The organism is Bacteroides sp. L008 (assembly GCF_040812255.1).
GTDB classification, from domain to species: domain Bacteria; phylum Bacteroidota; class Bacteroidia; order Bacteroidales; family Bacteroidaceae; genus Bacteroides; species Bacteroides vicugnae.
Genome location: NZ_JBFNXO010000001.1, coordinates 57672 through 288357, shown reverse-complemented (window position 1 = coordinate 288357; position 230686 = coordinate 57672). Strand labels below are relative to the sequence as shown.

At 41.2% G+C, this 230686-nt stretch carries 185 protein-coding genes, 1 tRNA gene, 2 pseudogenes and 1 riboswitch (1 of these 189 running past the window's edge); of the genes and pseudogenes, 95 read left to right on the top strand and 93 right to left on the bottom strand.

Annotated elements, in window-relative coordinates; all coding sequences use genetic code 11:
• The 5 genes from AB3G73_RS01165 to AB3G73_RS01145 form a co-directional block, all read right to left on the bottom strand.
• Positions 1-1940, bottom strand: partial view of a SusC/RagA family TonB-linked outer membrane protein gene (locus tag AB3G73_RS01165; RefSeq protein ID WP_367741905.1) — the 5' portion only. 1480 nt of this gene lie to the left of the window's left edge; 1940 of the gene's 3420 nt are visible here — the first part of the coding sequence; the start codon lies at positions 1938-1940; its stop codon lies beyond the left edge, outside the window.
• 176 nt (positions 1941-2116) lie between these two features.
• Positions 2117-3151, bottom strand: coding sequence for a FecR family protein (locus AB3G73_RS01160; RefSeq protein ID WP_367741903.1), 1035 nt, complete (start codon positions 3149-3151; stop codon positions 2117-2119).
• Positions 3152-3214: 63 nt separating this feature from the next.
• The gene (locus AB3G73_RS01155; protein ID WP_367741901.1) at positions 3215-3811 is read right to left on the bottom strand and encodes an RNA polymerase sigma-70 factor; all 597 of its coding nucleotides are present in this window, start codon (positions 3809-3811) and stop codon (positions 3215-3217) included.
• A gap of 212 nt (positions 3812-4023) precedes the next feature.
• Entirely contained in the window at positions 4024-5328 is a 1305-nt protein-coding gene (locus AB3G73_RS01150) for an outer membrane beta-barrel protein (protein WP_298044309.1), read from the bottom strand.
• A 6-nt stretch (positions 5329-5334) separates the two neighbouring features.
• Positions 5335-5883: an RNA polymerase sigma factor gene (locus tag AB3G73_RS01145; RefSeq protein WP_148365982.1), complete on the bottom strand. Its 549-nt coding sequence runs from the start codon at positions 5881-5883 to the stop codon at positions 5335-5337.
• A gap of 175 nt (positions 5884-6058) precedes the next feature.
• Between AB3G73_RS01145 and AB3G73_RS01140 the strand changes: the two genes are divergently transcribed.
• Positions 6059-6781, top strand: coding sequence for a NigD-like protein (locus AB3G73_RS01140; RefSeq protein ID WP_195649879.1), 723 nt, complete (start codon positions 6059-6061; stop codon positions 6779-6781).
• A gap of 223 nt (positions 6782-7004) precedes the next feature.
• Here AB3G73_RS01140 and AB3G73_RS01135 read toward each other — a convergent pair whose 3' ends face one another.
• Positions 7005-7931 (bottom strand): hydrogen peroxide-inducible genes activator, encoded by a 927-nt coding sequence (locus AB3G73_RS01135; protein WP_234132102.1) that lies wholly within the window; start codon positions 7929-7931, stop codon positions 7005-7007.
• Positions 7932-8068: 137 nt separating this feature from the next.
• Between AB3G73_RS01135 and AB3G73_RS01130 the strand changes: the two genes are divergently transcribed.
• On the top strand, positions 8069-8545 hold the full coding sequence (locus tag AB3G73_RS01130) for a Dps family protein (RefSeq protein WP_148365976.1): 477 nt from the start codon (positions 8069-8071) through the stop codon (positions 8543-8545).
• Between the two features lie 94 nt (positions 8546-8639).
• Here AB3G73_RS01130 and AB3G73_RS01125 read toward each other — a convergent pair whose 3' ends face one another.
• From AB3G73_RS01125 to AB3G73_RS01045, 17 genes are all read right to left on the bottom strand, one after another.
• Positions 8640-10214, bottom strand: coding sequence for a sulfatase (locus AB3G73_RS01125; protein ID WP_320979450.1), 1575 nt, complete (start codon positions 10212-10214; stop codon positions 8640-8642).
• Between the two features lie 155 nt (positions 10215-10369).
• Positions 10370-11386: an Ig-like domain-containing protein gene (locus tag AB3G73_RS01120; RefSeq protein WP_367741886.1), complete on the bottom strand. Its 1017-nt coding sequence runs from the start codon at positions 11384-11386 to the stop codon at positions 10370-10372.
• A gap of 33 nt (positions 11387-11419) precedes the next feature.
• A complete protein-coding gene (locus AB3G73_RS01115; protein WP_148365970.1) occupies positions 11420-12544 on the bottom strand; it encodes a DUF1735 and LamG domain-containing protein in 1125 nt (374 codons plus the stop codon).
• Positions 12545-12565: 21 nt separating this feature from the next.
• The gene (locus AB3G73_RS01110; protein WP_320995955.1) at positions 12566-13516 is read right to left on the bottom strand and encodes a glycoside hydrolase family 18; all 951 of its coding nucleotides are present in this window, start codon (positions 13514-13516) and stop codon (positions 12566-12568) included.
• A gap of 22 nt (positions 13517-13538) precedes the next feature.
• Positions 13539-15143: a RagB/SusD family nutrient uptake outer membrane protein gene (locus tag AB3G73_RS01105; RefSeq protein WP_148365966.1), complete on the bottom strand. Its 1605-nt coding sequence runs from the start codon at positions 15141-15143 to the stop codon at positions 13539-13541.
• A gap of 22 nt (positions 15144-15165) precedes the next feature.
• Positions 15166-18471 (bottom strand): TonB-dependent receptor, encoded by a 3306-nt coding sequence (locus tag AB3G73_RS01100; RefSeq protein ID WP_195649873.1) that lies wholly within the window; start codon positions 18469-18471, stop codon positions 15166-15168.
• Between the two features lie 174 nt (positions 18472-18645).
• Entirely contained in the window at positions 18646-19635 is a 990-nt protein-coding gene (locus AB3G73_RS01095) for a FecR family protein (RefSeq protein WP_367741875.1), read from the bottom strand.
• 47 nt (positions 19636-19682) lie between these two features.
• Positions 19683-20222 (bottom strand): RNA polymerase sigma-70 factor, encoded by a 540-nt coding sequence (locus tag AB3G73_RS01090; protein WP_148365960.1) that lies wholly within the window; start codon positions 20220-20222, stop codon positions 19683-19685.
• Between the two features lie 180 nt (positions 20223-20402).
• Complete coding sequence (locus tag AB3G73_RS01085) at positions 20403-22751, bottom strand: glycoside hydrolase family 3 N-terminal domain-containing protein (protein ID WP_367741873.1); 2349 nt, start codon at positions 22749-22751, stop codon at positions 20403-20405.
• Between the two features lie 73 nt (positions 22752-22824).
• The gene (locus AB3G73_RS01080) at positions 22825-23901 is read right to left on the bottom strand and encodes a DUF1573 domain-containing protein (RefSeq protein WP_234132106.1); all 1077 of its coding nucleotides are present in this window, start codon (positions 23899-23901) and stop codon (positions 22825-22827) included.
• Positions 23902-23966: 65 nt separating this feature from the next.
• Positions 23967-25241: a DUF1735 domain-containing protein gene (locus tag AB3G73_RS01075; protein ID WP_234132107.1), complete on the bottom strand. Its 1275-nt coding sequence runs from the start codon at positions 25239-25241 to the stop codon at positions 23967-23969.
• A gap of 30 nt (positions 25242-25271) precedes the next feature.
• Positions 25272-26486, bottom strand: coding sequence for a DUF1735 and LamG domain-containing protein (locus AB3G73_RS01070; protein WP_234132108.1), 1215 nt, complete (start codon positions 26484-26486; stop codon positions 25272-25274).
• A gap of 22 nt (positions 26487-26508) precedes the next feature.
• Positions 26509-27594, bottom strand: a complete 1086-nt coding sequence (locus tag AB3G73_RS01065; protein ID WP_258979984.1) for an endo-beta-N-acetylglucosaminidase family protein — start codon at positions 27592-27594, stop codon at positions 26509-26511.
• A 24-nt stretch (positions 27595-27618) separates the two neighbouring features.
• The gene (locus AB3G73_RS01060; protein ID WP_234132110.1) at positions 27619-29235 is read right to left on the bottom strand and encodes a SusD/RagB family nutrient-binding outer membrane lipoprotein; all 1617 of its coding nucleotides are present in this window, start codon (positions 29233-29235) and stop codon (positions 27619-27621) included.
• A 23-nt stretch (positions 29236-29258) separates the two neighbouring features.
• A complete protein-coding gene (locus tag AB3G73_RS01055; protein ID WP_234132111.1) occupies positions 29259-32552 on the bottom strand; it encodes a SusC/RagA family TonB-linked outer membrane protein in 3294 nt (1097 codons plus the stop codon).
• Positions 32553-32803: 251 nt separating this feature from the next.
• Entirely contained in the window at positions 32804-33724 is a 921-nt protein-coding gene (locus AB3G73_RS01050; protein ID WP_234132112.1) for a FecR family protein, read from the bottom strand.
• Between the two features lie 95 nt (positions 33725-33819).
• On the bottom strand, positions 33820-35811 hold the full coding sequence (locus AB3G73_RS01045) for an SUMF1/EgtB/PvdO family nonheme iron enzyme (protein ID WP_258979983.1): 1992 nt from the start codon (positions 35809-35811) through the stop codon (positions 33820-33822).
• 172 nt (positions 35812-35983) lie between these two features.
• Here AB3G73_RS01045 and AB3G73_RS01040 point away from each other — a divergent pair, with 172 nt between their 5' ends.
• Positions 35984-36547 carry an RNA polymerase sigma-70 factor gene (locus AB3G73_RS01040; protein WP_074557731.1) on the top strand — a complete coding sequence of 188 codons (564 nt, stop codon included), beginning with the start codon at positions 35984-35986 and terminating at the stop codon, positions 36545-36547.
• A gap of 585 nt (positions 36548-37132) precedes the next feature.
• Here AB3G73_RS01040 and AB3G73_RS01035 read toward each other — a convergent pair.
• The 15 genes from AB3G73_RS01035 to AB3G73_RS00965 all read right to left on the bottom strand — a co-directional run bounded on the left by AB3G73_RS01035 (position 37133) and on the right by AB3G73_RS00965 (position 55728).
• Positions 37133-38269 (bottom strand): AMP-binding protein, encoded by a 1137-nt coding sequence (locus tag AB3G73_RS01035; protein WP_367741868.1) that lies wholly within the window; start codon positions 38267-38269, stop codon positions 37133-37135.
• 32 nt (positions 38270-38301) lie between these two features.
• Positions 38302-39330 (bottom strand): o-succinylbenzoate synthase, encoded by a 1029-nt coding sequence (locus AB3G73_RS01030; RefSeq protein ID WP_074638797.1) that lies wholly within the window; start codon positions 39328-39330, stop codon positions 38302-38304.
• A 146-nt stretch (positions 39331-39476) separates the two neighbouring features.
• Positions 39477-40301 carry a 1,4-dihydroxy-2-naphthoyl-CoA synthase gene (gene menB / locus AB3G73_RS01025; protein WP_004310001.1) on the bottom strand — a complete coding sequence of 275 codons (825 nt, stop codon included), beginning with the start codon at positions 40299-40301 and terminating at the stop codon, positions 39477-39479.
• A 3-nt stretch (positions 40302-40304) separates the two neighbouring features.
• Positions 40305-41972 carry a 2-succinyl-5-enolpyruvyl-6-hydroxy-3-cyclohexene-1-carboxylic-acid synthase gene (gene menD, locus AB3G73_RS01020; RefSeq protein ID WP_195649863.1) on the bottom strand — a complete coding sequence of 556 codons (1668 nt, stop codon included), beginning with the start codon at positions 41970-41972 and terminating at the stop codon, positions 40305-40307.
• Positions 41973-42006: 34 nt separating this feature from the next.
• A complete protein-coding gene (locus AB3G73_RS01015; protein ID WP_074638800.1) occupies positions 42007-43107 on the bottom strand; it encodes an isochorismate synthase in 1101 nt (366 codons plus the stop codon).
• Positions 43104-44336, bottom strand: a complete 1233-nt coding sequence (locus AB3G73_RS01010) for a Cof-type HAD-IIB family hydrolase (protein WP_148365930.1) — start codon at positions 44334-44336, stop codon at positions 43104-43106. Before AB3G73_RS01010 ends, AB3G73_RS01015 begins: the two co-directional genes overlap by 4 nt.
• An 84-nt stretch (positions 44337-44420) precedes the next feature.
• Positions 44421-44783, bottom strand: a complete 363-nt coding sequence (locus tag AB3G73_RS01005; RefSeq protein ID WP_148366362.1) for a DUF488 domain-containing protein — start codon at positions 44781-44783, stop codon at positions 44421-44423.
• Between the two features lie 64 nt (positions 44784-44847).
• A complete protein-coding gene (locus AB3G73_RS01000; RefSeq protein WP_217721443.1) occupies positions 44848-46605 on the bottom strand; it encodes an AraC family transcriptional regulator in 1758 nt (585 codons plus the stop codon).
• 152 nt (positions 46606-46757) lie between these two features.
• A complete protein-coding gene (locus AB3G73_RS00995; RefSeq protein ID WP_148365926.1) occupies positions 46758-47525 on the bottom strand; it encodes an N-acetyltransferase in 768 nt (255 codons plus the stop codon).
• Between the two features lie 57 nt (positions 47526-47582).
• Positions 47583-48512, bottom strand: coding sequence for a 23S rRNA (adenine(1618)-N(6))-methyltransferase RlmF (gene rlmF, locus AB3G73_RS00990; protein ID WP_367741841.1), 930 nt, complete (start codon positions 48510-48512; stop codon positions 47583-47585).
• A gap of 70 nt (positions 48513-48582) precedes the next feature.
• A complete protein-coding gene (locus AB3G73_RS00985) occupies positions 48583-49233 on the bottom strand; it encodes a response regulator transcription factor (protein ID WP_148365922.1) in 651 nt (216 codons plus the stop codon).
• A 69-nt stretch (positions 49234-49302) separates the two neighbouring features.
• Entirely contained in the window at positions 49303-50751 is a 1449-nt protein-coding gene (locus AB3G73_RS00980) for a SusD/RagB family nutrient-binding outer membrane lipoprotein (RefSeq protein ID WP_217721442.1), read from the bottom strand.
• A 27-nt stretch (positions 50752-50778) separates the two neighbouring features.
• Positions 50779-54018, bottom strand: a complete 3240-nt coding sequence (locus AB3G73_RS00975; RefSeq protein ID WP_234132117.1) for a SusC/RagA family TonB-linked outer membrane protein — start codon at positions 54016-54018, stop codon at positions 50779-50781.
• A 134-nt stretch (positions 54019-54152) separates the two neighbouring features.
• Positions 54153-55337 carry a PLP-dependent transferase gene (locus tag AB3G73_RS00970; RefSeq protein ID WP_195649857.1) on the bottom strand — a complete coding sequence of 395 codons (1185 nt, stop codon included), beginning with the start codon at positions 55335-55337 and terminating at the stop codon, positions 54153-54155.
• Between the two features lie 306 nt (positions 55338-55643).
• Positions 55644-55728, bottom strand: a tRNA-Ser gene (locus AB3G73_RS00965).
• A 133-nt stretch (positions 55729-55861) separates the two neighbouring features.
• Between AB3G73_RS00965 and AB3G73_RS00960 the strand changes: the two genes are divergently transcribed.
• The 3 genes from AB3G73_RS00960 to AB3G73_RS00950 all read left to right on the top strand — a co-directional run bounded on the left by AB3G73_RS00960 (position 55862) and on the right by AB3G73_RS00950 (position 60730).
• The gene (locus AB3G73_RS00960; protein WP_259022592.1) at positions 55862-58363 is read left to right on the top strand and encodes an endonuclease MutS2; all 2502 of its coding nucleotides are present in this window, start codon (positions 55862-55864) and stop codon (positions 58361-58363) included.
• An 86-nt stretch (positions 58364-58449) separates the two neighbouring features.
• Positions 58450-59502 (top strand): magnesium/cobalt transporter CorA, encoded by a 1053-nt coding sequence (gene corA / locus AB3G73_RS00955; RefSeq protein ID WP_074638856.1) that lies wholly within the window; start codon positions 58450-58452, stop codon positions 59500-59502.
• A gap of 19 nt (positions 59503-59521) precedes the next feature.
• Positions 59522-60730, top strand: a complete 1209-nt coding sequence (locus AB3G73_RS00950) for an L-serine ammonia-lyase (protein WP_074557704.1) — start codon at positions 59522-59524, stop codon at positions 60728-60730.
• A 64-nt stretch (positions 60731-60794) separates the two neighbouring features.
• On the opposite strand, the gene AB3G73_RS00945 is transcribed toward AB3G73_RS00950, so the two are convergent.
• From AB3G73_RS00945 to AB3G73_RS00845, 21 genes are all read right to left on the bottom strand, one after another.
• Complete coding sequence (locus AB3G73_RS00945; RefSeq protein WP_148365908.1) at positions 60795-61295, bottom strand: PepSY-like domain-containing protein; 501 nt, start codon at positions 61293-61295, stop codon at positions 60795-60797.
• A 40-nt stretch (positions 61296-61335) separates the two neighbouring features.
• Positions 61336-61782: a PepSY-like domain-containing protein gene (locus AB3G73_RS00940; protein WP_148365906.1), complete on the bottom strand. Its 447-nt coding sequence runs from the start codon at positions 61780-61782 to the stop codon at positions 61336-61338.
• Positions 61783-61901: 119 nt separating this feature from the next.
• Positions 61902-63461, bottom strand: a complete 1560-nt coding sequence (locus AB3G73_RS00935) for an ATP-binding protein (protein ID WP_195649855.1) — start codon at positions 63459-63461, stop codon at positions 61902-61904.
• A gap of 481 nt (positions 63462-63942) precedes the next feature.
• Positions 63943-64995, bottom strand: coding sequence for a radical SAM protein (locus tag AB3G73_RS00930; protein WP_195649854.1), 1053 nt, complete (start codon positions 64993-64995; stop codon positions 63943-63945).
• Positions 64995-65774 carry a hypothetical protein gene (locus AB3G73_RS00925; protein ID WP_367741820.1) on the bottom strand — a complete coding sequence of 260 codons (780 nt, stop codon included), beginning with the start codon at positions 65772-65774 and terminating at the stop codon, positions 64995-64997. The genes AB3G73_RS00930 and AB3G73_RS00925 overlap by 1 nt, the downstream gene beginning before the upstream one ends.
• A 42-nt stretch (positions 65775-65816) precedes the next feature.
• Positions 65817-66854 (bottom strand): hypothetical protein, encoded by a 1038-nt coding sequence (locus AB3G73_RS00920; protein WP_195649852.1) that lies wholly within the window; start codon positions 66852-66854, stop codon positions 65817-65819.
• 50 nt (positions 66855-66904) lie between these two features.
• The gene (locus AB3G73_RS00915) at positions 66905-70279 is read right to left on the bottom strand and encodes a hypothetical protein (RefSeq protein ID WP_367741818.1); all 3375 of its coding nucleotides are present in this window, start codon (positions 70277-70279) and stop codon (positions 66905-66907) included.
• A gap of 446 nt (positions 70280-70725) precedes the next feature.
• Positions 70726-71430 carry a WecB/TagA/CpsF family glycosyltransferase gene (locus tag AB3G73_RS00910; protein WP_367741816.1) on the bottom strand — a complete coding sequence of 235 codons (705 nt, stop codon included), beginning with the start codon at positions 71428-71430 and terminating at the stop codon, positions 70726-70728.
• Positions 71427-72590 (bottom strand): non-hydrolyzing UDP-N-acetylglucosamine 2-epimerase, encoded by a 1164-nt coding sequence (gene wecB, locus AB3G73_RS00905; RefSeq protein WP_367741814.1) that lies wholly within the window; start codon positions 72588-72590, stop codon positions 71427-71429. The genes AB3G73_RS00910 and wecB overlap by 4 nt, the downstream gene beginning before the upstream one ends.
• A 204-nt stretch (positions 72591-72794) precedes the next feature.
• Complete coding sequence (locus AB3G73_RS00900) at positions 72795-73871, bottom strand: glycosyltransferase family 4 protein (protein WP_367741812.1); 1077 nt, start codon at positions 73869-73871, stop codon at positions 72795-72797.
• Complete coding sequence (locus tag AB3G73_RS00895) at positions 73868-75043, bottom strand: O-antigen ligase family protein (RefSeq protein WP_367741811.1); 1176 nt, start codon at positions 75041-75043, stop codon at positions 73868-73870. Before AB3G73_RS00895 ends, AB3G73_RS00900 begins: the two co-directional genes overlap by 4 nt.
• A gap of 7 nt (positions 75044-75050) precedes the next feature.
• The gene (locus AB3G73_RS00890; protein ID WP_367741809.1) at positions 75051-75812 is read right to left on the bottom strand and encodes a glycosyltransferase family 2 protein; all 762 of its coding nucleotides are present in this window, start codon (positions 75810-75812) and stop codon (positions 75051-75053) included.
• A gap of 34 nt (positions 75813-75846) precedes the next feature.
• The gene (locus AB3G73_RS00885) at positions 75847-76245 is read right to left on the bottom strand and encodes a hypothetical protein (RefSeq protein WP_367741806.1); all 399 of its coding nucleotides are present in this window, start codon (positions 76243-76245) and stop codon (positions 75847-75849) included.
• A gap of 8 nt (positions 76246-76253) precedes the next feature.
• Positions 76254-77129 carry a hypothetical protein gene (locus AB3G73_RS00880; RefSeq protein ID WP_367741804.1) on the bottom strand — a complete coding sequence of 292 codons (876 nt, stop codon included), beginning with the start codon at positions 77127-77129 and terminating at the stop codon, positions 76254-76256.
• Positions 77126-78538 carry a polysaccharide biosynthesis C-terminal domain-containing protein gene (locus AB3G73_RS00875; protein ID WP_320979958.1) on the bottom strand — a complete coding sequence of 471 codons (1413 nt, stop codon included), beginning with the start codon at positions 78536-78538 and terminating at the stop codon, positions 77126-77128. The genes AB3G73_RS00880 and AB3G73_RS00875 overlap by 4 nt, the downstream gene beginning before the upstream one ends.
• A gap of 125 nt (positions 78539-78663) precedes the next feature.
• On the bottom strand, positions 78664-79341 hold the full coding sequence (locus tag AB3G73_RS00870; RefSeq protein ID WP_320979959.1) for an NTP transferase domain-containing protein: 678 nt from the start codon (positions 79339-79341) through the stop codon (positions 78664-78666).
• Between the two features lie 180 nt (positions 79342-79521).
• On the bottom strand, positions 79522-80931 hold the full coding sequence (locus AB3G73_RS00865; RefSeq protein ID WP_367741801.1) for an undecaprenyl-phosphate glucose phosphotransferase: 1410 nt from the start codon (positions 80929-80931) through the stop codon (positions 79522-79524).
• A 22-nt stretch (positions 80932-80953) separates the two neighbouring features.
• Positions 80954-82081, bottom strand: coding sequence for a chain-length determining protein (locus AB3G73_RS00860; RefSeq protein WP_320979961.1), 1128 nt, complete (start codon positions 82079-82081; stop codon positions 80954-80956).
• A 12-nt stretch (positions 82082-82093) separates the two neighbouring features.
• Complete coding sequence (locus AB3G73_RS00855; protein WP_367741797.1) at positions 82094-84508, bottom strand: SLBB domain-containing protein; 2415 nt, start codon at positions 84506-84508, stop codon at positions 82094-82096.
• Positions 84509-84530: 22 nt separating this feature from the next.
• Positions 84531-85112, bottom strand: coding sequence for a UpxY family transcription antiterminator (locus AB3G73_RS00850; protein ID WP_032846245.1), 582 nt, complete (start codon positions 85110-85112; stop codon positions 84531-84533).
• Positions 85113-85465: 353 nt separating this feature from the next.
• Positions 85466-86413, bottom strand: coding sequence for a tyrosine-type DNA invertase cluster 3b (locus AB3G73_RS00845; protein WP_272224992.1), 948 nt, complete (start codon positions 86411-86413; stop codon positions 85466-85468).
• Between the two features lie 136 nt (positions 86414-86549).
• Between AB3G73_RS00845 and AB3G73_RS00840 the strand changes: the two genes are divergently transcribed.
• Positions 86550-86753 carry a hypothetical protein gene (locus AB3G73_RS00840; protein WP_217722934.1) on the top strand — a complete coding sequence of 68 codons (204 nt, stop codon included), beginning with the start codon at positions 86550-86552 and terminating at the stop codon, positions 86751-86753.
• 78 nt (positions 86754-86831) lie between these two features.
• Here the strand turns inward: AB3G73_RS00840 and AB3G73_RS00835 are convergent, their stop codons facing one another.
• Together AB3G73_RS00835 and AB3G73_RS00830 are read right to left on the bottom strand one after the other, a co-directional pair.
• On the bottom strand, positions 86832-88010 hold the full coding sequence (locus tag AB3G73_RS00835; RefSeq protein ID WP_195650179.1) for a heparin lyase I family protein: 1179 nt from the start codon (positions 88008-88010) through the stop codon (positions 86832-86834).
• Between the two features lie 123 nt (positions 88011-88133).
• Positions 88134-88685: a DUF4738 domain-containing protein gene (locus AB3G73_RS00830; protein WP_234133290.1), complete on the bottom strand. Its 552-nt coding sequence runs from the start codon at positions 88683-88685 to the stop codon at positions 88134-88136.
• A gap of 147 nt (positions 88686-88832) precedes the next feature.
• Here AB3G73_RS00830 and AB3G73_RS00825 point away from each other — a divergent pair, with 147 nt between their 5' ends.
• The 10 genes from AB3G73_RS00825 to AB3G73_RS00780 all read left to right on the top strand — a co-directional run bounded on the left by AB3G73_RS00825 (position 88833) and on the right by AB3G73_RS00780 (position 109387).
• On the top strand, positions 88833-92357 hold the full coding sequence (locus tag AB3G73_RS00825; RefSeq protein WP_367741790.1) for a two-component regulator propeller domain-containing protein: 3525 nt from the start codon (positions 88833-88835) through the stop codon (positions 92355-92357).
• Positions 92358-92472: 115 nt separating this feature from the next.
• Positions 92473-95082, top strand: coding sequence for a cellulase family glycosylhydrolase (locus AB3G73_RS00820; RefSeq protein ID WP_367741787.1), 2610 nt, complete (start codon positions 92473-92475; stop codon positions 95080-95082).
• A gap of 223 nt (positions 95083-95305) precedes the next feature.
• Complete coding sequence (locus AB3G73_RS00815; RefSeq protein ID WP_367741783.1) at positions 95306-98281, top strand: SusC/RagA family TonB-linked outer membrane protein; 2976 nt, start codon at positions 95306-95308, stop codon at positions 98279-98281.
• A 21-nt stretch (positions 98282-98302) separates the two neighbouring features.
• Positions 98303-99880, top strand: a complete 1578-nt coding sequence (locus AB3G73_RS00810) for a RagB/SusD family nutrient uptake outer membrane protein (RefSeq protein ID WP_367741781.1) — start codon at positions 98303-98305, stop codon at positions 99878-99880.
• Between the two features lie 23 nt (positions 99881-99903).
• Positions 99904-101646: a DUF5114 domain-containing protein gene (locus AB3G73_RS00805; RefSeq protein ID WP_367741778.1), complete on the top strand. Its 1743-nt coding sequence runs from the start codon at positions 99904-99906 to the stop codon at positions 101644-101646.
• Between the two features lie 23 nt (positions 101647-101669).
• Positions 101670-102758, top strand: a complete 1089-nt coding sequence (locus AB3G73_RS00800; protein ID WP_367741777.1) for an arabinogalactan endo-beta-1,4-galactanase — start codon at positions 101670-101672, stop codon at positions 102756-102758.
• A gap of 65 nt (positions 102759-102823) precedes the next feature.
• Entirely contained in the window at positions 102824-105271 is a 2448-nt protein-coding gene (gene galB, locus AB3G73_RS00795; RefSeq protein WP_367741775.1) for a beta-galactosidase GalB, read from the top strand.
• A gap of 261 nt (positions 105272-105532) precedes the next feature.
• Positions 105533-105982 (top strand): nuclear receptor-binding factor 2, encoded by a 450-nt coding sequence (locus tag AB3G73_RS00790; RefSeq protein ID WP_148367964.1) that lies wholly within the window; start codon positions 105533-105535, stop codon positions 105980-105982.
• 49 nt (positions 105983-106031) lie between these two features.
• Positions 106032-108467, top strand: a complete 2436-nt coding sequence (locus AB3G73_RS00785) for a DUF3160 domain-containing protein (RefSeq protein ID WP_367741773.1) — start codon at positions 106032-106034, stop codon at positions 108465-108467.
• Positions 108461-109387 carry a CapA family protein gene (locus tag AB3G73_RS00780; protein WP_367741771.1) on the top strand — a complete coding sequence of 309 codons (927 nt, stop codon included), beginning with the start codon at positions 108461-108463 and terminating at the stop codon, positions 109385-109387. The genes AB3G73_RS00785 and AB3G73_RS00780 overlap by 7 nt, the downstream gene beginning before the upstream one ends.
• Before the next feature lie 93 nt (positions 109388-109480).
• Here the strand turns inward: AB3G73_RS00780 and AB3G73_RS00775 are convergent, their stop codons facing one another.
• Both AB3G73_RS00775 and AB3G73_RS00770 read right to left on the bottom strand, forming a co-directional pair.
• Complete coding sequence (locus AB3G73_RS00775) at positions 109481-110167, bottom strand: TrkA family potassium uptake protein (protein WP_148367967.1); 687 nt, start codon at positions 110165-110167, stop codon at positions 109481-109483.
• 4 nt (positions 110168-110171) lie between these two features.
• Positions 110172-112001, bottom strand: coding sequence for a TrkH family potassium uptake protein (locus AB3G73_RS00770; RefSeq protein WP_148367968.1), 1830 nt, complete (start codon positions 111999-112001; stop codon positions 110172-110174).
• 132 nt (positions 112002-112133) lie between these two features.
• Between AB3G73_RS00770 and AB3G73_RS00765 the strand changes: the two genes are divergently transcribed.
• The gene (locus AB3G73_RS00765) at positions 112134-113504 is read left to right on the top strand and encodes a TrpB-like pyridoxal phosphate-dependent enzyme (RefSeq protein ID WP_195650169.1); all 1371 of its coding nucleotides are present in this window, start codon (positions 112134-112136) and stop codon (positions 113502-113504) included.
• Positions 113505-113636: 132 nt separating this feature from the next.
• Here AB3G73_RS00765 and AB3G73_RS00760 read toward each other — a convergent pair whose 3' ends face one another.
• On the bottom strand, positions 113637-114782 hold the full coding sequence (locus AB3G73_RS00760; RefSeq protein ID WP_148367970.1) for a helix-turn-helix domain-containing protein: 1146 nt from the start codon (positions 114780-114782) through the stop codon (positions 113637-113639).
• A gap of 210 nt (positions 114783-114992) precedes the next feature.
• Between AB3G73_RS00760 and AB3G73_RS00755 the strand changes: the two genes are divergently transcribed.
• The 18 genes from AB3G73_RS00755 (at position 114993) to AB3G73_RS00670 (ending at position 149666) form a co-directional block, all read left to right on the top strand.
• Positions 114993-115733: an anti-sigma factor antagonist gene (locus tag AB3G73_RS00755; protein ID WP_229128671.1), complete on the top strand. Its 741-nt coding sequence runs from the start codon at positions 114993-114995 to the stop codon at positions 115731-115733.
• 11 nt (positions 115734-115744) lie between these two features.
• Positions 115745-116695: an ABC transporter substrate-binding protein gene (locus AB3G73_RS00750; RefSeq protein WP_217722947.1), complete on the top strand. Its 951-nt coding sequence runs from the start codon at positions 115745-115747 to the stop codon at positions 116693-116695.
• 13 nt (positions 116696-116708) lie between these two features.
• Complete coding sequence (locus AB3G73_RS00745) at positions 116709-118646, top strand: SpoIIE family protein phosphatase (RefSeq protein WP_217722948.1); 1938 nt, start codon at positions 116709-116711, stop codon at positions 118644-118646.
• 12 nt (positions 118647-118658) lie between these two features.
• The gene (locus tag AB3G73_RS00740; RefSeq protein ID WP_004325354.1) at positions 118659-119066 is read left to right on the top strand and encodes an ATP-binding protein; all 408 of its coding nucleotides are present in this window, start codon (positions 118659-118661) and stop codon (positions 119064-119066) included.
• 97 nt (positions 119067-119163) lie between these two features.
• A complete protein-coding gene (locus tag AB3G73_RS00735) occupies positions 119164-123225 on the top strand; it encodes a two-component regulator propeller domain-containing protein (protein WP_322019478.1) in 4062 nt (1353 codons plus the stop codon).
• A 590-nt stretch (positions 123226-123815) separates the two neighbouring features.
• Positions 123816-125951: a heparin-sulfate lyase HepC gene (hepC, locus tag AB3G73_RS00730; RefSeq protein ID WP_367741745.1), complete on the top strand. Its 2136-nt coding sequence runs from the start codon at positions 123816-123818 to the stop codon at positions 125949-125951.
• A gap of 16 nt (positions 125952-125967) precedes the next feature.
• Positions 125968-128229: a glycoside hydrolase family 95-like protein gene (locus tag AB3G73_RS00725; protein WP_259011407.1), complete on the top strand. Its 2262-nt coding sequence runs from the start codon at positions 125968-125970 to the stop codon at positions 128227-128229.
• A gap of 250 nt (positions 128230-128479) precedes the next feature.
• Positions 128480-130588 carry a heparin-sulfate lyase HepC gene (gene hepC, locus AB3G73_RS00720; protein WP_367741738.1) on the top strand — a complete coding sequence of 703 codons (2109 nt, stop codon included), beginning with the start codon at positions 128480-128482 and terminating at the stop codon, positions 130586-130588.
• 18 nt (positions 130589-130606) lie between these two features.
• Positions 130607-132787: a surface glycan-binding family protein gene (locus AB3G73_RS00715; protein ID WP_217722952.1), complete on the top strand. Its 2181-nt coding sequence runs from the start codon at positions 130607-130609 to the stop codon at positions 132785-132787.
• 24 nt (positions 132788-132811) lie between these two features.
• Positions 132812-135955: a TonB-dependent receptor gene (locus AB3G73_RS00710; RefSeq protein WP_148364557.1), complete on the top strand. Its 3144-nt coding sequence runs from the start codon at positions 132812-132814 to the stop codon at positions 135953-135955.
• Between the two features lie 17 nt (positions 135956-135972).
• Positions 135973-137646: a RagB/SusD family nutrient uptake outer membrane protein gene (locus tag AB3G73_RS00705; protein ID WP_148364556.1), complete on the top strand. Its 1674-nt coding sequence runs from the start codon at positions 135973-135975 to the stop codon at positions 137644-137646.
• 184 nt (positions 137647-137830) lie between these two features.
• Entirely contained in the window at positions 137831-139117 is a 1287-nt protein-coding gene (locus AB3G73_RS00700; RefSeq protein WP_217722953.1) for a DUF4995 domain-containing protein, read from the top strand.
• Between the two features lie 28 nt (positions 139118-139145).
• Entirely contained in the window at positions 139146-141146 is a 2001-nt protein-coding gene (gene hepC / locus AB3G73_RS00695; protein WP_148364554.1) for a heparin-sulfate lyase HepC, read from the top strand.
• A 54-nt stretch (positions 141147-141200) separates the two neighbouring features.
• Complete coding sequence (locus AB3G73_RS00690) at positions 141201-142817, top strand: sulfatase (RefSeq protein WP_258979901.1); 1617 nt, start codon at positions 141201-141203, stop codon at positions 142815-142817.
• A gap of 165 nt (positions 142818-142982) precedes the next feature.
• Positions 142983-144611 carry a Tat pathway signal sequence gene (locus tag AB3G73_RS00685; protein ID WP_167511734.1) on the top strand — a complete coding sequence of 543 codons (1629 nt, stop codon included), beginning with the start codon at positions 142983-142985 and terminating at the stop codon, positions 144609-144611.
• A 46-nt stretch (positions 144612-144657) separates the two neighbouring features.
• A complete protein-coding gene (locus AB3G73_RS00680; RefSeq protein ID WP_258979898.1) occupies positions 144658-145599 on the top strand; it encodes an ROK family protein in 942 nt (313 codons plus the stop codon).
• 142 nt (positions 145600-145741) lie between these two features.
• Positions 145742-147010, top strand: a complete 1269-nt coding sequence (locus tag AB3G73_RS00675) for a sugar MFS transporter (RefSeq protein ID WP_167511733.1) — start codon at positions 145742-145744, stop codon at positions 147008-147010.
• 34 nt (positions 147011-147044) lie between these two features.
• A complete protein-coding gene (locus AB3G73_RS00670) occupies positions 147045-149666 on the top strand; it encodes a DUF4962 domain-containing protein (RefSeq protein WP_258979897.1) in 2622 nt (873 codons plus the stop codon).
• Positions 149667-149747: 81 nt separating this feature from the next.
• On the opposite strand, the gene AB3G73_RS00665 is transcribed toward AB3G73_RS00670, so the two are convergent.
• Together AB3G73_RS00665 and AB3G73_RS00660 are read right to left on the bottom strand one after the other, a co-directional pair.
• Positions 149748-151271, bottom strand: a complete 1524-nt coding sequence (locus AB3G73_RS00665; RefSeq protein WP_258979892.1) for a RagB/SusD family nutrient uptake outer membrane protein — start codon at positions 151269-151271, stop codon at positions 149748-149750.
• A gap of 13 nt (positions 151272-151284) precedes the next feature.
• A complete protein-coding gene (locus AB3G73_RS00660; RefSeq protein WP_229128670.1) occupies positions 151285-154431 on the bottom strand; it encodes a TonB-dependent receptor in 3147 nt (1048 codons plus the stop codon).
• 731 nt (positions 154432-155162) lie between these two features.
• Here AB3G73_RS00660 and nfo point away from each other — a divergent pair.
• On the top strand, positions 155163-155996 hold the full coding sequence (gene nfo / locus AB3G73_RS00655; protein ID WP_217722961.1) for a deoxyribonuclease IV: 834 nt from the start codon (positions 155163-155165) through the stop codon (positions 155994-155996).
• Positions 155997-156180: 184 nt separating this feature from the next.
• Positions 156181-158133 (top strand): LruC domain-containing protein, encoded by a 1953-nt coding sequence (locus AB3G73_RS00650; protein ID WP_258979889.1) that lies wholly within the window; start codon positions 156181-156183, stop codon positions 158131-158133.
• A gap of 87 nt (positions 158134-158220) precedes the next feature.
• Here AB3G73_RS00650 and AB3G73_RS00645 read toward each other — a convergent pair whose 3' ends face one another.
• The 8 genes and pseudogenes from AB3G73_RS00645 to AB3G73_RS00610 all read right to left on the bottom strand — a co-directional run.
• Positions 158221-159792, bottom strand: coding sequence for a ClC family H(+)/Cl(-) exchange transporter (locus tag AB3G73_RS00645; protein WP_258979888.1), 1572 nt, complete (start codon positions 159790-159792; stop codon positions 158221-158223).
• Between the two features lie 90 nt (positions 159793-159882).
• Positions 159883-162639, bottom strand: coding sequence for an outer membrane beta-barrel protein (locus AB3G73_RS00640; RefSeq protein ID WP_258979887.1), 2757 nt, complete (start codon positions 162637-162639; stop codon positions 159883-159885).
• A 47-nt stretch (positions 162640-162686) separates the two neighbouring features.
• Entirely contained in the window at positions 162687-163247 is a 561-nt protein-coding gene (locus AB3G73_RS00635) for a hypothetical protein (protein WP_234133325.1), read from the bottom strand.
• Positions 163248-163279: 32 nt separating this feature from the next.
• Positions 163280-163624: a hypothetical protein gene (locus tag AB3G73_RS00630; protein WP_148364586.1), complete on the bottom strand. Its 345-nt coding sequence runs from the start codon at positions 163622-163624 to the stop codon at positions 163280-163282.
• A gap of 4 nt (positions 163625-163628) precedes the next feature.
• A complete protein-coding gene (locus AB3G73_RS00625; RefSeq protein WP_004302175.1) occupies positions 163629-164168 on the bottom strand; it encodes an RNA polymerase sigma factor in 540 nt (179 codons plus the stop codon).
• Between the two features lie 199 nt (positions 164169-164367).
• Positions 164368-164544, bottom strand: coding sequence for a DUF4250 domain-containing protein (locus tag AB3G73_RS00620; RefSeq protein ID WP_004302174.1), 177 nt, complete (start codon positions 164542-164544; stop codon positions 164368-164370).
• Between the two features lie 61 nt (positions 164545-164605).
• Positions 164606-165094, bottom strand: a complete 489-nt coding sequence (locus AB3G73_RS00615) for a hypothetical protein (RefSeq protein WP_308167101.1) — start codon at positions 165092-165094, stop codon at positions 164606-164608.
• Positions 165095-165180: 86 nt separating this feature from the next.
• Positions 165181-165786 (bottom strand): annotated as a pseudogene (locus tag AB3G73_RS00610) (carboxypeptidase-like regulatory domain-containing protein); the annotation flags it as partial.
• A gap of 168 nt (positions 165787-165954) precedes the next feature.
• Here AB3G73_RS00610 and AB3G73_RS00605 point away from each other — a divergent pair.
• From AB3G73_RS00605 to AB3G73_RS00580, 6 genes are all read left to right on the top strand, one after another.
• Entirely contained in the window at positions 165955-166401 is a 447-nt protein-coding gene (locus AB3G73_RS00605) for a GNAT family N-acetyltransferase (protein ID WP_032843206.1), read from the top strand.
• 84 nt (positions 166402-166485) lie between these two features.
• Positions 166486-166917 (top strand): hypothetical protein, encoded by a 432-nt coding sequence (locus AB3G73_RS00600; RefSeq protein ID WP_195649240.1) that lies wholly within the window; start codon positions 166486-166488, stop codon positions 166915-166917.
• Positions 166918-167066: 149 nt separating this feature from the next.
• Positions 167067-167702: a DedA family protein gene (locus AB3G73_RS00595; protein ID WP_004305686.1), complete on the top strand. Its 636-nt coding sequence runs from the start codon at positions 167067-167069 to the stop codon at positions 167700-167702.
• Between the two features lie 78 nt (positions 167703-167780).
• Positions 167781-168428, top strand: a complete 648-nt coding sequence (locus AB3G73_RS00590) for a DUF47 domain-containing protein (RefSeq protein WP_004325331.1) — start codon at positions 167781-167783, stop codon at positions 168426-168428.
• Positions 168429-168443: 15 nt separating this feature from the next.
• A complete protein-coding gene (locus AB3G73_RS00585; protein WP_004305685.1) occupies positions 168444-169460 on the top strand; it encodes an inorganic phosphate transporter in 1017 nt (338 codons plus the stop codon).
• A 51-nt stretch (positions 169461-169511) separates the two neighbouring features.
• Positions 169512-171767, top strand: a complete 2256-nt coding sequence (locus AB3G73_RS00580) for a cation:proton antiporter (RefSeq protein WP_148364546.1) — start codon at positions 169512-169514, stop codon at positions 171765-171767.
• 33 nt (positions 171768-171800) lie between these two features.
• Here the strand turns inward: AB3G73_RS00580 and AB3G73_RS00575 are convergent, their stop codons facing one another.
• Entirely contained in the window at positions 171801-171953 is a 153-nt protein-coding gene (locus tag AB3G73_RS00575; protein WP_320983288.1) for a hypothetical protein, read from the bottom strand.
• 740 nt (positions 171954-172693) lie between these two features.
• The gene (locus AB3G73_RS00570; RefSeq protein ID WP_007837487.1) at positions 172694-172906 is read right to left on the bottom strand and encodes a hypothetical protein; all 213 of its coding nucleotides are present in this window, start codon (positions 172904-172906) and stop codon (positions 172694-172696) included.
• Positions 172907-172971: 65 nt separating this feature from the next.
• Here AB3G73_RS00570 and AB3G73_RS00565 point away from each other — a divergent pair, with 65 nt between their 5' ends.
• Complete coding sequence (locus tag AB3G73_RS00565; RefSeq protein WP_005816332.1) at positions 172972-173556, top strand: hypothetical protein; 585 nt, start codon at positions 172972-172974, stop codon at positions 173554-173556.
• A 15-nt stretch (positions 173557-173571) separates the two neighbouring features.
• A complete protein-coding gene (locus tag AB3G73_RS00560; protein WP_004319908.1) occupies positions 173572-173754 on the top strand; it encodes a hypothetical protein in 183 nt (60 codons plus the stop codon).
• Between the two features lie 607 nt (positions 173755-174361).
• On the opposite strand, the gene AB3G73_RS00555 is transcribed toward AB3G73_RS00560, so the two are convergent.
• Positions 174362-174547, bottom strand: a complete 186-nt coding sequence (locus tag AB3G73_RS00555; RefSeq protein ID WP_005816330.1) for a hypothetical protein — start codon at positions 174545-174547, stop codon at positions 174362-174364.
• Between the two features lie 36 nt (positions 174548-174583).
• Here AB3G73_RS00555 and AB3G73_RS00550 point away from each other — a divergent pair, with 36 nt between their 5' ends.
• Complete coding sequence (locus tag AB3G73_RS00550; protein ID WP_004319910.1) at positions 174584-174970, top strand: single-stranded DNA-binding protein; 387 nt, start codon at positions 174584-174586, stop codon at positions 174968-174970.
• Positions 174971-175325: 355 nt separating this feature from the next.
• Here AB3G73_RS00550 and AB3G73_RS00545 read toward each other — a convergent pair whose 3' ends face one another.
• Positions 175326-175640 (bottom strand): hypothetical protein, encoded by a 315-nt coding sequence (locus tag AB3G73_RS00545; RefSeq protein ID WP_224204806.1) that lies wholly within the window; start codon positions 175638-175640, stop codon positions 175326-175328.
• An 882-nt stretch (positions 175641-176522) separates the two neighbouring features.
• On the opposite strand from AB3G73_RS00545, the gene AB3G73_RS00540 reads away from it, so the two are divergent.
• The 6 genes from AB3G73_RS00540 to AB3G73_RS00515 all read left to right on the top strand — a co-directional run bounded on the left by AB3G73_RS00540 (position 176523) and on the right by AB3G73_RS00515 (position 179360).
• The gene (locus tag AB3G73_RS00540) at positions 176523-177077 is read left to right on the top strand and encodes a hypothetical protein (protein WP_005816324.1); all 555 of its coding nucleotides are present in this window, start codon (positions 176523-176525) and stop codon (positions 177075-177077) included.
• Positions 177065-177316, top strand: coding sequence for a hypothetical protein (locus tag AB3G73_RS00535; protein WP_007837480.1), 252 nt, complete (start codon positions 177065-177067; stop codon positions 177314-177316). The genes AB3G73_RS00540 and AB3G73_RS00535 overlap by 13 nt, the downstream gene beginning before the upstream one ends.
• Positions 177317-177363: 47 nt before the next feature.
• Positions 177364-177720, top strand: a complete 357-nt coding sequence (locus AB3G73_RS00530) for a helix-turn-helix domain-containing protein (protein WP_007837478.1) — start codon at positions 177364-177366, stop codon at positions 177718-177720.
• Between the two features lie 53 nt (positions 177721-177773).
• Positions 177774-178199: a single-stranded DNA-binding protein gene (locus tag AB3G73_RS00525; protein WP_005816321.1), complete on the top strand. Its 426-nt coding sequence runs from the start codon at positions 177774-177776 to the stop codon at positions 178197-178199.
• Positions 178200-178318: 119 nt separating this feature from the next.
• Positions 178319-179074 (top strand): AAA family ATPase, encoded by a 756-nt coding sequence (locus tag AB3G73_RS00520; RefSeq protein ID WP_234070389.1) that lies wholly within the window; start codon positions 178319-178321, stop codon positions 179072-179074.
• A gap of 7 nt (positions 179075-179081) precedes the next feature.
• Positions 179082-179360: a plasmid partition protein ParG gene (locus AB3G73_RS00515; RefSeq protein ID WP_005816317.1), complete on the top strand. Its 279-nt coding sequence runs from the start codon at positions 179082-179084 to the stop codon at positions 179358-179360.
• A 306-nt stretch (positions 179361-179666) separates the two neighbouring features.
• Here AB3G73_RS00515 and AB3G73_RS00510 read toward each other — a convergent pair whose 3' ends face one another.
• Complete coding sequence (locus AB3G73_RS00510) at positions 179667-179918, bottom strand: hypothetical protein (protein WP_225494525.1); 252 nt, start codon at positions 179916-179918, stop codon at positions 179667-179669.
• On the opposite strand from AB3G73_RS00510, the gene AB3G73_RS00505 reads away from it, so the two are divergent.
• Both AB3G73_RS00505 and AB3G73_RS00500 read left to right on the top strand, forming a co-directional pair.
• Positions 179912-180478 (top strand): hypothetical protein, encoded by a 567-nt coding sequence (locus tag AB3G73_RS00505; RefSeq protein WP_005816315.1) that lies wholly within the window; start codon positions 179912-179914, stop codon positions 180476-180478. The two genes, AB3G73_RS00510 and AB3G73_RS00505, sit on opposite strands and share 7 nt — an antisense overlap.
• A 3-nt stretch (positions 180479-180481) precedes the next feature.
• Positions 180482-180973: an SLOG family protein gene (locus tag AB3G73_RS00500; protein WP_005816313.1), complete on the top strand. Its 492-nt coding sequence runs from the start codon at positions 180482-180484 to the stop codon at positions 180971-180973.
• 300 nt (positions 180974-181273) lie between these two features.
• Here AB3G73_RS00500 and AB3G73_RS00495 read toward each other — a convergent pair whose 3' ends face one another.
• From AB3G73_RS00495 to AB3G73_RS00450, 10 genes are all read right to left on the bottom strand, one after another.
• On the bottom strand, positions 181274-181453 hold the full coding sequence (locus tag AB3G73_RS00495) for a transcriptional regulator (RefSeq protein WP_005816310.1): 180 nt from the start codon (positions 181451-181453) through the stop codon (positions 181274-181276).
• A 24-nt stretch (positions 181454-181477) separates the two neighbouring features.
• Positions 181478-181714, bottom strand: a complete 237-nt coding sequence (locus tag AB3G73_RS00490; RefSeq protein ID WP_005816304.1) for a hypothetical protein — start codon at positions 181712-181714, stop codon at positions 181478-181480.
• Positions 181715-181723: 9 nt separating this feature from the next.
• The gene (locus AB3G73_RS00485; RefSeq protein ID WP_005816302.1) at positions 181724-181930 is read right to left on the bottom strand and encodes a hypothetical protein; all 207 of its coding nucleotides are present in this window, start codon (positions 181928-181930) and stop codon (positions 181724-181726) included.
• Entirely contained in the window at positions 181927-182364 is a 438-nt protein-coding gene (locus AB3G73_RS00480) for a DUF4186 domain-containing protein (RefSeq protein WP_005816300.1), read from the bottom strand. Before AB3G73_RS00480 ends, AB3G73_RS00485 begins: the two co-directional genes overlap by 4 nt.
• Before the next feature lie 183 nt (positions 182365-182547).
• Positions 182548-182793, bottom strand: coding sequence for a hypothetical protein (locus AB3G73_RS00475; RefSeq protein ID WP_005816298.1), 246 nt, complete (start codon positions 182791-182793; stop codon positions 182548-182550).
• Positions 182794-182807: 14 nt separating this feature from the next.
• Positions 182808-183383: a DUF6155 family protein gene (locus AB3G73_RS00470; protein ID WP_007837469.1), complete on the bottom strand. Its 576-nt coding sequence runs from the start codon at positions 183381-183383 to the stop codon at positions 182808-182810.
• Between the two features lie 10 nt (positions 183384-183393).
• Positions 183394-183693 carry a thioredoxin gene (gene trxA, locus AB3G73_RS00465; protein ID WP_367741675.1) on the bottom strand — a complete coding sequence of 100 codons (300 nt, stop codon included), beginning with the start codon at positions 183691-183693 and terminating at the stop codon, positions 183394-183396.
• A 194-nt stretch (positions 183694-183887) separates the two neighbouring features.
• Positions 183888-184424 (bottom strand): hypothetical protein, encoded by a 537-nt coding sequence (locus AB3G73_RS00460; protein ID WP_005816292.1) that lies wholly within the window; start codon positions 184422-184424, stop codon positions 183888-183890.
• Between the two features lie 3 nt (positions 184425-184427).
• Positions 184428-185111, bottom strand: a complete 684-nt coding sequence (locus AB3G73_RS00455) for a DUF3800 domain-containing protein (RefSeq protein ID WP_005816290.1) — start codon at positions 185109-185111, stop codon at positions 184428-184430.
• Positions 185112-185127: 16 nt separating this feature from the next.
• Positions 185128-185751: a recombinase family protein gene (locus AB3G73_RS00450; RefSeq protein ID WP_005816288.1), complete on the bottom strand. Its 624-nt coding sequence runs from the start codon at positions 185749-185751 to the stop codon at positions 185128-185130.
• 254 nt (positions 185752-186005) lie between these two features.
• Here AB3G73_RS00450 and AB3G73_RS00445 point away from each other — a divergent pair, with 254 nt between their 5' ends.
• The 18 genes and pseudogenes from AB3G73_RS00445 (at position 186006) to AB3G73_RS00360 (ending at position 201330) form a co-directional block, all read left to right on the top strand.
• Positions 186006-187118, top strand: a complete 1113-nt coding sequence (locus tag AB3G73_RS00445) for a hypothetical protein (protein ID WP_367741663.1) — start codon at positions 186006-186008, stop codon at positions 187116-187118.
• Positions 187119-187142: 24 nt separating this feature from the next.
• Positions 187143-187589 (top strand): hypothetical protein, encoded by a 447-nt coding sequence (locus AB3G73_RS00440; RefSeq protein WP_004319947.1) that lies wholly within the window; start codon positions 187143-187145, stop codon positions 187587-187589.
• Positions 187590-187667: 78 nt separating this feature from the next.
• On the top strand, positions 187668-188081 hold the full coding sequence (locus AB3G73_RS00435; protein WP_005816283.1) for a hypothetical protein: 414 nt from the start codon (positions 187668-187670) through the stop codon (positions 188079-188081).
• Positions 188071-188565: a hypothetical protein gene (locus AB3G73_RS00430; protein ID WP_005816282.1), complete on the top strand. Its 495-nt coding sequence runs from the start codon at positions 188071-188073 to the stop codon at positions 188563-188565. The genes AB3G73_RS00435 and AB3G73_RS00430 overlap by 11 nt, the downstream gene beginning before the upstream one ends.
• Before the next feature lie 79 nt (positions 188566-188644).
• Entirely contained in the window at positions 188645-189529 is an 885-nt protein-coding gene (locus AB3G73_RS00425; RefSeq protein ID WP_005816280.1) for a hypothetical protein, read from the top strand.
• A 1141-nt stretch (positions 189530-190670) separates the two neighbouring features.
• Positions 190671-191396 (top strand): annotated as a pseudogene (locus tag AB3G73_RS00420) (helix-turn-helix domain-containing protein); the annotation flags it as partial.
• A gap of 87 nt (positions 191397-191483) precedes the next feature.
• Entirely contained in the window at positions 191484-192590 is a 1107-nt protein-coding gene (locus AB3G73_RS00415; RefSeq protein WP_234069099.1) for a site-specific integrase, read from the top strand.
• A gap of 67 nt (positions 192591-192657) precedes the next feature.
• On the top strand, positions 192658-192960 hold the full coding sequence (locus tag AB3G73_RS00410; protein WP_234069101.1) for a helix-turn-helix transcriptional regulator: 303 nt from the start codon (positions 192658-192660) through the stop codon (positions 192958-192960).
• Between the two features lie 2 nt (positions 192961-192962).
• Complete coding sequence (locus tag AB3G73_RS00405; protein WP_234231423.1) at positions 192963-194219, top strand: HipA domain-containing protein; 1257 nt, start codon at positions 192963-192965, stop codon at positions 194217-194219.
• Positions 194220-194383: 164 nt separating this feature from the next.
• Positions 194384-195091, top strand: coding sequence for a hypothetical protein (locus AB3G73_RS00400; protein WP_234069105.1), 708 nt, complete (start codon positions 194384-194386; stop codon positions 195089-195091).
• A 182-nt stretch (positions 195092-195273) separates the two neighbouring features.
• Positions 195274-195639 carry a helix-turn-helix domain-containing protein gene (locus tag AB3G73_RS00395; protein WP_234069106.1) on the top strand — a complete coding sequence of 122 codons (366 nt, stop codon included), beginning with the start codon at positions 195274-195276 and terminating at the stop codon, positions 195637-195639.
• Positions 195640-195651: 12 nt separating this feature from the next.
• Positions 195652-197022 carry a DUF3987 domain-containing protein gene (locus tag AB3G73_RS00390; RefSeq protein ID WP_234069108.1) on the top strand — a complete coding sequence of 457 codons (1371 nt, stop codon included), beginning with the start codon at positions 195652-195654 and terminating at the stop codon, positions 197020-197022.
• Positions 197023-197098: 76 nt separating this feature from the next.
• Entirely contained in the window at positions 197099-198142 is a 1044-nt protein-coding gene (locus tag AB3G73_RS00385; protein ID WP_234069109.1) for a DUF6371 domain-containing protein, read from the top strand.
• Positions 198143-198279: 137 nt separating this feature from the next.
• Positions 198280-198627, top strand: coding sequence for a MobC family plasmid mobilization relaxosome protein (locus AB3G73_RS00380; protein WP_234069112.1), 348 nt, complete (start codon positions 198280-198282; stop codon positions 198625-198627).
• Positions 198624-199547, top strand: a complete 924-nt coding sequence (locus AB3G73_RS00375) for a relaxase/mobilization nuclease domain-containing protein (protein WP_234069114.1) — start codon at positions 198624-198626, stop codon at positions 199545-199547. Before AB3G73_RS00380 ends, AB3G73_RS00375 begins: the two co-directional genes overlap by 4 nt.
• 342 nt (positions 199548-199889) lie before the next feature.
• On the top strand, positions 199890-200249 hold the full coding sequence (locus tag AB3G73_RS00370) for a hypothetical protein (protein WP_234069116.1): 360 nt from the start codon (positions 199890-199892) through the stop codon (positions 200247-200249).
• Positions 200250-200368: 119 nt separating this feature from the next.
• Positions 200369-200569, top strand: a complete 201-nt coding sequence (locus AB3G73_RS00365; protein WP_234069118.1) for a helix-turn-helix transcriptional regulator — start codon at positions 200369-200371, stop codon at positions 200567-200569.
• 5 nt (positions 200570-200574) lie between these two features.
• Positions 200575-201330 (top strand): type I restriction enzyme HsdR N-terminal domain-containing protein, encoded by a 756-nt coding sequence (locus AB3G73_RS00360; RefSeq protein ID WP_367037714.1) that lies wholly within the window; start codon positions 200575-200577, stop codon positions 201328-201330.
• Between the two features lie 99 nt (positions 201331-201429).
• Here AB3G73_RS00360 and AB3G73_RS00355 read toward each other — a convergent pair whose 3' ends face one another.
• Entirely contained in the window at positions 201430-202719 is a 1290-nt protein-coding gene (locus AB3G73_RS00355) for an IS1380-like element IS614 family transposase (protein ID WP_350011512.1), read from the bottom strand.
• A gap of 362 nt (positions 202720-203081) precedes the next feature.
• On the opposite strand from AB3G73_RS00355, the gene AB3G73_RS00350 reads away from it, so the two are divergent.
• From AB3G73_RS00350 to pncB, 17 genes are all read left to right on the top strand, one after another.
• The gene (locus AB3G73_RS00350; RefSeq protein ID WP_367037716.1) at positions 203082-204233 is read left to right on the top strand and encodes an N-6 DNA methylase; all 1152 of its coding nucleotides are present in this window, start codon (positions 203082-203084) and stop codon (positions 204231-204233) included.
• A gap of 11 nt (positions 204234-204244) precedes the next feature.
• Entirely contained in the window at positions 204245-205669 is a 1425-nt protein-coding gene (locus AB3G73_RS00345; RefSeq protein WP_234069122.1) for a restriction endonuclease subunit S, read from the top strand.
• A gap of 5 nt (positions 205670-205674) precedes the next feature.
• Positions 205675-206523: a hypothetical protein gene (locus AB3G73_RS00340; RefSeq protein ID WP_234069124.1), complete on the top strand. Its 849-nt coding sequence runs from the start codon at positions 205675-205677 to the stop codon at positions 206521-206523.
• Positions 206524-206525: 2 nt separating this feature from the next.
• Positions 206526-208304: a DUF262 domain-containing protein gene (locus AB3G73_RS00335; protein ID WP_234069126.1), complete on the top strand. Its 1779-nt coding sequence runs from the start codon at positions 206526-206528 to the stop codon at positions 208302-208304.
• 4 nt (positions 208305-208308) lie between these two features.
• Positions 208309-208950: a GIY-YIG nuclease family protein gene (locus AB3G73_RS00330; RefSeq protein ID WP_234069128.1), complete on the top strand. Its 642-nt coding sequence runs from the start codon at positions 208309-208311 to the stop codon at positions 208948-208950.
• Positions 208951-208953: 3 nt separating this feature from the next.
• Positions 208954-209682 (top strand): Fic family protein, encoded by a 729-nt coding sequence (locus tag AB3G73_RS00325; protein WP_234069130.1) that lies wholly within the window; start codon positions 208954-208956, stop codon positions 209680-209682.
• Between the two features lie 28 nt (positions 209683-209710).
• Positions 209711-210475: a metallophosphoesterase gene (locus tag AB3G73_RS00320; protein WP_234069132.1), complete on the top strand. Its 765-nt coding sequence runs from the start codon at positions 209711-209713 to the stop codon at positions 210473-210475.
• A 3-nt stretch (positions 210476-210478) separates the two neighbouring features.
• Positions 210479-211249 carry a GNAT family N-acetyltransferase gene (locus tag AB3G73_RS00315; RefSeq protein WP_234069134.1) on the top strand — a complete coding sequence of 257 codons (771 nt, stop codon included), beginning with the start codon at positions 210479-210481 and terminating at the stop codon, positions 211247-211249.
• A gap of 9 nt (positions 211250-211258) precedes the next feature.
• Complete coding sequence (locus AB3G73_RS00310; RefSeq protein ID WP_234069136.1) at positions 211259-211987, top strand: alpha/beta hydrolase; 729 nt, start codon at positions 211259-211261, stop codon at positions 211985-211987.
• On the top strand, positions 211984-212772 hold the full coding sequence (locus AB3G73_RS00305) for a class I SAM-dependent methyltransferase (protein WP_234069138.1): 789 nt from the start codon (positions 211984-211986) through the stop codon (positions 212770-212772). The genes AB3G73_RS00310 and AB3G73_RS00305 overlap by 4 nt, the downstream gene beginning before the upstream one ends.
• An 8-nt stretch (positions 212773-212780) precedes the next feature.
• Positions 212781-213551, top strand: a complete 771-nt coding sequence (locus AB3G73_RS00300) for an N-acetyltransferase (RefSeq protein WP_234069140.1) — start codon at positions 212781-212783, stop codon at positions 213549-213551.
• Positions 213552-213558: 7 nt separating this feature from the next.
• Entirely contained in the window at positions 213559-213996 is a 438-nt protein-coding gene (locus tag AB3G73_RS00295) for a GNAT family N-acetyltransferase (RefSeq protein ID WP_234069142.1), read from the top strand.
• A gap of 12 nt (positions 213997-214008) precedes the next feature.
• Positions 214009-214458 (top strand): GNAT family N-acetyltransferase, encoded by a 450-nt coding sequence (locus AB3G73_RS00290; RefSeq protein ID WP_234069143.1) that lies wholly within the window; start codon positions 214009-214011, stop codon positions 214456-214458.
• Positions 214459-215282: 824 nt separating this feature from the next.
• Entirely contained in the window at positions 215283-216062 is a 780-nt protein-coding gene (locus tag AB3G73_RS00285) for an SDR family NAD(P)-dependent oxidoreductase (protein ID WP_005807996.1), read from the top strand.
• 140 nt (positions 216063-216202) lie between these two features.
• Positions 216203-216805, top strand: coding sequence for a TetR/AcrR family transcriptional regulator (locus AB3G73_RS00280; RefSeq protein WP_005807998.1), 603 nt, complete (start codon positions 216203-216205; stop codon positions 216803-216805).
• A gap of 116 nt (positions 216806-216921) precedes the next feature.
• Entirely contained in the window at positions 216922-217899 is a 978-nt protein-coding gene (locus tag AB3G73_RS00275) for a nitroreductase (RefSeq protein ID WP_234069145.1), read from the top strand.
• Between the two features lie 98 nt (positions 217900-217997).
• The gene (gene pncB / locus AB3G73_RS00270) at positions 217998-219164 is read left to right on the top strand and encodes a nicotinate phosphoribosyltransferase (RefSeq protein ID WP_234069147.1); all 1167 of its coding nucleotides are present in this window, start codon (positions 217998-218000) and stop codon (positions 219162-219164) included.
• Positions 219165-219187: 23 nt separating this feature from the next.
• Here the strand turns inward: pncB and AB3G73_RS00265 are convergent, their stop codons facing one another.
• Both AB3G73_RS00265 and AB3G73_RS00260 read right to left on the bottom strand, forming a co-directional pair.
• Positions 219188-220399 (bottom strand): peroxiredoxin, encoded by a 1212-nt coding sequence (locus tag AB3G73_RS00265; RefSeq protein WP_005782739.1) that lies wholly within the window; start codon positions 220397-220399, stop codon positions 219188-219190.
• 752 nt (positions 220400-221151) lie between these two features.
• Positions 221152-223410, bottom strand: coding sequence for a cation:proton antiporter (locus tag AB3G73_RS00260; RefSeq protein ID WP_188520968.1), 2259 nt, complete (start codon positions 223408-223410; stop codon positions 221152-221154).
• A gap of 179 nt (positions 223411-223589) precedes the next feature.
• A riboswitch (cobalamin riboswitch) is annotated at positions 223590-223804 on the top strand.
• A gap of 138 nt (positions 223805-223942) precedes the next feature.
• On the opposite strand from AB3G73_RS00260, the gene accC reads away from it, so the two are divergent.
• The 5 genes from accC to AB3G73_RS00235 all read left to right on the top strand — a co-directional run bounded on the left by accC (position 223943) and on the right by AB3G73_RS00235 (position 229669).
• On the top strand, positions 223943-225457 hold the full coding sequence (gene accC / locus AB3G73_RS00255; RefSeq protein WP_005808006.1) for an acetyl-CoA carboxylase biotin carboxylase subunit: 1515 nt from the start codon (positions 223943-223945) through the stop codon (positions 225455-225457).
• 6 nt (positions 225458-225463) lie between these two features.
• Positions 225464-225964 (top strand): acetyl-CoA carboxylase biotin carboxyl carrier protein subunit, encoded by a 501-nt coding sequence (locus tag AB3G73_RS00250; protein ID WP_005782744.1) that lies wholly within the window; start codon positions 225464-225466, stop codon positions 225962-225964.
• 17 nt (positions 225965-225981) lie between these two features.
• Positions 225982-227517, top strand: coding sequence for an acyl-CoA carboxylase subunit beta (locus tag AB3G73_RS00245; protein ID WP_005782746.1), 1536 nt, complete (start codon positions 225982-225984; stop codon positions 227515-227517).
• 139 nt (positions 227518-227656) lie between these two features.
• A complete protein-coding gene (locus AB3G73_RS00240) occupies positions 227657-228541 on the top strand; it encodes an AraC family transcriptional regulator (RefSeq protein WP_005821482.1) in 885 nt (294 codons plus the stop codon).
• A 213-nt stretch (positions 228542-228754) separates the two neighbouring features.
• Entirely contained in the window at positions 228755-229669 is a 915-nt protein-coding gene (locus AB3G73_RS00235) for a hypothetical protein (RefSeq protein ID WP_234069149.1), read from the top strand.
• A gap of 184 nt (positions 229670-229853) precedes the next feature.
• On the opposite strand, the gene AB3G73_RS00230 is transcribed toward AB3G73_RS00235, so the two are convergent.
• Complete coding sequence (locus tag AB3G73_RS00230) at positions 229854-230525, bottom strand: isochorismatase family protein (protein ID WP_188520966.1); 672 nt, start codon at positions 230523-230525, stop codon at positions 229854-229856.
• Positions 230526-230686 lie beyond the last annotated feature (161 nt).

Sequence of the window (230686 nt, the reverse complement as noted above, 5' to 3'; positions counted from 1 at the left end):
TAAATATTGGGCCCTGCATTGATTAAATCAAAGTTTGAGGAAGGAAATGCACCGTTGGCGTAGTTGTCACTCTTTGCTCCGAATTGCTCATAAGTGTATTTCTCAAACGAGTGTCCCAGCATGATGGAATAGATCAGTTTGTTCCATTCATTGTTGTAAGAGAATATGTTGTCTATCACATAGCGGAAACTCTGGTCTTTTTGTTCGGCCAATGCTCCCCAACCGCTGCTGTTTTTGCGGGCGTCATGTTTGTCCGACAGTTTTTTAGAGGTGTTATCCAAAATGCCATATACGCTTACTGTCGGTGTGTATTTGAATCCTTTGAAGGGGGTAACGTCTATACTGAATACGCCGGATAGTTGGTATTTCTTTGCTACCCAGTCTTCTTCATTTATCAGCATTACGGGATTGTGACGCAGAATATCCGTTCCATTCACTTTGTAGGATGTTCCGTCTTCTTTGTAGGGTGAATACCAGGGTTGTTCTTCACGTGCTGTACGCAGCACTTTCAGACTGGTGCTCGTTTCTTCCAACAGGTCTGAACGGCTGACGGAACCAGCTAAGTTCATATTCAGTTTGAAGATGTTATTGATCTTATGAGTGAACTTTGCACGCATATTATATTGGTCATAACTACTTTTATTCAAATATCCTTCTTGAGTATTGGCTCCCAAAGAGGCGAAAAAAGTAGTCTTTTCGTTTCCACCGGAGATGCTGATGGAACCGGTACCTGTCTTTGAGTTTTTTCTTGATATTTCTTTCACCCAATTGGTTTCCTGAATTTGAGAAGGAGTATACAGTTGAAGGTTAGCTCCCATCTGTACATTGTAATTGTCGATAGCGGCTTGCATGGTGTTCATATATTCCGTCGAATTGGCCATTTCAATGTCACTGGCGAGATAGGCAAATCCGTAGCGACCGGACACTTCTATCTTTGTCTTGCCTTGCTGACCTGATTTGGTGGTTATCAATACGACTCCGGCATTGGCACGCGAGCCATAGATGGCAGCGGCGGAAGCGTCTTTCAAGACTTCCATGCTTTCAATGTCATTCGGATTCAGGTTGGGGTATTTTTCGCTCGGGATACCGTCAACAACATAAAGTGGCGAGCTTCCTCCACTGACGGAACCAATACCACGAACAGTCACATTGGGAGCTTCTCCCGGAGTGCCGGAAGCAGAGGATATATTCACACCTGCTACACGTCCTTGCAGCATTTTTATCGGGTTATAGTCATTACCCTGGTCTATATTTTCCATCTTTACTTTACTGATGGAAGTTGTCACCAGTTTTTGTGACTGAACTCCGTAGCCAACAACGACAACTTCATCAATCATTTTGCTGTCTTCCTGAAGTACGACTTTCACTAATGTCTGACCAGTGGTAGAAAGATCGACTGTCTTATACCCTATATAAGAGATTGTCAATATTCCTTTTTCCGGCACATCGGCCAATGTGAATTTTCCATCGAAATCTGTTATTGTCCCATGTGACTTGCCTTTGACCACAATGCTTGCACCGATAATAGGTTCCCCTTTTTCATCTACAACCGTACCTGTTATCTTTTTAGCAACTGACTTGTCCTCGGCTTTACGAATCAATACAATCACATTGTCTTGTTCTTTTTTGTATGTCAGATCCATTCTGCCTAAAAGTTGAGTCATTGTATGGTCAATCGTTGCGTTCTTCACATTCAGAGATACTTTCCGATCTAACTCGGGAAGACTTTCACTGTAGAAAAATTTGTAATTGCTTACTTGCTCAATCTTCTTTAAGGAGGCTCTTAAAGACAAATCTTTCAAATTAACCGTTATTTGAGAATAAGCGGCAAAAGAGATGCTTAGGAACAATAGCAGGCATACAGCCCGTAGCGTTCTCCAGTTCTTACTTCTCTCCCCATGGGTTTGAGGGAGATTTACAAGGTGTTTTCTGTTTTTCATATATCCAAACTTTTAAGTTGTTTGATAGGTATACAGACTGCTATATCCTCCCGTCCAAGCGCCTATCAAGCTTTAACTCTTATTAACCAAATCAATCCAGAGAATAAAAAAGCCATTCCTTAGAAGTGAAATTCCGAAATGGCTTTTATTATTATTTGAGATAATACTTATCTATGTTATTTCTCCTTTAAAACAATCACCGAACCATCCATCTCATAATAGAAAGGAGAAGTTAGCATCAGAATATTCAAAGCATTCTGTATACCGCCACCCGGAATAGTTCCCGTGAAATATTCTTTAGGTAATTTGCCGGAATCGAAACGAATCTCTACATCATAAATACGTGAAAGTGTCTTCATTATATTTTCCAAAGATTCTTTCTCGAAATAGATGTTTCCTTTCGTCCATTCGATGTAATCATCCGGGTGCACCCGGGCGGTCGTTATCCTATGGGTGGTCTTGTTATATTCTATTTTATCGCCAGGCTTCATGATGTGCGAGATTTCTTGTGCATAGATGCCGACTTTTCCTTCCAACAGAACGACTGTCACGTCTTTAGCGTCTTCATAGGCGGATACATTGAAGGAAGTACCAAGTACTTTCACTTCCAAATCGCCAATTTGTACGACAAAGGGATGTTTCTCATCATGGGCTACTTTAAAATAGGCTTCACCATTCAGTTGCACGCGGCGAACTTTTTCTCCGAAATTATTCAGATAACTTAATTGGGAAGCTGAATTGAGTACAACATTTGTTCCGTCCGGTAGCTCAATGGTTGCTTTATCTCCTTTGGCTGCTTTCACAATAAAGGGTGTTTCTGCCGTTGGAGAAGAATCTAAAAGATAATAGGTGAAAAAAGCGACACAGACAGGCAATAAAATGGCAGCAACCCATTTCCAAGGAATGATACGGAGGGTTCGCACTTTCTTGTTTTTCAGAGATTCATCTTTCTCTTGAATTTGTTCTAGTCTTTGAATTCCTTCTTTTTCCCCACCTTCTTCTTGACCTAAAGTCTCTTCTTTGATCCGGGCAAAAAGCTTATCACGCAACACGGGGTTCATGGAAGAATCCGATCTCTCAAACTCTTGTTCCCACCAGTCATGCAACTGACGGTCATTCTTTATCCAATCTGACAGTTCTTTTATCTCGACATCCGTGATCGTTTCTTCGAAATATTTTTCAATTAGCTCTTTATAATGTGTCTTATCCATCTTTCCACTTATTTACAAGTATACATTTTCATCCTACTTCCCATCCAAAAACAAGTATTACTATTACATTTCATTAACAAAAAAGGCCAACAAAAGGGTAATTACCTTATCATAATGCTTCATCAACTGTTCACGCATAAATTTCACAGCCAAAGATAATTGGGTAGCAACCGTACTTTCGGAAATTCCCATGATTTCGGCTATCTCTTTATTTGTGTAATTCTGTCTTTTACTCAAAATGAATATTTTCTTCCGTTGCGCAGGCAGTTCTTCGGCAAGAGAATCGATATACTCATTCAAAAAGCGCAGATCAATATTCTCTTCTGTCTGTGAATCACGGTCTACGCTACTTTTCATCAGATATTCATTGTAAACATACTCTATGGTCTGGCGCTGGTACATATTCATCAATAAGTTTTTGGCAATCGTGCAGAGAAAAGAGATAAACGAGGAAGCCGGATCTACTTTTTCACGCACTTCCCATATACGAATGAAAGTAGATTGCACCACTTCTTCGGCCATATATTGATTGCCGGAAGAGAGTCGCATAATGAAATTGTACAGTTTGCCACTATACATAGTATACAATCTTTCGAATGCTTGAAAGGAACCGCCTTTTAAGTCGATTAATAAATGTTTTTCATCTGTAGAATCTACCATATCTTAGAATTTTGCAACAAAGGTATGCAGCCATAGGTCATAAACAGGTGACAATATTATTAATATTTTCTCAATTATCCGACTTTTCTGAAGAAAAAGATAGTAAATAGCAAATAGTAACGCCATCCGGTCAGGATAATGACGCTATCCAATCGGGATAGTGACGGTATCCGAACCGGATGGCGTTACTATATTTAGTGAGGTAATTCGTACTAATAAGTCAGACGAACACCTGCTTGTATATTGAAGTTGAACGGATTCTCTTTACGTATAGTTTGTATGTCGGAGCCATCATTGAAATAATAAGCAACACCCGGTTCCACGTAGATACCCAAACGCTTCGTTGCATTGATCTGTGCACCTACACCACCGGATACCGAGAACTGCAAAGGCTTCACTGTTTCTTTTTCAGAGCCAAGCTTTCCATAAACGCATTTCTCAACCATACCTCCGCCGGAGACATAAAGAGTGACAAGTTTCTTATCCAGGAAGTTCCAGTTGGCACGCAACGGAATACCGATATAATGTAGTTTCTGCTCTATCTGTTGTTCTTCACCTGCCAGTTTTGCATCCGAAGAAAGCAGCGTATAAGTCAGTCCTGTCTCAAGAGAGAATCCCTTAGCTAAACCTTTACGAACGGACAATCCGAAAGAAATAGGTTGATGATGTTTAATATCAACCACCTGTTTTGCCTGACGCAGGTAAGGTACTCCATCTTCAAAAACCAACGTCTGGTCATTAGGAATTGTCTCCATCAAACCGTTGGAAACAGAAAACATACTCACACGGGACATATAGGCATGAGATCCGGCACCTACTTCTGTCGAAGCACCTCCTGAATTTCCTACCGAAAGTCCCATTGACCATGTTCCCTTTTGAGAAGATCTTTTTTCTGTCGGAATATGAAGTTTGTCTTTACCGGAGGGGCGGCGCGGTCTGTTATTCAATCGCTCTGCATCTTGTGACTGTCCCTGACTGACATTTGTATTTTCTACCTGCTTCGGTTCATCTTCTACATTTTCAGTCTCTCCTTTCCCTTTTACATTCTTATCCTCCTCACTCAAAGAGTCCTCTCCATTTCCTGTTGAAGGTTTATTTTCATTACCGATCCCTAATGGATCTACACCTGTTTTCTGCTCCGTATGATTCCTGTTGACTTTCGCCAAACGGTCTACGCGAGCTACCGGCCGTAAGACAGGTTCCACAGCAGTTCCCTGCATATCCGGTTGTTGCACACCCGGCAATACATCGGGCGTGGAAGCCAATGCAGGAGTTTGTATATGACGTATTTCATCCGCAGCAGGTGTCCCTAGAAAATACAGACTTACTGACGAAACGACAGCTAATATTATAACAGCTGCAGCAGCCATCATCCATTTTCGATAAGGATATATTTTCTTCTCCACAGGAGGCATAAGTTCTTTCTCCAGTTGTTCCCAACCGGAAGCAGGCGTCGGCTCGGAATAATCCGCGAGCTTCTCCTTCAACTTATTCATCCACAATTCTTTCTCTTCCATCTCTATCTATCCATTATGCGTTATCCATTCTTTTACTCTTTTTGCTAATACACTCTTCGCACGAAACAGTTGCGAAGCCGAAGATTTTTCATTGATACCTAATACTTGTGCGATTTCTTTATGCGATTTGTCTTCAAATGTATAAAGGTTGAACACGGTACGATACCCGGCGGGTAATTCTTCAATAAACTGCATCAGTACTTTTTGTGGAATCGCTTCCACATCGGAAGCATCCGGCTCTTCATACTCTTCGGGCAACTCTTCCAAAGGTGCCGACTGATTGATTACATCATTCTTCCGAAGATACTGCAAAGCAGTGTTGACCATCACCCGCTCCATCCAGGCCCGCAAGGAACCCTCACCCCTCCAGGTGAACTTATCGAACGAATCGAATATCTTTAAAAAACCGTCGTGAAGCAGATCCTGGGCTGTATCCCGGTCGCCGGTATAACGTAGACAGATGCCAAGCATACGCCCCGCATACTGTTCATACAGTTCCTTGCGGGCCCGGTTATTACCCAGCCTACATTGTTCCGACAACTCTATTTCTTCCATTCTCTTATACACGTGTTTACCTTATAAATGCAGCAAAGATAGAAATACTGCACAGAGAGAACAACTCTTTTATCACTTTTGTTTCTTTAACAGATCCGAATGCAATATTCTCTATCCCCTTGCATTTTTACTACAGAAAACATAAATATTATAAAATCTAAAACCTAGTAAGTATATGAAGAAATTTAAATTCATTGCCTTTATCTTTGCTATTATGACTACCATGCCGATTCTCCAGTCATGCTTGGACGACGATGACAGTTCGTCCGATCTTCTGGTTATCAGCACCATTAATATGATTAGCCAGGATAGCAAGGAATTTTATTTCACTTTGGATAATGGAAAAAAGATGTATCCCAGCAATTCACAAGGATGGAGCAATAAAGATTGGGTGGAGGGACAACGAGCTTTTGTGATATTCAATGAGCTGGAAGAGCCTGTAAATGGATACGACCTTAATATTCAGGTGAAAGGTATCAATCCAATCTTAACCAAAGACATCGTCACAATGGGTGAAGATGACAACGACGAAGAGAAAATCGGAGATGATAAGATCAACACGACTTATATGTGGATCAATAAGGATAATAAATATCTGACGATTGAATTCCAATATTACGGAACACATAGTGAAGATAAAAAACATTTCCTGAATCTGGTGATTAACGACAAAGAAGAGACAGTTCCCACTGCTGACGAAGACAATGCAGAGGACGAATATATTAATCTGGAATTCCGTCATAACAGTGAAGGAGATTATCCTCAACGTTTGGGTGAAGGATATGTGTCTTTCAAACTGGATAAAATAAAAGAGCGGATGGAAGGAAAAAAGGGATTGAGAATTCGTGTTAACACCTTATATAGTGGGGTGAAAACTTATGAAGTAAAATTTCCTTAGATTACTAATCTAATATGAACATGCGAAACACACTCTTTTTTAATATAATATATTAATTACGCAAGAGGGGGCGGTAGTTGTGAAACTGCCGCCCTTTACCTATAAAATCATATACACACCTGCATCTTTTCCATTCATACGCCCAGTCAAGAATGCTCCTGATTATATGGTTAGAAATCATTCCTGCCACATTAGAAAAGATAAGCAGGAATTCTCTAATTCACTATAACAAACATTGTATGGCCTGCAAAGTAAGCATTTCTTTAGGGACCGCTGCCTTTATTTCTTCTTTCAGGACGCACAGCAGGCTGTGACGGATAAAATCTCTATTTGTCACCAGCACCACTTGTCGCGTAGGCCGGGGGATGGCAAACGGACGCACTAACTGTCGCTGTTCTTCCGTCAATTGCGCCACTGCCAGTTCGGGAATAAAAGTGATGCCTTTTCCGCTTTCTACCATTCGCATAAAAGTTTCCATACTTCCCAGACGATAAGCTATCTGGCTGACCTTCACCGCCTCCATCTGACAAAAACGGACAAGTTGGTCACGGAAGCAATGTCCTTCGTCCAGGAGCCAAAGATGTTCACCTGTTATATCGGAAGTACGGATCACTTCATGCTTGAAAGAGGGCTCTTTCCTTGATACATATGCGTAGAATTGCTCATAGAAAAGAGTTTCTTCTGTCAGGAATGTGTCTTCTAATTTACTGGCAATAATCCCTGCGTCCAAATCTCCGGCGTGCAAAGCTTGCTGAATATCCTGTGTTTTCATTTCTGTGACACGAATATCCAGTTCCGGGTATTTTTCCATTAGTTGAGGGAAAAAGCGGGGAAGCAAATAAGGAGCAATAGTTGGCAATACTCCCAAGCGGAATACACCGGACAATGACTGTTTATCTTCACTGATTATTTCTTTTACTTGGGCTGCCTGTGACAGAATCACACGAGCCTGATCTATCACTTTCCGCCCGATGGCTGTCGGACAAACGGGCTGTACCGTTCTATCGAATAGTTTTACTCCCAGTTCATCTTCCAGTTTCTGAATCATGGCACTCAAAGTGGGTTGCGTCACACGGCAATATTCGGCTGCCCGTGCAAAATGCCTGAACTGGTCTACAGCCAGTATATATTCTAATTGTTGTATCGTCATCTATCAAATCATATTAAGTTATAGATTTCATCTATGCAAAGATAGAAATTTTCAGTTTGACAACAAGCATTTTCCGCCTTATCTTTGCAGTACAGAAAAAAAGAAAACGAGTATAAATCATTAAAAATAAAAAGAATATGAAAACTTTAGAATTTATCAAATTGAACGAATCGGGAGCAAACAACGTAGTAGCATCTTTGCAACAACTATTAGCAGACTTCCAAGTATATTACACCAATCTCCGCGGGTTCCACTGGAATATCAAGGGACATAATTTCTTTGTTCTCCACAGTCAATTCGAAAAGATGTATGATGACACAGCTGAAAAGGTGGATGAAATTGCAGAACGTATCTTAATGTTAGGTGGCACTCCGGCCAATAAGTTCAGTGATTATCTGAAAGTGGCAGGCATCAATGAAGTAGATAAAGTGAGTAACGGAGATGAAGCATTGAATAGTATCCTTCAGTCTATCAGCTATCTGATTGGTGAAGAACGTAAGATCTTGTCCATCGCTTCTCAAGCCGGAGATGAAGTTACCGTTTCGATGATGAGCGATTATCTGAAAGAACAGGAGAAGTTGGTTTGGATGTTGGTTGCCTATAATAACAAGTAAAATTTAAATAAAAGGTTTAGGTTTTAAGTCAAAAAGAGAGGATATTCCCATAAAAAGGTATATTCTCTCTTTTTTGCATTTCTTCTCTCCAGAATTAAAAACATTCGTCAAAGAGTTTCTGCATTTGTGGGTATTTGCCATCTGTATCTTCGACCTCCATACGTAGTTTTATCATTTCCTTTTTCATTTGTTTAATGATAGGGGCATATTCTTTCTCATTGTACACATTATGATCTTCTTTCGGATCTTTTTGTAAATCATAAAAGTCCCATACCGGTTTAGTCGCTCTCTCCTGCCCGTCCGTCATATCTAATGGATCACCATAATAGAAAACAAGCTTATAACGTTCGTTACGAATCCCCATATGAGCAGGACGAATAGTGTGGTGCGTCCAATAACGATAATAAAAACTCCTACGCCAATCATCCGGTGTCCGCCCGCAAAGATTATCCACGAAGCTGCGTCCCTGCATTCCTCCTGACGGGTTCACTCCGGCAAATTGTGCCAACGTCGGAGCAAAATCGATATTTAAAATCAAATCTTTCACTCGCTTTCCGGACGGGAGCCTCTTCGGATAACGAATCACAAACGGCATGCGGGCTGCTTCCTCATAAAACATACGTTTATCGAAAAATCCATGCTCTCCCAAAAAGTAACCTTGATCGGAAACATATACCACAATCGTATTATCCGCTATCCCCATATCATCCAAAGCCTGCAAAAGTTTACCTATATTATCATCCACCGTAGCTCCGCAACGCAGATAATCTCTGATATATTTCTGATAGATAGTTTTACGGGCTGCCGCACGTTGCATACCTTGAGTAGAAAAAGGCAATCCGGGATAACGGCACCACCATTTGTCAGGATCGGCAGAAGCCAGTTCCCATCTTCTTCCTATTTCTTCCAATTTTTGTCCGATGAATCCTCTTCCATTAGTTTCCGGTCCCCAATCCATCAGATTCTCGGGCTCGGGAAATACGATTCCGTCGTACAGATGCTCCATCCTAGTTGGATAATCATACGGTTCATGGGTAGCTTTAAAATGGCAACACATCAGAAACGGCTGCTTCTTCTCCCTGGCTTTCATCCATTCTATCGCTTTCTCCGTCACAATATCGGTAGAGAATCCCTGCACACACTCACCGAAATTACGATTGCCCGGCCACGGATCGGAACTATTGATAAACAACGGATCGCGATATACTCCTTGATCGTAAAAAATTGAATAATAATCAAATCCTTGCGGCTGGGATTTTAAATGCCATTTACCGACCAAGCCTGTTTGATAGCCTGCCTGCTTCAAGATAGTAGCAATGGTAGGCAACGAAGTGTCCAACGAATCGGCTAATGTATAGACACCGTTTTTATGGCTATAAGCTCCTGTCAGAATAGAAGCGCGGCTTGGCGATGAAATAGAATTTGTACAGAAACAATTATCCAGCACCACTCCCTCGGAAGCTAAACGACGAATATTGGGATTATGCGCATAATCAGCCAATATTCCTCCATAAATTCCCCATGCTTGCGCTGTATGGTCATCACTTAGGATGAAGAGAATATTCGGACGTTCGTCCCCTGCTATTTTTATATCTGTCTGAGCACATATTTTCCCGTTCATACAGGCAGCCAGCACGCCCAGCACAGACAATGAAATTTTTTTGTCCATAATGTATTTTAGTCCAATTTAAAAGTATATTTCGCAATCAGAAACGAAATCGAATAAATAAAAACTACTTTTTTATACTAAATTACCCCCTTGTTACAATATCCGTAACAAGGGGGAATCATATTTCAAATGTTTTAACTCATATTGTTTTTTTGTTACAATTTTATCATCTCCCCTACAAACTCAAAGCCCATAGTAAGTGCCGGAGATGAAGCACTCTCCGCTATATTAAGTACTCCCTTAATTGTATACTTTTGGGTCGCTTCATCGTATTGAATAGTAAATGATCCCGGATTCGAAAGATCTACTTGCTTGTCTTTATCAACCCCCGTAAATCCTACCGCTCGGATGTCTGCCTTGGAATACTCACCGGGAAGTAAAACCGTCGTATTTAGCGCTATTCTAAGAGTATTATTTGTAGTATTTCTATCAAATAAAATCAACAGTAAATAATCGGTTTGAATTTGATATCTTGCCATTATAGATTCGAAAAACAGATCTGTATCGGGCGTATCTTTTGCTTCTATTCTGAGTTCTGTTGAAACTCCACTGCCGTCATTCGCTATTATTTCAATAACAGCCGTACCGGAGGCCAAAACCTCAATGATACCATTCTCCAATGAAATGACCTCATCGCCTTCCTTCAAATTATAAGATACAGATTTATCCTCCGCATTATCCGGCAATACAACAAGGGTAGCATTCAAATCGTAAGTATCACCGACTACCAAGTCCAGAACTCCCATTCCATCCGCTACAATAATTTCTTCCACTCTTACCTGATAATCTACGGCTACTCTGTATTTGGATTGAAATCGTGCTATATTTGCATTATCTACCAGAGTGACCGTCAGTTCTGCTTCACCAGAGGCAATACCCATAATTACTCCTTCACGGTTTACTGTGAAAACGTCCTCGTTACTTGAGCCAAACCGAAATGAGTATTCCTCCAGATTACCAGCATTATCCGGAATAACGCTAACACGCAGAGCAGTGGTAATTCCTACTTCATCAAAAACAATATCCCCCTCTTCGGTTATATACTCATTTTCGACAGAAATCCCGGTAACAGGGTTTTCCACCACCTCTACCTGACTAATTTCATCGTCATCACCGCAAGCCGCACATATAACAGCCGCAGCAAACATTAAATATAATAATTTTTTCTTCATATTTACTTCATTATAAATCGATTGATCTGCCAATTATTCGGGACAGCGTACACCCTCCACCCAGTTAAGAGTCTTATTTATATCCCAGCCATTTCCGGTCCAGTCTCTGACAACATCGCCTTCACCTTCATTAAATCTCCAGTAAGCAATCATATCCTGATAATTGTCCGGAGATATATAGCACATATTATTCTGAATCTCGCTCTGTGTCAAAGCCTTTTTCCATACACGAACTTCACTTATGACTCCGTCAAAATAGCGGGAATCCAGCGAAGAGCCAATACAGAACCTGCGTTTATCTGTCTTTCCACACAAGGTAATAGGACCACGCGGAGCATCTACCTGTCCATCCAATTCACCATTCACATAAAGCTTAATGCTAGAACCGTCGAACACAACTGCAAGATGATACCATTTATTCACTTCGAACTCCGTCTTGCCCGTGACAGGATAGCCACCTCCGGCCAATTGAATCTGATTCGGCTTAATAGTAACATCACCAAAGCGCAATAGAAATTCTTCCTCCACTCCCATTACAGTACTAATATACGGATTTATGGCAGCGAAGTTGTTCACCTTAACTCTCGCCTCCATCGTGACTTGCGGCACACTCGCCAACGCAGGATCATCCTCAAAAGCAAGCTTCATGTTAGTCCGGTAAAGAGTGGCAGCCTTAACTACCATCACTTGATTCAATACAAGATAAATCGTTCGGGAAGATTCCATAACAGGCATATCACCAGTCACATTCGTAATAGTTATAGGCACACAATAGATAACCCCCTCTTCAAAATTAGTAGTTCTCAATAAAGAAAAGATCAATTGTTCTGAAATATTCTCACCTGCTTTCAGCACAATTTCGTCATTGGACAACATATAATCTTCAACAGGAACAATCTTATATTTCTTCCCATACTCCGCATTGTAACCTTCCAGCTTATCCGGATCCACTTTGACTTTAATCAGTTGATCCCCCATTGCCTGGCAAGAAGCCGAAACTGTCACACCAATGTCAGCCGGACCATCCACTGTATATTTAACAGTAGGAGAATTTTCAGTGCCGGTAAAGTATAAAGCATCTTTCAATGGTTCCGCATTTGTACAAGCAAACAAAACGGCCCCCCATAACATAATCAATAATAAATATTTTGTCTTCATATCTTTTCTGCTTTTTAGATATTATTTCTTCGCAGGATTCATTATCTGGATAGCCTCACGAAGATATTTATATTCAACATCCGTATGGTTATACTCATATTCCATATGGTAACTTCCAATCCCTCCCTTATGCTGTTTTTCCGTTATTTCTTCCGGTTGCCAGCGTGCCATTCCAAGCAAAGAGGGAATCGTGCCTAGTTCCGGATCTTTATATCCGGCTCCTCCCGTTGACCAGAGGCTCTCAAAATTTTCTGTAACTATAAAACGTTCTGGGCTAATATGTTTACTCACCGTATTAAATCGATATTGCAAAGAAGAAGGAGCAGTTGTACCATATGCCTGGGCAATTGCATAATTTGCATATTTCCATCCTTCTTCCGTGATTTTCTCTATATATCCGTCCACACAGATGAGCTTATCCTCTCCCAAATTAGCACGCATTTCTCTCAATAAAGTAGTCATATTCACCGACTTATTGAATAAGTCACCACTGCTACATTCATGGTCGAAATCGACTCCATCATACCCATATTTGAACACACTGTCGGCTACCGCCTTCGCCACAGCAGGAATATTCTCCGCCACATTCTCAAAATTACCGGGGAAGTTGGACATATTATGAGAAAATATAGTAAATGTCACCTTGGTTCCATATACCTCTTGCACATATTTCAAATCCTCCATCTGCGCTTGAGTCAAGCTATGCCATGTTCCCCAAATAGAAACCACGTCTACACTGTCAGGCAAGTTACGCAGATATTTTACAGGAGATGTTCCGGCTGCCTTCCAGCCGCCAAACCATCCAAAAGCCAACTGATGATCTGACTTTTTATAGGCTCGCAGATTCTCATAATATTGGGCATCTTTCACAACAGGCACTTGGAGCGATATATTTTCTATCTCCGTATCACATGCCACCATAACCATAGCCAATACGAAAAGTCCAAAGACTCTATTCATTATCTTATTCATAGTAATAAAATTAGATACATAATTATTTTTTATCCCACCACAACTTTACATTTCCATAGTCCTTGCCACCAAGAAAATCAGTTACGGCCTTATTTACCTCTGTTGTATTCGTATCATATTCCGTAGACGGAAGCGGAATACGACGAGGACCGGAAGCGTCCACTTGCCCTGAACTGGCATTTGTTCCATACAAGTTAAACAGTTTCGGATACCCGGTCCGACGATATTCGCTCCAAGCCTCCTGACCTTCCGGAAACATAGCGATCCATTTCTGCGTGATAATACGCTCGAGTTTCTTTTCATCACGATCAACAGCATTCCATGCAATAGTAATTGTTGAAGCTGCCACCGCACTACCTGTTGTTCCCGAGGGCGCAGTGAACGGCACAGGTTTATATTCATCACCTCTTGTCAGATAATCACCCAAGGACACTCCCCACTGCTCAAAAGACTTCGTAATACCTGTATTATATAGTCCTTCCATTTCACCGCCCATATTCCAACCATGAAGCCTTCCTTCCGCACGCAAGAAATAAACCTCCGCAGCACACATCCACTGAACGGGTGTCTCTGCAAATATATTCGGAGCCGACAACTTAACGTAATTCGTCTTATTAGTAATATTCACCCCTAATCGTGCCCCATGAAGCTTATCACCAACTTCACCATATTCCGATTCTTGGAAATATTTGGAAAGACGAGGATCATTGTAACCCTTCATTATAGACTCAATATCAGCTCCCATTCGTACATCCTCATAATTATCCCAGCAAATCTTCAAAGGATGAAATACAGAGATCCCGTTTCCCGACTGCAACAGGGCATTTTCCGCATTTTCCGTAATCACTCCATTCTTAACTGCTTCCTCAGCTAACTTTCGTGAAGTTTTTCCATTCACCTCAAATCCCTCCACATAACAGGTACGCATAGCCAAACGCAGTTTTAATGAATTCGCGAATTTCAACCACCTCGTGAAATCACCTCCATATACCAGATCATATTTACTCAAAGGCTTACTTCCCGGATGAACAGCGACATAATCCTGCAATTCCGCTATAGCCTCATCAAGATCTTCGAAAAAAGATTTATAGATATCTTCCTGTGAATCATAAGGAGTTTCCAAGCCCCCGTGTCCAAACTGCAGATAGGGCAAAGGACCATATATATCCGTTATCCGATGCATAGCAGCCACCTTTAATATTTGTGCCACCGCATAAGCTTCCGGAAACTCATCCTTGCCATTATCACGAATTTGTTTCCATGCCGACATCACATTAGTAAATGCGACCTCGAAAGCAACGTCATTCCATTTATCATACCGCAAGTTATAATGGCAAGCAGAATTCGATCCCCACGTACCGATGGGTGTCATGTATCCTGAATGCATATCGCCGCATAAGTTTTGAGCGCGTTGAAATTGATTAGCGTCCACATCACTGGTCGGTATAACATCCATCTGCATAGCCGGAAAGAAATTCCCTATTTTCATCAATCCGACCAGCATATATTCCGGGACCTCTGTAGGATCGGTATTCCACTCTTTATAATTATCCGTACACGATGAAGCAATCAACATAGCCGCTCCTAACGTGCATACCATATGTCTTATTTTTCCTAATCTTTTCATTGTATTATTCCTTTCTGGTTAGTTAATATTGGAATTTCACACTAAACCCGATGCTACGTACACTTGGTTGCATAAAATAGTCAAACCCTTGATAATATGTACCCGTAGAGGCCGATAATTCCGGATCAAAAGGTGCCTTATTATGAAACATGAACAGATTCTTACCAATAAGCGACACTGTTAGATTTTGTATCTGATTGCCAAACCATTTTGTTGGAAATGTATACCCTAAAGTTGCTTCTCTAAGCCGTACATTTGTCATACTATAGACATAATTCGCCAAGACTCCGGTCGCCCCATTACCAAGTACATTATAGTAATCTTTTGCTGTCACACGGCCACTATTAAGATTCACTCCACCATTATCCCGTACTATAGCCGATGTTTTAGAAGTTCCATAGTAATCCATTTTAGCTTGTGTAGCAGACACGCCTACTCCACCGATACGAGCATCAATCAGGAAACTAAGATTAATGCCTTTCCAGCTGAAACTGTTATTCCATCCCCAATTGAATCGTGGTGCCGCACTACCGGCTTTTATCCAGGTATTCGGGTCAGCCTCAATAGCACCCGTATTTGCGTCAACTTTAATGTTGCCTAAATAGTCAATCTTCAACCCAGTTACATAAATATCACTCAGAGTACCTCCCTCTTTCACTATCATTTTATAGCTTCCTTGCGGATTGAAAGGTTCTATCTCTGTAATGGAAATGGGTTCTCCTGTAATTGGATTGGTAGCACCACCGGGTAACAGATAAACAACCTTATTACGATTCATAGTAAAAGTCAGATTCGAGTTCCATTTTACAGGCCCAAGATTAGCGTCAATACCCAAACGCGCTTCAATACCCCAGTTATTTACCTTACCGCCATTCAACATATAATTGCTATAACCCGTACTCGGCGGCATTGTATAATTAATGAACTGATTGTAAGTATTACTATTATAATAGGTGAAATCAATATTCAACAAATTCTGAAACATTCTCAAGTTCATACCGATTTCAACAGATTTTGTGCGTTCAGGCTTCAGATCCGGATTCAATAATCTGGAGGAAGTGTTGACGATACCATCTTTCACGGTATAGGTGGGCATTGTAATCTGCCGCATCGGCGGATTACCCACTTCACTGTAAGAAGCTCTAAACTTTAAAAAGGAAATATATGCTTTTGACAAATCAAACATCTCACTGACAACTGCAGATACACCTACCGATGGATAAAAGAAACCACTTTTCTCATTATCCGTATTTGCTAAAGTAGAAAACCAGTCATTGCGGGCAGTTAAATCCAGATATGCCCAACTCTTATACCCCAACTGGAAAGTCGCAAAAACAGCTTGATTATTATCTATATATCCCGCTTGTTCAGCCTTGGTATTTGCACCATTTTTACTTATATTGTTAAAAGAGAAAAAGTTGGGAACAGTAGCCAGATGTCCCTCATAGTTCGTCATTTCATAGGTTTGATGATTAAAACTGGCTCCCAAGTTTGCTGTAATTCCCCAATTCTCCCAACGTTTATTAATCTGTGCCATGACATCTCCATAGGTATTCTTATATCCAGACTTCATGTTCATATAATTACCATATTCAGATGCAAACAATTGGTCGGAAGAGGCCGCAATTTTACGTTCATATATATCATTGCTATTGTCTACGCGCATACGGCCAACCACATTCATCCAATCAAAAACTTTATAATTCAAATTAGCCGAGAACATGTAGCGAGATTTATGATTACTCATATTCTCACGATTCACAATCCAATACGGATTTTCTATTGCAAATCCCTGATTACCATAAGGCCAGTATTGCACATCATAATATTTCTCACTATTATAACGTTCATATACCTTATATTTATTCAAATCATCTCCCCTGGGCATGAGGTATAATGCAACAAGTGGGTTATGATATTGCCCCTGCGACATCATATTATTATCATTGGTAATCACATAAGAGGCACTCATATCCAATGTCAACTTATCCTTAATTAATTCAGTCGTATTACGCAATGTAAAATTATACCGGTTATAAGTATTATTAGGTATAATACCACGCGCATTAGTCGATGCTACAGAGAAATAAGTCTGATTGCGGTCATTGCCTGCTGACAAACCTAACGAGTTAGTTTCTGTGAAACCTGTTTGAAAGAAATCTTTAGGTTCCCATGTCGCATCCTTTTTAGCTCCCCAGCTAGCAAACTCACCTTCTAGCGATCCATAAGTCGTCTGAAACTCCGGCATTACCAATGGACTCATGAACTGAGTATCGTTAGAATAATTAATTCTCAACTTCCCCTCTTCTCCTTTTTTTGTTGTAATCAACACAACACCATTGGCACCCTGCGAACCGTAAAGCGCAGCAGCCGCTGCACCTGTCAATACAGACATCGATTCAATATCATCCGGGTTTATACTGGAAATCCCATCACTATCTCCTCCATCTGCATTCTCATAAAAGCTTTTTTCCTGATTAGAACGCATAGAAGCCATAGGAATACCGTCAATTACATACAAGGCATTGTTATCATTTGTGATAGATTTCAAACCGCGCATCACAACACGGGTAGAACCACCAATACCAGACGCACTTTGGTTAATAGTCACCCCGGCAATCTTACCAGCCAGACTATTCATGAAACTAGCATCCTTTACAGTAGTAAGATCAGCTGCTTTCATTTCTTGCACATTATAGGTCAATGATTTCACTTCGCGTTTAATACCCAAAGCGGTAACAACCACCTCATCCAGCACTTCATTATCCGGACGCATGGTTATACTGTAAAAGTCCTTTCCGGAAACAGGTATCAATTGAGTGGCATATCCGATATAAGAGACTTTCAAAGTAGAATTACTCAAAGCAGACATTGAGAAATTTCCATCCAAATCGGTAATGGTACCAGTGTTAGTACCCTCTACTGCAACATTGACACCAATCAAAGGTTCTCCCTTCTCATCAACAATTTTTCCTTTCACCGTCTTTGTAGTCTGAGAATTTGTTACCTTTTTTTCAGGAACAATCATAATATACTTATCAGTCAATTTATAAGAAAACCCTGTTCCTTTCAAAATTGTTTTTAGCGCAGTCTCTAACGGTTGGTTTACTATATTCAAAGATAATTGTCGTTTATCTGAAAGTTGTGATTGATTGTAAGCAACGGATAATTTAGACTGTCTTTCGACTTCCGACAATGCCTTTTGTAAAGTGATTTCTGCATTTTTTATAGTAATACGAATATTACTTTGGGCAAATGCTGTTGTTTGTAATATAAACAAACAGCAAATAATTATTGTACTTTTAGCTGTTTTTAGATATAAATTCATATCTTCGTAGCGTTTTTAGTGTTAAACTCATAATATTAATTCCATCAAAAATCTAGTATTTTACATTTTAATACTAAAAAACTTATTTCATATCCGGAACCAGGCGGCATCCTCGTTCCGGATACTTTTTTACATAATGATATATTTTAAGGTTAAACAATCGAGCTTCTTATTCTATTTCACAGTTTTCATATAGCAAACATTTTTATCTATTTTGTAAGTAAACTTTCCAGTCACTTCTTTCATTACCTCCATTATTTCTCCAATATCCGTATTCTTGCTAAAACTAAAGTTATATTCATCTGTTGTAAATAACTTCGTATTATATTGGAAAGTTATGTCAAAACGCCTTTCCAAAGTCAGCAGAATCTCTTCCATTGTACTTCCACGAAATACAATCTGTCCTCTCTGCCAAGCTGTTACATCTTCCAGATCAGCTTCTTCAATTTTACTTTGAGCTGTCTTTCGATTATAAACTACCTGTTGCCCCGGTCTCAAAATATAAGAATGATCCGATTGTTCATAGTTCACTTTTATCTTGCCTTGAATCAAAGTTGCAACAATTTCCGAATCTTCAGGATAAGCAGCTACATTAAATTCTGTTCCCAAGGCAGTTACAGACATATTGGCAGATCGCACAATAAATGGTTTATCCGGATTCTTCTTAACTTTAAAATCGGCTTCTCCTATTAGATAAACAGTACGAGTATCTCCTTTAAATGCATCCGGATAGAGCAATAACGTTCCGGAATTCACATGAACCCGGCTACCATCCGGTAATTCAAACTCATATGTTTTTCCATCAGGAATATATTGCTCAATCATCGCAGCCGTTTCCTCTTTAAAAGTATTCTTTGTTAACCAAAATGTACCGGATACCGTTACAACAAACATTACGACTGCTGCCGCATATTTCCAGGGAAACAACCGATACCGCTTTTTAGTGCCGGCAGATACTCCGACTTTATCATATACATTCTCTAAAGAAGTCCATGTGCCTGCATCAACTTTGCCTTCTGTTTCTTTCCATAATGTACTCAACGCTATATCTTTCTCATCAGCATGCTCCTCGTCTAACAACCATTGATGTACTTCTTTGGTTACATTCTCGCTATGCTCAGAAGCGGTGAATACATTGATAATTTTTTGAATATAATTCTTCATTTTAGATTTGCCTTATATAATATAGACAACTAGCTAAAACGGACTACTCAACTGAAATAGAAAAAAAATGCGATTAAGATGACTTTTTTTAATTCTTGTAGTGCAAGATAGATGTGGCGTTCCACTGTACGGATAGAAAGTTGTAGTTTATCAGCAATCTCCTGATTACTCATACCGTTTTGCCGGCTCATAGAAAAAACTTTTCTGCGTTGTTCCGGCATATTATCTAAAGTAAGTTTTATCAGAAGTTGTAGTTCTTTTGCATAAAGTTTATCGTATATATCAAATTCAAAAGAAGGAGAATCTTCCTGGGACAATTTCTCCTGATAACTAAGTTCTACGGACTGATGCTTCAAAAAGTTATAAATCTGATTACGAGTCATCGTGTAAATATAACTATCCCATGTCTCTTTGTTTTCCCAGATTTCCGGATTATCCCACAGTTTGACAAATATATCCTGAGCAATATCTTCAGCATCTTCTTCCGAACGTAAAATCTTCCATGCAAAAGCCTTTACCTTCGGAAAAGTAAGAATGAAAAACTGCTCGAATTTTTTCTTCTTTTCTTGTTCACCAATATGTGTCATCAGAGATTTTCGGCTATTATCGTTTTTATGGAAGCCAAAAATAGAAGCTTTTATTAAAAAAAACAAGTAAAAGTTATATTAAAAACAAATTTATTATTTTCTCCCGAAATTCATTTTCCGGTATATCCTCTTATTTATCAGAGATTATAAAAGTGAACTACAGCTTTCATAAGATGAGACCTATTCAACTGAAAATAATCCATTTAATCTAATATCATCCGGAGAACTACCGATCATTATCTGAAAAACTCCTGCCTCAACAGTTCGTTCCACATCTTGGTTTATAATACATAAGTCTTCTTCTGCCAAAGTGAAGATAATAGACTTTTCCTCTCCCTTTCTTAAAGGAAAACGTTTAAAATGTTTCAACTGCCTCATTGGCTGGACAACTGACGCATATTTATGCCTTATATAAAGTTGTGCCACTTCCTCCCCGTCATACTTCCCTGTATTTTTCACATTAAATGAAACCTCAAAACAATAAGGGCCTTTCTGTACTATTTGTAAATCTGAATATTCAAAAGTGGTATAACTCATCCCGTAACCAAAAGTATAGATGGGCGATGCTGACATTTCTACATAATCATGGTTGCGGGGAGCTTTCTTATTATAATATACCGGAATCTGCCCTACTGACCGGGGAACAGATATTGGCAAACGTCCGGCAGGATTATAATCTCCAAATAAGACATCGGCTATCGCATTTCCACCTTCCTGTCCCGGATAATAGGCCGTTAATAATGCATCTGCATATTCCGAAGCCCAGTTTTTCTCTAACGGACGACCTTCGATATAAACTACAATCAATGGCTTTCCCGTTTGCTTCAAGGCTTCCAATAATTCTTGCTGTCTGCCAAGCAATGACAAAGTTGCACGATCGAATCCTTCACCACATTCCATATCACTAATGCTACCCTGTTCAGCTACTGCTGCACCTGTTTCTTTATAACTCGTTTTAAAGTCACGGGCACTGGAACCGCCCACCACTGCTATGACAACTTCAGCACAACGCGCAACGTCAACTGCCTGTTTTATTTCATTCACAGCAGTATCACGGATAGCGCAACCTTTCACATATTCCACACGCGAAGGAGATAGTTTAGCTATTATTCCATCAAGTACAGTTTTCACATTACTGTCTTCCTGAGGAGCGGTATAGTCTCCTAACATATTGTACCGATTGTCGGCATTAGGACCAATAACTGCCACTTTGTTTATTTTCTTGTTTAAAGGCAGAATTGAATTTTCATTTTTGAGCAATGTAATAGAGGCTTGTGCCATTTTACGTGCCAAACTGATATGTTCTTTACTGCGTACTATTTTTTCCGCAACCTTCGGTTCCACATAAGGATGCTCAAACAACCCCATCTCAAATTTCATCCGTAACACCCGGCAAACAGCAGTATCAATCACCGCTTTGTCCATTTGCCCGTTCTGAACTGCATGACAAAGATTAGTATAGGCATCTCCCCCTAGGTCAACGTCAACGCCCGCCATAACAGCGCTTATCGCAGCTTTTTCTTTTGTCGGAGCTACAAAGTGACTTTCATGAATGCCCTCAATACTATATAAATCGGACACAACAAAACCACGAAATTTCCACTCATTACGCAACAATTGAGTCAGCAAATAATGATTCGACGTACATGGAATGCCATCTATTGAGTTATATGAGGTCATGACTGATAATGCTCCTGCATCTATCGCCTTATGAAAAGGAGGAAGAAAGTTCTGATGCAAATCCCGAATACCTACTGATGCATAATTACCATTTTGTCCACCCTCCGGCACAGCATATGCCAGAAAATGTTTCAGCGTCGCTATGGTAGCGTACTTCTGCGATAAATCACCTCCTCCTAAACCTTCGACCATAGCTGCTCCTAAAACGCCACTCAACACCGGATCTTCTCCAAATGTTTCTTCCACACGAGACCAACGGGGATCACGAGTTAAATCAAGCACAGGCCCGTAACTTATATGCCCGCCTTGAGAACGAATCTCTTTAGCTATGACCTGCCCTACTTCTTTTATCAATTCCGGAGACCATGATGCCGCCATTCCTATACCCGTAGGAAAAACAGTAGTACCAATTGCCATATGCCCATGAGGGGCTTCTTCCGCTAGAAACATCGGGATTCCCAAACGGGTATTCTCCATCACATATTTTTGCAATGCATTTCCTGCTTTCGCTGCCAATTCAGGATTTAATCCACTCGATAATGTTTTCTTTGTCCATGGGTCTGCACGATAAGTCGCCCAAAGCATTCCTGCATTCCTTTCCTTGACAAGTTGCTTGAACTTCCCGGAAGGATAAACCTCATTTCCCTTTATTTCGTACATCTCCCACCCCAGAGGACAAAGTAATTGACCGACCTTCTCTTCTAAAGTCATACGGGAAAGCAAGTCTGAAAGTCTTATATCTATTGACAGACTGGAATCTTTGTAAGCAGGTAATGAGAGAGAGGATTGAGTAAATCCCAAAGTACATACCATCTGTACTATCACCAAGATATACAATCGTTTTATCATAATGTTATATGCAGTAAAATGACTCAATTAATTTATAGTGTATTTCTAATCTTTCAAATAGAGATATTCAATCCTACTTACCCATTTCTCCTTCAAATATAACTGTATGTACAGGCTGATGAACATCATTTGTTATCAACTTAACCTTTGCATCCAATGGCTGGTTTGAAGATGATACATTTAATTCAAACAAAACTTCCAGACATTCATTTTGCTTCAAAATCTTTTCACCCCGGAGATTAGTAGAAACAAATTCCGGACATTCTATTTTGCGGATAATAAGAGGATTCGCCCCTTCATTAGTAACTTTTACTTTTCTCTGAATATGCTTTTTTAATGAGATATTCCCCAAATTAAAATAAGATTGTGAGCACTTCATCCGGGGAGCAGTTGCTGTGCTTACTTTTCTCATATCATCAATCACTGTTCCAAAGATTTGTATAGGAGAACTGTGTACGGAATTGGCACTAATAATAATCTTATCTTTAAATGTACCGTAAAAGCCTTTTAAAGGAAAAGCTGTTATTTTTATAGTCGCATAAGATCGACCTTGAAGAGATGATGGCATAGATATCGACAAACATCCACTCTTATGTAACAGCGAGTATGACAACTTGACCATTTTATCCGATCGGTTATAGACTTTAATTTCCTGTTGTTTTGACCTCCTATTATGTTGCAGCTGACCATAAGATAGAGTCATTCGGTCGGCCAGAATATCTGATGATAAAGAATAAGGATATTCATCCTCTATACGATTAATTGTACTTATCGTACCTTTTACCCAAAGAGTATTGACACTTTGCCCTGAATTGGAAACAACCCTTATACTCTTAGAGAAAAAGTTTGTTCGCCCTTTAGGATCGAAAGTTACGGTAATAGTGCCTGTATGCCCAGGTTTTACAGGTTGTTTACTATAAACAGGAATGGCACACCCACAAGTTGAAATCACTTCTTCGATCACAACCGGAGAAGTATGCATATTAGTAAAATGAAAAGTATGACTCACTTTGCCTCCTGCTTCCTGAATATTACCAAAATTCCAAGTAGTAGTATCAAAACGCAATACAGCTTTTCCCTGTTGTTGAGCACATACGCCAACAGTAGAGCACAGTAAAACCATCAAAGCTGATATAAAACGTTTCATCATTATTTCTTTAAGTTAATATTGGGAGTTACGTAAAAACACAATAACTCCCAATATAAAATCACATTTTAATTATCTTGAGGCAAATCATTGAATTCTGCATCCCAAATGATATTTGCTGAAGCCGGGAAAGTTAAATCACGCCCATTGCCCGAACTGTCCTTCAATGTATTCCCTTCTCCTTCATCCAATTTCCAATAGCCATATAAGTCCGACGAAGATGGAGAAGCTATTGTACGCAAGTTAGCTTTTACCTCTTCCGCTGTCAGACATTTCTTCCACATACGAATATCAGAAATCAGACCATCAAAATACATACTTGAACTTGTATAACCAAACTGAATACCGGTCAACGTATATCCCACCTTGAATCTTTGAGAAGAAGATGGTCCCCAACGTTTAGTCGGTTTTGCAGAAGCAACTTCCTCACCGTTAATATATAAACGATAAGCAATCTCTGTATTCTGACCCGTTTTTGTTCCCTCACAAGTGATAGTCAACCTTACCCATTGATTAGCCGGCAACGTTATATTTTGATTAGCCAATGTCAAGTCACATTGACGATTACCAATATTAGACGCTCCCGTTACACCTGTTACACGTAGTTCACAACCACTAAAAACTTCATTATTATTGTTAGTATCTTTACCACGCCATGTACCTATATAATTAGTTCCACTGTGCCAACTATATGGATATACAAGCATTTCAAACGTATGTGTATTATCTTCAATCGTAACTACTTCATCATTTGCGAAACTTAACGTACGATACATATCCGTTGAATAAGAACTCATATTCAATCCCGGTATATAATCCAATTCTCCGTCAATGCTAATCGTAAAATAAGAAACAGAACGAGTGTCCGTTACAAATTGTCCTACACACGTTTCATCTATTGTTGCAACAATAGGAAGCAAATATTCTTCACCTTCCACCAAACCGAACAATGATGAAAACTTAACTGATAAGGAATTGGATTCTTGCTGTCCTGCCTTCACTATCGCATTTTTAGCTTGCAACTCATAGACAAAAGCGGGCATCATCTTATAAGACGTGTTATTTGCAGCATTATAAGCCTCTACCATACTTTCGTCCACGGCAATGTCACACAATAAAGTAGTAGCAGCAGGTTTATCCAGTTTGATAGTATAATCATAAACATAGCTTCCTGCATCCAGTATCTCCCTATAATCAATAGAAACAGGTCCTGCTTCCGACTGTGGCATCTCTATTGTTGGCAATTCAATAAAATCATTGTCATCATCCGAACAGGATGTGAATCCTACTCCTCCCAATAAAACAAGCAAAAGGAGAGTTAATCTATTTATATTGTTTTTCATTATCATACAGTCTATTCATTTATTATTACCTTATTCAAGACATTTATTCGTATCATCATAAGTCCAGTCAATCGTGATTCCATTCTTATAACTGATATCACGCTTTGACGGAGATAAATCATAGAAAGTAGTTCCTTCTCCTTCATTCATTCTCCAATAAGACACAAGTCCATTGGTAGAAGGGTCTACCCCACATACATTTGCTTTAATTTCACGAGCAGACAAAGGACGAGTCCAAAGGCGCATCTCACTCAAACGACCATAAAACAATTGTGAAGATTGATAACCTTTTGAAGGCATACCGATCTGTACTCCATAAAGCGCATATTCATACGGAGCAACTGTCATTGAGTTATCTTTCTCTCCATTAATATACAATGTCAACGTAGTGCCGTCATTTACCAAGGCAACAGCATACCAGGTATTTAAAGCAAAGCGAGTATTCGATGACATTTTCCCCTGTTTAGTTGTTACATGCAACTGGTTCGGCTCATCCGTTCCTTCACCAAAACGAAGCAGGTTCTGGTCACATTTAAAGCCTCCATCATCAATCGCTCCCCCTTCTACAGACGCTTCACTACCTCCAAATGAACAAACACGGGTAGTACCGGAAGCTCCGGAAGAACGGAATTGAGTGGCATATATCTTCACTTCCCATGTATAAGTAGGCAAGGAAGGAATAGGATCCGGAAGCAAAAATTGATAAGCCATAGAAGCCTGTCCTACATACGGAGCATGGAAACGCAATGTTCGAGATACTTTCAGGAAAATAGTACGTCCTGCTTCTATAATATCCAAATCTCCCGTCGCACTTTTTATGGTAACCGGTATCAAATAAACACGTCCCGGAACAAATTCCGAATCATCCGCAATTGAAAGAGAGGCAGCAGAAGAAATTGCCTGTCCTGCTGAAATCGTAACCTCCGGATTTTCAAATGTATATGATTTATCCGGAATGGGATAATAATTGGTTCCCATTTCCTCATTATAAGTATCAACCAGACTTGCATCAACAGCCAGGTTCACCTGAATATCCGATTCAACGCGAGAAGTTGAAGTCACAGAAACAGCATACGCAGATGGAAATCCATCAATGGCAAACTTTACCAATCTATCCGAAGATGTTCCGGTCATTAACAACCCGTCACCTTTTTGAGCGGCTTCCTGGCATCCCTGCAGCATAAAAGAAGCTATTCCTATCAAAGCTGCTCCCCATATCTTTTTTATATTATTCAATGTTTTCATACCTTGCATACAAATTTAAAATTCATCCATTTTCATCTTCCGTTTCTTGTTTAGTAGACTGTCGTACAGGCTTTCCGGCAGGATTTTGTTCCTGAATACCACGTCGAAGGCTATAATAAGGAATAGCGGTTTTCTCTTTATCACCTATAGCCTGATTAGCAGGACGAGTGGTATTGTATTCATATTCAAAATAATATCCGCCGAATCCGCCTTTTCGTCCTTGTGTAGGATTCCAGCGTGCCATACCTATTACAGAATAGATTGGATTGCCCCATGAATCTACTTTATTTCCATCAGCTTCCGTAAATTCGACTCCACCATTCTGCCAGTACCATCCCATTTGTTCCGTAGCAACGAATTTTTCAGGAGGACACCAGCTACTAAGCTGGTCAAATTTAGATTGCAAACTTTGAGCACTACCGGTGGTGTAACATTGTCGTACAAAATAATCGACATAAGGTTCTGTTTCCTTAGGAGGCAGCTGATTATAGAAGTCAACAATTAATAATTTGCCTGTATCCGATTGAGGACCGAAATAATTTCCTAATACCTTTATAAACTTTGTAAAGTTATCATTTTGCAACCAGTCGCCTTCCGGTTCGTAGTCCAAGTCCAAACCATCCAGATCATTACGCAACACACATCTCACAAGATGCATAGCATAAGCCTCGATACCTGCGTCGGTTTTAGGAAACTCCGTACTTCCAATACGGCAAATCGTACACATCACAACGCGAGTCCCCTTTACTGTACGGATATAATTCATTTCCTCATAAGCAGTCGGCAAATAACGCTCGTTATAATAACTAGTTTCTACATAAGCCGGATTGTTGGAAGGAATACCTGACCACAGACTGACGATGTCCAGACTATCCGGCAGACCAGTGAAATGAAGTCCCTGCGAAGGAGATGCTTCTGAAGTATAACCGGCATACCAGCCGAAACAAATAGCATGATCTGTTTTCTTATATTCACGCAGGTTCTGATAATATTCTTCATTATAAGTATTAGCTGCCTGTATAACTTCCGGTTCAATATCCGTATCACAACCACTCACAACAAATGTCAAGAGATAGGTGAACAAAAAATATACATAATTTCTTTTCATATTCTGCATTATTTAAGTAACCAATTATTTATTAGGCACATCCCACCACAATCTGACACCCGGGTTATCTACGCCACCTAAAAGTGTGATGCCTTTATCCAACTCTGTTCTATTCGTATTATATTCCGATTCCGGATAAGGTAATCTGCGGATTTGTATATTTGTGTCTACAGAACCTCCGGAACTTTCGTTCACAACAACCGGAAATACTTTCGGGTAACCGGTACGACGGAACTCTGTCCATGCCTCTTGTCCCACCGGATAAAGAGCAATGTACTTTTGAGTAATGATTTGTTCCAGATTTGTTTTAAAATCTCCCGATTCATCCCAAGCGATAGAAACAGTACCCAAAGCATCCATGGAATGAGATGATGTCACCGGATCCTCATAATTGGCAGGCACATATCCACCCGCTGCAGTTCTTGTCAGATACGCGTCAACTCCCGATGCACCATGTTCATCAAAAGACATTCTTATTCCATCTTCATAATACTTTTTAGCATCGGCATTCGTTCCCCAACGCAAAGCATATTCCGCCAACAAGAAATATGATTCGGATGAACGCATCCACACTACATTGGAAGTAGCAGTTGCCTGTGGTTCGGCAAAGATTCCTGTTATATATTTATCCTTACTTACGTCCTTTGACATTCCGGCTCTTATACCCCGATATTTTCCACCCGTACCTGCCTCGAAGTAAGCAGAAAGTCGTGGATCCTGATAACCATTCATGTATGAATCCAGCGTCGCTCCCATACAAATATCATCCCATCCTTTCAGAATATACAGAGGACTTTCATAAGTCGCAATCGGAGTAATATGCTGAAGTTCTGCTAAATCAGACTTCACATTCATCAAACCATAACTATTGCCAATAGCCAGTTGGGCTTCACTTTTTGCCTTTGTTTCATCCACATAGGCAAGATGCAATGCAAGACGCAAACGAAGTGAATTGGCAAACTTTATCCAAGATGTAACATCACCGTTGAACACACAATCCCATGATGACAAAACTTTACTTCCGGATGCAGCATAACTATCCAAGTTATTGATAGCTCCATCCAATTCTTCAAAGAATCTGTAATAAACATCCTTTTGCGAATCATAAGGCACTTCTTTTGAAACTCCAAAATTCAAATAAGGAATAGGCCCATAGGTATCTGTCACACGATGCATTGCCGCTACTTTCAGAATCTGCGCCATAGAAAACCGGGGATCTTCGTCATTGTTAATCGCTTTTCTTATTTCACGCCAGGCATTCATAGTCGTCAGGTAATTGGTAGTGAACATATCACCATACCAACTTCTTTTATCCCAATTGTAACGACCGGCAGAATTGATACTGGGAGCAGGAAAACCAAAATAGCCGATATACCCATCTCCACCCATCACTTCCACAGTCTGATATCTGTCCGAACCGATATTAAGTCCCGGTTGTGCTACCACCAGTACGTTCTGCTCCATCTGTAAAAGAAGAGAACCTGTTCTCACATTATCCCAATCCGTCATCTCATCGGTTGCTTCATTAGGATTGGTATTGTACTCCAGAAAATTCTTCGTACAACCTACATTTATCATGATTACTCCAAGGAGTAAGTAGTAGTAGTTCCTTACTTTAAAAAACTTACGTATGTTCATCATTATTTTTTTTAAAGGTTATCCAATTAGAAAGAAATCTTTGCAGAAAATCCCATCGATCTCAAACTCGGTTGCATGAAATAGTCCATACCCTGATTATAAGTACCGGTGCTTGCAGTAGATTCCGGATCAAATGGCGCCTTACAATACAGCATCCATAAATTCCGCCCTACAAAGGATACATTCAACCCTGAAATCCATTTACACCATTTATTGATCGGAACATCATAGCCCAAAGTCAATTCTCCCAAACGAACATTAGTCATACTATATACATACATAGAGCCTACATAACCTGTTCCATTAGCTCCGATAGTCTGATACCATGTCTGGGCATCAATCATCTGGCCGTTTATTTTCACTCCCCCATTATCCCGTGCCTCTGCCGATGTCTTAGACACTCCATAATAATCCATCACTGCTTGAGTGGCAGAAACTCCGATACCACCTACACGGGCATTCAACATAAATCCGAGGCTGATTCCTTTCCAGTTAAATTCATTTCTCCAACTAAGAGTATATTTCGGATTGGTATTACCGGCATAGACATAATTATTCTTATCAGTTTCCAAGACACCTGTCATTGAATTCATCCAGATATATCCATGCTCGTCAGTTCTCATTGTATTAACATACACATCTCCCATAGAGCCACCTACGGTTAGCCGTTGTTTGGCACCCCCTAATGAATAAACATCCATTTCATCCAAATGTACTGTCACTCCCAACTCTTCATTTGTATATTCAGGGAGCAATTGGTCTATGCGATTTCTGTTAAGCGACCATAGTAAAGTCGTTTTCCAATCTACAGGCCCTATATTCTGTTTAAATCCAAGAGCTAACTCAATTCCTTTATTTGTTACTTTACCTGCATTTACATATAATTTAGAATATCCGGTTGTTGTAGAAATTTCCGGGCTGAAAAGCTGATTCTCCGTATATGTCTTATAAGCTGTCACGTCCAGTGTCAGTTTATTATCAAACAGACCTAAATTAAATCCTCCTTCCCATGAATGAGTCCTCTCCGGTTTAAGGTCTTTTATCGGAAAATAAGAAGTGGTATTCAGCCCTCCCAACACCGCATAAGTAGTGATAGCCCTGAATCTTTCCGGTGCATTACCTACTTCGCTATACGAAAGGCGGACCTTTGCATAAGAAAGGATATTGGATTTCATTGTAAACATATTAGTCAGAATCGCTGAAGCACCGATAGAAGGATATAATATGGAAGAATGGTTTGTTCCTGCCAAAGCTGATATCCAGTCATTACGCAACGAGCCGTCTACATAAACCATGCCCCTATATCCTAATGAGAATGTTCCGAATAAAGAATTGGTACGATCGTGATAGTTCGTATTTTTATAGGTTAATTTACCGGAAACGTTCGCATTGTTAGAAGTAAACAGATTAGGAATGGTCAGCAATCCCCCTCCAAAATTCAGCTCCTTGTAATCCAGGTCCAATAAACTGGCACCTAAAGATGCTGTCAGATTCCATGTATCGTGATAGAAATATTTATTAATATTCAACATGGCATCGGCATATATCTGACTGGTATTTTTGTTCGATTGCACGTATGCTCCTTTATCCGAGTTTTCAGCAATCACATTCAAAGTAGAAGCATACATTTTCTTTTCCGAGTTGATTGTTTCCTTATCCAGCTTCACGCGTCCGGAAACATTCAACCAATCTGTTATCGTATATTTTAGTGAACCGCTTGCCAGAAAACGGTCTTTCTTGTTGGTATACATATTCCGGTTCGTAATCCAGTAAGGATTCTGCATGGATAATCCATTTTCTTTCAATGGCCAGAACTGTGTTTTTATGTTACGGTCTACATCATATCGTTCATAATACTGATATTTTGAGAAATCATCACCGCGCGGAAATAAATAAACGGGAACCAATGGATTTGCATACTCTCCCTGCGACAACATATTCTGTTCCTTTACATTAGAATACATAAAACTTAAATCCATCGTCAGTTTATCATTCAGCATAGAGGTAGTGTTACGAACAGAGAAATTATATCTGTCCAAGTCATTATTCTGAATGATACCCCGTGCATTTACGGCACCTACGGATACATAGGTTTGATTTTTTTGTGTCCCTGTAGTCAGACTTACAGTGTTCGCTACATTGTAACCTGTCTGGAAAAAATCTTTGACCTCATAATCGGTAGGAGATGACAATTTAGATGCCCAACTATACCACTCTCCTGTTTCCGAACCATACGTATTCTGGAATTCCGGCAATCGGAATGGTGAATAGAAGGTTGAATTATTACTGTATGTCAATCTGGTTTTATCTACAGCCCCTTTCTTCGTTGTGATAAGTACCACACCATTGGCAGCAGCCGAACCGTATAGTGCAGCGGCGGCCGATCCGCTAAGTACTGAAATTGATTCTATATCATCAGCGTTGAAGTTAGCCAATCCGTCACCGGATTGTCCGGCACCCGTATACTGATCGTCGGGTTGTTCACCAGATATATTAGCCAAAGGAACTCCATCTACTACATATAGAGCGTTGTTATTACCGGATATAGACTTCGTACCACGCATTACCACACGGGCACCACCTCCAATACCGGATGAACTTGCATTGATATTCACACCTGCCACTTTACCGGCAAGACTGCTCATCACATTCATATCTTTCGCCTTTGCCACTTCGTCACCGCTAATCTGCTGCACATTGTATGTCAAAGACTTGGTTTCGCGTTTAATACCCAAAGCCGTTACAACAACCTCATTCAAAACTTTTGTATCTTCCGTCATCACGATAGAAAGCGATTTATTATCTGTAACCTTCACCTCTTGAGAAGCATATCCAATATAAGAGATCTCCAATACCGCCCCCTTTTTAGCTTGAATCTGAAAGTTTCCGTCGAAATCTGTAATAGCACCGGTAGTTGTTCCTTTTACTTTCACATTCACTCCGATCAAAGGTTCTCCTTTTGTATCTTTCACTGTACCTTTTACTTGAATAATCGGATCTTGCTCTGTTACATTTAATTTAGTGGTAGACAAGATAATCTGCTTATCAACTACTGTATAAGTAACGTTGGTTCCTTTAAACACCTCATCAAGAATATCCAGGATCTTACCTGAATTGTTTCTCACAGAAACAATACGGTTCTTCTGAATTGTTTTATCATTATAAAGGAAAACATAGTCGGACGTCTCCTCTATTTTATTCAGTACCTGTTCTACAGATACATTGTTCATTGAAATGGCAACCCGCGTTCGCTGGGCATAGCCATCTTCGGCAGAAAGTTGTAATACTACTGCGAAAAGTAGTGCTAGACTAATCCTCATAACTAAAGGAAGTTTTAGATTTAAAGCATATTTAGGACATAATGCTGTAAATGAATGATTTTTTTTCATACATTTGTGGCTAACTAAAGTTTATTACTAAATGAACTATGGTTTGATTCCGGCTAGTGTTTACGAGACCTTGTGCCGTGAATCTGGAAAATTCGGAGGAAGACAGCTGTTGGTAGCAGCTTTCTTCCTTTCTTTTATTCTCTAGTGTTATTCCATGGGCTTTTATTTTAAGGGTTACTACTCTAATATAAATCTACTCTAATTTTAGTCTTTGATAATGTATCATCAGCCTGCTGTTGCGGTTCTTCAATTTTCCATTTTAAATCGGCGGACCTGGCCAGATAATCCAATATCTGCGACAGAGTTTCAGTCCGGAAAGTAGCCCGGTATTTATATTCTTTTCCAGACCTATTGTTAAACTGAATTTCTACATTGAAGTGTCGTTCCAAACGCTTCAGGATTTCTTCTAATGAAGCATTTCTGAAAATTAGTTTTCCATCTTTCCAAGCTATCTTTCCATAAACATCCACTTTATTTTTTTTCGACTTTTGACTCTGTTTATCGTAAAGCAACTGTTCTCCAGGAGCCAATACAATTGTTTCCTGATTAGGGGTTATCACATTTACTTTACCCTTTTCCAATACTGTTTCTATATAATTATCATCCTCATAAGCAGCTACATTAAATTGGGTACCATAAACATATACGCTCAAACCATTCGGAGTGTTTACATAAAAAGGACGCTCTTTATCTGCCTGCACTTCGAAATATGCTTCACCTTTCAACTCTACTAACCGGTTGTCTTTCTTGAAAGTGGTAGGATAACGCAATGTACTACCTGCATTCAACCATACTACAGAATGATCCGGAAGTTCATAACGTATGACAGAACCGGTAGCGGTTACCACCTCTGCATATTTCTCGTCAGTTTCTGTTCCACTAAAATATAAATATCCCAAAATCAGAGAAGAGAGAAATAAAGGTATAGTCAGAAATGCTGCATAACGCATCAATTGATTATACATGTTCTTTCTTCTATTAGTTTTTATTTTGGCTTGTGCTTGATAATAGGCACCCAATACATTAATGGATTCCATTTCTTTAATATCATCTCCCAATGCTTGTGCTTTACGGAGCAATGATTCCGGACTCATATTTTCCATATTTTCTTTCAAAATCTTATCTTTTAATTGTAATTACATTTATAATACAACTGAAGCAATTGGAAAAGGACAGCAAATACAAACTTTTTTTTATTTTATTTTTCGAGCCATGCCAAATTGAAGCGGTAATGCAATCGGCTACTAAGGATATGAACCACATTATCAGGAGTTTGTATTCCTGCAAGATAACCACGTGGTTCAGCATGATTTTCATCCATTTCGAAATATCCCGTCCATGCTCCACCGTTTAAAAAGCGATATTCACCGTCCGTCAGTAGTTTTCTTACTGGCCATGTTTTTCCCTCATCGTAGGAAAGAGCCGCGTACATGCCATATCCTTTCTTCACATTTCCATTTTTATCCTTAAATTCCAGACCACGTTCTTCCAAAGGCGTACGTTGCGGATGGTCTGTGAAAGAAACCAATAGCAAAGGGCCTTCATTCAGTCGCATTAAAACAAGACGCTGACCTCCGTCAATAGGAGGGAGTTCGCTTGCTCCATATTTCCAGTTCTTTCCCATATCATCTGATATGCTCATTGGCATTCGGAGCTTTCCTTCTTTATTCCGTATGCTATTACCACGCCCCATAGCCATCAAACTTCCGTTTCCTAATTGTACAATTCCCGCATGGATACCTGCGATTGTACTTCCCGTTCCTCCTTCTTTGAAATCCGGCAAAGGAGCGCCATCCCAAGGATCGCACCATGTTTTTCCTCCATCTTTACTGATTTGAACAGCTGCCCCATCATGACTGCCAGGACCCGCATCACAGGCTTGAACCAGCCATCCCTCACGTGTGCGAATCGTACCAGCTATAACCTGATGACGTTTGGTATGTTCGGGAGCTATCAGTTTAGGAGTGCTCCATGAAGCACCGTTATCTGTACTGGTACGTAGTACCATTGCGAGATTCTGCCAGTCTCCCGATGCTTCCACTCCATTGATATGATACAATTTTCCTTTCCCGTCATTGAGCAAAGCACTTCCTGTCATATTCCGATCCGGAACTTTAAAGAATAAAGAAGCCACATCCCAATCAGTATGCCCGGCACGCAAGCGGGAACCGAGTACTACCATCCCTCTCCCATTCTCTTCATTTGCAGAAAACCATATTGCCAGCAAATCTCCATTATCACACCACGTAACTGCAGGCTGATGATTATGCAGATAAAATGGGGTATTCGAATCACATGCCGGACGTACCACAAATGGTATCGGAGGCAAAAACATCGGTGTGATAGCAGATACTTTCTTCCATTTTATAGATGTATTTTCTACAGATTTCTGATTGAACGGGACAGGAACAAATGTCCCTGATACATTCAAACGAGTATCTGCTTCCACAATTCTAAATCCGGTTTGGGAATGTTTATCTTCCGGGAGCATAGCCAGCCGATTGGCACTTCGCAAGTATTTCTCCGGGGTGTGATGACTCCCTCCTCTAGTGACCCGAAACTCTCCTGCCAATGGTCCTGCCGGGTCTTTCTGCTTTTCTGCGGAATAAGGAGCATACCAATCCAAGCACCATTCTTCCACATTTCCATGCATATCATAAAGCCCGAATGTATTAGGAGGAGTCTGGGCAACTTTTAAAGATACCGGATCAAAATCACGAACCACTTTTTGATTCCGATGATAAACTGCAGGTAACCCGTCTCCTGTAGAAAATAGTGTGTATGTGCCTGCCCGGCAAGCATATTCCCATTCTGCTTCTGTTGGCAAACGATAGTTTTTGCCTTCTTTCCGGCTAAGCCATTCACAAAAGGCAACAGCATCGGAATAACTCACATTGACAACAGCTTCATCATCTCCCAGCGAAACACCGTTTTTTCCTCGTAATGCCCGATGTTCCGGACGGAATGATTCATATTGCGCATTCGTTATTTCAGTGATTCCCATACGAAACGGGCGAGAGATTACTACCTGATGGATAGGAGCCTCATCAAAATTTTCGCCTAATCCGTCACTTCCCATATAAAAACTTCCGGCAGGTATTTCAGTCATCGGAATAAAAGACTTGGAAACTTCTTGAGAATGTATTGGCAAACAAAAGGTTATAGCCAATAAAAAAAACTTGTTTTTCATATTTTAATCCTGTTTATATATAATACAATTATCCTATATACAAAAGGACAGTCTCATCCGATTATTTTTTATTCATTAGAGTTGAAAGCAAAAAAAGAATCGAAAATTAGGCTTTGATAATTATCTTATTATATATTTGCAGCAAAATGAAAAACTACAGAACCTCAAAATAATGAAAATATCTTTTTCCAAACAGACTAAAGAACGGGCTTTCAAACAACTTTATGAGGAGTATTACGCCCCATTTTGTTTGTATGCAAAAAGGTTTGTTGATGATAAAGAAACACGTGAAGACATCGTTTCGGATGTATTCACCTCATTATGGGATAAACTGGATACTGATTCTTTTGATCTTCAATCGGACACTGCATTAGCTTACATCAAAATGTGCGTAAAAAATAGCTGCCTGAATTTCCTGAAACATCAGGAATATGAATGGAGCTATGCGGAAAATATACAGAAAAAAGCTCCTGTCTATGAAACAGAACCGGATAGTGTATATACTCTTGACGAACTGTACAGAATGTTGTATGAAACATTGGACAAACTTCCGGAGAACTACCGTACAGTATTTATAAAAAGCTTCTTTGAAGGCAAAACGCATGTAGAAATTGCAGAAGAGATGAATCTCAGTGTGAAATCTATCAACCGTTACAAGCAAAAGACAATGGAACTTTTGCGCAATGAACTGAAAGACTATCTGCCATTGTTACTTTTGTTATTCCATCGCGCATAACAGCCACTTCTTATCAACACATACAAACTATTACTTGTCCATCCGGAAAGTATTAATAGTAAAGTTGTTATTGCCTAATAGCAAACTTCCAATCCTTTATATATAAAGCTGCTTTCGACTAATCATAAACTATAAATGCAAGCTTCGTTTTTATAATCAAAGGTTGCATTTATAAAAATGAAACTTGCAATTATATAATCAAAGCTTGCAATTATAGTTTATAATAGGTGAAAAACAAGTTTACTATTAACCCCAAACAAGTTTATCTATAATGAAGAATAACTTTGCTATTAATGATTTAGGCGTAAAATAGCAGTAGATTGTTATACAACTGCTATGAGAAATAACGAGAATGAGTATGAGAAATGCCTATTTTTAGGGATAAATCACAGGAAAAGTATGAGAAATGCCAACTTTTAAAAGTATTTCTCATATTCTATTACATTATGTTTCAACAGGTTGACTTATATTCATGAGAATATGAGAAATAGAATTGCCAAATCATTTATGGGAGGCGCTGAATTCAAGTTGTAAATGCGACACCTCCTTATTTTACAAGTTCACTAGTTTTACCGGAAACCTCAACTACATTATTGCATCATCATGTAGTTCTATGGATGGGAACTGATGCGAATGGGAAAGGTATGATGCTGCCAAAGCGCGACATCCGACACGATCTATTTTGCCGTTTTCCGTCTGTGGAATAGATTCTGTAATAAAAATATGTTTGGGACGATAATATGGTTCCAATGTTGTCTGCAACTTATTTTCTATCTCTCTTGTGTCCAATTGTCCTACTATCAACAAAGTCACAGCCTGCCCTAAACGCGGGTCGGGAACAGAAGTGATGACAAATGGCACAGGAATAAACGGTCGGAGCAACTTCTCCAGTTCTTCCGCCTGAATCTTAATCCCTCCGCTATTGATTACATTATCTTTTCGCCCCAGAATCATAAAACTTCTATCAGGATAGATACGTGCAATGTCATTGGTCTGCAATGTTTCGTCACATACCAAAGGAGCATCGATGACTAATGTATTCTCTGCGGATAAAGACAATTTTACTGAAGGAAATGGATAATAATGTTCTGAAGCCGATGCTCCATTCAAACGACGAAGGGCAATATGCGACAAGGTTTCGGTCATGCCATAAGTGGAGTAAACCGCCGTCGGAAGATGTTTGATCTCCGTTTCCAGAGCCTCATCGACGGCTCCGCCTCCTATAATCAGAATATCCGTTTGTTTTAATCGCTTTTTTTCTTCGGGAACCTGCAATGTGTTATAAACTTGCAATGGGACCATTGCAACAAATCTCAAAGGTTCTTTTATATCGGCCATTGGATGACCGGAAGCGGGACGAACAAGCAGATTCAAACCTGCGACCAAAGAACGTACCACTACCATCATGGCACCGATATAACGAAGGTTCATACATAATAATGCCGACTCACCTTTCTTCAAATTCAGAAACTCACAGGTCAGGCGCGCACTTTGCATCATCCGGTCCTTACGTACCATCAGTTCTTTAGGTGTACCCGTAGAGCCTGATGTATGAACCGTAATGACCGGAGAATCATTGAACCATTCGTTCAGGAAAAGATATAAATCCCAATAAGCAGGAGAATGAGCTTCCGCTCCTCCTGCTATCAATTGACGTATATCTTCAGAAGTGTATTCTTTTCCGTCCAGTAACAGACATTGTTGTTGTCGGTTGAATATCATCACAATATCCTTTAAATATCATCCTTTAAATATTATCCTTTGCAAAACCACAAGCAATCTTTTCTTATTTCAAGGGGCACTTCCACATTATCCGTAAAAAGCAATCCTGTCCCCAATCCCTGTGGCAACGGATTATTGAATGTTGCACACCACTGTGCAATAGCGTTCAAACCGATGTTTGATTCCAGAGCGGAAGTGACCCACCAGCCGATATGTCGCTTTTCAGCTTCGGTAATCCATTCGTCCCCTCCGCACATTCCTCCGTGAAGGGAAGGTTTAATAACAATATATTGCGGACGGATGGTTGAAAGCAGTTCTTGTTTTCTTTCCAACGTGTTGTACCCTATCAATTCTTCATCCAAAGCTATCGGTAATGGAGATGCGGAAGTAAGGCGTGCCATTTCCTCCCATTGTCCGGCACGGATCGGCTGTTCGATAGAGTGCAGATCAAGTTCGGACAGACGCTTCAGCTTTTCCATGGCATCAACCGGAGAAAAAGCACCATTCGCATCTACACGCAACTCTATTTCCTTAGAGGAGAAATGTGAACGGATATAACGTAGCAATGCCAACTCTTCTTCAAAGTTGATAGCACCAATCTTTAGTTTGATACAACGGAATCCGGCTTCCATCTTTTTCTCAATCTGGGATAACATACAATCATAATCTCCCATCCAGATAAGACCGTTGATGGGAATCCCCGTCTCTCCACGTGAGAAAGCCGTATCACATAAAGCCCAATTTCCTGCAAAGAAATGCCGGATGGCCGTTTCCAGACCAAATAAAATGGAAGGATAGTCGCACAAACCATCCATATCCAATATTCCTTGTTCTCTCTCCACTTGCCGGCAAACTTTCATTAATATATCTTCGTAATCAGGAAGATCATCGCAACTCAAAGCGGGCAAAGGTGCACACTCTCCTATTCCCACTCTGCCCGGAAAGTCTGGAGAGGTGAAATGAAGATACCAGACTTTACGCGTAGTATATGTTCCCCGGGAAGTCCCTGCCGGTTGCTTGAAATGAAGCAACCGGGGAATGATTTCTATTTTACAGTTCATTGTGAATAAATTCTCTATTCACCACAGAGTAACATAGAGCCCCACGAAGTTTTAGTAATCAGATCTCTTGCAGTTCTCCTGCAGCCCTCTTACAGTTCTGCTTTGCAGAAAAAATAAACTCTGTGTTACTCTGTAGTGAAATCGGTTTAAGGGAATTTCGGATATTGTTTGAAGTTCGGTTTACGTTTCTCCAGAAATGCATTCTTTCCTTCCTGTGCTTCATCCGTCAGGTAATAGAGCAACGTTGCATCGCCCGCGAGTTCCTGAATACCTGCCTGGCCATCCAGTTCGGCATTCAATCCCGCTTTAATCATGCGCAAAGCCAACGGACTAAGCAACATCATTTCTTCCGCCCACTGCACATATTCATCTTCCAACTGTTCCAAGGGGACCACCTTATTCACTAATCCCATGTCCAGTGCTTCCTGCGCATTGTATTTCCGGCAGAGGAACCAAATTTCACGTGCTTTCTTTTGGCCTACCACACGTGCCAGATAAGACGCACCGAATCCGGCATCAAAGCTGCCCACACGAGGACCAGTCTGACCGAAGATGGCATTTTCCGAAGCAATGGATAAATCACATACTACGTGAAGTACATGTCCGCCACCAATGGCAAAGCCGTTCACGGCGGCAATCACAGGTTTCGGGATGCTACGAATCTGCTTCTGTACATCCAGTACGCTCAAACGAGGCACACCGTCTTTCCCGATATATCCGCCACGTCCTTTCACATTTTGGTCGCCTCCCGAACAGAATGCCTTATCTCCGGCTCCGGTAATCACAATCACGTCAATATCCGCTTCTTCACGGCAAATACGCAATGCATCACTCATTTCGGCGGTAGTAGTCGGGGTAAATGCATTCCGATAACGTTCACGGTTGATTGTGATGCGGGCAATTCCATTATAATAATCAAAAAGAATATCGTCGTATTCTCTGATGGTTGTCCACTCTCTTTGTGTTGACATAATCTATTTTTGTTTTAATTGATGATAATAATTCTTCAACATACGCGCATCCTTGTTTTTGTTGGTAAACACTTCCAGCAGCACTGGCTGTTCCATAGCCTCCGGTTGGGTGAAAGTTTTCATCGCTTCAGCCAGTTCTTCATCATTTTGTGCTTGCAGATAGAGGAAGCCACGTTCCTCCGCCCAGCCTTTGGCCGACGTTTTATGGACTGCTGCAATAAATTTATGTGAGGTTCCCGACATATCCAATCCCGGTAAAGTATGGAAAATCTCTCCTCCTCCGTTATTTAATAAAAGGATACGCAAGTTAGAACGGACGTTGATATTCCACAACGCATTCATATCATAGAAGAAACTTAAATCTCCGATAGCTATAAAATTCAGTTTATCGGAAGCTGCCGCATAGCCGACTGCCGTAGACAGTGAACCTTCAATGCCACTTGTTCCCCGATTGCAACAGACCTCAATCGTGGAAGGGATCGAATACAACTGCGCATAGCGAACCACCGAACTGTTTGCCAGATGCAAGGCGCACGACTCCGGCAAGGCTTTCAGCAACGCACCGACAGCCGACATCTCCGAATAAGCAAAATCCGGTTCGGGGATAATCTTGCAATAATTCTCCCATACACGTGGATATTCAGGAGTCCGGTTATCCAGCAGACTGGCAATCTTCTCCAAAAACTCGAACGGATCCATCTCGATTACCGTAGTTAATGAGCCGTACAAATCGACCACCTCACCGTCCGGCGATACGTGCCAATGTTCTTTAGGCGGATGCTGGCGAAGGAACTTCTTCAACCGTTTGGAAACCACGTGTCCACCATAAGTAATCAGCAATTCGGGAACCATCTGACCTACCTTCTCTTCGGGCATGGCATAAAGCGCCGCATCAAAATTCTTCACCGGAATACCGGGAACTGTCTGGTTGCCGATATGTTCTGTCAACCAGGCAAAATGTTTATATAATAACTTGATATATCTTTTCTCAAACAGATAGATAAGATTCATCTGACCGATGATAATCATACGCTTCTGATATTTATTCATCCGGTCGATCAAATCGTTATAATCACGGTCGTAGACATTCAATCCCTGATAACGGGTAATGACACGCACTGCGGGTAGTGAATCGGCCGTAAACTGAAACAGCGGTTCGGAAACAGGTACATTGATATGTACCGGACCTTTCCCATGATGGGTCATCTCCAGCAAAGCCTCATTCACCAGACGATTGCAATACCACTCATCTTCTTCCGTGTGAATCTCCGGAAGGTTCACTGATTTCTTGACCAACGTCCGAAATACGTCTGGTTGCGGAACGGTCTGTCCATCCATCTGTCCGATCCAGGCAGCGGGACGGTCTGCAGAAATGACGACTAAAGGAACATTCTGGTAAAATGCTTCCGCCACAGCCGGATGAAGATTTAATAACGCTGTACCGGAAGTGCAACAGACAGCAGCAGGCTTACCACCATTCAACGCAAGACCAATGGCAAAATAACCGGCACTCCGTTCATCAGTCACCGGATAACAGGTAAAATTCGGGTGGTTAGACAAAGTATGCACGATGGGCGTGTTACGGCTACCCGGACACAACACAACTTTAGTAATCCCATGCGCCTCGAGCAACGCAACCAACTGGAGTATGTTCTTCTTGTCTGTATACATGACGGTTAATGATTAGTGAATTAGTGATTAATGATTAATGGGTTATAAGCCGTTTGATGGTTTGCAACTTCTTTTCCGTTTCCAGCCATTCATCATTCAATTCCGAAGAGGCCAATAATCCGCCGCCGGCATAAAGAGTGAGGTGTTTGTCCTCGATATGCATACAGCGCAGATTCACGTAGATGTCAGTTCTCCCTTCCGGATCCAGCCATCCGATAAAGCCGGAATAATAGCGCCGGTCGTAACCTTCGTTCTGCAATATAAACCGATAGGCTTCTTCCTTTGGCAGACCGCATACGGCAGGCGTCGGATGCAATACTTTCAGAAGATCGCCCAAACCTTTATTATCTTTCAATGAGAAGCGGAAATCTGTCTTTAAATGAGACAAGGCACCGGCATAAGCCGGATAAGGCCCGTTTTCCGTAGAATGGATGCCCAATGAAAGAAGCTGGCGGCGAATGTAAGAGGCTACATAATCCTGTTCTTTCCGGTTCTTTTCATCCCATACCTGCGGCAGCCTGCCATCTTGCAAAGGCTGCGTTCCGGCTAGCGCAACTGTATTCCATTCATCTTTCTCACCTGATAAAATGATTTCGGGAGTACTTCCCAGCCAAATACCCGTTTGGGGAGTGTAGCATAAATATATATAGGAATGAATATAACGCTTGCAAGCCGCACGAAAAATGGACGAAGGAGAAAAGTCTGCTACTTTATCAATAGTAAGATGACGGGAAAGCACTAATTTATCAAAAGTCTTATCGCGTAAAGCATTGATAAAGGTATGAAAGCACGCTGCATATTCCTCCGTGAAAGAAGTCAGGAATGATTCTTGTCCTTGCATCCGCAAAGCGACCTTGCGGTCTTCTTCCGTATCATCATCAACCAGTAAAGGCTGCCCCCACTGATCGGGTTGAATCAACACAACCGGACACCTCTCACTCACCTGAAACGGAGCGATGACAAATCCTCTCTGTCCATTCAGTTCTTTCAGATCGTATATCAGACGTACCTCTCCTTCCGCCTGTGTCAACAGACGGGGAACTTTCTCCCCGGGAATACGGTAAACAGCAAATGGCTGCTTCCGCTGAATAAATGCATCAATAGTTGTCAAGTTACTTATTTCTTCGTCGGTCATCTCTTTTTCATCACACTGTTGACTACCCGTATGGAAGACACCAGTTTATTGGTTGAAGTAAACACGTCTACATTCCACACATGGGATGAACGTCCTTTATGTACAACTGTCCCTACTGCACGTACCGTATCTCCTTCATGCGCAGAAGATATATGATTTCCGCTGACCTGCATTCCTACTACAATTTCGTCCGGCTGGCAAAGGATCATCGAACCGAGTCCGGCAACTGTTTCTGCCAACGCAAGAGTAGCTCCACCATGTAAAATACCAAAAGGCTGACGGGTACGATGATCTACCGGCATCGTCGCTTCCACACGGTCTTCATCGGCATATGTGTATTGAATTCCCAAGTTTCCCATTAACGCGTGGCGTGCCTGCGCATTCAGTTGGTCAAGGGGGATTTCGGCCGCACGCACTTCAGAAAGGATCGCTTTCTCCACTGCAACAGCCACCCCGTCTTCCTCATTCGAAGCTGTCACATAATCGGCACAGGCCTTCACCGAGTCCTGTGAATGTCCCATAGCTACACCCAATCCTGCCAATTGAATCATGGTCACATCACACACGCCGTCGCCAATAGCAATCACTTCCTCACGCTTCATATTTAAGACTTCCAGCAAAGCCCCCAAAGAATTGGCTTTATCAATGGAGCAGGGAACGACTTCCAGAAAATAAGGTTCCGAACGGAATACATCCAACGCTCCGTTCAGTCTTCTCTTCCAGTGATCTTCCAAACCGATCAATGCTTCTTCGTCGTCACTGACCAGCATACATTTGCAAGGAGCAAAGTCAACGGCTGCAGAAAATTCTTCTTCCTTGATTATTTGCAGGTTATTCAACCGGGCTTCATTTTGGATATGTACATTTTCAGGAGAATCCGTTATGATCGTATCATCATGATAAGTGAATATGGCAAAACCGTTTTTACGGGCTTTCTTTTCCAGATACGGCAACATTTCGGGATTAATCCGACGCTCGAACAATATTTCACCGTTTTGCGCACTGATAATCTGGCAACCATTATAGGAAAGGATAAAACCTCCATAGTTTCCAAGTTCGAGCATCTTGGCCAGTGGCATCAAGCCATAAGTCGGTCTGCCGGAAGCCAGCACGATACGTACTCCCATCTGCTGAACTTTCAACAAAGCGGCCAATGTACGTTTACTAATTTCTTTCGCATCATTAAGGAGCGTTCCGTCTACATCAAGAACCAATAATTTATACTTCATGATTACACGATTTTGATTTAGATGACAAAGGTAGGAAATTGAGTGAACGACAGAAAGCGTAAACAGATAAAAATTACTTTAATTTCACTCTTTCAGATGCATTTCCAAATAATCGCGAAGGATTCGGGCATGATTGTACACAGGTTCTTTAGAAGCATAAAGTAAAGTAACCACAGGATGAGGCTTGATAAGAGTTAGAAAATCAGCCACTGCCGGAGAAGCGTCCAGCTCTTTCTGATACTGCACCACAAAATCGTCCCAATGTCCGGGAATATCTTCGTGAAACCATTTACGTAATATAGGGGACGGTGTTATATCTTTTGCCCAATAATCGTATTTCAACCATTCTTTCTTTATTCCGCGTGGCCATAATTTATCTACCAGCACCCTGTATCCATCTGTTTCTGAAAAATCTTCGTAAACCCGTTTTATCCTTACCTGTATCATTTCCATTTATATTCAGTTACTGATAAATAAACCGGAAAAATCGAAAATTGTTTAACGGAACCGCTTAATTCCTCAATGTTTCCTGTGCTTTTTTAAATTCATAAGGAGTCATCCCCGTCTTCTTCTTAAAAAGATTATATAAGATCGGGGTGCTATTAAATCCGGACTCATCCGCTATGGCACGTATCGTATAGTTAGGATACTTCTTCATCAGCTTGATCGCATAATTAATACGCAGTTCATTGATATATCCATTGAAATTGGTTCCGGCACATTCCCTTATCATCCGGGCAAAGCGTGCGTTGTTCAGATGTACGATTTGAGCCAGATCTTCTCTCGACAATTCGGAAGAAAGATATAACTGCTTCTGAACAACAATATGATTCAGCTCCTGAAATATCTTCCGATTCTCTTCTTCTTCCCCACTTTCCTTGTCTGTCTCATCCGAAAGTTCTTCCTGTTCTTCAGGTGAAACCTGTTCCGGTTCCAGATCCGATGAAATAGTCAACTGCTCGTGCACTTCCGATAACTGATTACCATCTTTTCTATTAGCGAATTTTTCGTTTATGAGACTGGCAAGCATTCTGTTCTTATACTTGACTATATGGCTGAAACGCCACAAACGCCATAGTATAAATAAGGTAAGCAGCACAACACAAGCCAAAAAACAGAGCGAAATATTTCTTATTTTTAATTGAGAAGCCTGTTCGGCAATATATTCTTCCTTTTCAGAAGCACCGTATATGGCATTCAGTTCTAATGCCGCATTTCTCTTGTCGTTATTGTTAATGCTATCCGTTATAGCAAGAATAATCCCACGTATCGCTGCCGCTTCCTTATAATTGTGCATCCCCAGATAAGCTTGTACTTCTTTATTAAGCACAGTAATATATTGAGCATTCAAGGTATCTTGCTGCATCCTCAACAATTCTTTAAAGTCTTTACAGTTATCTATTACTTTCTCATACTGTTTGGAAAGAATCAAATAAGGAATCGAATACATCTTGCCGTCCGGAGTATGGGAATCCTTCATTGTCAGATATTGTTGATAATATCGTTCAGCCTGTGCATACTGTTTTTCTACATAGTAGATATAGGCCAATTTTGCATACAAATAACTATACTGACCATCCACATACCCTTCGGGGACTTGTGGTAATTTCTCCAATTTCTTAAGAAGCTTTTCGCGTTCATAGGCAAGATTCAAAGCTTCCTTGACACGTGAATCACTCATTAAGAATCCCATTTCCGCTCCATAATAATAAGAAAGCAACATCATCTCTCTCACCTCCTTTGATCCCCGCAGCAATTCAATAGCACGACCAAAATAATCGTACGCTTTATCTTTCAATGATAATCTCCAGTTATTCTCTCCTATGCAAAAAAGCAGTCTGGCTTCGGCCTCCCGATCCTTCAGTTCTTGCGCCTGTTTAATTCCATTGAGAGCATATCTCATGCTTTCATTATATTTACTCATTAAAGACGATAGTTCAGACAAAAAGACTGTCATTTTCAACATGTGTTGCGGTTCCCTTTGAGATATGGAATCAAGCAAGTATGATTTCCGCGCATACATAAAAGCTAGTTTATTCATATACATATTACGATATGACAAACTACGTAATTCATTAATCAAACGCATAGAGAAAGCTTTTCTGCTTTCTGCCTCGTCCAATAATTGTAAAGCACGCTTTGGATTGGAAATATAAATATCTCTGATATACTTTTCAGTATACAGAGAATCATTATTTATTATTTTATCAGCCCTCGAAAATTGATTGTGTACAAATAGAAGCACAAAAATACATACCAAAAAACGCATACAACTCTTAATCGTGTTTAATCATTAACATTCAAAGATATGCATTTTCTACATAAAGTACAGACAGAATTTAAATTTGCAAAATAAAAATAAGAAACATTAGCTAAAGATACCGAAGACACAACATTGTCCATGCTATCCATTTGCCGGAATCACAGTCCTAACGCTTTGCCCAACCGTCCTTCCATACACGCACTTAAGTCAGTCGTTACAAACTTCCCGTTATAAAAAAGAGTAAATATAGTAGCCGGAGTGGGTGCATTTTGCGCCTGCTCCATACTTTCCAACTCGATTATTCTCAATGGAATATCTTTGTTCCTGACAGCATTTACCAAAGAACCGCGAACGTGATACTCCGTAAATGGGCAGCGATGGGTATAATAAACCACTATTCCATCTTTATCCGGACACTCACCACTCAACACGCAATCATTAAAAGAAGGATCAGGAGCAACCGGATTTAGTTTCAAACCTAAAAGGCTGAATCCGTAAGGGAGCTTTTCTATTGTTTGGAAACCTTGTCGCAACAGCCATTTCGTATCACTCATAAAGTGAAATTTAGAAGTACCCACCACAGTGACCAAGCCATCTTTCCCCTGCGATTTTGCATCATCAATGGCAGACTGCAACAATGCCTTACCATGTCCGCAACCTTTATATTTACCTGACACCCAGAAACAGTTTATCATCAGATAATTGGGAGCGTTCACCGGAATCCATGCTTTTTCAGCAGGACCGTATTCGATAAACACTTTTGCCCGTTCATCAATACGTCTGAACACATAGCCGTTATCGAACTCTTTCTTCAGCCATTCTTTTTTCAGTTCATAACTATCCTTGCATTTCTTATCTGAAAAAGCACAGCATATATGTTCGTTCGCAATATTCTCCTTTGTCAAAGTGATGTAATTGGTTTCCATAATATATTCTATTCAATTAACTGGTTAAACAAATAACAATTCGATATCTCCCCGTTGTTATGAGTCGGCAGAAAACCGCCAGGCTAATATCCTGCTACTTTTAGTTCCCTGCTGCATTCGAATAATTTTATATTCGGACACATTCACCGATTTTAATTTGGCATATAACTTTCCCAGATTCTTTTCTTTAGAAACCAAACTCGTAAACCATCCGCAGTTCTTCTGAAATTTTTGACTCTCGGAAATCATATTCAATAAGAAACGTACTTCTCCGCCTTCGCACCAAAGTTCATTCGCACTCCCGCCGAAATTCAGCTGCACTTTATTCACCTTCGTACCTTTCAGACTGCTTAATTTGCGCAACGTTCCGTCTTCCGCCTCTTCACGCGAACTATGAAACGGAGGATTGCATATTGTCACATCAAAATACTCGTCAGGCATAATAATTCCATCGAAAATCTTCTTACTGTCTTTTTGAAGTCGCAAGTCAATCTTGTGCGCCAACACAGGGTTGCAAGTCACTATCTTTCGTGCATTTTCTATCGAAACCGGATCAATATCAGTTCCAACAAAGATCCACCCATATTCAGTATGTCCTATGATCGGATAAATGCAATTTGCACCTACCCCAATATCCAGACATCTACATTTCGGTTTCTGCCCATTAGCATCTCCTGCCGGTAAATCCGCAGTTGTCCCGTCCGGCTGGATAAGATCGGCAATATAATGAATATAATCCGCCCTTCCGGGAATAGGCGGGCACAAATATTGCTTCGGTATGTCCCAATACCGGATGCCGTAATAAGTGACCAATAATGCTTTGTTCAAGGCCTTCACCGCTTGCGGATTAAAAAAGTTTATAGTCTGTGTTCCGAGGGGATTGAGCGATACGAACCTCTTTAGTGGAAGATAATTTTCCATCAACAATGGAAAATCATACTGACCATTGTGCTTATTTCTTCTATGTAACTCGCCTTTTTTTGCCATGCCGGCAAAGATACAGAGAATTTCCCTGTCTGCAAATCTTTCCCTATTCTTATCTTATACTCTCCGGGGATCATATATAATATTCTACCATTTCAATCAGCCCGGCACGTAAGGCATACTTAGTCGCTTCATATACATTATTCACACCCAACTTCCGGAAAATATTCTTTTTGTGGGTGATAATGGTATGAATACTCGAGGTTCTTTCCAATGCTATTTCTTTCACGGATTTTCCACGTGCAATCAATTTGAGAATGTCAATCTCTGTAACGGTCAAAACAGAATGAATTTCCGGTTTGCCGGAACCGGTTATCAACAGATTGGTTATCTGGTGACCAAGAAACCGTTCCTTATGAGCTGCACACATCAATGCAGAATGGATCTCTTCACCGGAGTTCTCTTTCAATATCATACCGATATTCTTTTCTATACTCATCCTGCGAATAAAATCCTCACTCAATTCATTGGAAAATAATATCCAGTGAACTTCAGGAAAACGCTTTCCTATAATAAGAAACTCATCCACACCATTGAGATCAAACAGGGTATAATCAAGAATGACAACACTGTCACTACATTCTACCAATGCCTGTATCAGTTCCTTCTTGTCTGTCACATCTATCATGCGACATCTACTGAATATAGTGGAAATATATCCATGCATCCCCATTCTGGTTATATCCTGATTATCTGCTATGATAAATGTAATGTCAGTGTTCATTGCAATTCTGATTTTTAAATTCAACGGATTTTTTTCAAAAGCATACGGCAGCCCGGAGATACTGATGCATCATCGTTCCTTATCAGCCACATCAAACCACAAACGGGTAGTGATTTCATCTGCTCCCTGGCGGGATATGGCAATCTGATACTGTTTACCATTAAGTGATTGTTCCGTTACGGGATAAAAAAAGCGACGGGGTAATTCTCCGGAACCCAAAACTGAGTCGGGACCAGGGAGAAGCTGGGGATAACCCAGCCTGCGCCAATCAGTGAAGGCATCGGGGCCTTGTCCATAATAAGCTATCCACTTCTGCCAGCCAATAGATTCGTACCAATGTTCGGCGTCGAACCGGACGCCCTCCTGCTGCAAATAGGAATCGATGATATGAGTGTCTGTTATGCCAAACTGGTTCAATGAAGCAATAACAGCTTCTCGGTAGAGTGTTTCCGCATCAGCCGTTATCCAGCCGCGTACAGCGGATTCCGCAAAGATAAACAAGACCTCGGCATACGTATAAAATACAGCCGGAGAACTGTCTTTCAAAAAATAAGTGCCGGGTCGGGAGACTTTATAAAATCCCTGATTGTTTGCGGCATCAGCAGAGAGGGAATTGGCTGCTCCTACATAGTTTGTCACACTTTCGTCTTGAGGTAGCTGTGCTAAAACTCCGATTCTCGGATCATTCCATTCATTCAGTCTATCAATCAATGTTTTTGATACCCGCTGATCATCACGTGAATTGAAAGCAGACGCCCACGGATTCCATTGCGGTGAAGAAGTAAATACAAAACGGGCTATGGCATCATTGCTATCTATCACACTGTTACGACTATTCCAAAGGGAAGCAATAACCCGACGTGCCGTATCCTCATCCCGATCCGCCAACTCAAGAGCGATACGTAGCCGCAGGGATTGAGCCAACTGTTTCCAACGGGCAATATCGTTTCCGTAAATCAAATCCCCCTCCACTGCTTCTCCCGTGGTAGAAAGCAACTGGTCAGCAGTAACCAACTCCTCCAAAAGTCCGCGTAAAACAGTTTCTTGTGAATCGTAAGCCGGTGTTACACTTTGTGCATATTCAGTGTATGGTATATCTCCATACAGATTTGTAAGCAACAGATAAACCCATGAACGCCATACAGTAGCTATACCTCGGTAATTATCATTACCGAATTCCGAACTGATAATAGCATTCAAGTCAGTTATTAATGTTGCATATCCGGTGTCCCATGTAGTGGTAAAGCTCCCATTATCCACATTATAGCAGTCCGGCTCTGTATATTGTATTTTAGCCCAATGTTGCACCCACAACAGAGTAGAATTATAATTTGTACTACTTCCCCAATAAAGATTGGCGGCATGATACTGTGCAGCGGCAAGCAAATAAGCCGGCTGTGGATTTTCGGTGGCATTAGGGTTACGGTTGATATCGGCCAGTTCATCATCACACGACCACAGGGAAATGGTAACTACTTGTACCCATATTATATATAAAAAGTATATTCTTCTTTTCATTTTATCCTATTATTAAAAGGTTCGCATTTAGAATTTTACGGAAAGGTTCACACCAAAGGAACGTGTCGTAGGCAGTGAGTAGGCCTCTACCCCTTGTGCATTTCCGGTAGTCAAAGCCGATTCCGGATCTATATTGGGGACACTTTTATAGATAGTCCACAAGTTACGTCCCGTCAGCGTAACGGAAGCTTCTTGTAAATGCAGTTTCTGCGTCCACAGGCGAGGCAGACGATAACTCAAAGCCACTTCGCGCAGTTTCACGTAAGAGGCATCATACACATTAGATTCGGCAATACTGTAAATGCGATGATAGTATTTCTCGGCAGACACGACCTTTTCATTCTTAGAACCGCTTTCCGTCACTCCTTCTACAATAATACCATCCTGATATACACGAGTGGATTGACCATTGACGTGGGCATAGTAAAGCCCATCGGAGGATATGGAGTAAGAAGGAGGTTCCGATAATCGTACATTGTTACCCATAGCGTCAGTATAATACCACAAACCACCATGCTCGGCATCCCTGCCCGGTAATGTGTTAGCCAATACACCGGTATATTTTCCTGTTTTATTAGTGTTGGAAAATATAGAACCGCCCACACTGGCATCTATCAGAAAAGAAAGACTCAACGAACGATAGCTGAAAGTGTTGCTGACACCACCTGTCCAGTCGGGTGTAAACTTCCCCAATGTTTTATTAGTGGTTGAAATTTTAGGCAGACCGTTAGCATCCACCACAATGCTTCCATTAGCATCACGCACGTATGAAGTGCCATACAAAGTTCCATAAGCTTCTCCCACTGAAGCCAGTATCTGAATGCCCGACGAGTAGAGCTGGTAACTCGTAATTAAACCTTCATCATCCAGCTTGATAACCTTGCTGCGGTTGGCACCATAATTCAGGTCCAGATTCCAACGAAACCCTTTCGATGTTTGTATAGGAACAGCTCCCAATTGTATTTCATAGCCACGATTACGAATATGTCCGGCATTACGCACCTGCGACGTGTAGCCACTGGCCGCAGTAGTAGCCAGTTTTAATATTTGGTTGCGGCTATCGGTCTTATAGTAAGTGAAATCCAAATACAGGCGGTTGTCCAGAAAAGCTGCTTCGAAACCAGCTTCTATAGATGATGTCTTCTCCGGCTTTAGATTCGGATTCATACCGATGGTAGAAGAACTTTGAAGCGGATTTCCGTCGAAAGCTGTTTCTGAAGTAAAGACTGTTGCTAATTGATAAGGATCGGCATCTGCTCCCACTTGTGACCATCCTCCACGTAATTTCAGATAGTTGACGGCCTTACTCCTCCACCCCAAAGCCTCGGAAAGCAGCACACTAGCCGTCACCGAAGGATAGAAATAAGAATTGTTGTCCACAGGTAGCGTAGACGACCAATCATTCCGTCCCGTTATGTTCAAGAAAGCCCAACGACGGTAATCCAATTGTACGGAACCGTAGAGTCCATATTGCCGCAAGCGGTAAAAATCATTGGACGAAGTGAGCGGATCACGAGAATTGGTCAACGTATAAAGGTCGGCAACAGCCAAACGGGGAGCAGCCTGATAGTTGTTCTCGTACTGTTTGTTACGCACATTAAAACCCAGAAGAGCGTCAAATCCCCAGTTTTTATTCAACTGCTTGACATAAGTCGCCAATATTTCTGTGTTATTCTCTTTCACCGTATAAGCATCTTCAGCATAACTGCCGTAAGGTGAACCGGCACCTGTACTGCCCCATTTTACTTTAGATTTTCTCCGGTCATTATACCAGTCGGTACTGGTACGGAAACGCATATTCAGACCATCTGCCAGATGGAATTCGGCATGCAGGTCACCTATCAGACGATGCCGCTCCTGACTTTGCGTATTATAAGAAGCACTCCAAAAAGGATTATCATAATAGCTTGAATTCCAGTTGCGAGTATAGTCTGCTTTCAATGAGTTCGTATCCACTTGACGTCCGAACCACAAAAACTGAAGCATAGGACTGTTAGAACGTACGTTACTACCCGAAGGGGTAGCTGACCCCGGTAAACTGGGAGCTGTATAAATGATGTAATTGGCCGTAGCTCCCACCGAAATCCATTTTGCAAGATGGTAATCTGTATTTAGACTGATATTCGTTTTATTGGTTCCAGCGTCAGGAACAATACTGACTTGTTTCTCGTAGTTATACCCTACACGGAACTGATATTTGTCGTCCCCACGGGCAACTGAAATACCGTTATTGGTAGAAAAGCCCGTACGGAAATAATCGCGTACATTGTTGGGATGCGACACCCAGGGAGTAGCCATACGAGTACCGTCAGCATCCAGCGGACTGTCAAACTGGGGAATCAGCAATCCAATGTCAAGACGCGGTCCCCAGCTTTCGTCCACACCGTCATTCACACCTGCACCTTTGCCGTCCACATAACTGAATCGTCCGCCTGCCCCTTGCCCGAAAAGGTTCTGAAACTCCGGCAAGGTCGCTGCAAAAGAAATTTGTGTGGAAGAATGCAATGTAATGCCTATCCCTTGCTGCTTTTTGTCTCCTCCTTTGGTAGTGATAACAATAGCACCATGGGCAGCACGTGCACCATAAAGGGCAGCAGCATTCGGACCTTTTAATACAGTAAGCGTCTTTATGTCCTCCGGATTCAAGTCAGCTATCGCATTCTTAAAATCGCGTCCGCTGGAACGTGCATTAAGCTGCGAATTGTCCACCGGGATGCCATCCACAATAAAAAGCGGTTGATTCTCACCGGCAATAGAAGTTTCACCACGAATAACAATACGGCTGGAACCGACATCTCCCTGCGTGTTGGTAATACGCACACCTGCTATCTTACCACTCAATGAATTCAACAAGTTATTGTCTTTCCCCTGCACCAACGCATCCTGCTTTATCTCCTGTGCCGTGTAGCCCAGCGCCTTCTTCTCGCGTGAAATACCCAAAGCTGTTACCACCACCTCATCCAGCAGATGTGTGTCACTCTTCAATGCCACCGACAGCTGTGGTGCGATAGCCACCTCCTTTGCTATCAAACTGATGTAGGAGATTATCAGCCGGGTGGCCGATGGCGGAAGTCCGCTCAGTTCAAATCTCCCGTTAACATCAGTTACAGTACCCAATGCGGTTCCTTTCACTATGACCGAAGCACCGATAACCGGTTCTCCATCTTCTTCTGTGGTGACGATGCCCCGCACCGTTGTCACCTGTGCCGCCCCTTGTATCACTCCTATTGCAAGAGCAAGCAAAAATAAACGAATCCTTTTACCCATTATTATTTACTGTTAAAATGATGGGGCAAAGGTATTAGATATATACAAACTGGTAAATCCCGTATGAATGGCATTTTATATACCATATTTGCGGTATATTACAGCCACAGTGTATCACTTTTTGATTTTCTTTTCTATTCTTTTTTATTTTCCAAAGCCTGCCTGATATCCTCAAACAGATCATCCACATCCTCCAAACCAATGGAGAGACGGATAGTCGTATCCAGCACATCCATGGCCAGCCGTTGTTCGTCAGTAAACGGTCCGAAAATAGTACTCGCAGGATGGATGGCAAGTGTCTTATTGTCAAATAAGTTGGTAGCACGGCGTATCAACTTCAGGCGGTTGATGAAAAGAAAACACACCTCTTTACTTTCAAGGTCTATCGTAATCATAGCACCAGCGGTTGAACCAAACTGTCTTTGCGCCAAGGCATAGTACGGATTATCCTCCAATCCCACATAATTCACACGTCTAATAGCAGGCAACGTGCGGAGTTTGCTTGCCAGTGTAGCGGCATTGGCAGACTGTAACCGGTATCGTGCGTCCAACGTTTCCAGTCCGATGGTATGCATATAGGCCACATGAGGAGTCATGTAAGCTCCCAGATTGAGTAACATCTCTGTACGCATACGTTGACCGAATCCCAGACAAGTACCATAATCAATCACCAAGCCACCAATGGAAGTGGCTCCTCCTGACAAGTATTTGGTACTGGAAACCACTTCAATATCTACCCCTAATCTGTGTGAATCGAATTCCGTAAAAGGAATAAGTGTAGTATCGGCAATGAGAGGAATCCCCCTTTCATGAGCTATCCGTGAGAGCACCTGTAAGTCCGCCACTTCCATTTGAGGATTGGTGATAATTTCCATATAAATACAACAAGTATTACCGTCTACGACTTTTTCTACAGTTTCAACTTCAGTCAAATCACACAACCTGGGTTCCACCCCGAAGCGCGACAACGTACCAGTAATAAATGAATAGGTATTACCGAACAAATGACGCGATGTAACTATATTCTTTCCTGCAGCTGCAATTGAAAGCAATGTATTACTAATAGCCGCCATACCGGAATTGACAGCTATCACTTCCGTTGCCCCGGTAAGTTGCTTTACTTTATTCTCAAAAAAAGTCACTGTCGGATTCATTACTCTGGAATAATCCGGAGCATCTGTCCGCCCGCAGAAAGCATCAGCCATATCATCGGCATTGTCAAACTCATAAGCCGCTGTATGGTAAACCGGCATACTAAGAGAATTATAAGCATCTCTTCTTTGGAACTGGGTATGAATCGCTTGGGTCTGTTTTTTCATTATTCTATCCTTTTATATTATAGCTATCAAATCTTGTAAAATCAGAACAAAGGTAGATATAAAAACTGAAAGGTGATAGTAAATAAAAACAGATATTTAACTGATAATAAGCATTTTGGAATAATATTCTTTAAACTGATAATTTCCACCTTTTAAAAAGAGTGTTTATTCTAAAATATACTGTTCAAATAGTATTATTTTCTATTTCAATAAGAAACACACTTTTTCATGCCTATCATGCTATATATACAAAATAGAAAATCCCTGTAAAGTGCTACTTTACAGGGATTTATCTATTAATTGAAGCGGAGAGACAGGGATTCGAACCCCGGGTACCTCGCGGTACAACGGTTTTCAAGACCGCCGCAATCGACCACTCTGCCACCTCTCCAAAACTCCTTTATCAGAAGTGCTTTCCGTTGAAAGCGGTGCAAAGGTACGAATCATTTTTAAATCTGCAAACATTCTGATATTTTTTTCGCGAATAAATCGTATTTTTGCAGTTCATTAGTAAGAACAGAAATATGATATACCCTCAAAACTTTGAGCAAAAGATAGGATTCGACCAGATAAGACAGTTACTAAAAGATAAGTGCCTCAGCACTTTAGGCGAAGAAAGAGTTACAGACATGAACTTTTCCGAGCAACATGAAGAGGTTGAAGAGAAATTAAACCAAGTAACAGAGTTTGTCCGCATCATCCAGGAAGAGGACGGATTTCCCGATCAATTTTTCTTTGATGTCCGTCCTTCGTTAAAACGCGTGCGGATAGAAGGAATGTATTTGGACGAACAAGAACTATTTGACCTACGCCGTTCATTAGAAACCATCCGTGACATCGTACGCTTTCTGCATCGGAATGAAGATGAAGAAGAGAACAACACCCCCTACCCCAGCCTGAAACGACTGGCAGGAGATATTGCCGTGTTCCCGCAACTGATAGGAAAAATAGACGGCATCCTTAACAAATATGGGAAAATCAAGGACAATGCCTCTACCGAATTAGCCCGCATACGTCGCGAACTTGCCAGTACGATGGGAAATATTTCCCGCTCGTTAAACAGCATCCTGCGTAGCGCACAGTCCGAAGGTTACGTGGACAAAGATGTAGCTCCCACCATGCGTGACGGACGTCTGGTGATCCCGGTTGCCCCCGGACTCAAGCGAAAAATCAAAGGTATCGTACACGATGAATCCGCCAGCGGAAAAACAGTGTTTATAGAACCGGCGGAAGTGGTAGAAGCCAACAACCGCATCCGCGAACTCGAAGGCGATGAACGACGTGAGATCATTCGCATCCTTACCGAGTTCTCAAACATTCTCCGTCCATCTATCCCGGAAATTCTTCAATCATACGAATTTCTGGCAGAGATAGATTTTATTCGTGCGAAAAGTTACTTCGCCATACAGACCAATAGTCTGAAACCCGCCGTCGAGAATGAGCAACTACTGGATTGGACGATGGCCGTGCATCCTTTATTACAACTTTCACTAGCTAAACATGGAAAGAAAGTCGTACCACTGGATATAGAACTTAATCAGAAACAACGTATCCTTATCATATCCGGACCGAACGCCGGAGGTAAGTCCGTCTGTTTGAAAACAGTCGGTTTGCTGCAATATATGCTGCAATGCGGTATGCTGATTCCCTTGCACGAACGTAGTCATGCCGGTATATTCAGTAGCATCTTTATCGATATTGGTGACGAGCAATCTATTGAAGATGATTTGAGTACCTATTCTTCTCACTTGACCAATATGAAAATCATGATGAAGAGCTGTAACGAACGAAGCCTCATCCTGATTGACGAGTTCGGTGGAGGTACGGAGCCGCAAATCGGAGGTGCTATTGCCGAAGCTGTACTGAAACGTTTCAACCAGAAAGGAACATTCGGAGTCATCACTACCCACTACCAGAATCTGAAACATTTTGCCGAAGATCATGAAGGAGTAGTAAACGGAGCCATGCTTTACGACCGTCATCTCATGCAAGCACTTTTCCAATTACAAATCGGAAATCCGGGAAGTTCGTTTGCCGTAGAGATTGCACGAAAAATCGGACTACCGGAAGATGTCATCGCAGATGCTTCGGAAATCGTAGGAAGCGAATATATCAATGCAGACAAATACCTTCAAGACATTGTGCGCGACAAGCGTTACTGGGAAGGAAAACGTCAAACCATCCGTCAACGGGAAAAGCACATGGAAGAAACCATTGCCCGTTACCAGACAGAGATGGAAGAATTGCAAAAATCCCGGAAAGAGATTATCCGGCAAGCAAAAGAAGAAGCGGAACGCATGCTTCAGGAATCCAATGCCCGCATTGAAAATACGATTCGTACGATAAAGGAAGCACAAGCCGAAAAGGAAAAGACACGCCAGGCACGTCAGGAACTGACAGACTTCCGTACTTCTCTGGATGCACTGGCATCTAAAGAGCATGAAGAGAAGATTGCAAAAAAAATGGAGAAACTAAAGGAGAAGCAAGAGCGGAAGAAAAACAAGAAGAGCGAACCGAAAGCTGTAGTCTCTTCTCCATCAAGTGCCCCTAAAATAGTGCCGATTGCGGTAGGAGAGAATGTAAAAATCAAAGGACAGACAAGCGTCGGCCAAGTGATGGAAATCAGTGGTAAAAATGCGACTGTTGCCTTTGGAAGCATAAAAACGACCGTAAAAACAGACCGTTTGGAACGTGTCAATCATATGCCCAAGACGGAAGGGATTGCTAAAAGCACCTTTGTCAGCAGCCAGACACACGATCAGATGTATGAAAAAAAGCTTAGCTTCAAACAGGATATTGATGTACGCGGAATGCGTGGAGACGAAGCCTTACAGGCAGTCACCTATTTTATTGATGACGCCATATTAGTCGGCATGGATCGTGTACGTATCCTTCACGGCACAGGAACGGGAATACTTCGTACACTTATCCGCCAATATCTGGCCACCGTACCGGGAGTTAGCCACTATGCCGACGAACATGTGCAGTTTGGTGGTGCCGGAATCACAGTAGTCGATTTTGACTAACACGTAAACAAAACGTTCAAAGAACTTGTTCTCATTTAGAAAACCACTACCTTTGTTACAGTGGTTTTCTAAAACGAAAATAAAGCATGAAGAATAATCTGTTAAGCGAAAAGCTTATTTACACAGGAGAAAGTCTTACTCCTACCCATTTACATCTTTGTACTTACAATGCTACCGAGATACAGGAAAGCTCTAGTGATACTTTTCAGGCCATCAAAGGTACGCTAAACAATGATCAAATCAATTGGCTACAGATACACGGAATGAAAAATACAGAAACTATCCGGGAAATCTGCAGTCATTTCGAAATAGACTTCCTTGTCTTACAGGATATATTAAATGCGGATCATCCGACCAAGATAGAAGAGCATGATAAATACATTGTCCTGATCTTAAAAATATTCTATCCGAACGAACATAAAGAAGAAAATGAACTGGACGAACTGCTCCAACAGCAAGTCTGCCTTATCATAGGAAATAATTATGTACTGACTTTCCTCGAAAAAGAAACTGATTTCTTCGATGATATCAGTTCAGCCTTGCGTAATGATGTCCTGAAGATACGCAGTCGTCAAACAGATTATCTGCTTAGCGTACTGCTCAACAGCGTGATGGGAAACTATATTTCAACCATCTCTTCCATCGATGACGCACTCGAAGATTTGGAAGAGGAACTGCTTACTATCACCAACGGAGATGACATCGGTATCCAGATTCAGGCATTACGACGCCAATATATGCTAATGAAAAAAGCAATCCTCCCCTTGAAAGAACAATATATAAAGCTACTGAGGGCAGAAAACCTGCTCATCCATAAAGTGAACCGCGCCTTTTTCAATGATGTAAACGACCACCTACAATTTGTATTACAAACCATCGAAATCTGTCGGGAAACCCTTTCTTCATTAGTCGATCTTTATATCTCCAACAATGATTTGCGTATGAACGATATCATGAAGAGACTGACCATCGTATCCACAATTTTCATTCCTTTAACATTTCTGGTTGGAGTATGGGGAATGAATTACAAATGGATGCCGGAACTGGAATGGCAGTACGGGTATTTATTTGCCTGGATTGTAATGGCAATTATCGGTATTATTGTATATTTGTACTTCAGAAAAAAGAAATGGTATTAACAAAAACACATCATCAGTCATGAAATCGATTAAAGAGCTATACAGGATAGGCACAGGACCTTCCAGTAGCCACACTATGGGACCGCGCAAAGCTGCCGAAATGTTTTTGGAACGTCATCAGGATGCTGCATCTTTTAAAGTCACCCTTTACGGCAGTTTAGCCGCTACCGGTAAAGGACACATGACGGATGTAGCCATTATAGACACCTTACAGCCCACTGCACCAGTAGAAATTGTATGGCAACCCAAAGTCTTTCTACCGTTCCATCCGAACGGAATGACATTTGCGGCTTTGGATAACAATAATAAAGTGCTTGAGAACTGGACTGTTTACAGTATTGGTGGCGGTGCACTGGCAGAAAATAATGATAATCCAACTATCGAAAGCCCCGATGTATATGGCATGGAAAACATGACCGAAATACTCCAATGGTGTGAGGATACCGGAAAAAGTTATTGGGAATACGTGAAGGAATGTGAGGAAGAAGATATATGGGATTACCTGGCTGAAGTATGGGGCACCATGAAAGATGCCATTCACCGTGGACTGGAAGCGGAAGGAGTACTTCCCGGCCCACTAAATCTTAGACGAAAAGCCTCCACCTACTATATACGCGCTACCGGATACAAACAATCCCTGCAATCCAGAGGGCTTGTCTTTTCTTATGCTTTGGCAGTAAGTGAAGAAAATGCTTCCGGTGGAAAAATAGTGACCGCTCCTACCTGTGGTTCCTGCGGAGTGATGCCTGCCGTATTATATCATCTCCAGAAAAGCCGTGATTTCAGTGATATGCGCATCCTACGCGCATTAGCCACTGCCGGATTGTTTGGCAACATTGTCAAATTCAATGCATCTATTTCCGGAGCAGAAGTAGGTTGCCAGGGAGAAGTAGGCGTCGCCTGCGCAATGGCTTCGGCTGCCGCCAATCAATTATTTGGAGGTAGCCCGGCACAAATTGAGTATGCAGCAGAAATGGGATTGGAACACCATCTGGGAATGACTTGCGACCCGGTATGCGGATTGGTACAAATTCCCTGTATCGAACGAAATGCATACGCTGCCGCACGTGCACTGGATGCAAATCTTTATTCAGCTTTCACCGATGGTATGCACCGTGTCTCTTTCGATAAAGTAGTGCAAGTAATGAAACAGACCGGACACGACCTTCCATCACTTTACAAAGAAACAAGTGAAGGAGGATTAGCTAAGGATTATAAACAAATGTAATTATAAAAAACAACGGGCTATTTCTATGAAAGGAATAGCCCGTTTTGATTTTTATGATTAAAAACTATTCAGTCGGCGGCCAATTTGTATCATCTCCATTGCTAATATCTTTTTCATGTAGCAATCCGCCTTCCTGTGAGAAATAAAGCGCATAGCGTTGACTACCTTGCTTCACCTGAATCACAGATTCCATCGGATTTTGTGGAAAAGTCAACACATACACATCCGTCACTACCCATGCATTATATTTAGAATCCATGAAAGCGGTGTAAACAGCCGGTACGAGCTGATCTATGCTATTCAGTTCATTTTCCGTCATCACCCAATTGGCATTAGCATCAAACCAGACCTCCAGTTCGTCATTGCTTACCCAGCAGTCAGCTACATAATAGGCACCTTTCATCTCCCATTCTACATTCTGGGCAGCCGGATATACCTGTTTTAAGGCTTCTGTAATATTACTGGGCGGAACAAAAGTATCATCATCGTCATTATCACATGCGCCAAACAAAAGAGCAGTCATCATCAATACCACTGCCCAAGCGCCAAACTTAAATCTCCACATAGCTATCTTCTTGTTTAGGTCTATTATCACAAATCTTCAATTAATCATCAGCCTTGATAAACTTTCCCTTCTTATCAAATTTGAAAGAAAGTCCGGTAGACAATTCTATTTCATATCCTTTACGGTCACGTTCCACTTTGGTCACTCCCTCATTTACAAAATTATGAGACTTCAAATAATTGACAGCAAATCCCGGAATAATACTAACAGGAACAACCTGTCCTTTCTTTGCACTTACTTCTTCCCAGTTGCCTTTACTGTCAAAATCAATTTCCGTACCATCCATCAATACCACTTCATACTTGGTAGACTCCATCATATCCTTATCAATCTTGATATGAGCCACCTCTGGTTTCGTAAAATTGCTATTGATAAAATTACGTGCCGGAAGCGGTAACTGATTCATGTCTTTTGTAATCACATCTTTTGCGAATGAGAATTGTACGGCTACAATAGCCAACACAAGTAAAGATAGAATTTTCTTCATAATCGTTATTCTTTTAGCGTTAATACTATACTTTCGTTTCATACAGCAAATAACGATACAGATTCTGGAAAGATTTAGGAATCATGCAAGTTTGCTCTTTTTTTGTATTCTTTAACCATCTATTCTATCTTCCACTCTCCTATGGTGCAACGTTCTCTGTCAAAGCTAACAGCAACCTTCACTATTGGCAATCCACATAAAGCAAAGCGTTCAGGATAATTCTTCAAGTCAATTTGTCCCATCGCTTCATTCGCATTCTTATCCAGTTTCAATTCCATTACATATAAGGTAGTTTTGGTACGCAATACCATATCCACACGACCGCGGGGAGTACGCACTTCCACATCAACATAGTTACCCAACAAACTGAATATGATATAAAACATCTGTTGATAATGCCCCTCATATCGGGTGTTGTCGCAGTAAGGAATAGTAGACAAAAATGTTTGTAGACGACGCAACGCCGCATCCATATCACCATTCCGAATATCACGGGAGAGATAAGCCACCATCGTGGTAGTTTCCCGCGTTTTGCTGGCGACATAATTGGGCAAAAGACTCTTCATCAAACCCAACCGCACTTCCTTGTTGGGAATATCCAGTGTATACAAATCCAGAGTTTTATCATAATCCTTTATCGTGATATAACCACTCTGATATAATAACGGGATAATATCAGTCATTGTTTCAGTAGGAGCATCGAAGGCAGAAACCTCTGCATGATTATTCCCGATTTCAGAAGGTTCTACATTGAATTTTTTCAGCATTTGTATCAAATATGTAGGCGTACCGCTACCAAACCAATAAGAATTAAACTTTCCATCCGCAAAGGCATTAAGCAAACTGAATGGGTTATATATATCAGGAGATGGATAAGTGAAATGATAACCATCGTAGTTTTCTTTCAATTTCTGCACTACTTCTTCAGATGAAATCTCCATTTTTATAGCCAAGTTATCTATATCCTCTCTCATTTGGATAAGCATCTCATCTTCTGTAATGCCACAAATAGCAGCATAAGGCTCATCCATACTAATATTTTTAATATTATTCAGCTCACTAAAAATACTAAGTTGAGAAAACTTCGTTATACCAGTCAGGAATACATAACGCAGATAAGGGTCGCAAGCCTTTAACGGACTATAAAAATTACGCATGATATTGCGCAATATACCCAAATTTTCATGTTCATGCGCCACATCTAGCAAAGGAGCATCATATTCATCAATAAGCACGACTACTTTCCTACCAGTTTGTTCATAAGCACGTTTTATCAATCCCATCAAGCGTTGATTAGGATTGACCTCTTCCTCCATTTTTCCATAGATTTCTTCATAATTGAATAATTTCAAATTCAATTCCTGAAGCAATTGTTCCTTATCTACATGTTTGGCAGTACTCATATCAAAATGGAGCACCGGATACTCTATCCACTCTTTCTCCAGTTTCTCTATAGCTAACCCATGAAACAATTCCTTGCGCCCGGAAAAATAGCTATGTAGCGTGGAAGTCAGCAATGACTTCCCAAAACGTCGAGGACGGCTCAAAAACATATATTTAGAAGAGGAATGTGTCATCCGATAAACATATTCCGTTTTATCAATATAAAGATAATTCCCTTCTTGTATTTCAGAGAATGTTTGTATCCCAATTGGGTACAATTTTTGCAAATCTTCCATATCTGTTAGTTTTGTTACAAAGCTACAAAAAAATATCAGATTTGCATTGATAACGCTCACTTCTTCTGTACACCAACCCCTTAAAATACAATATACCAACGATCCTCACAGACAGTTGGTATATTTCACATATAGATACATATCAGCGTTTAAACCGATATGAGGGTCAAGTTAGAAATATACCGCTGTATTATTTCCAACCCGCATCATGTAGGGATTTCATGAGTTCATCATGAATCTAGGGACCTACATATTCTTTTATATTTATAGTTTGTGATTCATTTTTAAATATCAACGATCTTCACAGACAGTTGATATAGTGGGAAATTCACATCGGCTTTAACCTCCGATGTCAGGGCGTAGATTAGAAATGCACCGTCGTACTATTCCTAATCCACAATGTAGGAGAATCATGCCTTTACAGCATGAAGCTAGGGACCTACATTTCTTTCATCTCACATACAAACACTCTTCGTGTTAATTACATCTCAACATTTATTTTATACATACAATAATCATTCGACTGGTAAATACTACCTTTTGTACACAACCGCATATTAGCGCAACCTCCCAAACATTTCTCCGCATAAACGCATGTTATACAAAAGCCTGTCATTTTATCTAAAGAAAAATGCCTGCGCCATGTAAAAGAATTCGGGTCATTCCATATATCAACGACAGAATGAGTTCGGATATTCCCTTCAGTAAACTGCGGATCTCTAATAGAAAGACAACCTACAATATCTCCGTTGTGGCGAATACCCAAAGAATTTATACCAGCGTTACATCCATCCCAAACGGGAAATTCTTTACACTGATAAGCCATCTGTCGGGACAATATTTCTTTTTTAGAATAGTAACCAATTGTATCAGCTAAAAATACCTTCGGATAACCTTCCTCCAAATTTTTCTGATAACTGAAATCCACAATCTTTTCTATGTCATCAGCAGGAAGCATCCAGTCTTTATGTTTGGCCAGTCTTCCAGATGACACACCCAATTGCAATTGCCAGCTCATGACACCCACTTTTTGCAAATCCTCATAAAGTTGTGGCAGAGAAGACAAGTTCTGTTTCACGATAGTTGTATTAACAGCAGTACAAATTCCAGCTTCATTTAATATTTGGAGCACATCCATACACTGTTGATAACAATCACAGTTTCTCATTCGGTTATGAAGTTCGCAATTCCCGTCAATGCTAACACCTATGATGTTGATATTCGATTCAACCAGTTTTTCCACTACATAGGGCGTTATCAGTGTACCATTGGTTATAATCCTCAGTTTTACATCATAAGAAGAAATTCTTTTAACCAGAATTTCCCAATCCTTTCTCATAAAAGGTTCCCCACCCGTCAGAACAAAGACAGCAGGACGCAGTTTCATCACCTCATCTATTAATACAAGACTTTCCTCCGTAGTTAATTCGTCAGCAATGCTTGTTGTACAAGCCGAACCGCAATGTTCACACCTTAAGTTACAGCCCATCGTAACTTCCCAAGCCACTTCTTCTAAAACATACTTATCTTTCATTATATAACCACCTTTTTCTTTACGTAAAAGATCTTTCCTTCTGAATAAGCTGTCAATTCAATGCTGCTAAGACTTTTATTCACCTCTATATTTTTAGAACCCTCTTCAGTTTCCAATTCCCCTCCCTCAGAAAGCTCAAGATAGACGGCATTTTCAGTTTTCCACCTAACATTCACTATTTTCTTTTCCTCGGAAGGAGTAGGTTCCGGTCCCGGGCACATATAAGGTTTCGTAGTGACAGGTGTTAAAGGCATTTTTTTTATCGATTCTAAAGTAACGAACCCGTCACACCCAAGCTCTATATCACCGATTGTTCCTCTAACCACTGATGCGGAAAACTCCAATATTTCAGGTTGCTTTATCTCTTTTTTAGTCAAAGGAACTTTTACTTCTTCAACCACAGCTTGATACTTATTTTCTATGATGATATAAGCATGGAGGACCACAGAAATTTCAACTGTCCCTAGCTGGTCATTACAATGTATTTCCTCGAAAGAAAAAGTCATAGTACTCCCCTTTCGTAGAACCTTTTCAGAATAAAAGTTCCAAGAAAGAGTACCGTAAGGTCTAAATTCCCAGCCACTTGGTTGCACTACACGGACACTTTGATACTCTTCCGTCAATTCATCCTTTCCGCTTCCGTAAGGAATTGACACATCTATACCGGATGCCACACCTTGTAGCAGAGAAATGCCAAAGTCTATATCATAAGAAGCAGACTGCACAGATAATGAAAAAGACTGTCCTTCGGCAGAAACTGCCATTATATCCGGCTGCATATTGCATTGGACATATTTACCACAAATACCCATAACGTTAAATTAACGTATCACAATCACATATTCGCCAACTAATACCGGATTGAGCGGTATAGCTGTAAATTCATCTTTCCATAAACGGCATACCCTTTCCGTATGTTGTGAAGAAAATGCATTTAATCTCTTCGCCTCTTCCATTTCATTGAAAGGAACATCATAATATAAATGAATTACTACTTTAGATCCTTCTGTTGGCTGTATCTGACTTGTAGTAGGGTATAACATCACAGAGATTTCCGTAAAAAATCCCGGTTGAAAGTTAAAGTTACCAACGATAATATTATGCTGTTTAAGTGAATTCCTTGACAAAAATATTTCTTTCCCTTTACTATCCGTCCGACTAGATTGTATTTGAATATCCCAATCATCTAACTTTTCGCTTTCTACATCAAGCATCCAGTTGTCTCCAGTATAAAGAGTACCAACAGGTACATTCAGATTTATCTTGGCAGATACCATTGGAAAGTTCGGATTATAAGTGAGCTGCGCTATATTACGCTCTGCCCATAGGAGATTATTCTGTATAATGGAAGCCATATATATAGGACTTATACTTGATGGTATCGGATTGGGGTATTTATCCGAAAACATCCTGGCGATAAAGCAATACTCATCGCCAGCTATCGGGCTTTTAGGCAGTTCCCATACGAAAGGAGCCGCTGTCACACCGATCTCATCCGGTTTCATCGGTGGAATGTAATTGATTTTATCTTCACAGTTATCCACTTTTATAGCCTTCCAATTTGAAGGCCAGCATATAAGGCTTGCATTGGTGTAATATAGTTGCACCTGCATATCTGTTTTTTCTTCCGCCCTGTTTTTGCAACGTACATAAAAATAGTTATTCATATTTTCAACAGGAATTTCTTCAGACATTGTTGCATAGCTGTCCGGTTGTTTTAATATTTCCTGATAGTTGGCTACGGCATGTACTCCTGCACACCAAATATCTGGTGATAGTGCAATATTTCCCGTAGCGGGAATTTCTCCCTGATTTTCTAAATTAGGGCGCATAAATGGTGTTTTTACAAATTCATTCATAATCTTTATTTGTTAAGTTAATGTAATTTATATAAACTAGATATTAGAATTTAATCATAAGTAATATCAGAAGCAGTGCAAGCAGGCACAGCAATGCTAGAAATGACTTCCACCCCACCGATAATCTTATACATGACAGGCTTAGGAGCATCACCAATAGTTAGAAAATACGACATTTCCGTAATAGAACCAATACATTCTGCCGCAAATGCGCTAGCTGTCATTTCACTTTTTCTTTCTACATAACCCCATATTGAAATTGCAAGATGTCCCACACCATACGCTCCTGCCCAAAAGCTTCCCGAATGTGTTCCTTTTCCCAAAATGTCAGTTTTGCGTTGCTTATAAAAGGTAAAAAACATATCCATCGCTACCCCCACTCCGAAAAAAGCCCACGACGTCCAAGTAAATTCAACCGAATCTGTTGATAATAATGGCAAACACGATATGAACCAAATCAGTTCTGCACCAATCGTTACATAATCAAAAAGTGTAGGTCCTATAGAAGCGGATACTTTGACAAAATTATCCATACTGCATACGAGATAAAGAACGCCACTGGATACACAAGAAAGAACTTGCAAAAGAACACTACTTGTGCTATTCAAACCCATCACACTTTTCCGCATCAATATAGATTTGATATATTCTATGAAATTCTCCACATCTTTATCGCTATTAAATGGCAAACTCTTTCCTTTCGCTTTATATATCAATACTGTAGGTAAAGCAAGGAACGTACATAATAAATCCAGAAGAGTTAGTTTATCTCCACATATCCCCTTATAGAATGATGTAAAAAATGGAATTTTTATTTCACTTATAAAGATTTTGCTTGCGAGTTTCATTATGGTTTTCATCAAATCGAACACACCGGATATAATGGCAGACATCCCGGAAAAGATGAGCTGAATAATTCCACGTAGTGCGGATAGCAGTCCGCATAACAAAGAAGAAAGTAATGTGTCTATATCCGTAAAAGCTTTTTGGAAGTAATCCAGTGATTCCTTGAAATGAGGATTATCTGAAATGTCCGTACAAAACTTCTTCACCAGATTAAATAACTCATCAAACGGTCCGGCATTTTCCTCTAATATCTGACACAAAGAAATCGTAAGCTCTTGCATATTGTTATTTTCCAATCTCGATTGCAAGGGGTTATTACTCATCGCATAAGATATAGAAGAATCTTCCGCCGGAACTGTGTTCTGCATATATTTGTCGAAGGACAGATTAGCGTCCAATTGAGATATTAGCTCTTCCAATGCTTTGTCTATCTCTCCTTTACCTAGTTCCAACTGAGTAAGTAATGCCTGTTTGAGGCTTTCCGCCATTTCGGGTAGTTGAGCGAAAAACATAGTCATTAATCCATTAAACGCTCGTTTCGTTCTCATCACATCCTTCCAAATAAACAAAGAAGCCAACCATACGAATATGGTGAGAAAGAATATGGCAATAGCTGCAAATATAGTTTCTACAAAATGGAATACTTCCTGCACAACCTTTATCACAGCATCAAAAATCATTTTGACACCATTCAATACAAATTCCACAACCATTTTCACTCCGTCCACAATCCATTTTACGACAGTCACAATACCTTTTACCACTGAGCGGCAAAAGTCGCGTATCTTTTTCAACCACTTAGGAAGTTTCTTTCCTCCCGAACGTTGCATCATCCGATTCATTTCCAACTGTGCTTCCTCCTTTGTCAGACTCATATATACAGGATGTCCGCTTTCAAATGTCATACCCCATACCGGAAGATCGTCTGTCGGGACTACTCTAGAGACATCCAATAGTTGCGAACGTTTCATCAGCCTCACTTCCTCCATCTGGGGCTTTATTTTCATTACATCCAAGAGCCCCTTTGCCAAATTATCAGCATCCTGCTTGTTACGGAACTTATCGGGTAGAAACGGGGTAACCGTGCCTTTCATTGAATCCGTTTGTTTGGCATCCAGCAACTTCTGCGATGTAATGGCAGACAAGTCATCATGCACTCCGGCAAACTGGGAAAGGACGATAACCTCCTCGTCAGTATGGTATTCGTTGGATAAAGAGGCATACACCACCGGGACATCCAGTCCATTAGTATATTGCTTGAAAGAAATTTTACCTTGCGCGTCCGTCCTTATTTTAGCTTGTATGTCCGTATCCAGTTTCAGTATGCCTTGCGAAGTTTCAATGTAGGTACGTGCTTCTGCCCATAATGTGACCTCCATATCCGGCAGAGCAACGAGTCTATTGTCAGAATGAGTAAAAGTTAACTCTGTAGAGTAACACGGCATTCTTTTTACTTCTCCTTCTTCCGGAAGTTGTAATGTACTTTCCACCCACGTGACTCCACCCTGATTCTCCAGTGTATGAATCAAACCGTCCTCTTGTAGTACATAATAAAGACGTTGGCATTTAGGGTTATAGTTGAATGTCGAGAAAGAGCTTTCCTTGTCTAAGATTGCTACCTCGTCTGTCGTATTTTCTGTCTCGTCTTTCGTCAGTTCGATATAAGCTAAACTGCCTCCGCTTAATGCCATAGACACCTTCCCTGCCTCATTCTGATATACTGAGCAGAACGCATAATTGCCTCTTTCTGCCAAAGCGGATACACTTGCCACGCCTTGTTGTTGGTCGATACATATCTCTACAGGCAGGTTTCCGGCAGTTCCATGCAACAGAAGGAAAACAGTATCAGTAGAAGGTACAAATATCTGTTTTACAGAATCTCCTGCATCCGGCAGATCCAATCTGCATGAATACCTGATCCGATCTTCCGTAACGGAATAAGATGTATAGGTAGTAGACGCGCATTCCACATTTAACTCCTTCATCGTTTTTCCGGAGAATGTTAGTATGGGAGATGAGAACGATGAGGGTATCAAACGAGCAATGGCATTTGTATCCCATTCTTGATAACTTACCCAGAAACTTTTCATATCCGCAGTCTCAGTCACTACACCCAATACGAAATCTTTCTCTTTTTCAAATGGTAGAATGAGCAATTTCTCGACTCTAAGAAAGTTTAACGGATGGACGAATGGCACAGACTCGACTTCCGTAAAATTTCCGCTATGAGGCATTTGCTCTTTGACATGCCAAACTTTGTTTTCATGTATAGCAAACAAATGTAGTATTTCGTCTCTATCAAATGCGGCTACTAATGACTTACCATATAGCTCCACCAAACAGCTATTGAACATGCCGTGACCGCCATGTACAGTAGTCATTATTACCCCGCCTTTTTCAGTATTACATAAAAGCACATCGTATTCGTCTTCATTTGAAACGACTACCATCTCAGTGATTTTCATGTCTTTACTCCAAACGGACTTTATACCTTCGTCGCGTACATCAAGTGCTTCCATCAATTTGGTGGCACTTTTTAATTGGAATTTCTCTCCTTTTAATGTTTTTATAGTATCCATAATTAGTATGTTGGGTTTTTAATCGATAAATCCCATTGCTTTCTAGTCTAACTCCGACTCATAAACTCTGTCAACGATATAACTTATATAGCGACAATCTTCTGACATAGCTTCACTGCAATCAAAAGCCAGACGAAAAAGTCTCTCGCCTATCAACTCTCGTTTCTGTTTTATGATATGATGTATTTAAGTTCACAGTAAAAAAATATATTCTAAAACAGAACCTTAATTTGAGTACTTACACTTACTAAAAGACTTTTCGAATATTATATACAGATATGCAATAAGTATTAATCAAAATCTGCCGAGGAGGAGCATCTGTTTGATAATGGAATACAAAATCACTGTAAAATTCACTCATGTTCACTATTTGAAGCTTTTTAAATCATGAAGCAAAGATCAGAGTAAAACAAAATAGAAGCAAGAGCTATAAGTGAATACATGACTTACAATTCATTTCTATAATAAGAATAGAGGAATTTTAAATAAATAATTTGACGTTTATAGCGACTCGGATGAGTAATAAAACGATAGAACCATTCCATTCCTATATTTTGAATCCATCTTGGAGCACGACTTACTTTGCCGATAAAAACATCAAAACTACCTCCTAAATTCAAATAAGTAGCAGTATGAATTCTATATAATTCATCCATCAACAATTCTTGTACCGGAAATCCCATTGCCACGAAAACAAAATCCGGCTGCCTTTCCTTCACATCAACCAATAAAGCCTCTTTTTCTGAAATTTCCTTGATAAAGCCATTGCGATATCCTACAATATTAATATCCGGATAAAGCTCTTTCAATTTCTTTACTGTGACACAAATAGTATCCTCGGTACTTCCAATTAAATAAAATGTTTTCAAGGAATGATACCTTTTTATTAACTCCAGCCACAATTCACACCCCGGAATACGTTTTACCCCCTTCTCACCTTTACGATACATAACCTTTATAGCTCCATAACCATCTGCATACCCGATATTGGAATTGATTATATCTGCAATTTTTCCTTCTGCCCTCATTATAATTTCAGCATTCAATGACAATAACAGTTTCTTTTTATCGACCGTATAATCCATCAATTCCTCCATATCCTGAAACGGATACACGTTTACATTTTTAATTTTTACCGGAATAACCTTCATTTCATTTGTTTTCTAAGAAAATCCACAATACGTCCACAAGCCTTACCATCACCATAAGGGTTAACCGCCCTGCTCATCTGCTCATAATAAGTCTTATTATCAAGCAATTCAGAAACTGTTGCCACTATCTTATCATAATTAGTTCCTACTAATTTTACAGTTCCCGCCTCCAATGCTTCCGGACGTTCCGTTGTATCACGCATAACCAAAACGGGTTTTCCCAAACCAGGAGCTTCTTCTTGAATGCCACCACTATCGGTAAGGACAATAGTGGATTTCTCCATTAAATAGACAAATGATAAATACTCCAGTGGCTCAATAAAAAACATATTTCCTAAATTCTTCAGATCTTCACCGAAAACTTCATGAATAGGTTTGCGCACATTAGGATTTAAATGCATTGGATAAACAAAATCCACATTTGGATATTTAATAGTTAGACTTTTAATTGCCTGACATATTGAAACAAATCCATCACCAAAGTTCTCACGACGATGCCCTGTTATAAGAACCAATTTTCGTTCTTTGATTAAACGTTTGGCATCATAGCCACCTTTTCTTAAAACACCCTGTAATATGGTATCTAATTCTTTATCATTTTTAAACTTGCTTATTACTATATGAAGGGCATCAATTACAGTATTACCAGTAACTGTTATTCTGTCCTCCGAAATACCTTCATCCAATAGGTTCTGTTTGCTCAATGATGTCGGAGCAAAATGATAGCCAGCAATGCGTCCAGTAATCAACCGATTCATTTCTTCCGGCCATGGACTATAAATATTATGCGTACGAAGCCCTGCTTCCACATGTCCAACAGGTATCTGTTGATAAAAAGCTGCCAAAGCTGCAGCAGTCGAAGTTGTAGTATCACCATGCACCAATACGACATCCGGTTGAACTTCCTTGAGTACTGAACGCATACCAACTAAAACGCGAGCTGTCACATCATATAAATCTTGTCCCTGCTTCATTATATTCAAATCATAATCAGATTGAATATTAAAGATTTCCAGAACTTGGTCCAACATTTCACGATGCTGTCCCGTTACACATATTATAGTTTTAAAACTATCCGTGTTTTTTTGAAACTCCTTAACTAGGGGAGCCATTTTTATAGCTTCTGGACGTGTGCCAAAGACTAACATTACTTTTTTCATATATACAGTGAGTTGATTTTTACTAAAAGAATTAAACTATTTTACAATATTCATTGACAGAAGTGCCATTTTAACAAAACATATGCAATATATTTAACTGAACAAAACCTGATATCGCCTAAAATATGTACTAATCACTATATTTTCGCTTATTATACAATACTAAGACATATCACTAATTTTATTTTTATTCAACAAATACACCTACATTTCTTTCAATTTATTTATCAACGTCTGTGAAACCTCATCAGAATCATACTGATGAGCCGTCTTTATTGATTGCAAATTCATTGTATCTCGTTGTTTTTCTGTAAGTCTATAAAAATCAATAATTTTTTCCGCCAACTCATGGCTATTCCCTGATTCAAATAGAAAACCAGTTATCCCATCTTTAATATATTCAGGCAAACACCCTATATTAGAACCAATCACAGGACATCCGCAAGCCATAGCCTCTATTCCTACAAGACCCAAACTTTCATGGAGCATAGTTGGGAATATCATGACATCAGCCTGATTATATAATTCATTTAACTCCTGATGAGTTTTAGGACCGAGATAACTACAATATTCCAATAGATTAAGTTCCTCTATTTTTTTCTCTAGCAATTCAGTCTGCGTTCCATATCCAACAAACAAAACTCTTCTTCCTATTATTTTCCCCTTCGATTTCAATTCCGAAACGGCATCTATGAGGACATCCCACCCTTTTCCTGTATCTATTCTTGAAACATAAACAATTGTGCCTGTCAACCCTCTGTGACTATCCAAATGAGTGAATACATTTTTATCCACTCCTCCAGAAGCACTTACAAACAATTGTTTAGAAACTATTCCAGGAATCTTATCCAATACAATATTTTTAAAGTATTCTGACGGCACTACTATCAAGCTAGACTTAACAAGCAGCGGAATTGCAATACTTAATAGCTTCTCTGATGTTTTATCAATCGTGACGATATCCCCCCCATGGATATTCATAACCAGTTTAAATTTCCTAAAGCACCTACAGAATCGTAATGCTGGAGCGGAATGAGTTATTTGATGATTATAAATAAAATCATATTTCGTAAAAAGCGTCTTATAGATGATGGTAAAATAAAAAATAATATACTTATATACTTTAACTATAAAGCTATTAGAACGCCCTCGAATAAAACAGCAATCGAAAACGATATCATTCGTGTTATGTTCTATACTCTCCTTAAACATCTTTACAAATGTTCCATATGTTTTATCCTTTTCTGAAGGATACATATTTGAGATCAATAAAATTTTCATTGTTTCCTGAATATTAACGCATTCATCAACGCAAATGGAATTCCCATCAGACCGGAAAACAACAGATGTCCTGCAAAACAAGATGCCGCAAGTATAAAAACATCCATCCCGAAAACAAAATAGGCATATTGATTTATCTTCCTTTTTCTAAAAGCCTTCACGACGAGTGAAAGGTAAAATGAATAAACAATTATTACTCCCGCGATTCCATAATTGAGCAAGGTGTCCGCTTGATCCATCTCTACAGTTCTAGCTCCTCCCATCCCAAACAATTTCACTCCCAAATTCCCTTCTTCCCACTCCATTTTCTCTTCCTTCCAAAAAGTGTCACGTGAAGAATATATAGCATTTACACCATCTTTACCAAAGAAATACGTCCAACGGCTAATCGCTCCACTATAATCCAGCAATACATAGCCACAATAGAACACCACGCATACAATAGAAAGCAAAACGATCATTTTCTTTTTTGACATTTTGAGAAAAGAATAAAAAACTCCATGCTTCATGCGTACCAATGGAACAAGAATCAAACTAATCAAAACAAGAAGAATTCCCGCTTTCGTTGTTACCAGCAAAGCCGCTATTAAAAACAAACAATTAACAATAAAAAGAACCTTTTTCTTTGACGCATATCTATCATAAATAAAATAATAAGATACACCATACAAGACGGCCTGCATTCCAGACATTTCATTATGAGCGTATATAAAACCCTTACAACCCAAATTGTTTTCGTAGGCATAATATCCGATTCCAAACAATCCCACATAGATATTCAACAGAAGCACTATAGAATTAATATAAAATATCGCATGTATTTCTTTTTCAGATATACTTTCCGATTTGAATACCATAACCGCTGCATAATATATAAAAACAACATTTACAAATTTCAGCAAATGAGTGATGGTTGCACCTATTTGAGAATCAGTATTCAAAATGACAATCGTTAAAAAGGACGGAATATAAACACAAGTAAAAAACAACAGCCCTTTAAATTTTGGTAATGAACACAATATTTTGCAAGCGACCAACAAGATAAACGCCTTAAAAATAATACCAATAGGAGATCCAATACCTTTATTAAGAAAAAATCCATTTATAGTATCCACTATAGCCAAAAAGAATAAGGCCTTTATCAGTAGCTGGCTATCTTGTTTTACACTCATTATTCGTTCAATTCATTTTACATTTCACCCAATACCATAACCGTCGCTTCCAATACCCACCAACGCTCCTGACAAGATAGTAAAAATCTTTACTCCAAGGCGTCTGGTGATGATAGCGCTTTACACGAAACGTTTCCCAAGCACCTTTTACAGAATCACTCATTCCTCCTACCTGCATCACCAATATTTTCCGCTCAAGAAAAACTGCATTCATTTTTTTGCGAAGAAGAAATTCATAATCCGCACTGATCTTAAAATGAATATTAAATTCACCTATTTCCTGAAATAATTTATGGTTATGCAATGTGGATCCATGAGAAATTTCCATCCTGTCAACGAATCGTTCCCATTGATAAGGAAGTCCCCAAATCTTCAAAACCTTTCCTTTTTCATCTACAAATAAACATTGCGCACAGATAAGATCAATTGCATCCCTATTTTCCTTTGCTTGTAGAAAATTCAAATAAAAGCTCATCGCATCAGGAAGAAGATAATCATCCGCACCCAAAAACATAATCCATTCACCGGTAGCCAACCGCAAAGCTTTATTCCATGCATCATATAACCCTTTATCAGGTTCTGATTTAAAAATGTCGATTATATTGCCATAAGATTTTAAGATTTCCACCGTTTTATCCTTAGAATCACCGTCGATAACTAGCAATTCTATTTCATCTGACTTCTGGCATGCAATACTGTCAATACATCGCTTGAGTGTATTTTCAGCATTGTAAGTGGCTATAATAATAGATATTTTCTTCTTATTCATGATTTATAAATCGAATTACTTTAGGCGGAAAAAGTTATTTTGATGAAACATAATAGGCTTTCAACTTATCAATATCAGAAAGCAACTCCCAATGTTTCGAAAACCATTCTTTATCATTACCCCACCAGTGAATACTCAACAAGAAATTTATTGTTTCTTCATCATAACGATAGCGCAGAATTCTTGCAGGAATTCCACCAACGCATTTCACTTCTTGAGCGATAGAAGTAAAACGTCCTACTTTTCCTATAATATAAGAAGATGAAGCTACATACGAACCATATCCCATAGTACCGGAAAAGAAGCACTTCCCATAAATATAATTAGCCCCTTCAAAATGTGACTTCACACTAACTCTGGCAGAAATCGGGAATTTCAGTTTATTCCAATATTTGAGCTGTATGATAATATAACTAATCAGTCTTTTAATCATATTACACTCTACACATTTTTACGCTCATAGCTATCAATCATTGAGCATTTCGTATTATTTATAATATGACATCCTACACTTTTTGCATAACTTTCCAGCAAATCATGACTTAAAAACATTGTGCCACACGCTATGATATAGTCACCAACCTTCCAGACTTCATTATTATCCGTTCTCCTTACAACCTTATATTCCAAGGTTTCTTCTTCATAACTATGAGGGTATATCTGACAAAATTGATTTTTCTCATTAACTATCAAAGCAGAGAAGAATGTATGATCTACTCCATATAAGTCCATATGCTGATATCCCGCGTTAATTCCAATAAATACAGCCAAATTTGCAACTGTTTGAGGTATTGGAGAAGACAAACCCACACGATAAAAGAAATTCCTGAATCTTTCAAATCCTCTATATGTGACAGTGTTAACGCCTAAGATCTTTATATTAGAATTATCCAAACGGGAAAATTTCACAAACTGTTTCATATTTTGAGCTGGAACATATATTGTCATAGGCCACTCTACCTGATTATTCAATAGATTGAAAAGGCGAAGAACCTCTTCATCTCTCCATGAACTCTGAAAATACATCGGATCAGCAAGACAATAATATTGTGGTCGCAATTTAAAAAACAAAGAATCAAAAGCCGAAAAGTTCAGCATCAGAAAATCGGTTTGCTTTCTATAATCTTCATCCAAAAGAAAATGTACGTCTTCCTTCAAAGAGGGTCCATTAGCTATGATGGTTATTTTGTTCTTTTTCTGTCTAGACAACCGCAATACATGCTTATGCTTGGCTTTAACAACTAACACCATTAGAAAATAGACAAACTCCAACATTTTCATTATCCCATATACGATCTTTTTTATAACCGATTTCATATTCTTTTTTTTATTACATTACACACTTCTTTTAAGACATCTCTATTCACATACAATAAAAAAATAAAGGAGAGGCAATATCCTGCTATCTTCCACAACATACTTAAAGAAGATAGAATTAACATCACTATTATTATATTACCCGCCAGACTAAACACAATCTTTGATATATGACGAATCTTGACATACCTCCAGCAATAAAAACAACGACTTAATGACATAACCAAAAAAGAAAACACAACGGACAAGCAAGCTCCCATTATTCCTATATAGGGAATAAACAAAACATTAGCAATAACCGCTGCCAACGCCCCCCACACACTTGAGTAAAAGAAGTATTTACTTTCTTTAGTAGCGGAAAAATTACTCCCTGCCATACCTGATATGGCCATAAAAACAGAAGAGAGCGATAAAATCGGAACGTATTTCCAACTTTCATAATAGTTCTTATCGGCAAGGATACTAATAATCAATGGACTAAAAATGGAGATTAGACAACTGCTCAAAATCATTAATAGAATAACTGACCTAAATACTTTGTTAAAAAACTGACTATAATCCTCTTTACCGTATTCTTCCATCACCGATATTTGCCATGAAACTGCAAACACACTAAACACACTGGAAAATACTGAAGGAAACTTATTCGCCACAGCAAATAAACCGATAGCTTCCATTCCCAAATAAAATTCCATCACAGGGCGATTCAATGCACTCACCAACCACCACATGATTCCGTTTGGAATAAGCGGGACGGAATATCGTAGCATTTCTTTGCAACAATTCCATCTAATGGCAGCTAACGACAAATAACGATAAGCTCCGGAACCCAATAAAGAGTAGGCAGCAGCTCCAACATTCGCCAACACTAAAGAAAAAACAAAGCCTGCCACACCATAACGAGGAATCAAAAAGAAGGAAAAAAGTACCGTACATACGGTTAATACAATGCCTGCAACACTGAATATCACTATACGATCTATACTACGAGTAAATTGTTGAAACAGTTGCTGCCATAATTGGGCTATAAGCAGGACATATATCAACCAAAGATTCTGTATAAAACTATTTTCAATAGAATAGTAATCTGCAAGCATGCTCACGATCTTAAATATAATTCCGGCTAGCAGTAAGGCTATGACTGAAAATGCACATCCTGAAGACAAGTATTCACATTGCTTTTCTGATGATTGCCCTTTCGGAAAAACAAATATGGATTCTGCTATACAACAAGATACAATGCTCAATAAAAAGGTAACGTATATATTGATAATATCCGTCGTACCGTAATCGTCAACTGAAAGAAATCTTGTATAGAAAGGAAGCATCAACAAGCCTATCAGTTTAGAGCCTGCATTTCCTACAAAGACTAGGACAGTATTCTTACCTAATTGTGAGTATTTCCCCATCAAGTACCACTATTTATATATAGTTATACATTAGAAATCCTTTAAGTGCGATTCCATGTAAACTCGAAAATAATTTTGTAGTATTCATTTTTATTTAGTCAGAATATCCACTAATATTCCCCCCATCAACCTAACAAATTCTTTGCTTCAATAATTGTTTTAATATAAATTTGCTCTGCAACAAAAAAATCCAAAGGCGTATCTATATCAATAGCCTCTATATCAGTAGTTCTTATAAATTGGGGAGTTTTCCCTATTATATTCCGATATTTTATCAAATCACTCTTATTTATTAAGGTAAAGCCAAAATTCAAAGCTTCAATATCTGGCAAATTCTGGCTATTAGGAGCATTTAAAGGATTATAATTGATTGCTTTCCCATCTAGCCACATAAATTCTTTAATCACTGAAACTGTTGATAAACAATCAAACTCATTATCTTCTTTAAACATACTTATAGCAGCCTCCATTGTCTCTACCTTGATAAAAGGAGAAGTCACTGGACAATATGCAAATATATCGGTATCAGTAACTTGCCCTAAATGTTCAAAAAATTCACTTCCTGTACATTTTGAAGAAGCATAATAGTCCTCTCTACGATGAAATGAAACTCCCATTTCTTGTGCTATCTTAATTGCTTGTTCCGAATCAGTATTAACTATAATTTCATCAATTCCCTTAACCCTTTTAAGATTTTCTATTTTTATTGCCAAAAGATTAGATCCAGCAAAAGGACGCAAATTTTTGTCAACAACTCTCTGAGACCCCTTTCTAATAGGAACAACTGCTGTAATTTTTTCCATAATTTTAAGTTAACTTATTTATTATCGTCCAATTAGTACCTCTCTCAAAGCTTGTTTCTTTAAAGCAGATACCGAAACAGACTTATTTTATTATATTTTTACATTTCATTCAAAATTCAGAGTATGCAAACAATGAATATTAAAACTCATATCTTTAATGACATAAAGACAGTTTTCATCTCAATACGCCTTCTCCTCCCCCCTAAACACATTCGCTATTGTCTTATAAATAATATACAAATCAAGGAATATTGTCCAGTGCTCCATATACCAAATATCAGCTTTTACACGCCCTTCCATCTGTGACAAATCTTTAGTTTCACCACGAAAACCATGCGTTTGCGCCCAACCGGTTACTCCTGGTTTTATGAAATGTCTCACCATATATTTATCAATCAAACGGGCATAAGTCTCCGTATGAGCCAACATATGAGGGCGAGGACCTACTATCGACATTTCACCTTTAAAGACATTGATAAACTGTGGAAGTTCATCAATATTAGAACGTCGAAGAAAATCTCCAAAACGGGTTTTCCGAGGATCATCAACCGTTGCTTGTCTACTGTCAGCTTCATCATTGACTTTCATGGAACGGAATTTATAACACAAAAAATCTACGCCATTCAAACCAGTACGCATTTGTTTGAAGAATACAGGACCAGGAGAAGTCAACTTTATGATAATTCCCACAATGAGGTAAACAATAGGAAAAACTGTAACTAGAAAAATGCCGGATAAAACAATATCGAATATCCGTTTTAATATACGGTTTTCTACCATAGCAAGAGGCTCATAACGCAGATTCAAAATCGGCATATTACCAACCATACTGTGCCAGATACGACGGGGAAACCCCTTGCAAACATTAGGAACACCATGAAAATAAAGCAGATGGTTCTCACAATAATTCATTATAGAGAAATTATAGCGGCCCTCCTCCATAGACAAAGAACAAAAAATATGCTTAACTCCCGTTTGTCCGGACATAAAATCAGAGAAACCATCAGGACTACCCAAATAAGGACAGTGGGAGGAAAAAGCATCATTAGGTCTAATATCGAAATAACCGATTACCTCATAAATAGAAGATGCCAAAGAACTCTCCATCTCCTCATATAGCATCTGCATATTATTACCTCCCCCAATAAATACGGCATAACGTTTATGTTTACCCTTCGCACAATAGACTATCAGCAGATGACGAATAATAATGCGATAAATACTTAAAACAGCAAAGAGTATAAAAAAATAAGTGACAAAAAAAAGAGGAGAAAAAATAGAGATTCCACTAAAAGTCATGATACATGCCCAAAAGATGGAAAAGGCTATAATATTCTTTAAAACACACAATACAAGCTGATCTGCACGAATTTCCCTACTATTCCAAACTTTCCCACGAGATGCTGAACAAGCTAAATAACAGAGACTAAGAGAAGTCATCATAAAAGAGACAGTACAGGAAAAAGGCAAATACATAAAAGCCTTTTCCCAGAAGAAAAGGAGTTGGAACAAACACAGGTTCAGAATGATCAAGTCTCCCAAAACCGCAATAGACTCTACAACTTTATTTATCTGGTTAGTTGATGCCATTTCACTTAACTAATTAGATATATTAAGGCCAGAGTTCTTTAAACTTATTCAAGAAATCTTTTCCGAATAAATTCCAGGATATAACGATACAAACAGACATAAAAATAAATGCTAGAACATATATTTTCTTACTGGTTCCTGAAGGAGTCAACGGTACTACAGCAGGCTCTACAACAGCAAATACAGGTTTCTCCTCTTGAACTTTGGCTCTGGCAACCTGAAGCTGACTTGCCACTTGACTATACACTTGGTAAGCAAGACTCATATCATTCTGCAAACGCTCCTGTTCGGCACGAACACTTTGCAATATGATATTATCATGAGAATCCTGATAATCAGCATATTTCTGCTGGGCAGCATAATATTCATGCTGGCGCTCTTTGAATAACTTCTCCAGATAAAGACAATCCTCTTTTGCCTTGAAAGTACGATAGTCTATGATGTATTCCTGCAATTTCTTCACAACAGAATCAGCAACAACAGCAGCCACCTTAGGATTTTGAAAAGTTACAGCAACGGAAGTCATGGATGTCTTCTTATCCACAGAGGCAGTTATCATTTTCTTCAGAGTCCTAATCTTCTTCGACTCCTTCTTTGATAATTCGATTATCCCCTGACTTGCTTTATCAGAAGATATTAATTCATCCTCTTCAGTAAACAAGGACTTTATTCCATCAATTACCATACCAGGAAATCCTATAGCATAACTCCACCAGGGAGAAGACTCTTCATCCAAATAAGTGTTTAATGTCATCATTTCATCTTTCGTTACCGGTATGTTCATTGTGGAAAGTTCCAGTAAAAAAGGAGTAGAAGAAACAATGTCCGGAGATAAAGAAGCATTCAAAGCATCAGTACCATCACCCATAGTAACCCCACTTCCTAAAAAAGAAGCCGCCAAACTAGATAAACCACCTTCTTTATTGTTTCCCATCTCCGGAGAAAGAGTCACTTCAACCGTGTACTGTTTAGGAATACTTATTGCCACAACAATCCCAATCACCAAACCAATACCGGCTGCCTTATAGATTTTCTTACGAATGCTTATAACCTTACGAAAAAGATCTATCATCTCAATCTCCTCATCATTGTGAATATCCTGTTGTTGTCTTATTTCTTTTTCAGACGCATGTTCCATCAGAGTAGCCATAAAAGGGATTCGTTATTTCTTTATTAAGTTAGCAATAGAAGCAACCATCATTCCCAAAGTACTGAATGTAGTAGCATAACCCAAAATATTACCTATGTTAGTCTTCTTCTTAGCTTTACTAGGCACAATTATCTCACAACCCGGCTCAATCTGTTTCTTGCCACTACCTTTAACCTTAGTCACCTGACCATTCATGTATACGATAAATTTCTTACTCTTCTTCGCATTTTCAGAATAACCTCCCGCTTGATTCAGATAATAATCTATATTCTTTCCTTCCATATAAGAAACTGTATTCGGGACCATTACAGCGCCATTGATCGTAACCGTATTATTATTTTTCGGAATAGAAATCACATCACCCTCACGCAAGACAATATCTGCTGTACTTCCAGGATTCGCTAATGCTTTCTCCAAGTCAATACCAACACTAAAGGTATCTTCCACACGAACACCCAAAGAGTCCATCATAGCCTCACCCAACTGTCTGCTCATCAAGCGGATCACATCACCCATGCGTTTCTTTTCACTAGCATTGGCTACACGAGTCAATTTTGCACCACGTAAGTAGGCATAATTCGTTGTACCTCCCGCTTTATTGATTAAGTCCGAAAGACGTTCTTCACGACTGGTCATAGCATAAGAGCCTCCGAACAGAATTTCACCTTCAACAACCACATTCTGTTGAGCTTGATAACCCGGACTACGACGTACATAAACTTCATCGTAAGGTTGAAGCACAAAGCCAGGGGTTCCATCTACAATAAAGCCTTCTTTTAGGGAGAATGTATATATCTGGCCGATAGTATCGTTATCTACTGTACTACGAGGATTCTTAATTCTACGGGATACATCTACACGGACTACAGAAGCGGCTTCACGCAATCCACCTGCCTGAATAATCAAGTCTTCAAGGGTCATGTTATCAGCATAAGGATAAGAATCAGGTTTGGCTACTTCACCGTGGATTACGACGTTGCCTCTGTCTTCCAGGTCATGAATACTAGGAATATAAAGGATGTCGTTTTTCATCAGGATGATGTTTTGGGAAGCACCGTCCATGATAGCTTTAATGTCTACTGGAACAACTTCGGTAGTCAAGTCCTCACGCTGGCGGTAGAGAACGGCACGGTTCAAGAAGGCATCACCGGTCAGGCCTTGAGCTTCGTTTACCAGTTCACGGACTGTATTCAGTTTTCCATTCAACTGGTAGATGCCGGGACGATAAACGGCTCCACGGATTTCTAGTTTGTTGATGAAGCGGTTAAGGATGGCTTCGGCGGTCACAACATCACCGTTTCGCATTTTATAGACACTATAGTCAAGGTCTTTGACTGTGTTTACTTCATATTCCTGTCCGTTCTGACGTACGACACGTAAGGAACGGGTATAGGCGTCGGCTTCAAAGCCACCGGCATAGCTGATAAGAGTGGATAGACTCTCATCCTTTTTCATTTCGAAACGCATGGGACGTTTCACTTTTCCGTCGATCTTAACCAATACGTCATAGGCGGGGACTATTACTACATCCCCTTCCTGAAGACGAATGTCATCCTGAATGTTTCCTTTCATGATAAATTGGTAGACATCGATTGTGGCGATATTTTTACCATTACGTACCAGCTGCACATTACGAAGGCTTCCTATGTCACTGACTCCACCTGCACGGTAAAGTGCATGGAAGACTGTGGCAAAAGAAGAGAGGGAGTAAGTACCCGGTTGGACAACCTCACCCATTACATTGATCTGGATAGTACGTATGCTACCCAAAGTCAGACGGATGTCAGAGGTGGGATCATTCGTATTATTAAGACCATTATATATCTTGTTTAATGTCTTTTTGAGATAGTCGTTGGCTTCAGCAATGGTTAGTCCGTTCAGGTTGACAGGACCTATTTTCTGAATGTTGATCGTGCCGTCAGGAGAAATATGCTGACGGATAGTGTTCTGGCTGGCTCCCCAGATGTCGATAATCACTTCATCACCGGGACCCAGACGATAGCTTAAAGGAGTGGCGATGTTGACGCTGGGTTCAAAAGTAAGGTTACGAGTATTGAAGATGTTTCGTCCGAAAACCTGGTTGCCACGTGCGAGGTCTTGAGTGCTCGGGTGGTCTTCCAGCATATCGGAAGTATTTTCTTTCATTTCCTCACGCAGGCGTGATTCATTGACATCGGTACCTGTTGCATTGGAAGCATTGACATTGTTTTGCTGCTCATATAGTTGCTTCACACGTGTTGCCTGCTCTTTGGTCACGCCTTTGCGTGCCAGTTCGGAGGCTAGTTGCTTTTGTTCTTTACCCTGGCGGATGCCGTCCTTGACATATTCAAGAACTTGAGAGTCGCTCATGTTTTGAGCCAGCAAGGGAGAACAAACTCCCAGTATCAAAAATAGAAAAAAAGTACGAAAAAGCGTTTGTATTTTCATCGATCAATTCAAATTAGAAAAATTAGCCCACATGAATGTCTGCAGATTCAACATAACCAATAGGCATATCTACACAGGCACAGCCAAGCATATTCAACCGAACTGCAATTTTACTTTTACCATCAACACTGACCAATTCACCAACCAGTCCAGTCAAAGGTCCTTTCACAACACGAACTTTTTCGCCACGTGCCAAAGGAGAGCTATTCATACAAATAGCTTCTTCTGAATAATCAAGCATAAAACGGAAACGAGCCATCTGTTCATCAGGAATCACTGCCGGAGTACTTTCTCCACGCATCACCATATAACGGCTCACTGTAGAAAAGCTTAGAACTTCTTTACGTTCAGATGGATCAGCATGAACAAATACCATCATTGGAAGAAGAACAGATTCAACCATCTTACGACGGTCGCTCCATTGATGAATTTCCTGCTGAACAGGAACAAAAGAATCAATTCCCATCTTAGATAAACGCTCGGCAACTTTCTTCTCGTGATGCATTCGAACGAGTGCTACATACCAGCGTTTTGAGTGTGCTACGCCTTCCCCTGTCCCACTACTAGGCCCGGCATTTACTGATTTCGGTTTTGTTAAAATCATATTTTTTTACCCCATGTTCATCTGTTACTTCTTAGGTAACGGACAATACATACACAAAACATACACTACTGGAAAAATAGAAATCACACACATGACAAAGGCGTAAAATATGGAAAAGCCTAATACTCAACTAGAAATAGTTGGGATCAGGCAATAAAAAGCATAGAGCATGAAAATAAAATTATTTCATGTTCGGATAGTTTTTTGCCCTATGTTTCAGATAAAACGAAAAAAAGTGGAGGAATATTTGTTTTCTATTTGTGTTTTTGTCTATCTTTGCGTCAATTTTAAATCCGTTACCTAAGAAGTAACACACATATTTTACTTCTAATTATCAACACTTTAAATACAAATCACTTACTAATATTGCAGTTCCTAACGTAAGATAAATTCCCTTTATTTACCTCTGTACGTTCTTTAAGCCCGAAGCCTTTTAAATAGATTTGTGTGGTTTTTATAGATTTGTGTCCCAATGATTCACTAATCATTTCAATCGATACTCCCCGATACTTCGCGGTCGTTGCCCAAGAATGGCGAAGTGTGTAAGAAGTGACAGGAGACTTCAAACGTAAAGCTCTCGCTAAGTCCTTTAAACGGTTGTTGAATCGACGAAGGGCAGACTGGTATTCCCGATAAGCTCTTTCATCCGTCCTTTTTTTATCGCTACGAAGAATATCAAACAGATAATCCGGAGAATCAGGATGAGAATCCTGGTTACTACGAAGCCGGTTAATCATTTCCTTTGCAGTATCAAGTATTTCCACACTCATCGGAGTTTTAGTCTTGATACGGTTATACCGTAACACATTCTGATCTAAAGCTGATTTCTCCAGATGAGCTAAATCCGCGAATGACATTCCACAGAATTGAAACATCAGGGCAGCAATAGCCTGCGTTCGACGCAAACGCTCCGATTTGGGATCCTCATACAGAAGTCTACGTAATTCACCGATAGGCAAAGCTTTCTTTTGGCGAACATCTACTCCCGTATAAACATCATGAAACAACCGAGGCACATAAGGTGCACTACCCGCTTCTACTCCCCGGTTATAAATACTACGAAGCATACGCATATACGTAGAAATCGTATTAGGCTTCAAACCACACTCATAAAGATACTGCCCGTAACGTCGTAAACGTTCGCGGGTGACCTGTCTGAACGACACATTGGACGTGCCACAAAATTTGCTAAAAGAGAAAATAGCATTCTTATAGACATGCGCTGTAGAATGCCTCCCTTCCTTCCGCAAACGACCGATGTAGAACTCTGCACATCGGCTAAATCCATTTTTGTTCATCATTTGCATCACTAGTTATTTTATATATATACCATTTGGCAAGCGGCAAAAAAACAAATCTTTTTGCATACCTGGCACACGCTTACCAAATGTAGACTTATTTTTTCAGCATTATTAACTTTGTTAAAATTAGCAAATTATGGCTAGTAAAAAAACAACTCACAGAGAGTCTAAAACACAAGTAGAAAACGGTGCTCAAAACCTGAAAAAAGAGGGAAGAGCACATCAGAAAGGGGAAATTATCAGAAGAGTCAAACGGGAACAGTTGGAAGAGGAAGAAAGACAGGCGAAAGAGAAAGTATCAAGCACTAGGAAAGTATATCATTGCTGCGCTGACGAATAAACGGTAAGAGAATTAAAAAATATCCGGATGCCCACAAAAGGACACCCGGATATCACTCTCTTTTTACCTTCTGACTAATTACCTTTCTGAATAGTTTGCCAGATTGTAACATACCGGCTTAGTGCTATTACCTACACGGTAGATACCGAACTTGAAGTAATAACCATCATCGTCGTTACGTCCAATCATGATTTTTTCATTGTCTACAATGTGTTTACTAACCTTTTTCCCCTTTTCCTGATAGTCCATCTGCACATCGAGCATGCCCGGTTTTACAATCGTTTCCGCCTCTTTGCCATAAACTGTCCAGTCAATATGAATGCGGAATGTAATCCAGCAGTCTTTCGGAAAATCGGCATAAGGCATTTTGTAAGCAATGGTCGATGCTTTATAGTCTGATGTTACAGGTTTCATAATCGGTGTTTTTTCGGGATTTGCGTTGCAACGGTCGTCTTTATCCGTCAGCCACTTACGGTCGGAATTTGCTTTGATATAGAACCATCCGCCGGAGAACCCGAACGCCAATGGAGGATAGCCTCCTTGTTCCACGAGCCATCCGTTAGCCTTTCCGGCCTGATATACAGGATTTCCTTGCTTGTCTTTTAACGGGTTACCTTGTTTATCCAGCTTGGCAACTTTCTCGTGCCCTTCATTCTTTTTGAAAATCGTAGTCTTTTCCAGTTCAACGAACTCGTCAATCGTCAGTTTTTTCACTTCACCCTGTGGAGTCTGTACCAATGTACGATCCGGCATTCCATGCCATTGAGCAAAAATTGTCGAGACATCGCTACCCAATGAAGAAGGAATATATACGGAAAACTCATAGTCGCGGGAAGCTCCTTGCGGACAAATGCCTTTCCCATGATGATATACGGTTTTAGTGATCTGCGCTTTCTGATAAACATCGGCAGGCAGACCTTTGAAATCATCGGAAGTTGCATAACAATAAGAGAATTCCGCACGCCCTTTTGTTTCCCCTTTGGCATATCCTGACAGGGTGTTATCATCTTCCTTCAATTCAAAACGATAAGAAGGCTTACCATTGAACAGACGTGTAAAGTCGCGTTGAATTGCATGAGACTTTTTAGTCCCTACTGCTACCCAGCAATCGTCTATAATTTGATTGACGCGTGCCGAATCCGCCTGCACATTTACCCGTTCGGTAAGCGGAACCAATGTTTGTGTATCTTTGGTTTGAGCGGTCAGTGCCGTACATCCTACTGCTACCACACAGATAGCAAAAATGTTTTTCTTCATTCTATTCGGTATTAAGTTTGTTGACGGTGCAAAAATACGAAAGGCAACCCCATCGGCTGCCTTTCTTTTGTCTCAAATGTTTTCACATTTGTGCAATTTTACTGTCAACACCCGCCTACAAGCCTAATTGGGCGCTTCGTCGTTATAATCTTCTTCAAGCATATCCACTTTCTGTATACTCATTTTTCCATCAGCGGTGACCGTTATGGAAAGCGGCATATATAAATCTGTCTGCGGATAACAAACACTCGCAGCGTAGACAATTCCCTGCGGAGTAGTCTTGTCATATACAATGCCTTCCAATACGGACTTAGACAGGAAGTTCGCATCGACTACCGATGAAAAATCATTCTTGGTAAAGGTCTTGTTCAACACGGTTTCGTTACCACGCGTCAGGTGCAACACTATTTTATTGTCGACATAGGTATCTCCCATCTCGTTTGTCACATGGGGCAGATTTTCATCCGGAGTACGCGAAACGAGGGAATGATAATCTTTTCCCTTAAACTTAAAGTCGGTTTCGCTCTTAGACGTCTGCATACGCTGCAATCCGTGAGCATCCACACTATCCATCATTGCCAGTGTCGACTTATTATCTGAAGATCCTTTTTTACCGCCACATGCACTCACAGCCACTGCCAACGGCAATAAAAGCCAATAAATTAGTTTTCTCATATGTAAGTTTTCTGTTTATAAATAAATAGCAAAGGAACAAAAAGAGCGGGATATTTACAAGTGTAACCGACATTTTTCCTACATTTGCAAGAAAGAAGGAATACTTTTACAACAATTACAGATTTAAAAACCTGCAAACCTAACACCATGCGCGAACGAATTACAACAATTCTTTTTCTCATCCTTGTCTACTGTACCAGTGGCAATGTATATGGGCAAAAAGTAAATTATCAGCAATTCGACAACATCTATCTCGGGACTGAAGCTTCGGTGATCAGTTGCTTCCTGCAAGATAGCGAGGGACTGATATGGGTGGGTTCCAACAAGGGGTTATTCAGTTATGACGGTTATTCCACACAACAGCATTTCACGTATGGAGAACGCACTAACACACGTATCTACTGCGGTATTATAGCAGACAATACTTATTTATATCTGGGAACAGATAACGGGATTCTTATTTACAACTATCGAACAGACCAATATGAGCAACCGGATACTGATTTTCCAACGGATGTCCGTACCATGGTGCTTCAGGGAGATACGTTGTGGATAGGTTCGTTGAACGGATTATATACTTATCAGTTAAAAAGCCGTCAACTGAATCACTTCGATAGCAAACAGAGTGGGTTGTCTCATAACACCATCTATTCCATCATTCAGACAAAGGACAATCAAATTTATATAGGTACTTACAACGGATTATGCCGCTATGTACAGGCAAGTGGAAAATTTGAAAACATCCTTTTGCCTGTTAACCGGGGAGGCAGCAATTTGTTTGTCAATTCTCTGTTGGAAGACACCACCCGACAATGTATCTGGATCGGGATGGAAGGTTATCTCTTCCAATACAATCCCACTACAGGAGAGATGAAGGCGATAGAGGTATTTCATAACAACTCCATCAAATCACTGGCACTGGACGGAGATGAAAATTTGCTGGCAGGTACAGACAACGGGCTTTATGTATACCAGAATGACAAAGAGCCTTTGCAGCATATCATTCACGATTCACGCAATATCCAGTCACTAACCAACAATATTATCTGGAACATATTCTCGGATCAGGAACATAATATCTGGCTGGGAACAGATTACGGCATTTCCCTGTCACGCTATAACAGTGCGCTGCAATTTGTACCGATTTCTCAAATCACAGGCACAGGAGACGGAAATCAGTTCTATTCCCTGTTCCGGGATTCCAAAGGATTCTATTGGTTCGGAGGTACAAACGGAGTGATCCGGTTCACCCATCCTGCAGGCAATAAACACGATGCTATCTGGTATAGAATGGGAGATAAAAACCATCCGTTATCCCACAACCGGATACGGCACATCTACGAGGATAGAGAACAGCAGTTATGGATAGCCACAGACGGAAGTATCAACCGCTATGACTATAATACCCATCAATTTGTACACTACAACATCGTAGACAGTACAGGAACTTATAATACCAACTGGGCTTATTACCTGTTTGAAGATACTGACGGGAAGCTTTGGATCGCTACCTGTCTCGGAGGTATCTTTGTTGCGGACAAACATAAACTGATACAATCTGCCGGAAGATCGTATGTGGCCGATCAAAATTATTCCATTCATAATGGTCTGTCGGGGATGTTCATTAATCAGATTGTCCCTGATGCGGAAGGTAATGTATGGGTATTGTTATACAACAGCAAAGGGATAGACAAAATCAATGCCCGTACGCGACAAGTGACAAAGCTGTTTGCCGATGAATTAAGTGGCGAGAAGAGCCCGAACTACCTTTTACGGGATGAAGACGGCATGCTTTGGGTAGGATTTCACGGAGGAGTGATGCGTATCAATCCCAAAGACTCGAGTCAGCAAAGTATCTCTTTCGGCAATTTCAGCAATAACGAGATTCTGTCTATGACCTCTGTAAAAGAACATATCTGGGTTTCCACGACTAACGGACTTTGGATCATCGACCGGAAAACGATGGATACCCACCAGCAAAGCCTGACAAATAAACGCTTCACCAGTCTCCTGTTTGATCCGGAAGATGGAAATATCTATCTGGGAGGTGCAGATGGGTTCGGCATATCCCGTCCCGAAATACAAGCCATGAGTCAGCCGGAACACTCCATTTTACTGACCGCTTTATATATCAACAATCAACTGATGTCTCCGCATACCGGAAAGAATATTCCCAACATCCGCTATACAGATGCTATCGAACTAAAATACGACCAGAACAACCTGGCTTTCGAACTTTCAGACCTCCCCTACTCGCTGGAAGAAAAACATGAATTCGTCTACCGGCTGGAAGGTATGGACAAAGAATGGAATTTCCTGCAATCCAACACGAATCGCATTACGTACAGTAATCTGGGTTATGGGGATTATCAGCTGGTAATCAGCAAAGTAGAAAAGAGCGGTTCTCCTTCCGAGCATCCATATATCCTGAATATTAAAATTCTCCCTCCATGGTATTACACACTTTGGGCAAAGATAGTCTACATTCTTTTATTCTTGAGCCTCATTGCCTGGGTTATCAACTTTTTCCGTGTCAAGAACCGTCTGAAAATGGAACGGATGGAAAAAGAGAAGATTCTGGAGCAATCACGCCAGAAAATGGCTTTCTTTACCAATTTGTCTAATGAATTAAAGACACCGCTTAGCCGGATTATCGCTCCTGTCAGTCAATTGCTCCCCGTTGCAGAAGAAGTGCATGAGAAACAGACACTGGAGGAGGTGCTGCGTAATGCAATGAAAATAAACTCATTGATTCATCAGGTATTAAACTTCAACCGGATAGAGGATAATAAAGATTCGCTGCTGATTTTGTCGCGCATCGAACTTGTGTCATTCAGCCATAGCCTGTTTTCTGTCTATGAGGAAAACAAACGGATCACATTCCATTTCGAGACGAATAAAGCCAAGATTTATGCTGATATGGATGCCATCAAACTTGGAGTGATTTTAGATAATCTGCTTTCAAATGCCGTCAAATTCACCCCGGATGGTGGAAGCGTCCGTCTGTCTCTTTTCTATCGTGAAGAAACGGAATTGTTGGATATTTGTGTTTCAGATACAGGAACCGGAATCCCGCAACAAGATATTCCCTATATCTTCCAGCGTTTTTTCCAGTCTCCACATTCCGGCAATAAGGAAGGTACGGGTATCGGACTTTATCTGGTCAAGACTTACACGGAGCTTCATGGCGGTCACATCAGCGGAGTCACCTCGGACGAAGGAAAAGGAACTTCCATTGGCCTGAATATTCCAGTTATCGCTGTAGAGAAAGAAGAGATTCCGGCAACACTGGTGAAAAAGCAGTTGGAATCGTTGCCTGTGCTTAAACCAATCGAAGCTGAATCGCAAGATGAGAAATTTCTGTCGAACATTATCCGCCTGATTGAGGACCATCTTTCTGAATCAGAATTGAATGTGAACGCACTTTGTGAATTATCCGGTATCAGCAATAAGCAGATTTACCGGAAAATCAAACAACTGACCGGAATGTCTCCAGTAGAATACATCAAGTCGATCCGTATGAAAAAGGCGGCCATGTTATTGCAACAAAAGAAATTTACCATTGCCGAAGTGATGTATATGGTAGGCTTTTCCAATCATTCTTATTTCTCCAAATGTTTTCAGGCAGAATTCGGAAAAACGCCACGTCAGTACCTTAATGAAGACCTGTAGAGGCATTTTGGGACATTTCGTCCTATTTTTATCCTTATATGTCCAATCTGTGCTTTTATTGAAATGACCAATAAATTACTTTTGTTGCTGTCAATAAACCGATAAATTTGATAGCATGAAAAGACTGTTGATCCTTACCTTTATTTGTTTGATATCTGCCTTTGTCAAAGTGCAGGGCAAATCATCCTCTACACCTATTATATATATAGATGGAAATGGGGTGATGCGCTGGAGTGACACCCGCCGGGAGGCTTCCTTTTTCGGTGTTAATTATACGCTGCCTTTCGCCCATGCTTACCGTGCCATTGGATATTTGGGACTGGACCGCAAAGCTGCCATAGATAAAGATGTATATCATATTTCCCGTCTGGGGCTGAATGCTTACCGTATTCATTTATGGGATGTGGAACTGACAGACGGACAAGGAAATCTCCTCGAAAACGAGCATCTCGACCTGATGGACTATCTGATTGCCAAACTCAAAGAGCGCAATATTCATATTGTGATTACCACACAAACCAACTTCGGGAACGGATATCCCGAACGAAACATACAGACGGGCGGCTTCTCCTATCAATATGATAAATGCGATATGCACTCCCATCCGGAAGCTATCGTTGCACAAGAAACCTATCTTCATGGTTTGGTGAAGCACGTCAATCCATATACGGGGTTAGCTTATAAAGACGATCCCTCCATTGTTGGGTTCGAAATCAATAATGAACCTTGTCATTCCGGTACGAAGGAAGAGGTAAAAGCCTATATCAACCAGATGCTGAAAGCGATCAATAAAACAGGAAACCGCAAACCTGTATTCTATAATGTAAGCCACAACGAATATGTAGTAGAGGCTTATTATGAAACTGCCATTCAGGGAACTACTTATCAATGGTATCCCATCGGACTGGTATCCGGACAGACACAGCAGGGAAATTTCCTTCCATCTATAGACCGCTATGATATTCCCTTTTCCGATAAAGTGAAAGGATTCGATAAGAAAACACGGATGGTATATGAGTTCGATCCGGCAGATATCATGTATTCTTATATGTATCCGGCCATGGTACGTACTTTCCGTACAGCAGGCTTCCAATGGATTACCCAGTTTGCGTATGATCCGATGGATATCGCTTATGCCAATACGGAATATCAGACTCATTTCTTGAATCTTGCCTATACGCCTCATAAAGCTATCAGTATGAAGATAGCCGCCGAAGCTGCACGCAATCTGAAAAGAGGTGAATCATACGGCAGTTATCCACAGGACACTTTATTTGGTGACGGTTTTCGTGTCAGTTATACGGAGGACTTGAGTGAATTAAATAATGGAAAGAAATTCTATTATTCCAATCATACCAACACCCGGCCCAAAGATGCGTCACAACTTGTTTCCATTGCCGGTTGTGGCAGTTCTCCGATTATTCGTTATGAGGGAACAGGTGCTTATTTCATGGATTGCCTCGAACCGGGAGTCTGGAGACTGGAAGTGATGCCGGACGCGGTAGTAGTGAACGATCCGTTTGCTAAACCGTCACTTGATAAAGAAGTGGTTACCATCGCTTATGGTGCTTGGGACATGGCTCTGCAAATACCTGATTTAGGAATGGAATTTACCTTTACGGCCCTCAATCAAGGAAATCAGCAGAAAGGAGATGTGACAGACGGGATTATCCGCGGACTTTGTCCGGGTACCTATCTGCTGAAACGTAAAAACTGTACGCCCAAACAGAACTGGCAGGCAGACTCTCAATGGAATTCCATCCGCATCGGAGAATATGTGGCTCCTGCTCCACGTGTGACGGATTATAAAGTCGTTCATACTCCATCGGAAACCACTGAAGCAAATAAGGATTTGACGATTAGTGCACAGGTAGTAGGAACCGAATTCCCGGATTCTGTGATTATCTACACCGATAAGATATCTTTTTGGAATGAGCACAATCCATATATCAAGATGAAACGTACAGGCGGATATACCTATCAGGCAACGATACCCGCTACAGAAATAAAGGATGATTGTTTCAGGTATAACATCATCGTATGCCGGGGCAACAGCACTCGCACTTATCCCACAGGAAATTCCGGTTACAGGAATTCATCATCGGGAATAAAGGGAAATCCACTGGAGTGGAATTATACTTCCGGAGCCTATTGGACTACTCGTGTTGTTGCCCCAGATAGTGCGATACCACTATTGACTATTACGGACGCAGATAGCCGGATAGAAGCATACACGCTTCCCGAATGGAATGATCTCCAACGTACTTTGGTTGATTCTTCTCCGGTGGAAAAACCTTTGCTCCGGTTCCGGTTTACTCCTAAAGGAGAAAATCCGCACTATTTCCTCCGCACGTTCGTAAAGAACCTGATTGAAGAAAGAAAAGAAAGAGTAAAGGATTGTAGCGTTCTCTGTATCCGGGTAAATCGCACGAAAGCACTTCCGGAAGGATTCAGTGCCGGTTTCGTAACGTCAGACGGATATACTTATAAAAGCCCTTGTCCTGCTCCATCATCGGAGGGAATCATACGGATACCGTTGAAAGATTTACGCCAGACAGACACGGCATTGTTGCCGGTAGCTTATCCGACATTCTTGAAACAGTATTTCCATCCGGAAACGGAAATCGCATTTTTACCGGAAAGGATTGAAAAGCTGGAGTTATCAATGTCAGGAAACAAGAAAGAGTTAGTTGAGATTGAACTAGGAAATATCTGGTTGGAATAATCGTTCTTAAAGTTCCCCGGTGTCGAAGCCTTCGTTCCTCGGTGAGGAAAGGGTCGTTCATCGGTGAGGAACAAGGTCTTCCTCGGTGAGGAACGAATCTTCCGTCTGAACCACGTTTGAAGCCTTCTGAAAGGGGGGAGCAAACGGAAGAGACAGAAAGAGAAAAGCCGCTGATTTTTAAATAAAAAGTAAAAATAAATCTATTATCAATAACACAGTAATTATGAACAGGAATATCTTAAATCTACGCCATCTGACTGTACTACTTATGTTATGTACAGCCTTTTTAGGAGGCATCATTCCTGCCTTCGCCCAACAAGGAGGCAAGAAAATCACCGGACAAGTGATTGACGAGAACAAGGAACCGATGATCGGAGTAAGTATCCTCATTGTCGGTACTTCTACCGGAACAGTGACCGATTTCGACGGTAATTATACACTCAATGTGCCACAGGGCAGCAAAGAGTTGCAATTCTCTTATGTAGGATATGAAACAAAAGTAGTACCTGTTCCTGCCAACAGTACTACTTTGAATGTCCAGCTGAAAAGTGATTCACAGGTATTGAGCGACGTTGTAGTAATCGGCTATGGTACGCAGCGTAAAAGCGACCTGACAGGTTCGGTGACTAACGTCAGCAGCAAGGATTTCAACCTGGGATTGGTCAGCTCTCCCGAGCAACTGATTAATGGTAAGATTTCCGGTGTGCAAATCATGTCCAACAGTGGTTCTCCTACTGCAGGAAGTACGATCCGTGTGCGTGGTGGTGCTTCACTGAACGCTAGTAATGACCCCTTGATCGTACTGGACGGTGTTCCTTTGGAACAGGGAGGCATCAGCGGTAATGACGGAAACTTCCTTAGCCTCATCAACCCGAACGATATTGAAAGTATGACCATTCTGAAAGATGCTTCTTCGACTGCCATTTACGGTTCGCGTGCATCCAACGGAGTTATTCTGATTACTACCAAGAAAGGAAGTTCAGATAAACTGAAGATTACATTCAGTACGACAAATTCCATCCAGACACGTACTAAGCTGGCTGATATGCTAAGTTATAGCCAATTTGTCAACACCATCCGTACGCAAGGAACGACTGCCCAACAATCTCTACTCGGCACAGCCCATACGGACTGGAATGATGAAATCTATCAGAATGCTTTCGGTACGGATAATAATCTTAGTATTTCCGGAAAAATTGCTAAAAACTGGCCATTTCGTATATCAGTAGGTTATTACAATCAAAGTGGTTTGTTACGCACAGACAACGCAGAACGCTACACGGGAAGCATCATGGTAACCCCCTCTTTCTTCAAAGACCACTTGAAACTGAATATTAATGCGAAAGGGTCTATTAATAACAATACATTTGGTAACACGAATGCTATCTGGGCAGCTTCTACAATGAACCCAACCATCCCCGTTTATTCAGGACTGGATACTTTTGGAGGATACACGGAAGCAATAGACAATACAGGTGCACCAGTCAACGGTGCTGTAATGAACCCGGTAGGACTTATCAAAATGAATGATTCCCAAAGTAACGTAAGACGTTTCATCGGAAATATCGATGCGGACTATCGTGTTCATTTCTTCCCCGACTTAAAGCTGCACGCTACATTAGGTTACGACTATGCACAAGGTAAGGGAAGTGTATATGTTCCGGCAGAAGCTGCACAGAATTACACCACTTCCGGTCTGGATTACAGCTACGGTCCGCAGAAGAAAGAAAATCGCCTGCTGACTTTGTATGCCAACTACAACAAATTGGTAGAATCGATTAAAAGTAGTTTTGACGTAACAGCCGGTTACGATTATCAGTACTGGAAAGCTACGACTCCGCTTTACTACGAAATGAACACGCTGGGAGAAATACAAAAGACTTCAAAGGCTAAAGACGAACGCCATGTACTACTTTCATACTACGGTCGTCTGAATTATTCGTTCGATTCACGTTATATGTTAACCACCACCATCCGCCGGGACGCTACTTCACGCTTTGCCAAGAATGTACGTTGGGGTACTTTCCCCTCTGTAGCCTTGGGATGGAGAGTGACGGAAGAATCTTTCCTGAAAGATAATAAGGTATTGAGCAATCTGAAAATTCGTGCCAGTTACGGTGTGACCGGACAACAGGACGGTATTGGTAACTACAATTATCTACCTATCTATACTCAAAGCCAAAATGGTGCGGAAGGTATCATGGGAAATGAATATATTCATACGTACCGTCCCAGTTCTTACGTCCCTGACTTGAAATGGGAAACCACTACTTCATGGAATATAGGATTCGACTTCGGCTTTCTGGAAGACCGTATTACCGGTAGTTTTGACTACTACACTCGCCAGACTAAAGATCTGATTGCAACAGTTCCCGCCGCAGCAGGTACCACTTTCGACCGTAACATCACCACCAATGTGGGAAATGTGGACAGTCAGGGTATTGAATTCAGCGTAAATGCAACTCCTGTACAGACAGAAGACTGGAACTGGGATGTCAGTTTCAACATGACTTGGCAAAAAATGAAGGTAAAAAATCTGTCTTTATCTGCCGGAGCTGTCGCTACAAATACTTCAGTAGGTCCATATATCGACAGTTACCAAGTACAAACGTTAAGTGAGGGATACGCCCCTTATATGTTCTACGTTTATCATCAACTCTATGATGAAAAAACAGGAAAACCGGTAGAAGGTGCCTATCTTGATGTGAATGGAGACGGACAAATCAACTCTTCCGATTTATATCGTTACCACTCTCCCGCTCCGGATTACATTCTCGGTTTCAGTGCTTCACTGCGCTGGAAAAAATGGACTTTGAGTACAAGCTTGCGTGCAAACATCGGCAACTATGTCTATAATGCCATGGCTATGAATGCCGGAGCCTGGGAAACAGTAAGCTACAACTCCTATCAATTGAATAACCTGTCTACAAGTTATCTGAAAACTAGATTCCAGACCCGTCAGTACTTGTCCGACTATTATGTAGAAAATGCTTCTTTCCTGAAAATGGATAATCTATCGTTGAACTATAATTTCGGTCAAATCTGCAAAGGATGTAGCCTGAATGTGAGTGCTATGGTTCAGAATGTATTCTGTATCACCAAGTACAGCGGTGTCGACCCGGAGGTTCCTAATGGTGTGGATAATTCCTTCTATCCACGTCCGCGCACCTTCTCACTGAATGTAGGTTTCAACTTCTAACTATTTAAAAACAAGCGAATCATGAAAAAGATATTATATACAGCCTTCTATTTTTGCAGTGCATTATTGCTGAACTCCTGCATAGGCGACTTAGACCAATATCCGCATGAAGACGAAACATCTTCTACGATATATACCAATGCTGAAAACTATAAAGCCGTTTTAGGTAAGATATATGCTGCCATGGTGACCACCGGACAGGAAAAAGGGGGTGATCCGGACTTGAGCAGTAACAGTGGACAGGATTATATACGTTGCTTCTTCAACCTGCAGGAATGTGGAACAGACGAGGTGGCCTCTACCTGGTTGTCGGGTGATAATGTGAGTGGATTGACTTATTTAAGTTGGGATGCTAATGATCCTTGGGTATCGGACATGTACTATCGGATTTATTATAACATAGCATTATGCAATGAATTTCTCCGTAACGCAACCGATGAAAAGCTGGCAGAATTTAGCGAACAGGATCAAACTGAAATCCGCCATTACCGGGCTGAAGCTCGTTTCATGCGTGCTTTATTCTACTACCATGCAATGGACTTATTCCGTAATATCCCGTTCATAACAGAGAATGACCCGACTGTCGGTTATCTGCCTCCACGTTATACGTCTGCACAAATTTTCAGTTATATAGAATCTGAATTAAATGCCATTACAAATGATATGCTTAGCAAAGGGAATTGTCCTTATGGACGTGCTTCACAAGGAGCCGCCTACACATTGCTTGCCAAACTTTATCTGAACGCAGAGGTGTATATTGAAACGTCGAAGTATACAGAATGTATCGCTGCCTGTCAACAGGCTATCGCACAGGGATATTCATTGGAAGATGACTACAGCAAACTATTCAATGCGGATAATGATAAGCGTACTGCTAACGAAATTATATTCACCTTACCTGTGGACGCCACACATACCGTATCTTGGGGTTCTTCCACATATATTGTCTGTGGTGCCGTAAGTAATACTTCCGACAAACAGATTCCTGAAAATTATGGTGTGAAAAGCGGTTGGGGAATGTTCCGTGTACGCGGAGAAATTCCGGCCTTATTTAGTGGAACTGATGATAAGCGCTATATGTTCTTCACTGACGGACAAACACAATATCTGGATGTGATAGATAATCAGGCAAACGGATATTTTGTAGAAAAATGGACTAACCTGACAGATGCCGGAGCAACCGCTTCCAACACTGCAGATGGTGGTGTAAATACAGATTATCCTTTATTCCGTTTGGCAGACATATATCTGATGATAGCGGAAGCTGTGGTACGTGGCGGAACGGGTAGTGATAAAGGAACCGTATTGGGATATATCAATAAGCTGCAAGAACGTGCTTATGGCGACGACTCTCATAGTAAAGCGGAAGCCGACCTGACACTGGACTTTATCCTAAAAGAACGTGCCCGTGAACTTTATTGGGAAGGATACCGTCGTACCGACTTAATCCGTTTCGGAATGTTCACTACCGACAAATATCTGTGGCAATGGAAAGGTGGTGAAAAAGGTGGCGTAGCTGTAAATAGCAAGTATAATATCTATCCGATACCGGCTACCGAACTGACGGCTAATCCCAATTTATATAATGAAAATTATTAATCATCCTCTAATACAAACGATATATGAAAACAATAAATAGTCTGTTCCTTTCATTGGCGGCTCTCTTTATATTGAGTGCCTGTGAAGATGACGCAGATAAATATTATTTATCGAGCCTGACAGAAAATGAATTGATAGCTTCTACAAACAACATTGTATTGACGGAAGATATCGCACAAAAAAATGTTCTGTCACTGGCATGGACCGACCGGACATTGGCTATCAACAATCCGGATTTCAAACCAACCAACTTATTGAAAACAAGTATACAGGTTGCATTAAACGAAGATTTCTCCGGAACGATCGTTGAGTCTACCGAAACCTCTCTTTCCAAGACTTACAATGGAGCTGAATTAAATATTGTCACCAATAATCTGGGGGTTGAAGCCAATGTAGCCACTAAATTCTATTTCAGACTGAAAGGAACAACGGGAAACAACATCGAACCGGCATATAGCAATGTGGAAGTAATCACCATCACTCCTTATGAACTGGATATGCGTTTTGCCAGCATGCTGGATCAAAACGGCACAGACACCGGTATGAGTTTATTTTCAGTAAATACAGATGGTGTATACAAAGGATTTGTAGGAGTAAATGCCTGGTACAACTTCCTGATTAAAGAAGCCAACGGAACGATCTGGAGAAATGACAACGAAACCGGAATGCCGTTCCTACTAACTACAGCAGGGGATTGGAAATGTTGGTTCCCAGGAGTTGGAGGTTGCTATTATATCACAATTGACACGAATAATAAGCAATGGAACGGAATACAAATACCAACATTGAACGTCAGTGGAGATATCGATGCAACAATGGAATTTAACCAAACGAGCAGAAAATGGACAGCTACATTCAATGCTAATGCAGCCGGAAGTATGACTATCCAAATCAGTGGAACGGGGAAATTATACGATCATACATGCGCCAATCCGAATGATAACGGTGGATACGACATTGATGACACGAAGGCTAAAGATACTCCTATGGCATTCAGCGGCAGCAGCACAGCGTTAAATCTCGGAGAAACAGCCGGAGACATAACAGTTAATGTGCCACAGGCAGGAGAGTGTACGCTTTCTATCGATCTAAGTAACCCTCAACAATGGACTGTATCAGTAGAAGAAGGTTCTATAGAACCGGAGCCGGAACCGGAAGAGGGACAATATTTGTATTTGCCGGGAATCGGCCAAGGTAGCGACTGGACATACGATCATAAAATTGAAGTGTACTATAAGGAAGAACAAAAATATGCAGGTATAGTGGATGTCAACTCACAATACGGAAATTATGCGATGACCCTGTTCTCATCAGGAGATGCCTGGGATACCAGCAAAATGTACACCATTGCTAATGATGATTCGGAAAGTACAGCAGAAAGTGGAACTCTTGTTAATGGAAGTGCAAAGAATATTCCTGCACCCGCTGCCGGTCTCTATCTGTTTGACGTTTCATTAAAAGAGTTGACCTATAAAACTTATGCAGTTGGAAATAACATCTATTGTTATTATGGAATAGAGGGGGATAACAATTTATATCCTATCGCCACAACAGGAACTGCCGGAGAATATTCGGGAACGATTACGTTATCACAAGATTCTAACTGGGGAATCAAGTTTTATATAAAAGATGACTGGACCGGAGCGTATGGAGGAAGCAATGGAAAACTATATTATAACAGTAACGAGGGTATCCCATTGACTGCCGGAACTTATACTATCACAGTCAATCTGATAGACGGCACTTATTCCGCTTCTAATAAATAACCTTTAGATAACAGTATATAATTATGAAACGATTCAAAAATATATTGATGGCTTCCGCACTACTGTGCGGAGCCTTCTTCACAGCCTGTGACGACAATGATGATAAACCGGTATTTCCGGAAAATCAAGATCAAGCCTATGACATGTCCGGTTTTGCCAAAGGAGCCGATGTCAGTTGGTTGACAGAAATGGAAAAGGAAGGTTACAAATTCTATGATGCTGAAGGAAACGGACATGAATGTATGTCACTACTCCGGGATCTGGGCATGAATGCCATCCGTCTACGTGTATGGGTAAATCCCGATCAGGGATGGTCGGAAGAGGAAGGTTTCTTTAATCCGGGAGGATGGTGTGATAAAGACGATGTAGTGACTAAGGCATGGCGCGCCCACAACTTAGGCTACCGTATTATGATTGATTTCCATTATAGTGATATTTGGGCGGATCCGGGACGGCAAGAGAAACCGGCAGCTTGGGCCGACCTATCCTTTGATGAATTAAAACAAGCAGTAGCCGACCATACCACTGAAGTATTAAGTGCAATCAAAGCAAGAGGCATCGATGTGGAATGGGTGCAGGTGGGCAACGAGACACGTACAGGCATGTTAAAACCCGACGGAGCTGCTAGCAGCGGAAAAACTGCCAACTTCGCTCAACTGGTAACAGCAGGATACGATGCCGTTAAAACAATCTATCCGGAAGCTAAAGTTATCGTACATATTGATCAGGGCAATAATCCCAATCGATATATCTGGCTGTTTGACGGTCTGAAAGCTGATGGGGGAAAATGGGATGTAATCGGTATGTCTCTTTATCCGGAACCGGATACCGAAGACTGGCGACAATTAAACAATGATTGTATTGCTAATATGAAAAGCCTGATTGAACGGTATCATACATCTGTCATGGTGTGTGAGCTTGGTATTTACTGGAATTATGAAGAAGCTGAAGAGTTTTTTACCGATTTCATGACTAAAGCTAAAGAAATAGATCAATGCCTCGGTGTTTTCACTTGGGAACCTCAAAGTTACGGTGGTTGGAAAGGCTATCACAAAGGCTTGTTTGACGATACCGGTAAACCCACTAATGCATTTAATGCTTTCAAGAGATAAGATTATTGAATCATTTTTTATAACTTTACCCCGAATCCAAAATATTTTATACCTGAAAAGCAAAAATGAACATGAAACACCAAAAACAGTTATTAGCTGTACTTTTGATGGGCGCCGCTTGCACATTGCAAGCACAACGCAGTGAGACGCTGCTCGAAAAAAACTGGAAATTCAGTAAAGGAGATTTTAAAGAGGCTAGCCAGCCGGAGTTTAATGACACTAAATGGGAGTCGGTTGTTATTCCACATGACTGGGCGATTTTCGGTCCATTCGATATGAATAATGACCTGCAGAATGTAGCTGTGACACAGAACTTCGAGAAAAAGGCTTCCTTGAAAACAGGACGTACCGGTGGGCTCCCTTATGTAGGCACCGGATGGTATCGAACCAGTTTTGATGCTCCTGCCGATAAGGAGGTGACACTGCTCTTTGATGGCGCCATGAGCGAAGCACGTGTCTATGTAAATGGAAAAGAAGCTTGTTTCTGGCCTTTCGGCTACAACTCTTTCCACTGTAATGTGACGCCCCTATTGAATAAAGACGGAAAGAATAATACGCTGGCCGTACGTTTGGAAAATCGTCCGCAGTCCTCGCGCTGGTATCCGGGAGCAGGTTTGTATCGTAATGTGCATCTGATCGTGACAGACAAAGTGCATGTGCCTGTATGGGGAACACAAATCACAACTCCTCATGTTAGTAAGGACTTTGCAGCCATACGTCTTCAAACGAAGATTGACAATGCGGGTGAGAAAACACAAATCCGTGTAGAGACAGAGATTCTTTCTCCGAATGGAAAAGTGGTTACCAGCAAAGAGAATACGAGTCGCATTAATCACGGACAACCATTCGAACAAAACTTTATTGTAAATGCGCCCGAACTCTGGTCACCGGAAAGTCCGTCGCTCTACAAGGCTGTTTCCAAAATTTACGCAGATGATAAACTGGTGGATACTTACACGACCCGTTTCGGTATCCGCAGCATTGAATATATCGCTGATAAGGGTTTCTATCTGAACGGAAAACATCGCAAATTCCAAGGGGTATGTAATCATCATGATTTAGGTCCGCTGGGTGCCGCTATTAATGTGGCAGCGCTTCGCCATCAACTTATATTGCTGAAAGATATGGGATGTGATGCTATCCGTACTTCTCATAATATGCCGACTCCCGAACTCGTAGCGTTGTGTGACGAAATGGGATTTATGATGATGATTGAACCGTTCGATGAATGGGACATCGCCAAGTGTGAAAACGGGTATCACCGTTATTTCAATGAATGGGCGGAACGTGATATGGTAAATATGCTCCATAATTATCGGAATAATCCGTGTGTGATTATGTGGAGTATCGGTAATGAAGTACCGACCCAATGTAGTCCTGTCGGCTATAAAGTGGCTAAATTCCTGCAAGACATTTGCCACCGAGAAGATCCGACACGTCCTGTCACCTGCGGAATGGATCAGGTTACTTGTGTACTTGCGAACGGATTTGCAGCAATGATTGACATTCCGGGACTTAATTACCGTACCCAACGCTATAAGGAATCTTATGACCAACTCCCGCAGAATCTGATTCTGGGTAGTGAGACTGCTTCTACTGTCAGTTCACGTGGAGTATACAAATTCCCGGTAGAGGATAAGAAAAGTACTAAGTATGAAGACCATCAATGTTCCTCTTATGATGTGGAAGCCTGTTCATGGTCAAATATTCCGGATGAGGACTTTGCACTGGCCGATGATAACCATTGGACAATCGGACAATTTGTATGGACAGGATTTGACTATCTGGGTGAACCATCACCTTATGATACGGATGCATGGCCCAATCACAGTTCCATGTTTGGTATTATCGACCTTGCCAGTCTGCCAAAAGACCGCTATTACTTGTATCGCAGTGTATGGAACAAGGATGCGGAAACCTTGCATATTCTGCCTCACTGGACATGGCCGGGACGTGAAGGTGAAGTGACTCCTGTATTTGTATATACCAACTATCCTACAGCCGAATTGTTTATCAACGGTAAAAGTTATGGTAAACAAAGCAAGAACGATAGTTCGTTGAAGAACCGCTATCGTCTGATGTGGATGGATGCTGTATATGAACCGGGAGAAGTAAAAGTAATAGCCTATAACAAAGATGGAAAAGCAGTAGCGGAAAAAGTGGTTCGCACTGCCGGAAAGCCTCATCACATCGAACTGGTCAGCAACCGTAACGAATTGACTGCAGACGGAAAAGACTTAGCGTATGTGACTGTGAAAGTTGTAGACAAAGATGGTAACCTCTGCCCTACTGATAATCGTCAGATAAGCTTCTCTGCAAAGGGAACCGGTAAATATCGTGCTGCAGCCAATGGCGACCCGACAAATCTGGAACAATTCCATCTTCCGAAGATGCATACTTTCAACGGAATGTTGACAGCTATCATACAAGCTGGTGAAACTGCCGGAGAAATTGTATTTACAGCCAAAGCAAATGGAGTGAAAGCCGGAAATATTCGTATTCAAACGAAATAAGGCATACGCTTTATAATATCTGATAAGCCACCGGATTTCTTAACTAAAGAGAAGTCCGGTGGTTTTCATATATAATATACTGGACTTTTCACTTTTACGAGAAAAGAGGCAGGTAAATACAGGTTAATATCTATCTTTGCAAAAGAAAACGTTACAGATATGTCGCACAGGATTCACTTCCTTATTTTTACAGGTCTTTTACTGATGTTCTGTTCATGCCGGAAAGAAAACAGGTTTGAATGGCAAGTAAATCAAAGACACATGGAAGTATCTCTGAACAAAGAATCTGATTCGCTCTATGTCATTCATTTGAATACAGACCAACCCTCCCACTCTGTTTGGAAATTGCCTTACCCTGTCTATCAATTTGATTATGGAGATGTTACAGGAGACGGGATGCCGGAAATTATTGTGGGGGTTATCAAGCCTACCCGATTCGATCCCAAACCTGACAAGCGGTTATTCATTTACCGGATTGCAGATGAAGCGTATATCCGCCCACTTTGGTTAGGTTCGAGGGTAGCACAACCTTTGGAAGATTTTAGAGTGATTCGTGAACATACTCCTGTATTGATACGTACCATGGAACGGGAACGAAGTGGAAAATTTCTGATAGCGGAATATGCATGGAGAGGTTTTGGTCTGGATTTTAAGGGATATCTGAAACGCGAGACAGAAGAAAAGGAGGCCAAACGCATTCTTGAACGTTAACGTTAGATACTATCATTTATATATAGTAATTTATAGAATAATGAAAAACATGAGACGACTATTATTACTGTCCTGTACACTAATTCTTATTCTCTGCGGATGCAAGAACAAGAACAAAAACACCTCAACGGCATCGGCACAAGATACTGTTATGACTGCCACCTCATTATTGACCGATACTGTTCTACCTCAATCTATTGATTTGAAGCAGGATATCAGTCGTTACTCTTTTCAGGAGTTACGTTTATTACGTAGTTATCCATACGCTATACATGGTTATCATTTTATGGAAGCGGACATCAATGCTTTCTTCTCGGCCAATACGAAATGGTATAATGATCTTGTCTGGAAGTTATGGGATGAATCGGAGGCGGACGGAGAGAATAAATTTCCGGAAAACTATGATGAAGTCAAACTGACGGCTGAAGAGAAGGCTTTCGTAGAACGCATCGATGCTCGCATGGCAGAAATGCGTCAGCAACAGTTTACTCAACGAGACTCTTATTATTTAGGAAATGCAAATAATATAGTCAACCTGTTCCAATTCAAAGATATAGACGAGGCATTACTAGCCAAGTTGCAACAGAACAACTTTGCCATTACAGAAGGAAGTAACTTACAGTTGTTTCATGCTTACGAAGAAAATGATTATCGCCAAGTGCCCAATTTCATCACCACTGACTTATATTTACAGGCATTTCACATGTATTTCTCTTATGTACTGAAAAGTCTGGAGAAACAACACATCATTCCTACTTTGGAAAGACTATGTCTATCACTCAACGCAACTTGCATAAGCATCTCCCGCCAGACAGAAGACGAATCTCTGAAAGATATGGCAGAATATGCCGCTACTTTTTATGCTATCCCTTATTATTTGCTGACAAAGGAAACGCCCAACCTCCCTGCTAAGTATCAAAAAGCATATCAACAGGAAATAGAACATATTAATGCACAAGAAGATGATTTCTCGGAGTTTCTTTCATACAAAGATGCATACTTCCCATACAGTCTTTTCAAACCACGCGGACATTATACCCGTGAACCCCAATTACAGGCATACTTTCAGGCTATGATGTGGCTTCAAACTGCCTGCTTTTGCAGAGAACAACAAGAACAGCTCAAACAAGCAATCTTTCAGGCTACCGTACTATCTAGTTATAAGGATATGACCAGGACACCACTAATGGAACTATACCAACGCGTCTATACACCACTTACTTTCCTGATGGGTGAGACTGATAATCTTTCTCTTCTCGATATTGCACAGATTCTGAAGAAAAATAAAGCAGAATATACTGAAGATGCATTGACTCCGGTTCAAATAGAAAAGGTGAATCAAGCGCTCATTGAACTGGCAAAAAGCAAGAATAGGATCAAACCTAAAATAGAAATCTCCTGCCGGGACAAAATCAACTTTATGCCACAAAGATATCTGGCAGATAATGAAGTACTTCAGGAATTGGTAGATGTCACCCCAAACAGCAAACGTGCTTATCCGAAAGGATTGGATGTCTTTGCCGCTTTCGGAGTAAACTCCGCCGAGACTTTACTGACTGATTTTTACAAAGAACCGGGCAACTGGAACCAGTATACCGGAGAATTACAAAAACTGAAAGATAAATTCAAAGCTTCCCAGCCTGCACAAGTATCTGTCTACGAATTATGGATGAAAAGTCTGTTCACCATGCAGAAAACGGACAAGAGCCAGCCGGGATTTATGCAAACACCCGAATGGGGATACAAGAACCTGAATACAGCTCTGGCATCTTGGGCTGAATTGAAGCATGACGCGATCCTTTACGGAGAACAGCCCATGGCTGCAGAATGTGGAGGTGCCGGACCTCCTGATCCGATCGTAGTGGGGTATGTAGAACCGAATCTTCCTTTCTGGAAGAAAATGTCGGGAATTCTGCAAACCACCCAACAGGTTCTACAACAGAGTAACTGTCTGACGGATGACTTGAAAGGAAAAACAGAGCAGTTGCAAGACTATGTCAGCTTTCTGATTCAAGTAACAGAAAAGGAACTGCGGGGAAAAAAACTGACCGAACAAGAATATCGCACTCTTGAGTATATGGGAAGTAGTATAGAATATTTCACTTTGTCTGTGCTCGATCCTGATTTGCATCTGGATAACTGGTCATTAGTGCAAGGTCCGGACAAGTCGATAGCTGTAGTGGCTGATATTTATACCCGCAACGTGAGGGGATGTGATAAGAATGGAGTACTGCATGTAGCAACAGGAAATGCCAACAATATCTATGTGGTAGTAGAAATAGAGGGTAATCTCTATCTTACCCGTGGTGCCACATTTAGTTACTACGAGTTTGTCCAGCCACTGGATACCCGGCTCACGGACGAAGAGTGGCAGAAAATGCTGGAAGAAAAGAAAGCGCCTGCCGTCCCGGAATGGATGAAAAATATCCTGCTGGAGAAAGAACCTAAAGTAGATGACAGAGTTTTTTATAGTTCAGGATGCTAATATCCTTTTCCCGAATTAACCGGATTATAGGTAGTATAGGTCTGTTATTGCTTACTGCCTGCCAGCACCCGTCAGAAGAATGTCTCTCTATCGCTTTCACCGGAGATGTTCTTCTGGACAGAGGGGTACGCCAACAGATTCAACGGGGAGGTGTCGAAGATTTATTTGCGTCGGTAGCTCCTCTCTTTCATCAAATGGACGCTACGGTAATCAACCTGGAATGTCCCGTCACTTCGGTTCGTTCACCACTACACAAGAAATATATCTTTCGCGCGGAACCGAGATGGATGGAAGAATTGGTTAAAGCCGGCATCAGTCATGCGGCTTTAGCGAATAATCATACTATGGATCAGGGGCGAAACGGATTGACAGATACTTATCAGCATCTCTTATCGGCAGGAATCACTCCGATAGGATATGGTAATACTTCTTCCGAGAGTTGCCAACCTGTAGTGATAAAGAAAGGAAAAATGAAAGTAGCACTCTTCAATTCAGTTACACTTCCTTTGGAGAATTGGGTATATTTAGAAAATGATCCCGGTATTTGCCAGCAAACCACGGAAGAAATAGAAGAGGAAATCAAAAACTTCAAGCGAGAGAATCCCGAAAGTTATGTGGTCGTAATTCTCCATTGGGGAATCGAATATCAATCTTCCCCTACTCTGAGCCAAAGAAAGGGAGCACACCGACTCATTCGTGCAGGTGCGGATGCTATCATCGGACATCACCCGCACGTCATTCAGAAAGAGGAATATTTCAATGGTAAGCCTATTTTCTATAGTTTAGGCAACCTCGTGTTCGACCAACGAAAACCGGAAACATCACAAAGCCTGATTGTGCAGCTTAATTTCACCTCTATAGGATATAGTATACAACTTCATCCTGTAACAATTAATAATTGCAAACCGGAATTACAATAATCAGACGAAATCAAAGAGGATAACTGCCAACATTATACTTTACCAACAAATATCATCATCCCTCTATCTTGAAATCTGACTAGATTTTGCACATTAAATAGCTTTCCAGAAAGCTTGGAAATCGCGGTATCTACCGTAACAAACCAGTTCATCTCCTTCTTCTACTTTCTCATTTTCCGATAATTCATTCTTCACATGAAGTTCGGTCAGAGAAATACCCAGGCAATTGGTTATCTTATTTGCCCGTTTCAAGCCTATCATTTTCAGATGAAATTCTTCATCCAGATTTAACTCATTCACAAAATATCCTACAAATTTTTCTGGAACCGTGAACTTCACAACATAATAATCCTGATCAATGCGGAACCCTTCCATGTTTGTGCCGAAATCGAGCAGTTGCACCAGACTACGGGCAGCATCTTCTTCCGGAGTCAGGATTCTTTCAAGATCAAAGGCTTCAAGCACTGCTTTATGTACTGCATCAATAGCACGGGCAAAGATGCGGGGAACCTTTTTCTGCTTCAACAGAGCAACAACACGTATCGATGCACCAAAATTCTCACCAATCGCTACAATCACTATATCCACACTATTCAACGGTAACACTGACAATGATTGTTCGTCAGTGGCATCAATGACAAAAGCTGTAGCAACCTTATCTTTGATTGAATCTATACGACTTTCACTAATATCCGCACCAATAATCTCGTGTCCTAACGCAGACAATTCCTCGGCCAACACATGACCGTAATTTCCTAAACCGATAATAATATACTTCATATCTTTAGTTTATTATAATGTTATCACTCGGATAACGGTATTTTGTATTCTTTTTCTGTTTTACAATTCCCAACATCAATGTTATCAATCCCACACGTCCGATAAACATCAACAAGGATACCAACAACTTACTGGCATCACACAAATGAGGGGTCAGATTCAGACTGGATCCTACAGTACTAAGTGCAGAAACACATTCGAAAGTCAATGCCATGATGGAAACACCCGGTTCGAGTATGCTCAATGTGAAAATAAAGATGAATAACACTCCCAATGACATGACTACTGTTGCGTTGGAACGCCGGATTGAATCGTAAGACAATTCTCTGCCGAACACTTCTACCCGTTCAGTACCACGCAATACGGCTACAAGATTCAGAACCACGACCGCAAAAGCATTCACTTTCACACCACCTGCCGTAGATTGTGAACCACCGCCAACCCACATCAAGAATAGATAAACCAATAAAGTCTGCACGCTCAACGATGCCAGATCGACACTACTGAAACCGGCTGTTCGCGGACAAGTGGCATTAAAGAAGGCTTGAGTCCATTTGTCTGCCAAAGGCATACCGGCAAAGGAAGCATTCCACTCAAAAGCAGCAATAGCTAATGTACCGATTAATAAAAGCAGGAAAGTCATGATTAGCACAATTTTCGTATTCAGGTTATAGAGATGCTGCATTTTGTGACGATCCAGTTTACGTGTACAGACCAATTTCCAGAAACGACGCAGGTGATACAATACAATATCCTTGAAATTGACAAGAATGGGGAAGCCAATCCCCCCGAAGATTATCAGTAAAGAAACAGAAATAAACAGTCCATTATGATTGGTCATCACCATCGGATTCCCTAAATTACCGGAAAGTGTAGAAAAGCCTGCATTACAAAAAGCTGATATAGAATGGAAAGCAGCAAAACCTAACTCCCCTTCCAAAGTCATTCCCAACGTACCGTGAATACTAAACCAAATCGAGGCCATGCCAATCCCTTCAATCACTAAAGTAAAACCTAATATATATAGTAAGGTAGACAGTAATGAGCCTAACGAATTGGAACTAACCATATCACGCACAACGAGCTGATTGTAAATGGAAGTGTTCCCCATGAAGAACATGGCAAAGAAGCTGGTTAATGTCATCACTCCTAATCCGCCGATCTGAATCAATAGAATTATGACAACTAATCCGGAAGTGGTGAATGTTGTAGATACATCTACCGGAACCAACCCTGTAACACATACGGCACTGGTAGCCGTAAATAAAGAGTCCACCCAAGTAATGCCATTCACCGTGCAGCGCGGAAGCATCAACAAGCCTGCTCCAATCAGGATAATAGCCATAAAACTGACTGCCAATATCAAGGACGGATTGGTACGCCGTCCCAACAGGCGCACCAGCCCATTGGACAAGTTGAGGAAGGAAAGGACTAATAGCAACAGGAGATGATAAAACTTCCCATGCAAGAATTCCCAAATCTGCAAAATAGCTCCTTCTTCTTCCGGACGGTGAAAAATGACGGGTATTAGAGTGAGATATAACAATCCGCTTAATATCCAGGCCAATCGCCGGTATTGTTTTTTAGTATTCCGGTATTCCAGTGAGATATGTAAAGTTACATCAATCAGAAAGATGATCCAGACTGTTTTATACAATGTCTGCAAATTCGCCACTTCATCTATGGATAAGGGAAAGCCGTGTTCATATACTACTCCGACAATCAACAACAGAGATGCCAGATAGGTGAGTGCTTCTACCAGCCCCAACAAGATACGTACATAGGGTTTTAGCAGTTTATTCTGATACAATAAAAACTTATGATAAATCTTCATATCATCTTTTTTAACAGGGTCGTGCAAACTTAAGTAAAATAACAATTAGAACCGATTCTTTGTTGACAAAATTTTCTGAATATTAAAAATTTGAGTACTTTTGGCAACAAGAAACTAAAAAACTACAATATTATGAGTGAAAAAAGAAAACGGTATATTTTACCCGAAGAAGAAATTCCACACTACTGGTACAACATTCAGGCTGATATGGTAAACAAACCTATGCCTCCGTTACATCCGGGAACCAAACAACCACTGAAAGCGGAAGACTTGTATCCGATTTTCGCTAAGGAACTGTGTCATCAGGAACTGAATCAGACCGATGCATGGATCGAAATACCGGAAGAAGTGCGCGAAATGTATAAATACTATCGCAGTACTCCGCTAGTTCGTGCTTACGGATTGGAAAAAGCACTCGGTACTCCGGCTCATATCTATTTTAAGAATGAGAGTGTCAGCCCTATCGGTTCACATAAGTTGAACTCTGCATTGGCACAGGCTTATTATTGCAAAGAAGAAGGGGTGACCAACATCACCACTGAAACCGGTGCCGGACAATGGGGAGCCGCTCTTTCTTATGCAGCTAAGGTTTTCGGTTTGGAAGCTGCTGTTTATCAGGTAAAAATCAGTTATGAACAGAAACCATACCGCCGCAGCATTATGCAGACTTTCGGAGCACAGGTAACCCCTTCTCCATCCATGTCTACCCGTGCCGGTAAGGATATTCTAACTAAACATCCCACTTATCAGGGTTCGTTGGGAACAGCTATTTCGGAAGCTATCGAACTGGCACAAATGACTCCCAACTGTAAATATACGCTCGGTTCTGTACTTAGCCATGTTACTCTTCACCAGACTATTATCGGACTGGAAGCTGAAAAACAGATGGAAATGGCAGGTGAATATCCAGATATCGTAATCGGTTGTTTCGGAGGTGGTTCCAATTTCGGAGGTATCTCTTTCCCATTCATGCGTCACACGATACAGGCAGGAAAAAAGACTCGTTTTGTTGCTGCCGAACCTGCTTCTTGCCCGAAACTGACACGTGGTAAGTTCCAGTATGACTTCGGTGATGAAGCCGGATATACTCCGTTGCTACCGATGTTTACCCTGGGACACAATTTTGCTCCGGCCCATATTCATGCCGGTGGTCTTCGTTATCATGGTGCAGGTGTCATCGTTTCACAGTTGCTCAAGGACAATCTGATGGAGGCAGTAGATATACAGCAATTGGAATCTTTCGAAGCAGGTTGTCTGTTTGCACAGTCTGAAGGTATTATTCCGGCTCCAGAGTCCAGCCACGCTATTGCAGCGGCTATCCGCGAAGCTAACAAATGCAAGGAGACAGGAGAAGAAAAAGTAATCCTGTTTAATCTTTCCGGACATGGCCTGATTGATATGGCTTCTTATGATAAGTATTTGGCCGGTGACTTGGTAAACTATTCATTGACTGATGATGATATTCAGAAGAATTTAGACGAAATAGGAGATTTAGCTAAATAAATAACCTGTTAGTTTCAAGTTTCACCACAGATTACATAAAAGAAACATTGATTCTGCATTGATAATCTTTGAATTACAATCAAATCCGTGCTAATTCTATGATCTGTGGTGATTCTTTTCCCACACTCCTTATTAATTTTCTCTATTGAGCATCTCCATATATTCACTGGGAGACATTTTTTCCACACTCGCAAAATAACGGTAAAAACTGGAACGGGAGGTAAAGCCGCTCAAAAACATTAATTCCTTTACTGTAAGGTCTTTTTTCAGCTGTGCCTGTTCTTTAAAATACTGCAAACGGTAGAAATTAATATAATCTCTGAAACCGGAAAAGCCATCATAATGAAGAGCCTTATTGAGTCTGTTTTCATTCGTATTCAAATCATTCAAGAAATCCTGTAAGGAATATAGAGGATTAGTAAACGATTTACTATGTTTCATAAGACTTTGCATCTGATTGGATAGTTCAAGAACGACAGGTGAAACTGCAATTTCCCGAATGGCTTCTATTTCTTCCATCTCCAACTCTTCTACAGGCTGGGGAGGTAAAGAAAGCGGATTCTCATTACGCAAATATAGTATATTTAAAAAAAGGACGGGAAGGATTACAATATAACCGAACACGTTAAAGCATAATCCACTAGTACCCAGCATCAGCCAAATATAGCCGGACATGATGATAGCAAAACACATCATATAAATCGACATTGCCTTACTCTGTTTACGTCGGACTGGGATCCATCGTCTCATATATGGAAAGAGGAAATTTACGGAAGGAGTAATTACACTGATTATAAACAGCATCAGCCTTACCCGTACATCCTGTTCTCCAATATTCTCCCGAATGGAGGCAAAAGATTTTAGAGTAGTATAGTGACCGTTAAAAAACTCATAACAACAAGCTATACATGTGATCAGCAAAATAGGAATACATAAACTGACGACTCTTGAAAAAGTCATCCATCCCGGTTTCAATGAGGCTATAGGAAAAATAGAAAAGAATTGAAAAAAGACAATCACCCGGACAATATGCCATATCGAAAGATGATTCATCGGAACTTCAGTAAAACGCGGAATCGTCTCCTCACCTCCTCTACTGAAAATCCACATCCATTCCAGATTATCACACAAAAGAAGAAGGGACAGAGTGATAGCCAATACTCCCCATGCTTTTGTAAGTCCATTATTGTCTGAAGAACGTGAATAAACAAGTATTCCCAATACCAAGCCCACAATATCCAGCAACAATTCAATGCAGAGAACAATTACGTTTACCATGTTTTTTTGTTTTGAGCGACAAAAGTAGTCTTTTCGCGAAAAGAACGGGAGCATCCCACTTGCAAAAAGCGTCCCAATATAGGGAGATTAGCTAAAATGGGAACTATTTGGGGGTAATATATTTCAGACTTTTCACCTTTACTAATACTTTTGTGGCAGCATTCACCCCAAACAAGAATAAATTATAATATGACGCGCTACTTAAAGAATATGGAAAAGGAAATCACTATCGAAAATCAGGTAGAGGAAATTGCAATAATTGCCCAATTCATCGAAGAATTAGGCATATCATTACATTTACCTTCCGGCATTACAATGAGTCTCAATCTTGCTATTGAAGAAGCAATAAGCAATATTATCCATCACGGTTACCCTCAAAATCAAAAAGGTGAAATCATATTGAAAACTTCCGTGGCACCCGGACTACTGATTGCCCAAATTATTGACGATGGTATTTCATTCGATCCCACAAAATCTGAAAATGAAGCATCAGGAGATGCACTATCTCTGGAACAGCAACTGACACAAGGTTTGGGGCTCTTTCTGATTCGCCGCACCATGGATAAAGTAGAATATCATTCGACGGACAGTCAAAACGAACTAATCCTGACTAAAAAAATAGACATGGATTTCAAACCGGAAGCAACTCTTAAAACGAACTTATGTAAAATAGAGGAAGTTATCATACTCACTGTTGAAGGACGATTGGACACTGCCAATACGAACGAATTCAATGCTCTCATCCAACCTCTGCTAAGCATTCAGAATCCTAATATAATAATCAACTGCGAAGGATTACTATATATCAGCAGTTCCGGTTTAAGAAGTCTGATAACCCTCCAGAAAAGTGTAAAGCAACACAGCGGACAACTTGTATTGGAAGCTATGCGTCCGGAAATACGGAAAATATTCGATATGACAGGCTGTTCCGGCCTTTTTATCATTCGTTAATCCCACTTATAATGAGAAAAGCATCTATTATTTGCTGTATCTTGCTATCTCTGTTCTTTCTGACAGAACCGGTGAATGCGCAGTCGATTAACCTCACACCTAAATGGACGGCACAAGCACAATTTGCAGGCTATTACGTAGCTGACAAACTAGGATTCTACAAGGAAGAAGGACTTGACGTACACGTAGTACATCCTTCGCTTTCGGCAAGCTCTTTTTCTTTCCTGCAGAAAGGATATTCGCAAGCGGTAGTTATGAACCTATCGTATGCCCTGACTGAATATTTTGCAGGTGCACAGGTAGTCAATATCTTGCAAACCTCACAGGAAAACAGCCTGATGCTTGTCAGTCGTTCACCACTCAAGGGTATTTCATCTTTGCAACATAAGAAAATAGGGGTATGGAATCATCTTAGTCAAGAACTACTGGATCAAATAGCCAACAAATATCAACTCCAGGTGGAATGGATACGTTTCAATGGGGGAGTCAACATTTTCCTATCAAAAGCTGTGGATATTTGTCTCGTAGGAAGTTACAATGAGTTTCTACAACTAATTGAAGCCGGTGTAAAGACTGATTCAATTCATATCATGCATTTCTCGGATTATGGATATAACCTGCCGGAGGACGGACTTTATGTTAGCAGAGAATTCTATCAGAAATATCCTCAAGCAGTACAGAAATTAGCCCGTGCCAGCATGCGTGGCTGGGAATGGGCAAATGAACACCGCGAACAAACATTGGACATCGTAATGGAACAAGTGCATCAACACAACATAGGAACCAACCGGTATCACCAACGTAAAATGTTGGATGAGATACTAAGGTTACAAACAAACAAGAAGAGCGGGCAACGTCCCTATCGGCTAAGCCGGGAAGAGTTTAATCTGGCAACAAGTATTTTGTTGCCGGATCAAACTCAAAATTCCAATGATATCCGTTATGAAAATTTTGTAAAATAATAGACATTCATTCATGAAATACACATTCTCCCATTCTTTTGCAACCCGACTAAGTATCTACGTACTATCTTTTACGTTAATTATCTTTGCTACTATCATGGCGTTATTTTATTATTATAGCCAACAGAAAGTAACGGGCTTTGCAATCGAACGCACTCATGGACTATTAAGTAACATTGCTACAGAAATCAGCGGTCAGCTACTGTCTGTTGAGACGACTGTCAACCAATCTGTCTGGGTCTTGGAAAAGAATATTGATCACCCGGACTCTTTACACAATATTATAGAATCTGTTGTAAGAAACAATCAGTTCATCGTCGGAAGCGGCATAGCTTTCGTTCCCGACTATTACAAAGAAAAAGGGAAATATTTCATGCCTTATGCTTCTTTTAAGGATGAAATAAATGGAGAAATAACCTATCAGGTATTGGGTAGTCAGAATTATGACTATCCATGCATGGATTGGTATCTTATTCCCCAGTTACTTAAACAACCTTATTGGAGTGAGCCTTACTATGACGACGGAGGGGGAAACTTCATCATGAGTACTTATGCCAAACCTCTGTTTGACAGCAAAGGGGAACTATATGCAGTTTTCACTGCCAATATATCCCTGACACAATTCACTGATACAATCAGTCTACTGAAGCCTTATCCTTCCAGCTACACCTATTTAATTAGCCGCAACGGAAGCTTTCTGACTCACATGGACCGAAGCAAGATCATGAATGAAACGATATTCTCCGAAGCTTTCGCCAAAGAAAATCTAGCACAGGAACAGATCGGACACGAAATGCTAGCAGGACATACCGGAACTATGCGCTTCAATAATAAAGGAGTCGACTCGTATGCATTTTACACAACCATTCCTCAAATAGGATGGTCGGTATGTACTGTTTGTCCAAGCCAGATTATTCTTCAGGAATTGGATAACACCTCACGGAAAATCATCTATACCTTTATGGTTGGTATGATAGCTTTATTTCTAATCATATACAGCATTATCCGACGCCTTGTCAGTCCACTGGAGAAATTCTCCGAATCAGCCCGGGAAATTGCGACCGGACGGTTTGATGTTATCCTGCCGGAAGTACATTCCAAAGATGAAATAAAGGATTTACATGATTCACTTGTCTTCATGCAACACTCTTTATCTACCTACGTAGGTGAACTAAGAGATACCACTGCCAGCAAAGAACGGATTGAAAGCGAGCTTTCCATAGCACGGGAAATTCAAATGGGGATGCTTCCTAAAATATTCCCTCCTTATCCCGAACGCAATGATGTAGATTTACATGCTATACTCCATCCCGCCAAAGAAGTAGGTGGAGACCTTTATGATTTCTATATGGATGGCAATCACCTCTACTTTTTAATCGGAGATGTTTCGGGGAAAGGAGTGCCCGCCTCTCTATTTATGGCTATCACCCGTAGTTTATTTCGCACCTTGTCACAACAGGTACTTTCGCCGGCTAAGATTGTGACGGATATGAACAACTCGATTTCTGATAATAACGAATCCAACATGTTTGTTACGCTTATTGTCGGAATCCTTGATTTGGAAACAGGTAAACTGAAACTGTGTAATGCCGGACATAATCCTCCCATATTGATTCGTCCGGACGGACAGGTTTCTTTCCTTGAATTCAAAACACAGATATTTGTCGGTGTCATTGAAGAATTTGCCTATACCGAAGATGAAACAACATTGGAGAAAGGAAGTAAACTGTTCCTCTACACCGATGGAGTGACAGAAGCTGAAAATACAGACAAAGAACTATATGGAGACGAAAAGTTATTGAAAACATTGTCTGATAATAGCACGTCTGATGTACGCACCACTGTTAATGGTATAGTGGACTCTATAGCAGAGCATGTCAAAGAAGCAGAAGCCAGCGATGACTTGACTATTTTACTTATTCAATATGAACCCGGGACAACAAACAATTAAGCACATATCATTATGGAAAGAGAAATAAAGATCTCAAACGATTTAAATGAAATTTCAGTTTTAGCCAGTTTCATCGAAGAACTGGGAGAGGAACTTTCTTTGTCATTTGAAACGACAATGAATATTAATCTGGCATTGGAAGAGGCCGTAGCCAATATAATTATGTATGCCTATCCGACTCAAGAACAACACACCATCCTATTAAGAGTAACTTACAGCGAAAAACAACTCGTTTTCCTATTAACGGACAAAGGAGCCTCTTTTGATCCGACACAAGTAGACGAGGTAGATGTTACGCTTTCTTTGGAGGAACGTCCAATCGGGGGGCTGGGAATATTCCTTATACGAAGCATTATGAACGAAATATCATACCAACGTATCGACAATGAGAATCACCTCATTATGAAAAAAGACATTTAACGCGGGGCGGAAAGATTGTATAGTTTTCCGGTCAATTCATGGGGTATATCAAAGATTTCACTATCTTTGATGCCATTATTAATCTTATGAACTAATAATGAGCAGCCTTAACAAAATAACAATCTGTCTACTTTTTCTATGTGCAGGAGTTAATTATGCTTTTTCTGATATTCCGGAGCAAATCAACTTCTCCTATATCTCTATTAATGAAGGATTGTCACAAAGTACCGTATTCTCTATCGATCAGGACCAACGAGGCAATATGTGGTTCGCAACTTATGACGGAGTAAACAAGTACGATGGGTATTCATTTACAGTTTATCAGCATAATGAAGATGATCCGAACAGTATCGCTAATGATATTTCCCGAATCGTAAAGACCGACAGTCAGGGACGGGTTTGGATCGGTACACGGGATGGTTTGTCATATTATGACGAAGAGAAAGACAAGTTCAGGAATTTCTTCTATGAGAAAAAAGGCAAGAAACAGCAAATCAATGGTATTGCAGAAATCTCGCCTGAGCAGTTGCTTATAAGTACACAGGAAGGTCTGACTATGTTCGATATTAAAGAATCACGATTCGTTGATGATTCTTTTAGCACAGCCATGCATAAGATAGTGGCTTCTGCTCTTTACCGGAATGGTGATATTATCTATATCGGTACCCCTGTTGACGGGCTTTACAGCTATTCCATTCCCCAAAAGAAACTGGAGAAAATTAGTCCGATAACAGGAACTAAACAGATTCAGGCCATTTTACAGCAATCCCCTACCCGCATCTGGATAGCTACCGAAGGAGCCGGTCTACTTCTACTCAATCCGAAAACGCAAGAAGTAAAAGCTTATCATCATTCTTCTTCCAATCCTAAAAGTATCAGTTCCAATTATATCCGTTCCCTGGCACTGGATTCGCAAAATCGCCTATGGATAGGAACATTCAATGATTTAAACATTTATCATGAAGCAAACGATTCTTTCGTTTCTTATAGCAGCAGTCCGGTAGAAAGCGGGAGTCTGTCACAGCGTTCGGTCCGCAGTATCTTTATGGATTCGCAGGGCGGAATGTGGCTTGGAACATATTTCGGAGGACTAAATTATTATCATCCGATCCGCAACAGATTCAAGAATATTCAGCGTATTCCATATAAGAATTCTTTAAGTGACAATGTAGTCAGTTGCATTACCGAAGATAAGAATAAGAACTTATGGATAGGAACGAATGATGGTGGATTGAATCTATATAACCCAAAGACACAACAATTTACACACTATATTCTACAGGAAGACGAACGGGAAATCGGTATTGGTTCCAACAATATCAAAGCCGTATATGTAGATGAACAAAAATCACTTGTATATATAGGAACACATGCGGGTGGTCTGACTGTTCTCCACCGTAACAGTGGACAAATGGAAAGTTTTAATCAGCTGAATAGCCAGTTGGTCAATGAAAATGTATATGCCATTCTTCCTGACAAGGAGGGTAGTATTTTATTAGGAACTTTAAGTGCGCTGGTTAGTTTTAATCCGGAGAAACGGAGCTTTACCACCATAGATAAAGAAAAAGACGGTACGCCATTTACTTCACAACGAATCACAATCCTGTTCAGAGATTCCCGTAAACGTCTTTGGATCGGTGGCGAAGAAGGTATATCAGTCTTTCAGCAGGAAGGGATCGAAATAGAAAAAGCTCCTATTCTTCCGGAATCATCTGTAACAAAGATGTTTACCAATTGCATTTATGAAGCTGCCAATGGCATCATTTGGGTAGGTACGCGTGAAGGTTTCTACAGTTTTAATGAAAAAGAGAAGAAAATCAAACGATATACAACAGCTAACGGTTTACCCAATAATGTGGTCTACGGTATTCTGGAAGATACCTTCGGGCGTCTCTGGGTAAGCACCAACCGCGGTATCTCCTGTTTCAATCCGGAGACAGAGAAGTTCCGTAATTTTACGGAATCCGACGGGTTGCAGAGTAATCAGTTTAATACTTCTTCATTCTGCCGCACCTCTAATGGGCAAATGTACTTCGGGGGTATCAACGGTATCACAACTTTCCGCCCGGAACTCCTACTGGACAACCCTTACACTCCTCCGGTAGTTATCACTAAACTTCAACTGTTTAACAAGACAGTCCGTCCGGATGATGAAACCGGTATCCTGACTAAGAATATCAATGAAACAGAAAGTATCACGCTAAAATCATGGCAAACAGCTTTCACTATTGAATTTGTGGTATCCAACTATATTTCAGGTCAACACAATACTTTCGCTTATAAATTGGAAGGATATGATAAAGAGTGGTATTATCTGACAGACAAACGTACTGTCTCCTACTCCAACTTGCCGCAAGGTACTTATCATTTTCTGGTGAAAGCAGCTAATAGTGACGGAAAATGGAATACCGTACCTACAATGTTGGAAATCATAGTTCTCCCTATATGGTACAAGACTTGGTGGGCAATCATGCTTTTCCTTGCTGTTTTTATCGGCTTTATCACTTTCGTCTTCCGCTTCTTCTGGATGCGGAAGAGCATGGAGGCAAAACTGGAGCTCGAGCGCAAAGACAAGGAGCATCAAGAAGAAATCAACCAGATGAAGATGCGCTTCTTCATCAATATTTCCCATGAACTTCGTACGCCGTTGACTCTTATCTTGGCTCCTTTACAAGAAATAATCAATAAGATCAGTGACCGTTGGACTCGTAATCAACTGGAATATATCCAACGTAATGCTAATCGTCTGCTACATCTTGTGAACCAACTGATGGATTATCGCCGAGCCGAATTGGGAGTTTTCGAGTTGAAAGTTAAGAAAGAGAATGCGCATCAACTAATACAAGATAATTTCTTGTTCTATGATAAACTGGCACGCCACAAAAAGATTACTTATACTCTCCATTCTGAATTGGAAGATAAAGAGGAACTTTTTGATCCTAATTATCTGGAACTGATTGTTAATAACTTGCTTTCAAATGCTTTCAAATATACGGAAAGCGGTCAAAGCATCACTGTGACATTGAAAGAGGAGAATAATTGGCTGGTACTGCAGGTTAGTGACACCGGCATCGGCATTCCTATCAACAAACAGGGAAAAATATTCGAACGTTTTTATCAGATAGAGAGTGAGCACGTAGGAAGTGGTATCGGTCTTTCATTGGTACAACGTCTGGTAGAATTACACCATGGCCGTATCGAATTGGACAGTGAAGAGGGCAAAGGCAGCACTTTCTCTGTTTATCTGCCACAAGACATAAATACCTATAAGTCCTCCGAACTGGCTTCTAATGACAGTCTGAATGAGGAAGGTCAGGTATATTCCACCAATTCGAAAGAAATGTATTTCATTGATACGGAAAAGATCGAAAGCGAAACGATCGAAGCCGGTGACAAGAAGCGTGGCACTATTCTTATTGTAGAGGACAATAATGAAATCCGCCATTATCTTAGTAGCGGACTTGCCGAACTTTTCAATACGCTGGAAGCCGGGAATGGTGAAGAAGCTTTGGAAAAACTGAAAGACAATGAAGTTGACATCATTGTAACTGATGTCATGATGCCTGTGATGGATGGTATTAAATTATGTAAGAATGTGAAGCAAAATATCCGTACCTGTCATATTCCCGTGATTATCCTGTCTGCTAAAAGCGAAGTCAAAGACCAGATGGAAGGTCTGCAAATGGGTGCGGATGATTATATCCCGAAACCATTCTCGCTGGCTATCCTGACTACGAAGATACAGAATATGATGCGTACCCGCAGACGTATGCTTGAACGGTATTCTAAATCTCTGGAAGTGGAACCGGAAAAGATTACGTTTAACGCCATGGATGAAGCCTTACTGAAACGTGCCGTAGCCATTGTAGAAAAAAATATGGATAATATTGAATTCTCTACTGACGAGTTTGCCAGAGAAATGAACATGAGCCGTTCTAATCTACATCTCAAATTGAAAGCTATTACAGGCGAATCGACTATTGACTTTATACGAAAGATCCGTTTCAATGAAGCGGCCAAATTATTAAAAGATGGTCGCTACACGATAGCAGAAGTTAGCACAATGGTAGGTTTCAATACACCTTCTTACTTTGCTACGAGTTTCAAGAAGTATTTCGGATGTTTGCCTACGGAGTTTATCAAGAAAGCAAAAGGATAATTCCAGAGAAATCATAAATCCATAACCTGCCACATTATTGTATTTATTCTAAGTATTATAGGGGGAAATATAAAAATGTGGCAGAACTAAAAATCAGCTATTTAACCCTAAAAATAGAGTAAAATAAAGATTAGTTTACAAAAAAGAACAGGATGATTTTGCTTTTTTCCGAAAGAAAACTGCATTTTGCATATAATACTTTATTTATCAATCCATTATCCAAGAATTCCGTCTATTGCTTTCATTAGTGAACTGCAGTTGTGCAACCATCAAGTTACACTTGTCCATCTAAGTAGATACACAACTGCAACCAGCGAGTTGTCTAACTGTAACTGACTAAACTAATTAAAAGAAGTTACTAAAAAGATAGCATGATTTATAAAATTCAATTAGATGAAATCGTTAATACTTCTGCATCATTTAGAGAAAGAATACTGTCCTTTATATATATCAAGCAGAATCATTGCACAAATTTGATATACTATTCGATAAAACTATTAGCAACAAAGCTACTTTACCCCATATATTTGCATAGAGTTAATAACCAGCTCTCATATAAATTAAAATCTATCCAAACTAAAATTTATACTATGAATTTCAAAAACGGTTTCCGGATTAATATATTGCTAGTCTTTGTCTTTACAATCGTAGGATGTACTGATAATGATATCCCTCAAAAAGAGAACAATGACATTCCGTCAAAAGAGGAACCGACACCTCCGAAAGAGAATACTGAAGAATATTTATTTGAAATACTCAATCTTGATTATCCCGGATTGGAGGAGGTAAAATCTCTGTATGAAACCGGTGACAGTGATGCTGCCCTGAAAAAGCTGCTCACCTATTACAAAAATAGAACAGAGATAATAAATCCAAACCTATCTACTACCCTTAATGAAACGGAACAAGGATATGCCGACTATGCAATAAACGAATATCGCTTTTATGTCAATGACAATTATCTGGAAGACAAAACCAGAAAGATCCCTTATTCATTGCAAAACAACGATAAAACAATTAACTGGGAATTTGCTCCCAAAGGAGCCGACAATGAATATCAAAAACAAATACATCGTCATAACTGGATGCCCCTTCAAGGGAAAGCTTACCAAAACTCTCACGATGAAAAATACATATATTCATGGAAAGAAGTATATACCGACTGGATTGCCAAGAACCCCAAACCTGATGGAAAACCGGACAAGTTCAAATGGTATCAACTTCAGGTATCCACACGTATCATGGGACAAACAGAATCATTCGAGCATTTCAAGTCCTCTCCCAACTTCACAACCGAATGGCTTTCTTTTTTCCTCATACACTTTGCAGAACACGCCGACTATTTGTCCATGTACAAATACACCGGAGAAAACAATATTCTACTAAGCCAAGCAGTAGCATTAGTCTTTGCAGGAACCTTATTCCCCGAACTAAAAAATGCCCCACAGTGGCAAAAAACAGGATGTAACATCATTAATGAGCAAACCACAAAATTGTTTTTAAGAGATGGGATGACGAATGATCTCTCACTCCACTATCACATAGGTATAGTGGACGGGCTATATGATTTAAAGAGATTAATCCAATTAAATAAGCTACCGGACAACCTGCTTTCTCCAGAACTCGACAACGTCTTGCTGAAAGCCACTAAAGTCGTCATGCACTTTACATATCCTAGCTACTTCATTAAAGGAAGTAAGGATTGCAGTCCTGCATTCAACGATTCGTGGATAAAAACACGCAGTGTACTGAACAAGAACTTCGTAAAATATGCCAAAATGTTCCCGGATGATTCAGAACTTGACTACATGAAAACATACGGAAAAGGAACTCCACCCGATACCAAAATCAAAACGTTCGAATACTCTGGATTCTATGTATTACGCAATGGCTGGACTCCCCAATCAACAATGTTGGTACACAGCAACAATGTATCTTCCAAATTAGAAGATTCAAGTCACAACCAACTCGACAATGGGACGTTCGAACTATATCACAATGGTCGCAACTTCTTTCCGGATTCCGGCGTTTGTTCATATATGAAAGAAAATGATACGGAAGTAATGGAATTACGCAGGTGGTTCCGTCAGACCAAAGCGCACAATACTATGGTTTTGGGACAATTGGAAGAGCATGAAGCCACCGGAACCGAAGACATCAACAAGGCACAAGGCAAACTATTATTATCAGAAGAAAACGATAACCAACAACTAATAATAACAGAAAATCAAGGATATAGTAACTTCAAACACCGCCGTGCCATCTTCTATGTGAAAAAGCCTGTCGAATTCTTCGCTTTTGTAGATGAAGGCTTTGGAGCAGCTACCGGATATTCCAAATTATATTTCCATCTTTGTGACGAGACATCAGTCAACAATGTCAATTTGGATATTCAAGAGATGGGTGCGCATACAACTTTTGAAGATAATAACAACTTGCTTATTCGCAGTTTTGGGAATCAAGACATTGTATTAAAACCTTTTGAGGGACGAATCTCATATCAGACAGATAGAAAATTCTCTGTCAGAAAAGCTTATTCATTAGTTATGGAGAAAAAGAAAAACACATCCGTACGTTATATTACCATATTATATCCGGTAACAACAGCTTCCAATCACAAGATTAACGCTAAATTCACAGATAATCCTTCAGATTCAGATAATGTTTCTATTGAAGTGACAATTGATAATGAAACATATAATCTAAATTACGAACTTAAGAATTAATATAAAAGATAGCACTATGAATATTCGACGTAAATACCTTAACTGTATCTTTCTATTTTTAATCTGTTCTTTCACTGTAGACGCCCATTCTACAACTCTTAAACAGGATATTAATTGGCCTGAATTCATGAGCCAGCAAGATATGGTATGGGAAAAGCTGCCAGAATACTGGTATGAATCAGCTTATCTAGGCAACGGCAAATTAGGATTAATGATCTACAAAGCACCCGGTGAAAACTACTTGCGTCTGGAAACCGGTAACTGTGATGTGCATGACCATCATACAAAAAGAGATGTATTCGGGATTCCCCGACTACTTACCGGTTACTTTGCCCTGCATCCTAGAGGAGAAATAATCAGCGGTAAGATGCGCCTTGACCTTTGGAATGCCGAAGCATCAACAGATATTATCACCACCAAAGGGGTTATCCACCTACAAACCTTTGCCCATGCTGACAATATGATAATAGCAGTAAAAGCAACTACAGAAGGAGAAGAACATGACTTCAAATGGGAATGGGTAGCGGCTGAAGCCAATAGTCCCCGCTATCTACTTTTTAGAAGGCGGGGACAAATCAATAAAATTCCCAAAGACTATGAACTCAATCCTGCACCAACAATCACTCGAAAAGAAGATATCAACTTATCTGTTCAGAAGCTATTGGCAGGTGGTGAAACAACAGTAGGCTGGAAAGAGACTCAATCAACTAAAAAGGAACGTACCTTATGGATAAACCTTACACATACATATCCTCAAAATAATTCGAGTGAAATATGTAAAACTGAAATCCGGAAAGCTATAAGCGAAGGCTATCCATCCTTGCAAAAGACACATCGTAAATGGTGGAATTCCTTTTATCCAAATAGCTTCATCACATTACCGGAAGCACAAAAAGAGAACTTTTATTGGATTCAAATGTACAAACTAGCTTCTGCTACCCGTGGCGACCGTGCTCTAATAGACAATACAGGTCCATGGCTGACGGAAACTCCCTGGCCAAATGCTTGGTGGAACCTCAATGTACAGCTCACATACTGGGCACTAAATGCTTCCGACCATTTAGATCTCGCAGCCTCTTTAGAAAATGCACTTTACAATCACATAGACCAGTTACGTCTCAACATTCATCCTAATTATCGTCATAATTCATTAGGCATAGGAGTCGCTTCCAATTTGGAATGTATGACTACAGAAGTAGGTATTCCCGGAAAAGGTAAAGCGCAAGTAGGCCTGCTCCCATGGGCCTGTCACAACCTATGGCTTATCTACCGTCATAAAATGGATGATGACATTCTACGGAATAAACTATTTCCTTTATTAAAAGAGTCAATCAACTACTACCTGCATTTTCTTAAAAAAGGAGAAGATGGGAAATTTCACCTTCCGGCAACTTATTCTCCTGAGTACGATAGTACGGAAGATTGTAATTTTGATCTTGCATTATTACGTTGGGGATGCCAAACTCTATTGGAATCAGCCCATCGTCTGAACATTCAAGATCCATTGGCTAATACATGGAAAGACGTCCTTTATAATCTAACTCCTTATCCTATGGATAAGAATGGATTACTTATTGGGAAAGATATGCCATATGCATTCTCTCATAGACATTATTCGCATCTACTCGCCATCTATCCGCTGTACCTTATCAATAAAGAACAGCCGGGCGGTATCGAAACGATTGAAAAATCACTCACTTTCTGGCAAAGCAAGCCCAAAGCTCTCTTAGGTTATTCATGTACAGGTGCATCTTCCATATCCTCTGCCATCGGAAAGGGAAATGACGCACTAACTTATTTAAACAAATTATTTGGCAAGTTTCTCAGTCCAACCACCATGTATAGAGAGAGCGGTCCTGTTATTGAAACGCCTCTTTCCGGTGCTCAAAGTATTCACGACATGCTACTACAAAGTTGGGGTGGAAAAATCCGCATTTTTCCAGCTATTCCTGATACATGGAAAGACATCGCCTATTCCGGTCTGCGTACGGAAGGAGCATTCAAAGTTTCTGCTAGCAGAAAACAGGGAAAAACACAATTCATCCATATCAAAAGTCTGGCTGGAGAACCTTGCATTATAACGACTGATATAGTTAACCCTGTCTTTAAAGGAGAAAGAGACTTCACTGTACAATCATTCGAAAGCAATACTTATCGGATTGATTTAAAAAAAGGAGAAGAGGTCTACATTTCCCCTCAAGGAGAAAAGCCTGATTTTATTATTTCTCCGATTCCTCATACTTCCAAAAATCATTATGGATTAAAAATCATCCAATAGAACACCTAAAAATGTACAAAACCAACCTTGTAAACACTGGTAGATTAGATTACATTATGATACAAAAATAGCCTTCTATCAGTTCCACAACAGTTTTTTTAGACAGAAATAACATATGATTCAACAAATTTAATATCAAAAAAATCATTTTTGAACAAAGTGTGAACAAGGTAGACTATAGTCTATAATTTAATAAGCTAATTTTGCAAACAGTAAAATATAACTTTTAATAATTAAAACCTAATAAAGTATGAAGAACATCTTCTTTATTTGTTTATGTGCGCTTTTCGCTTTTACAGGATGCGCAGACGATGACGACGATCTATTAACCGGAGGAAATGTAGATATAGATCTACTTCCCGATTCTAAGCCCAATGATGTTGTAAATACCAACGTATTCGACATTATCAACCTTAATTATCCCGGATTAGAAAAAGTGAAAGAATTCTATGAAACAGGGGAATATTATTACGCGGCCAATGCTTTATTGGAATACTACAGAACAAGAACCAATGTTACTAATCCCAATTTGTCCTTAATTAATGTAACAATCTCAGAAGCAGATCAAACAAAAGCGGATTATGCATTGGAGGACTATCGCTTTCATGTAAACAATTTCTATGAAGATCAAGAAACATTGAAACCATATTCTTTAAAGAAAGATGGAACGATTAATTGGACATTTTCTCCAGAAGGTGCCTCTGACGAGTATCAGAAACAACTACATCGCCATCAATGGTTTATTCCACAGGCTAAAGCCTATCGAATTAGCGGAAATGAAAAATACATTCAATCATGGATTGAGGTATATAATAATTGGATAGACCAAAATCCTAAACCGGAAAGCGGTACAAACACAACGTCTTGGTGGCAATTACAAGTAGCAACCCGTATCAATGATCAAGTACAATTATTGGAATACTTCAAAAACTCTATTAATTTCACACCAGAATGGCTTACTACTTTTTTAGTAGAGTTTGCAGAGCAAGCTGACTTTCTTGTTGATTATCCTTATGAATCAGGAGGTAATATTCTGATATCACAAGCTAATGCACTGGCAACTGCCGGAACATTAATGCCGGAATTCAAAAATGCTGAAAAATGGATGGAAACTGGTTACCAAATACTTAGTGAAGAAGTACAAAATCAGATAATGAGTGATGGATGGCATAAAGAAATGTCTCTTCATTATCATATAAGTATTGTAGCAGATTTCTATGAGGCTATGAAATTAGCAGAGGCAAACCAACTTTCCAGTAAATTGCCTAGTAATTTTACAGAACCACTTCGCAAAGCAGCTGAAGTAGTAATGCATTTCACTTATCCCAACTATTTTAGCAAAGGTTCTGATAATGTAGTACCCATGTTTAATGATTCATGGAGTCGGACACGTAATGTACTTAAAAATACAAATTTCAAACAATATGTAGAAATGTTCCCTAACAGTGAGGAACTTAAATACATGCAAACTGCAGGTAACGGTGGTACTCCCCAAGGACATACTCCAAATAACGATATGAAATTATTTGACCAAGCAGGATATTACGTATTACGCAACGGCTGGACGTATGGCTCTACTGTCATGATTTTAAGTAATAATAAAAGTAATGACGCCTCCAACTCTATCAGTGCATACAGCCATAATCAACCTGACAATGGAACATTTGAACTTTATCACAATGGGCGTAATTTCTTCCCCGATTCAGGAGTATGTACCTATTACAGTACTGGTGGCGACAACACACTACGTTATTGGTTTCGCGGTATTGACAAGCATAATACATTATCATTAGGGAAGCAAAACATAAAAAAGGCCGAAGGCAAACTTTTAAAATCTGAAGAAGGTGCAGCAGAACTTGTTGTATTTGAGAATCAAGGATATGACAACTTAAAACACCGTCGTGCTGTATTTTATGTAAATAAAGAATTTTTCGTACTGGTAGACGAAGGCATTGGGAGTGCTGAAGGTACTGTAAATCTAAGCTTTAATCTTTGTGAAGGTAGTAGTACCGAAGTAGTTATGGACAAAGAAGAAAACGGTGTTCATACAGCATTTAGCAATGACAATAATATCATTGTACGTACTTTTGCCAATAAGGAGATAACCTGTTCACCTTTTACAGGACGCATAGCATATCTTGTTGACGGTAACTATAATGACCGGCAATCATATACTATAGATATGAATAAAGAATCTAATGAAACAGCACGTTATATCACAGTTATCATACCAGTTAAAAAAAGCACTGATATAAATAACATATCTGCTCATTTCACAGATAACGGATATAGTGAAAATAGCGTATCTATAGAAGTAAATGTAGGAGGAACTATATACCCATTATCATATACCTTATAAACTAATAACTCTTAAAATATGAGATCTAAATTACTAAACATTACTTCAAGATTACTAGGAACACTCATAGTAATCATATTGACAGTAGTCAATAGTTCTTGTACTGATACGGAAACCACTGACTCTACGAAGTTTACTATTTACTACACAGGTATGACTGATATCGGACCTTCCATGACAGGAATTATCAGTAGTCCGACTTACAAAGGTAGTACTCCATACGATTTTAGTATTACCAAAATAACACTCGATGGAGAAGCCTTTTCTGGCAATATCTTTACCATTGATTCAGAAACAGGAAAAATCACATTAAATAGTACAGGCAATACTCCAGTAGGCTTGTACAAGTTATCTATCTCTTGCTATTCTAATGGTAGCAGATACGAATATGCAGATATTGTAGAAATCAATATGATGAAACCTGTGCCAGATGGCATCAAAGCCATTCCTGAAAAACTTCAGGTAGAATATGCAGATATTATTGATACTGAAAGCAGTCAAGAATTACCGACCTCACAAATAACAACGGAAGGTAATCATATTTCCATTACAAACTACACAATTGCTTCCGTTGTATGGAATGAAACTATAATAGAAGACCCAGACACTTATTTTACAGTTTCGGAAACCGGCGAAATATCAATTATCAAAGGTAACCAGAATATCCAACCTGGCAAATACATCTTATCATTCAAGTTAACAACAGCAGCGACTGGAGAAGATCCTGAAATGGGTATTTTTGAAAATGCATTGGAAATTAATGTCACTTCCAGACCTCTGTCTCTAACATATACTCCCAATGAAGGTAAAATAGAAGAAGAGGGAGAGCTTAGTCCGGAAACAACTTTCCAGAGCAACCCACCAGTACTGAAAGGTTCTACAGAAGGGTTGACTTACAGCATCAGCTCAATAAGCCCAAGTACAGACAAAATTACTATAGATCCAACAACTGGAGTATTGTCTGTGGCTGCGCATCATGGTTTCAAAGATGGAGAAAAATACGAAATCAGTGTCAAAGTTATAAACGAATACTCTACAGAAGGGGTCGTATTTGAAAATGTACTCACATTAAATGCAGTCGAATTTATAGAGCCGATAGCCAATTTCGGATATACTAATGTAGAAGAAGTTCAAGCTGTAGAAATTGATATTCAGAAGAATGACAACTTCAAAGGTGATGAAGTGAAATATGAGTTCATAGACCTCGCAACTGAACTTCAAGGACAATTAAATCTTGATCTGGATGGCAACATCACTATTAAAAAAGGTAATACTATTCCTGTCGGACAGTATACCGTTCAAGTGATGGCAACAAATACCAAAGGTTCAGAAACTGCGACATTTACATTGAAGATTATAGAAAATCCGAATTATTTCACATTCTTCCGTTATGGAAACAATCTAAACTTACAGCCAATAGAGAACTACGCTGATCAATTTAGAATTGCAGCTGGTGCTAAACTCAACACAGTCAAACCTACGCCAGTTTCAACAGATGCATCGGGTGGATTGAAATCGTTAAAATGGGAGGTTGAGTTGAAGCATAATCCCAACAATACAAAAGCAACTATCGATGCTACTACCGGACAAATTACTATCACAGGTTTAAAAGCCGGACAATGTGGTATGGTTATGGTTACAGCTACAGCAGGAGAAGGAAAAACTGCAGTTTCTGTAAGTCAACCCGTATTCTTCCACTTCTCTACTTTATCAGATAATAATGTACAATTAGAATACACTCCATTTGTCTTCCAAGTTAATCCGATGAAAGGTGGTGTATCTGAAGCTCCAAGCTTAGGAACCGATATAGACAAATCAACATTCAGATTAGACTATAGACGTGATTTCTTCTACTATAACATAGCAGGTCCCGATTCACATATAAGTGGTCAATTAGCACAAGGAGTCAACAATTTCTTATCTACATTATGGAATTCATATAGTATAGATGCAGGTACATCCAGAAAACCTGTCTCATATTTTGATAATATAACAGATTTGAGTAAACCTCTAGGATACATAGATCAGACCGACTTTAAGGTACATATTAATCCTAATATGTGGCGCACAAAAGATGGCAATGCTAATGGAGCAATGATTGGTCAAATGACTTACAGCGTCAAAGGAGAAGATCCTCAAGGAGCTGCTAGTGGAGCAAGAGTTTCTCCTATGTTTATCTGGTTTGATACTAAATTCTAATAAATACATGCAAAAATACTCGTTATGTACAATATAAATTTTATAAAATCAATTAGCACAAGAGGGTGGTTCACCCTCTTGACACTGATCCTAACGATCAGCCTATATGCCCAGAATGCCACTTTAAAAGGTGTTATTGTAGACGAAACAGATACTCCTCTCATCGGAGCTACTGTACAAGTAAAAGGAACTTCAACTGGAAGTATAACTGACTTTGATGGTAATTATACAATTAAAGCCAATAAAGGTGCTGTTATTACATTCTCATATATTGGATACAAAACACAGGAAATTAAATTTACCGGGCAACCTACCGTCAACATTAAAATGGTTCCTGACAACCAAACTCTAGATGAAGTAGTTGTAGTTGGCTATGGCACAATGAAACGCAGTGACTTAACAGGTTCCGTAGCTTCTATAGCAGCCAAAGATGTAGAAGGATTTAAAACCAGTTCAGTGGCAGGCGCATTAGGAGGACAAATCGCAGGTGTACAAATCACATCAACAGATGGTACTCCAGGTGCTGGTTTCAGTATTAATATCCGTGGTGTCGGAACTCTGACGGGAGATTCCTCTCCACTTTATATTGTCGATGGTTTTGAAGTAGATGATATTGACTATCTGTCTAATTCTGACATTGAGTCTATTGAGATTCTGAAAGACGCATCTTCTTCAGCTATTTATGGTGCACGTGCAGCAAATGGAGTCGTATTGATCAGCACTAAATCTGGAAAAATAGGGAAACCTATTATTAACTATAATGGTTCAGCTAGTTATCGTAAAATATCAAAGAAATTAGATGTCCTATCTCCATATGAATTCGTTAAATTACAAGGAGAAGTAAACTCTAAATACTCCGACAGTTATTTTAAAACAGGAAATGATGATGACGGAAACCCTTATCGTTATCAATCCCTGGATGACTATATTGGTGTAAGCGGTGTAAACTGGCAAGATGAAACATTCAATCCGACGTGGTCACAAGATCATAGTTTATCAATTATGGGAGGTACGGAAGATACTAAATATAATGCATCATTCTCACGCTATATTGAAAATGGTATTTTCAAAAATAGTGGTTTTAATAAAACAACAGGTAAATTCCGTCTTGATCAGAAATTAAGTAAAAGCCTTTCCTTCAATTTTACTGTTAACTATGCATTGACAAACCGTGAAGGTGTAGGTACATCCGGTGATTCCGGACGCTTCAATATGCTTGCACAAATATTAAGTGCCCGTCCCACGGGTGGACTAAAACTGACAGACGAAGAACTCCTAGCTTCAGCTATTGACCCTGAAATGCTCGAATCAGGTGAAAGTTTAGCCCAAGTAAACCCAGTTAAACAAACCGAGTCGGTAACAAATAATAAACGTGCAGAAATGTGGTCCGGAAACGCTTCGGCAACATGGCAGATCATTAAAGGACTGACATTCAAGACTTCAGGGACCTACAATACAACCAACAATCGTACAGATATATTCTACAAAGATGGTTCAAAAGAAGCATACCGTAATGGTCAAAAACCTTATGGACGCACACAAATGGGTCGTGACGTACGATGGACAAACTCCAACAACCTTACTTGGAAACAGAAGGTAAAAAAGCACAACTATGACATTATGTTAGGTCATGAAGTTTCTTTTAAAAGCACAGAATATTTACTAGGTGAAGCAATGGATTTCCCTTTTGACAATTTAGGCAACGACTATCTGGGACTGGGAGCTACTCCGAGTAGAGTTGAAAGTAGTTACAGCGAGAAAACGCTTCTATCATTCTTTGCACGTGGAAACTACAACTATGATAATCGGTATTTATTTACAGCTACAGTACGTGCCGATGGATCAACTGTATTCTCTAATAAAAATAAGTGGGGATTCTTCCCCTCATTTTCAGCCGCATGGCGTGTTTCGGAAGAAGCTTTCATGAAAGATGTTGAATGGGTATCTAATTTTAAAGTCCGTCTAGGTTGGGGTATCGTAGGAAATGACCGTATTTCCAATTATCTTTCCATGGATTTATATGAAGCAAACAAATATGGAATTGGCAACAACACTGTTACTGTCCTAACTCCCAAACAATTGAAAAATGCTAATTTAAAATGGGAAGGCGCAAGCAGTGTTAACTTAGGAGTCGATTTAGGATTCTTTGACAACAGATTAAATGTTACAGCTGATTTCTTTATCAAAGATACAAAAGATCTATTATTAGCACAGTCATTAGCACATGTTACTGGATTCGATTCACAAATGCAGAATATTGGTAAGATCCAGAATAAAGGAATTGAGCTAAGTCTTAACTCTACTAATATTCAGACACGTAACTTTACTTGGCAGACCAACTTCAACATCTCATTTATCAAAAACACGTTGAAGGGATTAGCTTCAGGAGTAGAGTCAATGTATGCACGTTCTGGATTCGACAGCAACTTTACTGCATATGACTATATTGCAACAGTCGGACAGTCACTTGGTCTTATTTACGGATATGAATTTGACGGTATTTATCAAAGTTCTGATTTTTACACAACTCCTGACAATCAGTTGATTCTGAAAGAAGGAATCACAAATAATGCACGATATGGTAGTGTTAAGCCGGGTGTTGTGAAATATAAAGATCAGGATGGCGATGGCATTATTACTACTAATGACCGTACCGTTATTGGTAATGCTATGCCCAAATGGTATGGTGGTATTACAAATACATTTAATTACAAAGGTATAGACTTCAGTTTCATGTTCCAGTTCAATTATGGAAATGACATATATAATGCTACCCGTTTGTATGCTACACAATCCAGAAGTGGCCGTAGAAATATGTTGGCTGAAGTTGCCGATCGTTGGAGTCCGACAAATGCATCAAATAAAGTTCCTTCACAGGATGGATATATTGTTAATGATGTATATTCCCGCTTTATAGAAGATGGCTCATTCCTACGTTTAAAAAATATAACTTTAGGATATACACTGCCACACAAATGGACTCGTAAGTTTCATGCATCTAAGCTTCGCATATATGCAACAGGTCAGAATTTATTCTGCATAAGCGGATACAGCGGTTATGACCCGGAAGTTAATAGTGCAAGCAGCAACCCTATGACTCCAGGACTAGACTGGGGTGCCTACCCGAAGAGTAGAGTATTTACATTTGGTATTGATCTTCAATTCTAATCCACAAAAAATATAATATGAAAAAGATAATATACTATATAGCCATATCAGTAATGTGTTTACTTCCTTTTTCTTGTTCATTGGAGGAAGAAACCAGAACTGAAGTAGAGAAGAAAAATTATATGAACAATGCGGATGAAGCAAAGGATGTATTACTTGGCGTATACCGTACAACCATTGTAGATGCCATGTATGGTTATCATTTATCCATACTATTCAATTTAGGAACAGACATTTCACAGGTAGAAGGAAGTGGCAATGAAAACTTTCGTATAATTCCTACGAACTCATTTCCCACAACACAATCAGAAGTACAGCAAACATGGGCTGCACTCTATACAGGTATCTACAGGGCTAATGATTTTTTAGAACGTATTTCTAACAAAATAGAATCGTATACTAACACTGATAAGAAACTGGCAACCATATACATTGCAGAGGCCAGGGCATTAAGAGCTATGTTTTATTTTGAGTTAGTAAGACGATTTGGGAATGTAGTTTTGATGACCAGTACAGAAATGTCTAATCAAGATCCGGCAACATATGTACAATCAGCCCCAGAAAAAGTCTATGAGTACATTGAAGATGATTTGTTATATGCATCTGATATATTACCATATGCAATCGATGACCAATATCGTGAAAGTAATGAATACCGTTTTTCAAAAGGAGCTGCATTAGGATTACTTACTAAAGTCTATGCTACTTGGGCAGGAGATCCAGTGAAAGATACATCCAAATGGGAGGCTGCGGCCAAAACTGCACGTATCCTAATTGAATCTGGAAAACATGGACTACTAACAGATTATGAGCAATTATGGAAAAATACTTGTAATGGGGTTTGGGATCCTACTGAAAGCTTAATTGAAATTTCGTTTTACTCACCAACCGTATCTGGTAATAGTGATCCAGTAGGGCGTATCGGTAAATGGAATGGGGTAAAAACTACTGCAATTGCTGGTGTTCGTGGAAGTTGTGCTGCTAACGTAAAGGTAGTTCATACATTTGTACTTGACTGGAGAGAGAATACAGCTGATATTCGTCGTGATTTGTCCGTAGCCAACTACCAATATACTGACACAAAGAAAACTCTTTGGGCAGCTAGTGCTAGTGACACGGAAGAAAGTGCAGCTGCAAAAGATGCAGATCCGACAAAAGCACAAAAAAATAAACAGAATTATACCCCAGCCAAATGGGATATTCAGAAATATGTAACGACCAACAGTTTCATTAATAATGATAAATCAAATGTAAATTGGTACTTCTTACGGTATGCTGATGTATTGTTGTTATATGCTGAAGCATTGAATGAATGGAAACATGGTCCTACAACCGATGCATACAATGCTATTAATGCAGTACGTCGTCGTGGTTATGGTAACCCGGGTAATACAAGTACATGTGATTTAACAGAAGGGCTTGATGAAAAAGGATTCCGTGAAGCAGTTCGTAAAGAACGTAGTTATGAATTATCATTCGAAGGTCATCGACGTATGGACTTAGTTCGTTGGGGTATTTATTATAATACCATACAAGAGACTGCGAAAGAATTAGGTTATTGGTGGGAAAGTGCTGGCTCTCCTAATTATTCTGTGGCAACATATACAGTTAATGGTAAACATGAGTTATTCCCTATTCCACAACGAGATATGGATTTATGTATTTTATTCAATCAAAATCCTAAGTGGTAATTTAAATAAAGTATTCTCCAATATGCCTTGGTTGGGGCATATTGGAGATATTTAAAACCTTTTTCAACAAAATCGAAACTTGAAAAGCTCTATTTAAATGCCTTTTCGACAATCCTGTAATAAAAAATTAGGCTTTTCGCATACTTTTGCATCAGTACAAAACTTCTAAAAACAATCACTTAAAATGAATAACATGAAAAAGAAACTTGTTCTCTTTGCTTCGGTTAGTATTGCACTCGCGTCGTGCCAGACAACCCCAAAGGAAGACTACAGTTGGATAAAAAAAGGACTGGATGTAGCTTCTGCCCAATTACAACTTTCCGCAGAAGAGGTTAGTGGTACAGGGATGTTGCCACGTTCCATCCGTACCGGCTATGACATGAATTTCCTTTGCCGCCAGTTGGAAAGAGATTCATTAACATTTAAGGATTCACTACGCGCACAACCCACTGCTGACCAGCTAGGCAAACGTCGCCTCTGCAACGTTTATGACTGGACGAGTGGTTTCTTCCCCGGTTCATTATGGTATGCATACGAACTGACAGGAAACAATACACTGAAAACTCAAGCAATCGAATATACAAATCTTCTGAATCCGGTGCGTTATTATAAAGGTACACATGATTTGGGATTTATGGTCAACTGTAGTTACGGCAATGCAGAACGTCTTTCACCTAACGATACAATCGCTGCAGTGATGAAAGAAACTGCCGATAACCTCTGTGGTCGTTTCAACGATTCCATCGGCGCTATTCGCTCATGGGATTTCGGAACATGGAACTTCCCGGTTATTATCGACAATATGATGAACCTTGATCTTCTGTTCAATGTAGCAAAAGCAACAGGTGACAATAGATATAAAGACATCGCTATCAAGCATGCCATGACTACAATGCATAATCACTTCCGCCCGGATTATACTTGCTGGCATGTAGTAAGCTATAACAACGACGGAACAGTGGAAAACAAACAAACTTTCCAAGGCAAGAACGATGACTCTTCATGGGCACGGGGACAGGCATGGGCTATATACGGATATACCGCTTGCTACCGCGAAACGAATGACAGCATATTCCTGAACTTTGCAAAGGACATAGCTGATATGATTATGAACCGCGTAAAAACGGATGATGCTATTCCTTACTGGGATTATGATGCTCCTGTAACCAAAGAAACTCCACGTGATGTATCGGCCGCTTCTGTTACTGCTTCTGCAATGATCGAACTAAGTACGATGGTTCCCGACGGACAGAAATATCTGGATTATGCAGAAAAGATTCTGAAAAGTTTGTCAAGTGATGCATATCTCGCAAAAGTGGGTGACAATCAAGGATTCATTTTGATGCATTCCGTAGGTTCACTGCCGAATGGTTCTGAAATAGACACTCCACTGAACTATGCTGACTACTATTATCTGGAAGCATTGAAGAGATTCATGGATCTGAAAGGTATCAACTATAAAGATATCTAATACATTAAATTATAACACCTATTATATCATGAATAAAACTTTAAAGTACATCGTTCTGCTTGCAATCGCATGTTTCGTAAGCAAGGGTTACGCCCAAGAACTGAAAAGCGAAGTCTTTTCTCTCCTTAACCTGGACTATCCGGGACTGGAGAAAGTAAAAACTTTGCATCAGGAGGGTAAAGATGAGGATGCTGCCAAAGCATTACTGGACTATTACCGTGCACGTACCAACGTAAAAACTCCGGATATCAATCTGAACAAAGTGACTATCAGCAAAGAAGAACAGCAATGGGCGGATGACGGATTGAAACATACATTCTTCGTACATAAAGGTTATCAACCTTCTTACAATTATGGAGAAGATATCAACTGGCAATACTGGCCGGTGAAAGATAATGAGCTCCGCTGGCAGTTGCACCGTCACAAATGGTTCACTCCGATGGGTAAGGCTTACCGTATATCCGGTGATGAAAAATATGCTAAAGAATGGGCACACCAGTATATCGATTGGATTAAAAAAAATCCGTTAGTGAAGATGGACAAGAAAGAATATGAGCTAGTAAGTGATGGAAAAATCAAAGGCGAAGTAGAAAACGTACGTTTTGCATGGCGTCCCCTGGAAGTGAGTAATCGTCTGCAAGACCAGACTTCACAGTTCCAGTTATTCCTTCCCTCACCTTCTTTCACTCCGGACTTCCTGACAGAATTCCTGGTGAACTATTACAAACATGCTGTACATATCCTTGCTAATTACTCGGATCAAGGCAACCATTTACTGTTTGAAGCTCAACGCATGATTTATGCTGGTGCCTTTTTCCCTGAATTCAAAGATGCTCCGGCTTGGAGAAAAAGTGGTATCGACATTCTGAACCGTGAAATTCACGTACAGGTATACGAAGATGGCGGACAGTTCGAACTTGACCCACATTATCATCTGGCAGCTATTAACATTTTCTGTAAAGCCTTAGGTATCGCAGATGCTAACGGATTCCGTAAGGAATTCCCCCAAGATTATTTGGATACCATTGAAAACATGATTATGTTCTATGCAAACATTTCTTTCCCTGATTACACTAATCCATGTTTCAGCGACGCCAAGTTGACAACAAAGAAAGAAATGGTGAAAAACTACAAGTCATGGAGTAAACTGTTCCCGAAGAACCAGACAATCAAATACTTTGCTACAGAAGGAAAAGAAGGTGCATTGCCGGATTATATGTCTAAAGGTTTCCTGAAATCAGGCTTTTTTGTATTCCGTAATTCATGGGGAATGGATGCTACCCAAATGGTAGTAAAGGCAGGTCCGAAAGCTTTCTGGCACTGTCAGCCGGACAACGGAACATTTGAACTTTGGTTCAACGGTAAGAATTTGTTCCCGGATTCAGGTTCGTATGTATACGCCGGTGAAGGCGAAGTAATGGAACAACGCAACTGGCACCGTCAGACTTGTGTTCACAACACAGTAACCCTGGATAATAAGAATCTCGATACAACAGAATCTGTTACTAAGTTGTGGCAACCGGAAGGTGCTATCCAGACTTTAGTAACTGAAAATCCGAGTTATAAGAATTTGAAACACCGCCGTTCTGTTTTCTTCGTTAATAACACTTACTTTGTCATTGTAGATGAAATGGTAGGTAGCGGTAAAGGTTCTATCAATCTTCACTATCAGATGCCGAAAGGAGAAATTGCCAACAGCCGCGAAGACATGACATTCCTGACACAGTTTGAGGATGGAAGCAACATGAAACTGCAATGCTTCGGCCCTGCCGGCATGAGTATGAAGAAAGAACCGGGATGGTGTTCAACAGCTTATCGCAAACGCTACAAACGTATGAATGTATCATTCAACGTAAGAAAAGACGGTGAAGAAGCTGTACGTTACATCACTGTTATCTACCCGGTTAAGAAAAGCGCAGATGCCCCTAAATTTGACGCTAAATTCAAGAACAAAGCGTTCGATGAAAACGGTCTGGAAGTAGAAGTGAAAGTAAACGGAAAGAAACAGTCATTAAAATACAAACTATAAAAAACCCCAGAGTCTCTCCCTACTCCTTTTCTTGGGAGAGGCTTCTTCATCATTATGGAAAACTATTACACCTCCTCTACCCTACTCCTCCCATTGGCAGCATTAAACCTCGTTTCTTGCAACAGCCAAAAGAAAGAAGAAGTCAGACAACCGAACATTATCTTCATGATGACGGATGATCACACCACTCAAGCGATGTCCTGTTATGGAGGAAATCTAATCCAAACTCCTAATATGGACCGGATTGCCAACGAAGGTATTCGCTTTGATAATTGTTACGCTGTCAATGCTCTTTCGGGACCTTCACGCGCTTGCATCCTCACCGGCAAGTTCAGTCACGAGAATGGTTTTACCGATAATGCAAGTACATTCAACGGCGATCAGCAGACATTCCCCAAACTTCTTCAGCAAGCCGGATACCAGACTGCCATGATCGGCAAATGGCACCTCATCAGCGAACCGCAAGGTTTCGACCATTGGAGTATCCTTAGCGGTCAACATGAGCAAGGTGACTATTACGATCCTGATTTCTGGGAAGACGGAAAACATATCGTAGAAAAAGGATATGCTACGGATATTATTACCGACAAAGCAATTAAATTCCTCGAAGGACGTGACAAGAACAAGCCTTTCTGCATGATGTATCACCAGAAAGCCCCACACCGTAACTGGATGCCTGCTCCCCGTCATTTGGGTATATTCAACAATACCACTTTCCCGGAACCGGCTAATCTGTTCGACGACTACGAAGGTCGTGGAAGAGCTGCTCGTGAGCAGGATATGTCTATCGAACACACGTTGACAAACGACTGGGATCTCAAATTGATGACTCGTGAAGAGATGCTGAAAGATACAACCAACCGTCTTTATAGTGTATATAAACGTATGCCTATTGAAGTTCAGGATAAATGGGATTCTGTATACGCTGGGCGCATTGCCGAATACCGCAAAGGTGACTTGAAAGGCAAATCTTTAATCAGCTGGAAATATCAACAATATATGCGCGATTATCTGGCTACGGTTCTGGCAGTAGACGAAAATATCGGCCGACTATTGAATTACCTCGAAAAGATTGGTGAACTGGACAATACAATCATTGTATACACCTCCGACCAAGGTTTCTTCCTTGGCGAACATGGCTGGTTTGACAAACGCTTCATGTATGAAGAATGTCAGCGTATGCCTCTTATCATCCGTTACCCGAAAGCAATCAAAGCAGGAAGTACCAGTAATGCAATCAGTATGAATGTAGACTTTGCTCCTACCTTCCTAGACTTTGCCGGAGTAGATATTCCGTCAGATATTCAAGGAGCTTCTTTGAAACCGATATTGGTCAACGAAGGAAAAACCCCGGCCGATTGGCGTAAAGCAGCTTATTACCACTACTACGAATATCCTGCAGAACACTCTGTAAAACGTCACTATGGTATCCGTACACAAGATTTCAAGTTGATTCATTTCTACAATGATATTGACGAATGGGAAATGTATGACATGAAAGCTGATCCGAGAGAGATGAACAACGTCTTCGGCAAACCGGAGTATGCTAAAGTACAAGAAGAGCTGATAGAGCTGCTTCAGGATACTCAAAAACAGTACAAAGATACTGACCCGGATGAAAAGGAAAAAGTCCTCTTTAAAGGTGATCGTCGGCAAATGCAAAACCGCTAAGAAGAGGACATATCAATAAGAATTAATATGCTTCATAATTAGTTTACATAATAAATTTAGGCACGGATTACACGGATGAACGCTGTTGTTTTACCTCATCATCATTCTAAAAACCGTGAAATCCGTGTAATCCGTGCCTCATAACCGAATAAATTAGATAAAACCATGGATAGAAGAAAGTTTTTAAAAAACACAGGCTGGTCTTTCCTCGGATTGGCAGCTTCAGGCAGTTTACTGGGTTCTTGCGCAGCTGGAAGCAAAGAAGCAAAAAAAATTATGCCGTCAGCCAGTAACCTCAAAATGTACTGGGGCGACTTACACAACCATTGCAACATCACATATGGACACGGCGACATGCGCGACGCTTTTGAAGCTGCAAAAGCACAATTGGATTTTGTCAGTGTCACTCCTCATGCTATGTGGCCGGATATTCCCGGAGCAGATGATCCCCGCCTGAAATGGGTGATCGATTACCACACGGGAGCTTTCAAACGTTTGCGTGAAGGCGGTTATGAGAAGTACGTAAAAATGACGAATGAATACAATAAAGAAGGTGAATTCCTTACTTTTGTCGGATACGAGGCCCACAGCATGGAACATGGTGACCATGTTGCATTGAATTATGATCTTGACGCACCGCTTGTGGAATGTACTTCTATCGAAGACTGGAAACAGAAGGCAAAAGGCCACAAAGTATTTATCACTCCGCATCACATGGGTTATCAGGGTGGCTATCGTGGTTACAACTGGAAATGCTTTACCGAAGGAGATATTACCCCATTCGTAGAAATGTATTCCCGCCACGGTCTGGCAGAAAGCGACCAGGGAGACTATCCTTATCTACACGACATGGGTCCGCGCCAATGGGAAGGAACCATTCAATATGGTCTTGAATTAGGTAACAAATTCGGTATTATGGCTTCTACCGACCAACATTCCGGTTATCCGGGAAGCTATGGCGACGGTCGTATCGGTGTCATGGCTCCGTCATTGACTCGCGACGCTATTTGGGAAGCTCTCCGCACCCGCCACGTATGTGCCGCAACCGGTGATAAAATTATTATTGACTTCCGCCTCAACGACGCTTTCATGGGTGACGTAGTTCGCGGTAACAGCCGCCGTATCTATCTGAACGTCACAGGCGAAAGCTGTATCGACTACGTGGATATTGTCAAGAATGGACAGATTTTAGCTCGCATGAACGGCCCTCTGACTCCGATTGCTCCGGAAGGTGATACGGTACGTTGTAAAGTTAAAGTTGATTTTGGTTGGAATCGTGAAGAGAAATACGTACATTGGCAGGGCAAACTGTCAGTAGACAAAGGACAGATCCATAGTGTAACTCCTTGTTTCCGTGGCGCAGCGTTCACTTCTCCGCAAGAAGGTGAAACTGAATTCCACACGCATGTCAACCGTATTGTATCCGTTGGCGACAAGGAAACGGAATTGGATATGTACAGCAGCAAGAATCCGAATACAACTACAGCAGCCATGCAAGCCGTCATTCTGGATGTGGAAATGCCCAAAGACGGCAAGATCATTGCCGAATTCAATGGCAAGAAGTTTGAACATACATTGGGCGAATTGCTCGAAGGTTCACGCTCACACTTCATGATCGGTTGGTTGAGCGAGGCAATCCTCTTCAATCGTGCTATGCCGGAAAGCTGCTTCACTTTGGAACACTACATGGAAGATAAAGAGCCGCAGCGTGATACGGATTACTACTATGTACGCGTTCGCCAACGTGACGGACAATGGGCTTGGAGTTCACCGATTTGGGCAGAGAGAGTGTGATTTTTTTAAGTATTTAAGTATTATGTATTAAGTATTACTTGGTGATATGGAAAAAGAATACGCTATAGGAATTGACCTTGGCGGAACTTCTGTAAAATACGCCCTAATTGATAATGAAGGCGTATTTTACTTTCAAAGGAAGTTACCGTCGAAAGCCGATGTATCAGCAGAAGCTGTCATCGGACAGTTGGTTACTGCTATCAATGAGGTAAAAGCTTTTGCACAAGAACAAGGCTACAAAATCAATGGTATAGGAATTGGTACACCAGGCATCGTAGATTCTACAAACCGTATTGTTCTAGGAGGTGCGGAAAACATCAACGGTTGGGAAAACATACATCTGGCAGACCGTATTGAAAAGGAAACCGGACTCCCGGCTTTATTGGGAAATGATGCTAATCTGATGGGATTAGGAGAAACAATGTATGGAGCCGGACAGGGAGCCACTCATGTTGTTTTCCTAACAGTAGGAACAGGCATTGGCGGTGCAGTAGTCATTGATGGCAAATTGTTCAACGGTTATGCCAACCGGGGGACAGAACTGGGGCACGTGCCTCTCATTGCCAATGGCGAACCTTGTGCCTGTGGTTCCGTCGGCTGTCTGGAACATTACGCTTCCACTTCTGCCTTGGTACGCCGTTTCAGTCAACGGATAATAGACGCAGGTATCTCCTACCCGGATGAAGAGATTAATGGAGAACTGATCGTCCGCCTTTACAAACAAGGAGATAAGATTGCACAACTATCGCTGGAAGAACACTGTGATTTTCTGGGACATGGAATTGCAGGATTCATTAATATCTTCAGCCCTCAAAAGATTGTGATCGGTGGAGGACTTTCCGAAGCCGGAGACTTTTATATTCAAAAGGTAAGTGAAAAAGCCCGCAGTTACGCTATCCCCGACTGCGCCGTGAATACTCAAATCATAGCTGCCGCTCTTGGAAACAAGGCCGGAAGTATTGGAGCTGCTTCACTCTTTTTCAAATGAAAACAAAAATAAATGATAGTTGATAGTTGATAAATGATAGTTAGTAAATGAAAGTTATTCCAACATACAAATACTCAATCATCATTAATTATCAACTTCCATCTATCAGTTATCATTTATCAACTATCAACTATTTAAGATTATGAGAAAAAATTTAGGAATGCTGGCGCTGATTATGGCGTTCTGGTTTACCATCTCGTTTATCACCAATATTCTAGGCCCACTCATTCCGGATATTATCCACAACTTCAATCTAAGCGACCTGGCAATGGCGGGATTTATCCCGACTTCTTTCTTCCTGGCCTATGCCATCATGTCTATCCCTGCCGGATTGCTCATTGACCGTTTCGGTGAAAAGCCGGTATTATTCGGTGGGTTTCTGATGCCGTTCATCGGTACCATCTTGTTTGCCTGCATGCACACGTATCCAATGTTATTAGCTTCTTCTTTCATCATCGGGTTAGGAATGGCCATGTTACAAACGGTATTGAATCCACTCCAACGTACCGTAGGAGGAGAAGAAAACTATGCATTTATCGCCGAACTGGCGCAATTTATGTTTGGCATTGCTTCTTTCCTAAGTCCTCTGGTATATACTTATCTGATTCGCGAACTTAATCCGGCGACATATACAGCAGGTAAGGGTTTCTTTATCGACTTGTTGGCCGATGTCACTCCACGGGAAATGCCGTGGGTATCTCTTTATTGGGTATTTACAATCCTGCTATTGGTCATGCTGATTGCTGTCGGTGTATCCCGTTTTCCAAAAATCGAGTTGAAAGAAGACGAGAAAAGCGGATCTAAAGATTCATATCTGGCTTTATTCAAACAGAAATATGTATGGCTGTTTTTTCTGGGAATCTTCTGCTATGTAAGCACGGAACAAGGAACTTCAATCTTTATGAGTACCTTCCTGGAACAATACCATGGAGTTAACCCGCAAACAGACGGTGCACAAGCCGTGAGCTATTTTTGGGGATTGATGACAGCCGGTTGTCTGGTAGGCATGATCCTACTCAAGTTGATTGACAGTAAACGATTGTTACAGATTTCCGGAATTCTGACGATCATTCTATTATTATCAGCATTGTTCGGAAGTAAAGAAGTATCTATGCTCGCTTTCCCAGCTGTTGGCTTCAGTATCTCCATGATGTATTCCATCGTATTCTCATTAGCACTGAACTCTGCGTCACAGCACCACGGTTCATTCGCAGGTATACTATGCTCAGCAATTGTAGGTGGTGCCGGTGGTCCGATGATTGTAAGTACGCTGGCAGATGCAACATCACTTCGCACAGGTATGCTCTTTATCCTTGTTTTCGTAGGATATATCACCTTTATTGGTTTCTGGGCACGTCCACTGATTAATAACAAGACTATTCGTCTGAAAGATTTGTTCAAACAACGCTGAACAACAAAGCGATGAATAATAAAAGCAAAGTTATATGATGAAACAACGAATATCTATTTTCCTCTTGTTCACCCTTTTGCTATTCGCCAACGGGTATGCACAAAAAGGAATCATGCATCTGACTCAACAGACCTTGATGCATGAAGTCCGCGAAACGCCTTCGCCCCTGGACGGACAGCATATTACCGTCAATCCTCCGCGTTTTATGTGGCCGGATAAGTTCCCGCACCTCGGTGCCGTATTGGACGGAGTTGAAGAAGAGGACTACAAACCGGAAGTAACCTACCGCATCCGTATCGCACGCGACCCCGAATTCAAATCGGAAGTGATTACCGCCGAAAGAAAATGGGCCTTTTTCAACCCATTCAAACTCTTTGAAAAAGGGAAATGGTATTGGCAACATGCCTACGTTGACAAAGAAGGAAAAGAAGAATGGTCACCTGTTTATCATTTTTATATAGACGAACACATACGTACATTCAGCCCTCTTTCTCTACAGGAAGTATTAGCCAAATTACCCCAAACCCATCCCCGCATCTTGCTTGATACCGAAGATTGGGATAATATCATCGAACGGAATAAAAACAATCCGGAGGCACAGGCTTATATCCGAAAAGCCGATAAATGCCTGAACCACCCGCTGAAACATCTGGAAGAAGAAATTGATACAACCCAGGTTGTCAAGCTGACAAACATTGTTCAATATCGTTCTGCCCTGATTCGGGAAAGTCGTAAGATTGTAGACCGTGAAGAAGCAAATATCGAAGCCATGGTACGCGCTTACCTGCTAACGAAAGACGAGGTATACTACAAAGAAGGTATAAAGCGGCTTTCCGAAATTCTTTCCTGGAAAAACAGTAAATACTTTGCCGGAGATTTCAATCGTTCTACTATCCTGTCCATGAGTACTTCAGCGTATGATGCATGGTACAATCTGTTGACTCCGAATGAGAGAAAACTACTCCTAAGAACGATTCGTGACAATGGAAAGAAGTTCTATCATGAATATGTCAATCACTTGGAAAACCGCATTGCTGATAATCATGTCTGGCAAATGACTTTCCGTATCTTGAATATGGCGGCATTTGCTACGTATGGTGAGCTACCGATGGCTTCCACCTGGGTGGATTATTGCTACAATGAATGGGTATCCCGTCTTCCGGGCCTCAACGCTGACGGAGGATGGCACAATGGTGATTCCTATTTCCAGGTTAATCTTCGCACATTGATTGAAGTTCCCGCTTTCTACTCCCGTATCAGCGGATTCGATTTCTTCGCTGATCCGTGGTATAACAACAATGCATTTTACGTCATCTACCAGCAGCCTCCATTCTCAAAATCTGCCGGACAAGGCAATTCACACGAGAGCAAGATGAAGCCGAACGGTACACGAGTAGGTTATGCGGATGCCTTGGCACGTGAATGTAATAATCCGTGGGCGGCCGCTTATGTACGTACTATTCTGCAAAAAGAACCGGATATTATGGAAAAGACTTTCCTCGGAAAATCCGGAGATTTGACCTGGTATCGTTGTACAACCAAGAAAACTCTCCCCAAAGAAGGACATACTCTTGCCGAGCTACCCATGGCGAAAGTATTCAATGAAACAGGAATCGGTACGATGAATACTTCTTTGGGAGATATAGACAGGAATGCCATGTTATCGTTCCGCTCCAGTTCTTATGGTTCCACTTCCCATGCACTAGCCAATCAGAATGCTTTCAATACATTCTATGGGGGTAAAGCCATTTTTTACAGCAGCGGACATCGTACTGGTTTTACGGACGATCATTGTATGTATTCTTACCGTAACACCCGTGCACACAACAGTATTTTGGTAAATGGAATGACTCAAAAGATTGGAACAGAAGGATATGGCTGGATTCCGCGTTGGTATGAAGGAGAAAAAATCGCTTATATGGTAGGAGATGCTTCCAATGCTTATGGCAAAGTGACTTCTCCCCTATGGCTGAAACGTGGCGAACTATCCGGTACGCAATATACGCCTGAAAAAGGATGGGATGAGAATAAATTGGATATGTTCCGCCGTCATATCATCCAATTGGGAACTACCGGAATTTTCGTGATTTATGATGAGCTGGAAGGAAAAGAAGCCGTAACATGGAGTTACCTTTTACATACTGTAGAATTACCGATGGAAATACTGGAACTGACTAATGAAGTGAAAGTAACCGGAAGAAATAAAGCCGGTGGTATCTCTGTTGCTCATCTTTTCAGTTCGGCAAAAACGGAACAGGCAATGGTAGATACTTTCTTCTGTGCTCCGACCAACTGGAAAAATGTAACGAATGCACAAGGAAAAGCGGTGAAATATCCTAATCACTGGCATTTCTCTTCTACAACAGTTCCTTGCAAAACCGCCCGTTTCTTAACGGTTATGGATATACATGGAAATAATCGCCCGGATATGCAGTTAGTTCGCAAAGGCAATACCATTCAAGTAGGTGACTGGACTATCACTTGCAACCTTACGGAAAAAGGAAAAGCCGCTATTCACGTTAGTAATAAAGTGGAAAAAGTTTCCTTAAACTATGATGCAGGTAAAAAGGAAGGTGCGACGACTGTTATTGACCAAGTAAAAGGGAAACAAGTTAGTAAAGTGCTGACAGACTATTTGCCTGATTTTGAAATTTAATCAATGCTCTTTATATCAAAATCAGCCCCTTCTTTTTTGATTATCAAAAGAAGAAGGGACTGGTTTTATAGTTATACGGATTTATAAATCATAAATAGACAATCTCGGATATTTCGAATAAAGTCCGGTATTCTGCAACTCTTCCTTTTCAGGAATGCGGAACAGATAATATTTACTATTCGGAACAAAAGGAGTATTATCTGGTAAACTAATAATAGTATGTCCCTTAACCGATATTTCTTTGCCACCCACAGTAATCTTTCCATCATATTCCTTACGTTCCACTGATTGTTGGTTACGGATAAGGTCAGTCAAAGCAAAACCTTCACCCCACAATTCTTTACGACGCTCTTTCCATATTTCCTGTATCAACGCATCACCGGTTTCCGTAACTGCATGCGCAGTTTTACCTTCCTTCATACGGGCATTACGCAAAGTCTGTAACAACTGTTGTGCTTCACCCTCTTTACCTGCTAAATGAGCAGCCGCTTCAGCTTTAATCAAATACATCTCCGAAGTACGCATCAATACTAAATCCGCCAACATATTGTCGAGGTCTTTAAATATGAATTTCTTATTCAACATAGCCCAGTCTCCATAAGCTGTCTGTCCCCAATCGAATAAATCCTTACGGTAGTCACCATCTTCAAACTCTTCCTTGAAATAAGGATCGGCATTGAGGTTTGTATAACCATCGGATGTGCAATCCTTGAAATAAAACAGATAACAGGGCATATTATCGTCAATTGTACATGACAATCCCCACATCCACTCTTTATTGGTATAATCATTAAAGCCACTCTTATATTCATTCTCATTCATTAAATAAGAATTGATAGCTAAAGCATCCGTCGCATAATCATACGCCTTCTGCCAGCTACGAGCATATAGATGAGTACGTGCCAACAAGCCCAATGCAACAGAATAATCAATCTGATACTGGGCATTCGCATCATTCCCATGTGAATAGTTTTCAGGAATAAACAACAAGGCATCTTCCAAATCACTCAGAGCTTGAGCAAAAACTTCTGATACACTAGAAGCAGGTTTTCCTGTCAAAGCTACTTCGTTATCTGTTGGTTCAGTATATATTGGAGCGCAAACAGCATTCGGATCTTTGTCGATGGCAAAAGAATAATGTGTAGCCAAAATCATATATGCGTACCCACGTGTAGCCAATGCCTGTCCTTTGATCCTGGCCTTATCTTCTTTAGTTCCCGCCACATCGTCTATATACTTCAATATGCCGTTACAATTATTAATCGGATCATACATCAAATCCCAAAGCACGCCATTATACTCGCCGCGTGAATATCCGTTTGTCAGGTTATAACTGCCGGAGAAACCATAGCTTCTTGTTCTGACAGCGTCTGAACCGGCAAAATCGTCATTCAACATTATGGAACCCATACCAATAGATGCATAAGTGGAGCCCGTATTAAAGATATAGTTCCATGCGCCCCTCAACACACGTTCCGCATTCTTCGTATCTTTATATACATTCGGAGCATCCAATGAAGTGGTAGGAGTAGTATCTAAATCACATGACACCACTACACATACCATCAAAATAAGTCCACATACATTTTTAAGTTTTATCTTCATTGTTGTATTCATTTTAAAGTTTTACATTGATACCAAATGAAATTGTCTTCATAGCCGGATAACGGAAAGAAGCCATACCACTGACCGGCTGTTCCGGATCAAGTCCCTGCTGCTTACTGAATGTCAGCATATTTTCACCTTGCACAAATACGCTTGCATCTTTCAAAGTCAGTGGGTGCAACCATTTCTTCGGTAAGTTATAGTTGAGTGTTATTGTTTTTAAACGAAGGAAAGAACGATCTACCAGCCAACGTGTAGACGAGGAAGTAAACTTGCTTGTACCATCCTGTGTCAACCGGGGAATATTTGTATTTGTATTTTCTGGTGTCCAACGGTTCAAGAGTTCTTTACTCATACTATCTCCATTACCACCGTTTACTCTCATCAGCATCGTTATATCATTATTATAGATTTTTCCACCGATACCATAAGAGAACAACATAGATAATGACAGATCTTTCCATGTAAGATCTGACTGGAAACCTCCACTTAATTTCGGCAAAGAGCTACCAGCTTTTACCTTCTTATCAGAAGTCAGAGCCGAATAGTCATCTGTTAAATGCCTCATGCCGTCAGCATCATAATAAGCCCATTGCGCACTTCCGGTTTCGGGATCTACACCACCCCATTCATACAACCAAAAGTCATACAATGAACCACCCTGTACCCATTTCTTACTACCTTGCCACATTACTTCCGTGGGCAACTGCACTATTTTATTTTTATAAGTCGTCATATTAACCGACAACCGCCATGTCCAGTCACGAGTCAATACAGGTGTAGCATTTACAGTAAATTCCCAACCGTAGTTTTTCAATTTTCCAATATTGGCATCAATAGAACTAAAACCGGAGGAAAGTACTAAATCACGGCTGAACAGCAAATCTTTGGACGCACGGTTAAAGTATTCAATCGTACCATTGATGCGGTTATTCAAAAAACCGAAGTCCAAACCGACATTAAAGTTCAAGTTCGTTTCCCACGACAAATCAGGAGTTGCCAGACGAGAAGCGTGAAGAGTAGTCTCACCCAAGAAGCTACCGATACCGTATAATTCTTGATACGCATAATAACCCACATTATCATTTCCCTGAGCACCATAACTGGCACGAATACTTAGGTTTGACAGCCATTTGTCAGCAACACCTTTCATAAAAGACTCCTGATGAATTTTCCAGGAAGCCCCAAACGACCAAAATGTTCCCCAACGATTGTCGGGATGAAAACGTGATGATCCATCAGTACGCATGGACGCCGATAAGAAATAACGCTGATTGAAAGCATATTCGGCACTTCCGAAATAACTAAGTAATTTATACTGATCGCTATTTCCACTGAAACCTGTCAATGTAGAAGCTGCGTCCGGTTCAAAAAAGCCATCAGTAATGACACCGGAACGTGATCCTCCGAAGTTGGAAGTATTGTACTCATAATATTCTTGACCTGCCATCAAACGAATATTGTGGAGTTCTTTGAATTTATGCTCCCAATTTACCACATTATTGAATGTCATACCTGTAGTCCGATAATTGCGCTTACTAACCGAACCTACCAAAGGTTCTTTTCCATAAGTGGGATTAGTATAATCATGCGAAAATTTACTGTTGTAATCTATGCTCAAAGACATCTTATAGGATAATCCCTTAATCGGAGCAATCTGCAAATATCCGCGTACCGAAGCCGCATCCCTCTTTATCTCATTCTTGTCATAGGGCATAGATTGAACAAAATTATAACCGCGGTAAGAACTCTTGCGATAATTTCCGTAATCATAGATTTTATTTCCATCGTCACCGAGCAAATACTCACCGGTATCGGGATTCCGCTCGTAAACCGGATAGAATGAAGGTAATGAACGTGCAGCCAATACAATATTACCGATTGCAGTATCATCCTGCTTCGGATAATCCTGAATAGAATGGGTACCCGAAACGTTCAAACCCACCTGTAACCAGTCACGCAGATCGGAAGTGATATTAGAACGCAATGTATAACGCTTGAAGCCAGAACAGATATATGCCCCTTGATCGTCCAGATACCCCAACGAGAAGTAATATTTCGTATTCTTACTTCCACCTGAAATTCGAGCACTTAAATCCGTATAGTGTGCGTCTTGCGTTAAAGCATCCTCCCAACTGTCGTCCCACAATGGTGTAGCTCCTGCCACCAATTTACCATCTACCCCCACCGGCTGGACATATTTGCTTCCATAAGGATTAATGCCAATAGCAGATATTAACTCGGATGAAGATCGCTGTGCAGCATCTTCTGCCGAATGACCATCGTTTATATATTTATTACGCATAGCTTCCCATTGCAACATAAAATAATCATTGGTACTTAACTGGTCATAATCTCTTACCGCACGACTTGAAAAACCGAATTTAGCAGACAACTCGATAACCGGAGCAGACTCGACTCCCTGTTTGGTGGTAATCATGATTACACCGTTTGCAGCACGCGATCCATACAACGTAGCAGCCGCAGCATCTTTCAACACAGTAATAGAAGCAATATCCTGTGAAGAAATGGAAGACAAAGCACCGTCGTAGGGAACGCCATCCACTACGTAAAGCGGAGTGGTAGATGCATTGGCCGAACCAATACCACGGATATAGATACTAGCATCTTCTCCGGGTTGTCCACTCGTTGAGAATGATTGTAAACCTGCCACACTTCCTTGTAATGCTTTTGAGACACTACTTACTTGTGATGACGCAATCAACTTTTTATCAACAACTCCGGCCGAACCGGTAAATGTAGATTTCTTAACAGTTCCGTAAGGCACAGTAATGATTACTTCATCAACAGCCAAAGAAGTTTCTTTCATCTCCACATTGATCGTAGTACGCCCTTTTACCGGAACCTCCATTGTTTCACAACCAATATACGAAAAGATAAGAGTTCCTTTACTATCCACTTTCAATGAATAATTGCCATTAACTGAGGTTACTGTGCCCTGCTGTCCATTGCTACCTTTCACAACAATAGTCACACCTGCCATTTCCTCTCCATGAGTAGAAACTTTTCCTCGTACAGTGACATCCTGCGCGTAGCTAGCCATACATAGGAAAAGAGCACATAAACAGCCGATACTTTTAATAAAGGCTACATTCAAATAAGAAAACAAAGAATTGGGAGCATGATAATTCATTTGCATGTTATTTATGGCTTATAGCCTCCCCGGATTGAGCAGTAAATAAAAAAAGGCATGGGAGTCTGTACTTCTGCTTATCCCGAACTCAGGCTCTCGCATTGCCCATCTACAAGGATAAGCAACACAGCTAGCCCACGCCAAGACGAGATATACAGAACATTATGCAAAGCACAATGTTTGATAACACATCCTTAGTGAACGCTTCCGTTGCCTTATCTTCTTGTAGATTTCAAATTTGCGAGATTTGAGTTCAGAAGATAACGTTTGGTAAACGCCTTTCTTAAATAAAAAAAACACCCCACCGCCCCCTCCGGAGCTAGCTGGATATCGCAAATATAGAAAGTTAAATTAAGAACTACAAACTTTATTTCACTTTTTTCCTTTCTATGAGCGTTTTGAACTAAATTCATAGTTACAAGGATTAATCTAACGCAATAGTATTTTTAGTAACTCTTCTTGGAACTGCTATTTTCTTCATTCCTATGAATTTACGTTCAACAGTTGTGGAACGTAAACTAGAATGCAGTTCAAAGTATTATTAGTAAAAAACAGGAAGTTAAATACTGCATTAAGACAGCTTACCTCTTACTAACTATTGGAAGCTACCATTTAGTTCATCTCCACTCCTATTAAAACATTTTTGGTGCAGTCGACCTACCCTAATTGTTTTTTCAAACATTAGTTCTTCCAAAAATGTTATATTTGCAAACTGGAATCAGATTAAAAAACAAAATATGAAATATATCGGAGCACACGTTAGCGCATCCGGTGGCGTTGAATTCGCCCCCATTAATGCGCGCGAAATAGGAGCAAATGCTTTTGCATTATTCACCAAGAATCAACGTCAATGGGTAAGTAAACCTTTAACGAAAGAAAGTATCAACCTCTTTAAAGAGAATTGTGAGAAGTACGGTTTCCAACCGGAATATATCCTGCCACATGACAGTTATCTTATCAATCTGGGGCATCCGGAGGAAGAGGGACTTCAAAAAAGCCGTGCCGCTTTTCTGGACGAAATGAAACGTTGCGAACAGCTTGGTTTGAAACTTCTAAATTTTCATCCTGGTAGCTCTCTCAATAAAATATCAACAGAAGATTGCCTGTCGCTTATTGCAGAAAGCATCAATCTTGCTTTAGAAAAAACAAACGGAGTGACAGCCGTTATTGAAAACACAGCCGGACAAGGTAGTAATTTAGGAAGCGAGTTCTGGCAACTGAAATATATCATCGACCGGGTAAACGATAAGAGCCGGGTAGGTGTTTGCCTCGATACCTGTCATACTTATACTGCAGGTTACGACATTGTCAATGAATATGATAAAGTTTTTGATGAATTTAACAAGGAAGTGGGATTCAACTACCTCCGCGGTATGCACTTGAATGATTCTAAAAAAGCATTAGGTACCCATGTTGACCGCCACGACAGCATTGGTGAAGGATTGATTGGCAGAGCTTTTTTTGAAAGATTGATGCAAGATTCCAGATTTGATAATATTCCGTTAATACTCGAAACCCCAGATGAAAATAAATGGAAAGAAGAAATTGCATGGTTAAGAAGTATGGAATAATGAGACAAAAAGAATGGAAAATACAAGTTATAGAACATATTTTTGAAAATTATTCAACTTTTCTATGATTGTATTGAATAATATATATATCTTTGCACCCGTAAGCTTTTGAACTTTAAAGAGCTTACGGGTTTCTTTTAAAACAAAACGAACTAAATTATTGCATAAACAAAAAACAACACATATGAAGAAATTTTGGTTAGCATGTACAGTGATTATTGCAATGGGTGTAAGCAGCTGTGTAGACAGTGATAAAGACTTATACCAAGAAGCTCCAGGAGCAGAAATTAACCCCTCTAACTTTTCTACTATACAAAAAGTACAAGTAGAAATTGACTATTCTAATTCTGAATCAAGAGTTCCTTTCTCCATTTATGATGGAAATCCATTGATTGAAGGTGAAAACACTACTATTCTAAAAGAAAATGTTCAGCCATTAGATGGTGCATGGACAGATGAACAAGGCAAATTCACTACAACAATAGAATTGCCGGCTTATGTATCTAATGTGTATATCGTTTCTACATCACCTTTTGCCAGACAGGCAATACCCGGAAAAATAGTTAACGGTGTTTTAAAGGTATCAGACACAGATGAACAGCCTACGACTAGAGCGTCTTATAAAGAATCAACAAAATTTGATGGAAATCGGTTTAATAATCTAGGATGGAATACTAATCTCGGCTCATTTGATAAACGTAGTGGGGTTATTGATTATGCTTATAAAGGTAACGATCCTAAACTCACTTTGAGTAAATCTGAAATGAATGAATTGCGTACTACTGTAAATAAAGTATTAAATACATTAGGAAGTTGTCCAGAGGGATTTCGCACTCCTGCCGATTTATATGTTGAAAAAGACGAAACAGCCGTAGTTCTAACCGCATTAAAAGGATGGACCTGTTGGAACAGTTCATTAGGCTACTACTATTACCGACTTGACCAAGCTCCTGCTAGCCTGAAAGATGCAAAGGTATATGCTATATTCCCAAACACTCAAATGACTTGGAATAACGGAAGCCTTCAAGCTTCTCCACAAGGCGTAAAAGAAGGCACTGCTGTACAGCTAAAATATTTTGATGATCCTGAACATCCGGAAGGGACAAATTTCCCCAAAGGATATAGCATCGGTTTTGTTCTAGCATGTAACGCATGGAACACCTATTTTACAGGCTTCAATAGCTATACCCAAACCGCAGGATTTTATGCTAGCTCCACCAAAGGATTTAGCACTAAAGTGAATAGCAATATAGATGTACGTACGGCTATGTTTAAAGATAAAAACAACAACATTGCTATCGCTTTTGAAGATTTCATGGATGACCAGAACTTTACAGATGTTGTGTTCTCCTTAAAAGCCAATCCTGAAATCACCAATGTTCCTCCTGTAGATGAAGATTTAAATACAACCATCGAAAAGACAGGTGTATACGCATTTGAAGATGAATGGCCTAAAGCTGGTGATTACGATATGAATGACGTATTGGTTCAGTATACTTATCAAAAAGTTTTCAATATATATAATGAAATTTTAAGCGAATCATTTACGCTTAAAACTTTATATAATAAATCGACTGTATTTACTAACGGATTAGGTTTCACTCTTTCAAATGAGGGAAACGCACAGTCAACTGAATACTTTATTAGAAAAGAAAATGAAAAGGACTTTACTGTAGCTTCGGGAGCTGACAAATTTACTCGTGAAAGTAATGCAATCATATTGACTGATAACGTCAAAACAAACCCGAATGCCGAATATAAAGTAACATTCAAATACGGAGATAAAAACTCGAATAAAAAGCAGGAAACATCAATCGATGCATTCATATACCGTCCTAGTAAAGAAGGTAATCGCCTGGAAGTTCATTGTCCTATGAAGAAACCAACTTCTAAAGTCGATACTTCTCTCTTCGGACAATATGAAGACTGTTCTAAGCCTAATGAAGGCATTTACTATGTATCGGATCAAGAGAATATTTATCCTTTTGCATTCTACCTGTCAAATGCCAATGCAAATGATATTGCAGAATTAAAAAACTTCGATAAAAACGAGAAAAAACCTATCAGTGAAATCTATCCTAAATTTATAGACTGGGCTAAATATGGTACAAACCCCGATTGGTATAAGAAAAAATAAGTATTTAATATACTGAAAGAATAGCTGGAAGAATCTCTCTTTCAGCTATTTTTATATATCAAGGACCAGAATCTAAAGATGAAATACTTAATAAATATTCGCCATACTTACTAAAGGTTCATACAATTTTTCTATATCCTGTGAGTCCATTTCTATTTGAACCTGATCGCCAGGCATTAATTTCTGCCCCTTGGGAGGCCAGTTCTTACGATCACGATGTATATTAATGATCATACAACGTTCTGGCAAACGAAGTTCGTCCACCATCTTTCCATCCAAATAGGAGCCACTCATTACTTCTACAGATAGTGTATAACGGGGTTCTTCCGTAAATGCCGGTGAATGAATCATATCGTCATACAAAATAACATTAAACGGCTTGATCTGAAGCATTTCCGTAAAGTAATAAGTTAATCCCCCTACAACAATGGAAGGATAAAAGACTTCCAAATGCCCTGTAATCTCGGTTATTAGTACAATAGCTGTCAAAGGGGTGCGGATTACTGCTACAAGGAATGCAGACATACAAATCAACATGATATAGCTGATATTCTCATAAGCAATAACACCTTGTTGAACCATAATCAATCCTACTATTTGTCCAAGAAGTCCTCCCGTCACCAGTGTCGGGATAAAACTTCCTCCCGGTAAACCCGAAGAAAAAGAAAAAGTGCTAAAAACAAAATGCAATAACATCATGCCAACAATCCAGAGGATATGTGTGTCCGGATGCATAGCTTGGGATAACAAGAACTGTTCGCCTCCTCCGGTCAGATTAAACTCGGCCATAGAAATTAGAAAAGCTATAAAAAGCAAATACAGCATCTTCACGTATTCCGGATGCTTAATGCCAGGGTAAATACGTTTCACCTGAAGAGTGGTGACAGAAAAGAACTTTCCAAAAACAGAAACGACTGCTGCCAACAAAAGAAACAATTTCACTTGTCCCCAGAAAGTCATTCCCGGTACAATAGCATCAATATGAAAATAAGGATTAATCGGGAAAATCCAACTGGCAACTCCACCTGCCACTACTCCTGCCAGAAGTGTGGTAATAGCTGTTTTAGGTGCATCGAACCGCTCGATAGATTCGATCACCAACAATGACGAAGCCAATGGGGCAGCAAAAGCTGCCGCTAACCCGGCACCGGCACCAGCGGACAATAACTGTTTCCGTTCACCGCTAAGCACCCTCCCCCATTTGGATACCAGATATCCTACATACGAACCTATTTGTACAGAGGGACCTTCACGCCCCAAAGACAATCCGGTACTTAATGCAAGTATTCCACCTACAAACTTTGCCACCAATTCCAGAAAAGGATGTTTATAATCAACCCTCCCATTGATAACTCCACGTGTTTGTGGAATACCCCCACCGGTAATAAGCGGCATTTTCTTTACCAACCAGGATACGAATACAAGTATTCCCCACATCAAAAGAAAAAGAGGTATGTACCAATACCATTTGGGACGAGAATCAAAGAAATCGTGACGGAGATTAAAGAAAAACTGTAATAGGTAATGATAAGGCACAGCTACAAGTCCTGTCAGTAATCCTACGAAGATACTGACAAAGTACAGTCGGGCATCAATCAACTTCAGTTTAAAAATACGCCAACGACCTTTATCTTTTATCTTTCTTATCAGTCGAAACATTCAGCCAGCCTTACATTGTTTTTATACGTAGGACATACAACAATCAAAACCCTGCTGTGGTTTTCGAACTAATGAAGATTTAATTTCTAATTATTTTCCCATCATATTCAAACGAAGTATAGCATGCACCATAAAATAAGAACCCAGTGCATTATAATCAGTGTCACGAATGGCAGTAGCGGTTATCGTGCGTATCATGGAAATGTCCTGATGAAGAATATCATATATTTTGAAGCGGATTAGTAACTGTTTCCTCTTCAAAAAGGCTTTTGACAGCTGGCAGTTCCACATGAAATTTGCTTTGGCATAACCCTCATAACCATATCCGGTACGGAGAAAATAAGTCAAGTCATTATATAACTCCATCCCCCAGGGAAGATAAAGCTGCAATTCGGTCCCTGCCTGATAATCAAAAGTTTCAGTACGCTTCTCCCGTACGTCATTATAAGAATTGTTATAAGTCAGGCCAACAAGCCCTGTAAGTTCCATTTGGCGGGTACGATAAGTAATCCGTAGACGTTCGCGTCCCGTTAAATGCTGTACGGAAGTTTTCACCGGTTCTTCTTTATTCAAGGTTGTATAGCCATTCTGATTCCGGTATTGCAGATAGGAGTAAGTACGAAATATCCAGTTACGATTCTTAAAAGGGGTATTGAGAGAAAAAGAACCCATGGCCCGCCAATTACCATTCATATTGACCGGAGACGTAGTTCGTACACCAGTTTCACTATCATAAGTCACCTGATTGGTTACATTGTTAATGGTATTCTCGAACAAAGCGGTAGCTACCATATTTCGCTGATGTCTGGTATTGTAAGAATTGAAATTCAGCGTAAAAGTATTCATATATGAAGGCTTCAACGAAGGGTTTCCGACACGGATATTCAAAGGGTTGGTACGGTCGGTCACAGGTTGGAGATCACGTATATTAGGCTGTTTCCCTTTTCCCCTATACACAATTTGCAAACGGGTGCGTTTTGAAAACTTATAGCGGAAATTGACAGTAGGCGAAAAATTCATGACCGTTCTTTCCAACTGATCTTCGGGAGCATCACTCAACAATGAATGGCTAACAGACTTTTGAGGTTCAAAATCAACACCAATATTATAATTGTACTTTTTTTGCGAGGTACGTATCGCAAGATTTACTAAATGATTACTATATTGATTCTCAAAACGGTTACTGGATTCTTCATCAAAGTCAGGAGCAAACTCTTCCAATTCCTTATCCCAGTCATAGACAAAGCGATCAGAATTGTTCACTCTATACTGATAACTGTAACGCAGTTGCAGGAAATGCCGCCACGGTAATGGCTCTACATACACCAACTGCACCCGGTAATTGAATCCGTCAACATCATCCTCTATTTTCTGATTCTGAATCTTCTTCGTATTATTTTTGAAGTACCGGGTAGTAGAAAGGTTCGTCCGCTCTGTAGCTGAAGCATTAGCACCATAGTCTACCTTCAAAGCAACATTTCTCCCCAGACGACTCAATTTCCGACTAAGCTGCAACATCAGTGCCAGATTATACCGGGAATTATGATTAGTGCCGGAGGACTCTCTCTCATTCAGCAACACATCATTCCCCCACCCTTCCTGAAAGCCATTATTCTCTCTATCATTGGCTGCGAAACGATATTGAGGACGGAAAATCAATGTAGTAACAGAATCCATTTTCCATTCAAGAGAAGCATTGGCTACCAGTTCGTGATTCTGTTGCCGGCTATGACTTGTGCCCAGATTGATTGATTTATCTTCCCGGAGAAAGTTGTCGACTGTGGTGCGGCTATCTTCCAAACGATCGGTGCCAACATATTGAATATTTGAACGTAATTTAACGCGCTTCCAGTCATAAGTTGCATTAAGCCCCAATGAGCGGGAGGTAGTCAGTCCCATCCGGCTACGGATATTGCCTGTTGAACTGGAAGATTCATTCTGTAATTCCGAGAATCCCTGGTTATTGGTATTATTCAGATTCCCGATAATGGTTAATTGAGAGTTTTCACGAAAACGGTTCAAGGTATTGGCTAATTCATAACGGTCTTTACTTCCATATCCTCCCATAAAATTCTCCATCCAGCCCCGTTTCATATTTTTTTTCACAGACAAGTCCAGAATCATCTCTTCCTCTCCGTCATCTATTCCCGTAAGACGTGCCAAATCTGATTGACGTTCATACGCTTTTAACTTCTCCACCATCTCCACAGGAAGATTTTTAAGAGCGGCTTTCGGATCATCAGAGAAAAACTCTTTACCGTCCACCAAAATCTTTTTTACTTCCTTGCCATGTATCAGCAACTTACCGTCTGCATCTATTTCACCTCCCGGAAGCTGTTTTACCAATTCTTCAAGCATTGAACCTTCGGGAGTACGATAGGCAGAAGCGTTGAATACCGTTGTATCCCCCTCTGTCACCGCCATTGGAGCCTGCCCCACTACCACTGCTTCATCCAAAGCATAACTTTCCGGAGTCAGATTTATATCCCCCAATTCATAAGAAGAACTTTTGCTGGAAATGGAAACGGGATGAAAAACCGGCTTATATCCGATATATGAAACCTGTAATAATAAAGACTTCGCTTTAGTTGCATGATTAGGAATGGAAACGGAAAGTTGAAATTTACCGATAGCATCCGTAGCGCCGCCGCCCAACAATGTACTATCCGGTAAAGCTAAAAGCCGGACCGTAGCAAACGGTACCGGCTGATAAGTTTCAGTATCAATCACACGACCGGAAAAACGTTCTTTGCCGGACTGAGCAAAAACAGTCAAACTAATCAGTAACAAGACATAACAAGTAATCAAACGGTACTGAAAAGAATAAATATGGCTGTCTATGTTCAATTGTGTTGATTTAGTAAAATAAAACTATAATAAAATAAACCTAATCTTTATTTCTGGTCTGAACGCGGACTACGAGTTCTTTGTCCCTGGTGGTGTCCTTGTCCAGGTTTCTGTCCTTTTCTGCGGTCAAACTCTTTCTTAAACTTATTAGCATTCATCTTTTCCTGCTGATAAATCTTCAGAATCTGCTTCTGCGAAAGTATCTTACTGAATTCATTGTAATACTTTTCACGAACATCCAGCATTTTACGGCTTTGAGTAAACTGATTCCGCAACATGGTTGCAATCTGGTCGTCAGTCATGGACGACCGTTCCTGCTTAGCATTGGCATCCGTCCCTTGTTTTTTCGCTTTTTCGGTTCTCGGTCTGGACATCATACGACATTCGCGTAACTCTTTCAGATATTTCTCATAAACCGGAGTAAACTTGGTAGCAGTTGCATCATCCAGCATCAGTATTTTCACCATCTGGTTAGTCTGCATCTGCACCATTTGTTCCGGTGTAGGGCGTTGTTTCTTTTCTTTGTTATCTGTATTCTGTGCAGACAAAGTCATCTGGCTTCCCATCAATAGGACAGCCAAAATTACATAAATAAATTTAGTCTTCATAATCTTCACGTTTAAAATAATAATTGAGTTACTTAATTCAAAAATATATCATTTTCAGAGAAGTTGACGAGCTCCTCCAACTCCTCATCCGATAGTTCTTTAATCCATTTATCTACAGATTCTGTACCATTAGCTAATACTTTCGAAGAAGACGTTTTCGCCTCATCTGCCTGTCTCAAAGATGGAACAAACAGAAATCCGATCAATACTGCCGCCATGGTAATCACCGTAGAAATAATCAGCTTCATGTGAGATTTCCGCTGTTGCTTCACTCCGGCGCGTTCCATCACCTTTCGTTGCACGTCCTCGAAGAATCCATCGGGGGTACGGTAAGGTGTCCGTTTACCAATATCGTCAAAATCAAAATCCTTTTTCATCATTCTATCTGTTTAATATATATTCCTTAATCTTCTCTTTCGCATAGTGGTAATTCACCTTTAGTGTATCCACTTTACTATCCAGTACACGGGCAATCTCTTCATATTCAAGTTCATCGTAATAACGTAAGTTGAATACAAGCCGTTGCTTTTCAGGCAAACTTAGAATGGCTTCCTGAAACTTCACTGCCAACTCATTTTCATAATCAATATAATCGGAAGCCTTCAACTTGCCCATCAACTCTTCCTGAACATCTTCTGCAGAAACAACTCCCTCATCTTTACGACCGTTCAGCAAGCGTAAACTCTCATTCGTGGCAATCCGGTAAATCCAAGTTGACAGTGAACTTTCTTCGCGAAACTGATCGATATGCCGGAACACCCGGATAAAGACTTCCTGAAGCACATCCTCCGCATCTTCATGAGATACGACCAGTCTACGGATATAATTATATATCGGTACCTGAAAAGAGTCCATCAACATCTTGAATCCCCGTTCGCGATTCGAGGCACAAGCTTCACGAATTTTATTCTCGTTTATCATCAATTCTTTTTCTAAGCTTTATTAGTTAGAACGCAGAAGAGCGGGGAAGTTAAATACGGGAATCCGCATTTTGCTTTTATTAACAAGAAAGAGTAAGAGAGAAGCTGCGCATAAGATATAGAAAGTGCCTCCATATCCTTTGTAAAGGCGATGAAGGCACTTTTAGTAGTTTATCTATAAGTTATAAACAAGAAAATGATTACCAGAACTTATTGTGTTCCACACTATATTCAAAGCCCACGGCTTTCAACTGATTCACTAATTCATCCTTGTCCACATTCATATCTTCACAAAGTTCGTCAAGTGAAGAATAACAATCACGTAACTTCATATTGATGACGCTGAACAACATCATCGGATCTTTTGGTAATTCCATAACATACAATCTTTTAAACCGGATGCAAAGGTACAGCAATCTCATTGAATGACAAAACAAATCAATCACCTATTTCTTCTATCTTCAAAGAGATCTTTTCTATCAGTTTACTGATTTCCTCTTCCAATGGGATCACGTTGAAGTCCTTCCAAAAGTTCTCATCATATTTGAAATAGGTGTCAGAGAAGATGGTACGGGTGGGCAATCTGTCTGTACGGGGAAATACGACCACTTGTTCGGTATCCACCTTGCAAGTAATCATCTCAAACCAGATATGAAGATCCCGGCTGCCGAACAGCATTTTTGTCCGTTTCACTTTGAAATGAAGATCTCCACGGATATGGTGTATGTAATAAGTCCCTTGCCACGGTTTATAAGAAATTGTATATACCACCTTTTGAGGAATCATTCGCACGTTACGCGTACGCCTTTCGACAAACATACCTGCCGCATAACAGCAAAGAGGAAAATAGTAACGACGAAAAAGTTCCTCAAACGCTTTCATGTCACCTCCTTTTATCTTTTTTAGTATGAGCAGTTCATCCAGCATCTTTATGATTGACCTCAAATATAAGAAAACTATCCCTGTTACAATTCGATTGCTTTTTTAATTTATCCACTGCGTGCTCTAAAGATATCACTCGCTTTCTGGCTAAGCAGGCGACGTCCCTTCACCACCCTTACTTTGTCATGATTAGTATTTCTATTAGTGTAGGCTGTTTTGGACACATCGATCACAGCCTCCGATATACCAATATACCGACGCCCTTTCTGTACAGTCTCCCGATAAAATCCCGTCAGCATATCACGCTTATCACTATAATTTAGAGGAATCTTACTGATTGCCTTCTCTACAATCATACGTGGATTTTCAGCAAACACCACCACTTCATTCAGCAGGTTGGCATGAGGTGTCAGCCAAACCGTCAACTTAGAGGGTGTTTCTTTCTCCAGAGAGATATGATTATTTACATAACCTATATGTGAAATCTCCAGTTCGCGCGACGCTTCTGTTTTTTTGATTTTCAAAGCAAATTCTCCTTCCGCATTCGTCACAGTGCCGATATTACTGCCATGCACAGATACATTTACGTTCTCCAGAGCTTTTTTATTTTGCTTGTCTTTCACCATACCAACGATTGTTAGATAATCTCCGGCATCTCCTTGCGCCCACACAGGAAAGCTACAAAGCAGCAAACAAACTGACAGCCATCCAACCAAGTGTTTTTCTACATTCTTCATACTGATGCTTTTTAAAGGTAAATAAATTACGTTTCTATTTATAAGAGCGCTCAGACTGGAAATACCCTACAGCTTTTACAAAAAAAAAGAAAAAGAAATCATATTCCAATGTTATATCCGGGAATTAATAGTAAATTTCCCGGCAAATTAATGATAAAAGCAATCGCCATGATACGCAAATTAGACAAGACCGAATACGACCGGGCTACCTCATTAGCATTAGAGGTATATATACAATGTGGAGCGGAAGACTTCGATGAAGAAGGTTTGAATTCATTCAAAAGTTTTATCTTTAGTGAGCAACTTATGAATGAATTAGTGATTTACGGGGCTTTTGACAATGAAAATCTAGTAGGAATTATGGGAACGAAGAATGAAGGGAAGCATCTATCCCTGTTCTTCATCGGAAAAGAACACCACCGTAAAGGCATCGGCAAACAATTATTCAATTTTGCAATCAAGCATTGCCCGGTAAATGAAATGACGGTTAATTCATCCACATACGCTATTCCTTTTTATCAAAGTCTGGGCTTCGATAAAATTGCCGGGAAACAATGTACCAATGGGATAACATATACTCCGATGAAATTTACGATAAGCAACTTCAAAGAATAATTCCCGGTAATCACTGATATAATTGTTAATTATGCTTGTGAATATGTATTTCATATAAAAATAGTTTCTACCTTTGCGGCGGTTATGATGAAGTACATATTTTGTATACTATTAGGCGTATTTCTGTGTTGGGGATTCCATCTGATTTCCGACGAAGCACAAGAGGCATACCGGTTAGAAGCCGGTAGTAACGGCATACAAACCTATTCCAATTCATACACCTCTAAAGCTAGCATTATACAACTGGATCAAGAACAGAAACTAGTCAAGACAAAAGAATACGCCGGAAAGCAAAATTACAATAACGATAACGGCGTTTTAAATCCATTTTCCTTCCGCCACCTCTCTCCCTTAAAAATACTAAGATTCAATATTCCTTCTGTCACTATCCGCATGCTAAGCTCGCTAAAGATTCAACTTCCTCAAAATCAATGGACAGGTTTTTCATATTATACCAATCTTTTTAAATATTCCGATAGATATCATATCTATTCATTAGGACACATACTCATTTAGCCATTTTATATCTTTTTTCGGCATAGGACAATTCAAGTCTTTTATGCCCCACTTTCTGTTTGCATCCACCATTTGAGTGAAAAGAAAATTCACTATGGTCTGGAAGCCTATAACATTCTTTCATTACAATAATAACCAAAGTATATAAAATGGACTTTTTATTGGATTTTATACTTCATATCGATCAATATATGGTGATGATTGTGCGTGATTATCATGCCTGGACATACGCCATCTTGTTTTTTATCATCTTCTGTGAAACCGGATTAGTGGTCACTCCTTTTCTTCCCGGTGATTCTTTACTCTTCGTTGCAGGAGCCATTTCAGCATTACCCGATATGCCCATCAGCGTGCATATACTTGTCATTATCTTATTTGCCGCTGCCGTATTGGGCGATTCCTGCAATTACATGATAGGACATTTCTTCGGTCGAAAGCTGTTTAATAATCCCAACTCCAGGATATTCAAACAAAGTTATCTGGAGAAAACACACGAGTTCTATAAAAAGTATGGTGGGAAAACAATTATTCTAGCCAGATTTGTCCCGATAGTACGCACATTTGCACCTTTCGTAGCAGGAATGGGAAAGATGAATTACTACTATTTTATGATGTATAATTTAGTTGGTGGTGCGCTCTGGGTTGCCGTATTCTGTTATGCAGGTTATTTCTTCGGCGACCTTCCGTTTGTGCAGGAAAACCTGAAGTTACTGATTGTAGCCATCATATTTATCTCTGTATTGCCTGCCATTATAGAGGTAGTACGTGCCAAACTAAAATCTTAAAAACAGCAAACCATAATCTGTATTCATTTGTTACTAATATAAATAGAGAAGAAAAAACAATTTAAAGTTTTTACACTTATGAAAAATTCTTTTTTTAGCCGGTTTACTCCAAAGGAGCCCAAATTTTTCCCTTTACTGAAACAGCTATCAGAAGTGCTCTGCGAAGCATCAGTTGTTTTAATAGAAAGCTTGCAACATGACTCACCTACAGAACGTTCGGACTACTACAAAAAAATCAAAGATCTGGAACGGGAAGGCGACAGACTGACACACCTGATTTTTGATGAATTAGGTACTACCTTTATCACTCCTTTCGACCGCGAAGATATTCATGACTTAGCTTCCTGCATGGATGACGTCATCGACGGAATAAACAGTTGTGCCAAACGAATCTCTATTTACAATCCCCGTCCTATTTCAGAGAATGGCAAAGAGTTGAGCCGTTTGATTCAGGAGGAAGCGATCTATATATGCAAAGCCATGGACGAACTCGAAACATTCCGTAAGAAACCGACTCTTCTCCGTGAATATTGTTCCAAACTGCATGAAATCGAGAACCAGGCGGATGATGTATACGAATTCTTTATCACCAAACTTTTCGAAGAGGAAAAAGATTGCATTGAACTTATCAAAATAAAGGAGATCATGCATGAACTGGAAAAAACGACCGATGCCGCAGAGCATGTAGGCAAGATTCTCAAAAACCTGATTGTAAAGTACGCATAAAGCAAGCCGGAACACATGGAATTATTAGTGACTATCATCATTCTGGCTCTGATATTCGATTATATCAACGGCTTTCACGATGCAGCAAACTCAATAGCTACCATCGTATCTACCAGGGTGCTTACTCCCTTTCAAGCTGTAATATGGGCTGCTTTCTTCAACTTCGTAGCCTTTTTCATTGCCAAATATATAATAGGTGGATTCGGTATCGCCAATACAGTATCCAAGACTGTGGTAGAGCAATATATCACCCTGCCCATTATATTAGCAGGAGTTATAGCGGCTATCACTTGGAACCTGGTTACCTGGTGGAAAGGGATTCCGTCTTCTTCCTCACACACCCTTATCGGAGGTTTTGCAGGAGCTGCCATTATGGCAAACGGATTTGAAGCAATTCAGCTTAACATCATTCTTAAAATTGCAGCCTTTATCTTTCTGGCTCCTTTTATCGGAATGGTCATTGCTTTCGGTTTCACCCTGTTTGTCCTCTACATCTGCCGACGCGCACATCCCCACACAGCCGAGCAATGGTTCAAGAGGTTACAACTCGTATCCTCCGCCCTCTTCAGCGTCGGACATGGCTTGAACGATTCACAGAAAGTAATGGGTATTATTGCCGCTGCCATGATAGCCGGCCATTCAATGGGATTGGGCATGGGCATCAACAGTATCAATGACCTTCCCGACTGGGTTGCTTTTTCGTGCTTCACAGCAATTTCACTCGGTACGATGTCCGGTGGCTGGAAGATAGTGAAAACAATGGGAACAAAAATTACCAAAGTAACCCCACTGGAAGGAGTGATTGCCGAAACAGCAGGTGCTTTCACTCTCTACATTACGGAAATGTTGAAAATCCCCGTTAGTACCACACATACTATCACAGGAGCGATTATTGGAGTAGGTGCAACTAAACGCCTCTCTGCCGTTCGTTGGGGAGTAACCAAAAGCCTCATGACTGCCTGGATTCTTACAATTCCAGTCAGTGGACTCTTAGCTGCAGCTATTTATTATATTGTTTCCATCTTTTTATAGATGGAAACATATTATCTATCAGGAATGTTATAATAAATAAACCCACACCTAATGTCACACTTGCCAACTTTGATTGCCGACCTTGCGCTGATATTAATATCGGCCAGTATCATAACCTTGTTGTTCAAATGGCTAAAACAGCCTTTAGTCTTAGGTTACATTATTGCCGGATTGCTGGCAGGTCCTTATATTAATATTTTCCCTACAGTGGGAGATATTGAGAATATCAATATATGGGCAGAAATAGGTGTTATATTCCTGCTCTTTGCACTCGGACTGGAGTTTAGCTTTAAGAAGCTCATGAATGTAGGTTCCACAGCTTTTATTACGGCTATCACCGAAGTAATCAGCATGTTACTCATTGGGTATTTGGTGGGACAATTATTAGGATGGGGCACCATGAATTCCATTTTCCTGGGAGGAATGTTGTCTATGTCATCCACTACAATCATTATCAAAGCCTTCAATGATCTGGAATTGCGTAACCAACGTTTTACCGGTATCGTATTCGGTACTCTGGTAGTGGAAGACCTGATTGCTATCTTAATGATGGTGCTTCTTTCCACAATGGCAGTGAGTCAGGACTTTGTAGGTGAAGATTTGCTGATAAGTGTGCTCAAGGTCGTTTTCTTTTTAATCCTGTGGTTTCTCATAGGTATCTTCGTTATTCCGGCTTTTCTCAAAAAAGCAAAGAAGTTGATGAATAACGAGACTCTTCTGATTGTTTCTCTCGGTCTTTGTCTGGGAATGGTAGTATTGGCTACTTATACAGGGTTTTCAACAGCACTGGGAGCATTTATCATGGGATCTATCCTTGCCGAAACTATCGAGGCCGAACACATCGAACATATCATACAACCGGTAAAAGACCTCTTCGGAGCTATCTTTTTCGTTTCGGTCGGTATGCTGGTGAATCCGGCTGTATTGGTAGAATACGCCTGGCCTGTCATCATCATTACACTGGTTACCATTATCGGCAAAGCCATTTTCTCTTCGTTTGGCGTACTCTTATCCGGAGAACCACTGAATACTTCCATCAAATCCGGATTCAGCCTGGCACAAATCGGAGAGTTTGCTTTCATCATTGCCGGACTGGGTGTTTCGCTCAAAGTGCTTGATCCGTTTATTTCACCTATCATTGTGGCTGTATCTGTTATCACCACTTTCACGACTCCTTACTTTATCCGTTTAGCCAATCCTTTTGCCGAATGGCTTTACAAAATATTGCCTACTAAAGTACAGGAGACATTAGATCGTTATGCTTCCGGCAAGAAGACCATGAACCACGATAGTGACTGGAAGAAATTACTAAAAAACATGATTGGGAGAGTTGTTATCTATAGCGTACTGCTCACTGCTATTTGGCTGCTGTCGATACAAATCATTTATCCCGCCATCAGCGAAATGTTTGCTCCTGTCACTGTATGGATCAACCTGGTGATGTGTCTGGGTACTCTTCTACTTATGACTCCTTTTTTATGGGCGCTCATCTCCAACAAATACAACTCTTCGGAATTATTCCTGAAGCTATGGAGAGACGAGAATTACAATCACGGACGCCTGGTTTCCCTGGTTCTGGGACGTGTATCTGTTGCTCTTTTCTTTATCACTAGTGTAGTCATCAGCTACTTTAAACTAAACTGGGGAATAAGTGTGATTATTGCCATAGCCGTGGTAGCATTGATTCTTATTCTTAGGGAAGACCTCACGCAATATTCACGATTGGAAACAAGATTCCTTGCCAATCTTAACCGACGGGAAGAGGTAGCTAAAAAACGGCACCCGCTAAAAACAAGTTTCAATAGCGAATTCAATGATAAAGACCTTGATTTGACATCTATCCTCGTATCGCCTTATTCCGATTACATCGGCAAGTCTTTAGGAGAACTTTCATTCAGGCAAAATTTTGGAGTAAATGTCGTCGCAATCACTCGTGGCGATCTGAACATATATATACCGAAAAGCTCTGAACACATCTATCCGCAGGATAAATTGACAGTAGTTGGTACAGATACGCAATTACAGGAATTCAGAAATAGAATAGAAGATGTAAAAAATACATCAGATATGGATGCAGTGGATAAAAAGATAACTCTCCACTCTTTCACGGTAGACGAAGAATTCCGCTTTTTAAATCAGACCATCGCGCAGTCTCATTTAGGAGAGAAGCATGACAGTATTGTTGTAGCTATTGAACGAAATGACGAACTGATTCCCCTGGATAAAGACACAACTTTCCAATTAGGAGATCTCGTTTGGATTGTGGGCAACCGGGAAAAGATTAGAAAAATACTGTACTTAACGTAATTGGTATCTAAGCCAGAATGGAATACATCTGCTTTACTTATCTAACATTCTATTTACAAAGTGAGGACGTGTGAATGGCTTACTTGGTCCTACAGTTGGTTTAGCACTGCGCGTTTGTGATCTAGTCTGCAAATCAAATACGGCAAACTCTTCATAAGACATTTCTTTATCCAAACTTCTTTCCATTATTTTATCATATATCGCTTTACGGGAAGGAGTATTAAAAGATAAGCTACATTTTCATTACCAGAAAATTTATTCGACAAATCTCCCTAAAAAAAAACGTACAGACTTTTTTTTGAACTTTCCGATATAGAATAATAGTCATTCAAAAATAAAAAGGGTTGAAAGTCTATGACTTTCAACCCTTTTCTATTATTTCAATCGTCTTATTCAGCGATTTTATTTCACTTCCTCAAATATAAAGTATATTGATAATCAGTTAGTTACTGTTATCAAGATACAAATGATATGCAAATGTAAGTATAAAACCATATAGAAAAAGTACAAATGGACATTACTTTGTATGATAACATCCTTTTCTACAGATTAAGGGTTAACACAATGTTATACTACTGATATTCAGCATATTGAAGCTGTTCTTCCTTGCATTCAACAAAGAGTGTTAAATTATATTAAATCCTACAGGGCAATTATGATTCGTGCAAAGATAATATTTTGCAGTCAAAGGAAGAAAGACTTCTTGAACCACTTCTATGGTTCTATACTTCTGTTTCTGACGTAAGCTGACCCGTACGGTTTTCGGGTTTTAGACGGACATATATACAGTTTACTTTAGGTTAGCATATATATAAGAGCTAACCAAGGTAAACTAAAGTGTTTTTGTCCTGTAGATACTGCACTTTGTGGACTCTTTTCTCCTTTGACTGCAAAAACCTCTTATAGCCTTATCTCCACCTATAACGTCACTTCACACTGCTGTACCATGCAGTCTGCCATGTACCACCCCATCGGGCTTTGATAAGAATTGTGTTGCAAAGGTACCTGTCATGGCGTTCATCCTGCAAGGTCGGTGCCTGTGGTTTGTCCGTGAAATCTCCACGCTCTGATTGTGGCAGAGGTAGTATTTGACGGCAAAACCTTGCATTGATGAGCCATAACACCTTTTGGGGCAACATAATTCTTTAATCAATCCCGATGGTAGTTGGTTCTACATAAGGGAAGAAAATAAAAATTTTATCTTATGGCTAACATTTGCGACACTCAGTACAAGGTGACAGGCTCACGCAAAGCCGTGGCAGACCTTTGGAACACACTCCAAGAGTTGGAGGTGAACAGTAATAATGTGTATCTGTATCTCTTGGCAGAACACTATGGCATTGACTACGAGAAGAAAGGCATCTCGGTGAGAGGACACATCTATTGGGCAGAGTATGAGGAGAACGTGGAAGACGATTATGCCCTCTTGTCCTTTGACACCGAAAGTGCTTGGTCTTCATGCGACTTGTTCTTTGAGGAGGTGAACAAGGCACTTGGCGATGAACTTTCAATCAGTTGGCGAGAGGTTGAGCCAGGTTGCGACATCTTCTATACGCACGATGAGAACGACTTCTTCCCCGAAGAGTGCTACGTCACTGCATACGGAGAACTCTTTGAGGATTGTGAGGGTGCTTACTCCACCTTTGGTGATGCTATCAAGTTGTGGTGTGAGAAGACTGGTGTCTCACAGGACGGAAGAAGCGAACAGAAGATGATTGACTTCATCAATGAATACGAGTATGAGGCAGAGGACACGAATTTCTGCATCAATCCAATCACATTCGGCTAACAAGGAGGAACGGATATGGCAACGATAGACATGGAGCAGTTGGACGGCGTTGTAGGGTGTTTCTGCACCTTGCTTTATCCCCGAAGAGGTCAGACAGAGGGAACGATTGTCGAGGACTTGGGTTGTGAGGTCATTGTCCAGCTCATCAACGGCAAGGAAGTGACGGAGTACAAGGATGATGTTGTCATCTGTGAATAATCAGGAGAGAGTCTGTTGGCTATGTGGCTTGCAGACTCTTTCTTCCTTTGACTGCAAAAACTCTTTTAGGACAATCCTCCAATGAGGTTATGGCTGTTGTAACTGAAATACCTTGGGAGCAAGTTGTGCGGTTTGCTCACTTGCTCCAGTCCTGTTATAGAAGCGATGCTTCGACACCTGTATAGCGATACGTCGCCAAAGTCCCTTCGCCGTTTTAAGCGTCTCTGTACCTTGTTATAGGAATGGTCATTTCGCCTTTTGGTTTTACTCGTCTGTCTTTTGCGACTCTTCCTTGTCGGACACAGAACTTGGTCTTAGCATGATGACAGTGCTATCGCCAATCCTCTGATGTCTGTCCTCTTTTGGCTTGATGCCTCTATTGCTAAGCTGACCCTTAGGCTTGTCGTTCATCGTGCATCAGTGTTCATGCTCCTCACTCTTCTGATGATACAGCTGTAAGGTCGGATTTCCCGCTTCGTTTCTCCAGGCATACAGCCATAGCAGTGCCCCTGTCTGTTGCATACGGATTGCCTCCTTGCTTACAACCTTTGTTCCATTGTTTGGCCCCGTCTTTTTCTGAATTGAGCTATTTGAAAGCCACTTATTTTTACCATGCAAAGGTAGCGTGATGCTGCGAAGGACTTCCTCCTTCTTGTGTGGCCGCTATCGCTGTGACCAATAAAATAGTGCGTAATCTTCCTTTTTCTCCCTTACCGCCAACGACAAAAAGAGTATTGCGAACGATTTTCATGGTGCTTCCCACATGGTGCCACATCCCTGCTTTTGAATGCATGTAAAAATTAAGTTTCACTTTTAAATTCAATTCAAAATGAAAAAGATCGAGAACAACTTCACAGTTTCAGGTTTCGTAGGTAAGGATGCAGAAATCCGTCAGTTCGCAAACGCCAGCGTAGCACGCTTCTCATTGGCAGTAGGCCGTCAGGAGAAGAACGGCGAGGAAACCAACCGCGTATCGGCTTTCATGAATATGGAGGCATGGCGCAAGAACGAGCACACCGAATCATTCGACAAGCTCACCAAGGGCACGTTGCTCACCGTCGAGGGTTTCTTCAAGCCAGAGGAGTGGACAGACAAGGATGGCGTGAAGCACTCCAGAATCATCATGGTTGCAACCAAGTTCTACGAGTGTCCCGACAAGGAGGAGACTCCTGCGGAAGAGCCGGCCAAGCCAGCAACCAAGAAAGGCAAGAAATAGCCTTTCCTCTCCATAACAAGGCGACCTTCGGGTCGCTTTTGTTTTGCTCAGGGACATCAATCTGCTGTTATAGCGTGTGATAATCTTCTCTAATAACAACCATGTGCATTTATTAACCATAACGGCAACGCCGTCTTCCTTTATTCTAACCACTTCGTCCCTCACCATTTGCGAAACGTCACCAAGATGGTTGGCATACAGATATTCCCGGCTGATGGCGACAAAGTCGCTATTAGCCAAGAAAGACAGTATGCCAAGGTCTGAACGCGAGAGGACTGCCATCTATGCCACAAGATGCCGAAGCCGAGGCTTCTGATAATTGTGTCCTTTACTGGCTATCCACTCGCCTTGATATTCAGACCGTCAATCTTGCGACAGCTTCACTACCCACCCACACCTGCTTTACTATTCTTCTTCTCTTTGACTGCAAAATATTTTCTGTTATAAGCGGTGGTTTCGTCCAAGTGCGTTGTATCGCTTCGCCCCACACCTTCAGAACGGCATTACTGTACGGACACCGCACGAATCCCATGTGACAGGCAGCCAACAATGTCACTATCAGAAACTGACACTTCTGATAACTGCCTTTATTGCTGTCTGGCTGTCCCATTATCGGGCTTCGGCAATGTCCGTGTAATGCCATTCTGCCCACCCATACCACCTTTACCACTAATCAACTGTTTTACAATTTCTCTTCTGCTATACAAGAGGCAGTTCTTGTCCACTCAGGCATATTGAATGTGGCAGACATGTCTGCTACGTCCAATCTGCCTCAGTGTCCTGCGGCAAGGACAAGGCACATTTGTCATGCTGACAGGAGTGCCCGATTTGTCCGTTGCGCAACTGTCTCTTCTTGCCTGATATACGTTACTATCTACTTCTAAATTATACTGCTTTGCCCCACGCCTTTGCGAAGCGTTACATGGTCTGTCGTCATACAGACATCCTTGGCTGATGGCAACACGTTGCTATTAGCCAAAGCTGACAGTATGCCGAAGTACCGACGCGAGAGAATTGTCTGTCCGTGCTACAAGCTATCAAGGCTGAAGCTTTGATGACTTGCATCCCGGTCAGCCAACACACTCGCTTTATGTCGGTACAGCAGACCTGCAAACACTTCACTGCCCACCCTTACTGTTTCAATCTTTCTTCTTACCTCTTTATATATAACACATCATTCCTCTTGCAGCCAATATCAATAATCTTCTTCCAATCAGCGCAGTGGTAGGCATATTTCCTGCAAAGTTAGCCGCGTCTGAGACAATCGTCAAATTCTGCTTGAGGTCTTGTGACTGTGAACAATCTTCCTTTTCCTCGGAAAAGAGTATTCTTCACACATAATTTGTCTTTATGTCTTTTCTTGCGGCTTGTGGGAGCAGAAAATATCCCTCCACAGGCTGAAAGGTCTCGAAAGGAGGGAAGAGAAAGAAACGGTTAAGCGAACGCAGAGGGAATTTATTCACTATGCTGAGCGTAAGTTTCTTCAACGTAGTTAAACAAGTCCAGCGACATGGGCGACAAACTTATTTGTATCACTAAAAATAGAAAGGCAATGAAGATTATCATCCTGCATGATGCTGACGCACGCATCGAGTATCTTGACGTAGCCGACCACCTTCTCGGCTCAGACATCGAGGAGTTCCTCACCAGACAGGGCTTCTCAGTGAACAACATCACATGGCTTGTCACATCGGCAGACCATATCCCAGTGGTTTACCACAAGTATGACATCGACTGCAAGACCGGCGAGGCAACCCACACCAAACGAGAGGCAGAACTGCAAGACCTCACTATCCACGGACAACTCCAGGCATTGCAGCACCGGGAGCAGGACGAGCTGAAAGCGGCTCTTCGCAAGTACGGCACGGAGGTGGACGGAGGCTTTGAGGTGCATTTCGAGGGAGAGCAGCCCATCGTGGCAGGTTATCTCTTTGACGAGCCTCGTGACATCGTCATAGACGCAGCACGTTTGGATGCCGACGGAAACTTGTCGCTTCTTGGAGAGGACAAGGAAGTGAGGGATGGACAATACGACATAGAGCCAAGCGACATATTTGGCGGTCAGTTGGACTATGTCACGTCGAGTATAGGTGCATGGATGAAGTAGGAGCATGTATGACCCAGTGCATCGTATATGACGAGACGACCAAGGAGAGCGAGACCTTTTGCTCATTGACCGCAGCCAAGAAGTGGATGCGAGAGCGCATCAAACAGAAGCATGAGGTAAGCGGACAGAAGTACAGAGTCTATTCCGACGGAGAGTTTGTTAATTGCGGCTCTATCAGTCTCACAGGCAGCAACAAGTCTTTTGTCGCCAATACAAGGCAGACGAAGAAAGGATATTAATAACAAGGTAACGGCAAGCCTAACCAACTTGCCACACATATATTGATATGGAAAAGCAAATATTGAGTTTTAATGACTTGCCATCAGCATTGTCATTAGTAATAAACAAGCTGGAGATTTTAGAAGAAAAGTTTTCCACACTAATGACTCAAATTCAGCCCGATAAGGGATTGGAATGGCTTAGTGTTTCCGAATTGAGTGAGTATCTCCCTACCCATCCAGTTGAACACACAATCTATTGTTGGACAAGCAATAAACAAATACCATTCCATAAGAAGGGGAAACGTATCATGTTCCTCAAATCTGAAATTGATGAGTGGATGCAAGATAACAAGAGTAGGTCACGAGCAGAAATTATGAATGAAGCAATAGCTTATGTTCAATCAACAAGAAAAGTCATTTAAATAACAAGGTAACGGCAAGTCTAACCAACTTGCCACTATAACATTTTCACATTATGATTTACACTCACACTATCGGACGCATCGGAGCAAAGGATTGCCGCGTCATCACAGGTACACACGGAACATTCATGGCTGTTGACATCGCAGTGGACGACTACAGTAAGGGCAAGCAAATCACCACTTGGGTAAGGGTGAAGAGCAGCAAGGAGAACCATATCCGTTTGGCTGAATACCTCACCAAGGGTCGTATGGTGCTTGTGGAAGGCACACTGACTTCTTCCATTTGGACAGACCGCAACGGAGAGAACCACATACAGCATAGCATCATAGCTGACTCCATCGCCTTTGTCAATGCAGGGAAGAAGGATGCAACCGACACACCTGCAACAAAGGCACGCAAGGCAGCCAAGGCAGAGGGCGAGGCTCCCGTACCGCCAGCCGATGCACCGCAGGACAAGAGCGAAGACCTTCCCTTCTGAGGGTAGTATCAACTGAGAGTAGTACGTACTAATCGTAGTAAATCCGCTTTTACTATGGTTAGTATGTACTATCAGTAGTAGAATAGTAAAGTAGTATTCACTAATAGTAGTATCATGTTATGACACAGATAATTGCAGTATTAAATCACAAGGGTGGTGTAGGGAAAAGTACGACCGCAGTAAGCCTTGCGGCAGCTCTGCAACTGAGTAAGAAGAACGTCTTGGCTATTGACATGGATGGACAAGCCAACCTCACGGAAGCCTTGGGATTGTCCATCGAGGAAGAACAGACAGTCTATGGCGCAATGTGTGGACAGTACACCTTGCCGTTGGTCAAGTTGCACAACGGCATCACCGTCTCACCCTCATGCCTTGACCTGTCTGCGGCTGAGTTAGAGCTTATCAGCGAGCCGGGACGGGAGCTTATCTTGAAGGGACTTATCACCAAAGCCATCGCCAAAGAGCATTTCGACTACATCATCATCGACTGTCCACCGTCATTGGGCTTGCTGACCTTGAATGCCCTCACCGCAGCCGACTACATCATCATCCCTGTTCAAGCGCAATACCTTGCCATGAGAGGTATGGCAAAGTTGATGGACATCATCCGCATCGTTCAGGAGCGGCTCAACCCCAACCTTAAAGTGGGCGGCATCGTCATCACCCAGTTCGATCGCCGCAAGACGTTGAACCGAAGCGTGAGGGAAATCGTCAATGACAGTTTTCACGAGAAGGTTTTCAAGACCGTCATCCGTGATAATGTGGCTTTGGCAGAAGCACCCATCAACGGCAAGACTATCTTTGAGTATAATCCCAAATCCAATGGTGCCAGTGATTATATGTCTTTGGCAAAAGAAGTGTTAAACTTAAAATAGCATAGCCATGAGCAAGAGCAGTATGTTGAAAGAGGGAATGAAAGGCGGTCTCAACGGACTCCTTTCTTCCACAAAGAAGCCGAGTAAGGAGCAGATAGTCACAGAAACTACACCAGCACCACCTGTGTCTGTTTCTGAGACTACCGAAGTGCCGGTGCATTGCAATTTCCTTATCAACAAGAGCATCCACACGAGGATGAAGTACCTCGCCATCAAGAAAGGGATGTCCTTGCGTGATATTGTCAATGAGGCAATGACAGAATACCTAAAGCGGCATGACACATGAGTGCCGCGCGGTATCATCGCCGAACAGACGATGATACCGCTATCTCTTCTATAAACAGACTTTACTATCCGTAGTATGGTAGTAAAAACTATTCGACTATTATACTATTCGTAGTCGATACTACTTTTAGAAAATACTATCCAACTCATTTTTAGGGCAATAGTTTTCTCTGCTTGTAGGACTGTCTCCATGCTGATAAAAGGCAATGTCGTTCCCTATTACAAGATTTTCTCTTTTTCCCTCATATCAACTATCGTCCTTCCCCATATACAGCTTCGCCCCACGCCATCCCGCCCGTTTCCTCTTTTACATAACAGATTTCTTTTCGCCTGCCTTGCCGCTGCGGATATTGTTTTGCAAAGGTAATGCTGGCGATTGTTCAAACACCAAATCGTCCATTGCATTTGACCGAAAAATCTTCCTCTGCGTGCAGAGCGTATTTTTCGCTCCCGATTTGGCTTTTTGATCGCCATCACTCTTGGAAAGCAAAAAATATCCCTTGGGCAGGCAGGAAAAGCCTCCGAAATAAGGGAAGAAAAAACATAAGAGCAATGGCACACAAGAATGACTATCAAATCCAAAAGCAGTTAGACAAGCCTCAGACTTGGTTCTGCAAATACTATCCCGCACGCATCCGCAATGTGGGTGAGAAGGAGATTGCCGACAGACAATTAGTGTTTGACTTCAAGGACGGAAGAGCCTACGAGGAAGTGGCGCAGCGCACCGCAGAGAATATGCTGACACTCTACGGCAAGGGTTGCGTGAACATCGTCTTCGCCCCCGTTCCAGCATCCACAAGCGAGAGCAACGAACTCCGCTACAAGGCTTTCTGCCACAGGGTGTGTGAATTGACAGGAGCGGAAAACGGCTACGAGCACGTGAGGGTATGCGGAGAGCGTAAGACCATCCACGATAACCGCAAGAACGAGGATGAAGTCCGCAAGGCGAATGTCGTTGAGTTTGATGAGCCGTTCTTCGACAACAAAATGGTGTTGGTCTTTGACGATGTGATAACCAAGGGTCTCAGCTATGCCAAGTATGCCAACCAACTCGAAAGGCTCGGGGCATGTGTTATTGGCGGTATGTTCCTCGCACGCACACATTATAAAGTAAGGTAAAGTATGACAAAGTACGACAAGGCAGTGTCCGTATGCTTCAGCGGACACCGCAGCGTACCTTTCGCCAAGCGGAGGGAGTTGAAGCAATGTCTCAAATCGGAGATAGCCAAGGCGTATGCCGACGGCTACCGGTATTTCTATTGTGGCATGGCAATGGGATTTGACCTGCTGGCGGCAGAAGCCGCCCTTTCGTTGCAATGCGAGTTGAAGGACTTGCAGGTGATAGCCGTTGTGCCGTTCCGTGGTCAGTCTGACCGGTGGAGCAAGGAAGAGCAAGCCAAGTATGATGCCATCCTGCGCATCGTGGATGACGTGGTCGTATTGAGCGAGCAATACTACAATGGCTGCCTTCTGAGGCGCAACGACTATATGGTCAACCGCAGTTCACGTCTCATAGCCTACTTCGATGGCAATCCCAAGGGCGGCACGTTCTACACCGTCAGAGAAGCCAAGAGGCAGGGATTGGACATAGTGAATCTTCATAATAGTGTATAACCCATAAAACAGAAAATGCTTATGGACGATATTGTTGCAATCATCGTTTGCTACTTCGTGTTCGGAGCTTTGGGCAATGTGCTCAGAGCTTTGTTCGGCGGAGAGAGACGAAACGACTTCCGCCGTGACCGCTAAGCGTCTTTAAACCAAGATACGCTGACAGCCATACGTCTGCACCTTACCCCAAAAAGATGCAGCGGATAATTGTGTCCGTAGGCAAGGATATTCAGATTCCTCACCTTAACATTTTGATAAAAATAAAGATACTGCTGCCTATATTTCAAGACAGCAGTATAAACCTTACTCTGCAGGTGCCCATTTGCAACGCACAGGAGAGACGATTGCACCCTCTGCTTTCAGCTGCTTCATGGCTGCATCTACCTCTTTGCGGTCGAGACCGCTGAGTTCTGCGATTTTACCTGCGTTGAGAGGCTGACCAGCCTCTTTCATTGTTGCCAATACTTTTTCTTTTGCGTCCATTGTTTTGATGATTTGATGTTTTGTTTATAATCTTGTTATTAACTCTTGTATTTTGTCTTCCCTTATAATCTTCGGTTGTGCCTTACCTGCCAGAACGAGAATTTTCTTCCCGTTTCTGTAGATGTGCAGCTGTCTGCTTCGTACCACTGCTGTCAAGGTCTCATCATCCTGCATGGCTTGCCATATAGGATAATACACACCTTCTGGTTCAAACAACTTCTTCTGAAGGTGTGAGCACATGTTGGTTGTATCTATTGTCATATCGTTACGTCATATCATTAACATGATTCTGCCAGCTTCTTTTGTGAACATTTCAGGGAAACGGCAGATTGTTGCATACACCTGCTTGCTTGTCACAGGCTGACCGTCCTTTCTCAGGTGCAGCCTATGACGATTGATGGCATCGGCAATCTGGTCGGTTGTCATGCCGCCATTTCGCTTTACCATCACATATACTATGGCTTCTTCTATCTTCATCCTTTATTCATCTGTTTTTCAATCCATGCCATCAATACGGCAACAGCATATTCCTGTTCTTCCTTGGTCAGTGCCCTGCCTGCTGAGATGTGATGCCACTTGAAGAAGCATCCCCGGCAACAACAGCCAGTGGCATGTTGAGCCAGGAAAACAGGATGCCCACGCATGGGAGTCTGCTTGCCGTCGTTCGGTATGACAGCCGGAGCAAGTCTTTTTGCCACAAAGTCCTCTGCGTGTTTTCGTATCGTCGGCAATCCCTTTTCCATTACATACTCCCTGTCTTGCTTGGACAGATGGAACCGGCTGCGAAAATCAGACTTTGCCAATCTCTCAAAGAGATTCGTCAGGTCATACTCTTTCTTATCACCAGGAACGCTTTCTTGCGGCTCTTCCTCTTGGAACAACGATGGATATATGTATTTCTGTGACATCATTATCTGTTGCTTCTGATTTCTAATGTTATATCCATATATGACCGCTTGCCGTCTATATAGTCTGCATAGAGTATTTCTTCGCTTCTGCCTTTCAGAATATGGCACTTACCGCACAGCTCACAGTTGTGCAGACATCTCCATTCATTCAGAACGTAATCCAAACGTTCCTCTCGTGTAGATGATTCAATAGAGGGTGTGCTCATAATCAGTGTCTCCCACAGCGTGGTCAATCAGTGCCTGAAACTCTTCTTCCGTATAGTCTTCTTCCCAACCATACGTTACGTCCTTTATGCCCAAAGTAAACCCTAATGCCTCAGAATAGGATATGCCAATTTCAGCTGCAAGGTCTCTTGCCGCTTGAAAAATCTGCTCTTCTTTGCTTAAGGGCAGTTGTTTCGCTTTCTTATGTTTTTTCTTTGGTTTCCCCATTTGAGTATATTCGTTTAATAATCAGCGTTGATGGGCATCTTGAAATTCCTGTATTTCTTTCGGAGTTCCTCATTTTGCGCCTTCATTTCCTCATACATATCATTCAGTGCGTCAGGAAATCCCCATCCACAAGGGCTTGCCCAACGAAGGCATTGCTTGATTCGGGAATCATACTTGTCCCAAAGGTCATAAAGCACGATGTGGCGCAATGTCTTGTCGAAATTACTCTCAACAGAATCATAGAATTGCTCCCACATGTCTCCATAGTCATAAGTGAACTGACAGGCATTCTCCATATAGAACACCATCAATTCTGCGACTGAATCTTCCGAAGGCTTCAGTTTCTTGAAGTCGGACAATGCCTTGCGGCACACTGAGAAGCGTGTCTTTGGCTCTCTGTTTCTGCTCGGATAGAACTCTTCCCGTATGATGTGCTTATACTCTTCCAGCTTCTGGCCCTCATTCGGCTCTGCATAGAAGTCAAGATATTCCTTTGCCTCTTTCCGTGCAGAATAAAGTTCCAATACCATTTTTATTATTTCACTCTTGTCCATGGACATGAGGACAGACTTTAATTTAGATTTTGACATTTCTGCTCTTTTATCTTAAAAACGGGTCAATCGTTGCCAGCAACTCTGATTTCTGCATCACACCGCTCGTCCTCCACAACACTTCGCCGCGTCTGAACAGCATCAATGTGGGCACAGACTGTATGCCATACTGACTTGCAGTCACCCCATACTTGTCCACATCTACCTTGATGATGCGGATTCTGTCACCCAACACTGCCTTCACCTGCTCAAGGATGGGGTGCATCATCTTGCATGGCTGGCACCAGGTGGCGAAGAAATCGACCAAGACAAGTTGGTCACTTGATATAACGTCTTTGAATGTTTCCATTACGATTTTCTGTAAAATTATGCTATTTTCTTTCCTGTTATCTTACAATACTGCCCTGCAAATGTTAAAATCGAGAAGAATTCAATGAAAAACCTTCGTTATTTCAAAGAATATTCGTACCTTTGCAGCGCTCATCTATAGATAGAAGGAGTTTCGAGACCCGGTTGCCTTTGATGCAATTCGGGTCTTGCGTTTTATAGTGGTGTCTGCAATCTCTTTTTCATCTTCTTTTCCAAAGCCTTTAGTCCATACTCTTTGTTAAGATGGTATGCTGTCAACAGATAGAATCCGTTGCTACGTTGTTGTTCCAAGACAATAACATACTTTTCCACTTTATCATAGATGTATGTTTTCTTGACCTTACGCTTTTTGCCGTCCCTCTCTTCTATGGTAAATACATCCAGATTGTCTGGTGTCAATTCTCTCACATGGTGATTTATCCAATGAAGCCTTTGTGAACGAGCCATCTCGAATACTCGCTTTGGATAAGTCGTACCGTCTTCGTTCTCAACCATGATTTCTTCACAGGTAAGATGCTTGAACAATCTTGCCATGTCAATCTCGCCATCTGTCTTTATAGGATAGATGCGCCACCCTCTGAATGAGAATTGACAGTTATCTTCTATATCACGCTTGAATATTGCATGAAGATCATGCTCTCTTTCTCGTTCACTGAGATATGCCAGTTCCAGCAGCTCAGGGTATTTCTTGATAATATTCAAACTGCTCATTGGCTATTTCAGTGCGATAAAAAACAAATTAAACTTCTTTCTAAATTTGGGAGTTGTGGTGTTGAGACTGATATTACTGTGTTTTTTTATCTTTTCAATCAGCTTCATTTTGGCTCTCACCCTTCCTTCAACTTCTCCCTTTTCATATCTAAGGTTGTAGTTGATGGCTCCCATTAGAACATCTGCCAATTGGATGAAGACACTTTCGTGTGAACGTATAAACTGAAACCTGCCAATGGAAGAGTTGTATTCCATTATTTTTCTGAGCCTCTCCAGCTTATCGCTACTGCATGTGTCCTTGATATCCATATATATGTTATATGTATAATCCATGTCCATCTTGTGATGCAGCAATTGGTAGTACATGCGAAAGTAGAAATCATTAAACGTATAGTCTTCTCGTTTCTCGTCAATCTGACTCTTGTCAACAACCACAGCCCTAAATTCCATGTCATTCATAAAGAACCAGTCTATAAGCTCTGCATAGACTTTATACGTGGCCTCGTGGACATTTGTCCATTTCAGCTCATCACTATAGCCGTGCTTCTTCTTAATATCTTTTATGGCATCTTTTGCCATGCGGATTTGTGTGTATGCTATACTTGTACATCCCAAAAGCATGTAGGGATGACCGTCATGCACCATGTGGGTGCTTTCATCACAGTAGATGTTGAATGTCTTATTCATTGTATCTGTTTTTTGTTTATTCTTTATTCCTTTTCTTCAGCGGTCCACTATGAGGTCCACGGTTCAGCGTCACACCATGCTTGTTGAGTATGCGGAACACGGAACTTCGGCTTGTGAAGCCGCTGATGGCAAAGATGTCATCTATGCTGTGCCCCTCGTTGTACATGTTCACGATATTCTTCTCACGCTCCAGTTTCGACAGTGCCCTTTCCGACTTCTTGGGCGGCCGGATATTCTGTTGCAGATGGATGATGTGTGCCGATGCCTTGCGCAGCACGGCACACTCCTCAGAGAGTGACCCGAACATACGGATGACCTGTGAGGGCTTGGTGTCGGGGAAAAGTTCGTCAAACGTATCGATGCGGTCTTGGATGGAGATGATGCGAACCACCTTCACACGGCAGTATTCTATGAATGTAGCCAGTTCACGGGTGCCACGCAGTGCGTTACTGAACCTCGACACCACCAGCTCGTCGCCGCGCTCCAGACTCGATATGAGCTGCTTCCACATCGGGCGCAGCCTCTCGTGTTCGGACAGTTCCTCTATCACCTGAACACAGCCGTATTGCTGCATCCAAGCCTTGTCTTCTGCATACTCTTCGCCATTGGTGGCGATAAAGATGTAACCTACTTTTGCCATACTGTTGTACGCTATTAAATGAAATCAAGTGCAAAGGTACACTATTTTTCCGAGAAACAATCATACTTGAACGAAAAATCATACTTAAACACGATAATTTGCCATTTTCTTTTCACTTGATTTCATTGAAAATCATACTCGCAAGTATGATACACAAATAAGATTAAACTTACTGTCATTCTTGCAAATATATCGCTGAAACGCATTAACTTTGCACCGTCAATTTCAAAATCAGACTCAAAATAATGACAACAATGAAATATGAAACCCAACTTTTCGGAGGACAAACCAACCTCCATTGCATGAAGCAAATATTGCATAATGCAAAATCAAACTCGCATGGCTGTATCAGACTTGCCATTTGTATTGCCACTGCGTTTGCCGTAGTCATGCTGACAGCATGTTCAGACGGAAACGGCACGAAGTCGTTCCATTCGAGCGATGAAGCCATCAGAGAGTATCATGGCTTTCTGACCACTCTTCGACAGAACGGCAAGGTCTCAATTCAGACATTAGTTAAGATTGTCAACGAATGGCGCGTGTTGGACGATTCCGTGACATCGTGCATCTCACGTGACACTGTCAGGAAAGCCCACTCATACCCGTTCACGGTATATCATGAGTTGAACGACTCCATCCACATCGAGCTGTGCCGTATGGCGATGTCTAAGCAACGCACCTTTCACGACCTGCTCTATCTCAGAGAACAGACCTCTTCCCATGTTGGTGATGAGGAACTACAGCAAGCCGTGAAGGAAGCACAGCCATTCTTCGCTTCCTTGGATAGCCTGCCTATATATAATAAAGGTGGCAAACAGTCGGTGCTGAAGCGTTACCTGCTGTTCCTGCAAAAATCCGCCAAGCAAGGCATTCACGGCAAGGAAGACCTGCTCGCTTTCATCAAGGAAGAGCATTTGTATTTCAAATCCTTCCTGCAATACCTGCCGGATTTTGCTGACGATGACATCGGTGACATCAGACGAAACACCGAACACTGCTGTCGGGAGATACTCCGTGCCGCCGACCGCAAGGATTTGTCCCACAAGGATGCAATGATATACCTCTCCATGCGCACCAACCACCGTCTGCTGCGCAACGCACAAGCGGCTATCGAGGATCTGAATAGTGGCAGGGTAAAGGACGAGCACACCATGCACGCCTACCTCCTGATGATGATGCAGCCGTTCATGACGATGGATGACCTTTCCGTGAGCGTGCTCTCCGACAAGGACAAGGCAGACCTCTACAAAATAGCCGATGCGCTCCCCAAGGAGATGGACGGTCTGGCCAAGAAACTGCACCTCGACAAGCAACGCCTGTCGGATATGCCCATGCTCATGATGAAGATTTATGTCACAAGATTATAAACACCCCAAACAGAGAATACGATTATGTTAGAACAGTTTTGCGATGATTTCCTTGCCGTCGTGCCTTTGCAGTTGCCAGAACTGCTGGACAAGCGCAAGATGGAGAAGCCTGTCAAGTATGACGATTACGTGCTTCTTACTTTCCAGTTGAACACCCCTTTCACGATAGAGGAGGTGATGGATATGCTCGAAGACGAGATGGAAATGATAATCCTCTATCACCACATTCCAAGCCGTCATACGGAGTTCGGACACAGCTGCTGTGCCTATTCCAACCCTTCTTTCGGACGGATGTTCAAGGTCAACGGCTCCACAGATGAGCGTGGCATGGTCAGCCAGATAAAAGTGACCATCTATGACTCGCTGGAGCACATGTCGGCAGATGTATGCCTCGACCTCAGTCTGCATTGCAAGAACGGGTTCTTCAAATACATGAAGCCCAAGGAGGAAGTCCTGCTCGACTTCATTTGAAAGTTACATTTGCCAGATGACAGTCCTGTTCTACCGCAACAACGCTCCATTCTGTTGTCCACAACAAAGGCCAAAGTCATGCCACAAGCTCCCGACCATCTGATGAAGGAAACGCTTTACATGAAGATTATCCATCTTCTCGACCGTCACCGCACATGGCTGGAGATTGAGAGCATCGCCACTGTCCGCAACCACACGATAGTCAGGAACGGCAGAATGACCGACATCCTCAGCCGTGTGCTTGTGGTCAAGGCCATCCACCATCATTTCCCCTACACGAGAGGGCAAGTGTGGCAGATAGCCGAGTACGACTTGGAACAGGCTATCAAGAGCCTTCGGACAACCGACGGAGCTTTCCGTCAGAGAATAATCAAGGGAGAACTGACACTGGAGGATGTGGAGCGTATCATATCCACTGCCACACACGGTGTCGTCCAGCCCGACCTGAGTCCACTTCCATTATTCACATGCTATACATATTATGACAAGTAAGATACTGTTTCTCATCCTGATGTCAGCGTTCTTCTTTGTGACGATGATTCTGCACAGAAGCCGCAGACAGTTTATGACACGGTTCTATCTGCGCATGACCGCGCTTGTGACAGCAAGGAAGCTCTACCGGTTGATGCTGCTCATCCTGCTGTACGTGTTCCACTTCCTCTACCTCTGTGTACACTATAACGACATAGGCGTAGTGGCTTCCACCATAGCGTTTGCCATATTCTTTGTCTTTATGGATGTGGAGAGGTGGCTACAGCGTCTGCACGAGGAGCGGACACCCTTCTGCATCGCCGCGTTGGCGGCAGTGGTGTTTGTCTTCACTCCTCATCTGTTCACGCTTGCTGTCACCATCTCCTTTGTCCTTCTGGCATCACTGTTCTATCCCTCGCGCATAGTCATATCGCTGTGGAAGAACAAGGCTGACCGCAAGATGCTCCTCGAAGACACAGAAATGCTCATCATATACTACTATTAAGTATCACCTGTATCATGCCGTTCCTTTTGTATAATGGAGCTGGCGACAAACAACAGTATTCACCAAACAGATTATTGAAATGAAGAAACAGAAACATAGAACGAGTTCCGGCAAGATGTCTGAACGGATGTCCCTGTTGGAGTTCTTGAAAGAGAGGTCCGGGATAAGGCTGTCGAAGCTCGAAGCCTACCTTGACCTTGTAGACAAGGCTTCTGTACAGTACATCCCCAAGGATCTGTGCAAGCAGGAGTTCAGCCTGTCCAACGGGCAGTTTGTAATCACCATTACCGAACTGGCAGGATGCTGGCATTGGCACCGCGCCACTGTCCGCACCTTCATCGAGCAGTTGGAGAAGATGAACCAGATTTCCGTCACCCGTCTCACGAAGAGCCAAATCATCACCATCCCGATGTTGGCTGAGACACCTGCCGTTTCTCCGATTGACGCAGCCTTGGATGTGTTCCGCCAGAAGATGTGTACCGCATTGGACGAATGGCGAAGCGGCAAGATGTCCGCATCGGCTTGCGCCTCGGAATGTGAACAACTCTACGAAGATGCAACAGAGGAAGTAGCCATTATCTTGCAGAAAGCCGACAATGGCAATTCAATTGGCAAGGTGCCATGCGGAAGAAACATTCCCGAATCTGTAGGACACGCCTTTTGTATGACTGCACTCACAGCTGTCTGCGAAGCCACCTTCCATCAGGTGCTTTCGCAGGAAACAGATAACGCCCTCGTTACCTCCCTTCTTCCCTTCTTTTACAAAGACCTGGGAGGAGACTGGCTCTCATTCATCGAGGCGGCAAAGGCAATATCAGAATTGGCATTGGATGGCAGCTCACCAGCCTTGCATCAGGAAAGCGCAGCCATCAAGTCACAGTTTCAGTCACTCTGCCGACCGTTCCTTGCCATTGTAGCCAACCAAGAGGGCTCCTGTCCATCAAAAGGCTGTATTAACCTCTAATAATCACCGTACAACGCTTCTTCTTTTCTACTGGCACAGTGTTTACACGTCTGCCATTGCTGTAAAATAATCGGGCTTGCCCGTTGGTCGGAAATGAGGGAATTTGGGTAGCCTAATACCCCACCAACTAAAAGTTAGGTGGAAGTGTGCCAATAGAACAGCAAGCTGTATTGTACAATTTCTATTCTCAGAATTGTCATACACTAAACACATCATATAATATACAAAAGTGGCTGTTTTTATTTATTATATGATAGGTTATGCAATCTATTGACCACTTTTAGCTCTTTCACTTTGACTATGCAATAGTGATTTGCAGCCAAAAGAAAAAATCAAGTTAAGTATATTCCCATATATATGCATATGAATAATATACTTAACTCAAACAGAGGGAAAGGAAAGAAATTAGTTTTCTTTTTTGGATGCAAAATCAAATACGTGAAAGTCTACAGCATTTAGTTGACATAACAGGCGAGATTTCCGCGTAAATTCCGTACCTTTGCAAACAGAAATATTTTGGTGAACTTCATGGCAAAATACAGGCTTTGCCGGTTCTGGAGACAGGAGGCAAAAACGGACGGAAAACAGACGATTTTACAAGGATAAAACAATTTCTACCGATATTCTACCGTTTTAAGACATCAGTCCTCATTATCAGTCAAGTATATATGTTGCTAAAGGCTTTTCTCTCTTTATTATTACGGTCTGTGCCTCTGTATTTTGTATTCGTTTCTCACGCGCAGCTGCTTTGTATGATTGGCTATTGCATTTGTGAGAACAATACTTTGTTGTTGTCTTTTGTGCGAAGAACTCTTCTCCACACCATTCACAAATTTTCTTGATTTTGATTTTACTCGCTGTCATTTTTGCTCATTTTTGATGTTTATTTTCTCGTTATTTCGCCAAGTATTAGTCTCCCATCTTCAACTATACTCAACCATCTTCAACTTTATCCATCACCTTTCTGACGGATTTTTGGTTGCAAACCTCCGAGACCCAAATGCGGTACAAAAATGAGCTGAAAATCCACTATTAACGATAAACATCAACAGCACGAGCAAAAAGAAAGGCGTTGAAATTCAACGCCTTATTAATCAATAGTAATGTATGCTAATCGTTGGTAATCACCAATTATTTCCCTTTAGCAGAAATTAAAGACAAAGAGTTTCTATCTGTGTTGGAGGTCGGAAAATTGCTTGGAATATCTTTTCAAGCGGTCTATAAAATGATATATGCAGGGCACTTGAAAGCGTCAAAGATTAGTAGTCGGCTCTCCTTTATTAAAAAGTCTGATATTGAAGCTATGCTTGAAGCCAAACCCTACGACAAAAGAGTAACCGTGTCAAAAGCCCCCATCACCGAGTTCTACACCACAGCCGAAGTGAAAGAGAAATACAACGTGGCCGATTCGTGGATCTTCGCTGTTGCCAAGAAGCACAACATCCCCCGAACTTTTAATCGAGGCAAAACCTATTGGAGTAAAAAGCATATCGACAACTATTTCTCGAAGAAAGCCGCAAATCCCGACATCACCGAGTGGTACACCGTGCAGGAGATTCAAGAAAAATTCGATATGACCTTGGCTGCTATCTATACGCTCGCCTCGAAGAATGCTATCCCCAAAAAGAAAGAGGGCAAAACGGTCAGCTACTCCAAAAAGCACTTCGACATAGCCAAAGGCGTAGCCCAACCCGACGAGCCGCAATACTATACGGTAGCGGAAGCAATGGCAAAATTCAACCTCACTCGCGACCAGCTCTACCACTACGTCAAGTACCACAACATCCCCAGAGTGAAAGTCGGCAAATACACTAAGATTTCCCGACCGGAGCTTGACAGGCTTTTGGGTGATCCGAAAATTGAGTAGGTTATTTTGAGGTGACGGTAGCCACCATCATATCACCATCTTTCTTTGCAATCAGAAAACAAGTATAAACAGTTAAAAAACAATCGTATGACACACACGTGCACCAAAGTTACGGTTCGCCAAAGAGCCATCCGCAACGGACAAATTTCTCTTTACCTTGATTATTATCCGGCCATCCGCCACCCCGAAACGATGATTATGAGCCGTCGGGAGTATCTCGGTATCTACATCTACGCCCATCCCAAAAACGAGATGGAGCGTGAGTTCAACAACGATATGTTGCACAAAGCCGAAGCCATCCGCTGCATTCGGGTGCAGTCGCTTATCAACGAGGAGTTCGGTTTCTTAGACAAACACAAGATGAAAGCCGATTTCCTTGCCTACTTTGCCAAGATGACGAAAACCAAAGACCAAAAATGGAAGGTAGTCTACGCCCATTTCTCAAACTTCGTGCAGGGAAAATGCACCTTTGGCGAGGTGAATGTGGATTTGTGCAAACGCTTTCGGGCTTACCTATTGAATGCCGAGCAGCTAAAACACACTCAGCACAAAGTGTCGCTCAACTCGGCAGCAGGCTACTACTCCACGTTCAGAGGTCTACTGAAAATCGCCTATCGTGATAAGCTGCTCCGTGAGAACATCAACGACTTTTTAGAGAAGATTGAATATGAGGACGTAAAGAAAGAGTATTTGACTTTGGACGAGGTGAAGCAGTTGGCTGCCACGCCCTGCGACATCCCCGTTCTGAAAGCCGCCTCCCTCTTCTCTTGCCTAACAGGACTTCGTATCAGCGACATAATGAACCTGCAATGGTCGGACTTTGGCATCGCTCCCGACCAAGGCTACTGCATCCGCATTCGCACCCAAAAGACCAAGACCGAAGCCACGCTCCCCATCAGCCACGAGGCGTTTGAACTTTGCGGAGAGGTAGGAACAGGTAAAGTCTTCAAAGGGCTCAGCCGAAGTATGATAAATTACCCTCTAAAAAATTGGCTAAAGAAAGCTAAGATATTGAAGCATATCACTTTCCATTGCTTTCGGCACTCATACGCGACCCTCCAAATTGCCGCAGGGACAGATATTTACACCGTCAGCAAGATGCTTACTCACCGCAACGTATCGACCACGCAAATATATGCGGAGCTGGTGAGCGAGAAGAAACGAGAAACAGTGAATAGAATCTCGCTGAAATAAAAGGAATAATGTTTGCAATTATGAACAATACACATTAACTTTGCGCATAATTAGATATGTTATTACAATGAAAAGAGCTTTATTGCCCAGCCAACAACGAACCCTGACAACTTTAGGGGAGAATATTAAATATGCACGTCTTCGCCGTGATCTCTCTTCGGAGCAGATTGCCCAGCGTGCCGGAATATCACGTAACACGCTTATCAAAATCGAAAAAGGAGACGAGAGTGTGGCTATCGGGTATTACTTCCGCGTGCTGGCTGTGCTGGGGTTGGATAAAGATTTGATGTTGATTGCAAAGGATGATGAACTTGGCCGTAAATTGCAGGATGCAAAATTAACTGTAAAAGAACGAGCTTCAAAAAAATAACAATGGCACAAAATAGAGATATATACGTATATATGGATTGGCAAGATAGTGACTTGCCAATCCCAATGGGGGTACTGCACAGCGAGGTGTTGCGTGGCAAAGAGGTGTTTTCGTTTGAGAACACCCCCGATTGGCTAACTTACGGGCAATTCAGAGCCTTAGATCCTGACTTGGCTCATTTTTCGGGAAAGCAATATTTACCGGTAGACAAGAGTAACTTCGGGATGTTTCTCGACTCCTCCCCTGACCGTTGGGGGCGTATGCTGATGCGCAGACGCGAAGCGATTAACGCCCGACTTGAACAAAGACCCGCCAGAACGCTAACCGAAGCAGACTATTTATTAGGTGTTTACGACGGAAACCGAATGGGGGCTTTGAGATTTAAGCTATCGCCCGATGGTGAATTTATGGATAATAACAGAGCGATGGCAACCCCACCGTGGACATCAATCCGTGATCTTGAGTACGCTAGTCTTCAACTCGAAAAGGAGAATCTGAAAGATGATGCAGAATATGCGAAGTGGCTCAATATGCTTATTGCTCCCGGCTCCTCTTTAGGTGGAGCCCGTCCTAAAGCCAATATATTAGACAAAGATAGTGCGCTTTGGATTGCCAAGTTTCCAAGTGGGCACGACATCAAAGATATGGGAGCATGGGAGGTTGTTACGGCAGAAATGGCCAAAATGTGTGGCATTGAGATGGCCGAAAGCAGGGCGCATAAATTCAGTAGTAAGCAACATACATTCCTCACCAAACGATTTGACAGAATTGGCGACAAACGGATTCACTTTGCTTCGGCAATGACTTTATTGGGGTATACAGATGGTGCAGACTCAGCAGATGGTATTAGCTACTTAGAACTTGCAGAGTGGATTGCACGAAACTGCGACAATGTGTCGCAAAATCTCGAACAGTTGTGGCGACGTATCGTTTTCAATATTGCGGTGTCTAATTGCGATGATCACCTTCGAAATCACGGTTTTCTACTTACTTCTAAAGGTTGGATACTCTCCCCTGCTTACGACATCAATCCCGACGAGCACGGTATGGGGCTAAAATTGAATATTTCAGAAGATGATAACTCTTTGGATTTTGAGTTGGCATTAAGTACTGCGGCCTATTATGGATTGAATGCTAAACAATCAAACGAGATAGTTTATCAAATAAAAAAAGCGGTATGCGGTTGGCAGCAACTCGCTGTCAAATATGGAATCTCACGTACTGAACAAGAGGATATAGCTCCGGCTTTCAGGTATTAAATCCTCTGAAAAATCCACAGTAGCCAATTTGCTGCTGTGGATTTTTACTTTTAGGTGTGGACAAATGCTGCCAAACGACGCCAAATGCTACCAATGCACCAAAATAGTTGGAGTCAGATAGTTAATCGATTATCTTTGCGTACAAATGATAACCATTGATTAATATGACGGCTAAGAAATACGACTACATTATTATATATTGCTTTGTTTTTGCGTCAATACTGTGTATTGCGGTACTTGCTCGCCTGTTTGTGGTGAGGGAGTTGCAAATGGATGAGTTTTCGGGGTTGGCAGCGTTCGTTGTGGCGTGCCTGCTGCTCAGCGCGACTTATCTCAGTTTTCAATCCTTTGTCAATGAGTGGTTACAGCCCGTTGTGGAGCGTATTTTCAGAAAGAAGCATCCACACATAGAGCCGGAGCAGGAGGTTGAGCCTATCACAGAGACCCTTCAAGAGGAACCCACCGTGCCCAATTATGAAGAGTACAAACTAACTGCTCAACAGAAGATTCAGCAAGAGCAGGCGCAAACCTTGGAGCGAGTGCTTGCCTATGCAGGGCAAGAGATGGCATTGTATATGACCGAGAGGGATTTGCAGCAGCTTTGCGAGCATATCCGTGCTTTTCAATTTGCCTCAGAGCAGGAGTGCGAACAGATAAAAACGCCCGTTACCGTTGATGCCAAACTAAAATCCATCGACCTGATGCACTTCGGCTGGAACATTGGCAACCAATTCAAGAAATCGGGCATTGAGACGGCAACTTTCCTCAAATATGTTTTTGCAAAAGAGTTGAAAGAGAGCGAAATTTCGACTATCAAACGTAAACTCAAAGCCGAGGGAACTTGCATTATTAAAATCAAAGAGGAGCTATAAATTATACTTTTCAGGAATCATTCAGGCGATCACCGCAAGTGGTCGCCTTTTTCATGCCATAACCTATTGGTTTATAGCAACAATCACCGCCGATAAGTTATTCGATAGTTATATGTTGGTGGCGGATTTCACCGTCAAATCACCGATTTCCTTTGCACACGAACTATTAAAATCAAAAGTTTATGTGCAAACAAGAGATCACTTTTGATAAGTTACCGCAGGCGATAACTTATCTGACCGAACAGGTCGCAGAGTTAAAACAGTTGGTGTCGGAGCTTCAACCACCACCAACCGAAAAACACCAATTAGTAGGCATCGACGATGCGTGTCGCATTATCCAAAAAGCAAAGCCGACCATCTACGCCCTTGTACGCAAAGGGCTGCTCCCATCCTACAAAAAGGGCAAAAAGCTCTACTTCTACGAAGATGAGTTGTTGGCGTGGATCGAAAACGGCAGGCGTAACACCGCAGAGCAGAACTACGACCAAATTTTAGCCACGATGCAGAGCGGAGTGCGTCGCAAACCCAAATCGGGCTTCGGCCTTTAACCCCTCGAAGCTATGAAAGAGAATAAAATCACAGACGAAGGGATTATCGGTGAAGCTATGGGGTTGGAAATGTCATTTTCGGGAGCAGAGTTTCCGGTTGAGATATTTCCCTCCAAAATCCAGCGCATCATACACGAAGTGCATGAGTGCCAAAGCTATCCTATCGACTATACTGCTGCCTCCATTTTTACAGCCATTGCAGTTGGAATTGGCAATACGCATCACATCCAGATGAAACAGGGATGGGTGGAGAGTGCCATTCTATTTGTGGCGCTGGTCGGGCGACCGGGAGCGAACAAAAGTCATCCGCTTAGTTTTGCAATGAAACCATTTGTCGACTTCGACCATCGGCAGAATCAGGAGTTCGGAAAGCTATACGCTAAGTATGAGCAAGATGTCTCTCTCACTAAAAAGGAGCGCACGAGCGAAGGTTTGGAAGAGTTTCCGCAAGAGCCTATCCGCAAGCGATTTTTGGTGTCGGATATTACACCCGAAGGATTGAGCTATATCCATGCCCAAAACTGGCGAGGTCTGTGCCTATGCTCGGACGAACTTTCGGCATGGTTCAAGAACTTCAATCGCTATAATAATGGTTCGGAAGAGCAGTTTTGGTTGTCGGTATTCAGTGCCAAAGCCGTTATTTCTGACAGAAAGAGTGCTAAAAGTTCTGTTTTTATCACTCGCCCATTTATTACGGTAATTGGAACCATTCAGAAAAAGATTCTCAGCGACTTGGCTCATGGCGACCGCTCGAACAACGGATTTATCGACCGCATCCTGTTTGTCATGCCTACCATTGAGCACAAAACACGGTGGAATGAAAAGGATGCATCGCCCGCTTTAGAATCCCAGTGGCATGAGCTGATGAATCAACTTATCAATTTGGAGTGTTCGTTTGACGAAAACAACGAGGTTCAGCCCTCGATGGTCACTTTTAGCGAAGAGGCTCGCAGGTTATTGTACAAATGGCAGCACCAACACGCAGAGTTGTGCGACAGCCTTGGCAATGAGACACTTTTGGGGATATACTGCAAGCTGGAAATCTATATCATCCGCTTCTGTTTGGTGATACAGATAACTCGTTGGCTCTGCGGAGAGTGCAGCAAGGAGCAGGTAGACACCGAGACCGTCCGTCGAGCGATTTTGCTAACTGAATATTTCAAGCAAACCGCCACCAGAGTGCAAAATCTGATGAACGAGACCGCTCTCACCACTCAACAGCAATCCATTCTGTCTCAACTCCCCGAACTATTCACCACCGCCCAAGGTGTGGATGTGGCAGCCAATCAGGGGATGAAAGAGAGAGCTTTCAAAGAGTTTCTGAGCAAACAGATTGGAACTCTTTTCACGAAAGATCGACACGGAGAGTATAGAAAAGTATAACCGCATTTTCCACACTATCCACATTTTGGCTCTTCAAAATGCTGAAAATGTCGAAAGTGCATTAACAAAAAATCCAATGACACACAGATTTATATTAGAACCCTATAAAGGTGTTGCCTCCCGACACACATGTCCGGAGTGCAAACAGAAAAGATGCTTTTCCCGATACATTGACACGCAGGGAGCAATCTCCTTTCCCGAATACGTCGGGCGGTGCGACCGGGAGCAAAAATGCGGCTACCACTTCACACCCAAAGAGTATTTCGAGCAGAATCCGCAGCAGGTGCAGACTTATGAGCGTGTCGCACGCCCCGTGCCGCCACCGCTACCAACAAGCTACATAGATGCGCCACTCGTTGAGCGTTCTATGAGCCATTATGCCGATAACCGTTTGTTTCAATTTCTTAGCTCTCAGTTGGGCGAAGGTGAGGCGTTGCGACTTATGCAACTCTATCGGGTAGGCACAGCAAACCATTGGCCGGGGGCTACCGTATTCTGGCAAACAGATCTGCACGGCAGAGTACGCACCGGCAAAATTATGCTCTACAATCCGACAAACGGCAAACGCATCAAAGAGCCCCATAATCATATCACGTGGGTGCACTCCATTCTCCACAAGGAGAGCTTCAACCTCAAGCAATGTTTCTTCGGTGAACATCTCTTGCTGACGGACGAAAAGAGGTCGGTCGCGATTGTCGAGAGCGAGAAGAGCGCACTCATCGCAAGCTCCTATCTGCCCCAATATTTGTGGCTTGCAAGCGGAGGAAAGAACGGTTGCTTTCGTAGTGCAAATCTCAATGTGCTCAGTGGGCGGAACGTTGTTTTGTTTCCCGATTTGGGAGCGACGGAAGATTGGTCTGCGAGAATTTCGACGATGCAACGGATGGGAATTACGGTTAAACTCTTCGACTATTTGGAACGAAACGCCACCGAAAAACAGCGTGACGAAGGGTTCGACATTGCCGATTTTCTACTCGAAATGAAGCAGCCTCAATCCCTCCAAGGGATGATCGCACGCAATCCGTCGCTTAAAACGCTGATAGATTCACTCGGTTTGGAGTTGGTAAAAGTTGAGCCGTGCGCCCCTAAACCAATTAAAAAACGAGGGCTAAAGATGTAGGCAGCAGCCTACTGCAAATTAAGCTGTAATTGGGTTAGCAAGTTTATGTTTTTGGTACCAAAAACCCTACTTGCTCCCGATGGTCAAGCCGTGCAACGGCAGAGAATATACGATTAAACAACATCAAAGTAAGTAAAATGAAAGCACCTAAAAAAGGCGGTCGCCCCGTCAAAGAAGATATAGAAAAACGGAGATACCGAGTAAATCTGATGCTCAACACAGAGGAGTATTTGACCCTCGCATCGAAGTCCACAGAAGCCTGTTTGTCGTTCAAAGATTACCTGCGCTCCATCATCCCCAAGGCGGAGATTCGGCAGCACCTCTCCACCGAAACGATGGGACTGATTCGCCAATTGGCAGGGATGGCAAATAACCTAAATCAGATTGCCCACCGAGCCAATGCGGCAGGCTATCGGGATGCTCGAACCGAATACCTATTCCTTGCCGAAAAGATTGATAACCTACTAAACGAACTTGAAAAATGATGGCTAAAATCACCAAAGGTTCCGCCTTTGCCGGAGCTGTAAAATATATCTTCGACCCCAGAAAGCAGACCGAGCTTCTCGCTGCCGAGGGGGTGCGACTGAAAGATGTGGAGTCCGTCGCCCGAAGTTTCGAGGCGCAACGACAGTTGAACACGAGGGTTACTCGTCCGGTCGGCCATATCTCGCTCGACTTCTCGGCACAAGACCGCGAGCAGCTCGACAACGCCAAGATGGTCGCAATCGCTCGTGAGTATATGGAGCGGATGGGTATTCGAGAGACACAGTTCATCATCGGTCGCCACCACGACCGGGAACATCCGCACATCCACCTGCTCTACAACCATGTCGATAACAACGGCTGCACCATCTCCGACCGGCACGACCGTGTGCGGAGTACCAAAATTTGCAGGGAGCTCACCGAGAAGCACGGTTTGTACATTTCCGGCGGAAAAGAGAACGTCAAGCGGAATCGCCTGCGAGAGCCCGATGCAACCAAGTACCGCATCTATGATGCGCTGGTGCGACACGTTCCGCAGTCAGCCTCGTGGGAGGAGCTGCAAAAACGGTTACGGAGTGAGGGCATAGAGCTTGGCTTTAAGACCAAAGGCTCCACCTCGCAAGTCGAGGGCGTGCGGTTCACGATGAATAACCTCTCGTTCAACGGTTCAAAGGTCGATCGCCAATCCAGCTACGCCAAAATCGACTACGCCCTACGGCAAAACAACCGAGCGGAGCAGCAAAGTTTGCCACCTGTGCAACAACCGCAGCACCGCCCCGAACACCACGAAAGCACCATGGTTGGCAACTCCATCGGCTCGCTCTTCGACATACCGATACTACCAAACGGCATTGACCCCGAAGAGGAGGCGTTCCGTCACCAAATGCAACGCAAGAAGAAGAAAAAAGGAATCAGATTATAAACACTTAAAAATTAAGAAAATATGGATGCAAAATTAGTAATTACCTCATTTGATGAGCTTCGCAAACTCATCATCGAACAGTTCAAAAACCTCTCAAAGCAGATGGAGTCGGCAAAATCAGCTCCACCCAAGCAGCCCTCGCCTACCGCTGACACCTCGCAAATCGAAGAGCTCATACGGAACATTCCGCAACCCGACCTCTTCAACTTGGAGCAGTCGGCCGCCAGCACAAACGCCCTAATCAAAAGCGAATTTCAGCGGTCGCAAGAGCAGCTACACGATATTGCCAAAAAACTCGACAACCGCCAATCCGCTCACTTGCCGCCACAAAAGCACCTTCACATGATAGAGCTAAAATCATCAAAGGTGGTCATCGCTCTGGTATCGCTCGGTGTATCCTTATTCGGTTCAGTAAGCTACAACGTCTATCAGTTCACAGAAAACAACCGTTTGAGCGATAACGATATTAAATTTCGCTACATCAAAGCATTCGGAGAGATCACCCCCGAAAACCTACTGAAACTCGAAACCATCTTCGAGTACGAGCCCGACAAACAGAAACAACGCTCTCTGCGCAGGATGGTAGAAGAGCACGAACAACGTGTAGCCCAGCGAGCCCGTGACCTCGAACAAGCCCGCCTCAAAGAGGCACAGGCCGACCAGCTCCGCAAAGAAGCCGAGAGCATTAAACAGAAAAAATAGAGAATCAATCAGTTGAAAAGATGGGGAATTTTGTCATTCTCCATCTTTTTCGCTTTTATATAGCGAAATTTTTCATATCTTTATCGTCTAAAAGAAGTAAGCATCAAAAACCATTTGATATGAACCGAATAAAAGAAGTCCTTGAAGAGAAAGGAATTAAACAAACGTGGCTCGCAGAGAAGATCGGCAAAAGTTTTAGTCAAACCAACGCCTACGTCTGCAACCGCCGCCAACCCAGCTTGGAGCAACTCTTCGAAATCGCCAAAATCCTTGGCGTGGACGTGAAGGAATTAATTGATAATAAAGAGAAAAATAGATAAGCAGTATGAAACTAACAGACATCCTGAAAGGCTCCGAGTATAGCCTAACATTATTCAAACACGAAAGTGTTGCCAATCTTGAAAATCGTATTACTACAAGAGTAAATAAAAAGGGAGGTGAGGATCCTTATGTAACTTGTATAGTTAGGGACAAGGAGATAAAACTTACTCCAGAGGAAATTGTTCGTCAGTTGTATACTGAACAACTTATCAACGACTACGGATACCCAAAAGAACGCCTTGTTTTTGAATACCCTATATACTTCGGCCGTGAGGCTAAACGTGCAGATATTGTCGTTAGAGATAAAGATGATTTTAATGTAGCATATATAATTGTCGAGGTTAAGAAGCCAAAGGCAAAGGATGGTCGTGAACAATTGAAATCTTATACTCACTCAACAGGTGCAAGTATGGCTGTATGGACAAATGGAAAAGCCATTACCTATCACCAACGCAAGAATCCAAACTATTTCGAAGATATTCCGAATATTCCAAAAGGAACGGAAACACTTGAAGACATCCTGAATACTCCATTTACAATGGCGGATCTTATCAAAAAAGATAAGCTAACACAGACTGGCAAGTCACTGAAGGATTTAGTTACGGAGATGGAGGATGAGGTTTTGGCAAATGCAGGTGTAGATGTATTTGAAGAGGTATTTAAGCTCATTTTTGCCAAATTATTTGATGACCTAAAATCCGCAAGCAATCTCAATGGCAATCTCAATTGCAGTAAAGAGCTTGAACACTATGCATCATGATAGTATGAGCGTGAATTTTGTCCGATTTGTGCATACCTTCCCCTTACCCCACAATGCGACTTGAGGCAATACGCAGATTAAAACCATAAGGAACGGACTTTATCCGAATCCAGTTTTGAAAGGTCTTGCATAAGCCCGGTTTTCAGTATAGATATTCAGCACGTATTGCCTTGCTGTCATGATCCACTTGGCAGGTACGGAGATGAAGCTGAAGACAAAAGCCTTTATGCGACTCGTTTCCTTGAGCCCGAAAGCCTTGGTGTCAAGCTTGCTAATGATGGTCTTATAGAAATTGTGTATCAATGCCGTAAGCAGAAGGAATACGGTGTTCTCTGACATGAACGACTTGGGGAGCCTGTTCCAGCCGAATCCGTTGTTCATATCATCGAATATACGCTCTTTGCCCCCACGCTTGTTGTAAAATTCGACGATGTCTCTTGTTGATGAGTCATAATCGTTGGTAAGAATGCATCTGTAGGTGTATTCACCTTCCCACAAGTCAAGCTCTCCATCCATGCGCTTTTGTCTCTGAATGACAAGACGATAGCACTTGCCTTCCCATTTCTCAACAAGAATGGAATTGAGTTCAAACTGGATGCCGTTGATTTCCTCCGTCTTCCATCCCCTCAGTGAAAACAAGTCATCGTAGAGCGAACTGCATCTGTTGGCGCGGATGTAGAAGTGCGTGCAATGCTTCTCTATCTCACTGACAATTTCCTTCGAGCACGAACCACAGTCGGCTCTGAAGCGATTCACACGGATGCTGTTGGCTTCCAGTAGGGCAAAGAATCTCTTGTGGGTCTCAGCCTGATAAAAGCGCACATTTGTGTTGCCATCGCTGTTCTCAACATAGACAATCATGTCACCGATGACATATACGCCAGGTCTGTAGCCGAGGAACTTCTTGTATGTCGGTTTTGCATCATACTTCTCTGTTTCAAGGAACTGATGGTCGAAATCAACATCATAAGATTCCACCTCATTCAGTTCACCGGTGGAAACCAAGGCTTTTATAAGCAAGGCGTTGAGCTTGTCTGCCGTATTGAAATCATAGGTCTTGCCCTTATCGGAAGTATATGAGATGTTTTCCTGTGTTAGTTCCTTGATGGCTCTGAGGATGGTATCAGAGCTGCATGTGCGCAAGGTCGGATGATACGAGAGATGACGCATCAGATGCGATGTTACATCCTCCACGCATGAACCGCCACAGAAGTATACGCTCATCAGAGAACGAATAATTTCGCTGTACTGGTATCCGATGATACTGCGGCATCTCTGACCAAGTGTCTGGTCGATAATAGGTGAAAGCATGGAGTCAAATTGCTCCATGATTGAAAAAATTCCTCCAAAAGGTGTGAGTTTTTCAGATTTTATTTGTACCTTTGCCATGTCTTGTTACGATTTACGCTCGTTTTGAATTGCAACACTAAGATAAGTGAAAAATCTGACATGGCAAAATCCTGAGCAACTTTTTGTTGCTCAGGAACTTATAAATAAAGTTAAATCAAAGTGTTGCGGAATTAAGGGATGAGCAAATTGGAGCAACAGATAAGAACTATAATTTAGAGTTCCGAAATTCTGGTCAAAGCGACATCCAGCTTAAAGAAAAGATAGAGAAACTTTTCAAAAAAGCTTGTGGGAAGTGGGAAGGAGTATTTCCTGTTGATGCTAAAATCAACTTAACACCTCCGCATCTTTCTATATGTGTATCATCATTAGAAGGAGTTAAGTTATTTAATTCCAACCTTGATGTGGTAGATGAGGCTTTTGAGTATTTGATGAGCAAGAGCAGCAAGGGAGAAAAAGGACAATATTTCACCCCTCGTTATGTGATTGATATGTGCGTTAAGATGCTTAATCCTCAACCAGATGAACCAATAATAGATACGGCAGCAGGTAGCTCTGGGTTTCCAGTACATACGATTTTCCACGTGTGGAAAAATATGCAGTTGGCGAAAAACGAGCCTGTGAGCCACTTGTTCACAGCGGTCAAAAAGGGACGAGAGGAGACCGATTATGTGGTCGATAATGTATTTGCTATTGATTTTGACGAAAAGGCAGTGCGTGTGGCACGCACTCTGAATTTGATAGCAGGGGACGGGCAGACCAATGTAATGCACCTAAACACGTTAGATTACAGCCGTTGGGCAACCGTGACCAAAGACGAGAATTGGAACGACACTTATAATAATGGTTTCAAGAAACTCAAAAAACTAAGCACGGACGGCAATTTCAGTGGTTTTGATTTTACTATTTTGATGGCTAATCCTCCATTTGCGGGAGATGTGAAAGAGGGGCAGATTTTGAGCCGCTACGAGCTTGGAATGAAGAATGGCAAGACACAAAAGAGCGTTGGACGTGATATTCTGTTTATTGAGCGGAATATCAATTTTTTAAAGCCGGGTGGTCGTATGGCTATTGTTTTGCCACAAGGGCGGTTTAATAATAGTAGCGACAAATATATCCGTGAGTTTATTGCGGAGCGGTGCCGTATCTTGGGTGTTGTGGGGTTGCACGGCAATACTTTTAAACCGCACACGGGCACAAAGACGAGCGTTCTATTGGTTCAGAAGTGGGACGATAAGCTATGCCCAAAGCAGGATAATTACCCGATTTTTTTTGCAACTCAGCAGAAAGAGGGTAAAAACAATAGTGGCGAAAAACTGTTTTGGACGGCTGACAAGAGCGGAACAACCACCGACCCGAAGTTAGCTCTATGCGATATGTACGGACACCCTGTTATCTATCACGATTTGCATAGTACGACAAACTATCGTTGGAATGATGCAAAGAAGTGTAACGATGCTGAAAAAATAACCGATGATGGTATTGCTGAGGCATTTGTGGAGTTTGCTAAAAAGGAGCAGTTATCTTTTTTCGTAGCTGCCCCTTTGACGAAGTAAAGTACAAAACTTTGTTGGAGGGGCTGGAAATTAATGTTGTATCTCTCACTGAGCTATTGACCGACAATGAAAAATTCAGGCTCGATGATGAGTTTTTTAGAAAGAAATATATACAAGCTTATAAAACAGTAAAAGATAGGGCTAATGTAAGATTTGATTCAATAATTGATACATTAACTGATTTTCACGCTAATGGTAGTTATGAAAGTATTGCTAAAGTTTTTTCATTGTTAGATGAAAAGAATTACGCCTATATGGTGCGTACAACAGATTTAGAAAGTCAAAACTTTGATACAGACGTAAAATACGTTACAGAAGAGTGTTATAACTATTTGTCTAAGTCTAAGCTTTATGGAAATGAATTACTGATTAATAAAATAGGCACACCGGGTAAATCTTATATTATGCCTAATTTAAACTATCCATGCTCATTGGGGATGAATATGTTTATGGTGAGAATAAAAAAAGATAGTGGGTTTAATACACATTTCTTATGGGCATTCTTAAATACAAAGTTAGGAGAAAATATAATTAAGAGAAAAGTAAATGGAACAGTTCCCCTTACAATAGACAAAGAGGCGATAAAATCACTATATATACCCATTTTGTCTGAAGATTTTCAAAATAAAATTTCATCACTACTTGTAACTTCAGATGAAAAACTATCTAATGCAAAGCAACTTTATCTATATGCGGAGGATATATTGCTGGAGGAGTTTGGATTGAAGGATTGGAAACCACAAGAAGAGGCGGTGTCGGTAAAGAGCTTTGCGGATTTCACCGCCAGCGGTCGTCTTGATGCTGAATACTACCAACCAAAATACGATGACCTTTTTGTCCATCTCAAAAAATACGAAACAAAGCCGTTAAGCCAAATTGCAACCATCAGCAAATCAATAGAACCCGGTAGCGATGCTTACCAAGAGAGCGGTATTCCATTTGTCAGAGTATCAAACCTGTCAAAATTTGGATTATCCGACCCTGATATTCATCTTGATAGAGCTACTTACGAAACTGATGAATTAAAACCAAAGAAAGATACCATACTATTATCAAAAGATGGTAGCGTTGGCATAGCATACAAATTAGAGCAAGACCTCGATGCTATTACATCGGGAGCGATCCTACACCTAAAAATAACTGACAAAGAGTTTCTCCCCGACTACCTAACGTTGGTACTTAATTCTATAATCGTGAAGATGCAGGCAGAAAGAGATGCAGGCGGCTCGATTATCCAGCATTGGAAACCGTCAGAGATAGAGCAAGTAATTATCCCAAAACTCTCTGGTGAGCTACAAACTCAGATTGCAGAGAAAGTACAAGAGAGCTTCGCCCTAAAAGCGGAAAGTAAACGCCTGCTCGACCTAGCAAAAACCGCAGTTGAAACCGCCATCGAGCATGGCGAAGACAAAGCAATAGAACTACTAAATAATTAGACGCTATGCCTATAAATACACATATAAATAATTGGATTAATAAGGCAGAACCTGATTATTACTCTATGTTCATTAAAGCATGGATTCCATACAATGCGTGGTATATGCATAATTTTTATGATGAAGATGCAACACCAAAGAGAACCAATGACAAAGAAATACTTGATTACATAAAGACAAATAACAACAAGTACAAGGATCGTGTCATAAGTCTATTCCGAGGATCGGATGAAATTTCTAATCATTTTAAGTCTTGTATAAGCAAATTACACTATGAATTAGAATCACATCCTCTACCCAATAATGATAACCGAATAGCTTTTACCTCTATCTGCATTACAGATAATGCGCTAAGAACTACATCGATACAAGGGAGACAAAGTTCGTATACAGGTAGACACGACACTACATTACCACGAAGCTCGCCTCGTTGGATTTTTGAAACTATAAATAATAGAACTCATTCTACTACACATAGATTTGCATTATATAAGTGCTCAATAACGGAATTGCATCAAGATCCAAACTTTAACACACTAGATGATGATTGCAAAAAAGGAATCGAAGCATGTTTGCACGACATTAATCCTAAAAAAGCTATTAATATTGTTGTTCCACCTAAAAACGGACGAAATGGAAAATATATGGCTCCTCCAAATAGCATTACCATCGACAATAGCAAACATCTATATTTCAAAGACAATCTTGATGACATAAGCAAGGCCGTGATACAAATTATTTACGAATTAAGATGCCGTTTATTTCATGGAGAAATTGATCCAACAAATGCTAATTCAGGCGTATTTGAACAGGCATTCAACATTCAAAAAATATTAATTAAAGAACTTCAATAGATATGGCACATATAGCAAACAACATAGTTGCAAAAGACAGGAAGTTATCTGAAATACTTTCTGGACAGCGTTATAAAATAGACTTTTTCCAACGAGAGTATAGGTGGCAGAGAACTCATATTGAAGCTTTAGTCAGTGATTTGGCAACTAGCTTTTTAAGATCATACACTGATGGAGATGATATAGAAAAATATGAGTCCTATGATTGCTACTATATGGGACCTTTAGTACTTTGTGAAGACAAAGGTGCTATGTCGATTGTTGATGGGCAACAACGATTAACATCGTTCACGTTGTTACTTATTTACTTGCATCACCTTCAATCAAAATTGAATATACCTGAAAGTCACACGAAAGATATTCTTTCTTTTATTTTCATTAAAAAAGGAGGTAAAAAATCATTGGTTATTAATGTCGACAAAAGAGAAGAAACGGTTATATCCTTAATCGAGAACCCAGATCATACGCTTTCAACCAGCGAAACCTTTGATGAATCATGTCAAAATTTACTATCAAGATATGAAGATATAACTAAGCTATTTCCACAGGAGTTATCTAATTTTCATATTCTGCCTATTTTTATTGAGTGGCTATTGGATAGAATTGTCCTTGTAGAAGTTAGGGCTTTCAGTATGGATAATGCATATTCTATCTTTGAGACAATGAACGATAGAGGGTTAAGTCTAAACCCGACAGAAATACTTAAAGGTTATTTGTTATCTAAAATGAGCGATGGTGGAGATGAGGAAAAAATGGAAGATGCAAATAATTTTTGGAAGTCTCGTATTCAAGACATAAAGTCTGTTACAAATAATGATGGAGATTTAGACTTTTTTAGAGCTTGGTTAAGAGGAAAGTACGCTGACACACAAAGATCGAAAACGACTTCATCAGAAAATCAAGATTTTGAAATAATCGGAACTCAATTCCATGCTTGGGTAAAAAACAACACCAATAAATTACATCTAAAAACCGCTAATGATTACTATTTCTTTATGCGGTCTGATTTTGATTTTTACTCGTCACTATATCTTAAGTTAATAGAATTCACCCGTGAACCCAATGTTAACATTCTTTATATTAACAGCTTTTATCCATTAGCTGATTCTTTAACATATCCGTTATATTTATCTTCATTATCTAAGATGGATACTGAAGATGACATTGCTGAAAAGATAGATATTGTATCTAAATTTATTGACAGTTACACTAATATAAGAGTTATACAGAACAAATCAATTACCCAAAGTTCTATTAGGTGGGCAATCTATGAAATAGTTAAAAGTATTCGAAATCTTGATGTGAATTCTCTTTCATCATTACTATCTGATGAACTAGAACGCAACATCAGTGGGGATGTATTAAAAAAATTGCAACTAATGGATAATTGGGGATATTATCATTATTTCTATGCAAGAATAATATATCATCTGAATGCAGAGGTCATTGATGATTTTAGTTGTTTAATGAGATCAAGAAGACGTCAATCACTTGTATTACAACAACTATTTAATGAATCGGACTTTGATCCTGAATTAGAATTGCCAATCCTGAATTTATACAGGTATTCAGTTGCTGGTTTTGGGTTAATTAGGAGAGATGATATAGATAATTATAATAGCATGCCTGATACGCGTAGTAAATTACTTTTTTTACAAAAACATAATTATTTACCAGAAGTAAATTTTGACGGCATTAATAATACGATACAATTTATTGAGCAGAGGGATCAGGAGTTGAGTAAACTTGCCGCACAAATCTGGAATACAAAATTGAGATAATACTATGGCAAAACAAGATAATAAAGGAATAGTCTATGTTCTAACCAACTCGGCAATGCCGGGCTTGGTTAAAATCGGAATGACTACACGTGAGAGTATTGATACTCGAATGAAAGAATTGTACAGTACAGGTGTTCCTGTTCCGTTCGACTGTGAGTATGCGTGTGAAGTTAAAGCTTCGGATTGTGCAAAGATTGAAAAAGCCCTGCATACTGCTTTTAAGCCTAATCGCATAAATGACAATCGTGAATTTTTTCAAATTAAACCGGAGCAAGCCACTGCCATACTTGAACTATTCGACCGTAAAGACATCACTACTGAGGTAAATGCCGAAATTGAAAATGACTTGACCCCAGAAGACAAAGTCGCTGGCGAAAAGATAAAATCAGCACGCCGTCCTCCGATGAATTATCGAGAGATGGGTCTTCATATAGGTGTCAAACTTACGTTTGTGAAAGATTCATCGGTGCAAGTTGTTATCTCTGGAGACAAAAAAGTTTTATATAACGAAGAAGAATTATCACTTACAGCCGTAACCAAAAGACTATTAGGAATAACTCACGCTCTTCAACCCACCGCATATTGGGAATATGAAGGCAAAAACCTACGTGATATTTATGATGAAACCTATTCATTAGAGGAATAATTTATGACCAGAGAGCAGAAGATATTATCCCTATTGGCTCAATTTGACGAGTTGGGTATCAGCAAGCAGATTGACTACGATAAGTTCTGCCTCTATTCTATCGTCGCTAACTCTGCGGCTCTTGATGGTTCGACACTGACTGATGTTGAAGTGCAGCTTCTGCTGGACGAGGGTATCAGTGCCGATAGTCGCCCGATGGCTGAGCAATTGATGGTCTTAGATCTGAATGCGGCATACGAACAAGCTATCACTTACGCTAAAAAACGTGTTGCTATTTCGGCAGAGATGCTCAATAAATTGTCTTCTTCTGTTTTAAGGAATACTGCTGTACGTGGCACACAAAAGAGTGATAAGTTGGAGGAGTTGTGTCAAAGTATAAACCAAAAACGTAAGGCAATCACCCATGCAGATATAATTGAATGTTACAAGTTGAGTTTCGACACTCACTTCCATTTGGCAACCATTAACCCTTGGGCTGACGGCAACGGCAGGATGTCTCGTTTGTTGATGAATCAGATACAGTTAGAGTTCGGCATTATTCCAACGGAGGTAATCAAAGATCGAAAGTCTGAATACAACGCAGTACTTGTTGCGTGCCGAGACAATGGAGATAAAGAGTTATTCCGAAACTTTATGTTTGATGAGCATATCCGTAACTTGGAGCAGACAATTCGTAATTATCAGGCATCAATGGAAGACGATGGAATGACAATAGCAAAAATACCCGTTTGAATCTATATAACCAAGTAAACAACGCCCTATGCGCATACAGTTTGCATCCGACCTACATTTGGAGTTCAAAGAGAACCTCGCTTATATTCAGAGTATCCCGTTTGAGATAACAGGGGATATTTTGATATTAGCTGGAAATACTTTCTACCTCAAAGACAGGACTATGCCAAATATTAAGTTTTGGCGATGGGCTTCTCAGAACTATCAACAAGTGATATTGGTGCCGGGTAACCACGAATTTTATAACAATGGTGATGTAACTTCTCGTGGAGACTCTTGGCAATATATGTTTCTCGACAACGTGGGATACTATTATAACAAGGTGGTACGTATTGGTGATGTTGATATTATTCTCTCAACTTTGTGGTCGCACATTCGTGAAGAGAACGAGGTTAGTGTATTCAGTGGAATGAATGATTTCCGCCAGATATTATATGACAAACATCGTTTATGTGTGGAAGATTTTAATGCAGAACATGAAAAGTGCCTTGCCTTTATCAAACAGAGTGTTTTAGAAAGTACAGCTAAACACATTGTTGTTGTAACCCACCACTTACCAACTTATCAGGTTGTTAGCGAAGAGAGAATAAAAGATAGCATGAATAATGCCTATGTTACAGAGTTAGGCAACTTCATTGCCGATAGTCGAATTGATTATTGGATATACGGACACTCTCACGCCAATATTGATACCAAGATAAATTCAACTAAAATTGTGACAAATCAACTTGGGTATCTATTGGATGGAATGCGTGCAGAGGGATTTAGTGAAAGTAAATTTATTGAGATATAAAAAATGAACATCTTTCAACAAACGGCTGATAAGAAGCGGTATATAGATCTGCTACTACTTGCCGACGAGCAAGAGTCTATGATTGACCGTTATTTAGAGCGTGGAGAACTATTTGTGCTTAATGATAACGGAGTAAAAGCTGTTTGTGTTGTCACGGATGAAGGCGACGGGGTTTGTGAACTCAAAAACATTGCTGTCACTCCCGAATCACAACGACAAGGATATGGTAAGAGACTGATAAAACATCTACTCACCTATTATTCGGGGAAGTATAAACAGATGATAGTCGGCACAGGTGATGTGCCTAGTTCTGTCGGGTTCTATAAAAGTTGTGGATTTGAATATTCACATCGGATAGAAAACTTCTTCACAGACAACTACGATCATCAAATGATTGAGGATGGTGTGCTGCTGAAAGATATGGTTTATTTGAAACGTAATATTCCAGAGAACATTACCGTAAAAACCTATTACGGTCGGGTTCCTGCCTGCGGTGTATTTTGCGGTGGTTGTCCTATTTACAAACGAGACGAGAAGCCTTGTTTAGGTGCTGAGCTAAACAAAGATCGGTGTGAGAAATGTAAAACATTCCATCTTTGTTGTGCCGAAAAAGAAATCACTCATTGTTATCAATGTAAAATCTTTCCATGTGCAAAATTTAAGAGCTTTGCAAAACGATGGCTGAAATATGGACAAGATTTTGTTAACAATCAGAAACTATTAAAAGAAGTCGGTGAGATGGAGTTTTTGAAACTGTATAATCAAAAAGATTAAAAGAATAACATGAAAAATAGAAACATACTCCTTATAGGATTCTTGTTTTGCACTTTACGCCTATTTGCGCAAACTGAATATACAGTAAGCTTATATGATACGCAAAGAGAGCGCATTGTTCCTATTGCTATATATGAGCCAAAAGATATAAATAAGCATACTCCGGTCATTATATTCAATCATGGTTATGGGCAAAATGCGCCCGATTCGTATATATCATATTCATGTTTGACAAAACCATTAGCAATGAAAGGTTACTACGTAATCAGTATTCAGCATGAATTGCCCAATGACCTACCGTTAGCCATGAGTGGCAACTTTATGGAAACACGAATGCCTAACTGGGAACGAGGGGTAGAAAATATAGTGTTTACAATCGAACAATTTAAGAGATTAAAAGCAGAACTTAATTGGAATAATCTTTCTGTTATTGGTCATTCCAACGGTGGGGATATGGCTATGTTATTTGCAATCAAATATCCAACGATGGCTCAAAAGATTATTTCTTTAGATCATAGAAGAATGGTAATCCCAAGGTGCAGTTATCCCCAAATTTATACTTTGCGAGGTTCAGACTACGAAGCTGACGAAAATGTAATTCCTACAGTAGAAGAACAACAGAAGTATCATATCTCAGTTGTTCAATTAAAAGACATCAAACATGGGGATATGGACAACAAAGGAAAAAGAGAACAGCACGATACAATACTTCACTATCTATATGAATGCCTAAAATGAATACAGATTATAAAGTTGGCAAACTGATATACGACGCAAATATTTACGATGGGTTGAACACATTTTTATCTGATTTACAATTCTATAAAAAGTGGCTTCCAACCAACAAAGATGCTCGAATACTTGAACTTTGCTGTGGAACAGGAAGGCTTACACTTCCGATTGCCAAAGACGGATACAATATTTGCGGAGTAGATTACACTCCGTCGATGCTCGAACAAGCAAAGTCGAAAACTGCCGAAGCGGGGTTGGATATTGATTTTATTGAGGCAGATATTAGAACGCTCGACTTACAAGAGAAATTCGACCTTATCTTTATTCCGTTTAACTCAATCCACCATCTATACCGAAACGAAGACCTGTTTAAGGCGTTAGCGTGCGTTAAGAACCATCTCAAAGAAGGGAGCTTGTTTCTGTTGGACTGCTTTAATCCCAATATTCAGTATATTGTCGAGAACGAAAAAGGTCAGGCTGCGATTGCAGAATATAAAACGGGCGATGGTCGAAACGTGTTGATAAAACAAACGATGCGTTACGAGAGTGCAACCCAAATCAACCGTATTGAGTGGCACTATTTTATAAACGGAGAGTTTCATTCAACCCAAAATCTGGATATGCGATTGTTTTTCCCTCAAGAATTGGATTCATATCTGGAGCAAGCCGGGTTTGATATTGTTCACAAGTTTGGAGGTTTTGAAGAAGAACCATTTGACGACAAGTCGGAAAAGCAGATATATGTTTTGGCACTTAATTCTAAGCAAGTAAATGATAATTTAAAAAAATAGACACTATTATGGATGCACAATACATAACTCTCACAAAAGAAAACTTAGATAAAGAGCATATTTGTTGTGCCTTTTCAGATAAGAAATGTACAGAAGGATATGAAATGAAAAAGGCATGGTTACGACAAGAGTTTGATAACGGATATGTTTTCAGACGGTTAGATGCACGGGCAAAAGTCTTTATTGAGTATGTTCCTGCTGAAAAGGCTTGGGTTCCGGTTGATGCACCGGGCTATTTGATGATAAATTGCTTCTGGGTATCGGGACAGTATAAAGGGCACGGTCATGCCAAAGCGTTGCTTCAATCAGCCATTGATGATGCGAAGTCGCAAGGTAAAAACGGATTGGCTACGGTTGTCGGAACAAAGAAATTTCACTTTATGAGCGATACCAAATGGCTATTGAGTCAAGGATTTGAAACCATAGAAAAGTTACCGAATGGATTTTCACTATTGGCTTTGAAATTCTATAAAAACGCTCCTGCTCCATTATTCAAAGAATGTGCAAAAAGTGGAGAATGCGAACAACAAGAGGGCTTGGTAGTTTACTACACCAGCCGTTGTCCGTTTACGGATTATTATGTGAATGGCTCACTTCAGGTGTTGGCACAAGAAAAAAACATCCCTCTAACCATTATAAAGTTAGAAACAATGGAGCAAGCACAGGCGTGCCCATCTCCTGCGACTATATTTTCGGCCTTCTACAATGGCAAATTCCTAACAACCGATATGAGTATCTGCACCGAATCGAAGTTTCAAAAGATATTTCAAAAGCCTTAATCAAGGTATGATTATCACAAATCCAGATAGAACGAATGCACTTATCGATGCTTTAACCACATTATGGGAGGCATCGGTACGTGCTACGCATCATTTTCTGACCGAAGATGATATTCAGAAACTTACACCATTTGTAAAGATGGGATTGTTGGGCATCGGAACTCTTGTAGTTGCACGAGATAATCAAAATCCTATCGCCTTTATGGGCATTGAAGCTGATAAAATTGAGATGCTTTTTGTCTCACCTGATTACTTTGGCAAAGGGCTTGGCAGAGAGTTGGCAGAGCTTGGTATTGCGCAATACGGTGTACGATATGTGGATGTGAACGAGCAAAATCCGCAAGCCACAGGGTTTTACACCCATATTGGATTCAAAGTGTTTGAACGCACAGAGTTCGACGAGCAAGGCAATCCGTTTCCGATTCTAAAAATGAAATTACGTTGAAAATAAAACAATATGAAGATAATATCAGTTAGAGAACAACCACAATACGCCCAGCAAGTTATTGTGTATTTACAGCAATGTTGGAGTGAAGTTTCGCCAATTTTATATAGCGACTGCGTGACTCATTGTATAGACGCTCAGAATCCGTTACCTCAATGGTATGTATTAGAAAAAGATGGAAAATTTATAGGATGTGCAGGACTTATTACCAATGACTTTATTAGTCGAATGGATCTATATCCTTGGTTTTGTGCACTATTTATTGATGAAAGCCATAGGGGTAATAACTTTGGGCTGATGCTTATCAAAAAAGCCAAAGAAGATGCTCAGAAATTTGGATTCGCAAATATGTACCTCAGCACAGAACACATTGGATATTATGAGAAATATGGTTTTAGCTATATAGGCGATGGGTATCATCCGTGGGATGATCAGTCAAGGATTTACAAAATCGATTTATAAGAAAATCAGTTCTTATTTGCCCCATTTTTCGTATCTTTGCTCCTGCAAACCATTTGTACCCAAGTGCGGTAAAGAGCAGTAAATCAGTCCTCTGAAATTAACTGCTACCGATTGTACAAATAGGGCTAAAAAATAGCGGTACAACACGTATATCTAAAACATTGAAAACAAACACATTGCATTTGTGCCTATTTTCAATGTAATTGTAAAAATGAGGTTTGTACCGTTTAAAAGAGCAAAACGCTAATAGTCAATAGCGTAAATATGCTGCATTGGTAAATAGAAGCCGATAAAAAGCAATTAATCCTTATTAGTGACGATAGTTTGAGATTGTACCAAAACTTATGTAGGCTAATTTTTGCCTACATAACAGCTTACATTAAAATAGAGGTTATCCACTATTTTGTTTATCCCTGCCTTTCACCCGGTTAATTCCCTATTCACCAATAATTTAATAATAAGTATTTTAATGCTAACCACTTCATATATGGCAATAAAAAAAGGCTATCTATCCCAGACAGCCAATCTTTTGTTAACCTTAAATCTAATACTATGAAAAACACATTGCAAAGATACGGACTTCTGGTAATTTTGCAAATTTGCAAAGCAAAACAGGATATCTTATAACATGGTTTAATAGAAGAACCATGACGTTAACATTTAGTCTTTCTTTCGTTAACATTTAACAGACTTATAAAGATTTAGCGAAATAGAAGATACATAGATGCTAAAGTCAGGCAAATGGTGCTAAAGAGGGTTTATTCGGATAACAAATTCCCCAATAAACTGTTTTTGAGGATAATAATCCTCAAAAATAATCCTATATGAACAGATTTGAAAATAAAACAGCCGTTATCACGGGCGCTGCCGGTGGAATTGGCGAAGCAACCACACGCCGCATTGTATCCGAAGGTGGGAAAGTTGTTATAGCCGACCACTCAAAAGAAAGAGCAGAACAACTTGCTGCCGAACTCAATGCTTCAGGAGCAGATGTACGCCCGATCTATTTTTCTGCAACAGAATTGCAGAGTTGCAAAGAGTTGATCGCCTTTGCCATAAAAGAATACGGGCAGGTAGATGTATTGGTAAACAACGTAGGAGGTACAAATCCTAAACGGGATACCGACATTGAGACACTGGACATAGATTACTTCGACGAAGCTTTCCATCTTAATTTATCTTGTACCATGTACCTGTCCCAACTGGTTATCCCCATAATGAACGCACATGGCGGTGGCAATATTGTGAACGTAGCCTCAGTCAGTGGAATTACAGCTGATGCGAACGGCACTCTTTATGGAGCAAGCAAAGCAGGAGTCATCAATCTGACCAAATACATTGCGACACAAACAGGAAAGAAAAACATACGATGCAATGCTGTAGCCCCGGGACTGATTCTCACACCTGCAGCATTAAACAACCTGAATGAAGATATACGGAACGTATTTCTCGGACAATGTGCGACACCATATTTAGGAGAACCGCAAGACATCGCCGCAACAATTGCTTTTCTGGCTTCCGAAGACGCGCGATACATTACCGGGCAAACAATAGTAGTAGACGGTGGTCTGACCATACACAATCCAACGGTAAACCTGGCATAAAAGATTCTCCTTTTACCCCAAACATATTATATCCCAAACAGTAGAAAAGTGCTGTTTGGGAAAAATAGTTCTCTTTTCCTCTCAATGTTACCGATAAGAAACATATTTTTGTGACCGATCAGTAACAATAATATAAAGTCATGGAAAAAGAGTTTATCAAAAACAGACAGGTAACAGAGCTAATCCTCATCAAAGCAGTAGACGAATTAATCGAAGAGAAAGGTTTCGAAGGATTAGGCATCAATGCAGTAGCAGCAAAAGCCGGAGTATCAAAAATGTTGATCTACCGTTATTTCAACTCTTTAGAAGGTCTGATAGCAGCATATATCGGCCAACATGATTATTGGATTAACTTTGACGGAGCACTACCGGATAAAAACCACCTTGGTGAATTCATCAAAGAGATGTTCCGGAAACAAATCATAATAATGCGAAAAAGCTACACTTTGAAACGGCTATACAGATGGGAACTCACATCAGACAACAATTTTATAAAAGACCTCCGCGAGAAAAGAGAAGCCAAAGGCATTTGGCTGATAGATGCTGTAAGCAAACTGTCAAAACACCCGCAAAAAGAAATAGCAGCCCTTGCCACTATCATTACAGCAGCCATCAGTTATCTCACGTTGCTGGAAGAAAACTGTTCTACCTTCAATGGTCTCAAACTTCAGGAAGAGAGCGGTTGGAAAGAACTGGAAGACGGAATCAACATATTAGTGGACCTATGGTTAGAAAAGCAATAACAAAAAATGAAAAAGATGATAACGTTTGGAATTTGCATACTGGCAATATTACTCAACGGATGCAATAAAGATATAATAGAATACAGCAATAATGATCTCAGATCGACCTATTAATTATGGAAACAATAACAGATGACTATCTATTCATGATAGAACAAGCCACTAAAGCTCCTTCGGGACATAACACCCAACCTTGGTTATTTCGTATCGTAGAAGCAGGTATTGAGATTTATCCGGATAAAACTAAAACACTATCAATTGTGGATGGAAACCGGCGTGAAATGTTCATCTCCCTGGGATGTGCAACTGAAAATTTGTGCCTGGCTGCACAAACTAAAGGATATTCAACCCAAGTAAACATTGCAGATAATGGGAATATCACAGTAAAACTCCAGCCCAATGCAGGCGTAATTACCCCTTCTTCTATCATTGTACAAATTGGCAAGCGGCAAACCAACAGAAGTATATATACAGGACAACTGATTCCGGAAGAAATGATACATAAGTTGCTTTCAATACCGAAAGCAGCAACAGTGCACCTCCATTGCTGGAAAATCGGAACGCCTGAGTTCGACAAAGTTCGTTACTATGTTCTGAGGGGGAATACAATCCAGATGACCGACTTCCACTTCAAGAATGAGTTGAAAAACTGGATGAGGTTCAATAAGAAGCATGCAGAATCGACCAAAGATGGCTTAAGTTATGCCGTTTTTGGTGCACCTAACTTACCACAATGGTTATCTCGCCGCATCATGAATGCTTGTCTGACTCCCAAAATACAAAATAAAAGTGATGAAAAAAAGCTCCGATCGTCTTCACACATCATGCTGTTCTGTGCCGAGAAAGATACTCCGAAAGATTGGATTAATCTGGGAAGATCTTTAGAGTGCTTTCTGCTGAAAACAACGGAAATCGGTGTGTCCACCGCTTTTATCAATCAGCCATGCGAAGTGGAAATCCTCTCTGAACAAATGCAAAGAGAACTGCTAAACAATAAAAAAACTGAAATACCGTGTGTTTTACTCCGTATGGGATATAGCAGTCCAATGCCCTACTCGCCAAGAAAAAATCTTCATGAAGTACTGATGCCCTAAAAACTTCCTTTTATAAAACCTAAACCTTTGGACAATTGTTAGTATCTTCGCCCTACATTTTAAATCTGAAATATCGTTTTACCAATTAAAAGAATCCAATGATTATTCGTACCATACTCGATACAGACCTTTACAAATTCACTACCTCGTATGCTTACATTAAACTATTCCCGTATGCGATGGGCACTTTCAGTTTCAAAGACAGGGATGAAACTGAATACAGCGACGAGTTTGTAGAAAGACTGAAAACAGAAATCAGTCGCTTATCGCATGTAGCACTGACCGAAAAAGAACTGGAGTACATGGTGAAGAACTGCCGTTTCCTCCCCAGAGTCTATTGGGAATGGCTCTCTTCTTTCCGTTTCCAACCGGAAAAAATAGAAGTCCGTTTGGACGAAAATCGACACCTCCACATAGAGATCAGTGATTACCTTTATAAGGCAACGCTTTATGAAGTACCTTTACTTGCCATCGTTTCCGAGATAAAGAATCAATCATCCGGCAATATCGCCAGTATGGGAGATATCTTGTGTAAACTATCCGAAAAGGCAGAACTATCCAACAAGCATCAACTGTTTTTCTCTGAATTCGGAACACGGAGACGCTTCTCATTCGACGTGCAGGATCAAGTCATCGGACACCTGAGACAAACAGCCCGCTATTGCATCGGCACCTCCAACTGCCATTTCGCCATGAAATACGGCATGAAACCCATGGGTACACATCCGCATGAATGGTTCATGTTTCATGGAGCACAATTCGGTTATAAACACGCCAATTACATGGCTCTTGAAAATTGGGTAAATGTATACGACGGGGACCTCGGCATCGCCTTGTCCGACACCTATACATCTGCCATCTTTTTAAGCAACCTGAGTCGCAAACAAGCCAAATTGTTTGATGGTGTAAGATGTGACTCAGGCGATGAATTCAGGTTTATCGACCGATTGACTGCCCGTTACAAAGAGTTAGGCATTGACTCGACTACCAAGACAATCGTATTCAGCAATGCACTGGACTTTGACAAAGCACTGGACATTCAGGAGTATTGCCGGGGAAAAATCCGCTGTTCATTCGGTATCGGCACAAACCTGACTAATGATACCGGATTCAAGCCATCAAACATCGTCATGAAGCTATCGCAGTGCAAGATGAACCTGAATCAGGAATGGCGCGAATGCGTGAAGCTATCAGATGACATAGGGAAACATATCGGCAGCCCGGAAGAGGTACGTGCCTGTTTATACGATTTGCGGCTGAAATAAACTCCAACCGCAAATACATTTTATCATAACAGTGCTTTGATAGCGTCCGTTATCTCTTTATCGGTTTTCTCCATTCCATATCCCTGAATGACTTTTCTGACCACCCGGTCCTGATCTAATATAAAGAAGAAAGGTGCCGCGCCATATGTCCGGTATGACTTGACAATACCTTCATCACCACATAAGAATCTATAGTTTATCTGGTTCTTATCCGCATAAGTCCGCAGCGAATGAGGTTTGCGTCCCCAGGTTTCTATAGAAACCACTTCAAATTCATCGGCATTGAACTTCTCTTTCAGCCCGTTCAGAAAGGGAATGGATGCATGACAAGCACCGCATCCGATACCGGTCAGATTCACTAAAAGCACTTTACTCTTAAGATTAGATAACGACACCGGATTCTCGTACATATCTTTCAACATCCAGTCGGGAGCTTTCTTCCCTATAAGTTCTCTTGCCGAAAGTTGGGTAGTCTTTCCTTTCTCACCATACTTACGGATTTCATAGTCTTGGGGCAAATAATCATATAAGTTAAAATCGGCCATTGACAATTGATTCAACACTACATCCGAACATATATTGGCAGAAATCTGATGCGACATTTCCCTGCGGACTTTATAAGGCAAATCATCCGATTTATTAATCCACAGTTCGTAAATCGAGGTCGGGTCCCCCAAGTCAAAAGGAGGTTTCGGTATATAATATGCCTTTCCAAAAAATTCAACCTGTCTGTCTTCATGTATCACCAACTTGAAGTAATACGCTTCTCCTAAATCCTTCCATTCGGTTGTGATGCTATCCCCCGTACTCAAAGCATATCCGATGATATTCCGGCTGTAACAGAAAAACGGAGGACCCACCAACCTGAAAGGAAGTTTTCTGGTCGTGAAATCATCGATCATAATCCCTTTATGCTCATGAAAACTTATCATTTTCACTTTTCCATCATAACCAAATTCAAATCGCGTCGTATCTTTGGCGTTAAGAGCCACATAACTTGCACCGATAGTCGAATCAGAAGGATTAGTGTATTCTTTAATAAACCGAAAAGAATTAGTTATAGCAGTCGTATCACCGGGTTGCCAGGACTGAGATTGTTCATGATAAGAAGCTGATTCTACCTTATCAAGATTACTTAGAACTTTTTTCAAATAAGTTCTCATATCCACATCATTCTTACCACAGACATTCATGACTAATAAGAATGAAATAACAGATAATAAAATGGACTTCATAGTACTTTATATTTTAGACATACACAAATATAGCCAATGAAAGTAGAAATCAACAACCGGCATCTTAACTTTTATACTTAATAATAATATTATAGTATCTACTAACTTTTCATAGAAAGTCAGAGTTTTAAAAGCCTAAAAACAAACAGATGCATATATCTCTATTTTAACATCAAAAAGAAACTATTTTCCCTTTTTGAACAACACACTTTATATTAAAAACCGGTGCAGCAGAAGAATACAACGCATAGATATGACATTTACATACAGAAAGTTGCATCATATTGAGTAAATATGCTATTTCATATAACAAAAGACCTTACTCTTTTCCAAAAAGAAGTAAGTGTTTTCCCGAAAAGAAGTTAGTCTTTTGTTCGGAAGAAGCTAATCTTTTGTCCGAAAGAAGTTAATAACGCAAAAAGAAGGCGTAAAATACAAGTTTCCTGAAATTATCGGAGGCTTCAGAAGGGATATGTGTCAACTATCATTTTAAAGGTTCAATCCGACCTACAACGACAGAAGATGTCTAAAAACAAGGATCACCAACCATATGCTTGATAAAAAGGTAAAATCACATCATTTTGATTCTGTCTGATGGGAAAATAAGAGTCTTTTCGGAAGCAGTCGCAAACGAGGCCGGAAAGAAACGAATACAGACCGTATTGAAAATACAGAATGATACTTCATTGTGTATCTGTCAAAATGCAAATTTTCGCCTCAGCCGTTTTCCTTTCCTCTGCTCTTTACCACTCTTACTTCTTCCGCACCAAAAACTGCCTGATCTTCTCCCTGTCTCCTACCACCCAAACCAAATCTCCCAATTGGAAAACTATAGCCTGATTCACCGGAACCAATTCACCCTCTCGTTCAAGGGCTACGACGAGACTATCATATCTTTTTCCTAACCGGGACTGGGCAATGCTTTTGTTCAGAAACGGAAAATCTTCATCTACCGTGAATGAATGAAGCGTCACATCTTGTTTTATGTTCTTTTCATCCGGCAAATCCTGTCTGTTCTCAAGTTCCGTCCGGAACTCTTGCAGCTGTCCGCCTGTTCCGACCACTACTAACTTATCCTGCGGATAAATTCGTTCGGAACTTTGTGGAATGTATATTCTCCGCTCCCCTCTGACAATACTTACTATATTGACACCAAACTCCCGCCTGAAAGGGAGTTCATCCAATGACTGACCGATATAAGACGAATAAGGAGACACCCAAACGGAAGTCAGCTCAACATCTTTGTCATTAAACTCACTGTTAAAACGACTTTTCAGAGGATAACGTTTGCGGACAGCTTCTTCCCTTCCGTTCAGATTGGTCAGGAAGTGTGTTTCCAGATGCGAATATTGCGTGAGGTTCTCCCTGAAAATAAGAATCAATGCCAATACGGCAACGGCTATCACAATGCCTATCCCATAATTGAGGCTGAAGTAACTGATAACGACCCCTGCAATGAAAAAGACGGCAACCGACACACGGAACAAAATCAGCGCGACCAACCGTCCGTGATTGTAATTATCATCATTCCACAACTTAAAAAACACATCCGGGGAATTATACTTATCTGAAACAAGTGCCCACAGGAAAGGTGTCATCAACAGAAGTGTGACCAGACACATCCCTATGTTTACCCATCGCCCGGGAGCATCGAACATCTCGTTTATCGTGGGATAAACGGTTTGCACAGACAATAGCCAAATCGCCGTGAGAAGAACACTATAGATAATCACTCTTCCGACAATCGTCTTCAACAACCGCTTCCAATCGCTGTCATGATTGACCGTCTTCTTACCGTAAGCATAGCGGTCCAGACTTTCCCTGGTTTTAGGCGGAAGTATTTTATAAAGCCATTCGGCAAACGGATTTGCCAACCGGATGAAATAAGGAGTTGTGAATGTAGTAATCACCGATACCGCAACAATAATCGGAGGGATAAAACTATCCAGTACTTTGAGTGAAGCCCCCAGCCCTGCGATAATGAAAGCGAACTCTCCTATCTGGGCAAGGCTGAATCCTGACTTGACGGAAACCTTCAACGGTTCACCGGATAATAAAACTCCCAATGAAGAAAATATGGATTTACCCACAAGAGTTACCAAAGTAATGATGACCACCGGCCAGGCATACTGCACCAAGACAGCCGGATTGACCAACATACCGACAGAGACAAAGAAAATAGCTCCGAAAAGATCTTTCACCGGCTGGATGATATGTTCTATGTGTTCGGCCTCAACCGTCTCGGCAAGGATAGATCCCATAATGAAAGCACCCAGTGCAGCCGAGAATCCTGTACGGGTAGCCAACACAACCATTCCCAGACAAAGTCCCAGCGAAACGATCAGTAAGGTTTCGTTATTCATCAGCCGTTTTGCTTTTTTCAAAAAGAACGGAAGGATAAATATCCCAATCAGGAACCATAGGATCAGAAAGAAAACAACCTTCAACACACTCATCAACAACTCTTCACCTACAAACTCCTTACTCACTGCCATTGTAGAAAGGATGACCATCATCAGGATAGCGATCAGATCTTCAACTACCAATGTCCCGAATACAACACCCGTGAAGCGTTGGTTACGTAAGCCGAGATCATCAAACGCTTTGATAATAATCGTTGTTGACGACATGGACAACATACCTCCCAGAAAAATAGAATTCATTGTGCTCCAGCCTAACAGATGTCCTACCATATAACCGATCAGCAACATGCTGATAACTTCGGTGGTTGCCGTGATAAAGGCAGCTGACCCGACATTTATTAATTTCTTAAAACTAAACTCCAACCCAAGGGCGAAAAGTAAAAAAACAACTCCTATCTCAGCCCAGATATTGATGTTCTCAATATCACCTACAGTCGGGAAAATCTGCACGTAAGGTCCCGCCAATAATCCGGCGACGATATATCCCAGTACCAAGGGTTGTTTCAACCATTTGAACAAAAGGGTAATGATACTTGCGGACATCAGTATTAGGGCAAGGTCGGCAATTAAGGTAGGTAAGTGTGACATGGCATGTATATTTCGTTAGTAATTCATTCCGTTTATGCTCTTTTATTTGTAAAAAAGAACAATCGACAGTCTATTTGTGTTTCGTCTATATGACATTTATTTTGAAACAAAGCGCCGTTGGTCATTGCACAAAATTGAACTTTTCGTGCAAAAAGTATCCACTCTATCCAATATTTCTCTATATTTGTCCCCGAATTGGTTCGGAATCCGTGGTCAACGGACGAAGATTAAAAGGGAATCGGGTGTAAATCCCGGACAGTCCCGCTGCTGTGAAGCTCTATATAACATCTTATCAATAAACCAATTACAAACCACTGACGGAAAAGGAAACGTCGGGAAGGTCCGATAAGATGTAGAGTCAGTCAGAAGACCTGCCATTCAATGAATAAGAGCTTTTTTACCTCGTGGGTTAGGAAAGAAAGCATCGTTGTTAAGCCCCAAATCGTAGAAATACTGTGTTTTCATCGGGTGGACTCATGTCCGCAGGGTGGAAAGCATGAATATGTGTATTCCATTTAATTGAGAAATGAATATGATTAAAAGAATCTTAGTCGCCAACCGCGGCGAAATAGCCGTGAGGGTGATGCGCTCCTGCCGGGAGATGGAAATAACGAGCATTGCCGTTTTCTCGGAAGCGGACCGAACAGCGAAGCATGTGCTCTATGCCGACGAAGCTTACTGCATCGGCCCGGCAGCATCGAAAGAGAGTTATCTGAATATAGAAAAGATTATCGAAGTGGCAAAGTCGTGCCGCGCAGACGCCATCCACCCGGGATACGGGTTCTTGTCCGAAAATGCAACCTTTGCCCGTCGTTGTCGTGAAGAGGGGATCATCTTCATCGGTCCGGACCCGGAAACCATGGAGGCGATGGGAGATAAGATTTCGGCACGTATCAAGATGATAGAAGCCGGTGTACCGGTGGTTCCGGGTACTCAAGAAAACCTGAAGAGCCTTGAAGAAGCGGTAGAACTCTGCAATCAAATCGGCTATCCGGTAATGCTGAAAGCCTCGATGGGAGGTGGTGGAAAGGGTATGCGGCTGATTCATCGTGCAGATGAAGTGGAAGAGGCCTACACAACCGCCAAGAGCGAATCACTTTCGTCATTCGGCGACGACACGGTTTACCTGGAGAAATTTGTAGAAGAACCGCATCACATTGAGTTCCAGATTCTGGGCGACAAGCATGGCAACGTGATTCATCTGTGCGAACGTGAATGTTCGGTGCAACGCCGCAACCAGAAGATTGTGGAAGAGAGCCCTTCGGTGTTCGTCACTCCTGAACTACGCCGGGATATGGGAGAAAAAGCAGTGGCCGCCGCCAAAGCCGTGAACTATGTCGGAGCGGGAACCATCGAATTTCTGGTGGACAAGCACCGCAACTATTACTTCCTGGAAATGAACACGCGCCTGCAAGTGGAACATCCGATTACCGAAGAGGTAGTCGGCGTAGATTTAGTGAAAGAGCAGATTAAAGTGGCCGAAGGACAGGTGTTGCAACTGAAACAGGAAGATATCCAGCAACGCGGACATGCCATCGAATGCCGCATCTGCGCAGAAGATACAGAAATGAACTTCATGCCCAGCCCGGGTGTCATCAAGCAGATTACGGAGCCAAACGGCATCGGGGTGCGCATCGACAGCTATGTATACGAAGGTTACGAGATTCCGATTTATTATGACCCGATGATCGGCAAGCTGATTGTATGGGCAACCACACGCGAATACGCCATCGAACGAATGCGCCGTGTACTCCACGAATATAAGCTGACAGGAGTAAAGAACAACATCAGTTATCTGCGCGCCATCATGGATACTCCCGACTTTGTGGAAGGGCATTACGATACGGGATTCATCAGCAAAAACGGGGAAGTGCTCCAACACTGCATCACCCGTACCAGCGAACGTGCAGAGAACATCGCACTGATCGCCGCTTACATGGATTACCTGATGAACCTGGAGGAGAATAACAGCGGACTGGCTGCGGACAACCGCCCGATCAGCAAATGGAAAGAATTCGGACTGCACAAAGGGGTATTAAGAATATAGAAGAGTATGGAAATACATATAGGGAATCGCGTGGCCGAGATAGAACTGGTCAGCAAAGAAGATAACAAAGTGGTACTCACCATCGACGGAAAAACGTTCGAAGCGGACGTTGTCATGGCAGAGAACGGGAATTGCAACATCCTGATGGACGGACGCAGCTCCAACGCCCAACTGATTCGCAAAGAGAACGGAAAGAGTTACAAAGTGAATACACACTACAGCAGTTTCAATGTCGAGATTGTGGACAGTCAGGCAAAATATCTGCGGATGCGCAAGAAAGGTGAAGAAACACAGAACGACCGCATCATTTCGCCCATGCCGGGCAAGGTAGTGAAAATCCCCGTCAGTGTGGGACAGGAGATGAAAGCCGGAGAAACTGTCATCGTCATCGAAGCGATGAAGATGCAGAGTAACTACAAGGTGACTTCGGACTGCCGGATTAAAGAGATTCTGGTACAGGAAGGTGATAATATCGCCGGAGACCAGACGCTGATAACGTTAGAATAACGAATAATAGAAAGACAATGGAAGAAGTAAATAAAGCCTATGCCACGTTCGAAGAGCGTGACCGTATCGCTTCCCAAGGCGGAGGCGCTGCCAAGATTGAAATACAACATGCGAGCGGAAAGATGACTGCCCGCGAACGCATCGATATGTTACTGGACAAGGGAACATTTGTGGAACTTGACAAGCTGATGGTGCACCGCTGCACCAACTATGGCATGGACCGTAACAAGGTTCCGGGCGACGGTGTGGTGTCGGGTTACGGAAAGATCGACGGCCGTCAAGTGTTTGTCTACGCTTACGACTTCACCGTTTACGGTGGTTCACTCTCGGCATCGAATGCCAAGAAGATAGTCAAGGTACAACAACTGGCTTTGAAGAATGGCGCGCCGATCATCGCACTGAACGACTCGGGCGGTGCACGTATCCAGGAAGGAATCGAAAGCCTGTCGGGCTATGCCGACATCTTTTACCAGAACACGATGGCAAGCGGCGTGATCCCGCAGATTTCGGCTATCCTCGGTCCATGCGCCGGAGGTGCCTGCTACTCTCCGGCACTGACGGATTTCATCTTTATGGTGAAGGAGAAAAGCCATATGTTCGTCACCGGACCGGATGTGGTAAAGACGGTGATCCACGAAGAAGTCAGCAAAGAAGAACTGGGCGGTGCCATGACGCACAGCAGCAAGAGTGGTGTAACGCATTTCATAGCAAACACCGAGGAAGAATTGCTGATGTCGATCCGCGAGCTGCTCTCCTTCCTCCCGCAAAACAATATGGACGAAACGCGCAAGCAGAACTGCACCGATGACATCAACCGCGAAGATGCATCACTCGGCAGCATTATCCCCGCCGACCCGAACATACCGTATGATATGAAAGAGATCATCGAACGGGTTGTTGACGAGGGCTACTTCTTTGAAGTGATGCAGAACTTTGCCAAAAACATCATCATCGGTTTTGCCCGCTTAGCCGGACGCTCGGTAGGTATCGTGGCCAACCAGCCGGCATACCTGGCGGGTGTGCTCGACATCGATGCCAGCGACAAGGCAAGCCGTTTCATCCGCTTCTGCGACTGTTTCAACATTCCTCTGATTACGTTCGAAGACGTTCCGGGCTTCCTGCCGGGATATACGCAGGAGAACAACGGCATCATCCGCCACGGTGCCAAAATAGTGTATGCCTTTGCCGAGGCCACAGTGCCCAAGCTGACTGTGATCACCCGCAAGGCCTATGGTGGCGCTTACATCGTGATGAACTCCAAGCAGACGGGGGCGGACGTGAACTTTGCCTACCCGAGTGCGGAAATTGCCGTGATGGGTGCCGAGGGAGCCGTAAACATCCTGTTCCGCAAGGCGGACGCAGAGAGCAAAGCCAAAGAACTGGATGCCTACAAAGAGAAGTTTGCCACTCCATACCAGGCTGCCGAACTGGGATTCATCGACGAGATCATCCTGCCGAAGCAAACCCGTAAACGCTTGATACAGGCATTGGAGATGACGGAAAACAAAATGCAGACGAATCCGCCGAAGAAACACGGAAACATGCCGCTGTAGGCACAGCAGGCGGACCAAGCAGAGAGAGGGTATATGCGCGGGGGCAAGGCGACCGGAACAAGATTTCGCACGTCTCCCCGCATTTTTCAGGAAGTTTTATCCTATATTTGCGTCAGCTAACTCCAAAACCTTTTATCTTATGCCCACTAAGCGCCTTTTCGTCCCCGATGACATTCTCCGTCCGGCACAGCCGGGTGAAAACAAGAACATACGCCTGCTCCAATACGTCAACTCTACCACACAGGAAAACTTCGACGCTTTCCTGACGCACCATGCCCTGGTATACATCCTCTCCGGGGTGAAGCAGATCAAGGTAGGGAGCAATCAGTTTGACATCCGCCCCGGAGAACTGTTTCTGATACCAAGGGGAGAGTACGTGATGTCGGAATACATTACCGGCGAACATGGGTTCCGCAGCCTGATGTTGTTTTTCAGCAAACGGGTTGCGCAAGGACTGGCCGAACAACTGAGCGGATGTTTGCCGGAACGTATATCGGAAAGGATGCCGACAAAAAGAGAAGCCATAAAGATCATTCCCCACAACCGGGAAATAGAGAAACTGTTTTCTTCGTTGGAGGAATACAGCAAGAGTAAGAGTCCGTTTATGTGCGAACTGATCCGGCTGAAATTTACCGAACTGGTATACCTGCTTCTGGACAGTCCTTACCGGCAACTAATAGCTTCCTTCCTCCTGGATGCGGCACGAAGCGAAAGCCCGGCACTGTCAGCCGTGCTCGACCGGCATTTGTATTCCCCGGCCACCGTCAACGAACTGGCTATGCTTTCCGGCAGAAGCCTGTCGAGCTTTAAGCGGGAGTTTGCCCAGGAATATGGTGAAGCTCCCCGCGGATGGATACGCAGAAAAAAACTGGAACGCGCTGCTTATCTGCTCGACACGTCGGACAAAACGATCGAAGAAGTAACGGACGCGAGCGGATTTGTAAGTGCGGCACACTTTGCCCGGCTCTTTAAAGAGCAATATCAGATGACACCTACTGAATATAGGGGGAGGAATGATGAATGATGGGCGAAAAGCGATGAACGATGGACGAGAAGTGAGGAACGGAGATGATCGAAGACCTATATATAAGGTGTGGGAAGCTGCCGGAACGAAGCATTCGTAAACGTACCCTGAACCAAACAGACCGGAGACTGAACCAAACGGGCAACAACCCGTTCTCTATTTGCCTGTATCTTTGCTGCATGAAATTCATCTTATGAAATACAAGATCAGCTTATGAAAACTAAATTCTTTACTCCCATCCTATTGATCACCTTCTCGGCTACCGCTCTGTGTTGCCAAAGCAAAAAACAAAACCAGCCGACGGAAGAGGCACAGCAACCGGAAACAACGATCATCAGTGACAGCATTCGTTTCTGCGAAAGCACGTACCCCTATCAGGGAGGTATCCTGATCGCCAACTTCGGAACGGAGCAGCTCAATCCACTCAACACGGAAGGCAGGGGATACATCGCCTACCATAAAGATAACCGGACGGAAATCCTGATTCCTGCCGACGGCACCCTCTCCGGACCGAAAGGAATGTTTGTTCGTGACGAGCACCTGTTCATCTGCGACGTCAACAAAATCGTAGTCTACAACCTACAAGCACCGGAGAAAGCACCGCAAGTCGTCCTGCTGCCCGAAGGCAACCTTTTCGTAAACGACCTCGTGGCGGAAGGGAATACACTTTATGCTTCTGTCACCAATACAGGAAAAATCTTCAGCATCGATATCAGTGACCCGGACGCAGTGGGGATTCCTGCCGAATGGGTGAGCATCGCCGGACCTAACGGGCTGATTATCGAAAACGGAACCATGTACGTCGCCTCTTATCCCGCTGACGGGAAGACAACGGACAACAATGTCATCTATCAGATTACCGACCTGAGCAAGCCCGTTCCGGAGAAGTTCATCACCACCCCGGGACAATATGACGGTATCGCCCTCTCTGCCGACAAGAAAACGATGTACATCACCAACTGGACACCCGCACAAGTTTGTGCCGTCGACATGAATACCCGAAAGATCACGCCACTCGACATTAACCCGGAAAAACCGCTGTCCGGCCCGGCAGATATCACGGTAGCCTCCGGAACGATGTATATTCCGGACCTGCCCAACAGCAGGGTCATCGTTTATCCAATGTAAGATTCGGTTCATAATCCGTCATTACTTATACTAAGAATTCCCTTATCCCAGCTTTTCCCATCCATTGAGAAAGTTGAGATAAGGGAATCTTCCGTCTATTGGAAGGCCGTTTTCGGGATGATTATCCTTTCAGGAACTCCGTTCAGAGAGAGCCCCCCGATTAACGGTCTATATAACCCCGCGCTCACCGCTCCCGCATCTCTGCCACGAACTCGTCGGTGGTGTAGACCTTCTCTGCCAGCAGGGTGAAGTTGATGAACGCTGCCGTATCGGCGTCCAGTCCGGGGAGCTTGGCAGAGGCCGTGGCGTCAAAGACGACGGCTGCCTCAAATCCGCGTTCCTGCAACTCGCGCAGATGGGACTCCGCGCAGAGGTTGCCGGACATGCCGCACACCACTACCTTGTTCACCCCACGCTTGCGGAGTTGAAGAATCAGGTCATTGTTTTCCGGCCCGTACAGTTTGTGGGGTGCCGTGACGATGATATTCGTGCCCCCATCGATATAGGGTTTGTAGAGTTCCAGCCAGTCGGCACCCGAACCTTCAAAGCCTTCGCCGGTCAACTGTCCCCGGCGTTCGAACATGCCCGTGTCGTGCATCAGTTTCTCAATGGGGCCTTCGAAAAGCCATTGGTGATCATGCTTATAGTAATAGTGCGGGGAGATGAATACCAGCATGCCTTTTGCGGCTGCCACCTCGAAGATGCGGCGGAGGTTCTCCACGGTGCCATTCTTCTGTATGTTCTCTCCGAAAGCGCCCCAGCCCAGACCGTTCTCGCTCAGGAAATCGTTCTGAGGGTCTGTCATTACAATCGCTGTGTGTTCGTCAATGACGAACGGGGTGTTGATACCTTCCATAATCTTTTTTTGTTTTTAGATGTTTATACTCCTTTTAGCTCAGGGTGCGGCGTCGGTGTACCGCTTGTTTTCCGACTTTGCAAAGATCGGCATTCCACACAGGCCGGGAAAGGGCCATATGGCCGGATAAGTTAGCAATTCTTCCCGAATAAGAAGAAAAT

Excerpts from the sequence above, each read along its gene's own strand:
- AB3G73_RS01160 (WP_367741903.1), bottom strand. The coding sequence starts at position 3,151 with ATGGATAAGACACATTATAAAGAGCTAATTGAAAAATATTTCGAAGAA.
- AB3G73_RS01155 (WP_367741901.1), bottom strand. The coding sequence starts at position 3,811 with ATGGTAGATTCTACAGATGAAAAACATTTATTAATCGACTTAAAAGGC.
- AB3G73_RS01150 (WP_298044309.1), bottom strand. The coding sequence starts at position 5,328 with ATGGAAGAGAAAGAATTGTGGATGAATAAGTTGAAGGAGAAGCTCGCG.
- AB3G73_RS01145 (WP_148365982.1), bottom strand. The coding sequence starts at position 5,883 with ATGGAAGAAATAGAGTTGTCGGAACAATGTAGGCTGGGTAATAACCGG.
- AB3G73_RS01140 (WP_195649879.1), top strand. The coding sequence starts at position 6,059 with ATGAAGAAATTTAAATTCATTGCCTTTATCTTTGCTATTATGACTACC.
- AB3G73_RS01135 (WP_234132102.1), bottom strand. The coding sequence starts at position 7,931 with ATGACGATACAACAATTAGAATATATACTGGCTGTAGACCAGTTCAGG.
- AB3G73_RS01130 (WP_148365976.1), top strand. The coding sequence starts at position 8,069 with ATGAAAACTTTAGAATTTATCAAATTGAACGAATCGGGAGCAAACAAC.
- AB3G73_RS01125 (WP_320979450.1), bottom strand. The coding sequence starts at position 10,214 with ATGGACAAAAAAATTTCATTGTCTGTGCTGGGCGTGCTGGCTGCCTGT.
- AB3G73_RS01120 (WP_367741886.1), bottom strand. The coding sequence starts at position 11,386 with ATGAAGAAAAAATTATTATATTTAATGTTTGCTGCGGCTGTTATATGT.
- AB3G73_RS01115 (WP_148365970.1), bottom strand. The coding sequence starts at position 12,544 with ATGAAGACAAAATATTTATTATTGATTATGTTATGGGGGGCCGTTTTG.
- AB3G73_RS01110 (WP_320995955.1), bottom strand. The coding sequence starts at position 13,516 with ATGAATAAGATAATGAATAGAGTCTTTGGACTTTTCGTATTGGCTATG.
- AB3G73_RS01105 (WP_148365966.1), bottom strand. The coding sequence starts at position 15,143 with ATGAAAAGATTAGGAAAAATAAGACATATGGTATGCACGTTAGGAGCG.
- AB3G73_RS01100 (WP_195649873.1), bottom strand. The coding sequence starts at position 18,471 with ATGAATTTATATCTAAAAACAGCTAAAAGTACAATAATTATTTGCTGT.
- AB3G73_RS01095 (WP_367741875.1), bottom strand. The coding sequence starts at position 19,635 with ATGAAGAATTATATTCAAAAAATTATCAATGTATTCACCGCTTCTGAG.
- AB3G73_RS01090 (WP_148365960.1), bottom strand. The coding sequence starts at position 20,222 with ATGACACATATTGGTGAACAAGAAAAGAAGAAAAAATTCGAGCAGTTT.
- AB3G73_RS01085 (WP_367741873.1), bottom strand. The coding sequence starts at position 22,751 with ATGATAAAACGATTGTATATCTTGGTGATAGTACAGATGGTATGTACT.
- AB3G73_RS01080 (WP_234132106.1), bottom strand. The coding sequence starts at position 23,901 with ATGATGAAACGTTTTATATCAGCTTTGATGGTTTTACTGTGCTCTACT.
- AB3G73_RS01075 (WP_234132107.1), bottom strand. The coding sequence starts at position 25,241 with ATGAAAAACAATATAAATAGATTAACTCTCCTTTTGCTTGTTTTATTG.
- AB3G73_RS01070 (WP_234132108.1), bottom strand. The coding sequence starts at position 26,486 with ATGAAAACATTGAATAATATAAAAAAGATATGGGGAGCAGCTTTGATA.
- AB3G73_RS01065 (WP_258979984.1), bottom strand. The coding sequence starts at position 27,594 with ATGAAAAGAAATTATGTATATTTTTTGTTCACCTATCTCTTGACATTT.
- AB3G73_RS01060 (WP_234132110.1), bottom strand. The coding sequence starts at position 29,235 with ATGATGAACATACGTAAGTTTTTTAAAGTAAGGAACTACTACTACTTA.
- AB3G73_RS01055 (WP_234132111.1), bottom strand. The coding sequence starts at position 32,552 with ATGAGGATTAGTCTAGCACTACTTTTCGCAGTAGTATTACAACTTTCT.
- AB3G73_RS01050 (WP_234132112.1), bottom strand. The coding sequence starts at position 33,724 with ATGGAAAATATGAGTCCGGAATCATTGCTCCGTAAAGCACAAGCATTG.
- AB3G73_RS01045 (WP_258979983.1), bottom strand. The coding sequence starts at position 35,811 with ATGAAAAACAAGTTTTTTTTATTGGCTATAACCTTTTGTTTGCCAATA.
- AB3G73_RS01040 (WP_074557731.1), top strand. The coding sequence starts at position 35,984 with ATGAAAATATCTTTTTCCAAACAGACTAAAGAACGGGCTTTCAAACAA.
- AB3G73_RS01035 (WP_367741868.1), bottom strand. The coding sequence starts at position 38,269 with ATGATATTCAACCGACAACAACAATGTCTGTTACTGGACGGAAAAGAA.
- AB3G73_RS01030 (WP_074638797.1), bottom strand. The coding sequence starts at position 39,330 with ATGAACTGTAAAATAGAAATCATTCCCCGGTTGCTTCATTTCAAGCAA.
- menB (WP_004310001.1), bottom strand. The coding sequence starts at position 40,301 with ATGTCAACACAAAGAGAGTGGACAACCATCAGAGAATACGACGATATT.
- menD (WP_195649863.1), bottom strand. The coding sequence starts at position 41,972 with ATGTATACAGACAAGAAGAACATACTCCAGTTGGTTGCGTTGCTCGAG.
- AB3G73_RS01015 (WP_074638800.1), bottom strand. The coding sequence starts at position 43,107 with ATGACCGACGAAGAAATAAGTAACTTGACAACTATTGATGCATTTATT.
- AB3G73_RS01010 (WP_148365930.1), bottom strand. The coding sequence starts at position 44,336 with ATGAAGTATAAATTATTGGTTCTTGATGTAGACGGAACGCTCCTTAAT.
- AB3G73_RS01005 (WP_148366362.1), bottom strand. The coding sequence starts at position 44,783 with ATGATACAGGTAAGGATAAAACGGGTTTACGAAGATTTTTCAGAAACA.
- AB3G73_RS01000 (WP_217721443.1), bottom strand. The coding sequence starts at position 46,605 with ATGCGTTTTTTGGTATGTATTTTTGTGCTTCTATTTGTACACAATCAA.
- AB3G73_RS00995 (WP_148365926.1), bottom strand. The coding sequence starts at position 47,525 with ATGGAAACCAATTACATCACTTTGACAAAGGAGAATATTGCGAACGAA.
- rlmF (WP_367741841.1), bottom strand. The coding sequence starts at position 48,512 with ATGGCAAAAAAAGGCGAGTTACATAGAAGAAATAAGCACAATGGTCAG.
- AB3G73_RS00985 (WP_148365922.1), bottom strand. The coding sequence starts at position 49,233 with ATGAACACTGACATTACATTTATCATAGCAGATAATCAGGATATAACC.
- AB3G73_RS00980 (WP_217721442.1), bottom strand. The coding sequence starts at position 50,751 with ATGAAAAGAAGAATATACTTTTTATATATAATATGGGTACAAGTAGTT.
- AB3G73_RS00975 (WP_234132117.1), bottom strand. The coding sequence starts at position 54,018 with ATGGGTAAAAGGATTCGTTTATTTTTGCTTGCTCTTGCAATAGGAGTG.
- AB3G73_RS00970 (WP_195649857.1), bottom strand. The coding sequence starts at position 55,337 with ATGAAAAAACAGACCCAAGCGATTCATACCCAGTTCCAAAGAAGAGAT.
- AB3G73_RS00960 (WP_259022592.1), top strand. The coding sequence starts at position 55,862 with ATGATATACCCTCAAAACTTTGAGCAAAAGATAGGATTCGACCAGATA.
- corA (WP_074638856.1), top strand. The coding sequence starts at position 58,450 with ATGAAGAATAATCTGTTAAGCGAAAAGCTTATTTACACAGGAGAAAGT.
- AB3G73_RS00950 (WP_074557704.1), top strand. The coding sequence starts at position 59,522 with ATGAAATCGATTAAAGAGCTATACAGGATAGGCACAGGACCTTCCAGT.
- AB3G73_RS00945 (WP_148365908.1), bottom strand. The coding sequence starts at position 61,295 with ATGTGGAGATTTAAGTTTGGCGCTTGGGCAGTGGTATTGATGATGACT.
- AB3G73_RS00940 (WP_148365906.1), bottom strand. The coding sequence starts at position 61,782 with ATGAAGAAAATTCTATCTTTACTTGTGTTGGCTATTGTAGCCGTACAA.
- AB3G73_RS00935 (WP_195649855.1), bottom strand. The coding sequence starts at position 63,461 with ATGGAAGATTTGCAAAAATTGTACCCAATTGGGATACAAACATTCTCT.
- AB3G73_RS00930 (WP_195649854.1), bottom strand. The coding sequence starts at position 64,995 with ATGAAAGATAAGTATGTTTTAGAAGAAGTGGCTTGGGAAGTTACGATG.
- AB3G73_RS00925 (WP_367741820.1), bottom strand. The coding sequence starts at position 65,774 with ATGCAGCCGGATATAATGGCAGTTTCTGCCGAAGGACAGTCTTTTTCA.
- AB3G73_RS00920 (WP_195649852.1), bottom strand. The coding sequence starts at position 66,854 with ATGAATGAATTTGTAAAAACACCATTTATGCGCCCTAATTTAGAAAAT.
- AB3G73_RS00915 (WP_367741818.1), bottom strand. The coding sequence starts at position 70,279 with ATGGATACTATAAAAACATTAAAAGGAGAGAAATTCCAATTAAAAAGT.
- AB3G73_RS00910 (WP_367741816.1), bottom strand. The coding sequence starts at position 71,430 with ATGAAGGTTATTCCGGTAAAAATTAAAAATGTAAACGTGTATCCGTTT.
- wecB (WP_367741814.1), bottom strand. The coding sequence starts at position 72,590 with ATGAAAAAAGTAATGTTAGTCTTTGGCACACGTCCAGAAGCTATAAAA.
- AB3G73_RS00900 (WP_367741812.1), bottom strand. The coding sequence starts at position 73,871 with ATGAAAATTTTATTGATCTCAAATATGTATCCTTCAGAAAAGGATAAA.
- AB3G73_RS00895 (WP_367741811.1), bottom strand. The coding sequence starts at position 75,043 with ATGAGTGTAAAACAAGATAGCCAGCTACTGATAAAGGCCTTATTCTTT.
- AB3G73_RS00890 (WP_367741809.1), bottom strand. The coding sequence starts at position 75,812 with ATGAATAAGAAGAAAATATCTATTATTATAGCCACTTACAATGCTGAA.
- AB3G73_RS00885 (WP_367741806.1), bottom strand. The coding sequence starts at position 76,245 with ATGATTAAAAGACTGATTAGTTATATTATCATACAGCTCAAATATTGG.
- AB3G73_RS00880 (WP_367741804.1), bottom strand. The coding sequence starts at position 77,129 with ATGAAATCGGTTATAAAAAAGATCGTATATGGGATAATGAAAATGTTG.
- AB3G73_RS00875 (WP_320979958.1), bottom strand. The coding sequence starts at position 78,538 with ATGGGGAAATACTCACAATTAGGTAAGAATACTGTCCTAGTCTTTGTA.
- AB3G73_RS00870 (WP_320979959.1), bottom strand. The coding sequence starts at position 79,341 with ATGGAAAAAATTACAGCAGTTGTTCCTATTAGAAAGGGGTCTCAGAGA.
- AB3G73_RS00865 (WP_367741801.1), bottom strand. The coding sequence starts at position 80,931 with ATGGCATCAACTAACCAGATAAATAAAGTTGTAGAGTCTATTGCGGTT.
- AB3G73_RS00860 (WP_320979961.1), bottom strand. The coding sequence starts at position 82,081 with ATGGCTACTCTGATGGAACATGCGTCTGAAAAAGAAATAAGACAACAA.
- AB3G73_RS00855 (WP_367741797.1), bottom strand. The coding sequence starts at position 84,508 with ATGAAAATACAAACGCTTTTTCGTACTTTTTTTCTATTTTTGATACTG.
- AB3G73_RS00850 (WP_032846245.1), bottom strand. The coding sequence starts at position 85,112 with ATGATTTTAACAAAACCGAAATCAGTAAATGCCGGGCCTAGTAGTGGG.
- AB3G73_RS00845 (WP_272224992.1), bottom strand. The coding sequence starts at position 86,413 with ATGATGAACAAAAATGGATTTAGCCGATGTGCAGAGTTCTACATCGGT.
- AB3G73_RS00840 (WP_217722934.1), top strand. The coding sequence starts at position 86,550 with ATGGCTAGTAAAAAAACAACTCACAGAGAGTCTAAAACACAAGTAGAA.
- AB3G73_RS00835 (WP_195650179.1), bottom strand. The coding sequence starts at position 88,010 with ATGAAGAAAAACATTTTTGCTATCTGTGTGGTAGCAGTAGGATGTACG.
- AB3G73_RS00830 (WP_234133290.1), bottom strand. The coding sequence starts at position 88,685 with ATGAGAAAACTAATTTATTGGCTTTTATTGCCGTTGGCAGTGGCTGTG.
- AB3G73_RS00825 (WP_367741790.1), top strand. The coding sequence starts at position 88,833 with ATGCGCGAACGAATTACAACAATTCTTTTTCTCATCCTTGTCTACTGT.
- AB3G73_RS00820 (WP_367741787.1), top strand. The coding sequence starts at position 92,473 with ATGAAAAGACTGTTGATCCTTACCTTTATTTGTTTGATATCTGCCTTT.
- AB3G73_RS00815 (WP_367741783.1), top strand. The coding sequence starts at position 95,306 with ATGAACAGGAATATCTTAAATCTACGCCATCTGACTGTACTACTTATG.
- AB3G73_RS00810 (WP_367741781.1), top strand. The coding sequence starts at position 98,303 with ATGAAAAAGATATTATATACAGCCTTCTATTTTTGCAGTGCATTATTG.
- AB3G73_RS00805 (WP_367741778.1), top strand. The coding sequence starts at position 99,904 with ATGAAAACAATAAATAGTCTGTTCCTTTCATTGGCGGCTCTCTTTATA.
- AB3G73_RS00800 (WP_367741777.1), top strand. The coding sequence starts at position 101,670 with ATGAAACGATTCAAAAATATATTGATGGCTTCCGCACTACTGTGCGGA.
- galB (WP_367741775.1), top strand. The coding sequence starts at position 102,824 with ATGAACATGAAACACCAAAAACAGTTATTAGCTGTACTTTTGATGGGC.
- AB3G73_RS00790 (WP_148367964.1), top strand. The coding sequence starts at position 105,533 with ATGGAAGTATCTCTGAACAAAGAATCTGATTCGCTCTATGTCATTCAT.
- AB3G73_RS00785 (WP_367741773.1), top strand. The coding sequence starts at position 106,032 with ATGAGACGACTATTATTACTGTCCTGTACACTAATTCTTATTCTCTGC.
- AB3G73_RS00780 (WP_367741771.1), top strand. The coding sequence starts at position 108,461 with ATGCTAATATCCTTTTCCCGAATTAACCGGATTATAGGTAGTATAGGT.
- AB3G73_RS00775 (WP_148367967.1), bottom strand. The coding sequence starts at position 110,167 with ATGAAGTATATTATTATCGGTTTAGGAAATTACGGTCATGTGTTGGCC.
- AB3G73_RS00770 (WP_148367968.1), bottom strand. The coding sequence starts at position 112,001 with ATGAAGATTTATCATAAGTTTTTATTGTATCAGAATAAACTGCTAAAA.
- AB3G73_RS00765 (WP_195650169.1), top strand. The coding sequence starts at position 112,134 with ATGAGTGAAAAAAGAAAACGGTATATTTTACCCGAAGAAGAAATTCCA.
- AB3G73_RS00760 (WP_148367970.1), bottom strand. The coding sequence starts at position 114,782 with ATGGTAAACGTAATTGTTCTCTGCATTGAATTGTTGCTGGATATTGTG.
- AB3G73_RS00755 (WP_229128671.1), top strand. The coding sequence starts at position 114,993 with ATGGAAAAGGAAATCACTATCGAAAATCAGGTAGAGGAAATTGCAATA.
- AB3G73_RS00750 (WP_217722947.1), top strand. The coding sequence starts at position 115,745 with ATGAGAAAAGCATCTATTATTTGCTGTATCTTGCTATCTCTGTTCTTT.
- AB3G73_RS00745 (WP_217722948.1), top strand. The coding sequence starts at position 116,709 with ATGAAATACACATTCTCCCATTCTTTTGCAACCCGACTAAGTATCTAC.
- AB3G73_RS00740 (WP_004325354.1), top strand. The coding sequence starts at position 118,659 with ATGGAAAGAGAAATAAAGATCTCAAACGATTTAAATGAAATTTCAGTT.
- AB3G73_RS00735 (WP_322019478.1), top strand. The coding sequence starts at position 119,164 with ATGAGCAGCCTTAACAAAATAACAATCTGTCTACTTTTTCTATGTGCA.
- hepC (WP_367741745.1), top strand. The coding sequence starts at position 123,816 with ATGAATTTCAAAAACGGTTTCCGGATTAATATATTGCTAGTCTTTGTC.
- AB3G73_RS00725 (WP_259011407.1), top strand. The coding sequence starts at position 125,968 with ATGAATATTCGACGTAAATACCTTAACTGTATCTTTCTATTTTTAATC.
- hepC (WP_367741738.1), top strand. The coding sequence starts at position 128,480 with ATGAAGAACATCTTCTTTATTTGTTTATGTGCGCTTTTCGCTTTTACA.
- AB3G73_RS00715 (WP_217722952.1), top strand. The coding sequence starts at position 130,607 with ATGAGATCTAAATTACTAAACATTACTTCAAGATTACTAGGAACACTC.
- AB3G73_RS00710 (WP_148364557.1), top strand. The coding sequence starts at position 132,812 with ATGTACAATATAAATTTTATAAAATCAATTAGCACAAGAGGGTGGTTC.
- AB3G73_RS00705 (WP_148364556.1), top strand. The coding sequence starts at position 135,973 with ATGAAAAAGATAATATACTATATAGCCATATCAGTAATGTGTTTACTT.
- AB3G73_RS00700 (WP_217722953.1), top strand. The coding sequence starts at position 137,831 with ATGAATAACATGAAAAAGAAACTTGTTCTCTTTGCTTCGGTTAGTATT.
- hepC (WP_148364554.1), top strand. The coding sequence starts at position 139,146 with ATGAATAAAACTTTAAAGTACATCGTTCTGCTTGCAATCGCATGTTTC.
- AB3G73_RS00690 (WP_258979901.1), top strand. The coding sequence starts at position 141,201 with ATGGAAAACTATTACACCTCCTCTACCCTACTCCTCCCATTGGCAGCA.
- AB3G73_RS00685 (WP_167511734.1), top strand. The coding sequence starts at position 142,983 with ATGGATAGAAGAAAGTTTTTAAAAAACACAGGCTGGTCTTTCCTCGGA.
- AB3G73_RS00680 (WP_258979898.1), top strand. The coding sequence starts at position 144,658 with ATGGAAAAAGAATACGCTATAGGAATTGACCTTGGCGGAACTTCTGTA.
- AB3G73_RS00675 (WP_167511733.1), top strand. The coding sequence starts at position 145,742 with ATGAGAAAAAATTTAGGAATGCTGGCGCTGATTATGGCGTTCTGGTTT.
- AB3G73_RS00670 (WP_258979897.1), top strand. The coding sequence starts at position 147,045 with ATGATGAAACAACGAATATCTATTTTCCTCTTGTTCACCCTTTTGCTA.
- AB3G73_RS00665 (WP_258979892.1), bottom strand. The coding sequence starts at position 151,271 with ATGAAGATAAAACTTAAAAATGTATGTGGACTTATTTTGATGGTATGT.
- AB3G73_RS00660 (WP_229128670.1), bottom strand. The coding sequence starts at position 154,431 with ATGCAAATGAATTATCATGCTCCCAATTCTTTGTTTTCTTATTTGAAT.
- nfo (WP_217722961.1), top strand. The coding sequence starts at position 155,163 with ATGAAATATATCGGAGCACACGTTAGCGCATCCGGTGGCGTTGAATTC.
- AB3G73_RS00650 (WP_258979889.1), top strand. The coding sequence starts at position 156,181 with ATGAAGAAATTTTGGTTAGCATGTACAGTGATTATTGCAATGGGTGTA.
- AB3G73_RS00645 (WP_258979888.1), bottom strand. The coding sequence starts at position 159,792 with ATGTTTCGACTGATAAGAAAGATAAAAGATAAAGGTCGTTGGCGTATT.
- AB3G73_RS00635 (WP_234133325.1), bottom strand. The coding sequence starts at position 163,247 with ATGAAGACTAAATTTATTTATGTAATTTTGGCTGTCCTATTGATGGGA.
- AB3G73_RS00630 (WP_148364586.1), bottom strand. The coding sequence starts at position 163,624 with ATGAAAAAGGATTTTGATTTTGACGATATTGGTAAACGGACACCTTAC.
- AB3G73_RS00625 (WP_004302175.1), bottom strand. The coding sequence starts at position 164,168 with ATGATAAACGAGAATAAAATTCGTGAAGCTTGTGCCTCGAATCGCGAA.
- AB3G73_RS00620 (WP_004302174.1), bottom strand. The coding sequence starts at position 164,544 with ATGGAATTACCAAAAGATCCGATGATGTTGTTCAGCGTCATCAATATG.
- AB3G73_RS00615 (WP_308167101.1), bottom strand. The coding sequence starts at position 165,094 with ATGCTGGATGAACTGCTCATACTAAAAAAGATAAAAGGAGGTGACATG.
- AB3G73_RS00605 (WP_032843206.1), top strand. The coding sequence starts at position 165,955 with ATGATACGCAAATTAGACAAGACCGAATACGACCGGGCTACCTCATTA.
- AB3G73_RS00600 (WP_195649240.1), top strand. The coding sequence starts at position 166,486 with ATGATGAAGTACATATTTTGTATACTATTAGGCGTATTTCTGTGTTGG.
- AB3G73_RS00595 (WP_004305686.1), top strand. The coding sequence starts at position 167,067 with ATGGACTTTTTATTGGATTTTATACTTCATATCGATCAATATATGGTG.
- AB3G73_RS00590 (WP_004325331.1), top strand. The coding sequence starts at position 167,781 with ATGAAAAATTCTTTTTTTAGCCGGTTTACTCCAAAGGAGCCCAAATTT.
- AB3G73_RS00585 (WP_004305685.1), top strand. The coding sequence starts at position 168,444 with ATGGAATTATTAGTGACTATCATCATTCTGGCTCTGATATTCGATTAT.
- AB3G73_RS00580 (WP_148364546.1), top strand. The coding sequence starts at position 169,512 with ATGTCACACTTGCCAACTTTGATTGCCGACCTTGCGCTGATATTAATA.
- AB3G73_RS00575 (WP_320983288.1), bottom strand. The coding sequence starts at position 171,953 with ATGGAAAGAAGTTTGGATAAAGAAATGTCTTATGAAGAGTTTGCCGTA.
- AB3G73_RS00570 (WP_007837487.1), bottom strand. The coding sequence starts at position 172,906 with ATGTTGCCCCAAAAGGTGTTATGGCTCATCAATGCAAGGTTTTGCCGT.
- AB3G73_RS00565 (WP_005816332.1), top strand. The coding sequence starts at position 172,972 with ATGGCTAACATTTGCGACACTCAGTACAAGGTGACAGGCTCACGCAAA.
- AB3G73_RS00560 (WP_004319908.1), top strand. The coding sequence starts at position 173,572 with ATGGCAACGATAGACATGGAGCAGTTGGACGGCGTTGTAGGGTGTTTC.
- AB3G73_RS00555 (WP_005816330.1), bottom strand. The coding sequence starts at position 174,547 with ATGCATTCAAAAGCAGGGATGTGGCACCATGTGGGAAGCACCATGAAA.
- AB3G73_RS00550 (WP_004319910.1), top strand. The coding sequence starts at position 174,584 with ATGAAAAAGATCGAGAACAACTTCACAGTTTCAGGTTTCGTAGGTAAG.
- AB3G73_RS00540 (WP_005816324.1), top strand. The coding sequence starts at position 176,523 with ATGAAGATTATCATCCTGCATGATGCTGACGCACGCATCGAGTATCTT.
- AB3G73_RS00535 (WP_007837480.1), top strand. The coding sequence starts at position 177,065 with ATGGATGAAGTAGGAGCATGTATGACCCAGTGCATCGTATATGACGAG.
- AB3G73_RS00530 (WP_007837478.1), top strand. The coding sequence starts at position 177,364 with ATGGAAAAGCAAATATTGAGTTTTAATGACTTGCCATCAGCATTGTCA.
- AB3G73_RS00525 (WP_005816321.1), top strand. The coding sequence starts at position 177,774 with ATGATTTACACTCACACTATCGGACGCATCGGAGCAAAGGATTGCCGC.
- AB3G73_RS00520 (WP_234070389.1), top strand. The coding sequence starts at position 178,319 with ATGACACAGATAATTGCAGTATTAAATCACAAGGGTGGTGTAGGGAAA.
- AB3G73_RS00515 (WP_005816317.1), top strand. The coding sequence starts at position 179,082 with ATGAGCAAGAGCAGTATGTTGAAAGAGGGAATGAAAGGCGGTCTCAAC.
- AB3G73_RS00505 (WP_005816315.1), top strand. The coding sequence starts at position 179,912 with ATGGCACACAAGAATGACTATCAAATCCAAAAGCAGTTAGACAAGCCT.
- AB3G73_RS00500 (WP_005816313.1), top strand. The coding sequence starts at position 180,482 with ATGACAAAGTACGACAAGGCAGTGTCCGTATGCTTCAGCGGACACCGC.
- AB3G73_RS00495 (WP_005816310.1), bottom strand. The coding sequence starts at position 181,453 with ATGGACGCAAAAGAAAAAGTATTGGCAACAATGAAAGAGGCTGGTCAG.
- AB3G73_RS00490 (WP_005816304.1), bottom strand. The coding sequence starts at position 181,714 with ATGACAATAGATACAACCAACATGTGCTCACACCTTCAGAAGAAGTTG.
- AB3G73_RS00485 (WP_005816302.1), bottom strand. The coding sequence starts at position 181,930 with ATGAAGATAGAAGAAGCCATAGTATATGTGATGGTAAAGCGAAATGGC.
- AB3G73_RS00480 (WP_005816300.1), bottom strand. The coding sequence starts at position 182,364 with ATGATGTCACAGAAATACATATATCCATCGTTGTTCCAAGAGGAAGAG.
- AB3G73_RS00475 (WP_005816298.1), bottom strand. The coding sequence starts at position 182,793 with ATGGGGAAACCAAAGAAAAAACATAAGAAAGCGAAACAACTGCCCTTA.
- AB3G73_RS00470 (WP_007837469.1), bottom strand. The coding sequence starts at position 183,383 with ATGTCAAAATCTAAATTAAAGTCTGTCCTCATGTCCATGGACAAGAGT.
- trxA (WP_367741675.1), bottom strand. The coding sequence starts at position 183,693 with ATGGAAACATTCAAAGACGTTATATCAAGTGACCAACTTGTCTTGGTC.
- AB3G73_RS00460 (WP_005816292.1), bottom strand. The coding sequence starts at position 184,424 with ATGAGCAGTTTGAATATTATCAAGAAATACCCTGAGCTGCTGGAACTG.
- AB3G73_RS00455 (WP_005816290.1), bottom strand. The coding sequence starts at position 185,111 with ATGAATAAGACATTCAACATCTACTGTGATGAAAGCACCCACATGGTG.
- AB3G73_RS00450 (WP_005816288.1), bottom strand. The coding sequence starts at position 185,751 with ATGGCAAAAGTAGGTTACATCTTTATCGCCACCAATGGCGAAGAGTAT.
- AB3G73_RS00445 (WP_367741663.1), top strand. The coding sequence starts at position 186,006 with ATGAAATATGAAACCCAACTTTTCGGAGGACAAACCAACCTCCATTGC.
- AB3G73_RS00440 (WP_004319947.1), top strand. The coding sequence starts at position 187,143 with ATGTTAGAACAGTTTTGCGATGATTTCCTTGCCGTCGTGCCTTTGCAG.
- AB3G73_RS00435 (WP_005816283.1), top strand. The coding sequence starts at position 187,668 with ATGCCACAAGCTCCCGACCATCTGATGAAGGAAACGCTTTACATGAAG.
- AB3G73_RS00430 (WP_005816282.1), top strand. The coding sequence starts at position 188,071 with ATGACAAGTAAGATACTGTTTCTCATCCTGATGTCAGCGTTCTTCTTT.
- AB3G73_RS00425 (WP_005816280.1), top strand. The coding sequence starts at position 188,645 with ATGAAGAAACAGAAACATAGAACGAGTTCCGGCAAGATGTCTGAACGG.
- AB3G73_RS00415 (WP_234069099.1), top strand. The coding sequence starts at position 191,484 with ATGACACACACGTGCACCAAAGTTACGGTTCGCCAAAGAGCCATCCGC.
- AB3G73_RS00410 (WP_234069101.1), top strand. The coding sequence starts at position 192,658 with ATGAAAAGAGCTTTATTGCCCAGCCAACAACGAACCCTGACAACTTTA.
- AB3G73_RS00405 (WP_234231423.1), top strand. The coding sequence starts at position 192,963 with ATGGCACAAAATAGAGATATATACGTATATATGGATTGGCAAGATAGT.
- AB3G73_RS00400 (WP_234069105.1), top strand. The coding sequence starts at position 194,384 with ATGACGGCTAAGAAATACGACTACATTATTATATATTGCTTTGTTTTT.
- AB3G73_RS00395 (WP_234069106.1), top strand. The coding sequence starts at position 195,274 with ATGTGCAAACAAGAGATCACTTTTGATAAGTTACCGCAGGCGATAACT.
- AB3G73_RS00390 (WP_234069108.1), top strand. The coding sequence starts at position 195,652 with ATGAAAGAGAATAAAATCACAGACGAAGGGATTATCGGTGAAGCTATG.
- AB3G73_RS00385 (WP_234069109.1), top strand. The coding sequence starts at position 197,099 with ATGACACACAGATTTATATTAGAACCCTATAAAGGTGTTGCCTCCCGA.
- AB3G73_RS00380 (WP_234069112.1), top strand. The coding sequence starts at position 198,280 with ATGAAAGCACCTAAAAAAGGCGGTCGCCCCGTCAAAGAAGATATAGAA.
- AB3G73_RS00375 (WP_234069114.1), top strand. The coding sequence starts at position 198,624 with ATGATGGCTAAAATCACCAAAGGTTCCGCCTTTGCCGGAGCTGTAAAA.
- AB3G73_RS00370 (WP_234069116.1), top strand. The coding sequence starts at position 199,890 with ATGATAGAGCTAAAATCATCAAAGGTGGTCATCGCTCTGGTATCGCTC.
- AB3G73_RS00365 (WP_234069118.1), top strand. The coding sequence starts at position 200,369 with ATGAACCGAATAAAAGAAGTCCTTGAAGAGAAAGGAATTAAACAAACG.
- AB3G73_RS00360 (WP_367037714.1), top strand. The coding sequence starts at position 200,575 with ATGAAACTAACAGACATCCTGAAAGGCTCCGAGTATAGCCTAACATTA.
- AB3G73_RS00355 (WP_350011512.1), bottom strand. The coding sequence starts at position 202,719 with ATGGCAAAGGTACAAATAAAATCTGAAAAACTCACACCTTTTGGAGGA.
- AB3G73_RS00340 (WP_234069124.1), top strand. The coding sequence starts at position 205,675 with ATGCCTATAAATACACATATAAATAATTGGATTAATAAGGCAGAACCT.
- AB3G73_RS00335 (WP_234069126.1), top strand. The coding sequence starts at position 206,526 with ATGGCACATATAGCAAACAACATAGTTGCAAAAGACAGGAAGTTATCT.
- AB3G73_RS00330 (WP_234069128.1), top strand. The coding sequence starts at position 208,309 with ATGGCAAAACAAGATAATAAAGGAATAGTCTATGTTCTAACCAACTCG.
- AB3G73_RS00325 (WP_234069130.1), top strand. The coding sequence starts at position 208,954 with ATGACCAGAGAGCAGAAGATATTATCCCTATTGGCTCAATTTGACGAG.
- AB3G73_RS00320 (WP_234069132.1), top strand. The coding sequence starts at position 209,711 with ATGCGCATACAGTTTGCATCCGACCTACATTTGGAGTTCAAAGAGAAC.
- AB3G73_RS00315 (WP_234069134.1), top strand. The coding sequence starts at position 210,479 with ATGAACATCTTTCAACAAACGGCTGATAAGAAGCGGTATATAGATCTG.
- AB3G73_RS00310 (WP_234069136.1), top strand. The coding sequence starts at position 211,259 with ATGAAAAATAGAAACATACTCCTTATAGGATTCTTGTTTTGCACTTTA.
- AB3G73_RS00305 (WP_234069138.1), top strand. The coding sequence starts at position 211,984 with ATGAATACAGATTATAAAGTTGGCAAACTGATATACGACGCAAATATT.
- AB3G73_RS00300 (WP_234069140.1), top strand. The coding sequence starts at position 212,781 with ATGGATGCACAATACATAACTCTCACAAAAGAAAACTTAGATAAAGAG.
- AB3G73_RS00295 (WP_234069142.1), top strand. The coding sequence starts at position 213,559 with ATGATTATCACAAATCCAGATAGAACGAATGCACTTATCGATGCTTTA.
- AB3G73_RS00290 (WP_234069143.1), top strand. The coding sequence starts at position 214,009 with ATGAAGATAATATCAGTTAGAGAACAACCACAATACGCCCAGCAAGTT.
- AB3G73_RS00285 (WP_005807996.1), top strand. The coding sequence starts at position 215,283 with ATGAACAGATTTGAAAATAAAACAGCCGTTATCACGGGCGCTGCCGGT.
- AB3G73_RS00280 (WP_005807998.1), top strand. The coding sequence starts at position 216,203 with ATGGAAAAAGAGTTTATCAAAAACAGACAGGTAACAGAGCTAATCCTC.
- AB3G73_RS00275 (WP_234069145.1), top strand. The coding sequence starts at position 216,922 with ATGGAAACAATAACAGATGACTATCTATTCATGATAGAACAAGCCACT.
- pncB (WP_234069147.1), top strand. The coding sequence starts at position 217,998 with ATGATTATTCGTACCATACTCGATACAGACCTTTACAAATTCACTACC.
- AB3G73_RS00265 (WP_005782739.1), bottom strand. The coding sequence starts at position 220,399 with ATGAAGTCCATTTTATTATCTGTTATTTCATTCTTATTAGTCATGAAT.
- AB3G73_RS00260 (WP_188520968.1), bottom strand. The coding sequence starts at position 223,410 with ATGTCACACTTACCTACCTTAATTGCCGACCTTGCCCTAATACTGATG.
- accC (WP_005808006.1), top strand. The coding sequence starts at position 223,943 with ATGATTAAAAGAATCTTAGTCGCCAACCGCGGCGAAATAGCCGTGAGG.
- AB3G73_RS00250 (WP_005782744.1), top strand. The coding sequence starts at position 225,464 with ATGGAAATACATATAGGGAATCGCGTGGCCGAGATAGAACTGGTCAGC.
- AB3G73_RS00245 (WP_005782746.1), top strand. The coding sequence starts at position 225,982 with ATGGAAGAAGTAAATAAAGCCTATGCCACGTTCGAAGAGCGTGACCGT.
- AB3G73_RS00240 (WP_005821482.1), top strand. The coding sequence starts at position 227,657 with ATGCCCACTAAGCGCCTTTTCGTCCCCGATGACATTCTCCGTCCGGCA.
- AB3G73_RS00235 (WP_234069149.1), top strand. The coding sequence starts at position 228,755 with ATGAAAACTAAATTCTTTACTCCCATCCTATTGATCACCTTCTCGGCT.
- AB3G73_RS00230 (WP_188520966.1), bottom strand. The coding sequence starts at position 230,525 with ATGGAAGGTATCAACACCCCGTTCGTCATTGACGAACACACAGCGATT.